Here is a 227,644-nt window from a genome sequence, read left to right as displayed (position 1 = left end):
GCCGCGGAAGGGTTCTGGCTGCTCGACGCGCCGGTGGACCGGCGGCGACTGCTGACCTCACGGCTCGTCTCGGCCCTGGTGATCGCCTTCATCGGCGGCGCCGCGGTCGGTGCGCTGGTCGCCGCGCTGACCGGTTCCGGGCTGCCGGCGGTGCTCGCCTGGGCCGCGGCGACCGGGGTCTCCGCGACCGCCGCGGTGACGTTCGCGGCAGCCGAGCAGGGCGTCGAACGACGGCTGCCGGTGCGACTGCTGGCCTACCTGTTCGCCTGGGTCGGCGTCGTCGCCCTGGGCGGCGTGATCGCGGTCGCCGCCAACTGGCTCTCGATCGACCTCGGCCCGGACCGCTCGACGGAGCTCGCCCTGGCGGTGCTGGCCGCCGGGCTGTTGATCTTCGTGATCAGCCTCGTCTTCGCGGTCGCCCGGCTGCGCCAGATCCGGCGGTCGCGGCTGACCAGCGGCGGGGCGCTGGCCGGCGGCATCTCCGGTGCGTTCTTCGCCCTCGACGTCGGCCTGGTCCGCGACATCGTGGTGGAGCAGCGCGCGGTCGAGATCGGCCATGTGAAACCGAAGCGGGGCAAGGGGATCGGGCTGCAGGCGCTGACCTGGCGGGAATGGCAGCGGCTCTGGCGGTTCCCGCAGCCGCTGCTCGTGGTGCTGGCGACGATCGCGATCCCGTACGCGGCGGACGCCCTGGGGCTGAGCCGGATCGCCCCGGTGATCGGCGCCCTCGCCCTGTTCGCGGCGCTGATCCCGCTGCTCGGCGGCCTGCGGGTGCTGACCCGGACCGGCGGGCTGGCTCGCTGTCTGCCGTACCCGACGAGCAAGATCAAACTCGCCACGATCGCGATCCCGGCCGGCGTCGCGCTGGTCTGGGTGCTGGCGATCACCGCCGCGTTCGTCGGCTTCGGCGAGGGTTCCGAGCAGCGGTCGATCTTCGACGCGTTCCTGATGGCGCTGGCGACCGGAGCGGCCGGCCTGCTCGGCGCGGTGCGCTGGACCCAGTCCAAGCCGGTCAACTTCGCAGCCCCGATGGTCGCCACCCAGGCCGGCGCGTTCCCGCCCGGGCTGACCACCAAGATCATCGCCGGCTTCGACATCTGCGTCCTGGTGACGTTCCCGATGCTGCTCGGCGGCTCACCGTTCTGGTCGATCGCGATCGCCGGCATCGTGGCCCTGTTCCTGTTGATCTCGGTGGATGCCGATCAGTTGCGGCAGCAACAGCAGGAGCAGCAGCGGATGCTGGACGAGCAGAAGAAGCGGCGGGAAGCGGCTGCGGCACAGCAGAAGCAGCGCAAGCGCTGAGCGACACGCCGGAACCGGTTCTTAGGCGGGCCGGGCGACGGGCGTGTCGTTGATCAACTCGGCCTAGGCTGCCGGGCGTGGAGTTCACCGAGGATGCCGTTTACCACTTCTCCGAGGACCCGACGATCACCCGGTTCGCGCCGCACGTCGCCAGGACCGCGCAGGTCAACGGCGCGTACGTCTGGGCCGTGACCGCGGACCGAGCGCACAACTACTGGTTCCCGCGGCAGTGCCCGCGGGCGATGGCCTGGGCGCGTCCGGACAGCGACCCCGACGACGTGGCCAAGATCATCGGGCCGGGCGGCGGGAGCCGGGTGCACGCGGTCGAGTTCGGCTGGCTGGAGTCGATCCGGACCGTCGAGCTGTACGTCTATCGCTTCGACCCCGCCGGCTTCCACCCGGTCGACGAGACCGACGAGCCGCCGGCCGTGGTGACCGAGTCCGAGGTCGTACCGCTCGGTCCGGCGGAGCCGGTGGGCGACCTGTTCGCGTTGCACGAGCGGGCCGGGATCCAGCTCCGGGTGCTGCCGCGGCTGCAGGACTTCTGGTCCGCGGTGATCACCAGCACGCTCGGCTTCAGTGGGATCCGGCTGCGCAACGCCAGGTCTTGAGCACACGGTCTTGAGGGAACACTGCGCTGATCTTGGTCTCGTTCGGCACCAATGCTTCCGATGGCCTGAAGACGCCGCTGCACATAATCAACACGGATGAATCGTTGGTTGGACTGAATTGTTCACGTCCGGCGGCTGGAGACCGGACATCGGGGAGGATCCAGTGATCATCGTTGTTGTCCCACTCTCTTCGCGGAGCCTGCCATGAGGCTCCCGTCGGACACCGTGGAGCCGGCTGAGCACCGGGTTCAGCTATGGTTCGGCCCGCACGTCCTCAGGACCTATCGAGCTGACCCGTCGGCCGCAGAGCAGTACGCCCAGGCGGTCGGGAGCCGCTTCCCGGGCGTGCGGGTGACCATTGACGATCAAGCCGGCCAGGGCCTGGCGCCGTTGCCGTGCGAGCAGCTCTGGATCCTCACGCCCTGAACCCACCGGCCGGCGTCGATAGAGTCTGGCCGTGACCGACGACGCCGAGCAGGACCCGGCCGACTGGCTGCGCCGCCAGCCGGGCCAGGTACGCGAGTGGATCCGCCAGAACAACGTGATCTACGGCGGCATGATCGCCGTCGCGTTGGTGCTGGTGCAGCCGTTCCTGACCGTCGCTCCGCTCGAGCCGTTGGAACTGGCCTGTGTGATCGCGTTCGCGTTCGCGATCCCGTTGCTGGCGGCGCTGGTCATGATCAACCAGCAGGAGACGTTCCGGGGCCGGCTGGCCAGCTCGAAGACGGTCAACGTGGCCCGAGCCCTGGCCATGCTCGCTTCCGGTACGGGCATCGTCACCGCGTTCTGGAACATGTCCTCGATCGCCGGCATCGTGGTGCTCGGCAGCATGGTGCTCGCCGTCGCGGTGCACTCGTCGGGCTACACCCGGCTGGAATGGCCGGTGCTGCGCCGATTCGGGCAACGCTCGGCGAAGCAGGCGGAAGCGGCCGAGTCGGCCGAGCAGCGCGAGCGGCCGTCGGCCGGTTGAGTTCAGCCGGCAGCGAACCATGGCGACCGCGCTTCTCGGGCCGGGTTAGTTTGGGCGCATGCGTGCCGACGAGATCGATCAGCCGAAGGCGAAGGACCCGTTGCTGCGGTCGCTGATCGGTGCCGCGCTGCGCCGGACCCGGCAGCGACAGGGCCGCACGCTGGCCGACGTGGCCGAGGCGGCCGGCGTCTCGGTGCCGTACCTCTCCGAGATCGAGCGCGGCCGCAAGGAGCCCTCGTCGGAGGTGCTCGGTGCGGTCTGCGACGCACTCCGGATCGAACTGGTGGACCTGGTCGCGATGGTGGGCCGGGAACTGGTCGAGCTGCGGACCTCGCGGGTGGTCGTCCCGATCGGCAGCCGGAAGCGGCGGGACCGCCGTCGGCTGCGTGAACTGCCGGCGACGGACGAGCGGCCGCTGGAGATCGCGCGACCGCTCGCCCCGCGCCAGTCCGGCCGCGGCGACATCACCTGCCTCGCCGCCTAGGCGTAGGCGGGCTCGAGCACCTTCCGGGTGGTCACCACCTGATCGGCGAGGCCGTACGCGACCGCCTCCTCGGCACCGAACACCCGGTCCCGGTCGCTGTCGATCCTGATCTTGTCCGCCGAGTGCCCGGTGTGCTCGGCCATCACCTCCTCGATCTCCTCGCGCAGCTTGGCCATCTCCTTGGCCTGCACGGCAAGGTCGGGCAGGGTCCCCCGGGCACCGCCGGACGGCTGTTGCAGCAGCACCTTGCTGTGCCGCAGCACGGCCCGCTTGCCGTGCGTCCCGGCCGTCAGCAGGACCGCGGCCGCGGCACCGGCCTGGCCCATGCAGAACGTGGCCACGTCGGACCGGACAAACTGCATGGTGTCGTAGATCGCCATCATCGCGGTGTACGAGCCGCCCGGTGAATTGATGTGCAGGTTGATGTCGAGGCCGGCGCTCTCGGAGTCCAGGTGCAGCAACTGCGCGATGATCACGTTCGCCACGCCGTCGTCGATCTCCGTGCCGAGGAAGATGATCCGCTCGTTGAGCAGCCGGGAGTAGATGTCGAACGCGCGCTCGCCGGTCGGCGTCCGCTCCACCACCGTGGGAATCGTGTATTGCCCCATGATCACAAACCGACCTTCCCGGCCGCCGCCGGCCGTACGTCCTCGACGCGGTGGATGATCTTGTCGATCATGCCGTACGCTAGCGCCTCCTCGGCGCTGAACCAGCGGTCCCGCTGGCTGTCCTCGATGATCTTGCTGACCGGTTGCCCGGTGTGCTCGGAGATCAACTGATTGACCACCTGCGAGGTCCGGTCCAGCTGCCGGGCGTAGATCTCGATGTCCGCTGCCGTACCGCCGAACCCGGCCGATCCCTGATGCATCAGGATCTGCGCGTGCGGCAGCGCGTACCGCTTCCCCTTGGTGCCGGTGCACAGCAGGATCTGCGCCATGCTGCCGGCCAGTCCCATCGCCAGCGTGCTGACGTCGTTCGGGATCATCTGGATCGTGTCGTACATTGCCAGGCCGGCGCTGACCGATCCACCCGGCGAGTTGATGTAGATGGTGATGTCGCGCCGCGGGTCCTGCGCCGACAGGAGCAGCAGCTGGGCACAGATCTGGTTCGCGATCGCGTCGTCGACCTCGACGCCGAGCACGATGATCCGCTGCTCCAGCAGCCGGGCGTTGAGATGGTCGCCGAACAGCTGCGGCCGTTCGGTCTGGGTTGCGGTCATGATCACTCCTGCTTCTCGTGGTGTGCTCAACCATGACCGACGCCAGGGCCTGGACCAAGATCGTTTAGCTGAGGGCAGAGCCCGGGTCGGGCTCCGCCTTCGCCGGGCCCTGGAGTCAGAGGTACGGGTCCGTGGGTGCCCGTGACGGGGTTTGGCGGACGCTCGTCGTGGGTAGAAGGCAGGTACTGGGCGTTTTGAGACAGGGGGATGGACCATGAGTATCGCTGGGAACCCACCGAACCGAGATGCCACGCCGGCCGGAGCCGGACCTGATCGGCCGGCCGGAGCCGGACCTGATCGGCCGGTCGGCGACGAGCCACGGCCCAGCCGGGCCATGGACGAGCCGACCGATGACGATCGCACCGGACCTCTCGCTGACCATGATCAGGACCAGGAGCATCCGATCGCACCCGAGGAGGCCGAGCGTTTCGATACCGACCGCCGCAGCGTGGTGGACCGGGAGAAGGAACGCTTCGGCGGAATGAAGTTCGGGTCGTGCTTCTTCGGCTGGCTCACCGCCACCGGCACCGTCGTGCTGCTCGCCTCACTGGTCAGTGCTGCCGGCACCGCCATCGGGCTGAGCCAGGGCGTCGACGCCACCAACGTCGCGCAGTACTCCGGCACCATCGGTCTGGTCGGCGGGATTGCCCTCCTGGTGGTGATCTTGATCGGCTACTACTGCGGCGGCTATGTCGCGGGCCGGATGGCGCGGTTCAACGGCATCACCCAGGGCGTCGGCGTCTGGCTCTGGGCGATCATCATGGCCGTCGCCGTGGCGCTCCTCGGCCTGGTCGCCGGCAACCAGTTCGACGTCCTGGCCCGGCTCGGCGGCTTCCCGCGACTGCCGATCAACGAAGGCACACTGACGACCGGCGGCGTCGTCGCCGCGGTCGCCGTTGTTCTGGTCAGCTTGCTCGGCGCCGTGCTCGGCGGACTGGCCGGCATGCGCTTCCACCGGCGGGTCGACAAGGCCGGTCTCGGTCAGTAGGTCCGCAGCACCCGCCGCCGCAGCCAGTCCGCGGTGGCGTCGGCGTACCAGCGCTGGTGCGCCCTCAGGTACGGCGAGTTGTCCACCTCCGGTCGGCTGCCGGCGATGGTGAAGTAGCCGAGCAGCATGGCGAGGAAGCCGTCGACCAGGGCATCATCGTCGATCGCGCCGGTCTCGGCCAGCAGCCGTTCGGCATTCAGGCCGTCGCCGTGCATGGAGATCGCCAGCGTGACGGTGTCGGTCCAGATCGGGCCGAGGACGGGGAAGTTCCAATCGCAGACGTTGACCCGGCCGTCGCTGCCGATGATCACGTTGTCGTCGCGCAGGTCGCAGTGCACCAGCGTGGTCCTCGGCAGCCGGGCCAGGAAGTCACGGGCCAGCTCGGCGCCAGGCTCGATGAGATCGGCCGGCAGCAGGTCCTGCTCGGCGATCATCGCCCAGTCGTCGGCATTCCGCGCGAACTCCACCTCCAGGCCGAGCCAGTCGGCTCCGGTCGGCGGCGGCGTCAGGGCCCGGCCGAGCTCGGTGGCGCACCGCAGTACGGCCGCCGCCTCGTCCTCTCGCCAGGGCCGTAGCGGCGGCCGGCCGTCGATGTCGACGAAGCCGGCGATCAGCCAGTCCTCGCCGTCGACCTGGAACCGGCGGTCGAAGATCACCGACGGTGCCGGGACAGCGGCCGGCAGCAGGCGCAGCTTGGCCACCTCGGCCTGGTAGGCCTCGATCATCCACGGGTACGCCGAGCCGGCCGCCTTCACGAACAACCGGCGGCCGTCGGCCAGCACCAACCGGGACGCGAAGCCCGGCGTGAAGCCGCTTCCCTGCGATCGTGCCTCGATCACGGTGCCGCCGGCGAGCGTCTCGATCTCGGCCCGGACCTGGCCGGGCAGGTCGGTCCAGACCGGGCGCAGGGCAGTCGCTCCGACGGGGATCGGGGTTGGTGGAACCATGCCGGTCAGTGTGCCCCGGCATCGGCGGTCGGGCGACCGAGTTTCGTGGAAACCGGAGGGCACCAGACGCGGCGGGGACTTCCGCGCTGTCCGAGTTCGGTCGTAGGCCGGTCGGACGGTGGGGGTACGGGGAGCGTGGGGGCGATGGCCAGGGCCATTCCGCATGTGCAACCGCTGTTGATCTTCATAGCCTCCCGGTCATGACTTCCTTCACCCCCGCCCGGGCCGGCGCCCTGCTCGCCGTGATCATGGTCGCCCTGGCCGGCGCCTCGTGCGCCGTCACCAAGGTCGGCGACGGTACGCCGGAGGTGGCGACCTATGAACTGACCGGCGACCGGATCGTGATCGACTCCGACTTCGGCGAGCTCGAGGTCGTCCCGGTGGCGCCCGCCGAAGGCCCGCAGCGCACCGTCACGGTGACCCGCTGGTTCGAGGCGGAGAAGACCGCCGGTACCGCTCGCGCCGACTGGTCCAAGATCGGCGACGACACGATCCAGCTCGGCGGCGTCTGCTCCGGCGTGGTGATCGAATGCCGGCTCCGGCACCGGGTCGAGGTGCCGTCGAACGTCCCGGTCAAGATCACCGCCGAGACCGGCAGCGTGGTCGCGAACGGCTTCACGGCGGCGCTCGACATCAAGGTGACCGACGGCAACCTCAACCTCGACCAGGTGTCCGGCCCGGTCGTGCTGGCCACCCGGGACGGCAGTCTGCGTGCCGAACGGCTCACCTCGGACCAGGTCACGGCGAAGGCCGACCACGGTTACGTGATCCTGGAGTTCGACGAGCCGCCCGCCACGATCGAGACCCGGACCACCGACGGCAACACGACGATCCGGGTGCCCGACTCCGGCTACAAGATCAAGACCGACCTGCGGGATGCCAGGTCCACCATCAAGATCGCCAAACGGGGTGATGCCGAGCGCAAGATCACCGCGGCCGTGTCCAACGGCCGGCTCCGCATCGAACCCCGGTAATCCACTCGCCGGCGGCGCCAGGGCGTGTCACCATCGAAGCCCGTCCCGAGGAGGAATGATCATGCACCAGCTGCCGTCGGCCTACCCGCGGCACCGGCATGCCTCCGAAGCCGCCTGCCGGATCGCCCAGAACGGCCTGAAGCTGCTGGTCCAGGTCGGATCCGGCGTCCACGGTACGTCGATCAGCGGACAGGACGACCGGGACGAGATGGGCTTCTGCATCGAGCCGCAGGAGTACGTGATCGGCCTGGCCCGGATCACCACGCCGGGCGGCGGCACGTGGCCGTTCGACCAGTTCGAGCGGCACACCGCCTGGGACCGTCCCGGCGGCCTGCGCAACCGGTCCGGCGCCGGTGATCTCGACGTGCTCGTCTACTCGCTACGCAAGTGGGCCCGACTCGCCGCCGACGGCAACCCGACCGTCCTGCTGCCGATCTTCGTACCCGAGAACGAGATCGTGGTCGGCTCGCCGATCGCCGAGGAGGTCCGGGCCAACGCGCACCGGTTCGCGCAGCTTGCGGTCGATCCGGCGATTCCTCGGCTACCTGGAGAGCCAGCTCGGCGCGATGAACGGCACCCGGTCCCGGCACACCAACCGACCCGAGTTGATCGCCGAGCACGGCTACGACACGAAGTTCGCCATGCACGCGGCCCGGCTCGGCGTGCAGGGCCTCGAGTTCGCCCGGACCGGCCGGATCACGCTGCCGATCCCGGAACCACACCGGACCCTGCTCCGGGCGATCCGCTCCGGCGACGTGCCGCTGGCCGAGACGCTGCGGGTGATCAACGAGCTGCGCGCGGATCTGATCACCGAACTCGACCATGATCGACTTCCCGACGAACCGGACCGAGCCTGGATCGACAGCTGGTTGATCGCGGCCTACCAGCAGGAGTGGCGGGATTGACAGGCGGGGGCGGTGCTGGTCACGCAAGGGAAATGATCACGGCTCCGGCCAGCAGGACCAGATAGCCGACGGCGGCGTACCGGATGATCATGAGTCGCCGCCTCGGCGGCCAGCCGGTGGAGCCGAGCAGCCAGGCGATCCCGGGGAGCACCAGAATCGCGTGCATCGAAACGGCGTGCAGCGGCTTGAGAAACCCCGCGGTCGCGTACGCCGCTGCCGGGTCGCCCGACCGGACCAGGGTGACACCGGTCGCGATCATGATCGCCCCGGTGCCGAACGCGACGAGCAGTGTGACGAAGCCGAACCGCAGGGCCAGGCGCAGTTCCGGCGCCAGCTCGGCCGTCCGTCGCAGGGCCGCGCCGGCCAGGATCAGTCCTACGACGATGATCACCAGCCCACCGCCGGCCAGCGTCATCGACACGGCCGTGTCGAACGGGGTCTCGAAGTTGACATGCGACGGCACGCCGCGGTGCGCCTGCAGTGTGATCAACGTGGTCTCGATCACGCAGACCACGGCGAAGATCGACAGCACGACGCCGCGCACGGCCGCCGACAACCGGAGGAACGAGCTCGCCCAGGCGACCGACGTCAGCGTCAGGCCGAAGGACAACCCGAAGTTCGCCGCCTTCCGCAGCGAGGTCGGTCCGTTCCAGCGGCCGCGCGGTGATCCAGATCCGCGGCACCGCGGCGAGGGTGGTGGCGACGAGCGTGTCCATGGGTCCTCCTTCGACACCCGCATCGTCACTCCGAGACAGGGCCCGGCGCGTCCGCCGGGGCGCGGCTCCGGGCTACGCAATCCTGCGTACGAGCCCACAACGCCGTCATCTTGGTCACACCCGGACGGTCAGCCGGGCCTGCCGCGGGTCCGGGCGTGGGGAGGTTCGCCGGCACTCGGCATACGCTGAGCGGTGTGGATGCTGTGCAGCGGCCGGCGCTCCGGGTCCGGACCCGAGAGGCCGCCGACCTCGGGGATCTTGCGGAACGGCTACCGCGGCGCGAGGGCGTCGCGTGGATCAGGGACGGCTCCGGCCTGATCGGCTGCGGCGAGGTGGCTCGCTACAAGGCGAGCTCGTTCGCCGACGCCGAGCGCTGGTGGGCCGACCTGGTCGAAGCCGCCGAGATCGAGTCCGACCTGGACGATCCGCCGTCCGGCTCCGGGCTGGTGGCGTTCGGCAGCTTCGTCTTCGACCCCGACAACACGGACTCGCAGTCGATCCTGATCGTCCCCGAGGTGGTGTACGGGCACCGCGGCGGCCGCAGCTGGATCACCGAGATCTCCGACCCGACCAAACAGGCCCTGACCCCGCCGCTGACCAGGTCGGCCCCGCCGGCCGCCGAGCCGGACTCGGCACCGGAGGCGCCGCGCACGGTCAGTTACGCCGACGGCGCGCTGAGCGGGCCGCAATGGGAGGGCGCCGTCGCCGAGGCGGTCCGCCGGATCAACGCGAACGGGCTGGACAAGGTGGTGCTGGCCCGCAACCTGCTGGCCGTGGCCGACCGCGATCTTGACCCGCGCTGGCTGGTCCGGCAACTGTCCGGGACCTACCGGCGCTGCTGGACCTACCTGGTGGACGGGCTGGTCGGCGCGACGCCGGAGATGCTGGTCCGTTCCGAGGCCGGCCTGGTCACCTCGCGGGTGCTGGCCGGGACGATCCGCCGGACCGGCCGCGACGATCATGATCTTGCGCTGGCCGCCGCGCTGTCCGGGTCCAGCAAGGACCTGGAGGAGCACGAGTACGCGGTCCGCTCGGTGGCCGCGGCCCTGGCGCCGTACTGCTCCGGGATGAACGTGCCCGACGCGCCGTACGTGCTGGAACTGCCCAACGTGCTGCACCTGGCCACCGACGTCACCGCCGCGCTCGACCCCGGCACCACGGCACTCGGCCTCGCCGCGGCCCTGCACCCGAGCGCCGCGGTCTGCGGCACCCCGACCGACCTGGCCCGGACCACGATCGCCGAGCTGGAGAAGATGGACCGCGGCCGCTACGCCGGGCCGGTCGGCTGGATCGACGCCCGCGGCGACGGCGAGTGGGGGATCGCGCTGCGCTGCGGGCAGATCGACGACACCGACCCGCGGCAGATCCGGCTCTACGCCGGCTGCGGCATCGTCGCCGGCTCCGATCCCGAGGCGGAACTGGCCGAGTCCAACGCCAAACTGGTGCCGATGCGGGACGCGCTCGCCGGTTGATGATCATGAGTGCCGTCGCGGTGGTGCTGGCCGGTGGCCTGTCGCGCCGGTACGGCAGCGACAAGCTGGCCGCCGAGGTCGACGGCCGACCGCTGCTGGAGTGGGCGATCGCCGGACTGCACACCGAGCGTGAAGTGATCATCGTCGGCCCGGTCCGGCCTGGCACTTCGACAAGCCCAGTGCGCATTCGGTTCGTCGCCGATGATCATCCGGACGGCGGCCCGGCGGCCGCGATGATCACCGGGCTCCGCGCGGCTCTGGACACGACGGCGGAGTTGATCTTGGTACTGCCCGGCGACGCGCCCGCCGCCGGTACGGCCGCGGAAGCCCTGGCGGCGGAACTGGTCAGACGCCCCGACGCGCCCGGCCTGCTCGCGGTCGACCGGTCCGGCCGGGAACAGCCGCTCCAACTCGCGTTGCGGCGCCCCGCCGCCGAGCACCTGGTCCGGGAGGCCGGGCCGGACGGTGCCGCCGGCCGGTCCGCCCGTCGCCTGGTCGCACCCCTCGACCTGCCCCGCCACGAGCTCGACCGGGCCGCGACCTGGGACATCGACACCGAACGCCAGCACCGCGCCTGGGCCCTGCGCGACGGCGCCGCGGTCCGGGCCGTGCGAGACCTGATCAAGGAGCGCGCACCCGCTGCCGTGATCTTGGTCGGCCCCGATCGTGATCAGGTGGACGCGCTGGCCGACGCCGTCGAACTGGCCGGTGACGAGCGGCCGACCGCGGACGCCGAGGAGGCCGAGGAAGCCGAGGGTCGCTTCACGCGGACGCTTCCCGTACCGCCGCCGCATCGCTCGGCCGCCCTCCACGTCGAGATCGGTCCCGGGCCCGTTCCGGACGACCTCGAGCTCATTTACGCAAGGTTCGGCATGCGTAAATGAAGCGGATCTTCCTTACAGGGTTGGGAATCCGGCGTGGCGGACACCAGGGTGGGTCAAGTGGCGGGCCAGAATCAGGAGTCGTAGACTGACGCCGAGCTAGTGATTGTTTTCACTAACTCAAGACCCCGAATGCCGTGGTGCCGGCGCGCGCCAGGTAACAAGACCAAGCAGGAGCGGAAATGGGTCCCACCCTGTCCGGCGTCGTGCTTGCGGCGCGCCCTGATCGCGCCGCGTGTCCGGCGCACGTTACGAGGAGGGCAGGTCAGTGGTGAGTCCGTACGTGGGCATCGTCATGATGCTGGCGATCGCCGCGGCGTTCGTCGGCCTGACGATCCTGACCACCATGATCGTCGGTCCCGGGCGGTACAACCGGGCCAAGTACGACTCGTACGAGTGCGGCATCGAGCCGACCCCGCAGCCGATCGGCGGCGGCCGGTTCCCCGTCAAGTACTACATCACCGCGATGCTGTTCATCGTCTTCGACATCGAGATCGTCTTCCTCTACCCGTGGGCGGTCTCGTTCGATCAGATGGGCACGTTCGCGCTGGTCGAGATGGTCCTGTTCATCGTGACCGTCTTCGTCGCGTACATCTACGTGCTCCGCCGTGGCGGATTGGAGTGGGACTGACATGGGCGTAGAAGAGAAGCTCCCTACCGGGGTGCTGCTGACCACCGTCGAGAACATCTTCGGCTACATGCGCAGCGCGTCGTTCTGGCCGGCCACCTTCGGCCTGGCCTGCTGCGCCATCGAGATGATGACGTACGGCGCGCCGCGGTACGACTCCGGCCGCTGGGGCCAGGAGGTCTTCCGGGCCTCGCCGCGGCAGGCCGACCTGATGATCGTCGCCGGCCGGGTGAGCCAGAAGATGGCCCCGGTGCTGCGGCAGATCTACGACCAGATGCACAACCCTAAGTGGGTGCTCGCGATGGGCGTCTGCGCCAGCACCGGCGGCATGTTCAACAACTACGCGATCGTCCAGGGCGTCGATCATGTGGTGCCGGTCGACATCTACCTGCCCGGCTGCCCGCCGCGGCCGGAGATGCTGATCGACGCGATGTTCAAGCTGCGCGACAAGGTCCGTGACCTGCCGGTCGGCCTGAACGCCGACGAGGCGGCCGAGCGGACCGAGCAGCGTGCCCTGATCGACGTCCCGACCCGCGAGCTGAAGGGTCTGCTGCGATGAGCGACAAGCCGCGCCGCGCCATGGGCGACGACGAGGGTACGGAGAGCCGGTCGGCCAAGGCCCAGCACACCGGCGGTACGGCGGCCCCGTCCACCGAGCCGGTGCCGGGCACCGATGCCGCCGATGATCAAGGTCAGGAGACCCGCGCCGAGGTGATCGGCGTGCGTCGCGGCATGTTCGGCGCCAGCGGTTCCCCGGACACCTCCGGCTACGGCGGCCTGATCAAGACCGTCGAGTTCCCGGCCGGGTCGCAGCCCCCGTACGGCGGCTGGTTCGACGAGGTGTACGACCGGATGACCGAGCTGCTGTCGGATCCGCGCGCGGCGATCCACCGGGTCGTCGTGCACCGCGGCGAGATCACGTTCTACATCGAGCGGGAGCACCTGACCGAACTGGTCGGGCATCTCCGCGACGACGCGCAGCTGCGGTTCGAGTTCTGCAGCAGCGTGTCCGGCGTGCACTACCCGGCCGACACCGGCCGCGAACTGCACGCGGTGCTGCACCTGCAGTCGATGACGCACAACCGTCGGATCCGGATCGAGGTCACCGCACCGGACGCCGACCCGCACGTTCCGTCGGTCACGCCGACCTATCCGACCGCGGACTGGCACGAGCGCGAGACGTACGACATGTTCGGGATCGTCTTCGACGGCCATCCGGCGCTGACCCGGATCCTGATGCCGGACGACTGGCCCGGCCACCCGCAACGCAAGGACTATCCGCTCGGCGGCATCGAGGTGGAATACAAGGGCGCCTCCATTCCGCCACCCGATCAGCGGAGGAGCTACAACTGATGTCCAGCACCACTACCGATCCCTACGGCGCCTTTGCTGACGACGACGCGGATCAGATCTACACCGTCACCGGTCAGGACTGGGACGCGGTCGTCGCCGACCAGGCCGAGCGCGGCGACGAGCGGATCGTCGTCAACATGGGCCCGCAGCACCCGTCCACCCACGGCGTGCTGCGGTTGATCTTGGAGATGGAGGGGGAGTCGGTCGTCGAGGCACGCACCGGCATCGGCTACCTGCATACCGGGATCGAGAAGAACATGGAGTTCCGCACCTGGACCCAGGGCGTGACCTTCTGCACCCGGATGGACTACCTGTCACCGCTGTCGCAGGAGATGTCCTACTGCCTCGGCGTGGAGCGGCTGCTCGACATCGAAGATCAGATTCCGGAGAAGGCCCAGGTCATCCGGGTGATGATGCTCGAGCTGAACCGGATCTCCTCGCACCTGGTCTGCATCGCGACCGGCGGCATGGAGATCGGCGCGCTGACCGTGATGACGATCGGCTTCCGCGAGCGGGAGAAGGTGCTCGACGCGTTCGAGTTGATCACCGGCTTGCGGATGAATCACGCCTACATCCGGCCCGGCGGCGTCGCGAACGATCTTCCCGACAACGGTCTTGATCATCTGCGCGACCTGGTCAAGTGGCTGAAGAAGCACCTGCCCGAGTACGCGGACTTCTGCAACGAGAACCCGATCTTCAAGGGCCGGCTCGGCGACGTCGGCTACCTGGATCTGGCCGGCTGCATGGCGCTGGGCATTTCCGGCCCGCCGCTGCGCGCCACCGGCTACGACTGGGACCTGCGCAAGAAGCAGCCGTACAGCGGTTACGAGACGTACGACTTCGAGGTGCCCACCTGGGACACCTGCGACTCCTACGGCCGATTCCGGATCCGGCTCGAGGAGATGTGGCAGAGCCTCAAGATCGTCGAGCAGTGCATCGACCGGCTGGACAAGATGCAGGGCGACCCGGTGATGGTGGCCGACAAGAAGATCGCCTGGCCGGCCCAGCTGGCCGTCGGCAGCGACGGGATGGGCAACTCCAACGAATACCTGAAGCACATCATGGGTGAGTCGATGGAGGCCCTGATCCACCACTTCAAGCTGGTCACCGAGGGCTTCCGGGTGCCGCCCGGCCAGGCCTACGTGCCGGTCGAGAGCCCGCGCGGCGAACTCGGCGCCCACGTCGTCTCCGACGGCGGCACCCGCCCGTTCCGGGCCCACTTCCGGGACCCGAGCTTCGTGAACCTGCAGGCGATGCCGGCGATGTGCGAGGGCGGCATGGTGTCCGACGTGATCGTCGCGGTGGCTTCCCTCGATCCAGTGATGGGCGGTGTTGATCGGTGAGCGGCGAGAACGGGCACCAGATGAAGACCCACTTCGACGAGCCGAGCCTCGACTACAGCGAGACCGGGACCGCGATCGGCGAGGAGACGATCAACGAGCTGCGCCAGATCGCGGCCCGCTACCCCCAGGCCAGGTCCGCGCTGCTGCCGATGCTGCACCTGGTGCAGTCGGTGGACGGCCGGGTCACGCCGGCCGGGATCGAGATCTGCGCCGACATTCTCGGCCTGACCCCGGCCGAGGTCTCCGGCGTCGCGACGTTCTACACGATGTACAAGCGGAAGCCGGTCGGCGAGTACCACGTCGGCGTCTGCACCACGGCGCTCTGCGCGATCATGGGCGGCGACGAGGTGCTGGCCCGGCTCCAAGATCATCTCGAGGTCGGCAACGACGAGACGACCGAGGACGGCAAGATCACGCTCGAGCACATCGAGTGCAACGCGGCCTGCGACTACGCGCCGGTGATGATGGTCAACTGGGAGTTCATGGACAACATGACCCCGGAGTCCGCCGTCGAGGTCGTGGACCGGCTCCGGGCCGGCGACGAGGTGCAGTCCACCCGCGGGGCGCGGCTGTGCAGCTGGAAGCAGGCCGAGCGGGTGCTCGCCGGCTTCCCGGACGGCCGGGCCGACGAGGGGCCGACCGCCGGACCGCAATCGCTGCTCGGCCTTGAACTGGCCCGCGCCAACGGCTGGAAGGCTCCGGATCCGGACAACCTGCCGCAGCCGGTGGAACAGAACGAGGAGGGGAAGGCCTGATGGCCGACACGCTGACGCCCGTCCTGACCGCCAACTGGGGCGATGACCGCGCCTGGAAGCTCAACAACTACGAGCAGGGCGGCGGTTACCAGGCGCTGCGCAAGGCGCTGCAGATGCAGCCCGACGACGTCGTGGCCGCGGTGAAGGACTCGGGTCTGCGTGGTCGCGGCGGCGCCGGCTTCCCGACCGGGATGAAGTGGAGCTTCATCCCCAAGGACAACCCGAACCCGACCTATCTGGTGGTCAACGCCGACGAGTCGGAACCGGGCACCTGCAAGGACATCCCGCTGATGATGGCCAGCCCGCACACGCTGGTCGAGGGCGTGATCATCTCCTCGTACGCGATCAAGGCCAAGTACGCGTTCATCTACGTCCGCGGCGAGGTGCTGCACGTGATCCGCCGGCTGCAGCAGGCCGTCCGCGAGGCGTACTCGGCGGGCTACATCGGCAAGCACGTTCTGGGTACGGACTTCGACCTCGAGGTGATCGTGCACGCGGGCGCGGGCGCGTACATCTGTGGCGAGGAGACCGCCCTGCTGGACTCGCTGGAGGGCCGCCGCGGCCAGCCTCGGCTGCGGCCGCCGTTCCCCGCCGTGGCCGGCCTGTACGCCAGCCCGACGGTGATCAACAACGCCGAGTCGATCGCGTCGGTGCCCGGCATCGTCGGCAACGGCGCGGACTGGTTCGCCGCGATGGGCACCGAGAAGTCCAAGGGGATGGGGATCTTCTCCCTGTCCGGCCACGTCGCCAACCCGGGCCAGTTCGAGGCGCCGCTCGGCATCACGCTGCGCAAGCTGATCGAGCTGGCCGGTGGGATGCGCGAGGGCCACACGCTGAAGTTCTGGACCCCGGGCGGGTCCTCGACGCCGCTGCTGACCGACGAGCATCTTGATCTTGTGCTGGACTTCGACTCGGTGGTCGCGGCCGGCTCGATGCTCGGCACCCGGGCGCTGCAGTGCTTCGACGACACCACCTCGGTGGTCCGGACGGTGCTGCGCTGGACCGAGTTCTACAAGCACGAGTCGTGCGGCAAGTGCACCCCGTGCCGGGAGGGCACCTGGTGGCTGGTGCAGATCCTCAAGCGGCTCGAGGAGGGCCGTGGCGAGGAGGGCGACATCGAGAAGCTGCTCGACCTGTGCGAGAACATCCTCGGCCGCTCGTTCTGCGCCCTCGGCGACGGCGCCACCTCGCCGATCTCCTCGGCGATCAAGTACTTCCGGGACGAGTTCGAGGCCGGCATGCACACGCCGGCCTGGGAACTCTTCCCGTACGAACGCAGCACGATCTTCGTCCGCAAGCCGGCTGAAGCAGGAGTAACTGGATGACGGTCACCGCCGATAAGAATGCCTCCGGGGACGTGGTCCCGAAGGAGGAGTTGATCACGCTCACCATCGACGACGTCGAGGTGTCGGTGCCCAAGGGCACCCTGGTGATCAGGGCCGCCGAGCTGATCGGCGTCGAGGTGCCGCGGTTCTGTGATCATCCGCTGCTCGACCCGGTCGGCGCCTGCCGGCAGTGCCTGGTGGACATTCCGGACGCCGGCAACGGCCGCGGGATGCCGAAGCCGCAGGCGTCCTGCACGCTCGAGGTGATGCCGGGCATGGTGGTCCGGACCCAGGTCACCTCGCCGGTCGCGGAGAAGGCGCAGCACGGGAACATGGAGTTCCTGCTGATCAACCACCCGCTGGACTGCCCGATCTGCGACAAGGGCGGTGAGTGCCCGCTGCAGAACCAGGCGATGAGCCACGGGTACGCGGAGTCCCGGTTCACCGACGTGAAGCGGACCTTCCCGAAGCCGATCAACATCTCGGCGCAGGTGCTGCTGGACCGCGAACGCTGTGTGCTCTGCGCCCGCTGCACCCGGTTCTCCGAGCAGATCGCCGGCGACCCGTTCATCGCGCTGATCGAGCGCGGTGCGCTGCAGCAGGTCGGCATCTACGAGAACGAGCCGTTCGAGTCGTACTTCTCCGGCAACACGATCCAGATCTGCCCGGTCGGCGCGCTGACCAGCGCCGCCTACCGGTTCCGGTCCCGGCCTTTTGATCTTGTCTCGACGCCGTCGGTGGCCGAGCACGACGCCTGCGGTTCGGCGATCCGCGTTGATCACCGGCGCGGCACCGTGATGCGCCGGATGGCCGGCAACGATCCGGAGGTCAACGAGGAGTGGATCACCGACAAGGACCGGTTCGCCTTCCGGTACGGCCGCGGTGACGATCGGCTGACGTACCCGTTGGTCCGGGACGGCGACGTGCTGCGGCCGGCTTCCTGGCCGGAGGCGCTGCAGGTGGCGGCGGACGGTCTGCGCAAGGCCGGCGACTCGGTCGGCGTGCTGACCGGCGGCCGTTTGACCGTGCAGGACGCGTACGGCTACTCGAAGTTCGCCCGGGCCGTCCTCGGCACCAACAACATCGACTTCCGGTCCCGCCCGCACACCGCCGAGGAGGCGGAGTTCCTGGCCCACAAGGTCGCCGGCTCGGCGGCCAAGCCGGGCGCGGCGCCGGTGACGTACGCCGACCTGGAGACGGCGTCGGGCGTGCTGCTGGTCTCGTTCGAGGCCGAGGAGGAGGCCGGCACGGTCTTCCTCCGGCTGCGCAAGGCGCACCGCAACCGCGGCCTGAAGTCGTGGACCCTGGCCCCGTACCTCAGCAACGGCGCCCGCAAGCACGGCGCGACCTTGATCAAGACCGTGCCCGGCGCCGAGGCGGCGACGCTGAACCGGCTGCCGGCCGGCGTCGAGCTGGACGCTGACTCGGTGATCTTGGTCGGGGAGCGCGCCGCGCTGTCCTCCGGCACGCTGACCGCCGTGCTCGAGCTGAGCCGGTCCACCGGTGCCCGGATCGCCTGGATCCCGCGCCGGGCCGGCGATCGCGGCGCCGTGGAGGCCGGCTGCCTGCCCAACCTGCTGCCGGGCGGACGCCCGGTCAGCGATGCCGCCGCGCGGGTCGACCTGGCCGGTGCCTGGGGCATCGACGAGGTGCCGGCGCTGGCCGGCCGGGACACCGACGAGATGCTGATGTCGGCGGCCGACTCGGAGCTGGGGGCGCTGGTCGTGGCCGGTGTCGACCCGGGCGACCTGCTCGACCCGCGGTCCGCGCTGGAGGGCCTGGAACAGGCCGGCTTCGTGGTCAGCATCGAGCAGCGGGCCTCGCTGGTGACCGAGCGCGCCGATGTCGTGCTCCCGGTCGCGCTGATCGAGGAGCGGGCCGGCAGCTTCCTGACCTGGGAGGGTCGGGAGCGGCCGTTCGGCGTGGTGATCAAGCGCGACAACACGATGACCGATCTGCGCGTGCTGGCCGCCCTGGCCGACTTGCTCGGCAAGGACCTCGGGGTCCGCAGCGCCGCCGAGGTCGACGCCGAACTGGCCGAACTCGGACCCTGGGACGGCCACGTGGCGGCAGCTCCGGCGATCGAACCGAGCCGGGCCAGCGTGCCCGGTACGACGACCGTCGTACTGGCCACCTGGCGGCTCGCGATCGACGCCAGCCGGGCGTGCGACAACGAGCCGGCTCTGCTGGCGACCGCCCGGAAGCCGGTGGCCCGGCTCAGCACGGCGACCGCCGAGGCGGCCGGGATCGCTGACCAGGTTCGGATCGAGACCGATCACGGCTCGCTGGAGCTGCCGGTCGAACTGGTCGGCGAGATGGCCGACGGCGTGGTCTGGGTGCCGACCCTGGCCCCGGGACTCGGCGTCGCCGAGCACTTGGCGGCGGCGGCCGGCGACGTGGTCCGGATTGCCCCGGTGGGGTCGGGTTCGACAGGATCTGATTCGGTTGGCTCGGCCGAGGCCGCAGCAGAAGCTGAGCAGGGAGTTTGATCATGACACCGCTCGATCTCACGATCTTCGGCACCGCCCCGTGGTGGGTGGTGCTGCTCAAGGCCGTCTTCGCGTTCGTGGTCCTGCTGGTGATGACGCTGTTCACGATCGTGTTCGAGCGCAAGGTCGTCGGCAGGATGCAGCACCGGCACGGCCCGACCATGAACGGCCCGTTCGGCAGCCTGCAGTCGCTCGCCGACGGCATGAAGCTGATGTTCAAGGAGGACCTGACGCCGAAGGCGGCGGACAAGCTGGTCTTCATGCTGGCGCCGTTCGTGATCGCCATCCCGGCGATCACCGCGTTCGCCGTGATCCCGATGGCCGGCCCGATCCAGGTGCCCGGCACCGACATCGTGACGCCGCTGCAGGTCGCCGATCTTCCGGTCTCGGTGCTGTTCATCGTCGCGGTCGCCGCGGTCGGGGTGTACGGCATCGTGCTGGCCGGCTGGTCCTCCGGCTCGACGTACCCGCTGCTCGGGGGCTTGAGGTCCAGCGCCCAGGTGATCAGCTACGAGGTCGCGATGGGCCTGGCCCTGGTCGCGGTCTTCCTGTACTCCGGCTCGATGTCCACCTCGGAGATCGTTGCGGCGCAGGCTATTCCGCGGACCGGCATCGTGCCGTTCCTCGGGATCGAGTTCCCGATGCCGACCTGGTACGCCGTGATCCTGTTGCCGTCCTTCGTGATCTACCTGGTCTCGATGGTCGGCGAGACCAACCGGGCGCCGTTCGACCTGCCCGAGGCCGAGGGCGAGCTGGTCGCCGGCTTCGCCACCGAGTACTCCTCGATGCGCTACGCCATGTTCTTCATGGCCGAGTACATGAACATGATCACGGTCTCGGCGCTGGCCGCCACGCTGTTCCTGGGCGGCTACCGGGCACCGCTCCCGTTCAACCTGATCGCCCCCGGCCCGGACGGGGTCGGCGCGCTGGACCAGGGCTGGTGGGGTCTGGTCTGGTTCCTGGTCAAGGTCGTGGCCTGCCTGTTCCTGTTCGTCTGGCTGCGCGGCACCCTGCCGCGGCTGCGCTACGACCAGTTCATGCACTTCGGCTGGAAGTTCCTGATCCCGATCTCGCTGGCCTGGATCGTCCTGGTCTCGGCCTTCCGGCTGGGCTACCGGGAGGGCTGGTTCTCACCGCAGCTGTTCTTCGGCCTGGCCGGCGCGATCGTGGTCGCGTTGATCGTGGTCATGATCATCGGGGATCGCCTCGACAAGGAGAAGGAAGCCGAGACCGAGCCGGCGGAGCCGTTCGACGCGTTCGCCGGCGGCTATCCGGTGCCGCCGATGGGCGACCAGCGGTTGCCCGAGCTGGCCGGCGTGATCATCCCCGACGACGACGATCATCAACCAAGACGGTCGGCCCCGACCGAGGAGAGGGTTGAGTCCTGATGGGTCTGCTGGATCCGATCGCGGGCTTCGGTGTGACGTTCCGGACGATGTTCCGGAAGACGTTCACCGAGGAGTACCCGCTGGCGCCGCGGATCACCGCGCCGCGCTTTCACGGCCGGCATCAGCTGAACCGCTGGCCGGACGGGCTGGAGAAGTGCGTCGGCTGTGAGCTGTGCGCCTGGGCCTGCCCCGCCGACGCGATCTACGTCGAGGGTGCCGAGAACACCGAGGAGGAACGGTTCTCCCCGGGCGAACGGTACGGCCGCGTCTACCAGATCAACTACCTGCGCTGCATCCTGTGCGGACTCTGCATCGAGGCGTGCCCGACCCGGGCGCTGACCATGACCAACGAGTTCGAGCTGGCCGACGACAACCGCAAGGCCCTGATCTACGAGAAGCAGGATCTGCTGGCCCCGCTGCTGCCGGGCATGGAGCAGCCGCCGCACGAGCGCCGGCTAGGCGACGACGAGCAGGCGTACTTCCTCGGCCTGCCGGCCACCGGCAAGCCGGACGACCGCGCCGGTGACATCAGCGCCGCCAAGCCGAAGTTGATCAACCAGGGCATCCGCGGCTGGAAGCAGAAGAAGAAGGAAGCCAAGCAGGCCGAGCGCGAGGCCGAGCGGGAGGCGAATCGATGATCACCCTCGTTCCGATGGTCACGGGGCCCGAGGTGGCGTTCTGGCTGCTGGCGCCGATCATGGTGCTCGGCGCGCTGGGCCTGGTGCTGGCCAAGCGGCCGGTGCACTCGGCGCTCTGCCTGGCCGTGGTGATGATCTCGCTGGCGATCCAGTACGCGGCGCTGGAGGCCCCGTTCCTGTTCGCGGTGCAGATCATCGTCTACACCGGCGCCATCCTGATGCTGTTCCTCTTCGTGCTGATGCTGGTCGGCGTCGACGCCGCGGACTCGCTGGTCGAGACGATCAAGGGCCAGCGGGTGCTGGCCGGGATCGCCGGCCTCGGCTTCGCGATCCTGCTGATCGCCGCGATCGGCAACGCGATCGTCGGCACCCCGATGGGCCTGGAGCAGGCCAACACGACCCACGGCGGCAACGCCCAGGGCCTGGCCGCGCTGATCTTCAACGACTACGTGTTCGCCTTCGAGGCGACCGCCGCGTTGTTGATCACCGCCGCGGTCGGCGCGATGGTGCTGGCGCACCGGGAGCGGCTGAAGGAGAAGAAGACGCAGCGCGACCTGGCCGGCGAGCGGATGCGCAAGTACGCCGAGACCGGCGAGCATCCCGGCCCGCTGCCGACCCCGGGCGTCTTCGCCCGGCACAACGCGGTCCACGTGCCGGCCCTGCTGCCGGACGGCTCCGTCGCGGAGAAGTCGGTGTCGGAGACCCTCAAGTCCCGCGGTACGGTGCTCGACGCGCGCGACCTGACCCGGCCGATCGAGGAATCGCTGAAGCAGGTCGCGGGCGACAAGGCGGACATCTACAAGCCGCCGCTCAGCCCGGCCACAACGCTCCCTGAGCTTGTCGAAGGGCAGGCCAGGGATGGCGCTTCGACAGGCTCAGCGACCGACGAGGAAGAGGAGGGGAAGTAAATGGACCCGAACCTCTACATCATCCTGTCGGCGCTGCTGTTCACGATCGGTGCGGTCGGCTTCATGGTGCGGCGGAACGCGATCGTGGCGTTCATGTGCGTCGAGTTGATGTTGAACGCGACGAACCTGGCGCTGGTCGCGTTCTCCCGCCAGCATGGGGCGCTGGACGGCCAGATCGCCGCGTTCTTCGTGATGGTCGTCGCCGCCGCCGAAGTGGTGGTCGGCCTGGCGATCATCGTCACGATCTTCCGGACCCGACGCTCGGCCTCGGTCGACGACGCGAACCTGCTCAAGTTCTAGAAACGGTAGGGACATGATCCTCCTCGAAGTGCCAACGCCGGTTCCGGCCGAAGGTGTCTTCGGCCTTGCCTGGCTGCTGATCGCTGTGCCGCTGGTGAGCGCCGCGATCCTGCTGCTGGTCGGCCGGCTCGGCGACGCCTGGGGCCATTTCCTCGGGACGTTGGCGCCGATCTTCTCCTTCGCCCTCGGCCTGATGCTGTTCGTCCAGCTGCTCGGCCGGGAGGACGCGGAGCGGTCGGTCGGCCTGCACCTGTGGGACTGGATCCCGACCGGCTCCTGGAACATCGGCGTCGGCCTGCAGATCGATCAGCTGTCGATCCTGTTCACGCTATTGATCACCGGCGTGGGCAGCCTGATCCACATCTACTCGATCGGCTACATGGCGCACGACGAGCGCCGGCGTCGCTTCTTCGCGTTCCTCAACCTGTTCGTCGCGGCGATGCTGCTGCTGGTGCTCGCCGACAACTACCTGGTGCTGTTCGTCGGCTGGGAGGGTGTGGGACTCGCCTCGTACCTGCTGATCGGGTTCTGGCAGCACAAGTCGAGCGCGGCGGTCGCGGCCAAGAAGGCCTTCGTGGTCAACCGGGTCGGCGACCTCGGCATGGCGATCGCGATCATGCTGATGCTGTTCACGTTCGGCTCCTCGGCGTTCGTCGACGTCAACGCCGGCGCCGCGTCGCTGACCCCCTGGATCGCGACGGCGCTCGGCTGCCTGCTGCTGCTCGGCGCCTGCGGCAAGTCGGCCCAGGTGCCGCTGCAGTCCTGGTTGCTGGACGCGATGGAGGGCCCGACGCCCGTGTCGGCGCTGATCCACGCCGCGACCATGGTCACCGCCGGCGTCTACCTGGTGGTCCGGTCGCACGCGATCTTCGCCCAGTCGGAGGCGGCCAGCACGGCCGTGGTGATCGTCGGTACGGTCACGCTGCTGGCCGGGGCCTGGATCGGTTGCGCCAAGGACGACATCAAGAAGGCGCTGGCCGGCTCGACCATGTCGCAGATCGGCTACATGATGCTGGCCGCCGGCATCGGCCCGGCCGGCTACGCGTTCGCGATCTTCCACCTGATCACGCACGGCTTCTTCAAGGCCAACATGTTCCTCGGCGCAGGCTCCGTGATGCACGGGATGAACGACGACGTGAACATGCGCAACTACGGAGCGATCGGCCGGGCGATGCCGATCACCTTCGTCACGTTCGCCGCCGGCTACCTGGCGATCATCGGCTTCCCGTTCCTGTCCGGGTTCTACTCCAAGGACCACATCATCGAGGCCGCGTTCGCGCAGAACCAGATCATCGGCGTGCTGGCCATGGTGGGCGCCGGCGTGACGGCCTTCTACATGACCCGGCTGATGCTGATGACGTTCCTGGGCAAGAAGCGCTGGGAGAAGGGCGTACACCCGCACGAGTCGCCGCTGGTGATGACGATCCCGTTGATCATCCTCGGTCTCGGCTCGGTCGTCGGCGGTCTGGCCCTGAACAACTGGATCAACGGCTGGCTCGACCCGGCGGTGGGCGTCTCGCACGGTGATCACCACCCGAGCCTGCTGCACTTCACGCCGGTCGGTCTGATCACGCTCGCCGTGGTGGCGATCGGCGTGGTGATCGCGTTCCTGCTGTTCGGCCCGCGCAAGGACATCCCGAAGGTCGCGCCGGTCTCCCGGTCACCGTTCACGCTGGCGGCCCGGAACGATCTCTACGGCGACGCCTTCAACGAGGCGGTGTTCATGCGGCCCGGCCAGAAGCTCACCGACGGCGTCGCCGCCACCGACCGGGGCGGGGTCGACGGCGTGGTGCACGGGGTGGCCGGGATGATCGGCGGCTTCGGCTCCCGGCTCCGGCTGGCGCAGAACGGTTTCGTCCGGACCTACGCGTTGACCATGACCGCCGGCGCGGCCGTGGTCGGGCTGGTCCTCGTGCTCGGTCGGCTGGGCTGAGAGAGGCATAGATGATGTTTCCCTTCCTGACCACGCTCGCGGTGCTGCCGCTGATCGGCGCCGTCGCGCTGATCTTCGTCAAGGGCACCGCGGCCAAGCAGGTCGCGCTCGCGGTCTCCGTACTGACGCTGATCGTCGGCATCGTCGTCGCGACCCGGTTCAACCCGGCCGGCGGCATGCAGTTCGTCGAGCAGGTGCCGTGGATCGAGGCCCTCGGCGTGCACTACGCGCTCGGCCTGGACGGCATCGGGCTGACCCTGGTGATCTTGGTCGCGGTCGTCACCCCGGTCGTGATCCTGGCCGCCTGGAACGACGCCGATCCCATCCCGGGCGCGGAAGCCGCGCTGCAGCCGAAGTACGACGCCCGGGTGTTCTTCGCCCTGGTGCTCGTCGTCGAGGGCGTCTCGCTGCTGCTGTTCACGGCGACCGACGTGTTCCTCTTCTACATCTTCTTCGAGATCATCCTGATCCCGATGTACTTCCTGATCGGCGGCTTCGGCGGCGCCAAGCGAGCCCAGGCGGCCACGAAGTTCCTGATCTACGGTCTGCTCGGCGGTTTCGTCATGCTGGCCGCGGTGATCGGGCTCTGGGTGATCTCCGCGCAGAACGGCGCGCCGAGTTACCTGCTGTCCGACCTGCGCGACCTGCCGATCGACGAGAACACGGCGCGGCTGCTGTTCTGCGGCTTCATGTTCGCGTTCGCGATCAAGGCGCCGATGGTCCCGTTCCACACCTGGCTGCCGGACGCGGCCGAGGAGTCGACGCCCGGCGGCGCCACCATGATGGTCGGCGTGATGGACAAGCTGGGCACGTTCGGCATGATCAGGTTCTGCCTGGAGCTGTTCCCCGGCGCGAGCCAGTGGGCCACACCGGTGATCCTGGTGCTGGCGGTGGTCTCGATCGTCTACGGCGCGATCATGGCCGTCGCCTCGAAGAACCTGATGCGGTTCATCTCGTACACCTCGATCAGCCACTTCGGTTTCATCGTGCTCGGCATCTTCGCCTTCACCACCCAGAGCATGGTGGGCGCGACGCTGTACATGCTGAACCACGGCCTGAGCACGGCGATGCTGTTCCTGGTCGCCGGGTATCTGATCAAGCGCCGCGGCTCCGCGTTGATCGCCGACTTCGGTGGGGTGCAGAAGGTGGCGCCGGTGATGGGCGGACTGTTCCTGTTCGGGGCCCTGGCCACCGTGTCACTGCCCGGCCTGTCCAGCTTCGTGTCCGAGTTCATGGTGCTGGCCGGCACGTTCGGGCGGCACCCGGTGTTCGCGATCATCGCGACCAGTGGCATCGTGCTGGCCGCGGTCTACATGCTGCTCACGTACCAGCGGACGATGACCGGCCCGATCTCCGACGAGGTCTCCGCGACGATGTCCGACATCAGGATCCGGGAGCGGCTCGCCCTCGCCCCGGTGGTGCTGTTGATCTTGGCGATCGGGTTCTTCCCGAAGCCGCTGCTGGACGCCATCGAACCGGCCGTGGCGGCCACCATGAGCCAGGCCGAGATGACTGATCCGCAACCGATGATCAGCGCGGAGGGAGAACGGTGATGATCTTGCAGATCGATCCGCCGGTGATCAACTACGGGCTGATCATGCCCCTGCTGCTGATCTTCGTCGGCGGCTGTGTCGGTGTGCTGGTCGAGGCCGTGGTGCCGAGGGCGTACCGGCTGTCGGCGCAGTTGATCGTCAGCTTCGCCATGATCGCCGCCGCGCTGTTCATGACGCTGCGCAACGTCGGCGTGATCGGTGCCGGCATCACGGCCGGCACCTCGGTCGTCGTCGACGGCCCGGTCTACTTCATCTGGGCGCTGCTGTTGATCTTCGGCGCGGTCTCGTTCCTCACCTTCGCCGAGCGCAAGATCGAGAACGGCGCCAGCGTGTTCGCCGCCCAGGCCGCGACGGTGCCCGGCACCGTGGCCGAGCGGGAGGCGATCGAGGCCAAGGTGGAGCACACCGAGGTCTTCCCGCTGGCCCTGTTCGCGCTGACCGGCATGATGCTGTTCCCGGCGTCGAACGACCTGATCACCATGTTCATCGCGCTGGAGATCCTGTCGCTGCCGCTCTACCTGCTCTGCGGCCTGGCCCGCCGTCGCCGGCTGCTCAGCCAGGAGGCGGCGCTGAAGTACTTCCTCCTCGGCGCACTGTCCTCGGCGTTCTTCATCTACGGCGTCGCCCTGCTGTACGGCTACGCGGGCTCGTTCGAGCTGGCCGCGATCGACGCTGCGCTGCGGTCCAGCCAGCAGGGCCCGGGGCTGCTGCTGGCCGGGATGGGGCTGCTCGGCGTCGGCCTGCTGTTCAAGTTCGGCGCGGTGCCGTTCCACTCCTGGACCCCCGACGTGTACGCCGGCGCGCCGACCCCGATCACCGGGTTCATGGCCGTCTGCACCAAGATCGCCGCGATCGGCGCGCTGCTCCGGGTGTTCTACGTCGCGCTCGGCGCGGACCGCTGGGACTGGCAGCCGCTGATGACCGTGATCGCGGTCGCCACGATGGCCGTCGGTGCGGTCCTCGCGATCGTGCAGACCGACATCAAGCGGATGCTGGCGTACTCCTCGATCGCCCACGCGGGCTTCCTGATGACCGCGTTCGTCGGCGCCTTCCAGGGCACCACCGGCGCCGGCGGCGGGCTGACCAGCGTCTCGTCGATCATGTTCTACCTGGTGGCCTACGGCGCGGCGACGATCGGTGCGTTCGCCGTCGTCACGATGGTCCGCAACGCGGGCGGCGAGTCCACCGGGCTGGCCAGCTGGGCCGGCCTCGGCAAGCGGTCCCCGCTGACCGCGATCGTGTTCTCGATCTTCCTGCTCAGCTTCGCCGGGATCCCGTTGACCGGTGGCTTCATCGGCAAGTGGACGGTGTTCGCGGCGGCCTGGTCCGGCGGTGCGCACTGGCTGGTCGTGGCGGCCGTCGTGCTCAGCGTGATCGCCGCGTTCTTCTACGTCCGGGTGATCGTGCTGATGTTCTTCGCCGAGCCGGGCGAGGGCGCGCCGACCGTGATCCGGCCGGGCTGGACGACACTGGTCGCGGTCGGCATCGGTGTGGTCGCTACTGTGGCTCTGGGAATCTTCCCCGGACCGGTTCTGGACATCGCCCAGACCACCGGTGAGTTCCTGCGCTACTCGGGATAACGCGCACCCCTGATCCAGGAGGAGGACCGTGACTGCAGAGCCGAGCGCCGACGGCACGGTCGACTTCGATGCCGCGGTCGAGGAGCGGCTGACCGAGATCGAGGCGTCGCTGCTGCGCGCCGCCGAGGCGGACACCGCCCTGGTCACCGAGGCCGCGCAGCACGTGATCGCGGCCGGCGGCAAGCGGTTCCGGCCGCTGCTCGTCGTACTGGCATCGTCGTTCGGACCGCGGCACGATCCGGAGGCCGTGGTCAAGGCGGCCAGCGTGGTCGAGCTGACCCACGTCGCGAGCCTCTACCACGACGACGTCATGGACGAGGCCGTGCTGCGGCGTGGGTCGCCGAGCGCCAACGACCGGTGGGGCAACACGGTCGCGATCCTGGTCGGCGACTACCTCTTCGCCCGCGCTTCGGACCTGGTGGCCGAGCTCGGCCCCGAATACGTCAGCCTGCAGGCCCGGACCTTCGCCCGGCTGGTCCAGGGCCAGATCGCCGAGACGGTCGGCCCGTCGGACGGCGACGATCCGCTGCAGCACTACCTCGACGTGCTGGCCGGCAAGACCGGCGCCCTGATCGCCACCTCCGCCCTGTTCGGCGCGATGGTCGCCGACGCCGACCCGGACGTCCAGCAGCGGCTGGCCCGGTTCGGCGAGGAGATCGGCCTCGTCTTCCAGCTCAGCGACGACATCATCGACATCACCAGCGACGACACCGGCAAGACCCCCGGCACCGACCTGCGCGAGGGCATCCCGACCCTGCCCACCCTGCTCCTGCGCGGGTACGACGCCCCGGGCGACCGTGACCTTCGCCGCCGCCTGGACGGCGACCTGCACGACGACGCCGCCCTGGCCGAGGTCCTGGCCGAACTGCGATCCCACCCGGTGATCGACGAGGCCCGAGCCCAGGTCGGCAAGCGAGCCGAAGCCGCCCGAGCCCTCCTCGACCCCCTCCCCACCGGCCCCGCCAAGGAAGCCCTCGTCGAACTCTGCGACACCGTCGTCACCCGCACCGCCTGACCCCCGCCCGTCGAGCCGGCCGCGCCGCGTGTCCCCGACCAGCGCCAACCCCTCTATCGCCTGATCCCCCGTCGCATCGACCCAGCCTCGCGCCAGTCCCGTTTCGCCTGACTCCCTGTCCCGTCGATCCGACCTTGCGCCATCGGCCTGTCGCGCCTGCGGATCGAGTGGCGAGAAATCGACGCGGTTCGGCGGAATGGAGGTCGATTTCTCGCCACTCGAATGGCCGGGGCGCGGTTCGGGGCCCGAGGCGTTCCCGCGGGAACGTCTTGGCGCGTCAACGTCGCCGCCGACCGTCGGCCGTGCCGCCTGACCCCTCTCGTGTCGAGCTGACCTTGCGCCAGCCCTGTATCGCCTGAGTCCCCGTCGCGTCGCGCTGCCTCGCGCCGGTCCTGTATCGCTTGACCCTCGTCCGGTCGAGCCGGCCTCGCGCCGGGGCCGGTATCGCCTGACTTCCCGTCCCGGTCGAGCCAGCCTCGCGCCAGCGCCACCTTTCCCTGGTGCCCCGCGGAGTCGCCGCGAGGACTCCATGCCCGTCTCGACCCGCGCTGCGCTCATCGACTTGTCGTGCCTGCGGATCGAGTGGCGAGAAATCGACGCGGTTCGGCGTGATCGGGGTCGTTTGCTCACCACTCGAAGGTTCGACGCTCGAAGAGTGCCTGCCATTCGCGGGTGAAGTCCGGCTCGGGGCCCTGGTAGCCGCGCTCAGCGAGTCTCGCGTGGACGGTGGCGGCGATCTCTCGCGGGTGCGCCATCCGCCCGTTCGTCACGCGAATGACGGCGTAGCCGGCAGCCGCCGCTGCCTCGTGCCGAGCGATGTCGCGGCTCCACTGCAGCGGGTCGGTGCGATGGTGATCACCGTCGTACTCGACGACGACCCGGTAGTCGTCCAGCACCAGGTCGAAGTGTCCGATCGGTGCATCCCGGGTTCCGATCATCGGGTTGCATCGGGGCTCAGGTAATCCGGCCAGGACCATCAGCAGCCGGAGCGTGGACTCCCTCGGCGAGTCCACGCCGGACCTCGTCAGCCGCGCCGCTCGGCGGGCCAACAGGCAGCCGCGGCCGCTCCAGGCGTCGGCTCCGGCGACGAGCTCTGATTGACTCACTCGGCCCAGCCTGATCAGCCGGTCCGCTGCCGCCACCGACTGGACGAGATCCAGCTCCGCGTTGGCGGCGAGCCAGGCGGGCGCAGGCCGGGCCAGTCGCCGGTGCGACTCGGGCAGCCGACGTACGCGGGCCAGTCGGATGCCCTCCCGGACGGTCCTGCCGCCCGTGCCGGTGGCGGCTCGAATGGGCATGGGCGAGCCGATCTCCACCCCATGCATCCAGAGCGCGGTGACGCCCGTGATCACTGCGTCCTTCGGCAGCGCCAGGAGCGCGGCCGCCGCTCGTTCGGTCAGGGTCGCCGCCTCCGGCCCGGAAAGGTAGACGCCGTGAGACAGGCGGCGGAACCGCGGCGCGCGGAACTGTCGGACCGTGAGTCCGTACCTCCGCGCGCATTGCACGGTCAGCAGCCTGGGCAACTCCATCCGCCTACCCTGACCCACCCCTCCGACAGTTCGTCGGGGATTCGCTGCCCTCGAGTGGTGACCTCTCGACGTCGACCGGACGTCGACCGGACCGATCCGCGTCGTCAACTCGGCACTCGCTTCGTCATCCGTTCGGGGCGGAGGACGGGTTCGCGGGTGCGGGCGAGGCGTTCGATGAGGCCGGCGGATTCGGCCGGGCCGTCATGGCGGGCCAGGTCGGCCTGGATCCGCTGCGCGCCGATCCGGAACGCGGGCTCACCGAGCAGGCGGCGGACCGCTTCGCGAAGTTGATCTTCGCTCGGCGTGGCGGTGCGCAGGTTGAGCCCGGCGCCGCACCAGGCGACCCGGGCGGCCACCTCCGGCTTGTCCTCGCTGGTCCCGGCCACAGCGAGCGGTACGCCGTGGGCGAGCGCGGCCTGGACTCCGCCGTAGCCGCCGTTGGTGATCATGGCCGCGGCGTACGGGAGCACTTCGTCGTACGGCACGTAGGGCACCACCCGGGCGTTGGCCGGTACGTCCAGGTCGCCGAGCCCGCCGGGCGCGACGGCCACCACGAACACCTGCTCGTCGGCCAGCGCCCGCAGAGTGGGCAGTACCAACTCGTCGGAACGATCGGCGACCGTGCCCTGGGTGACCAGCAGCAGTGGCCGTCCGTCCGCCACCGCCCGCCAGTCCGTCGGCTGCGCGGATCGGCGGCCGGCCGAGAACAGCATGCCGACATGGTGCACGTGCGCCGGCAGATCGCTGCGCGGATAGTCCAGCGTGGCGGTGCCGGCCTGCAGCAACAGCTGCGTGGACAGGTTGGCGGTGAAGAAGCCGTCCCGCGTCGGAGGCAGCCCGAGACTGCCGCGAACCCGGTTGTGGTGGCGGTCTACCTCGCGCATCATCGCTCGCTGGGCGAGCAGGATGCCCGCGGCGCGGAGCCGGTCCAGCGGACCGCGGAGCGGCGGCAGTCCCGGGCCGAACGGCGGCAGCTCCCGGCTGGGCAGCACCAGCGGCGTGATGCCGACGGTGGCCCAGGGCAGCCCGGTCCGCTGATGGAACGCGGCGGCGCCGACGAAGCCGAGATCGGCGACCAGGGCGTGGGCGTCGAAGCCGGCGGCGACCCGTTCCAGGTCGGCGGCCTGGAGCGGGATCTCGTCGATGAAGACGTGCTTGAGGTCGTACGTCAGCCGGGCCAGCCCCGACAGTCGGTCGCGTTCCGGGAACCGGGCAAGCAGGCCGGCCTCGCCCGGATCATGGGCCGCGTCCAGGGGCGCGAACGAGGCGCCGGTGGACTCGACGGTCCGCCGGAACCGTCGCCCGGTCAGCCAGGTGACCCGGTGGCCGCGGCCGGTCAGCTCGGTCGCGATCGGGAGCAGTGGGTGAACATGGCCCTCCACGGGCACGCTGGCAAAGAGGATCCGGTACGGGCCGGGGGTGAGGTCGGACATGGGGGTTCTCCCTTGTTCGGTGGGGTTTTCGTACGATCAGGAGGGCCGGCGGCGGAGCAGCGCGACGGCGCAGCCGGCGAACCCGAGGGCCTGCAGCACGGCGCCGATCACCTGCGGCACCTCGTTGCCGAAGAAGATCAGGCCGATGATGTGCAGCGGCGGCCAGGCCAGGATGCCCAGCGCGGCCCAGACCGGGACCGCACGGCTGGCCAGCAGCCCACTGGCCAGCACGGCGGTGCCGCCGAGGTTGCCGACGACGAAGATCAGGAAGACCCAGCCGGTCTCGGCCTGCCCGGCGTCGATCACTGCCGCGTAGTCGGCCGGATGATCACCGCGCTCGGCCATGGCGAGGGTGACGAAGCCGCCGCTGAGCACGGAGAGGTAGCAGACGTACCCGGCGATCATCAGCGCGCCGCCGGCGAAGACCAGCCAGCTGTTCCGGGCCGCGCGGAGCAGCCCGAGCACGGCCGGTACGAGCAGCAGGCAGCCGATCATGCCGGCCACGGATCCGAGCCGCACCAGCCCGGGTTGCGCCGCGTAGAGGCTCAGCGCCGCGGCACCGTTCTCGTCACTGCCGCCGCCCCGGATGGCCAGCAGGTAGCAGGTGTTCGTGATCACGAAACCCCACGGCGCCAGCAGCATCGCCACCGAGCACGCGACCCGGCGGGTCGCGGTCGTTCGGCCGTTGTCGATCTTGGAACCGTCCGCGGCGGCCCGCTGCACGGTGGCGGTCACCGGGCACCTGCCAGGGCCGGTCGGCGCAGTCCGGCCAGGACCAGCGCTGAGCCGACGACGGTCAGCGTGATCATCGCGCCGGCGAGGATCATCGGCAGTGGCGGAATGTCGGGGAACAGGAAGGCCGGGACCGCGGTGAGGGCCGACACGACCCGGGTGACCACTACCCCGATCGCGGCGGCCCGGCTGCCGCGCCAGGCGAAGATGATCAAGACGATGCTGATCACTCCGAGCGCGCAGCCGATCAGCGCGATCTCCAGCGGCGGCGTCTCGCCGTCGGTGAGCAGCGGGCCGGCCAGGTCGACGGCCGACAGTACGGCCAGCAGGATCAGTCCGATCCGGAAGGCGAGCGACATGATGGAACTCCTCGGTGTCTCGCCGGAGCCGTGGCGCTCCGGTCGAGAACCAGCCTGCGGAGTGCAGATTCCCGGCCGCCCCGGATCGACGGTGAGCGTGGCCGGGAGCTGACCTGGCCGGGCCGGGAAGATTTCCCGGGACACCGGGAGTGCCGGCAGCGCACACTGTTGCCATGGCGACGCCGGACCTGACCGCGGACGAGGTCGTCCGCCGTCCGCCGCCGGCGCGGTTCGCCGCCCTGGCGCTGGGCCTGCTGGCCGGGCTGCTGGTGATCATCGCCGTCGCCTGCTGCGTCCGGCTCGGCTGGTCGATCGCTGACGCACTGGACGCCTTCGTCCTCACCAACGCCGTGATGGGGCTCGGGTTCGCCGGCTGCGGTGCGGTCCTGGCCTGGCACCGGACCGCCAACCCGATCGGCTGGCTGTTCGTCGCCGGTGGGCTGCTGCAGACCCTGTCCGCCGCGCTGGCCCCGGCCGCCGCGGTGGCCGCCGTGACCGGCGCGCCGGTGGAGCTGCAGCGCTTGATGATCACCGGGTTCGGCTACAGCTGGACCTGGGCCATCGGACTGTGCATCCCGGTGGCGTTGTTGATCTTCCCGGACGGTCGTCCGCTGAGCTCGCGCTGGCGCTGGGTGATCATCGGCGTCGTGATCACGGCGCCCCTGTTCGCGGTGGAACTCGGCGCCGACCCGACGCCGAGCCAGAACGGGCTGGTCGGCTACCTGACGTTGCCGGCCCATGCCGAGTTGGGTCCGCTCTGGTTGATCACCGAGGTGCGCACTCTGATCGCGTACCTGCTCGGACTGGTGTCCCTGATGCTGCGGTTCCGGCGCGGCACCGAGGTCGCCCGCCGGCAGCTGCTCTGGCTGTTGCTCGCGGTGATCATCGTCGTCGGTGCCCTGCTGCCGTGGAGCTTCGTCGCCGGCACGCCGATCTTCGTCCTGTTCAGCATTCCGCTGATCCCGATCGCGGTGACCGTCGCCGTCGTCCGCCATCAGCTGCTGGACATCCGGCTCGTGGTGTCCCGGGTGCTGGCCTGGGCGCTGCTGTCGCTGGCCGTCGTGGTGGCGTACACGGGATTGGTGTTCCTGCTGGACCGGGTGATCTCCGAGCAGCTCGGCCGCTCCGCCGTTGCGACCGTCCTGCTCGTGCTGGCGGCCGCGCCCGTCCTGCATCGGCTGCAGCGGCTGGTCGATCGGGTGATGTACGGAGATCGCGCCGACCCCGCCCGGGTCTGGTCCCGCTTCGGCGCCCAGCTGGCGACCGATCGGGCCGGGCTGTCCGGGATCGCGGAGTCGATCGGGCGAGCCTTGCGGCTGCCGTACCTCGCCCTCGAGCAGGACGACACCACGCTCGCCGGCTTCGGTCCCGCACCGGACCGGCCGGTGCACCTGCCGTTGATCTACGACGGCGCCCAGGTCGGCCGGCTGGCGATCGGCCTGCGTCCCGGCGAACGCCGGCTGGCCGACGCGGACCGGCGGGTGCTCGACCTGCTCGCCGCGCCGCTGGCCGTCGCGGTGCACGCCACCGTGGTCTCGGCGGAACTGCAGGCGTCGCGGGAACGGCTGGTCGAGGCGCGGGAGGAGGAGCGTCGCCGGCTGCGCCGCGAGCTGCACGACGGGCTCGGACCGTCGCTGACCGGGATCGCCTTCACCGCCGACGCCGCCGCGAACCAGGCTGCCGGCCGGCCCGAGCTCACCGGCCAGACCGAGCTCACCGGGCTGCTGGATGCCCTGCGCCGCGACGCCCGAGTCGCGCTGGCCGACGTCCGCCGGGTCGTCGACGACCTGCGCCCGCCGGCGCTGGACGAACTCGGGCTGACCGGAGCCATCCGGCAGCGGGCCGAGCAATTGGGCCGCCGGGCCGACGGGGATCCGATCCGGGTCACGCTGGACCTGCCCGATCGACTGCCGCCGCTGCCGGCGGCGGTCGAGGTGGCCGCGTACCGGATCGTGACCGAGGCCCTCACCAACGCGGTCCGCCACTCGTGCGCCGACCACGTCCTGGTCCGGTTGGGCTGTACGGGTCGGCGGCTGGAGGTCTCGGTTGCCGACGACGGAACCTCGGGTGCACCCTGGCAGTCGGGAGTGGGGTTGCAGGCCATGAAGGAGCGCGCGGCCGAAGTGGGTGGTGGCTACGTCGCGGGACCCTCGTCGTCCGGCGGCCGGGTCGATGCCTGGTTGCCGTTGGGAACGTGAGGACGCCATGACAGAACGGGATACGCCGATTCGGGTCGTGCTCGCCGATGATCATCCGGTGGTCCGGGCCGGGTTGTCCGCGCTGCTCGGCTCGATGCCCGACATCGAGGTGGTCGGCGTCGCCGCCGACGGCCGTGCCGCGATCAAGGAGGTCGTCCTGCACCGGCCCGACGTCGCGATGCTCGACCTCGGGATGCCGGAACTGGACGGGTTCGCGGCGACCCGGGAGATCGTCCGGGCGCTGCCCGGCGTGGCGGTGTTGATCTTGACGATGTTCGACGACGACGACTCCGTGTTCGCGGCGATGCGGGCGGGCGCCAGCGGGTACGTGGTCAAGGGCGCCGAGCAGGACGAGCTCGCCCGCGCCATCCGGGCCGTCGCCGCCGGCGAGGCGATCTTCTCGCCCGGCGTCGCGCAGCGGGTGCTGAAGTTCCTCACCGCGCCGCCGGCGCCGGCCGACCCGTTCCCGGAACTGACCCCGCGGGAACGCGAGATCCTCGGCCTGCTCGCCGCTGCGCAGCCGAACGCCGCGATCGCCCGCCGCCTCGGCCTGTCCCCGAAGACCGTCGCCAACCACCTGTCCTCGATCTTCGCGAAGCTCCAGGTGGCCGACCGCGCCACCGCGATCCTCCGCGCCCGCGAAGCCGGCCTCTAGCAGCTCTGCCGACCGGTGACTCGGTGGACCGGCCGCCCGGTAGGGTCGCCAACGCGTCCCCGGGGGTCGACGCACGACCGACATCGAGCCGGGAGAACCGAATGAATGCAGCCGATGCGGGAGCGGCACCGAGACCTCGACGGACGGCGCTGGACCTGCTGATGAATCCCCGGTACGGGGTGCACCGGTTCATCGCGCTTTGCCTTGCGGTCGCCCTGATCGCCGGCACCGTCTGGATCGTCATCGTGGCCCGCCAGGCCGCGCTCGAGGGACTCCCCGGCGTGGCTCGGGTCGACAGCACCGCGCACGAGATCGAACTCGGCTCGGAGGCCACCGCGGAGCAGGCGCTGGAGGTGCTCCACGTGGCCCGGGATCGCGACGAGGGTTGGACGCTGGTGCTGGGGTCCGCGCGGCTGGCCAGCCGTACCAGCGTTGGTGATCAGGCGACCGACGACACTGCCGCGGTGAACCTGCTGCGCCGGCTGGGTGTGGTGCGACTGACCGCGCCGGCGACGATCGTCGTCGACCCGTACGGCTCGTCGGCGGAGATCATCCTCGACTCCTCGGCCCGCCCGGTCCCGTTCGCCGCGGGCCTGATCCGCGAGCTCTCCGCCGGCCGGCCCCTGGGCGCCGACCGGGTGATCATCTCCGGCGGCGCGACGAACACGACCGTGACCCTGCAGCGCGCCGCCTTCACCCGGTCGCCCGAGATCGCCGACGTCCTGACGTCGCTGGAACGCGTAAGCCCGATCCGCCGGCTGGTGCTCGGCGACCTCGTCCAGGTCCAGCTGTCCGCCGACGGTCCCTCGGACGCCACCCGAACCTGCGCCCTGGCCCGGGAACGCCTCGGCGAGCGGAAGAACCACGAACTGACCGTTCGCTACTACGACGCGGGCGACGGCAGAGACGAGAACGACGCCGTAACCCGCCCCTGCTGACCCGCCGCAGCCCCTGGATAGCGCGGGTTTGTCGACAACCCGACGCCGTACGCGCCCCATGACGTGGGTTTGTCGACAACCGCACGACCCCGACCGCTGTCCACAGGCGGAACGGGGCGCTTGGAGTTGTCCACAGAATGCTTGGCGCGGGTAGCGAGGCGGCGGAAATGGGGTGATCGTGCAGGAGTGGAACTGCCCAGATTGCTGACCGTACGGAGTGCGAAACGGCATGGATTGACCGAGCGCCAACTTTCCGGCCCTCGGTTTCGTCGACTGCTCCGCGGGGTCTACCTGAACTCGCCCGACGAACCGACCTTGACCGAGCAGGCGGCCGCCGCTCTCCTGGTCATGCCCGCGGACGCGGTGATCATCGGCGTCACCGCGCTCTGGCTGCACGGTGTCGAGGTTGGCTCGGCGCAGCCGGTGCGGGTGGCAACGGCGACCACCAGCCACACGACGCACGCGGGGATCCGGCTCTCCCGGCTTGGCCGACTGCCGGCGGCCCGGCGCAGGCTTGCCGTGCCGACCGACGCCTGGCTGGCCGCCTGCGCCGAACTTGACCTGGTCGAAACGACGATGGCAGCCGACTGGCTGATCCGGCTCGGCTCGGTGACCGCTGACGCGTTACGCAGCGCCGCCGCCGGTGCGACGGGACCGGGCGGGCGGATCGCCCGGCGCGCGGCAGCGCTGGCGCGAAGCGGCGCCGAATCGCCGCAGGAAACGCGGCTCCGGCTTCTCCTGGTGCTCGCGGGATTGCCCGAACCGACCTGCAATCCCATGATCGGCACGGGCACAGCACCGATCGGAAGGTTCGATCTGGCGCTGGAGGAGTTCATGACGCTCATCGAGTACGACGGGGATCACCACCGGACCGACCCGATCCAGTGGAGCCGTGACATCGCCCGGCAGGAGGCCGCGGTCCGGGCGGGATACTCCGTCATCCGGGTCACCCATGGCCGGATGCAGCAGCCCCGCGAGATTGCTGCGACTGTCGCCGACCAGCTCCGGACCCGCGGATACCGTGGCCGCCCGCCGTCCTTCAACCGAACCTGGCGGAAGCTCTTCGAGCCTGGCTGACGTCACCCGGAAAGGAGTGCGGTTGTCGACATTCCTACGCAGAATCCGCCCAGGCGTGTGGGATTGTCGACATTCCCACGTGCCGTCGAGGCGGGCTCACGGCGTGGCGCCCCTGGGTTCAGCCGAGGTGGGCGTGCAGGAAGTCGCGGTCGGGCTGGGACCAGGCGGACAGGACGTCGTCGGCTCGGGCGGCGAGGGCGACGGCCGCGGGCTCCGGGCTGGCGGCGAGGCGGGAGCGGAGGTCCGGGAGCCCCGCGAGTTGGCCGGCGATCCAGGCCAGCTCGTCGGGGCCGATCGAGCCTTCCCTCAACCGGTGGTGCAGCATCCGCGGGTCGGCGGCCGGGCCGGCGCTGAAGTACGACTTCGAGCGGAAATACAGCCGGTGCAGGGTGAGCAGGTCGTCGACGTCGCTCGGTCTGGCGGCCGGCCCGAGCAGGCCGGGACCCAGGCCCGCGATGAACTCGTCCAGCGCCAGGTCGGGATCGGCGAGGAAGGCCCGGACCGCGTGCCGGTTCACGGCCACCAGTGGATCGTCGTACGGGTTGTCATGCCGGGACAGGTGTTCGAAGCCGAACGGGCGCAGCGGCCGGCCGATCAGGTGCGGCTCGCGCATGTCGGCCTGCGGCGGGCGGTAGGTGAAGAACTCGAACGGCGGGAAGTAGCACGAGATGCCCTGCGCGCTGACCAGCCGGCAGGATCCTCGGACCCGCTCCGGATCGCCGACCATGATCGAATAGTCGGCGTAGTAGCTGTAGCTCGCTCGGTCGATCAGGCCGGGCTCGAGGTCGGCGCTGTGGGAGGTGAAGACCAGCTGCCAGCGCGGATCGTACGGGTGTGCCTGGCCGCGGTCGGACCGGAAGTAGTGCGGGTAGATGATCAACTCGCCGTCCGGATGATCACTCCAGTAGTCCTCGGAGAGTTCCTTGATCAGGTCGTACTCGAGGCTGAAGTAGTCGCCGGAGCCGCTGCCCAGCTTGAGATCCGACGATTCGATGAGGATGCCGTCCGCCTGCGGATAGAAGTCCCGGTAGAGCTCGCGTACGTAGTCCAGCACCAGCCGCCGGGACTCCGCCAGGGCCGGATTGAGCGCGTACCCCCAGCAGTGGATGCCCTGCGATTCCAGGTAGTTGCCGTCCGCGCCGATCGCCCGCAGCCGCGGCTGCTCCAGCGGGAACTGGTTGATCCCGTCGTAGTCGTAGGGGACGAAGCCGAGCAGGGTCTTGATCCCGAGCGTGTGCCCGTAGTCGATCAGGTCGCCGAGGAAGTCCTGCTCGATGTTGCGGTGCTCCCGGTTGTACTGCCAGGTGATCGGGAACCGGCGGGACCGGAACCCGCCGCCGGTCCAGAGCACGATCCGGGTCGCGCCATCGGCGGCGTAGCTGCGATAGATCGACTGCCAGGCGTCCAGTCCGAGGGTCGGCATCCGGCCGAAGGTCAGGTAGTACGCGAGATCGGTCATGGCCACCTCCGAAGCGTCACGCTAGCGAGCCGCAACCGGGAGCCGACCGCACGCCCACAACTCCCGTTAGACCAGTCGAGCATCGAGTTGCCGGAAATACCTAGCACGGCTGCGAATCCGATCTCGAGAGGGGCGGTGCGTGGTCTACCGCCAATGGCCGCGGTGTCTGGACGCGGGTCGGTCGGCGGAGGACCGTCGGATTGTCCCGTGTTGGAGGTGGATCATGATCAACGACGAAATCGGCCGCCGCAGGTTGCTGCAACTCGGCGGCCTGGCCCTCGGCTCCGCGGCGATCTCCGGCTGTGGTGCCCCGGCCGGGGATCCCGGCGGGCCGATCGCCTTCCAGGGTTGGGATTACGAGCCGCAGGCGGTGGAGGACAACCTGGCCCGGTTCAAGGAGCAGTCGGGGATCGAGGTCGCCTTCACCTCGATCACCGGATCGCAGTACGTGCAGAAGACGGTGGCCGAGTTCACCGCCGGTTCGGAGCCGGACGCGCTCTACGTCTACGACGACTCGATGGCCGGCTGGGCCGACGCCGGTTACCTGCAGCCGATCGACGGGCTGCCCGGAGTGGACGAGGTGTACCAGGCGATCTTCCCCGGCAACGCCGACGCGATGACCCATGACGGCAAGCGCTACTGCCTGCCGTACTACACCGACTGTTCGGCGCTGCTGTACAACGCCGACCTGCTCGACAAGGCCGGTCTGCCCGGCCCGCCGAAGACCCTGGAGGAGCTGACCGACCAGGCGATCACGCTCCGCGAGCGCGGCATCCTCAAGTATTCGATCGGCTTCGCCGCCCAGCTGAGCGATTCCTACTGGGGTTGGTTCTGGGCGCTGTTGTACGGCAGCGGCGGCACCATGTTCGATGATCAACTCCAGCCGATCATGGACAGCACGGACCCGGTGCCGAAGGAGTTGCTGAGCTGGCTGGACGACGCGGTCCGGGTCTCCAAGATCATTGATCCGGCGTCGGTGCAGATGGGGCCGACGCCGGTGGACGAGGCGCTGTCCTCCGGCCAGTACGCCTTCACCTTCGCCTCGCGCTACGGCGCCCGTGCCTACAACGACCCCAAGAAGTCCAAGATCGCCGGCAAGATGAAGATGGCGTTGATCCCGGGACTCGGCGGGCCGGGGCAGGGCAGTGTACTGACCACCAGGATGTACGGCCTCAGCGCGAACACCGAACGCCGCGACGACGCGATCAAGCTGCTCACCTACCTCGGCGGCTTCGACGGCGACGGGAAGCCGTACACGGCGAAGTTCTGGTTCCTCAACTACGGACTCGGCTTCGCGTTCGAGGAGCTGGCCAAGGATCCGGAGGTGATCGCGGAGCTCAAGCGGTGGGGCGATCCGGACGTCTACGCCCAGTTGTCCGCGACCGCGAAGTCTCGGTCGGTCGTCGTCAAGCCCTGGTACTCGGAGTTCGAAACCGAACTGCAGAAGGGTATCCAGCGGATCCTCACGGCGCAGGACGACCCGGGATCGGTGGTCGCTGCGCTCGCCACGTCGGCCCGCGACCTGGAGAAGAAGTACGCGTGACCGCTCCCACGACCCAACGCGATCAGACCCGGCGCGAGGTCGCCCCGCCCGGGCGCGCCATCGACGACCAACCCCGCGCCGGGCTCAGCGAGACCGCCCGGGCCTGGCTGCTGAACGCCCCTGCGCTGGCCGTGATCGCGCTGATCATCGGGTTCCCGATCGGCTACTCGTTCTGGCTCAGCCTGCAACGGAACAACCTCAAGCAGCCGGCCAAGCGCGGCTTCATCGGCGCGGACAACTACCTGTCGTTGATCACCGACCAGACCTTCCTCAACTCGCTCGGCATCACCTCGCTGTTCACGGTCGTCGTCGTGGTGATCACGACCGTGCTCTCGCTGATCCTGGCCCTGGTGCTCAACGAGACGTTCCTCGGCCGCGGCGTGCTGCGCAGCCTGATCCTGTTGCCGTGGGCCATTCCGGGCGTGGTCGGCGGCCTGATGTGGCGGTGGATCTTCGACGCGAAGGTCGGCGCGCTGAACGGCCTGCTGGTCGGGCTCGGCGTGATCGACGAGTACCAGCCGTTCCTGGCCACGTCGACCTCGGCGTTCCTGGTCATCGTGGCCGCCGAGGTGTGGGGGATGCTGCCGTTCGCGTCGATGATCCTGCTGGCCGGGCTGACGGCGATCCCCTCCGAGATGTACGACGCCGCCCGGGTGGACCGGGCCGGCGCCTTGCAGCGGTTCTGGCAGGTCACCCTGCCCTGGCTGCTGCATCCGCTGCTGATGGTGTTGATCTTGCAGACGATGGGCGTGTTCCGGGCCTTCGACATCGTCTACCTGCTCACCGGCGGCGGCCCGGGCGAGTCGACGAACGTGATCTCGCTGCAGGCGATCCGCACCTCGCTGTCGTACACGGACGTCGGGCTCGGCAGCGCCTACGCGTACGTGATCATGGGCATCACCTTGATCATCTCGATCGCCTACGTGATCGCCCTGCACAAGCGCGGGAGCTTCGAGGTATGACCGAACTCGCCGAACCGCCGGTGCCGCTGCGCTACCGGATCCCCTGGCGGAAGATCGTCGTCTACCTGCTGGCGATCATGTTCGCGATCTTCTTCGTGGCCCCGTTCTACTGGATCGTGGCGACCAGTTTCATGCACGAGGCGGACGCGGTGTCGGTGCCGCCGCAGTGGATCCCGCTGCGGCCCACGCTGGACAACTACCTGCGCTTCCTGAACCCGGACCAGGCGGAGTTCGCGTCCCGGGCCGCGCAGAACCTGCCGCGGGCGATGGCGAACAGTGCGATCGTGGCCACCCTGACCGCCCTCTGCAATCTGCTGCTGGGGGTGCTCGCCGCGTATACCTTCGCCCGGATCCCGTTCCGCGGCAGCCGGGCGCTGCTGATGGTCTACCTGGCCACCCGGATGGTGCCGGGCGTGACGATCATTGTTCCGTTCTATCTGCTGATGCGGGCCTTGCAGTTGCTCGACACCTACCAGGCGTTGATCTTGTCCTACACGACGTTCGCGCTGCCGTTCACGATCTGGATCCTCAAGGACTACTTCCGCACCATCCCGCGCGAGCTGGAGGACGCGGCCCGGGTCGACCGGTGCACCTGGCCCCAGATGATGCGTACGATCTTCCTGCCGATCGCCGCGCCGGGGCTGGTCACGGTGACGATCTTCTCGTTCCTGTCGGCCTGGAACGAGTTCATGTTCGCGCTGTTCCTCACCAGCACGATCGAGACCCAGACGATGCCGATCGTGGTCGCCAACTTCGCCACCGACATCAACGTCCAACACACGGTGATGGCGGCCGCCGGCGTGCTCGCCGTGATCCCGCCGCTGGTGATCGTCATGGTGTTCCAGCGCCTCATCGTCCGCGGGCTGGCCGCGGGCTCGGTCAAGGGATAGGGAGATCATCGAGATGGCTGAGGTCAGGCTTGATCAGCTACGCAAGGAGTTCGCCGGCAACGTCGCCGTCGAGGACCTGAACCTGATCATCGAGGACCGCGAGTTCCTCACCCTGGTCGGCCCGTCCGGCTGCGGCAAGACGACGACGCTGCGGATGGTCTGCGGGCTGGAGAAGTCCACGTCGGGCAGCATCCGGTTCGACGACGTACCGGTCGGGCACCTGCCGGCGAACCGTCGCGACGTGGCGATGGTGTTCCAGAGCTACGCCCTCTATCCGCACAAGACGGTCGCGCAGAACCTCGGCTTCGCGCTGAAGATGATGCGGGTGCCGAAGCCGGAGATCAGCCGCCGGGTGGCCGAGGTGGCCGAGTCGCTCGGCATCGCGAACCTGTTGGAACGGCGGCCGAAACAGCTGTCCGGCGGGCAGCGGCAGCGGGTCGCGCTGGGCCGGGCGATCATCCGTGACGCCGGTGCGTACCTGCTCGACGAGCCGCTGTCGAACCTCGATGCGCAGTTGCGGTCCGGGATGCGGGCCGAGCTGAAGCGGCTGCACGCCGACCTCCGCCGGACCTTCATCTACGTCACCCATGATCAGGTCGAGGCGATGACGATGTCGGACCGGATCGCCGTGATGAAGGACGGGGTGCTGCAGCAGTGCGCGTCGCCGACCGAGGTCTACGAGCGGCCGGCCACCATGTTCGTCGCCGCCTTCATGGGCTCGCCCGCGATGAACTTCCTCACCGGCGAGCTCCGCTCGGTCGGCGGCGAACGCCGCTTCATGAACGCCGCCGTCGACCGTCCCGCGCCGGTCGGCAGCGCCGATCCGGCCGGTCGCGAGGTCGTCCTCGGTGTCCGCCCGGAACACGTCCGGGTCTCCGACGTACCGACCGGCACCTCGGTCCCGGCCCGCCTGTTCGTCGCCGAGCCGTTGGGTTCCGAGGTCCTGCTCACCCTCGAACTGGGCGGCGAGTTGATCAAGGCCAAGGTGCCGGCGCCGTTCGACGCGAAGCCCGACACCCCGCTCCACCTGACCCTCGCCGCCGACCGCCTGCACCTCTTCGACCCCGCCGCCGACGGCCGCTCCCTCGCCGTTCCCTGAGCCTGTCGAACGGGCCGATGGGCGCGCGTAGCATCGACGCATGGCGACGCGGCCGGGTGCGCGGCGGCCGGGCGTGATCATCGCGTTGGCGGCCGGAGTCGCGGCCTGTGCCCTGACCGCGGCGATCGCGAACTTCGGTCTGCCGGGACTGCTGCCGCCCGGGTGCGTGTCGATCAGTATTTCCGTTGAAGCGGGTTCGGTCGGGGAACCCACGCCCGAGGCCGCGCTCGACCGCTGGCTCGACACCGGCGCATCGCCGCGGGTCCCGCGCCAAGGCTGGTCGAGGACCATGGAGAACGGCCTGCTCTACCTGGTCAACGGTCCGCACCGGGTCGAGATCCTCGACCTCAGCACCGGCGGCGGGTCCGGGTGGACGGTCACTGCCGCGAATTGTTCCGGGAAGTGACAAGGGCGCCTACGATCCAAGTATGGCGATGCGGGCCGATTCGCGGCGTCCGGGCGTGATCATCACGTCCGGGGTTGCCGCGTGGGCGTTGCTCGGCTCGATTGCGGCGTGCGGTGTTCCTCCGGAGGGGCTCCCGCCGGGATGCGCAGGGATCGCGATCGACCTGGCGGCGGGCGCGGTGGGCGAGCCGACTCCCGAGGCCGCGCTGGAAGTCTGGCTCGAGACAGGTGCGTCGCCGCTCGCTCCGCGTACCGGCTGGACGACGCGCCGGGAGAACGGCCTGCTCTACAAGATCAACGGCCCGCATCGGGTCGAGATCTCCGACCTCAGTCGCGGCGGCGGGTCGGGCTGGCTCGTCACCGGCTCGAACTGCGCCGCCTAGCCCTCGTCCCCGCGGATGAACTCCTCGACAAGATCACGGGCGGTGGAGTCGTCGTACTGCGTCGGCGGGGTCTTCATGAAGTACGCGCTCGCGCTGTCGATCGGGCCGCCGAGACCGCGGTCCTTCGCGATCTTGCAGGCCCGGATGGCGTCGATGACGATGCCGGCGGAGTTGGGGGAGTCCCAGACCTCGAGCTTGTATTCGAGCTGGACCGGCACGTCGCCGAAGCCGCGGCCCTCCAGCCGGACCAGGGCGTGCTTGCGGTCGGCCAGGAACGGTACGTAGTCGCTGGGCCCGATGTGCACGTCGGCGTCGGCCATCTCGCGCGGGATCTGCGAGGTGACGGCGCGGGTCTTGCTGATCTTCTTCGAGTCGAGCCGGGACCGCTCCAGCATGTTCTGGAAGTCCATGTTGCCGCCGAAGTTCAGCTGGTACGTGTGATCAAGAGTGACGCCGCGATCTTCGAAGAGCTTGGCCAGCACCCGGTGCGTGATCGTCGCGCCGACCTGGCTCTTGATGTCGTCGCCGACGATCGGCACCCCGGCCTTGCGGAACCGTTCGGCCCACTCCGGATCGGACGCGATGAACACCGGCAGCGCGTTGACGAAGCCGACGCCGGCCTCGATCGCGCACCGGGCGTAGAACTTGTCGGCCTCGTCCGAGCCCACCGGCAGGTAGGAGACCAGGACGTCGGCCCGCGACTGCCGCAGGGCGGCCACCACGTCCACCTCCGCCGCGGACGACTCGGTGATCGTTTCGCGGTAGTAGTGACCGAGGCCGTCCAGCGTCGGCCCGCGCAGCACCTCGATCCCGGTCGGCGGCACGTCGCTGATCTTGATCGTGTTGTTCTGGCTGGCGTGGATCGCGTCGGCAAGATCAACTCCGACCTTCTTCGCATCTACGTCGAACGCGGCCACGAACTCCAGATCACCGATATGGTACGGACCGAACCGTACGTGCATCAGGCCCGGGATGGCCTTGCCCTCGGGGGCGTGCCGGTAGTAATGGACCCCTTGGACGAGCGAGGACGCACAGTTGCCGACACCGACGATGGCCACCCGAATCGCGTTTTTTCCTGGCGTTGTTGAAGGCACGACGGCAGGCTAATCCAGCAGATCCGGGCGGGATTGTCCGGTCATGGCGGAGCCGCCGGCCGGGGTCCGGACCACCGCAAGGACGGCTGAGGATTGTTACAAGTTGGTGGCGAGGATTTACGGGCGGCCCAAAATAGTTATTATGGTCCAACCAAAGCGGCGACGGCGCTGTGCCTCCGCCGCGAGTTCGGGGTAGGTAGAGAGGTGGAATCAATGGAGACGTCCGTGTCGCCGGGTGGCCTGGCGAAAGTACCGGCCAACCGACGCGACTTCCTGCGACTGTCCGGAGCGCTCGGCATCGCCGCGACGGGTACCTGGTCACTTACCGGGTGCAACATCTTCGGCAGCCAGCCACAACAGCAGGAGGGTGCCAAGACGCTGCGGATCGCCTACACCACTGTCGAGACCGTGGATCCGCAGGTGATCACGAACGGCATGTGGATCCTGACCCGCGGGATCCTCGAGGGTCTGGTCACCCAGACCGAGACCGGAGACTCGGTGAACCCCGCCACGGCGGAGTCCTGGGAGATCTCCGACGACAATCTGACCTACACGTTCAAGCTGCGTGAGAACGCCAAGTGGTCCAACGGCGACCCGGTCACCGCGCACGACTTCGAGGCCACCTACAAGCGGCTCTTCACGCCGTCCGGCGCCAGCGCCGGCGGCACCACGCTGGGTGCGAACTCGTACCAGGCCTCGACCGGGATCAAGGGCGCGGTCGAGTTCCTCTCCGGCGCGCTGACCGACTGGTCGCAGGTCGGCGTCAAGGCCACCGGGGACAAGGAACTGGTGATCACGCTCGCCAACCCAAACCCGGACCTGCTGCCCGCGCTGAGCCACCCGTCGCTGCTGCCGCTGCACATGAAGACGGTCGAGGAGAAGCCCGACGACTGGCAGAAGCCGCCGAACTTCATCACCAACGGCCCGTACGCGGTGACGAACTGGGTGATGAACTCGACCCTGGACCTGGTGCCCAACGAGAACTACTGGGACCGCGGCCAGGTGTTCTACGACAACATCCAGGTGCAGTTGATCGAGGCGACCGCGAGCGGCACCCAGACCGTTCCGTACGAGAACAACGAGACCGACATCGTCGGAATCCCGGACGTCGACGTGCAGCGGTTCCAGAAGGATCCGGAACTGTCGAAGCACCTCAAGGTCGTCGAGAACTACAGCGTCGCCTACCTGGCCAAGCTGCGCAGCGAAAACCCGGCCCTGGAGGACATCCGGGTCCGGCAGGCGCTGTCGATGGCGATGAGCCGGGACACCCTGGCCGGCGTCGTCACCGGAGCCAAGGCAGGCCAGACGCTGGTGCCGGGCCGGGTCAAGGGCTGGGACGACAGCTTCGCCCTCGGCGAGGACATCGAGCAGGCCAAGCGACTGCTGGCCGAAGCCGGCTACCCGGACGGCAAGGGCCTGCCGGAGATCCGGATCCTGGCCGGCGTGGACAGCCCGATCGTCGCCGCACTGGCCGACGTCTGGCAGAAGAACCTCGGCATCAAGGTCCGGCCCGACATCGTCGAGTCCGGCGTGTACGTCGAGCGTCGCTGGCAGGTGCAGAAGGGCGACTACATCGGCTTCTACTTCGGTACGTTCGCCGGCCTGCCCACCTGGCCGACCTACACCGGTTCGCTCTGGTCGCCGATCGACGTGCAGAAGTTCAGCCTGCCGTCGGCGTCCTGGGCCCAGTACCAGAAGATCGAGCAGGACAAGGAGCTCGATGCCGGCACCAAGAACAAGCAGCTCGCCGCGCTGCTGAAGGAGAAGAGCTCGCCGGGGTCGCGTGAGATGGCCGACCTGGTGGCGAAGGGCTACTCCGAGCCGGACGATGCCAAGCGGTTGGCGATCTTCAAGGAGGCGGCCGGCGTCCGGGAGCAGGAGTCGCTCTACATCCCGGTGCTCTGGCTCAGCGTCTACTTCGCGGTCCGCCCGACGATCGAGGGGATCGTCATGCGTGCCTACCCCGACTACTTCTACCTCAAGGGTCTGAAGCCGAAGGCATGACGGCGAGATGACCGTTCAGCTACGAGGAGGATAGGCGTGGGATTCGTTCGTTACCTGGCCAGCCGGGTGGCTCGGCTGGTGGTGTCCCTGATCGCGGTGTCGATCATCGCGTTCACGCTGCTGCAACTGGCACCCGGCAGTTTCGCCGACATCGCCCGGGTCAGCAGCGGCGCCACCAACATCGGCAGTGCCGGCACCGAGCAGATGGTGACCGAACTGGAGAACCGGTACGGCGAGGACAAGCCGGCCTGGCAGCAGTACCTGATCTTCATGAAGGGTGCGATCACCTGGGATTTCGGCCCGTCCTACAAGTACGCCGGCCAGGACGTGCAGGACATCATCGCCACGGCGTTCCCGGTCTCGGCGACGTTGGCGATCATCGCCGTGATCATCGCCCTGTTGATCTCGGTGCCGATCGGGGTGTTCGCCGCGCTGCGGAAGGACTCGATCGGTGATCACGGGACGATGTTCGTGGTCACGCTGGGGCACGCCCTGCCCAGCTATCTGACCGCGGCGTTCCTGATCTTGTTCTTCACCGCGACGCTGCACCTGCTGCCCTCCAGCGGCTGGGACGGTCCGGCGAACATGATCATGCCCGTACTGGCGCTGGCGTTGGGCCCGGTGGCCGTGCTGGCACGCTATGTGCGGTCCAGCATGCTCGAGACGCTCCGCGAGGAGTACGTCACCGCGGCGCTGGCCAAGGGCGGACCGTACAGCACGGTGGTGATCCGGCACGCACTGCGCAACTCGCTGATCCCGCTGGTCACCGTAGTCGGGCCGCTGCTGGCCGGGCTGATGACCGGGACCGTGTTCGTGGAGACGCTGTTCCGGATCCCGGGCCTCGGGCTCTACTTCACCCAGGCGGCAGCGAGCCGTGACATGCCGCTGCTGATGGGCACCACGTTGTTCTTCGCGTTGATCTTGATGGTGGTGAACCTGATCGTCGATCTGATCTATGGCGCACTGGATCCGCGGATCCGTGCCGAGGCCGGTGGACGCGGATTCTTGCGAGGGGGGAGGAAGCTGTGGCAACAGTCGAAAGTGCAGCCGACATCGGTCTGACGCCCGTCAGTGCAACCAGGGAGGTCGTGACCAAGAGTCCGCTCCGGCACGCCTGGGACCGGTTCCGCCGGAACAAGCTGGCGCTCGGCAGCCTGATCTTCTGTGGCCTGTTGATCATCGTCGCGCTGAGCGCGCCGCTGATCGCTCCCTTCCACTACACCGACACCGACTTCGACAACAAGCTGGTCGGTCCGGGCGTCGGGGGTCACCTGCTCGGCACCGACGCGCTGGGCCGCGACGTGTTCAGCCGGGTGCTCTACGGTCTCCGTACCGCCTTGTCGGTCGCCTTCGGGGCCGAGGTCACCGCACTGGTCCTGGCGTTGATCATCGGGCTGCTGGCCGGCTACGTCGGCGGTCGACTCGAGCAGGGCCTGATGGCCGGCACCGACGTGATGTACGCGTTCCCGAGCTACCTGTTCGCGGTGGTGTTGGTGACCGTGCTCGGCCGCAGCATCTTCGCGTTGATCTTGGCCATCGGCATCGCGTCCTGGGTCACCCAGGCCCGGCTGGTCCGCGCCCAGGTGCTCACGCTCAAGCAGCGGGAGTACGTCGAGGCGGCGCGGTCGATGGGCGCCTCCGGCTTCACCATCGCGGTCCGCTACATCCTGCCGAACGCGATCGGCCCGATCCTGGTCACCACCAGCTTCGGCATCCCGGCCGCGATCGGTGCCGAGGCCGGTCTCGCCCTGCTCGGGCTCGGCGTCGAACCGCCGACTCCGTCCTGGGGCGGCATGATCTCCGAGGGCGTCCGGTCGTTGCTCTCGGCACCGCACCTGCTGCTGTTCCCGGCGGCGTTGTTCGCCCTCACCCTGCTGGCCTTCACCTGGGTCGGCGACGGCCTCCGGGACGCCTTCGACGCGAGCGGAGACCAGCGATGAGCCTCTCTCAAGATCACTCGGCCCAAGATCATCTGCTCGAGGTCTCGGACCTGCGGACCGAGTTCCGCCGGTCCGACGGCGAGCGGCTGACCGTCGTCGACGGGATCAGCTTCACCGTCGAGCCGGGCAAGGCGCTCGCGATCGTCGGCGAGAGCGGCAGTGGCAAGAGCGTCACGGTGCGCAGCCTGCTCGGCCTGCTGCCGCGGACCGGCCGGGTGACCGGCGGCACCGCGCAGTTCCAGGGCAAGGACCTGCTCGCGCTCAAGCAGCGCGACCTGCGCAAGATCCGGGGTCGCGACATCGGCATGGTGTTCCAGAATGCCATGGAGGCGATGAACCCGACCCTCACGGTGGAGCGGCAACTGACCGAACACCTGCTCTGGCACGGGATCTGTGGCAAGGCCGACGCCCGGAAGCGGGCCGTCCAGGCGCTGGGCGACGTCGGCATCCCCGAGCCCGAGCGCCGGGTCCGGATGTATCCGTTCCAGATGTCGGGCGGCATGCGGCAGCGGGCGATGATCGCGATGGCGATGATCACCCGGCCGGCGTTGCTGATCGCCGACGAGCCGACCACCGCGGTGGACGTGACCATTCAGCGCCAGCTGCTCGACCTGCTGGCCGGGCTGAAGGACCAGGGCACCGGCGTCATCATGATCACCCACGATCTCGGGGTGGCGCGGTACTTCTGTGACGACGTGATGGTGATGTACGCCGGGCGGGTGATGGAACGGGCTTCGACGCTGGACCTGCTGGATCGGCCGCGGCATCCGTACTCCATCGGGCTGTTGGGCTCCAGCATCGAGGTCGGCGGGCGTGACCTACCGCTGATCCCGATCCCGGGCAGCCCGCCCGACCTGGCCCGGCGGCCGAAGGGCTGCCCGTTCAATCCGCGGTGCACCCAGGCCGAGCAGCCGCGGTGCTCCGAGGAGCAGGAGTTGATCAAGGTCGAGTCCGGGTCGGCCGGATCGGTTGATCATGGCGCGGCGTGTTGGAAGGCGGCGGCACTTGTCTGAGTCAGCGAAGCAGGGCGAGGTGCTGGTCCGGGCCGAGTCCGTCAGCAAGCTCTTCTCCAGCCGGGCCGGTGAGACCCTCGCGGTCGATGACGTCTCGCTGGACGTACGCCGCGGCGAGACGGTCGGCATCGTGGGCGAGAGCGGCAGCGGCAAGTCCACCCTGGCCCGGTTGATCATGGGTCTGCAGCCGGTCACGTCCGGCCGGATCCTGTTCGAGGGGCAGGAACTGTCCGCCATGACCGGGAAGGCGCAGCACGCGCTCCGGGGCAAGATGCAGATGGTCTTCCAGAATCCGTACGGGTCGCTGCTGCCGCACTACACCGCGGTCGGCAACGTCGCGGAGCCGCTCCGGCTGCACAACCGGGGCACCCGCGAGTCCCGCCGGGCCAAGGCCCTCGAACTGCTCGAGCTCGTCGGGGTCAACCCGCGCTTCGCCGACCTGTCGCCGCGCCAGTTCTCCGGCGGCCAGCAGCAGCGGATCGCGATCGCGCGAGCCCTGGCCCTGGAACCGGACCTGCTGGTCTGCGACGAGCCGACCTCCTCGCTGGACGTCTCGATCCAGGCCCAGATCCTCGCCCTCCTCGAAGAGCTGCGCGGTTCCCTCGGCCTGTCCTGCGTGTTCATCTCGCACAACCTGGCCGTCGTCGAGCGACTGGCCGACCGGGTCGCCGTGATGCGTACCGGGAAGATCGTCGAGGCAGCTCCCACCGAGCAGCTCTTCGCCGACCCCCAGGACGAATACACGAAGACCCTCCTAGCCGCCGTCCTCCCCGTCCGAGCCTGACCCCCACCAAAGCTCGCCGACCGGTCACCAAAGCAGCGGTTTTGGCGGCGTGTCGTTGCGTAAGTGACTGGTCGGTCGGGGAGTGGGGTAGTGGGGTCGCGCGAGCCGGACGTCGGGGCGGGCATCGACACGCAGCGGCAGGTGCCAAGTCGGTCGGTGTCCGCGGCGCACGATTGCTTGCGGCCGGCGGGATAGCCGAGCCGAGAAGCTGGACGGCGGCGTCAGTTCGGCGTCGGCTAGTGTCGTGCGTCCCTAGTTCCTTGACAGGTGGCGGCGTCCAGGTGCGTGCATCGCCAGGCCGACGAGGAAGACATATCGGGTCATATATCGACTGAGGAGAACGCCGCGAGGTGCGTGCCTGGGCGTCGCCGACTGTTAAGGAACTAGGGACGCGCGACACTAGTTCCTCGACGCTCCAGCGATGCGACCCACGGATCGGTGCTGCGAACGCGCAGCCGGATCCGGTGCAGGACGCGGGAGCCGTGCACGTCCGAGCCGTCGTTGTGGGGCGATCATCGAACTGGAGCGGATCGCGCCGGGGGTCGCCTGCGGGGCGCGATCGGCGGCAGCACCTGCGGTATCGGGGGGACGTCGTCGGTGACCGGCACGCTGAAGGAGCTCGGCTCCGGCGGCCGGCTGCCGCTCGTCGACAGCCGCCACGGCCTCCGGTCCGACCGGGCTCATCACCAGCAACAACTGGCCGCGGACCAGGCCAGCCAAGCTGGTCGTCGCCGAAGGGGAGACCGGACACGCTGCTCCGGTGGCCACCATGATGATCACCGCATCGGCTCCGGCCGCGACCTCGACGGCGGTCCCTGGATCGACGGGCCATCAGCGTGCGAGCGAACACGATCCCGCCGCACCATCCGCGCACGGCGTGGCTCGGCGGCGCCGTGGTCCTGGGGCGATGGCGCGCGTCCAGGGTCGTGGGTCGCTCGGCGGCGCGCCCATGGTGCTGGGTCGGCGGTACGCCCACGATCCTGGACTGGCTGCATGCCCTCGGTTCTTGGGCCGGCGGCACGCCTACGGTCCCGGGGTGCGGCGCGCCCGCGGTCGGGTCGGTGGCGTGCGCTCGGTTCTGGGTCCGGTGTCGCGCTTCCTCCCGTACCGGCCGGTCACTTCCGCAGCGACACGCCGTCAAAACCGCTGCTTTGCTGACTGGTCGGCGGGAGTTTGGGTGATGGCGTAGCGGAAGTGGTTGGTGAGGTGATAGTCCTCGCCCGATCGGAACGGGGCGGCGGCTCGGAGGACGACGGGGGTGAGTTCGTCCTGCTGCTCCGGCGGGTGGCCGAGCAGGGTGCCTCGGAGCAGGTCCTGTTCGGAGACCTGCCAGGCGAGGGCTACCAGGCCGCCGTCGATCGGGGCCAGTCCCGCCCGGTCGAACAGCGACTCGAGGCCGCCGGGCTCTCGGAGCGGGCCGCCGGGCAGGATCTCGGCGTCGGTGGCGTCGGCGATCGCCTGCTCGATCCGGAACAGGTCGTTCCGGGCGTCTTCGGCCCAGTTGGCGATCGCGACGTGCCCGCCCGGCCGGGTCGCCCGGAGCAGTCCCGTCAGGCCCGCCTCAGGGTCGGCTGCGAACTGCAGGGCGTTCACGGCCGTCACGACGTCGAAGGTGCCGACCGGGAAACCAAGATCATCGAAGGTTCCGACCCGGAGGTCGGCGCCGGGCAGGCGCTCCCGGGCGAGTTCGATCATGCCCGCCGCGGGATCGACGCCGGCCACGTCGGCGCCGAGCCCGGCGAGGTGGCCGAGCCACTCGCCGGAGCCGCAGCCGACGTCCAGGACGCTGGTGCCGGCGCCGATACCGGCGGCCCGGATGATCTTGGTCCAGACCGGCCCCGGATGATCACCCACAACCGCGACCAGTCCCGGGCCATCCCGGACCAGCCTGCCGCATCGGCCCCGTCCACCGGTCACCAGATGCTGACGCGCTTGGCCGGGTCGAGGTAGAGGGCGTCGGTCGGCTGCAGGTCGAAGGCCTCGTAGAAGGCGTCGACGTTGCGGACGATCTGGTTGCAGCGGAACTCGTTCGGGGCGTGCGGGTCGACCGCGAGCCGCTGCAGCACCGTCTCGGTGCGGGCCTTGGACTGCCAGATCGCGCCCCAGTTGAGGAACAGCCGCTGCACCGGGGTGTAGCCGTCGATCGGCTCCGGCTCGACGTCCTGGCTGGCCAGCTGGAACGCCTTGAGGGCGATCGACAGCCCGCCGAGATCGCCGATGTTCTCGCCGATCGTCAGCGAGCCGTTGACCTTGTGGCCCGGCGTCTGGGCCGGCTCCAGTGCGTCGTACTGCTCGATCAAGGCGGCCGTACGCTGCTCGAAGGCGGCCCGGTCGTCCTCGGTCCACCAGTTCCGCAGCGCACCGTCACCGTCGCAGGTGGAACCTTGATCATCGAAGCCGTGCCCGATCTCGTGGCCGATCACCGCGCCGATGCCGCCGTAGTTGACGGCGTCGTCGGCGTGCTCGTTGAAGAACGGCGGCTGCAGGATCGCGGCCGGGAAGACGATCTCGTTGCGCAGCGGGTGATAGTAGGCGTTCACCGTCTGCGGGGTCATGATCCATTCCTCGCGGTCGACCGGCTGGCCGACCTTGGCGAGGTTGCGGGTGATCTCGAAGTCGACCGCGCGGGAGACGTTGCCGATCAGGTCGTCCCGGCGGATCTCCAGCGACGAGTAGTCGCGCCACTTCGACGGGAAGCCGATGTGCGGCCGGAACTTGGCCAGCTTGTCCAGCGCTTCCTTCTTGGTGTCCTCGGTCATCCAGTCCAGGTCGGTGATCGACTGCCGGTACGCCTCGATCAGGTGCCCGACCAGCCGGTCCATCCGCTCCTTCGCGGTCGGCGAGAAGTGCCGCTCCACGTAGATCTGGCCGACCGCCTCACCGAGTGAGCCCTCGACCAGTTCGACGCCGCGCTTCCACCGCTCCTTGAGCTTCGGCGTGCCGGACAGAACCGTTCCGTAGAAGGAGAACCGCTCGTCGACGAACGCGCTGGAGAGGTACGGCGACAGGGAGGAGATGATCTTCCACCGGGCCCAGGCCCGCCAGGAGTCGAGGCGGTTGCGGGTGATCAGCGCGCCGATCTCGGAGAAGAACGACGGCTGCATGACGACCAGCTCGGCCATCGTCTCGGCGTCAATGCCGAGGCCGGCCGCGTACTCGGGCCAGTTCAGCGCCTCGTACGTCTGCTCGAAGTCCTCCAACGTCATCAGGTTGTACATCAGCCGCAGGTCCCGGGTCTTCACCTTGTCCCAGTGTGCGGCCGCGATCTCGGTCTCCAGATCGAGCACCCGCTTGGCCTGGGTCGCCGGGTAGTCCACCTCGGCGAGCGCGAACGTCGCGGCGATGTGAGCCTGGTACTTGGTCCGGATCTCGGCATGATCATCGAGCCGGTAGTACTCCTCGTCCGGCAGCCCGAGGCCGGACTGGCCGACGAAGATCACGGACCGCTGCGGGTCGCCCGGGTCGGATTCGACGTCGATCCCGACCAGGCCGCTGATCCCGCGCCGGTAGAAGCTGCCGATCAGGCGCACCAGTTCGGCCGTGGTGTCGGTCTGGTCGACCTCGGCGAGCAGCCCGGCGAGCGGGGTCGCGCCGGCCGCCTCCACCGCATCGGCGTCCATGAAGCTCGCGTACAGGTCCGCGATCTTGGCCTCGTTGCTGCCCGGTTCACCCTCGGTCAGCCCCGTGATGATGTCGCGTACGGCAGCCTCGGCGGCATCGCGCAGCGCGATGAAGGAACCGGCCATCGGCTTGTCGTCGGCGATCTCCGTCTCGGCGATCCAGCGGCCGTTGACGTGGCGGAACAGGTCGTCGGCGATGCGTACGTCGTGATCGAAGGTGGCGAAGTCGATCGCGGGCACGGGTACGGTGTCGGTCACCCATGCATGTTATGCCAGAGCAACCACGCCGGTACGGGTGATCAGTAGTTGCGGGTCCAGGTGATCGGGTACGGCTCCTTGGACAGGTCGGCCGTGACGATGTAGGCCCGCAGTTCGTCGGACCAGCTGTCGTTGTTGAAGGTCGTCGACTGGCCCTTGTAGGTGCCGGTGCCGGCGAACTTCAGGCGCAGCTTCAGGTCGACGTTGGCCACCGTCGGCTTGGTGGAGTCCAAGGTCGGCTCGAAGTTCTTGAACGTGTCCTCCAACAGGGTCCACTTGATCGAACTCGGCGCGATCTTCTGATCGGAGTTCGGAGTGATCAGGTTGGGGCAGTTCTTCGGCGCCAGTTCTTTCCTGGCCAGGCATGCCTTGAGCGACTTCTGGGTGGCCGCGAGCAGCGCCTTCTTGCCGCCCGAGGTCAGGGTGGGCGTGAGGGTGGGCACCTCGACGTCGTCGGTCAGTTCGGTGACCGTGAACTCGTTCTCGTCGCCGTAGTCGATCGCCTTCAGCCCCGTCGCGACCTCGTACGATCCCGGCAGCAGCTGCACGCTGTCCGCCTCGACCTCGACGCCGTTGATCACCAGCGGCAGCCCGTCGACCAATACCGAGCTCAGGTCGAGCTCGGCATAGCCGCGGACCAGCTTCCAGTCCTCGCCCTGCTTGGTCACGCCGAAGGTCAGGTTCACCGATTCCTGCCCGATCATGAAGCTGGCGTCGACGCTGGCCGACCCGCTCGGGTTGTCCGGGATCTCGGCAACGGTGATGCCGGTCAGCGGCGCCCGGCTGTTGGAGTCCTGCAGGACGGCGTCGGTGATCAAGGCGGTGTCGGCCGGAACGTCGGCGCTGAAGGCGATCGCTTCGGTCGCCTTGCCCGCGGCCACTGCCTCGAGGTACCCCTTCACCGTGCTGCTCGGAGTCTTCGCCGGCGGGGTCGGATCGGTGCCGGCCCCCGCCTGGGTGGACCGGAACAACACCACGCCGCCGACGACGCCGAGCACGATCAGGGCGAGCACGCAGACGCCGACGATCAGCAGCATCCGGGTGTTGTTGTTCTTCTTCGGTGGCTGCTGGTGAGGCCCGCCGTACGGACCCTGCGGCGGGCCGCCCGGCCCGGCCAGATACCCCGGCGTCCCGGGGCTGCCGGCGGTCGCGCCCGGCGACTGCTGATAGCCGCCCGGCCCCGGAAGGTACTGCGTGTTGGCCGTCTGCGGGCTGCTCCCGGACGGATCGCCATAGCCGGGCTGGCCTTGCGGCGGCTGCTGGCCGTAGCCCGGTTGTTGGCCGTAGCCGGGCTGTTGGCCGTAGCCCGGCTGGCCCTGCGGCGGCTGCTGGCCGTACCCCGGTTGCTGGCCGTAGCCGGGCTGTTGGCCGTAGCCCGGCTGGCCCTGCGGCGGCTGCTGGCCGTACCCCGGCTGTTGGCCGTAGCCCGGCTGGCCGCCCTGTCCCTGCCCGAACCCGTCTGCCCCCTGGCCTTGACCGGAACCGCCCTGGGGATTACCCCCGTACGGCCCGGGCTGGCCACCAGGCGGGTACTGACCACTCATGCTGGACTCCGTCACATCGTCAGGCGCTGTGTGCGCCGCTCGGGCACCAACCTTACCGAGCGATGTGCCCAACTCGACGGGCCCGTTGGGACGCTCCGCAGGTCAGGTGGTCCGCTCCCAGGCCAGCTTCATCGGCTCCTTGGTGAGGTCGGCCGTGATGTAGAAATAGCGCCACTGATTCGACCAGGAATTGTTGTTGAACGTTGTCGCCCGGCCGTTGTAGGTACCGCGGGCGGAGAACAGGAACTTGAGCCCGAGCTTGCCCTTGGCCAGGTAGCTCCCGTTGCCGCTGTCGACCAGTCCGCCCTTGAAGGTGTCCCAGGTGTTGGCGTGCGACGACCACCGCACCGAGTCCGGTTCGATGGACTGGCCGGCTCCAGTGGTGACGAAGTTCGGGCAGCCGCTCGGAGCCACCTCGCGCTTGGCCAGGCAGTTCTTCAACTCCGCCTTGGCCGCCGAGATGAACGTCTTGGTTCCCGCCTCGGTCAGGGTCGCCGCCGTCGTCGGCATCGAGGGCTGGTCGGTGGCGCTCTTGACCAGGAACTCGTCCTCGCCGTAGCCGATCGCCTTCAGGCCGGTCGTCAGCTTGTACGAACCCGGGAGCAGGATCACGCTGTCGCCGGCGGTCTTCACGCCGTTGATCAACATCGGCAGGTTGTCCAGCTTCACCTTGGACAGACTGACCGTCGCGTACGGATTCGTGAGCTTCCAGTCGTCGCCGATCTTGGTCAGCGGGAACTGCTGGGTGACCGTCTCCTCGCCGAGCTTGTAGGTGGCGTCGACCGTGGTCGTGTCGCCCGACGGCGGGGTCTTCCCGACCGGGACCGAGATCGCGGTCAGCGGCGCCCGGGACGCCGACTCCTTCAGCACCGCGTCGGTGATCAGGCTCTTGTCGCCCGGCGGATTCGCGCCGTGGCCGATCGCCGCCTCGGCGTTGCCGGCCGCGACCGCCTCGAGGAACCCGCGGACGGCCGCCGGAGGCTTGGCCGCCGCCGCTTCCTGGGCGTTGCGATACAGAACCACGCCGCCCACCACGCCGCCGATGATCAAGGCCAGCACGACCGCGCCGACGATGATCAAAAGCTTGGTGTTGCGCTTGCGCGGCGGCGGTGGCTGGGTCCCGTACGGCTGCTGCATTCCGTACGGCTGTTGGGTCCCATAGGGCTGCTGGGTGCCGTACCCGCCGAACTGACCGGGGGATCCTGGACTTCCCGCCGTCGCGCCGGGCGACTGCTGGTAGCCGCCCTGATATCCCGGCTGCTGCCCGCCGTAACCGGGCTGCTGGCCGTACCCCGGCTGCTGCTGCCCATGGCCCGGCTGCGGCTGGCCATACCCGGGCTGTTGCTGGCCGTAGCCGGGTTGCTGCTGGCCATAGCCGGGCTGTTGGCCGTAGCCGGGCTGCTGCTGCCCAGGCTGTTGTTGGCCGTAGCCGGGCGGCGGTCCGCCCTGGCCCGGCTGCTGGCCGTAGGGAGGCTGGCTGGCGCTGCCGGGCGAGGATCCGTAACCGCCGGCATCCGGACCGCCGCCGGACCCGTCCTGGGGATGGTTTCCGTAGGGGCCCGGCTGGCCCCCAGGCGGATACTGACCACTCATCTCTGGACACTCCGTTGGTTTCGGGTCTCCCCTGCAGCGACCCACTGGGGCCAACCTTACCGACGGGGCGTGGCACCCCCGGTCGTCGGCCGGGCGGCCAGCAGGTCGCGGCGCCGTCGGCGAGCCCGGAGTAATCCGTACGTAGTGAGCAGCATCAGGGCCAGCCAGACCAGCCCGAACCCGATCCACCGGCCGACCGACATCAGTTCCCCGAAGTACGTCACGCCGAGTAGGAACTGCAGGGTCGGAGCGAGATACTGCAGCAGGCCGAGCGTGCTCAGCGGGACCCGGGTCGCCGCGGCCGCGAACAGCAGCAGCGGCAGGGCGGTGATCGGGCCACTGGCCACCAGCAGCAGCGTGTGACCCCAGCCGAGGTGGCCGAATGTGAGCCCGCCGGTGACCTGGAGGAAGATCAGATAGCCGAGGGCGATCGGCACCAGGTAGGCCGACTCGATGGTCAACGTCTCCACCGCGCCGGCGTTGATCTTCTTCTTCAGCAGGCCGTACACGGCGAAGCTGACTGCGAGCACCAGCGCCACCCAGGGCGGCCGGCCGTAGTCGAAGCCGAGCACGATCACCGCGACCGCGGCGAGCCCGACGCAGACCCACTGGATCGGGGCCAGCCGTTCGGACAGCAGCACCACGCCGAACAAGATCGACAGGATCGGGTTGATGTAGTAGCCGAGCGCGGTCTCCACCACGTGGCCGTGCGTCGCCGCCCAGATGAACACGCCCCAGTTGACCGAGATCACCGCCGCCGCGGCGGCCAGCAGGAGCAGCTTACGGCCGTCCAGCATCGGGCGCAGGCTGCCCCGCGGGACCATGATCAACCACAGCAGGACCGAGACCAGGAACGACCAGAACACCCGGTGCGCCAGCAGTTCTAGCGACCCGGCCCGGCCGACCAGCGGCCAGAACGCGGGGAACAGGCCCCAGAGCCCGTACGCACCGAGGCCGTAGAACGTGCCCCGGCGGAGCCGGGAGTCCCGGCTCTCCTCCGTGATCAACGGGTACGGATCCCGCTGATCACTCCACGGTCCAGGTGTCGCCGCCGGCGATCATGGCCTGCAGGTCCTCCTCGGACCCGCCCCGTTCGGCGGCCAGGTTCACCTGCTCGCGGCTCAGGTCGTCGTAGGCCGGGGCGTCGACGGCGCGGAAGATCCCGATCGGGGCCCGGTGCAGCACGCCGGAGTCGGTCAGCCGGGACAGTCCGAAGGCGTACGTGGCGTCGGCCCGGTGTTGATCATGGACGACGATCTTGTCCAGCCCGACCTCGGCGACCTCCGCCACCGCGAACTCACCGGTCGTCGGGTCGCGGACCACGCCGAGGTGGTCGTCGGTGCCGAAGACGATCGGCTCGCCGTGCCGCAGCGGGATGATCGCGTCGGCCGAGGCCTCCCGGCCGTTCAGCTCGTCGAACGCGCCGTCGTTGAAGATCGGGCAGTTCTGGTAGATCTCCACCAGCGACGTGCCGCGGTGGGCGGCCGCCGCCTTGAGCACGCCGGTCAGGTGCTTGCGGTCGGAGTCGATCGTCCGGGCCACGAACGTTGCCTCGGCGCCGAGCGCCAGCGACACCGGGTTGAACGGGTTGTCCAGCGATCCCATCGGGGTCGACTTGGTGATCTTGCCGATCTCGGAGGTGGGCGAGTACTGGCCCTTGGTCAGCCCGTAGATCCGGTTGTTGAACAGCAGGATGGTCAGGTTGACGTTGCGGCGCAGCGCGTGGATCAGGTGGTTGCCGCCGATCGACAGCGCGTCGCCGTCACCGGTGATCACGAACACGGCCAGGTCGGGCCGCGAAGTCGCGACCCCGGTCGCGATGGCCGGGGCCCGGCCGTGGATCGAGTGCATGCCGTAGCTGTCCACGTAGTACGGGAAGCGCGACGAGCAGCCGATGCCGGAGATGATCACCGTGTTCTCCTTGGCGATCCCGAGCTCCGGCATGAAGCCCTGGAACGCCGCCAGCACGGCGTAGTCGCCGCAGCCGGGACACCAGCGCACCTCCTGATCGGAAGTGAAGTCCTTGCGTTTCAGCGGTTCCAGCGAGAGCGGGACGCCGACCAGGCCCGGATACTCGGGCTTGGGGGTCGCCTGCGGCGACCGGGACCCGTTCGCGAGCGCGGTGCTGTGTTCATTCCTCATGCGCTCGCTCCTTCCAGCTTGTCGATTTCCTGTTCAAGATCAACGGCGAGCTCGCCGAGCGAGATCGGCAGCCCGCGGACCCGGGAGTAGGACTGCACGTCGACCAGAAACTTCGCCCGCAGCAGCAGGGCCAGCTGGCCGAGGTTCATCTCCGGGACGATCACCTTGTCGTAGGACTTCAGGATCTCGCCCAGGTTCGCCGGGAACGGGTTGAGGTGGCGCAGATGGGTGTACGCGATCTTGCGGCCGGTCTTGCGGACCCGGCGCACCGCGGCCACGATCGGCCCGTACGTCGAGCCCCAGCCCAAGATCAACACCCGGGCTCCCTGGGAGCCATCGGACTCGTCGACGACCAGGTCTGGGATGTCCTGGACGATGCCGTCGATCTTCGCCTGCCGGGTCCGTACCATCTCGTCGTGGTTGGCCGGGTCGTACGACACCGCCCCTGTCTCCTTGGCCTTCTCGATGCCGCCGATCCGGTGCTGCAGGCCGGCGGTGCCCGGGATCGCCCAGGGCCGGGCCAGCGTCTCCGGATCCCGACGGTACGGGTAGAAGACCTCGGCACCCTCCTTGTCGGTGCCGTTCTTGGCCGTCGCGAAGCCCGGCTCGATCGGCGGGATCGAGGCAAGATCAGGAACGGGCCACGGCTCGGCGCCGTTGGCGATGTAGCCGTCCGAGAGCAAGATCACCGGGGTCCGGTACTTGATCGCGATCCGAGTCGCCTCGATCGCGGTGTCGAAGCAGTCCATCGGCGACTGGGCGGCGAGCACCGGAACCGGCGCCTCGCCGTTGCGGCCGAACATCACCTGCAACAGGTCGGCCTGCTCGGTCTTGGTCGGCATGCCGGTGCTCGGGCCGGCCCGCTGGATGTCGCAGACGACCAGCGGCAGCTCGGTCATCACGGCGAGGCCGATCGCCTCCATCTTCAGCGCGATGCCCGGCCCGGAACTGGTGGTCACGCCGAGCTGACCGGCGAAGCTGGCGCCGAGCGCCGCACCGACGCCGGCGATCTCGTCCTCGGCCTGGAACGTCGTGACACCGAACCGCTTGTGCTTGGACAGTTCGTGCAGCACGTCCGAGGCGGGAGTGATCGGGTAGGCACCGAGGAACAGCGGCAGGCCGCTCTTCTTGGACGCGGCGATCAGCCCGTACGCCAGCGCCACGTTGCCCGAGATCTGCCGGTACCGGCCGGCCGGCATCGGAGCCGGCTCGACCTGGTACGTGTCGGCGAAGACCTCGGTGGTCTCGCCGAACGCGTACCCGGTCTTGAAGGCGGTGATGTTGGCGTCCCGGATGTCCGGCTTGGACGCGAACTTCTCGGTGAGGAACTTGATCGTGCCCTCGGTCGGCCGGTGGTAGAGCCAGGACAGCAGGCCGAGCGCGAACATGTTCTTCGCCCGCGACGCATCCTTGCGACTCAGCCCGAACTCCTTGACCGCCTCGACGGCTAGCTGGGTCAGATCCAGCGCGTGCAGCTGGTAACCCTCCAGGCTGCCGTCCTCGAGCGGGTTCGTGGCATAGCCGACCCGGGCCAGGTTGCGTTTCGTGAAGTCCGCGGTGTCGGCGATGATCAGCCCGCCGCGCGGCAGATCACCGATGTTCGCCTTCAGCGCCGCCGGATTCATCACGACCAACACGTCCGGACGGTCGCCCGGCGTCATGATGTCGTAGTTCGCGAAGTGCAACTGGAAGCTGGAGACGCCCGGCAGGGTTCCGGCTGGCGCGCGGATCTCGGCCGGGAAGTTCGGCAGCGTCGAGATGTCGTTGCCGAACACGGCTGCGTCGGCGGTGAACCGGTCGCCGGTCAGTTGCATGCCGTCGCCGGAGTCGCCGGCGAAGCGAATCACCACTCGGTCGAGGGTGTGGACGGTTGTCACCCGGGATGCCTTCTTCCTTAGGCGTGTCTCGTACCTTCGGCCGGTGTCCGGGGAATCCTGGACGCGATCGGCCGCGGTCGCAGTCACCCATCATAAGGCGACCCTCAATTGGTCGGATCGCGATCCACTGAATGGACGTACATCTCGGGCCGCCGAGCGGTGCGGGGTCCCGATCCGTGACCGGATTCACACGCCGACCGCGGCGTTATGGGCTTCGCACCCAGCGGTCACTCGGCCCCGGCGATCGGGTAGCCGGCGTCGCGCAGCGCCTCGAAGGCACGCAGCCGGTTCAGCGGTGTCCGGAAGTCGGCGACGACCTCCTTCCGTTCCAGGTCGAGTTCGTCGTGGTAGCGCTGCACCGCGGCGGCGCGGCTGAGGTTCTCCTCGTCGACGGCCCGTCGCATGACGGCTTGTGCCTCGGCGATGGTCCGGGTCTTCAACTGGCGCAAACGGCGGAGCGACTCGGCGGTGTAGCGCACCGTGCCGTCGGCCTGGGCGACCAGGTTGACCGGAATCATGCCGCGCCGGTACGTGGAGGCCTGCAGCTCCCAGAACCAGTGCCGGCGACCGGAGGATCCGCATCGGATCCGCCTCCGTCGTGGAGGCGGCAAGCGTCTCGCGTTGACCGGCGTCAAGCGCCTCGATCGCCACCGTCAACTCGTCCGAGCCGGCGAGCCTGCGCCAGAGTGCCAGGGTGGTCTCGCGGGCGGCGATCGGTACGACTGGAGCCAGTTCCTCGGGCCCGACGAAGGAGTCAATTTCGGACTGGTCGACCTCATCGATGCCGTAGAGCACATCGGCGACCTGCGCGCGCTCCTCCGGCGTGAGGGCCATGGCGGCCCGAATCACCTCGGCTGCGGTCATGGGCCGAATTTCTACTCGCGAGAACGCCGAGGCTCCGAGCGCAAAGGTTCCGCCTAACGGTGGGCGTCCGGGCGGCGAAGGCGGCCGGTTCCGCCCTGCTGCCAGGGCAGCGGCCCGGACTCGGGGCGGTAGTTCACACCGAGGGCGTCCAATCGCTCGAGGTGTCCGGCCAGCCGCTCGGAGAACTCCGCCCAGGATCGTTCCTCGGGGTCGGACCAGGCGACCTCGGCGTGGGCGCAGGCGCGCGGGTAGAGCATGTATTCGACGCGCTGCAGCGTCGGCATGTATTCGGTCCAGACCTGGCACTGGGTGCCGAGAATTCGATCATGGAGCTCGGCCGGGATGCCGTCGGTCGGCTCGAGGCTGTGCACGCGCTCGGTGGTGACCAGGCCGCCGATGGCGTACTGCTCGGTCTCGGCGTCGCTCGGGTAGTAGTCGAAGTACGTGTGCGAGGTCGGGGCCATGATCACCTGGCCACCGCCGCGGGCCGCGGTCACGCCGTAGCTCGCGTCCCGCCAGGCCATCGTGACGGCGCCGTCGAGCAGGCCCTCGTCGTTGATCTCGTCCCAGCCGACCAACTGCCGGCCGCGCTCGGCGAGCCAGTCGCGGAGCTGTTCGGTGAACCAGCGCTGCAGGTGCTCGGCGCTCGGCAGTCCTCTGTCTGAAGCCAGCTTCTCCGCGGCCGGGTTGCCGATCCACTCCGTCCGCGGGCACTCGTCGCCGCCGACGTGGACATACCGGCTGTGGAAGATCTCCAGCAACTCGGTGTAGAGATCGAAGACGACCGACATCGCGTCGTCGGTCATGTTGAGCACCTCGGGAAACACGCCGAACGTGGTCGCGGCCTGATAGCCGGTCTCCGGATGGTTGCCCAGCTCCGGGTACGCGGCCAGCAGGGCCAGGACGTGCCCGGGGAACTCGATCTCGGGCACGATCGTGATCCCGCGCTGCTCGGCGTACCGGACCAGGCTGCGCAGTTGATCTTGGGTGTAGTAGCCGCCGTGCGGCGTTCCGTCGCCCTGGTCGTCGAGATGCCGCCGGGTCTCGGTGCGCCAGCTGGCGAGCTCCTGCAGCTTCGGATACTTCTTCGACTCGAAGCGCCAGCCCTGGTCCTCGGTCAGGTGCAGGTGGAAGGTGTTGTACTTGTGCAGCGCGAGCAGGTCGACGAACCGGAACAGGTCGGGCAGCGGCCGGAAGTGCCGCCCGACGTCGAGCATCACACCGCGCCAGCCGAACCGCGGCCGGTCCTCGATCGTCACGCAGTCGATCACCAACTCCGGCTCGCTCGGCGCCGGCCGAAGAACCGATGCCGGCAGCAGTTGCCGCAAGGTCTGGATCGCCCAGTTCACCGCGCGGTCGTCCGCGGCGCTGATCGTGATCTTGTCCTCCCGCACCTCCAGCCGGTACGACTCCGGCGGCAGCTCGGCCTCGACGATGGCCAGCTTCCCGTCGTCGGCCGGCAGCAGGTCGAACCCGGTGCCCGGACCGAGCAGCCGGCGCGCGATCGCGGCCCAGGCCGGCGGCGCGGCGATCCGCAGGTCTTGATCAAGAACGAAGGTGCCGGGTTCGGTGCTGACCGACGTCGGGCGGGGTAGCAGGTTCACCGGCCCAGCGTACGACTCAGGAAGCGGCGTGGGTGGCGAGGTAGGCCTCGCGCTCGGCATCGCTGAGCAGGATGCAGAACTCGTTGCCCTCCGGATCGGCCAGCACCATCCAGCCGCTGCCGTCCGGCCGGCGCAGGTCGGCCACCTCGGTGGCCCCCAGGGCGAGCACCCGTTCGATCTCCTCGGCCTGCGTGCGGTCGATCGGACGAAGATCGAAATGGATTCGGTTCTTCACCGATTTCGCCTCCGGCACCTCGATGAACAGCACCTGCACCGACCGGTCGGCCGACATGATCAGACACTCGTCGTGATCGGGCGCGTTCGGGTCGTCCGGGTCCTCGGTGAAGCCGAGCACGTCGGCCCACCAGACCGACTGCGCGTAGGCGTCCCGAGCATCGATGGAGGTGTGCGAGATGCGGCTGGTCATGGGCCGGAGTCTGGCATATCCGTCGACCCGGAGAACGGCGAAGGGCGCACCCGTGACCGGGTGCGCCCTTCGCTCTCCGTGATCTTGGTCAGCCGTTGTCCGAGCGGAACTCGTCGGCCTTGTCCTGGACCGCGTCGGCAGCGTCACCGACGCCGTCGGCAGCATTGTGAGCCGCGTCGTCGACGGCATTCGCCGCTTCCTGCACGGCCGGCGAATCGGCTGCGTCGGCCACGCCCTGCACGCCCTCGCCGACCGAATCGGCCGCCGACTCCGCGCCGTCGCCGACCTTGTCGGCCGGAGCGTCGTCACCGTCGAAGCGGTCCTTCACGTCGTCGACCAGATCCTCGGCCTTGTCCTTGGCGGCTTCGAAGCCCTCCTGGACCTTCTCGCCAAGCTCGCTGGCCTTTTCCTTCAGTTCGTCGAACAAACCCATGGTCATCCTCCTTCTCGTGTCCCGCGTCGCACGGTCAGCCTCAACCGAAAAGTACCGCAAATCGGTCCGGCGCGTCAGACCTTCCGACGCCGGGCCCAGCAGCGCCGTCGTTGATCATGGCCGGGGACAAGATCAACTGGATTCGCGGACAACCAGCCGGTACGAGACCCGGCGGCGCGCCTTCGGGCCGGAGCGGGGGATCTCGCCGGCCGCCATGCCGAGCGCGAGGCCGACCGCGGCCGCGGCGACGCCCTGGACGTCGAGGGCGAGCGTGGTCAGTTCCGGCGAGAGGTAGGTGCCGAGGCCGAGCCCGTCGAAGCCGGCCACCTTGATCTGACCGGGCACGTCGATCCCGGCCCGGCGCAGCGTCTTCAGGGTGCCGCAGGCGGCGATGTCGTTGAAGGCCATGATCGCGTCGGCCTCCGGATGATCTTGGAGGATCTCGGCGCAGCCGGCGGCTCCGGCGGCCATCGAGTTGTCGATCACCTGGGTGACCGGCGGGTCGAACCCGTGCTCGCGCATCAGGTCGACGAAACACTGGCCGCGCCCGGACAGCGACCCCGGTGGGGAGATGTCGAGCAGCACCGGGTGCCGGACGCCGCGGTCGAGCAGATGATCGACGAGCTCCGCCATCGCCGGGGCGAAGTCCAACTCGACGCCGCCGACCGTGCTTCCCGGCGGGCTGTCGAACTGGATGCAGGGCAGGTCACCGAGTTGATCAAGGCCATCGGAGTCGTTCAGGTAGCCGAGCACGGCGTCGACCTGGCCGGCGACCTCGAGCAACAGTGTGCGCCGGTCGGTGGCGTGGACCTTCTCGGCCACGATCACGTTCCAGCTCTGCTTGGCGGCCTCGCCGATCACCGCCGACGCCAGCTCCGGGTAGTACGGGTTGGTCAGGTCGTCGACCACCAGCCCGAGCGTGCGCGGCTCCGGCTTCACCAGTCCGCGGCCGAAGCGGGACGGGCGATAGCGGAGCCGCTTGGCCGCCGCCAGCACCCGTGCCTTGGTCGCCGGGTTGATCCCGGGCATCTCGTTCATGGCCCGGGTCACGGTCTGCCGGGACACGCCGGCGGCCGTGGCGACGTCGTTGATCGTCGCCCGCGGCGCCGGCGCCGTCCGCGTCGTCGCTGATCGTCGGGCTTTCATAGACAGAATCTAACGACTGGCCGGTCGTCCGCGCACCGGTTCAGTCGGTCGCGAGATCGAGGTAGGCGACCTGCTCCGGGGTCAGCTGGACCTTCAGTGCGTCGACGGAAGACCGGGTCTCGGCGATCGACCGCGGGCCGAACAGCGGGAAGGTCGGGAACGGCTGGTGCAGCACGAACGCCAGCGCGATCGCGGTCGCCGCCACCCCGAACTCGGCGCCGATCTTCTCCGCCCGGCGCAGCCGTTCGAAGTTCTCGTCGCTGTAGTAGCAGCGCACCAGTTCGGCGTCGGACCGGTCGTCCGGCCGGGCCCGCCCGGTGAAGAAGCCGCGCGCCTGCGATGACCAGGGGAACAGCGGGATCTGCCGCTCGGTCAGCCAGCGCTTCGACTCCGGGTCGGTGGCGTGCCGACAACCCTTCCACGGCACGTCGTAGGCCTCGGCCAGTCCGAAGTGGTTGCTCAGCACCTCGAAGCCCTGCTTGCCGGCCTGGCGGGCGTACGCGTTCGCCTCGTCGATCCGTTCCGGACTCCAGTTGGATCCGCCGAACACCTTGATCCGGCCGGCCTTGACGTGCTCGTCCAGCACGTCGACGAACTCGCCGACTCCGATGTCCTCATTGTCCCGGTGCATCAGGTAGAGGTCGGTGTAGTCGGTGCCCTGGCGCTCCAGTGACTCGAGCAGTTGCCGGGTGATCGACTCCGGGTCGCAGTGCGGGGTGTGCGCGCCCTTGGTGATCACCACGACGTCCTCGCGGATGCCGCGGTTGCGGATCCACTGGCCGAGCAGCTTCTCGTGGTTGCCGCCGCCGTAGATGTAGGCGGTGTCGAACGCGTTGCCGCCGAGCTCGTAGAAGTTGTCGAACAGTGCGGACGCGTGGGACAGGTTCGGTTGGTTGTCGCAGCCCATCACCAGCCGGGAGATTCGCTTGCCGATGCCGGCAATCTCGCCGTACCGCATGGTGCTGTCATCGACACGCAGCGGTAGCCCGGACACGGTCGGGATGTTCGCGTCGTCGGCCTCGAACGGGTAGCGCAGGCCGATCGCCTGCCGCCAGGCGTCCAGCGCCTTCGCGTTGCCGAGCGTGTCGGCCAGGCTCATCTCGGCGGTCTCGCCGCTGCCGACCGCCGCGGCCAGGCCGTCCGCCTCGAGGGCGTACGGCTTGGCCTCGAAGATCAACTCCTGCGGCTCCTGGCCGGCCACGGTGATCGTGATCTTGGGCTGCTCGGACAGCGTCCACGGATCGGTGATCGTGATCATGCCCTTGGAGCCGTACACGGTGACCGAGGACTCGCTGACCCGGACGCCGGTCCGGGCCGACGCGGTGACGCCGCCGGGGAAGGTCAGCTGGGCGACGCTCCAGACGTCGACGCCGAGATCGAGGGTGCCCTTCGCGGTCAGCGTGTCCGGGTCCAGGAACGGCTGGCCGGCCGCGGCCCCGGCGATGGCCCGGGCGTAGGAGACCGGGTAGCCGCCGACGTCGAGGATGCCGCCGCCGGCGAGATTCGGGTCGAACAGCCGACCCTCGGACCGGCCGGTGGCGAAGGAGAACGCGGCGTCGATGTGGACCAGCTCGCCGATGGTGCCGTCGCCGACCAGCTCCAGCACCTTCCTGGTCTGCGGGTGGAAGCGATACATGTACGCCTCGACCAGCACCCGGTCGGCGGTCCGGGCCGCGTCCACCATGGCCATCGCCTGGCCGTGATTCGGAGCGATCGGCTTCTCGCAGAGCACGTGCTTGCCGGCCCGCAGGGCGGCGATGGTGAGCTCGGCATGGCTGGTGTGCACGGTGGCGACGTAGACGGCGTCGACCTCGGGATTGTTCAGCACCGAGGCGTAGTCGCCCGACTCGCCGGCGCCGAACTCCTCGGCGAAGGTACGGGCCCGCTCGGGATCCGAGCTGCCGACGGCGACCAGCGTGCCGTACTGGCTGGAGGGAAGTTGAGTGGCGAACCGGCGGGCGATGTTTCCGGGTCCGAGGACGGCCCAGCGGATGGGATTGACCATGGGTGTGCGGCTCCGAACAGTGAGGTCTGGATGGTCACCAAGAGGCCGTGAACGTTCACAGCATCTTCACGCTAACTCGCCGCAGCGGGTCCGGTCAATGGTGAAGTCTGCCACGTTGAAAGCGGCGCTGAGCCTTGACAGGGGTGGCGTCCAGGACGCACGATCGTGATCGTTCACGATCATGTTCTGGCGTGCCCGGAATTGCTCTCAACGGTGAGGAGTGTGGCAAATGACTCGATGGTCCCGCCGAGGAATTCTCGGGCTGGGTGGCGCGGCGCTCGCGGCGGGGATGTTACCCGGTTGCGGCGGCCAGACCTCGATCTCCGCGGACCCCCGCGAACTCGTGCTGTGGTACTGGAATCGCTCGGTCAGCCCGACGCTCCTGGAGCAGGCGGCGCAGCAGATCCCGGGCACCGACAAACGACTGCGCGCCGACACGATCGGCGGCACGTTCGACTCGAAGCTGCGCACGAGCCTGGCCGGCGGCAGCTACATTCCCGACGTCTCGGGGATCAACTCCAACTGCTCGCTGTACTTCCTGGCCGAGGACAAGTTCCTGGACCTGAGGGACTACGGCGCCGGTGAGGTCGAGGGCGACTACTACCCATGGAAGTGGAAGCTCGGCACGACCCCGACCGGCCGGTTCTGCTTCTGGCCGATGGACACCGGACCAACCGGGTTCTACTACCGCACCGACCTGTTCCAGGAGGCGAACCTGCCCACCGAGCCGGCGGACGTGTCCGCCCAGATCGGGACCTGGGAAGCGTGGATCGAGCTCGGTGAGAAGCTCCGGACGAATTCCGACCGGGCGATCATCAACGCCGGCCGGATGGTCTACAGCCAGTACATCAACGCCAGCGCCGAGCGCTATTTCGATGAGCAGAACCGGCCGCTGTACAGCCGGGAGGGCAGTGCGGTCAGGGCAGCCTGGGACACGGCAGTACGAGCGATCCAAGCCGGCATCACGGCCAGACAGGTGTCCAACAGCAGCGGTGGCCAGAACGCTGCCTGGGTGAGCGGAAAGACCGCGGGCCACATCGAGGCCGTCTGGTGGGGTGAGATCCTCAAGGACACCGCTCCGGATACGGCGGGAAACTGGCGGATCGCCAGCCAGCCGGTCAAGGCCGGGAACAGTGGCGGGTCGTTCTTGGCCGTGCCGGCCACCTGCAAGGATCCCGAGGCCGCCGTTGCGTTCATTCGCTGGCTGACCACACCGGAGAACCAGGCGGCGACCTTCAACGAGATCCAGCTGTTCCCGTCGACACCGGCCTCCTTCGCGTCGGGTTCGATGCGCGACGAGTCGGGATTCTTCGGGGATCAGGATGCGCTCGACTTCTTCGCCGAGGCGGCGGCGGACGTCCCCACGACGTTCGTCAGCACGTACGAGGCGCAGGTCGGGGCCTTTGCCAAGGAGATCGACAACGTGGAGACCGCCGGCAAGGATCCCGAGCGAGCCTGGGACGACGCGGTGTCGTTGACCGACGGCATCCTGGCCAAGCGGGGGGTGCTGTGATGACGACGACAACCGAGGCCGTACCCACGCGTGCTGCGGCTGCCGAACCCAAGCGGGCCGGCCGAAAATCGCTCAAGCGATTCCTGCCGCAGTACCTGGCGATCGCGCCGTTCTACATCCTGTTCTTGATCTTCGGCCTCTTCCCGATCGCCTTCTCGATCTACCTGTCCTTCACCGACTGGGACGGGATGGGCGACATGACGTTTGTCGGCTTCGCCCAGTATCAATACCTGCTGAGCGACACCCGGTTCTGGAACGCGGTGGGGAACACCTTCATCATCTGGTTCCTGTCGACAATACCGATGCTGTTCCTGGCTCTGGTGATCGCGTTCCTGTTGCACTCCAACATCAGGTTCAAGGGGTTCTACCGGGTCGCCTACTTCATCCCGAACGTGACCTCCATGGTGGCCATGGCGATCGTCTTCGGATCGGTGTTCTCCGACTCGTTCGGGCTGGTCAACTCGGCTCTGACGGCACTGAACCTTTCGGAGGTCCAGTGGCTGTCGTCGGATTGGGGAATCAAGATCACGATCGCGGTGATGGTGATCTGGCGGTTCACCGGCTACAACGCGATCATCTATCTGGCCGGGCTGCAGGCGATCCCGACCGAGCTCTACGACGCCGCGAAGGTGGACGGAGCGCCGACCTGGCGGATCTTCACCTCGATCACTGTGCCGATGTTGCGGCCGGTGATCTTGTTCACGGTGATCACCTCAACGGTCGGCGGGCTGAGCCTGTTCACCGAGCCGCAGGTGTTGCTGGGTAACGACGGCGGGCCGAACGAAGCCGGCATGACCATCGTGCTGTATCAGTACAACCAGGCGTTCACGCAGTTCGACTTCGGATACGGGTCGGCGATCGCCTGGGCACTGTTCATCATCGCGGCGGTGTTCGCGATCATCAACTGGCGGCTGGTCCGGGAGCGAGACTCGATGAAGATCAAGCCCGGTCCGGGCGGGGAGGCGGCGAAATGACCACACTGTTGGACAAGCCGGTCACCGATCCGGAGCAGGGCCGGCGAGACCGCAATTCCGCCCGTAGAAGTCTGGTCGGCCGGATCGTCACGCACCTCTGCATCATCATCGGCGTGGTGCTGTCGCTCTATCCGTTCTACTGGCTGGTGGTGATGTCGACCAACACCACCGCCGAGATCTTCGACTACCCGCCGAAGCTCACGTTCGGCCCGCATCTGATCGAGAACGTGACGGCGGTGGTGGAGAACATCGACCTGATCGGTGCGCTGATCAATACCCTCTTCGTGTCGCTGGCCTGCGCTGTGCTGGTGATGTTCTTCGACTCGCTGGCCGCGTTCGCCTTCGCCAAATACAACTTCCCGGCCAAGAACGTCCTGTTCGTGATCTTGATCGCGACGTTCCTGGTGCCGGGCAGCCTGTCCCTGGTGCCGAGCTTCGTCCTGATGTCGGAGATCGGCTGGGTCGGCCGGTTCGAGGCCTTGATCATCCCCGGCGCCGCGAACGCGTTCGGCATCTTCCTGCTGCGCCAGTTCGCGGCCGGATCGATTCCGGACGAACTCGTGGAGTCGGCGCGGATCGACGGAGCCGGCTTCTGGCGGACGTACTTCTATGTCGGGATTCCGATGCTGCGCAGCGGCCTGGCCTTCCTCGGCATCTTCACCTTCATCGGCGCCTGGAACGACTACGTCTGGCCGTTGATCGTGCTGGTGAATCCGCAACAGCAGACCCTGCAGACCGCGCTGCAGACACTGAACTCGATCTACATCACCGACTACAGCATGGTGATGGCGGGCGCCTTGATCAGCGTCGTCCCGTTGATCGGGATCTTCATCATCGGTTCCCGCCACTTCATCGCCAACATCGCCGCCGGCGCCCTGAAGGGCTGACCCCGAGTCCCCATCCCCAAAAAGATCCGCCGACCGGTCACAAAAGCAGCTGTGACGCCTGTCCTGAGCTTGTCGAAGGGACGGTGTGTCGCTGCACTTGTGACCGGTCGGCGCAATCTTGGGATGGCTGAGGGTCAGCCGGCCAGGGACTCCGCGGCCGGCAGCTCGATGCCCCGGCGGCGAGACAGTTAGTAGGTACGGCGACGGGGGTCGGCGACCAGGCGCAGGTCGCGCTTGATCACCTGGTTCGCGCCCCAGCAGTGGTAGGCACCCGGGTCGCCGGTGATCGGCTGGAGCGGTGAACCGAGCAGCCGGAACGGATACTCGTCCGCGGCGCCGTCGTCGCCGGCGGTGGCACAGAAGAAGATCACCCGCGCGTCCCGGTCGAAGCCGTGGCCGGCCCGGAACTCCTCGTCGTCGGCATCGCCGGTGATCTTCGCATCGGCGACGGCCCGCCACTCGTCGAGCGGCCGGGACACCTCGACGGCGACGAACGTCCGCTGTCCCGGCGCCAGCACGGTTGCGTCGGTCTCGGTCGTCCCGGCGGGTACGGTCCGGCGGCGCAGGATCACGGTCGCGGTGCCGTCGTTGATCACCGAGAAACCGACCGCAACGTGCAGCGGTTTGTCGTCGGTCCGCGGGAATCGGACGGGCAGGTCGAGGTCGTTGACCACACGCATCTCGTCGTGCGGCACGATCGTGATCGTCGGCGCCTGAGCGTCGATGCGGGTCTTGATCGCCTCCGCCACAAGATTTCGGCTTGTGGCCTGTTCGGTCCGGGCCAGGTTCAGCGCTTCGCCGGCCTTCGCGGCGGCGCTCTCGGCGATCTTGGTGCTGCGTCGGATTTCGTACGCGAGCCAGGCAACGATGCCCGTCGCGATCAGTGCTGCCACCAGGGTCAGCCAGTCAGCAATAGTCGACACCCGTGGGAGGGTACCGGCAGCGGACCTCGGCCGGGAGGCGGCAAGGGGAAGATCTCGCCGCGACTACGAGGTCGGATCTTCCCCAATCCCGGCGGCGGTGGCCGCGGCCCGGAGCACCTCTTCGAGCATGGCGGGGGTGAGCTTGCCGGTGAACGTGTTCTGCTGCGACACGTGGTAGCAGCCGAAGACGGCCAGCGAGGCACCGCCGTCCCGGGCGGCCAGGTCGATCCGGACGCCGTGCCCGAACCGCGGCCGGGGCGTCGGCACCAGCCAGGCGGCCTGGTGCAGCACCGGCAGCAGCGCCTGCCAGCCGAACGCGCCGAGCACCAGCACGGCCCGGACGGTCGGCCGGAGCAGGTCGAGCTCGCGGACCAGCCAGGGCCGGCAGTTGTCCCGTTCGGCCGGGGTCGGCTTGTTGGCCGGCGGCGCGCAGTGCACCGGCGCCGTGATCCGGGTGCCGTACAGGGTCAGTCCGTCGTCGGCGTGGACTGCCGTTGGTTGCGACGCGAGCCCGACCGCGTGCATCGCCGCATACAGCACGTCACCGGAACGATCACCGGTGAACATCCGGCCGGTCCGGTTCGCTCCGTGCGCGGCCGGCGCCAGGCCGACGATGAGCAGGGATGCGTCCGCCGGCCCGAACCCGGGCACCGCGCGGCCCCAGTAGGTCTGGTCCCGGAACGCAGCCCTCTTCTCCCGCGCCACCTGCTCGCGCCATGCGACCAGCCGTGGGCAGCGCCGGCAGTCGGCGATCTCGCGATCAAGGACAGCCAGAGTCGGCGGGGCGGAGTCGGCCATCTGTTACGGCTTCCACACACGGAGTTCGCAATGCCTGGCCGCATGGATGAAATCCCGGTCGGTGGTGAGCAGCGTCAAATCGTGTCGAATGCACAGGTACGCGATCACGGCGTCGACCGTTCCGAGTTGGGCGCCGGACCGCCGGCACAGATTGCGCAGATCGGCCGCCAGTATGTGGTCGTCGCGGTCCGGCTGAATCACCGGCATGGATGCAAATCGTTCCAGAATGTCGGCGCGAGATCGGGGCCGCACGACACCCTGCAGGAGCTCCTGAAGGATCAGACCTGTCGTGACGATCAGGTCTGGTCCGGCCAAGGTACGGACCAGGTGGTCAACCTCCGGACCGAGCTCCGGCGGATCCCTTCGCAGGGCGAGCGACCACACGCTGGTGTCGACCAGCAGGGTCATCAGCGCGAGCGCTCGGACTTGTAGTCGAAGGATTCATCCCAATCGACGGCGCCCACCAGATCCAGAATGCGCCGTTGCTCCCGTCTCGCGATGAACTCCTCGAGGGCCAGCGTTACGGCCGCCTTCTTCGTGGATTCTCCGCTCACCCGCAGCGCTCGATCGAGCAGCTCCGGGTCGATCGCAAGATTCGTCGCCATCGTGTGCACCTCCCTACACAAGAGTCTACACATGGGATGGTCGTAGTCACTGTGAGCGGGATCCCGAGGTCGTCGTCGAGCGGGTCGGTGATCAGGTCCGGACGTTGATCGTCTGGCGTGCCGGCGTCACCGGTAGTTCGTGAACTGGATCGCGAAATCCAGGTCCTTCTCCTTGAGCAGCCGCTGCACTTCCTGCAGGTCGTCCCGCTTCTTGCCGCTGACCCGCAGCTCGTCGCCCTGGATCTGTGCCTTGATGCCCTTCGGGCCCTCGTCGCGGATGATCTTGGAGACCTTCTTGGCGTTCTCCTGGCTGATCCCCTCGGTGATCGTCGCGCTGATCTTGTAGAGCTTCCCGGAGGACCGCGGCTCGTCGGCGTCCAGCGCTTTCAGGCTGACGCCGCGCCGGACCAGCTTCGACTGGAACACGTCGAGGACGGCCTTGACGCGTTCCTCGGAGACGGCCTCCATCTCGATCACCTCACCGGACCATTCGATCTTGGCGTCGGTGTTCTTGAAGTCGAACCGCTGCCGGATCTCCTTCGCCGCCTGGTTCAGGGCGTTGTCGACCTCCTGCCGGTCGACCTTGCTGACGATGTCGAACGAGCTGTCCGCGGCCATGGCGTACCTCCAACGATCGGGTCCTTGCGGGACCTGAGCTTAGTACTGGTGCCGCTACGGGATGATGACCTCGATCGTCGAGCCGTGCGGCAGGTCGGCGCGCCGGACCGCCAACCCACCCGTCCGGTACGGATTCGTCAGCCGAGCCGCCGGCAGCGGGGCGCCGTCGAGGCGCACCTCGACCGGTCCGTAGCCGACCTTGTCGACCCGGTAGACCACAGTCAGCCGATGATCATCGGCCAGCCGCAGGGTGGTGGTCAGCCCGTCCAACTCGACCGGCAGCACGGGATCGATCTCCACCGTGTCGGCCCGGCGACGCAGTCCGAGCAGGGCTTCGCGGACCAGCCGGACGAAGATCCCGGCCCCGCTGGAGTACGTACGCCAGCCGCCCTCCACCTCGATCCGTCCGGCCATCACGTCGGCGTACCGGTCGGCGAACTCGACCCGGTCGGCGACGACGGCGTCCGAACTGGACGCATAGGTGTTGGCCTGCCGGGGCCGGGCGTTCGGGATCCACTCGGTGGGTGCGATGTTGATCACCTGCTGCAGCGCGGCCCAGACGGCGTCCGGGTCGCCCCAGCGGGCCATCGCCTCGGCGTACCGCAGATGAGCGTGGGTGTACATGATCCCGATCTCGCGGCCGACGAAGGTGGCCGTCTCGGCACGCTGGAAGTGGGTCATGATCCCGCCGGCGTAGCGGACCGGAGCGTCGAACAGCCGGGCACCGTCCGGAGCCAGCAGTCGGTCCTTGATCAACTGGACGTGGTGGGCGGCCTGCGCCGGGTCCAGCAGGTCGTCGATCAGGGCATGGATGATCGGCAGCAGGCTGTACGTCAGCCCGGACTCGGTGTCGTTCGGGTGGACCAGCACCTGGGTCCGCCTGGCGTTCCCGAACCGGGCATAGCCGGTCAGCGTCTCGTCGATGATCAACTCGCGCCGGAACGCCTCCGCGATCCTCTCGGCCTGGCGCTGGAGGTCCGCCGCCTGGTCGGTCCGCCCGGCCGCGGTCAGCCCGTTAACCAGGGTGTGCAGGGTCTGGTGATGCAGTGTGACGGTCCAGGAACTGACCAGTTCGTCGGCCATCGCCGGATCGGCCGGCTGCAGCGAGTCGTTCCAGTCACCGTGCCCGTACGCGGTGAACACGGTGCCGGGCAGGACCCGGTCACCCGCGGTCGCCAGGGCGATCAACGCATGGTCCAGCACGGTCGCCGGTTGTTGATCATCGAACCAGGCCACCTCGGTGTCCAGCAGTGAGGCGTCGCCGGTGGTCTCCAGGTAGCGGCCCAGCGCCAGCACCGGCCAGAAGATCACGTCGCCGTGCGGCGGCGAGTGCCGGAAGTCGCGGTCCTCGTCGTAGAAGCCGAACGCCTGCGGCCAGTCGCCGTCCCGGTTCTGGGCGCCCATCAGCATGATCAACAGCTGCCGCAGCTCGGCGTCGGCACCGAGCGCCAGCAGCAGTTCGGCCGGACCCTGCGTGACATCGCGGGTGCCCCAGGCGCCGCCGGTGGACTGTTCCAGCCCGCGCGGCGACAGGTAGTGCACCAGCGCGTCCTTGATCATCCAGGGCAGGGCGTGGTCCAGCCGCTCGACCCCGGCCGCTCCGTTGCCGCTGATCGCGGTGCGTGCAGCGAGCTCGCTCCAGAACGATGTCGTGTCCTGCGCTTGTCGAAGGACCGGGCCCGAGGTCGCTTGCCCTTCGACAGGCTCAGGCGGCGATGTGGTCAGGGAGGCGGTGATCGACAGCGACCAACGGCCGACCGGACCGGTGATCATGGTGAGATGCTGGTCGCCGCGGGACCGGCCGTCCTCGTGCAGCGCGCGGTCGTCGGTGAGCTCGGCGTCGGCGAGCGTGTCGCCGAGGGTCACGGTGAAGCCGCCGTCCGGGTAGCGGTCGGCCAGCGCGCTGCCGGCCGGTGGGCGGATCGTGATCACGGTTCCGTCGCGGTCGATCGTCGCCTGAGTCCCGGTGCGGCCGTCGTCGCCGTCGGTGGCCAACCGTCCGGTGATCAGGAAGCGGCGGGCCGGGCCGATCAGCTCCGCCGCGAGCGTCACGGTGTGATCATCGGCGAGTGCCACCGTGGTCAGCGTCAGCGTCGTTTCGCCGTCGTCGCCGGGGAGCAGGTACGTCCAGCGACACCGGTCCGGGCTCAAGTCGTACGCCGACGGCAGGCCGAGCAGCCGCCAGGCACCGTCCAACTCGACGAACACCCGCAGCCCATGATCACGAAGCTGGCCGAGGTAGCCGCGGGTGGTGGTCAGCAGCCGATTGCTGCTGGCGTGGGCCTGGGTGAGGTACGACAGCGGGGAGCCGTTCATCCAGGTCGTGACGGTCAGCCCGGCCGGATCCGGCAGCAGCCGGTCGCCGGTCCGCAGCAGTTGGCCGTGCGGCCGGAGCACGGCGCGCTCCTTGGCGGCCAGCACGACGTGTTGCTGCGGTCCGGCGAAGAACGACAACGTCCGGGCTTGATCATCCTGCTCGACCAGGCTCAGAGTGTCGCCGTAGCGCTCGGTGATCTCCGTTTCGCTCAGGTCTCGAACCACGGCAGGCCGGACCGGGGCGAACAGCGTCGAGGCCGCCGTGGTCGCCCGCCAGGCGATCGTGTCCTGAGCCTGTCGAAGGGCCGGAGTGGCCACGCCGGCGACCTCTCGGACGGCGCGGTCGACGGTCGCCAGATCGGATGCGGAGGACGCGTCGGGATGATCATCACGGAAGGCTCCGATGAAGGCCACCGTGTGGTCGGCTCCGGGGTCCAGAGTCCGAGGTTCGGCGCCCAGCACGGCCAGGGCATGTTCGTGCTGCAGCCGGGCGCTGGGCAGTTCCCGACGCTCCAGGCCGCGCACCCGCCCGTCGATCCGGCCCTCGAGCCCGTACAGCTGAAGGGCATCGGTGGCATAGCCGGTGGCGCGGCCGGTGCAGGCGAGGATCAGCCACGGGATCCGGCCGCCGCGCGGCTGATTCTGTCGCACGGCCAACGTCCAGCCGTGTTCGGGATGGTGCAGCGGCTGCAGATCAACGTACTGGCTGACATAGAGCTCGGAAGCCCGGACCTCGCCGTGGCTCGCCATTCCGACGTCGTGGGCCATGATCACGTCGGCGGTGATCGCCTCGGCCGACGGGTTGGTCAGCTCGACCGTCCAGACCCAGGCCGGCCGGTCGGGAGCCAGCCGGAACGACACCCGGTAGTCCAGTCCGCCACCGGTTCCGGTGATGATCATGGAACGGCTGCCGCGACGGACGGTCGCGCCGGTTCCCGGCCCGAGCAACGGGTACGGGACGGCCCGGTCGCCGGTGTGGATCCGCAGCCAGAGGTTCAGCTGGCCGGGCTCGACCTCGCTCGCCGGGTAGAGGTTCAGCCGGAGATCGCCCGCACTGAGCCAGCCCAGGCCGCCGTGCCCGTACACCTCCGCCGTGAGTCCGCCTCCGGCATCGAGCACTGACCGGCTAGCTTCCGAGTGAGGCACTGACGTCCTTCCGATGCGAAGGCTGCGGGATCGCGTCCAGCAGCTTCCTGGTGTAGGGATCCTTCGGGTTGTTGATCACGTCCGCGGCCGGACCGGACTCGACCAGCCTGCCCTCGTTGAGCACCAGCGCATGATCGGACAGCATCTTCGCGCTGAGCAGATCGTGGGTGATGTAGAGGATGCCGACGCCGTGCGTGTCGACCAGGCTGTTCAGCAGTTCGAGGATCTCGGCCCGGATCGACACATCGAGGCTGGCGATCGGCTCGTCGGCGATCAGGAGCTTCGGGTTCGACGCCAGGGCCCTCGCGATCACCACCCGCTGCCGTTGGCCGCCGGACAGCTCGAACGGGAACCGGCCGAGGTAGCGCTCCGGCGGCGTCAGACCCACGGCCTGCAACAGTTCCAGGGCACGTTCGGTGACCGCGGCGCCGCGCAGCCGGGTCCGGTCCGCGCCGCCGAAGTTCCGGATCGGCCGGGTCAGGTAGTAGCCGACGGTCCGCGCCGGGTTCAGCGCCGCGTACGGGTCCTGGAACACGTACTGCACCGCCCGCCGGAACTCGCGCATCCCGGCGCCGCGCAACCGGGCGACCTCGGTGACCTCGTGCTCACCGTGGAACCGGACACTGCCGCCGCTCGGCTTCTCGATGCCGGTGATCAACTTCGCCAGCGTGCTCTTGCCGCTGCCGCTCTGGCCGACCAGGGCCGTCACCTCGCCGGCGGCCAGGCTGAACGACACGTCGTCGACCGCGATCACCGGCGTGGACCGGAGACCCTGCCGTCGACTGTACTGACGCCGCACGCCGATGACCTCGATGATCGTCTTCCGCTGCTCCGCGGGCGGCGGGTCGTGCTGGGTCTCGTTGAACGTCTCCAGATAGGAGCCGAGCAGCTCCTGCGCGTACGGATGCTTCGGCCCGGCCAGCAGCTCCACCGTGGTCGCCGTCTCGACGATCTTGCCGTCGTACATGATCATGATCCGGTCCGACGTTTCCAGGACGGTGCCCAGGTCGTGCGAGACGAAGAGCACCGCGAAGCCCTGCTGGCGTTGCAGATCACGGATGTTGTCCAGGATCCGCCGCTGCACCAGCACGTCGAGCCCGGTGGTCGGCTCGTCCAGCAGCACCAGCCGCGGCTCCAGGGCCAGCGCCAGCGCCAGGTTGACCCGCTGCCGCATGCCGCCGGACAGCTCGTGCGGGTAGGCGTCGAGGAACCGCGGGTCGATCTGCACCATCTCCAGCAGCTCGACCGACCGGTTCCTGATCTTGGCCTGCGGCCAGTCGGTATGAGCGCGCATCACGTCGGTGAAGATCGTCTGGATCCGGACCACCGGATTGAGCGAATTCATGCTGCTCTGGAACACGGTCGACAGGTCCCGCCAGCGCACCTCGCGCAGACCCTCCGGGGTGAGCTCGGTGAGATCCTTGCCGTCGAACCGGATCGCGCCGCCGGTCACGTGCGCGGGTGGCTTCAGCAGCTGCAGTACGGCGGTGCCGAGCGTGGTCTTGCCGGAACCGGACTCGCCGATCAGCCCGACGAACTCGCCGTCCGCCAGGGTGAACGAGACGTCGTCCACCGCGGTCAGCGGTGGATGCAGCCTGGGCCGGTATTCGACGGTGAGGCCCTGCACCTCGAGCAACGCTGGCATGTCAGTTCTCCCTCAGGTGCGGGTTGCTGATCAGGTCGACGCCGAAGTTGACGAACGTCAGCGCGGTGATCAACACGGCGAGTGCGAGGCCCGGCACGACGAGCCAGATCCAGAAGCCCTGGACCAGGGCGCCGGCCTGCTGGGCGAACGCGAGCATCTGTCCCCAGCTGACGGTCTGCGGATCGCCGAAGCCGAGGAAGCTCAGCCCGGCCTCGGCAGCGATCGCGCCGGTGGCCGCGCCGATGAAGCCGGAGACGATCAAGGACGTCATGTTGGGCATGATCTCCCGGAACACGATCGGCCAGGTGCCCTCGCCGGAGAACTTGGCGGCGGTGACGAACTCGCGGCTGCGCAGCGTGATGATCTGGGCGCGCTTGGCTCGGGCGGCACCGGCCCAGCTGGTCACGCCGATGACGAACACCATCAGCCCCAGGCCGCGGGACTCGCTGTAGGCGACGATCACCATCATCAACGGCAGGATCGGCACCACCAGCGCCAGGTTGGTGACGAAGGAGAGCGCATGATCAACCACCGTGCCTTCGGTGTAGCCGGAGATCAGTCCGATCACGACCGCGAGCACCGTGGCGAAGCCGCCGCCGAGCAGACCGACCAGCAACGACAACCTGGCGCCGTACAGAAACTGGGCCAAGATGTCGTAGCCCTGCGAGGTGGTGCCCATCGGATGCTCGAGACTCGGCTGCAGCAGCTGCTCGAACGAGCCGTCCTGCGGGTCGTACGGCGACAGCAGGGGAGCGGCGATCGCCATGATCACGAACAGGCCGAGCAAGATCAATCCGACTCGGGCCTTGCCGCTGCTCCAGATGATCTGAAACCAGTTCGGCGGCTTGGCGAGCCGGGCTTCCTTGATGGCCGTAGCGGTCTCGGCCTCGGTCATGATGCCCTCCTGGCCCGTGGATCGAGCACGCCGTACAGCAGATCGGCGATCAGATTGGCCAGCAGTACGGCCAAGATCATCAACAGCAGCGCGCCCTGCATCAGCGGGTAGTCCCGGTTGTTGGCCGCATCGGCCAGCAGCCGCCCCATGCCGGGAAAGTCGTAGATGGCTTCGATCATGACCGTTCCGCCGATCAGCGCGCCGAGGGACAGGGCGAAGCTGGTCACGCTCGGCAGGAGTGCGTTCCGCGCGCCGTACCCGAGAGCGATCCGGCGTTCGGGCAGTCCGGCGGCCTGGGCGAGCCGGATGTAGTCCTCGCCCAGTGTCTGCACCATGGTGTTGCGCATCCCGAGGATGAACCCGATCGGCGCGGTGACCATCAGCGACAGCGCCGGCAGGAAGGAGTGCGCGATCACGTCGGCGATGAACAGCCCGTTCCAGCCCGGTTCGGTGTAGCTGCCCCAGCCGCCCTGGGTCGGGAACCAACCGAGCTGGAAGCCGAGCAGGCTCAAGATCAACAAACCGATCCAGAAGCCGGGCAGGTTGCCGATGAAGGTCGAACCGAGCGACACGATGGAGTCGAAGGCCCCGTCGCGCCGCCAGGCCGCAAACGCCCCCAGCAGAACGCCGATCACGAAGGCCAGGATCTGGGTGACCCCGACCAGACCGATGGTCCAAGGCAGTGCCTCGCCGATCACCTGCATCACCGGGAAGGGGTAGTAGATGAAGGAGATTCCGAAGTCGCCCCGGGCTAGCTGGCCGAAGTAGGCCAGGTATTGCTCCCAGAGGCTGGTGTTGGGGATGCCGAGCATGACCCGGACCGCCTCGACCTGGGCCGGATCAAGATCTTGACCTTGGGTCGTTTGCAGCTTCCGTACCATCTGCTCGGCCGGGTCGCCGGGTTGCAGCCGTGGGATGAAGAAGTTCAGCGTGATCGCCGCCCACACGGTGAGCAGGAAGTAGCCGATCTTGGCCAGGTAGTACTTCATGGCGGTGCCCGATCACTGCTTCGGTCGCAGCCTGTGCACGACCATGATCATGGCCGTCGGGTACGGATTCTCCGCCGACGGCCAGCCGACCGCCTTGTCCAACCGGTAGTCGATCCGACCCGGAGCGTAGTTCAGCGCAAGGTAGGGGAATTCGGTCATGTAGATGTCGATGATCTTCTCCACCCCGGCCTTCAGGACGACCGGATCGGTGGTCTGATCGAGATCCCTCAGCAGCTGATCGATCTCGGGATTGCGGTAGCGGGCCTGGTTCGGCGTGTTCTCCTTGCCGTCGGCGATCTGTTTGGAGTCCAATCGAGATCCAAGATCACGATTGCGCTGGCAGCCGCCGTGGACGTACTCGAGGATGAAGTCGAAGTCGCCGGTCTTCTTCATCGAGTCGACGGCGGGCGGGTCGGTGGCGACCATCTTGATGTCGATGCCGAGCGCCTTCCAGTTGCGGACCACGGTGTCGACCAGGGCGATGTAGTCGATCCAGCCGGCCTGCACGCTGAACACGAAGGACATCGGCTTGCCGTCCTTGCCCAGCCGCTTCCCGTCCGGACCGAGCCGGTAGCCGGCCTGGTCCAGCAGCTGCTTCGCCTTCTCCGGGTCGTACGGGATCTTGCCGCCGTCGGCCGCGTACTTCGCCGGCAGGTCGGCGGCCTGCATCGGCAGCTTCAGCATGGTCTGGCTCGCCGGTTCCATCACGCCGTAGGTCGCCTTCTGGGTGGCCTCCTCCTTGTTGGTGCCGTACGCCAGCGCCTCACGGAACTTCGGATCGCCGGTCACATCGCGGTCACCATTCGGGACCACAACGGTGGTGCCGTCCGGGGCGTAGTAATAGTCGACGACACCGTCCAGTTTGACCGACTTCTCCGGATTCGGGATGTCGCCCTGGTAGACATCAAGGCTGCCGTCGCGCAGCTTCAACGCCGCCGTATTCGTGTCATCGAACTTGCCCTCCAACCGGAGTTTTTCGATCTTGATCTGGTCGGCACCCCAGTAGCTCGGGTTGCGATCCAGGACCAATCGCCGGCCGTTGAAGCTGCCCACCTTGAACGGACCGGTGCCGACCGGATCCTTGTCGACGTACTTCGTGAGGTCACCGACCTCGCCGTAGATGTGCTTGGGCACCATGTACATCCGCTCACCGAGAATCGTGTCGATCTTGAGCGGCGCCGGCCCGGCGAAGGTGACCGTGACCTTGTTGCCGTCGGCCGTGACACCGGTGGCCGGTGCGCCCTGGATGTCCTTCCAGAGGCCGGCCGTGTCTGTGGCGGGATACTTCTTGCGGGCCTCGAGGTTCCAGACCACATCGTCGGCGGTGAACGGGGTTCCGTCGCTCCACTTGACGCCCTCACGAAGCGTGATCACCAGGGTCTTCGGGTCGGTCCACTCATACCCCGTGGCCAGCAGCGGCTCGGCCTCGCAGGTGAAGGTGTTCCGGATCATCAGCGTCTGGAAGATGTGGTCGGTTGCCATGTTGGTCGGCGCCAGCGGGTTGTAATTCGCCAGCGACTCGGACGTGATGGCGCCCGGGATGTCGAGCGGCAGGATGAGCTCGGAGATCATCTTCTCCTCTCCACCCGGGCTGGCGCCGCCGGGAGCGGGTTGTTCACGCCCGATGTTGGCGCACCCGGTCATGACCAGGGCAAGGGCGGTGATGGCTCCAGCGACGGTGCGGGACAGTTTCATGATCGTTCCCCTTCAGTTCTGACGCTACGGCGCGTCGGATGCCAGGAAGTTCTGCGGCGGGCAACCACAGGAGGCGCGGATGATCAACTCGGTGGGCAGCTGGTGCGGTTCGCCGACCGGTGCGCCGGCCAGCCGGTCCCGCAGCACCTCCGCGGCGCGGGCCCCCATCTCGCGAACCGGCTGCCGGACCGTGGTCAGCCCCGGCTCTACGTACCGGGCGGTGGGCACGTCGTCCCAGCCGACCACGGCCAGCTCGTCCGGGATGCCGATGCCGCGGAGCCGGAGCCCGTACATGATCGACAACGCGAGTTCGTCGTTGGCGCAGACGAGGGCGTCCACGCCTGCGCGGCGACGATAGATCTTGTCCACCATGGCGAGGCCGATCGCCTCGTTGGCGCCGTGGGTCAGCAGCGGTGCCTTGGGCCGGAGACCGGCCTCGGCATGCGCGGCCTGGAAGCCGGCGAACCTGGCCCGGACGTCCGCCGCGCCGTCCGGCTCGCCGACGAACAACAGGTTGCGGCGACCATGATCGACAAGCAGGTGCCGGGTCAGTTCGGTCGCGCGGGTGGTGTTCTCACTGTGCACCAGATCCGAACCGGGCAAGGGATCCATGCCGACCAACACGGTCGGCATGGCATTGATGATCTTGGCCTGGGTCGCCTCGTCCGCGGCGCTCGGCGCGATCATGACCCCGTCCACCCGGCCGCGCAGATTGGTCAGCATGGCGGTGACGTCCAGGTCCGGCGTCGAGGTGACCACGATGACGCTCTCGTCGGCGGTCGAGGCGACGGCCTCGAAGCCCATCAGGAGCTCGGAGTAGTACGGGCCCGTGGTGTCACTCATCAGCACCGCATAGGCCCGGTGTCGCTTGCTGGCCAGGCTGCGGGCCGAGTTCTGCGGCGCGTAGTCCAGCTCGGAGGCGGCCGCCAGCACCTTGTCCCGGGTCTTCGCGGAGGCGGTGTCGACGCCGCGGAGGACCCGCGACACGGTGGCGATCGACACTCCGGCCCGCTGCGCGACGGAGTAGATCGTCGCCGCTTCCGGCCCGCGCTCGGCCATGTCGATCCACCTCCGCGTTGAGACTGTAAGCGCTTACAGTACAGGAGGGGATGCGGGGTTGTGAAGGTCCCGTCGACGTGAACGCACCCTGAGCCCGTCGAAGGGCCGAGCCAAGCGGACCCTTCGACAGGCTCAGGGGAACTACTGCTGGGTGATCAGGAGATTGGCTTGCCGTCCTCGATGTCGGCGACCCCGCCGCGACCGGCTTCGACGGAAAGGCTTACCCTGGTGGAGATCGGGGCGCCCTCGGTGGTCACGTGCGGCACCACACGGTAGTCGACGGTCAGGGCGTCCCGGCGAACCCGTACCCGCTGATAACCGCGCTGCACGTTGCCGAACTTCACGTGCGGGTTCTCGGCCATCCAGATCCGGGCCCGGTTGTCCAGGTCGGTGCCGTTGCCGCCCGAGCTGATCGACGTGCCGAGGAACTCGGTGCCGACGGTGTAGGAGCTCTGGTCACGGAAGTCGAGCTTGAGGTTCGCGGCGGCGCTGCGGTGGGCGTCGCCGGTGATCACGACGAAGTTCTTCACGCCACGGTCGGCGATCCGCTCGTAGAGCCGCTGCCGGGCACCGGCGTAACCCATCCAGTTGTCGGTGCTGTACGAGACGCCCTCGCCCGTGGTGCCGTCGGCGTCGAAGGTGACCGACTGGTTCCCGATGATCTTCCAGGTGGCCCGCGTCTTCGACAGCGCGCCGATCAGCCAGTCCTCCTGGCGGTCGCCGAGAATCGTCCGGGTCGGATCCCAGCGTGCCGGGCAGTCACCCGGGCACGGCTCCACCTGGTCGGCCCGATATTGCCGGGTGTCGATCAGGTCGAAGTCGATCAAGGTCCCGTACGGGAGCCGCCGGTACAGCTGCATGTCCGGGCCCTTCGGCATCGAACTGCGCCGGAACGGCAGGTGCTCCCAATAGGCCTGGTAGGCGGCGGCGCGCCGGGCCAGGAACACGGCCGGGTCCTGATCCGGCTCGGTGTCGATCTGGCTGATCGCGCCGGCGTAGTTGTTCTCGACCTCATGATCATCCGGTACGGCGACCCACGGCGCGCTGGCATGCGCGGCCTGCAGGTACGGATCGGTCTTGTACTGCGCGTGCCGTACCCGATAGTCGGCGAGGCTGAAGATCTCCGCAGCCGGCAGGTGCGAGCGACCGGGCAGCTGGGACGCCCCGACGCCCTCGTAGATGTAGTCGCCGAGATGCGCCACAAGATCAAGTTGCTCGGCCGCGAGGTGCTCGTAGGCGTTGAAGTAGCCGGCCGGAAGGTTCTGGCAGGAGACGAACGCGAACGTCATCTCCTTGTTCTGATGCCCCGGCGCCGGCGCCGTCTTGGTGCGGCCGATCATGCTCACGTACCGCTCGGCTCGGAAGCGGTACCAGTATTCGCTGCTCGGCCGGAGGCCGCGGAGCTCGACGTGGACACTGTGCGCGCGCTCGGGCTTGGCATCGATCCGGCCGCGCTGCGCGATCCGGCGGAAGCCCGGATCCAGCGCGACCTCCCACTCGACCTCGACCGGCCGCGACGGCATGCCGCCCAGCCCATCCAGGGCGGTCGGCTGGATGGCGAGCCGGGTCCACAGGACGACGCCGTCCGCTGCCGGCTCGCCCGACGCGACACCGAGCGTGAAGGGGTCTGCTTGCAGCGGCTTCGCGGCCGCGGTGCTGGTCCAGGCAACACTCGAGGCGGCCACGACGGTGACACCGCCGAGGCCGAGCAGCCCGCGCCGGCTGAGCCGGGACGCGGTGGGGTTGGGCTGCGGATGGGTGGGCAGGGGAGAGTTGAGTTCGGTGGCTGACACGGTCACTCCTGCGGGTGCGGCGGTGCTGGCACTCGCCAGTACGTCAGCCGTGTGTGAGGTCCACGTGACGCGAGCCCGAAGTCGGGCAGTCCTATGGGCAACCGGATGCGGCAGACTGCCGTACCACCGGGGCCCGGGCGACACTGCGGTTGCGCCCGGGTGACGCGCGGACAACCGCTTTGGGAGTCAGGGGGATCTGTTGCTATTGTTCTCACCGCTGACCTGGTCAGCACGGCAGGTTGCCCGAGTGGCCAAAGGGAGCGGACTGTAAATCCGTCGGCTTCGCCTACGTTGGTTCGAATCCAACACCTGCCACACCCGTAGAAACGGCCTCTTACTAGGACTCGCGCCTGGTGGGAGGCCGTTCGCGTTCGGTCACGTCGACCGGTTGTCAGTGGTGCTTGCGAGGGTTGCCTGCATGAAGGAGATTCTGTGGTCAGCGCTGCGAGGGAACCGTGAGGCGTTCCTGTGGAAGCTGGAGGGCCTGGGCGAGTACGACCTGCGCAGACCGATGACGCGGACCGGCACGAACCTGCTCGGGGTGGTGAAGCACGTCGCGGCCGAGGAGTACGGGTACCTCGGGGAGACCTTCGGGCGTCCGGCTCCGGAGCGGCTGGCTTGCTTCGAGGATGGAACGGTCTGGGAAGGCGGCGACATGTGGGCGACGCCGGAGGAGAGCGCCGAATACATCAAGGGGTTCTATCGACGTGCCTCGGCCCACGCGGACGAGACGATCCGGACGCTCGATCTGGACTCCGTGGGATCGGTTCCGTGGTGGGACGAGGATCGTCGGAAGACAACGCTCGGCGCGATCATGGCCATGATGATCAACGAGACCTCACGCCATCTCGGCCAGGTCGACATCGTGCGAGAAATGATCGACGGCACCGCCGGAGGCCAGCGAAACGCCACCGGACTGCCCGACGCAGCTGACTGGGATTGGGAAGCCTGGGTAGCCCGATTGGAGTCCGCCGCCCGCGCGGCCGCCGAACGTTGAGTCGCTAGTCCTTGGGCGTCGCGGGAGGAAGCGTCGAAGTTCCACGTCCGCGATCCTCCTCGAAGATAATTCGTTGGACGCAAGGGGTTCGCGCTGATGAGGTTGGGGCGTGCCGAAGGTTGTGTTGATCACCGGGATACAGGCCGCGGGAAAATCCACGATCGCTCCGCTGCTCGCCAGCCGTCTCGGGCCGCGGGCGGTGACGGTTGACGGCGATGTCTTCTACCGCGGGGTGGTCGCCGGTCGGGTCGGAATGACGCCGACGCCCGAGCCGGAGGCGTTGCGTCAGCTTCGGCTGCGGTACCAGGCGACCGTGCTCGTGGGCCGGCACTACGTTGATGCCGACTTCGACTTCGTCTGCTCCGACATCATCCTGGGTCCCGACGTCGTCACGTGGATGGACTCGTTCTCGACCTGCGGGGTTGATCGGCACCTGATCGTGCTGGTCCCCTCGGTCGACTCGATCGTCGAGCGCGAGCTGCTCCGTGGTGGAGCGAACTCCTATCGGGATTGGCAGCAGGACGGCATGACCCTCGCTGATGCCGTCGCCTCGCTTCAGGAGGGTCTGGCAGACACCCCGCGTCGCGGGTTGTGGCTGGACACCACCGGCCAGTCGCCGGAAGAGTCGGTCGAGCACATCCTCGCGGACCGGCTCCGTTCCTCGCGCTGGTGAGCCTTCCGGAGACCTGATGGCCGAGTTGAGTGGTGAGTTTCCGCCGGTCAGTCGCGGCGAAAATCCACAGCGGTCGTGCCGTGAGGTCGCCCGGATGCCGAATCCGCACCACGCTCTGGACACGGCGGAAATCCACTCAAGACCTCATGGAGGGCTCACCGTGGTGACTGCTGATCTGGAACTCGCGCTGCGGCGGTTCGACCTCGGTGATCCGATCGAGTCGCCGGTTGCGGTGGCCGAGGCCTGGTCGAACGAGGTGTATCGGGTGAGGACCCGTCGGGGCGCCTTTGCGGTGAAGTTGTTTCCGCCGAACCTGTCGTCGTCGCGCCTGCAGGTGCTGCTCCGGGCGATCTTCTTCGAGCAATGGGTCCTCGCGGATGGGATCGCGGCGCCGGTACCCGTCCTGACCCGCGACGGGGAGGTCCTCGCCGAGCTTCCGGTGCGCGCCGGCGTCCGTATGGCGCGGTGTCATGAGTGGGTGTTCGGGACGCCCGCTTCACAGGTCGTGGGAACCGACGGCATCGCCGCTTCGGCCGGGCAGGTGTTGGGTCGACTCCATGCGCTGCAGGTTCCGGGCGGCGATACGTCGCAACTTCAGGGGCCCGACCAAGATCGCTGGGCGCGGGCCGTCGCGGCGAGCCGGGCAGCCGGGCAGCCTTGGGTGGACGAGTTGGTCGCGATCACTCCGCTCGTTCGACGGCTGGCCGATCAGATTGATGATCTTCGACGGCAGCGCCGGCCGATGCAGCTCAGTCATCGCGACTTCGATCCCAAGAACGCGGTCCTGGACGCCGACGGACGGTTGATCATCACCGACTGGGACTTCGCCGGCCCGGTCGTGGCGGGCGTCGAGCTGGTCACGGCGGCCGCGTCCTTCACTCGGACGGAGCAGCAACTCCGGGAGTTCGCGGCGGCCTACCGCGGTGCCGGGGCACCGCCGAACCGGCCGACGAGTCGGCTCTCAGCATCGAAATGGCCGAGCTCGACTGGATCCTGCGCAACATCGAGGCCGTTGTCGACAACGGGCTCGGGCCGGAATCGGAGCGGTACCGGACGGCCGAGGAGTTGATCACTTCGTTCGCCGACGACCTCACTGATCTTGTGACGTGGTCCGGTCGGCTTCGGATCATTCTTGATCAACTCGGGCGAGCCGGGACCGGAGACGCCTAGGATCCTTGCCATGGGAGCGGGGGAGGCAGCCAGGATTGTCGCGGAGATGGATCGTGCGGATCGTTTTCCGGCCAGCCTCACCGAGATTGACCCCGAAGCACGGTTGCTCGAGGCCGTTCGGCTCGCCCGCGACTACTGGAAGCTCACCGAACCCTATGGTCACGCGTTGCAGGCGGCCTGCCGCTCAGCCGAACCGGCGACGTTGGATCCCTGGATCGCCGGACTCCAGCTCCTCGTGCTGGCCGGAAAGGATCATGAGAATCACGGGACCGCGCCGCGAACCATGCGGAACATTCCGGGGCTCGCTTCGATCATGACGGCAGCTTTGGCTTGCACGGCCGACGGCAGGTGGGCGATCTTGAAAGCCCTGGTGGTTGATCCGACCGTCGAAGCCAGATATCACCACGAGCCTTGCTCCTTGATCGAAGCGACGGATCCGTACGCACCCTTCATGGACAACGACTGGATCGCGCAGGTCCTGGCTCGGTCGACGCTGGCCGGGGAGGGCGCCGAGGATGCGCTGGAGTACTTCCGGACTCCGGGACGCAGATATCGGGAGCCGGGTTCGGAGTGGCTGCACACCGTGCTGCGACCCACGTTCCAAGATCAGCTTCCGGACGACGACCTGTACTCGACCGAATTCTCACGTGCCGAAGCCATGCTCGGTGCGCTGTCCGCGGACCTTGCTTCGAGCCGGACCGTCGTTCCCGGCCGGCGGCTGCGAGGGATGATGCCGCCGCGCTGGATCGGCCGGGCGCTCGACCGGAACGCCGCTCCGGGCTCGGGTCCGGTCGCGTCATGGCAGGAGGACCTTCGGTCGCAGGGCTCGTCTTGGGCTCCCCTCCGGGTGGGTCTCTTCGGAGGCGAGAAGGCGAGAGTGGAGACCGCCCTGGATTCCTACGGCCGCTTCTTCCAGGGCCTCGCCCGGTTTCGGCGAGGACCATCGGGCGCCCTCCGGAAGTCGTGAACCGGAATCCCTTTCGGCTCAACGGTTGAAGGCGGGCAACCGGTCCAGGAGGCGGAAGATCACGGCGAGCACTCCGGCGGCCACCAAGATCACGACGATGTTGCGGAACGCGGTCGGAAAGCCCAGGGCGGCGACGTTCAGGAACGGGTACGGATACCAGTTCGTGATCGCCCCGTGGATCAAGGTGTACGCGATCCAGGCGACCGGCCAGACGAAGGCGCCGGCGACCGTGCCCCAGGTGATCCGGGGCCGCGGTCCGGCGACGATCCAGCAGGCCAGGAACAGCCAGGGGCTGAGGTAGTGCAACAAGAAGGTTGCGACGAAGGCGGTCCCCTCGAGGTGGACCAGCGGCGCCAGGATCGTGGCGTACACGATCCCGGTCGTGACGATCCCGAGCAGCGAGTCCAGCCGGACGATCCGCCAGATCGTGCCGTCCCGGGCCGGCCGCAGGGCCAGCAGGATGGCGGCGACGAGTACGACGATGTTGCTCTGGATCGTGAAGTAGCTGAAGAACCGCAGCAGCCTGACCCCGAGCGGGATCGTCCCGCTGTCCGCACCGGAGTTCACATCGCTGCCGCCGGCGAACAGAAGGCCGAGCTGGATCACCAGCCCCGCCCCCGCCACGGCCGCTGCGAGCCCATGGCCCCAGCGGGCCACGACGCGTTGATCGCCGACGGTGTCGACGGATGCCGAGATCATGGAGTCATCATGGCGGAGACGGCGTGCCGGACAGGGTGCGACACATCAGCAGGCACAGGCATCGGTAGCGATAAGTCGTCCCGTCGGGTGCTTCCTGGTCCCACTCCGAGACCTCGGTGCCGAACTCCCGGTAGCCGAGGCGCCGATACAACCGGATCGCGTCGGTGTTGGTCTCCTCGACCCCGAGCGTGACCCGGTCGCAACCATGATCACGAATCACCTGCTCGGCCCGGCGGAGGAGCGCGGTCCCGATGCCTTGATCACGGAACTCTTCGACGACGTCGAACTGGAGCACGGTGCCGGCGCCGGGCTGCTCGTCGTACCGAATGCCGATCTTGCCGACGACCCGGCCCGTCGGCAGTACGGCGGCGAGGTAGCCGCCCGAATTCTCCAGCCCATCGATGAGGTGCCGGCGCTGCAGGTCCGTACGGGCCCACCCGTCGACGTCGTCGCGGCGGAACGCTCTGATCTCGAGACCCTCGATGCTCGACATGATCAAGGACTCTGCCAGGGCGAGCGCCGCGACACCATCGAGTTTCAGCGTCTGCGGGTGAAGGTCAGATGGGTGACCCGGCTGGGGGTGGAGACGGCTTCGATGTCGTACTTCTCCTCAAGCGCCTCCAGCCCGTCCCACAGCCGGACGCCGCGGCCGAGCAACAGCGGCACCTGGACGACGTGCAGATGATCAACGAGATCGGCGTTGACGAAGTCCCGGACGACCGTGGGGCCGCCGCCGAGCCGTACGTCCTGGCCGGCGGCCGCCTCCCGCGCCCGATCGAGCGCCTCCGCGGGCGACGCGTCGAGGAAGTGGAACGTGGTGCCGCCCTCCATCTCGATCGAGGGCCGCGGCCGATGCGTGAGGACGAAGACCGGCGCATGGAACGGCGGGTTCGGACCCCAGGCGCCCCGATAGTCGGGATCGTCCTGCCAGTTCGGCGGGCCGAACTTGCCGGCGCCCATGATCTCGGCGCCGATGCCGGGACCGTGCCGTTCCGCGAACGCGTTGTCGGCACCGATGCTGCCGCCCTCGCCCTGCCAGGACCGGGTCGCGAACATCCACTCGTGAAGCCGCTCGCCGGCGTGGCCGAACGGAGCATCGGCAGCCTGCCCCTCGCCGGTGGCGAAGCCGTCGATCGAGATCGAGAAGTTGTGCACGCGCACTGCGGACATGAGAGTGGTCCTTTCGGAGGAACTGTCTTCTGATCACGATCCTGAGGGCCGGAGGGCATGACGTCCAATGCCAATATCGCGAGGCACGCATCAGGAATCTTGATCAATACGGATCGTCCTGTCGGTGCGGTACGACAGCATGGCGGGATGACGGAAGAACTGAGCGTGCTGTGGGACCGCGAGGCGCCGAGGTTCGACGATGCGGCTGATCATGGACTGCGCGACCCCGAGGTCCGTGCGGCCTGGCGCGAACTGCTGGTGCCGCTGGTCGGATCGGAGCCGCAGAATGTCGCCGACCTCGGTTGCGGTACGGGCAGCCTGGCGGTCCTGCTGGCCGAGGCGGGACACCGGGTCACCGGGATCGACCTCGCGCCGGAGATGATCAAGCGGGCCCGGGCCAAGGCCGGGTCGATGACGCCGACGCCCGAGTTCCTGGTCGCGGACGCTTCCGTGCCGCCGCTGCCTGCCGGAACCTTCGACGTGGTGCTCGCCAGACATGTGCTGTGGGCGATGCCCAACCCGCCGACGGCGTTGGCGAACTGGATTCGGCTGCTCACTCCGGCGGGCCGGTTGATCTTGATCGAGGGCTGCTGGTCCACCGGTGCCGGGCTGGCGGCCGACGCCTGCGCCCAGTTGGTACGGGAGCAGGGCCGAAACCTGGAGTTACGCAGACTGGACGACCCGGCCTACTGGGGTGGACCGATCACCGACGAGCGCTACCTGGTGCACAGCCCCGGGTAAAAACCCGTGGCGCGTCCGGTCGCCCGCGCCTACGGTGTCGATCATGATCGACCAGGTCCGGATCCGGCCGGAGCGCGCCGCCGACGTCGAGCGGATCGACGCGCTGACCCGGCTGGCGTTCGACGGGCGCGAAGTCGAGGTCGACATGATCACCAGGATCCGTGCCTCGGCCGACTTCATCCCCGAACTGTCCCTGGTCGCCGAGGCCGGTGATCAGCTCGTCGGACACTGTCTGCTGGCCCGGAAAACCCTGCGGGGCAAGGTGATGCCGCCGGTCCTGCAACTCGGACCACTCGGCGTCCACCCGGCCTGGCAGCGGCAGGGGATCGGCGGCCGGCTGGTGGTCGAGGCGCAGCGGCTGGCCCGGCTACGGGGCGCCGAGCCGCTGATCGTCCTGGTCGGCATTCCTGCGTACTATCCGCGGTTCGGCTTCACCGGCGCGATGACGTTCGGCGTCGGGCCGGACATGCCGGCGGCGATGGCGTACCCCTTGGTGGACGAGGTGCCCGACTATCGCGGCACCAGCATTCCGCTCGGCTGATCGAGGTCAGAAGCCGGACAGCGGGATCGGTGTCGCGGGCGGGCCGGTCCTGGTCAGCTCCTTGATCAACTCGGGCAGCGCCCGCGGCGAGAACGTCGCCTCGGCTGCGGCGAGTTCGTCCGGCGTCCACCACCGGATCTCGTGGACGCCCTCGGCGGCGAGTTGTTCGACGGACATGCCGGGGGCCGGCCGGAACGGTGCGGTCCTGATCAAGTGGAAGTGATCAACCTGGCCGTCCCACCGGCTCATCGGGAAGATCGCCGTCTTGGTCCAGATCTCCGGCCCGAGTGCCTCCAGGACCAGGCCGGTCTCCTCGAGCAGTTCGCGCTGCAACGCGGCCAGCCTGGTCTCGTCACCCTCGATGCCGCCGCCCGGACTGGCCCAGAAGCCGCCCGGAGGATCGACGCCCTCCCACCAGAACCGGACCAGCAGCACCCGGCCGGCCGGATCGACGATCAGACCTCGTACGGCTTCGCGCAGTCTCATCCGCTGATCAGCTCCCTTGTCGGTGGCAGGGAATAGCCTGCCTCAGGTGGGGAGCGTGAGGGACGACGGCCACCGGCGGCTCGAGGTCGACGGCGCCGCGGTGGCGTACCGCTCGGCCGGAGCCGGGCCGGCCATCGTCATGATCAAGAACAACCGCCGTCCGCTCGACTTCGGCCCGGTCGAACTGCTCACCGACCGGTTCCGGGTGCTGCAGATCCAGCCGGTCGGGTTCGGGGCGAGCGATCGGCCGGAGGAGTATGCGTTCGGCTCGATCGACCGGCAGGTGCTCGCCGTCCTCGATCACGAAGGAGTGGCGGAGTTCGTCGCGTGGGGTTTCTCGCAGATGGCGTTCATGGCGGCGATGGCGACCCGGGGCAACGAACGGGCTCGGGGGCTGATCCTGGGCGGCACCTCACTGATCGGTCACCCGAACGACGCGACGATGCGCCGACTGGAGCGGGAGCCGCGGCTGCCCAAGGCGTCGCTGGAGTTCTGGCGAGCCAGTCGCCGGTTCGACTGACACGTCGAGTTGCGTGACCTGGGCAGACCGGTGTTGATCTACGTGGGCACCGAGGATCCGGCCTGGCCGATGTTCCGCAGGCTGAAGCCCGTGCTGCGCGGCTGCGGTTGCGACTGCCTGGACGTACCCGACCTTGATCATCGGACATCGGGGCCAGGCGACACGGGGGCGGGCCGAGCCGCGACCGTGTCGGCCGTGACGGCGTGGATCGATGATCAGTTTCCGGCCGGCTGGTAGGCAGGCACCGCGGCGAACCGGTCGGACCAGTTCCGGAGTACGGCGAGCAGTTCGGTGGAGTCACAGCTCAGGATCTCCGCCCCGGCCAGGCCCAGGGCACAGGCGGCCCATTCGAGCGAGTCGGCGCTGAGCTCGACCCGGCAGCGATGATCATCGACGGGCGTCGCGTCGGCCCATTCGCCGATGATCTTGCGGACCGAGTCGGCGTCGGCGGCGAGCTCGGCGGTGATCTTGTGCTGGCCGGCGCGGCGCCGGCCGGCCTCGACGAAGGCGGCCGCGTCGCCACCCGGCACCTGCCGGGGCGCGAACCGCTTCCCGGTTCGCTCGGGGTGCTGCAATCGGTCCAGCCGGAAGCTGCGCCAGGCGCCGCGATCGAGGTCGTACCCGACGACGTACCAGCTGCGGCCGATCTGGACGAGCTGGGCCGGATCGACCCGGCGGGTGCCGGCCCGGCCGTCGGCCGTGCGGTAGGCGAAGCTGACCCGCTCGCCGTCGCGGCAGGCCTGGGCGAGCACGACCAGCGTCTCCGGATCGGTGCTGGCCGGCGCGCCCCAGGTCGGTGCGACCGTCGCCGACCGGACCGCCTCGACCCGGTGCCGCAGCCGTCCCGGCATCACCTGGATCACCTTGGCCAGCACGCGTACCGACGCCTCGGCGATTCCGGTCAGCGAGCCGTGGGCGGCGGCGTGCAGCCCGACCGCGATCGCCACCGCCTCCTCGTCGTCCAGGACCAGCGGCGGCAGCGACGCTCCGGGGGCGAGCTGATAGCCGCCGCCGACGCCGCGATCGGCCTGGACCGGATAGCCGAGGTCGCGCAGCCGGTCCACGTCGCGCCGCAGCGTCCGTACCGAAACCTCGAGCCGGTCCGCCAGCTCCTCGCCGGACCAGTAACGGTGCGTCTGCAGCAGCGACAGCAGCCGGAGGGTCCGTGAACTCGTGTTGGCCATCTCCCCAGGATTCTCGCAATTGAGGACAGGAAGTGGCAACTATCGTTCGTAATGTCGTTGGTGAGCCCGGAGGGAACGGCCCGAGGGAAGTTCGGAAGGAAACACCATGACCGCCACCACCATCGCCACCGCCACCGAGACCCTGTCCGGCGAGCGGCGTGACCTCCTCGACGCCCTGGCCAAGGCCCGGTTCTTCCTGCGCTTCACCGCGCGGGAGCTGACCGACGACCAGGCCCGGACCCGGAGCACCGCCAGCGAACTGACCATCGGCGGACTGATCAAGCACGTCCTGCACGTCGAGCGGAACTGGGCGACGTTCATCGTCGAGGGACCGGCCTCGATGCAGTCGAACGACAAGGACTGGGCGGACTGGACCGAGGAGGACTACGCGGAGTTCGCCGACAGCTTCCGGCTGACCGAGTCCGAGACGCTGGCCGGCGTGCTGGCCGAGTACGAGGAGGTCGCAGCCCGGACCGACGCCCTGCTGCGGGAACTGCCCTCGCTGGACGCGATCCAGCCGCTGCCGAAGGCGCCCTGGTTCAGCGACAGCGAGTGGTCGGCCCGGCGGGTGTTCGTCCACATCGTCGCGGAGACGACCCAGCACTCCGGCCACGCCGACATCATCCGGGAGTCCATCGACGGCCAGAAGTCGATGGGCTGATGATCACCGGGCCGCGCGGGCCGGTAGGTCCCATGATCGAAACAGTCCGATCGTGACCCGATCGGCCCGAGCCGTCCGGACGAGGGGGACCTGATGAAGCTGGGCTTCGTCGATCATCATCTGGCCAACTACCACGCCGACGTGTTCCTGAAGCTGCTGCGTTCGACGTACGCCGATCGCGGCGTCGACCTGATCGCGTACGAGTCGGACCCGGCGCCCGGTGACGACTGGTGCGACCGCAACCAGGTGCCGCGGGCGGACTCGATCGGTGAGGTCGTCGACCGGGCCGACGCGCTCTTGATCTTGGCGCCGGACAACCTCGACGCCCATGCCGGGTTCGCGGAGCAGACGCTGCCGGCGGGCAAGCCGGTGGTGTTCGACAAGGTGCTGGCGGACCGGGTCGAGGACGCGCGGATGATCTTCGAGCAGGCTGCCGAGCACGGGACGCCGATCTTCAGCAGTTCGGCGCTGCGGTACGCGGCCGAGCTCGCCGACGCGCCGTCGGGCGGCCCGATCGAGTCCGGATTCGCGCGCGGCTACGGTGCCTGGGCCGGGTACGGGATCCACACGCTGGCCGTGGCCACCCGGATCGGCGGGTTCGGCGTGCGCCGGGTGATCGACACCGGCACCGCCGAGGACCGCAACCTCACCCTGGACTACGGGAGCCACCGGATCTCGGTCGACTGCCACGGCGGCGCGAACGCGGGCGACGTGCTGGGCTGGACGGCCGGATATCGGGTCGGCGGCGAGTGGCGGACCGCGACCGTCGCCGATTACCCGGGCTTCTATCGCCGGACCTTCGGCGTCTACCTCGACTTCTGCGCCGGGGTGACCCCCGATCAGACGCCGCAGCAGGCCGTGGAACTGGTCGCGGTGCATGCCGCCGCGGACAGCTCGCTGGCCGCCGGCGGCAGCTGGATCGACCTCACCTAGACCTCCCGTCCGGCCTTGAACAACTCGGCCATGATCATGCCGAGTTGTTCGGTCAGGGCCTCCTCGAAGTCGAGCGTGCCGTCGGTGTAGCCGCTGGAGGCATGGGTCAGTTCGTGCAGCAGGTCGCCGCAGTAGTCGGCCGGTGTGGCGAGCCGGTCGCGACGGATCACGATCCGCCGCTCGACCGGGTCGTAGAGGCCGTAGATCGTCCGGCCGCTCTCGGACAACCGCATCGTCTCCGAGATCAAGATCTCGTCCACCCCGATCCGGGCCGGCTCGGCTCCGGCGGCGTCGATGATCAATTCCGTGAGCCCGTACACCTTGGATTCGGCGGGCGTCAGGTCCGCGGGATCGACGAACTGGAAGGAGAAGCTGTCGTTCCAGACCTCGCGATAGGCGTCCAGGTCGAGCATCGGCCGCCCCTCGAGATCCTGCAGCTTGCTGATCTTGCTGGCCAGATCGTCCGGCACCAGCACCAGCCGGTAGCCCTCTTCCTGGGCGTACTCGACCTGCGGGCCGCCGAAGGCGAGTTGGCCGGCGGTGACGAAGACGACCTGCTCGTGGCTCGCCAGCACCCGGCAGGCGTGCAGTTTGATCTCGGTCCAGGCCAACTCGTCGTGCATGCCGCCGGTGCGGTAGTTCTCCAGGTCTGCGGCGAGCGGCCGGGCGACATCGGCCGAGCCGCACTGCTTGAGGATCGCCTGGACCCGGTCCGTGTAGGCACCCCGGCCGACGTTGCTACGCTCCCGGTTCAGGGCCTGGCGCAGGTTCTGGGTCAGGCTCGTGATGTTGTACGAGAACAGGAAGTTCTCCTCCTGCGCGACCAGGAGTCCCTTGACGTAGATGTTCGCGGGCTGCCCGTCCGGCCGGGCCAGCACCTGACCGTAGCGGGTCTGCTCCAGCAGGCGATCGCCGCTGTAGCGCAGGAAGTAGCGCTGGGCCGCCGCGACCTCGTCGTCGGTCACGCCGCGCAACCTGATCATGGTCCCCGGCTCGTCGGGCCGGGTCGGCGGCGCCACGCCGGCGTGCAGCGTCCGGATGTCCGGGAAGCCTTCCTTGGCTCGGAGCGACGTGCTGAGATCGCCGTACGGTGAGCTGATCATGACCTCGACACCGCGTCGGTGGAAGACCGCGAGCGCGTCCTTGAGGCCCATCCCGAACTGGCCGATCACGTCGTCGTGGCGCCGCTTCTCGGGGTTCTCGTTCTGGGTCAGGTGCTGATAACGGACACCGCGGCCGAAGTCACGGATCACCCAGGCGTCGCCGTCCTTGCTGATCACCGGCGCGGCCGTGCCGGTGATCGCCTGCTCATCGAGGGCGTTCGCGATCAGTTCCCGGACGGCGAACGACGTCGGCCAGTGCTCCAGGACCTCCTCGATGTTGAGGTCGAAGTAGCCGACCGGCTCGTCCATGATCTCCCTCCCTCCGGCGTTCGGATCCTCGTCCATGGTGCCTGATCGACGTTCGGTGCCTCCAGAATCGTCTGCGCGTACGGGCGGGGAGCATCGGCTGCACGCCGGCGGTCGGCCGTGGCGGACGTACCGGTGTCGACCGAGCGGGGCGTGCCGCCCGGGACCCGGTTTGGTGCTGGTGACGGTCAAGTCCGTCGCGACCCGCGACGTGGCCGCGGAACTGGCCCGGCCTCTGGCACCGGACGCGGTGGTGATCAGCTTCCAGAACGGGCTGGGCAACGTCGACCTGCTCCGGGCTGCCCTGCCGGGCCGCACCGTGCTGGCCGGGATGGTGCCGTTCAACGTCGTGCACCGGGGCCGACGGGCGGTTCCACATCGCCACCTCCGGCGGGCGTGGGCATGCCGGCCGATCCGGCTCTCGGCCCTTACCGGGAAGGGGTCCGGCGGGCCGCGCTGCAGGTGCGCGAGCATCCGGATCTGAGGCCGGTCCAGTGGGCCAAGCTGCTGCTCAACCCCAACAACGCGATCAACGCGCCCTGTCCGGGCTGCCGCTGCGCACCGAGCTGTCCGACCGACGGTACCGGCGCTGCCTGGCTCTGGCGATGGACGAGGCGATTCGGATCAGCCGCGACCGTTCGACGGTTCCGCGACTGTTACAGCGGTCGCGGATGCGACGACGAGTCGCGCATCTGGGTGGGCTCGCGCGGGGTTCCGGAGGGTCGACGAGCCGCGATCGTTCGATGCGTCCGCGATTGCTGCAGTGGTCGCTGACGTGAGAAGGCGGCGCGGATCTGGCGGGGCGTCGCATGGGCCTGGTGGCCCGGATCGGTTCCGGGCTTGTGCGCGACGCGTCTTCTGATCCTCAGACTCAGCCGCGACCGTTCCTCGCATCTGCGATTCTTGGAACGGTCGCGGATGCGAGGACGGGTCGCGGATTCGGGGGAGCGGCCCGGGATTGCGACCATGCAGGGGGAGGAGGCCGGGATGAGGGAGTGTCCGATCTGCCGGAAGCACCGAGGCGAAGGCGACCTGGTCGGGCCGGTGATCTTCGCGGACGAGGTGATCCACGTCGCGCATCGCGCCTCCGGCTCCTTGGGGTACGTCTTCATCGAGCCGCGTCGCCACGTCGCCGGACCCGCCGACCTGACCGACGCGGAGGCGGCTGCGATCGGCGTGGTCCGGAGCCGGTTGGCGCGGGCGCTGCGGGCCGAGCTCGAGGTTCTCGCGGTGCACTCGTTCGTGGCCGGGCTGGCGGTGCCGCATCTCCACGAGCACGTCTTCGCCCGGCATCGCGGCACGCCGGACGACGCACCGTGGTGGCCACCGTGGCCCGGCGCGCCGCAGGGCGATGTCGATGATCTTGTCGAACGGCTGCGCCGGCACCTCCGCTGAGGTGCCGGCGCTCCGGTGCTTGATCAGGCCGCCTTCTTCGGCGTGAGCAGGAGGAAGGCCCCGGCGGCGACCACGGCCACGACGGCTCCGGTCAGGAAGCCGCGGCCGAAGCCGTCCACGGAGGTGCCGGCGATGCTGACCGCCGCCATGCTGGACACGACCGCCGCGCCGAGCGACGCCCCGAACTCGTGGAACGTGCTGACGATGCCGGAGGCGAGGCCGGCCTGCTCCGGCTCGACCTGGCCGAGTGCGGTCGCCGAGGCGACCACGAACAGCGTTCCGGTGCCGGCCGCCGCGACCGCGACCCCGATCACCAGCGCCACCGTCCCGGGGACGAACGCCGGCAGGGCCATGCCGGCGGCCGCGACCAGCAGGCCGGTCAGGCCGAGGGCCCGGGGCCCGGCCCGCCCGAGCAGCCGGCCGGCGAGCTGGGCGCCGGCCATGGTGGCCAGGGCGACCGGCAGGAAGAGCAGGCCGGTGATCAGCGGGTTGAAGCCCCGGTAGTCCTGCAGGTAGAAGGTGCCCAGGAAGAAGACCATGATCATCAGCGCGGTGGCGACCATGATCAGCAGAGTGCCCGTCGCCACCGGCCGGCGGGTCAGCAGCCGGATGTCCATCAGCGGGCTCGGGGTGCGCAGCTGCCGTACCGTGAAGATCACGTAGAGCACGGCCGACGCGCCGATCAGGCCGATGGTGGTCGGCGTCAGCCAGCCGTGATCACCGGCCCGGATCAGCGCGAAGATCAGCGCGCCGGTCGCGGCCGTGACGAGGGCGGCACCGATCACGTCGAGTTTGCCCCGGGTCGCCGGCCGCGGCTGGGCCGGAAGCTGCTGACGCAGCAGGACGAGCAGGATCACGCCCACCGGCACGTTGATGAAGAAGACCCAGGGCCAGCCGGGTCCGGCGGTGAGCAGGCCACCGAGCAGGACGCCGAGGGCGGCACCAGTGCCGCCCAGGGCGGACCAGATCCCGAGTGCCTTGTTGCGTTCCTCGCCGTCGAAGATCGTCACCACCAGGGACAGTGCGGCGGGCGACAGGATCGCCGCGGCGACGCCCTGGCCGATCCGGCCGGCGAGCAGCATCGGTCCGGAGACCGCGAGGCCTGCGGTCAGCGACGCCGCCGCGAACAGGCCGAGCCCGATCAGGACGAGCCGCCTGGCGCCGAACAGGTCGGCCGCCCGGCCGCCGAGCAGCAGCAGCCCGCCGAACGCGAGGGTGTAACCGCTGACCACCCAGGTCAGGGTCTCCCGGGCGAGCCCGAGGTCGGTGCCCACGTGCGGCAGCGCGATCGCGACCACGGTCACGTCGAGGATCAGCATCAGCTGAGCGATGCCGACCATCCACAGGATCCGCCAGCGATGCGGAAGCGCCCCGGTTCCGGCCGGGGCGGAGGCCAGGTGAGTCATCGGAACTCCTTAAGTCGTACATCGATGTTCAGGTTATGTACGATAGCATAACCCGAACAACAGTGTTCAAGTTAGCGAGCGAGGAATCTGTATGGCGGGCACTCAGGAACAGCGGACCAGGGCGCTCCGGGCTGACGCCCAGCAGAACGTCGAGCGGATCCTGGAGGCCGCGATCTCCTGTCTGGGAACGAATCCGGAGGCGAGCATGGCCGAGATCGCCAAGGCGGCGGGCGTCGGCCGGGTCACCCTGTATGGGCACTTCCCGTCCCGCGAGGTGCTGGTCGAGGCGGCGCTGACCCGGCTGCTCGAACGGGGTGAGGAGGCCCTCCGGGGGATCGACCTGACCGGCGACCCGCGGGACGTGCTCGCGGCACTGATCGAGTCCAGCTGGCTGCTCACCGCGCAGGCCGGCTCAGTGCTGGTAGCGGCCCAGGCACTGCTGCCGCCCGGTCGGGTGCACGAGATGCACGCCGAGCCCGAGCGGCGCCTGATCGACCTGATCCGGCGCGGTCAGTCCGAGGGCGTGTTCCGGAAGGACCTTTCGGCGGCCTGGTTGGCCAACGTCGTGCACTACCTGATGAAGGGCGCCGCCGCCGACGTCTCGGCCGGCCGGCTGGACCGGTCCGAGGTGCCGAACCTGATCGCGGCAACCATGGACGGTGTCGTGCAGCCGCGGTTCACCTGACCGCCGCTACCTGAACCGCCACTATCTGAGCGGTACGTCGAACCAGCCACCGATGTCGATCCGGCCGGCGGCGAGCGCACCCCGCCGGGAGCCGACGTTGTCGGCGTGGATCGTGCCGATCAGGACCAGGTCGTCGCCGGGCAGCGCGCGGGCGAGCAGGGTGCTGAGCGAGCGGCCGCGACCCCGGCCGCGGCCGGCCTCGGTGAGCACGAGTTCCGAGACGGTGTAGCCCGGCAAACCGAGCAGTCCATTGGCCTTGACGGCGGCGTAGCCGATCCAGGCGTCGTCCGCGATCACGTCGAACAACAGACCGGCCTCGAGCAACTCCTGCAGCTGCTCCCGGCCGGCGATCGCCGCTTGGCGGGGATGGCACGGGAAACGTGCATCGACCGCGGCGTAGGCCGCCTCGGCCTCGGCATAGTGCTCCAGCGAGGTCGTCGGCTCCAGCCGCAATCCCTCCGCTACCTCAGCGTCGCGGAGCCGGTCCAGCGGCGCAGCGAGGAACCGCTTGTCACCGTCGGCACCCGGGAAATGATCATGAGGCTCGGCACTCCAGATCCTGAGGTAGAGCGGCCTCAGGTCGCCGAAGGTCCGCCGCGCGGCCTCGGTCAGCGGTTCGAGATCATCGATCGTGACGGCTCGGCTGAGCACCGAGGCATCGACGAACGGGAGGCTCGGATCGCCACCCTCGTAACGCATGCTCAGCATCACCATCAGGTCGGGCGTTGCCGGCAGCCACCGGTTCAGCATCACCTCGATCGGGCGGTCCGGCGCGAACCGGTCCCGGCGGATCGTCGCCACTTCCAGATCGGTGGCGAGCATGAGGTCGTCCTCGTGCTCGGCGGCCAGGCCGGCGAGGCGTACCTGATCATCGGCCCAGCCGGCCGTGACCGGATGCTGCTGCGCCAGGCTGAACCTGGCCAGCGTCAGCGCGTCGGGGAGTGGCTCCACGCGGTCAGGGTAGCCCGCGCGGATGATCATGGCGAAAACCTTTGGCGGAAAGGGTTCGGCCGGAGTTACGCTCGTCGGGACAGACCTGCCCCGGGTAGCGCCGCAGTCTTGGACGCACCCGGAGCCAGGAGCCCCGGACGGGTTTCAGCACGCCCGTCCGGCGGCCCAGGCTCCGGGTGCGTTCGTGTTTCCGGGCAGGCGCGACCGCGTACAGGAGGCATCGAATGATCACCGACGATCAACGCGACGAGTTCCGGCGGACCGGCCTGCTCCGGCTGCCCGGCGCAATCGACCGTTCGGCGACGGTCCCGATGGTGAACCGGATCTGGGATCACCTCGGCCGAGCCCACGGCCTGACCCGGGACCGGCCGGAGACCTGGACCATCGACCGCCCGACCGGGCTGCGGGCGATCACCGGACGTCCCGAGTTCCGCGCCCTGGGCAGCCCGGCGATCAAGTCCGCGCTGGACGGCCTGCTCGGCGCCGGGCGATGGACGCCACCACGGCGCTGGGGCCGGTTGCTGATCACGTTCCCAGGGACCGCGGACCATCCGTGGACGGTGCCGAAGGGCGTGTGGCACAACGATTTCACGCCGCTCACCGGTACGCCCGATCCGCGTGCCGTCCAGTTGTTCATGATCCTCGACGACCTGGCACCGGGCGGCGGCGGCACGCTGGTGCTGACCGGGTCGCATCGCTTGGTCGGCCCGTTGATCAGGGACACCGAGGACGGCCCGCACCCGCGCCGGCTGCGGGAGCGGCTCGGCCGGGACCGCTGGCTGCGCGAGCTGTGGCGGCCGGAGCTCGACGAGTCGGCTCCGGAGCGGATCAGGCGGTTCATGATCGACGGCGGCAGCATCGGCGGCGTGCGGCTCCGGGTCGCCGAAGTGACCGGTGCGGCCGGCGACGCGTACCTGATGCACTGCGACACCTTCCACTGCATCGCACCGAACCGCGGCGCCGTGCCGCGGTTCATGGCCACCACCATGATCGGTCACGATCGTGATCAGGAACCGGCGAGCCGGCCGCGGACCGAGTAGAGCGCCGGCAGGCCGGCCGTTCCCGGCGCCTGATCATGCGCCGGGTGCTCGTGCAGGAAGTCGATCATGATCCCGGCCTCGATCAGCGCGCTCACCACCGCGCCCACCGGATGGACCCACTCGTGGGTCTCCCGGTGGGTCAGCCCGACATCGCGCACCGCGTACGACGCGTCGGCCTCGACCACATTCGGCTCGCCGCCGAAGTAGCTCCCGGTCAGCCGGAACCCGGGATCCCGTTCCTCCAGCACCATGGCCAGCGGGTGCACGTCGAGCAGGTAGAAGACGCCGCCCGGCCGGAGCAGCCGGGCACAGGTCCGGGCCCAGGCCGTGAGATCGCTGACCCACATGAGCACCCCGCGCGTGGTGAACACGATGTCGTAGCGGGTGGCGAGGGTGTCCGCGGCGGTGAGCACGTCGGACTGGACGAAGGTGGCCGGAATCCCTGTCCTGGCGGCGAGTTCCCGGCCGATCTTGAGCGACTCGGCCGACAGGTCGACCCCGGTCACCTCTGCGCCCCGGTACGCCAGCGCCAGCGAATCCAGTCCGATGTGGCACTGCAGGTGGCAGATCGAGCGCCCCGCGACCTCACCCAGTTCGCCGCGTTCCGGTTCGGCCAGCCGGTCCGGGTCCGCCACGAAGCGTTCCACCGCGTAGAACTCGGACCTGGCGTGGTGTGGGGCGACCTCGTCCCAGAACGCCTGGTTGATCTTGGTGTGCTCGTTCATGCCGCCATGCTGTCACGGCCGGCTCAGCCGGTCGGACGCCCGGGCAGCAGCCGGGTCGCGACGAGCGCGATCAGCTGGGAGGCGGCCAGCAGGGCGAAGATCAGGGAGTAGCCGATCGGGCCGAGCCCGGTGATCACGCCGACCACCGTGACGCCGGTCGAGGCGGCCAGTTGCACCACGATGAACAGGGACGCGGTCGCCTGGGCGGTGGATTCGGCCGGCACCACCCGGTACACGCTGGCGAATGACGGCGCCGCGACGAGGCCGAACGACAGTCCGATGACGATCATGAGACCGAGCAGCACCGGCACCGGGGCGAAGGAGTTGATCACCGCGAACGCGGTCAGCCCGACCGCGGTCACCGCGGCTCCGGCTCGGGCCAGGACTCGCGGTCCGGTCCGGTCGCTGATCCGGCCACCGTTGGACATCGAGACGATCAGCCCGACCCCGAGCGCGCAGACGAAGAGTCCGCGGGCGATGCCGTGCAGACCGTGCAGTTGCTCGGCGTACAAGGGAAGTCCGATCACCAGCGAGAACATGGTGAACCCGACCATGGCCATCACGATCAGGCTGCCGACGAAGCCGCGGTGCCGGAGCAGTCGCAGGTCGAGCACCGGGGTGCGGGTCGTGGTCCGGGCGTGCCGCACATAACCGGCCAGGAGCAGCACACCGACCACCGCGAGCAAGATCGAAATCCAGGCCGGCGTGCCTGCGCTGGCCCGGTTCAGCGCAAACAACAGGGCGACGAAACCGACCGGGAGCAGGATCAGCCCGACCAGGTCGATCGGCCCGCGCGAACTCTCGGCCGGACGATCACGGGGCAGCAGCCGCACTGTGGCGAGGAACACGATCAGGCCGAGCGGCACGTTGATCAGGAAGATCAGCCGCCACCACGGGTCGGCGTCCAGGGCGGAGCCGAACAGCGGCCCGAGGATCGGCGCCACGTTGATGATCATGGACAGGGTGCCCATCACGCGGCCGACCAGCGGGGCCGGCGCGTTCCGGGCGGTGAGCGCCAGCGCGGACGGCTCCAGCAGGCCGCCACCGAATCCCTGCAGTACCCGAAACGCGATCAGGGCGCCGATCGACCAGGCGAACCCGGCCAGGATCGACCCGGCCACGAACCCGGCCAGCCCGATCAGGAACACGGTGCGACCGCCGTACCGGTCCGCCGCCCAGCCGGCCAGCGGCTGCGCCAGCCCGGCGCTGATCAGGTACCCGACGGTGACCCAGACGACGGTGTCCACATTCGCGTCGAACGTCGTGCCGAGGGTGGTGAGTGAGGCGGCGACGGCGGTGCCGTCCAGCACGGCCATCAGGGCGGCGGCCGCGAGGGCGACCACGATCAGCGTCGTCGTGCGGTCGAGGCGGGTCGCCGGCGCTTCCCGTACCGAATCTACTGTCATGGCAAGGAAACTAAACTAAACCGAGTAGTAAAGTCAATCGTGCGATGCGGTACAGTGGGTTCATGGCAACGGCTGCTCCGACACCGACGACGCGCGGCCTGGGCAAGCGCCAGGCGATCCTCGACGCTGCCGCCGAACTGTTCGCGGACGAGGGCTACGCGCGGGCCAGCATCGACGCGATCGCGGCCCGGGCCGGAGTCTCCAAGCCGACCGTCTACAGCCATTTCGGCAACAAGGAGCAGCTGTTCCGGGAGTCGCTGGCGGAGAGCGCGCGGCAGATCAACGAGCAGTCCTACGCCGCGGCGATCGCGCTCGACGTCGGTCCGGGCTGGGAGGAGAGCCTGCACGAGGTCGCGGTGGAGTTGGTCGAGTGCCAGCGCAGCAGCTGCGCCAGCTCGCTGCAGCGCCAGTTGTATGCCGAGATCAACCGGGACCCCGAGGTGTTCACGATCGTCCGGTCCCGGGGTGCGCAGCCGATGATCGAGGCGCTGGCCGGCCGGCTGGCCATGCTGGCCAACGCCGGCTATCTCGAGATCGACGACCCGCAGCTCGCGGCGAAACAGTTCTTCGCCCTGATCGGAGCCGAGATGCCGGAGCTCACCCGGCTCGGCACGGACCGCGGCGAAGATCGGGTCGTCCGGGCGTCCGTGCAGGCCGGAGTGCACGCGTTTCTGCGTGCGTACCGGGCCTAGGAGGTGGTGTCAGCGGTGGTCGCCGCGAGCGACGCCCAGGCACGCACTGGACGGCGCTCGCCACGACCATCGCTCGACACCACCCTCCTCGTTCCGCGACCTTCGGAACGGATTCGCGCTGAACGCCGGTGGGTGTGTATCTTTGTGCGTCGGCGCCGGGTGATCGGTGCCGTGGTAGGACTCGCCCCTATAGCTCAGTAGGCAGAGCGTCTCCATGGTAAGGAGAAGGTCTGCGGTTCGATTCCGCATGGGGGCTCGGGAGTCATGTCGCCGCCGTACGGTGGAGATGTGAGACCGTGGCGGGGTAGCTCAGTTGGTGAGAGCGCACGACTCATAATCGTGAGGTCGCGGGTTCGAATCCCGCCCCCGCTACCCGTTGATCCAAGGTAAGTCAGCAAGCGCCTGCACCAGGCGAAAGTGAGGAAGTCATGGCCAAGAGCTCCGACGTGCGGCCGAAGATCACGCTCGCCTGCACCGAGTGCAAGGAACGCAACTACCTGACCAAGAAGAACAAGCGGAACGATCCGGACCGGCTCGAGCTGAAGAAGTTCTGCCCGCGCTGCCGGAAGCATCAGGCGCACCGCGAGACCCGCTGAGCTCGCCCATTCCGTCGGTCCCGCTGGTTCTGGTTGCCCACGGCAGCCGGCATCCCGGCGTGTCCGCGGCCCTGGACCAGTTGGCGGCCGCGGTCGCCGCTGAGTCCGGTCCCGAGCGGATCGACATCAGCACTGCTTTCCTCGATCTGACCGAGCCCGATCTGGGCACGGTCGCCGCCGCCCTCGCCGCTGCCGGCCACCGGCGCGCGATCGTCCTGCCGCTGTTGTTCACCCAGGCCTTCCATGCCCGGGTCGACCTGCCCGAGACCGTACGCAAGGCTGCGCAGGACACCGGTCTCGACCTCGTCACCGCCGAGATCCTCGGCACCGGCGGCGACATCGAAGCCATCCTGGTCGACGCCCTGACCGAGGCCGACGTCGAGGAAGAGTCGGTCGTGCTGCTCTATGCCGTCGGCTCGTCGGACCCCGACGCCAACGCCGCCGTGATGGCCCTCGCCTCCCGGCTCGGCAGCCACCGCGGCAGCTGGGACTTCGCCGCCTTCGCCACCTGTGACCCGCGCGCCGACGAGCAGCTGGGCCGGGTCGAGCGGCTCACCGTGCTGCCGCTGTTCGTGTCGCCCGGCCTGTTGCTGAACCAGCTCGAGACAGCCGCCGCCGATCACGACGTCCGGATCCTGCCGCCGCTCGGCAACCGGCTGGCGCCGGTGATCTACGCCCGCTACCGGGCCGCCCTCGCCGCGTCCTAGGCCCGGCGGGACAGCCGGCCGGTGACCGGATTGCGGGCGGTGACGCAGTAGCGCCGGCCGGCCGGGTCGGCCAGCGTGATCCAGTGCGGGCCGTCGGCCAACCGCTCCGCGCCGAGTTCCTGATGCCGGGCCGCCTCCGCCTCGCGATCGGCGCAGGCCAGGTCCAGATGGGCCCGGACCGGGCTGTCGGCCGGGTCGCCGGTGCGTTGCAGCAGGATCCGCAGCGGCAGCTCGTCGGGCCGGGCCAGGTAGCCGAACTCCGGCCGGGATCCCGGCCGGTGCGGCCAGCCGGTCAGCTCGGACCAGAACACGGCCTCGCTGTCGTACCGCTCGGTCGGGATGTCGAGGCAGAGCTGATCGACCAGCGACCCCGGCCGCCCGTACGGCAGCGACCGGAACCGCTCGCCGTGATGGGTGACCAGGCAGAACGGAAACCCGCCCGGCGAGGCCGCGACGATCAGCCCCGGCTCCCGGAAGCCGATCGTCGCCCCCAGCTCCACCGCCCGGTCACCGGCCCGGCCGATGTCGGCCACGTGCAGATCGAGATGGTTGCCCGGCTCGCCCGCCTCGGTCAGCTGGACCCGCAGATAGGAGTCGCCGTCCGGTGGCAGCAGGGTGGCGAACTGCCCGCGATCGCCGCGGTACGCCGACAGCCCGGACCCGGTGACCCGCTGCCAGAACCGGACGACCGCGCCGAACGTCTCGGCCGGGCCGTCGAGAAAGGCGGTCAGCCAGGCGATCATGGCACGGGCCTAGTCGACGGGCGCGGTCGGATGGCTGTGGACGAAGTCCTCGACGGTGAGCAGGTGGTAGCCCATCTGCAGCCGGGCCCGGTCCGGGTCGTGGTGCTCGAGCGCCTGCCAGATCGCGCGGTGTTCCCGGTGCGCCCGGCTGATCTGCCCCTCGCTGTGCAGGCCCATCCAGACCCGGGCCCGCGCGGTCCGGCTGGCCAGCGCCTCGATCAGCGCGGCAAGGGTCGAGTTGCCCGAGCTGCGCGCGATCACGCCGTGGAACCGGATGTCGGCCTCGACGAACGCCTCGTGGTGATCGCCGGACCCGCCGACGACCAGCGGCTCGACCGCGTCCAGGATCGATTTGGCCTCGGCCAGCGCGGCCTCGTCGATCCGGATCGCCGCCCGGCCGGCCGACTCGGTCTCCAGGATCCGCCGTACCGCATGCGCATCGGCGCGGTGCTCCGGCGTCTGCAGGTCGACCATGAAGCTCATCGGCGCCAGCAGCAGCGAGGAGTCGAGCGAGGTCACGTAGGTGCCGTCGCCCTGCCGGGTCTCCAGCACGCCCATGATGCAGAGCGCGCGGACGCCCTCGCGCAGCGAGCCGCGGGAGACGCCGAGGTGAGCGGCGAGATCCTTCTCCACCGGCAGCCGGGAACCGGCCGTCAGCTCGCCGGTCGTGATCATCTGCTTGATGCCGTTGAGGACGACGTCCGTCTGCGACGCCCGGGGTGGCTCCGTTGCCGTACCGCCCGCCGCCGCACTGCCCGGGCCCGCCGCCGACTCGATGCTCATCTGACACATTATGGTCGATTCACCAGTGGCGACGTTGAGGCGCTGGTCGCCGTGGCTGCCGCCGGCCGGGATCGGTTAGCGTGTGGCGCGTGCCCATCTCCAGCGAACATGCCGGGCGGACCTACCCGCCGACTGCGCCGTACGAGGTGTCCGCGGCCAAGATCGGCGAGTTCGCCCAGGCCCTCGGCGATGCGAATCCGGCCTATGCCGGACCGGATCTGGTCGCCCCGCCGACCTTCGTCACGGTCGTCGTCCAGCCCGCCTGGCAGCTGATGTTCGACGACCCGGATCTCGGGATCGCGCTGCACCGGATCGTGCACGCCGAGCAGCGGTTCAGCTATCAGCGGCCGCTCCGGCCCGGTGATCGGGTGACGGTCGCGCTGACCCTCGATCAGGTACGGAATCGGGACACGGCCGACTTCATCACGGCCTCGGCCCGGGTCGAGACCGTCGAGGGCGAGCACCTCTGCACCGGCACCGCGGTGTTCGTCCACACCAAGGTGGCGGCATGATCACGCCGGTCGAGGTCGGCACCGAGCTGGAGCCGCTGACCGTGCGGTTCACTCGGGAGACTCTGGTCCGCTACGCGGGCGCCTCCACGGATTTCAACCCGATCCACTACTCGGAACGGTCCGCGACGGCGATCGGGCTGCCGGGGGTGGTGGCGCACGGCCTGCTCACGATGGGGTCGGCGCTGCGGCTGGTCACCGACTGGGTCGGCGATCCGGCCAAGATCGACAACTACCGGGTACGGTTCACGAACCCGATCGTGGTCCCCGACGATGCGGACGGCGCGACCATGATCGTGACCGGCCGGGTGACCGGTGTCGACGGCGACAAGGTGACCATCCAGCTGGACGCGGTCTGCGACGGCGTCAAGGTGCTCGGAGCCGCGAAGGTGGATGTTGATCTTGGGCGTTGACGCGACGACCGCCGACGCGGTGAGCACCCGGTTGGCCGATCACACGACGTTCCGGGTCGGCGGCCGGGCCCGGGACCTGATCGTCGCCACCAGCGAGGCCGAACTGGTCGAGGCCGTCACCCGGCTGGACCGGGACCGCGCCGACGTCCTGGTGCTCGGCGGCGGTTCCAACGTGCTGATCGGCGACGACGACTTCGACGGCTCGGTGATCAAGATCGCCACCCGCGGTGTCGAGGTGGACGACGGCGGTTGCGGCGGCGCCGTGGTCCGGGTCGCCGCCGGCGAGAACTGGGACGCCTTCGTGGCCACCGCGGTCGAGCGGGAGTGGTCCGGGATCGAAGCCCTGGCAGGGATTCCTGGCCTGGTCGGCGCGACCCCGATCCAGAACGTCGGCGCCTACGGGGCCGAGGTGAGCCAGGTGATCGCCAGCGTCGAGACGATCGACCGGAGCACCGGACAACGCGCGCGGTTCGCGGCCGCCGACTGCGGCTTCGGCTACCGGCACTCCCGGTTCAAGGCCGAGCCCGGGCGCTACCTGGTGCTGGCCGTGACCTTCCAGCTGCCGCAGGGCTCCCTGTCGGCCCCGATCCGCTACGCCGAGCTGGCCCGCGCCCTGGACGTGGCGCCGGGGGACCGGGTGCCCGCCGCGACGGTGCGCGAGGCCGTTCTGGGCCTCCGGGCCGGCAAGGGGATGGTGCTGGACGCTGATGATCATGACACTTGGAGTGCCGGGTCCTTCTTCACCAACCCGGTGCTGACCGCCGAGCAGGCCGACCGGCTGCCGGCCGACGCACCCCGGTTCCCGGCACCGGACGACAAGATCAAGACCAGCGCCGCCTGGCTGATCGATCATGCCGGCTTCGGCAAGGGGTACGGCACGCCGCCGGCGACGCTGTCCACCAAGCACGTGCTGGCGCTGACCAACCGCGGCGGGGCGCGGGCGGCCGACCTGATCGAGCTGGCCCGGGAAGTGCGGGCCGGCGTCCGCGCGACGTACGGGATCGAACTGGTGCCCGAGCCGGTGCTGGTCGGGTGCACCCTGTGAGTCCCGCAGCCACCTCGGGAGTGGTCCCGGCCCCGGTGACGCCGGCCTCGGCGACCCCGCCGACCGGGGCCGTCTGGGCGCCGCTTCCGAAACGGGTCCGCCTGGTGCTCAACGGGACCGAGCACCCGATGGAACCCGGCCCGGGCGGCTGGTGGCTGCCGACGGCCGGGATCACGGTCGGCCACGACGACGAGTACGGTTACCGGCTGGACGACGACACGGTGTCCGACGGGGATGGGGTGCTGCCCGACCCGCGGTCGCGGCGGCAGCCGAACGGCGTGCACCAGGCGTCCCGGGGCTACGACCCGAGCCGCTACGCCTGGAACGACCAGGACTGGACCGGCCGGCAGCTGGCCGGCGGCATCGTCTACGAACTGCACGTCGGCACCTTCACGCCGGACGGCACGCTGGACTCGGCGATCGAGCGGCTCGATCACCTGGTCGAGCTCGGCGTCGACCTGGTCGAACTGATGCCGGTGAACGGCTTCAACGGCACCCACAACTGGGGCTACGACGGCGTCGCCTGGTTCACCGTGCAGGAGGACTACGGCGGCCCGGAGGCGTACCAGCGGTTCGTCGACGCCTGCCACCGGCGTGGTCTCGGCGTGGTCCAGGACGTCGTCTACAACCATCTCGGCCCGAGCGGGAACTACCTGCCGCGATTCGGCCCGTACCTCGATCAGGGCCGCGCCAACAGCTGGGGCGAGTCGGTCAACCTGGACGGACCGGCTTCGGACGAGGTACGCCGCTACATCATCGACAACGCCCTGATGTGGCTCCGCGACTACCACGTGGACGGGCTGCGGCTGGATGCCGTCCACGCACTCCGGGACACCCGGGCGACCCATCTGCTGCAGGAGCTGGCGATCGAGGTGGATGCCCTGAGCGCGTACCTCGGCCGGCCGCTCAGCCTGATCGCCGAGTCCGACCTCAACGACCCGCGGCTGATCACGGCGCGCGAGGCCGGCGGCTTCGGCCTGGACGGCCAGTGGAGCGACGACTTCCACCACGCCCTGTACGTGAACCTGACCGGGGACACCTCCGGCTACTACGCCGACTTCGGGTCGCCGAGCTCGCTGGCCAAGGTGTTCACCGCCGGCTTCTTCCACGACGGGACGCCGTCGTCGTTCCGCGGCCGCGCGCACGGCCGGCCGTTCGACGTGCACCGGACTCCGGCCTGGCGGCTGGTGGTCTGCTCGGACAACCATGATCAGATCGGCAACCGGGCCGACGGCGCCCGGCTGTCCGGCCGGCTTGATCAACGGCAACTCGAGCTGATGGCGTTGATCACGCTGCTCGGCCCGTTCACGCCGATGATCTTCATGGGCGAGGAGTGGGGGGCCCGGACCCCCTGGCAGTACTTCACCAGCCATCCCGAGCCGGAACTCGCCGAGGCGGTCGCGAAGGGCCGGATGGCCGAGTTCGCCGCGATGGCTTGGGACGTTGCCCTGGTCCCCGATCCGCAGGACCCCGAGACCTTCCGGAGATCCAAGCTCGACTGGTCGGAGCGGAATCAGCCCGAGCAGGCCGCGCTGCTCCGCCGCTACCGGGAGTTGATCATGCTCCGGCGGAGTCGGCCCGAGTTCACTGATCCGCGGCTGGACCGGGTGCTGGCCGAGGCCGACGACGAGCAGGGCACGCTGCTGATCCGGCGGGACCGGCTGCTGATCGTGATCAACTTCTCCGCCGGCGAGGCGGCGGTGACGACCGGGCCGATCGGCGAACCGCTGATCACGGTCGGCGACGTCGCGGTCGCGGGGGAGACCCTGCGGCTCGGACGGCACAGCGCGACCGTCGTCGAGCAGCCGAGGGCCTGACCGGGCCGGGCCGTGGCGCGCTATCAGGTCCCGGACCCGCTGCGGGGGCTCGCCGCGTTGGCGATCTTCGTCGGCTTCTTCCTGTTCCTGTTCGGCACCCCGATCCTGTTCAGCCCGCATGAGGTCGACTGCGACGGACAGGCGATGCGGCCCGGCCAGGTCTGCGGCCCCAACGCCCTCACCGGCGGTGGAGGCGACCCGTACGAGGTGATCGTGCAGGAGAACGCGATCCGGCGCTGGATCGGCTATTCCGGAGTGGTCCTGGTCGGCTGGGGTGCGTTGACCTTGATCATCGCGGCCGTGCTCGCCCGCCGGCCATGATCCGCAGTCCGGGATCGGCGACAAGCCGAGTTCAGAGCGCATAGTCCTCCCGGTTCGGACGAAGGCTGCCGAGCAGGTCCCAGGCCAGGCGGCCGTGCCCGGGCTGGGTCCCGTTCAGGTCGGTGAAGCCGTAGGCCCCGGCCAGGTCCTCGGTCTTCACCGCCCGGCCGTTCCACCGGGACGGGTCCGGGTCGGCGGCCAGGGCGACGACGCCACGGCCGGTGTAGCGCGGGGTCTGCGAGGCGAGCCAGCGGGCCGGGCGATGATCTTGATCGTCCCAGTACCAGTCCTGCCAGTTGTCCTCGGTGACCCCGTGGCGCTCCAGCATCGCCTCCGACCGCAGCCAGCCCGGTGAGATCGCGACCCCGGTGATGCCGTGCGGCCCGAGCTCCGCCGCGTACGCCAAGGCGAGCCGCATCGCCGTCTTCTTCGGCAGGTCGTAGAAGAGATGATCATGGTAGTTCTCGGGTTGGCCGTCGGTGATCTCGACCATCAGTCCGCGGCCTCGGGCGACCATCCGTGGCGCCGCGTGCCAGCTGGCGATGATGTGGGTGTCCACCGCGTTGTGCAGGATCTCCAGCCCGGTCGGCAGGTCCTGCTCCCAGAAGGGGCTGCCGAACGGCCCGAGCAACGGGTCGCCGCCCCAGATGTCGTTGACCAGCACGTCCAGTCGGCCGTCCTGCTCCTGATCGATCCGGTCGAACAGGTCCGCGACCTCCTCGAGCCGGGTGTGGTCGACCCGGACCGCGATGCCGGTGCCACCGGCCGCGGTAACCAGGTCCGCAGTCTCCTCGATCGTCTCCGGCCGGCCCATCGGCGACGGCGTGCCCCGGCTCGACCTGCCGGTGCAGTAGACGGTGGCGCCCGCTGCGCCCAGTTCGACGGCGATGCCGCGACCGGCACCGCGGGTGGCGCCGGTGACCAGCGCGACTTGTCCACTCAGCCTTGAGTCCATCGCCCCACCGTACGAAGGGGCACTGACAGTGGTCCGGGCTTGACGGTGAACACGGACGAGGTTAGCCTTCCCTTACTCGCTGTAGAGAGCGGGTGCCGGCCGAGTGATGAGTACGACTCGGTGTTTCGGTGGCACATCCTCCCTCGGGAGGAGCGCGTCGGTCGGTCGGCGCGGCCTGGTGCGGGGGGTCGCGCCGGGCCGCGCCAGGGCCGCGCCAAGCTTGCAGGGATCGGCGGTGGTGGCGAGCCGATAGAATCGCGCACGCATCTACTCCCCCTGACGAGACATGAGATGGAACCGCGGCCATGACCCTTACCGAGCTCGATCACGACGCCATCACCCGGCTGCACACGGAACAGCAGACGGCCTATGCGGACCTGAAGGCGCGCGGGCTCAAGCTCGATCTCACCCGCGGTAAGCCGTCGGCCGAGCAGCTCGATCTGTCCAACGCGCTGCTGACGCTGCCCGGCACGGACTACAAGGACGCCGCGGGTGTTGACTGCCGCAACTACGGCGGGATCGAGGGCGTCACGGAGCTGCGGGCGATCTTCGCCGAACTGCTCGGTGTGCCGGTCGAGCAACTGATCGCCGGCGACAACGCGAGCCTGGCGATCATGCACGACACGATCGCCTTCGCGCTGCTCAAGGGCTTCCCGGAATCGGCCGGTCCGTGGGCCGCCGAGAAGATCAAGTTCATCTGCCCGGTGCCCGGCTACGACCGGCACTTCTCGATCTGCGAGCAGTACGGCATCGAGATGATCAACGTCGACCTCGGCGAGCACGGTCCCGACCTTGATCAAGTACGCGAACTGGCCAAGGATCCTTCCGTACGGGGGATCTGGGCGGTTCCGACCTACGCCAACCCGAGCGGCTCGATCTACACCGAGGAGGTCACCCGCGCGCTGGTCTCGCTGGAGGCGGCCGCCCCGGATTTCCGGATCTTCTGGGACAACGCGTACGCCTTCCACCACCTGACCGAGACCGACGCGCCGGTGCTCGACGTGCTCGGCCTGGCCGCCGAAGCCGGCCACCCGGATCGGGTGTTGATCTTCGCCTCGACGTCCAAGATCACCTTCGCTGGCGCCGGGGTCTCGTTCTTCGCGTCCTCCCCGGTCAACATCGCCTGGTACCTCGGCCTGCTCGGCAAGCGCACCATCGGCCCGAACAAGATCAACCAGTTGGCCCACGCGCGCTACCTCGGCAGCGCCGACGGCGTCCGCGAGTTGATGGCGAAGCACCGAGCGATCATCGCGCCGAAGTTCGAGCGGGCCGAGCAGATCCTGCACGACCGGCTGGACGGGCACGGGGTGGCCGCCTGGACCGAGCCGCAGGGCGGCTACTTCATCAGCCTGGACGTGGTCGACGGCACTGCGACCCGGGTGGTGCAGCTGGCGAAGGAGGCCGGCATCGTGATGACCGGGGCCGGCTCCGCGTTCCCGTACGGGAAGGATCCGCGGGACCGCAACATCCGGATCGCGCCGACGTTCCCGACCCTGGGCGACGTCGAGCAGGCGATCGACGGTCTGGCGACCTGCGTCCTGCTGGCCGCCGCTGAGCAGCGGTTGGCCGGCTAGCCGGGAGGGTGGCCGCCGGTTCGACTCCGGTCGCATCGCGCGGCTATACTCCTGCACTTGGTGGCACTCGCCATTGTTTCGGCACGCCCGTCACGTCAGACGGACACCGCCGGGGCAGGGGAGAGGTCCCCGAAGGGCAATAGCTCAATTGGCAGAGCATCGGTCTCCAAAACCGAAGGTTGTGGGTTCGAGTCCCTCTTGCCCTGCGGAACGATCAGTAGCTGACGGAGGAAAGCGTGGCGGACGACAAGGACAAGGGCCCGGCGGACGAGCCGGACCTTTCCGCCGGCGACCCCGAACGTCAGTCGGAGGAAGAGAAGCAGGAGGGCCCCGAGTCCGAACGGACCGAGGAGCCCACCAACGAGGACCTGAAGGCGGCCGCCGAGAAGTCGGCGGACGAGTCCGATCCGGAAACCGGTGACGACGACTCCGACGACGCCGCCGATCAGGAGAAGGAACTGGTCTCGGTCGGCGCCGCCAGCAAGACGCAGAGCGAGGGCGGCCGGTCCGAGAGCGCGGCGTCCGGCGAGTCCAAGGGCCGACAGAAGAAGACCGAGGCGACGCCGAAGCAGCACAAGGGCGACAACCGTCCGCGGCGCACCGGTCCGATCACCCTGATCAAGGAATCGATCGCCGAGCTGCGGAAGGTGGTCTACCCCACCGGGCCGCAGTTGCTCACCTACTTCGTCGTCGTGTTGGTGTTCGTCTTGTTCATCATCGCCGTTGTGAGCCTGCTCGACCTCGGCTTCGGTTGGGTGATCTTCCAGATCTTCGGCAACTGACCGGCCTACGACGAACAGAAACCCAACGGATAGACGGAGAAACGACGTGTCAGAGAACTTTTCAGCGCCGCGTTCCGCCGAGGACGACGAGCCGACCGGCTCGCTGCCCGGCGCGGAGCCGCTGGAGAGCGACGCGTCCGACGATGCGGCGCAGTCCGGCAACCACAACGGCGAGGGGTACAACCTCTCGCTGGAGACTGACCAGCCGCCGAGCAACGACGAGATCGCCATCGACCTCGGCGGCGAGAGCTTCGGCCGCGAGCAGGAGGACGAGGTCGGGATCAACCTCGACTTCGGCGGTGAGGACAGCGCTCCGGCCGAGGACGAGGCCGATCTGAACCTGGACTTCGGCGAGGCCGAGGACGAGGAAGCCGACGAAGAGGAAGACGAGGACGACGAGAGCGGCCCGGACGCCGAGTCCGTCGCGCTGGAGTCCTTCCGCTCCGAACTGCGGTCCAAGATCGGCGACTGGTACGTGGTGCACACCTACTCCGGCATGGAGAACCGGGTGCTGCAGAACCTCGAGAACCGGGTGTCCTCGCTCAACATGGAGGACTACATCTTCGAGGTGGTCGTACCCACCGAGGAGGTCACCGAGATCCGCAACGGCCAACGCAAGCAGGTCAAGCGGACCGTTCTCCCCGGCTACGTCCTGGTCCGGATGGACCTGACCGACGAGTCCTGGTCGACGGTACGGCACACGCCGTCGGTGACCGGCTTCGTCGGGCACTCCAACCAGCCGGTGCCGCTCAGCCTGGACGAGGTGGAGAAGATGCTCGCCCCGTCCGTGGTGGCTGCGGCCACGGCGACCAAGGAAGGGCCGGCCCGCAAGAAGAAGAAGGTCGAGGTGGCCGATTTCGAGGTCGGCGACTCGGTCATGGTGGTCGACGGCCCGTTCGCCGGGGTGCACGCGACGATCACCGAGATCAACGCCAACAGCCAGCGGCTGAAGGCCCTGGTCGAGATCCTCGGCCGGGAGACGCCGGTCGACCTGACCTTCGCCCAGATCCAGAAGGTCTGAGCGACCAACAGCCCCGGGCAAGCCCGCCCGGTCACGCAAGCAAGCACAACGAAGGACCCGAGAAGTCATGCCTCCTAAGAAGAAAGTCGCGGCGCTGGTCAAGGTCGCGCTGCAGGCCGGTTCGGCCACCCCGGCCCCGCCGGTCGGTACCGCGCTCGGCCCCCACGGCATCAACATCATGGAGTTCTGCAAGGCGTACAACGCCGCGACGGAGTCCATGCGTGGCAACGTGATCCCGGCCGAGATCACCATCTACGAAGACCGCACCTTCAGCTTCATCACGAAGACCCCGCCGGCGGCGGAGTTGATCAAGAAGGCTGCGGGCGTGCAGAAGGGATCCGGCGTCCCGCACAAGGAGAAGGTCGGCAAGATCACGGCCGCTCAGGTGCGCGAGATCGCCACCACCAAGCTGCCCGACCTGAACGCCAACGACGTCGAGGCTGCGGCCAAGATCGTCGAGGGCACCGCCCGTTCGATGGGCGTCACGGTCGAGGGCTGAACCTCACTCAGAGATTGCCTGGGAGGGCCTGCGCGGTCCGTACCAGAACTGGTCGATCACTCATGATCACGAATCGAAGGAAACCAGCAGAATGAAGCGCAGCAAGGCCTACGCCGGCGCGGTGAAGGCCATCGACAAGGACAAGCTCTACGGTCCGGACGACGCGATCAAGCTCGCCAAGGCGACCACCACGGTCAAGTTCGACGAGACCGTCGACGTCGCGATGCGGCTCGGCGTCGATCCTCGCAAGGCGGATCAGATGGTCCGCGGCACGGTCAACCTCCCCAACGGTACGGGCAAGACGGCACGGGTCCTCGTCTTCGCCACCGGGGACAAGGCCGAGGCGGCTCTGGCCGCCGGTGCCGACGAGGTCGGCTCGGACGACCTGGTGGAGAAGGTGCAGGGTGGCTACCTGGACTTCGACGCCGTCGTTGCGACGCCGGACATGATGGGCAAGATCGGCCGGCTCGGCCGGGTGCTCGGCCCGCGCGGCCTGATGCCGAACCCGAAGACCGGCACGGTCACCGTCGACGTGGCCAAGGCGGTCACCGACATCAAGGGCGGCAAGATCGAGTTCCGGGTCGACCGGCACTCCAACCTCCACTTCATCATCGGCAAGGCGTCCTTCTCGCCGGAGCAGCTGAGCCAGAACTACTTCGCCGCTCTGGAGGAGGTGCTGCGGCTCAAGCCGAGCAGCGCCAAGGGCCGCTACATCCGCAAGATCACGCTGTCCACCACGATGGGTCCCGGCATCGGCATCGATCCGAACCGGATCAAGCCGGACGCCGACTGACCCTCCGGCAGCCTCAGCAGTCGACGCCGCCCGGCGGACCGAGCCTCGTGCCCGGCCGCCGGGCGTTGTCGTTTCCCGGGCGGCGTGAACGGAATGTCCGCGGTTTGTGCCAGGGTTGACCCGTGCCCACTCGCCAGCGCGCTGCGCGCCCCGCCGACATGCCCGTACCGACCGATGCCCGCGAGGTCTTCACCGACGGCGCGTGCTCCGGGAATCCGGGTCCGGGCGGCTGGGCGTGGGCGGTGGACGAGACGCTCTTCGCGTCCGGCGCGGAGCCGGTGACGACCAACCAGCGGATGGAGATCCGAGCCGCGCTCGAGGCGGTGACCGCGCTCGACGGTCCCCTGGTCGTGGTCAGCGACTCGACGTACGTCGTGAACTGCTTCCGGGACCGCTGGTGGGCCGGCTGGCTCGCCCGCGGCTGGGTCAACTCGGCCAAGAAGCCGGTAGCCAACCGCGATCTCTGGGAACCCCTGATCGATGCGGTACGAACTCGCGGCGACATCGCCTTCCGCTGGGTCAAGGGCCACTCCGGCGATCGCCTGAACGACTATGTCGACCAACTCGCCGTAGCCGCTACCCGCAGCCTCCAGCTCGGCTAACCAGCCGGCGCCGGGTCGCTCGGTCGTGGGTGCCGGGTCGCTCGTGGTGGGTGCGGTGGTCGTGCGCCGAGCCGCTCCGCGCGGTGGGTCCTGGTCTTGGTGTCGCGGGTTGCTCGGTGCTGTGGGTTCTGGTCTTGTTGCTGCGGGTTGCTCGGTGCTGTGGGTTCTGGTCTTGTTGCTGCGGGTTGCTCGGTGCTGTGGGTCTCGGTCTTGTTGCCGCGAGTCACTTGGCGCCGCCAGCCCCGAACTTCTTGCCGGGAGCCCTTGAGACTTGAGTCGCTCGCGTCTTGAGCCGATCCTCGGCAGCTGGATCGGTCGCGGCCGGAAAGGGCGGCGACTACTGGGCAGGCGGTGCGCGAGGCCGAACCGCGTCGCGGAAGCGAGGCGCGGCGGCGAGTGGAACCAGCGGTCCCCGGGCCGGCGCGCGGGGGACGGACCGCCTGCCGGACCGCCACGCGGCCCTTGAGACTTGAGTCGCTCGGATCCTCGACGGCTGTATCGGTCGCGGACGCGAAGAACGGTCGCGGCCGGAAAGGGCCGGCTACTACTGGGGCAGGCGGCGCGCGAGCCGAACCGCGTTGCGGAAGCGATGCGCTGCCGCAAGTGGAACCAGCGGCCCCTGGGCCGGCGCGCGCGGGGACGGACCCGCCACGGCCTTTCGCCCCCGGAATCGCAGCCGGCCGGCTGCTCGCAGCCGCGACCGTCCAGGGCCTGGAGTGGAATGGTGCGTGAGTTGCGGCTCCAGGATCATGACCCGGACCGGGCGACGCCCGAGGTTGGCAGGGGCGGAATCCCGTGAGCTGGAAGGGCGTGGACTGGAACGAGGTTCGAGTCTTCGGCGGCTATCACCGGGTGATCAACTGTGCCGGCCTGCAGTCGACCGGCGGGCGACGACCCGGCAGGTCGGACCGCAAGATCTGTCGCGTTCCGTGATCCGGCCGCACCGAGCGGACGAAAAGGGCAGCGAATCTGGACCGGATCGCGGTCAGATCGTCCGTTCGATGTCGGCAGGGGTTGGGACTGCCGGCTCGGACCGCAAGATCTTCGGTATGGCAGCGACGCCCGATGCTCGGGACTCGGCCGGGCGTCTCCACACACACGGATTCGAGTTCTCGAGCCGGTGACGATCGACGCCCGATAACCCGGTGCCGGACTCGCGATCGCCGCGGCCCGGCGCGTCCTGCTTTCGTGCGTACCGCAGGACTCGCCACCCGAAGCTGCACCGGCTCTGAGCCGGTCGCGGCTCTGCCGTACGACCTCGAAGCTCGCATCTTCCGCGAGGGCCGCGACGCTGAAGGGCAGCGAGACGGACGGCGATGGTGCCCGGGCGCACCGGGCGCACCGGGCGAGGCCGCTGGTCGGGTTTGCTGGCGGCGGTTGGGTCAGCCGATCGAGAAGGTTCGGGGCGCGGCGGCGTCGTCCAGGCGGGTCACCTCGACCTGGCGGACTCGGCCGGGTGCTCCCGGGCCGCGGAGCCAGTCGAGCAAGCGCTGGACTGCGGGCTCGTCGCCGTACGCTTCCACGTCCACGCTGCCGTCGGGCCGGTTCACCGCGGAGCCGGTCAGCCCGAGAGCTCGGGCCCGGTCGGCGGTCCCGTACCGGAAGCCGACGCCCTGCACCCGTCCGGTGACCCGAACCCGGATCGCTGCCATGGCTCCAGTCTCGCCCAGCCGTGAGGCGGCTGGGCACCGGAACCGGAACGTTCCCCGGACCCGCGTGGCCACTGCTGGCCCGGCCCGCATGGCCGTCGCAGAGGGTGACGGCACGGCGCGGTCGGCACAGGGTCGGGAACTGCGCTGAGCGAGGGACGCGTTGCCCGGCGCGTCGGGCCGGAACAGGGTCAAGACGTCCGATCGGCGCACGGGTGCGAGCCGGCCTTAGCGCGGGTCGCGTCGGAGCGCGTCAGAGACCGAGTCGCTGCGAACCGGAGACAGTTCCGGGCGAGCCCGGCCCCGGCGATCTCGCGGTACGGACCGCCCAGCCTGGGCACGGACGAATGCAGCATGCCGAACGGTCCGCGGGCCGTAGCGGTTTCAGTCAGGACTGCCGCACCTGCAACGGTCGGAGCGCCCGGTCGTGCCCAGCACTCCGTGCCCCCCAAATCTCCGCATCGACCAGTCACTACTGCAGCGACACGCCGGCAAAACGCCTGCTTTTGTGACCGGTCGGCGGGTTGGGGGTTAGACGTGGGCGTTGCGTTTGGCTTGGGACTTGTGCTTGGCGGGGCCGCACCAGCGGGCGAGGGCGGCTCGGACCTCGCCGGCGTCAGGCCGGTCGCCGGCCCAGGCGATGTAGCCGTCCGGGCGGATCAGCCTGGCCGTCATCCCTCGTTCGGTCCCGGTGCCGAGGGTGACCCGGTCCCGCCAGGCCTCCATCGGGGCGTGGCTGGACTCGGGCGGCAGGATCAGCAGGAAGCGGCCGTTGCGGAGGGCGGCGTAGACCCGGGTCGGGGCGCCGCCGACGGTCAGCGAGTCGTCGGGGGAGCGGGTGCCGGTCAGGCGGTGGGCGCCGAAGGACCGTTGGTAGTGCAGCCCGATGCCGGAGATCTGCTGGACGACGCGGTCCGGCACGCGGGCCACCCGGCTTGCCGTCTCGATGACCCAGTTGGCCCGCTGCCAGAACGGCGTCTCGGCGATCGCGAGGCGGAGCAGGGCGCCGCTCGCCCGCAGCGCCGCGCGCCCCACCGGATGCCGCTCGGCGTGGTAGCCGTCCAGCTGCCGAGGCGGAGCATGGCCCTTGATGGCCGCGGCCAGCCGCCAGCCGAGGTTGGCGGCGTCCTGCAGGCCGACGTTCATGCCGAGACCACCGGCCGGGGAATGTACGTGGGCGGCGTCGCCGGCGAGAAAGACGCGGCCGACCCGATAGCGCGGCACCTGCCGCTCGTCGCTGTGGAAGCGGGACAGCCAACGCGCCTCGGTGAGCCCGAAGTCGGTGCCGCCGACCCGGATCAGGACGTCGTGCAGTTCCTCCAGGTCGACCGGCGCGTCCTCGGGCAGCTGGCGGTCCCGGCTCCAGGCGATGACCCGGTACCAGCCGTCGCCGAACGGCACCGCGAAGAAGAAGCCGGCGGAGCCGCGGTCGAAGGTGAGCTCCTCCTCGGGCGGGTCGGACAGCCAGACGTCGGCCAGTACAACCGACGACACGACCGTCTTGCCCGGGAAGGGCAGCCGCAGGGCGCCGCGCACCGTGCTGTGGACGCCGTCGGTGCCGATCAGCCACCTGGCCCGATGGTTGGTGGTGACGCCGTTGCGGTCCAGCAGGTCCACCTCGACGCTGTTGGCGTCCTGGTGCAGGCCGGTCATCCGCAACCCGCGCCGGATCGTGGCGCCGAGCCGGACCGCCCGCCTGGTCAGCAGCCGTTCGGTCTCGTACTGCGGGGTGACGAGGAGGAACGGGAAGCGACTCGGCAGGGTCGACAGATCGACCACGAGCGACTCGAACAGGACCGACAGCTGGTCCACCTCGACCCCGGTCGCGACGAGCTGATCGGCGATCTCCCGGGCATCCAGCAGCTCGAGGGTCCGCGCGTGGACGGCGAAGGCGCGGGTGAGATTCGATTCCTCGTGACGCTGCTCGATGACCGTGCAATCGATGCCGTGACTGGCGAGATCTCCGGCCAGCAACAGTCCGGTGGGTCCAGCTCCGACGACGAGCACCTCAGTCTGGGCCATCATCGATCCCTTCCTCGCAGTTTGTTCGACATTACCTGGGATCGATCGGCAGAGATAGCAGACCGGCCCGGGAAATGGAGTCCCCGGGCCGGTCGTTTGTTCGCTGGAACAGTTCGCTCAGTAGCGGCGAGCGCCCTGGTACGGCATGTAGCTCATCTTGATGTAGCCGACCGGCTTGCCCGGCCGGGAGGCGTGCAGGACCTTGCCGTTGCCGGCGTAGATGCCGACGTGGCTGATGCCGGAGTAGAAGAAGACGAGGTCGCCCTTCTTCAGGTCCGACTTCTTGATCTTCTTGCCCTTGCGGAACTGGCCGCCGGCCGAGTGCGGCAGCTTGATGCCGGCCTTGCGCCAGGCGGCCTGGGTCAGCCCGGAGCAGTCCCAGCTGCTGGGGCCGTCGCCACCGTAGGAGTAGCGGTCACCGATCTGCTTCTTGGCGAACGCGAGCGCGATCTCGCCCTTGGAGCCCTTGCTGGACGAGCTGGACTTCTTCTTTTTCTTCTTGGGCTTGCTGGTCTTGACCTTCACCTCGGCACCGGCCTGGAGCGCCCGCCAGACGCCGGCGGTCGCCTTGCCGGAAGCCTTCCAGCCCTGCGAACGCTGCAGCGACTTCACGGCGTCCCGGGTGATCGGGCCGAAGTAGCCGGTCGCCGGCACCTTGCGCCCGGAGGCGGTCAGCGCGGACTGCAGCCGCTTCACGGACTTGCTCTTGTCGCCGTACCGCAGCGTCGGCTTGGAGCCGCGCGACAGCAGGGCGACCCAGGTGCGCCGGTTCATGGTCCCGGTCTTGGACAGCTTGACCTTGCCCTGGAACTTCTTCAGTGCCTTGACCTCGGCGGCGGAGAACTTGCCGTTGGTCTTGATCCCCTTGTAGCCGGCCGACTTCAGCAGGCACTCGGCGGCCTTGGCGCTCTTGCTCTTGGTGCCCTTCTTGACGTGCCCGTACGACTTCAGGGCCGTGGTGCATTTGGCGGCGGCATCGGCCGTCGCGGCTGATCCGATTCCGATGGTCAGGGCGAGCGCAACGCTCGCGACCCCCGAAACCAGAATCTTGGCGATTCTTCGCATTCCTTGGCTCCCCTTAACGCCTCGGAATCGAGCGTTCGGGGAACAGCCCTGCCCCCTGACAATTGGGCACAGCATCGCCCCCGAGCGATCGATTCGCCGGCCTCCCCAGCCGACTTCGGTGACGTTATCAAGTCGAGATAAAAGAAATCAATCCGTGATCTGCACCGGGAACCGAACCGCTGGAGTGCTAGTCCAGAGTTGAGTAACCTTTAAAACCATCTAGTACGGTTACGTAAGGAGCCGAACCGGAAAAGGAGGCGGCACGATGCGTTTCACCAAGACCAGACATCTCGACCGCGAATTCGACGGCCTTCGATTGCACTATCGCGAGGCAGGCGTGCCGACTTCGACGGCCGTACTGCTGCTGCACGGATCGCCGAGTTCCTCGTATTCGTTCCGTGAGGTGCTGCCCGCCTTGGCCGAGCACGCGTACGTGATCGCGCCCGATCTGCCCGGCTTCGGGTTCTCGGACCCGCCGCCGCTGGCGGACTACACCTTCGACCGGCTGGCCTCGATGATCGATGTCCTGCTGCAGGACCTCGGCGTCGAGCGGTACGTCCTCTATCTGACCGACTTCAGCACTCCCGTCGGCTACGTCCTGGCCCTCCGGCACCCGGAGCGCGTGCTCGGCCTGGTGGTGCAGAACGGCAACGCCCACGAGGCCGGGCTCGGGGCGGCCTGGGATCCGGTCCGCCGGTTCTGGGTCGACCCCAGCGAGGAGAACCGGGCGGCCATGGGTGATTGGCTGAACTTCGAGGGCACCCGGGACACCTATCTCAGCGGCCTGCGGCCGGAACTGCGGGAACTCCACCCGGCCGAGTCGTGGCACCTGGACTGGGAGCGGCTGTCCCGGCCCGGCTTCGTCGACCTGCACTTCCGGCTGTTCTGCGACTACCGGCAGCACGTCGCCCGGTTCGCCGAGATCGCGGACTTCCACGCGACCCGCCGGCCGCCCGCGCTGCTGCTCTGGGGCCGGCACGACCCGTACTTCGACATCGCCGAGGTGCTGGCGTACCACCGTGCTCTGCCCGAGCTGGACGCGCACCTGTTCGACGCCGGGCACTTCCTGCTGGAGACGCACGCCGCCGAGGTCGCGCCGCTGCTCACCGGCTTCGTCGACGACGTCCTCGGCCGTCACCCGGAACAGTTGCTCGCCCTCCGATGAAGACGGTCACCCGGTGGACCGATGATCATTTCATCGCCGGCGACCTCGCCCTGGACTTCGCCAACACGGTCTATCGGCGGCTGCCCGAGGTCGGGGCCGACCTGCTCGACAGCGGCGCCGCCCTGATCGGCTGGTACGTCCACGCCGGGCTGCTCCGGCCGGCCGAGGGCGACGCCCGGCGCGTCACCGCGGGTCAGCTGGCGGCCGCGCGCCTGCTGCGGGCTCGGCTCTGGGCCGTGCTGGAGGCCCAGCGGGTCGGGAACGAGCTGCCGTCCGGGGCCCTGGCCGGGCTGCTGGCGTCGGCCCAGGCGGGCCTGGAGCGCGACCTGGTGGTGGCCGCGGACGGGGCGGTGACGCCGCGCACCGCGGCCGGGGCCGGTGCGGCGGTCGCCCTGCGGGCCGTCCGGCTGGTGCTGAACCCGCCGGCGCGCCCGGTCCGCAGCTGTGACCGCTGCGGCTGGTACTTCCTGGACACCTCGCGCGGACGGCGGCGGCGCTGGTGCAGCATGAAGACCTGCGGCAACCAGGCCAAGGCCGCTCGGTTCCGGGAGACGCACGCCTGACCTGGGCCGACGCGCTGCCCGCCGATTTGGTACGGCCCGCGAGGCTCGCGTACTCTGAACGCTGCCGAAGACCGCTGGTTGATCCTTGGATCGCTAACGAGCCCGTACCTACGGGTGGCCCGCGCAGGTGAAACGAGAAGCTTGTTCCCGATCTTGGATCGTGGCCGAAGCCCCGTGTCGCCGAGCGCGCCGGGGTTCTTTCATGTCCGGGACCTGCCGGTCGTCTTCGGAAGCGCCACAGCGCGTGGCGTGAACGACGAAGTGGAGGAGACGATGGCGAGGCCGGACAAGGCAGCCGCGGTCGCGGAGTTGAAGGACAAGTTCACCAACTCCGCCGGCGCCGTGCTGACCGAGTACCGCGGGCTCACCGTGGCGCAGCTCAAGGAGTTGCGTCGCAACCTGGGTGAGGACGCGACCTACGCCGTGTCGAAGAACACGCTGACCAAGATCGCGGCCCGGGAAGCCGGCGTCGAGGGCGTCGAGGAACACCTCGTCGGCCCGACCGCGATCGCCTTCGTCGACGGTGACCCGGTCACCGTCGCCAAGGGTCTGCGTGACTTCGCCAAGGCGAACCCGCTTCTGGTGATCAAGGGTGGCGTGCTCGAGGGCAAGTTCCTCAGCGTTGACGAGGTCAAGAAGCTTGCTGACCTCGAGTCTCGCGAGGTCCTGCTCGCGAAGCTCGCCGGCGCCATGCAGGGAACCCTGCAGAACGCCGTGTCCCTCTTCGCCGCACCGCTCTCGCAGGCGGCGCGCGCCGTCGCCGCGCTGGAGAAGGCGGCGACCGAGGACCCGTCCCTCATCGGTGGAGCCGGCACGCCGGCCGCCGCCGAGGGCAACCAGGAGCCCAGCAACGAAGAACTGGCGGCAGCGCCCGCTGCAACTGAATCCGATGACGCAGCGACCGCTGCCGAAGACAAGTAAGGAAGGACCGCCACCATGGCGAAGCTCAGCACCGAAGAGCTCCTGGACGCGTTCAAGGAGCTGACCCTGATCGAGCTCAGCGATTTCGTGAAGCAGTTCGAGGAGACGTTCAACGTGACCGCCGCCGCTCCGGTGGCCGTCGCCGCCGCTGCCCCGGCCTCCACCGGTGGTGGCGACGCCGCCGCCGAGGATGCCGCTAGCGACGAGGTCGACGTGATCCTCGAGTCCGCCGGCGACAAGAAGATCCAGGTCATCAAGGAGGTGCGGACCCTCACCAGCCTCGGCCTGAAGGAGGCCAAGGATCTGGTCGAGGCCGCGCCGAAGGCGGTCCTGGAGAAGGTCAACAAGGAGACCGCGGACAAGGCGAAGGAGGCCCTCGAGGCCGCCGGCGCCACCGTCTCCTACAAGTGAGTTTGATCTTCGGCTGAATCGCGGACAGCGGGCGGCGGACCTCCGGGTCCACCGCCCGCTTTTCGTTGTCCGGAAGGTTATTCCAGGCCCATGCCGCGCCGGCCGACCTGGTTGAGATCGGCCCGGGTGAACCGACCGGACCAGTCCACTTCGTAGTGCTCCGCCGGGAAGTCGCTCGGGCTGGAACCGGTGTCGAACGCGGCCAGCACCTCCGCCGCGTACTGCTCGTTGCGCGGGCACCACGGCGCGGCCGGGATGTACATGACGTTGCCCCAGCCTTGTTGATCTTCGACCGGTGCGACGCTGTGGATCATGTCGCAGTGCCACCACACCGAGTCGCCGGCCCGGACGTCGGGGATGCCGCTGACCGCGCGCAGCAGCAGGGCATGCCAGCGTTCCAGGGCCGGGAAGACCTGACCGGTGGTGACGCCGCACAGGTCGTCGTCCGGAACGTCGGACAGCAGCGGCCGCAACATCAGGTACGCCATCGCCTCGGGGATCGGCACCGTGTGCAGGACGCCTTGATCATGGTCCATGTCGGAGAGCGCGGTCCAGCCCTGGAAGGTACGAAACGCCGAGCACATGGTGCTGCCCGGGTATTGCGGGCCGGACGTCCGGTGGGCGGCGTCCCACGGGTCGTACTCCTCGACGGTGCCGTCGAAGAGGTGGTGGAACGCACGCTGGTTGCCCTCGGTCATCCAGAGGTCGAGCGTGCCGGGATCGAGGTGGCTGCCGAGCCCGCCGGAGTTCGTGCCCGGCGGCCGGCGCCGGATCCGGTCCGGATACAGCGAGTCGCGATCGGGATCGAACCACCGCACGCCGTCGGACTCGCTGCGCCACTGGGCGTTGAGGAAGGACTGGACGGTCGCCATCCGGTCGCTCTGCCGGGCCTGCATCTGGGCGGGTGACCAGTAGATCGGGTAGATCTCGGGCTTGGAGTCGACGCTGCCGAAGAAGTCGTCGCCGGGCCCGCGGTAGTTCTCGAAGAACCGGTTCGTCTCGACGTACTCGACGATCGCGGCGTCCCAGGCCAGGGCCTGCTCGCGCGGGAAATGGCCGCGGACCACGAGACAGCCGCGGCGGCGCAGCTGCGCCAAGGCGTCGGCGGAGACCGTGCCGCTCTCGATCTCGGCGTAGTCGATCACCGGCCAGATCGCCTCGCCGCGCGCGGCGGTCGCCTCGATCTCCTCGACCTGCTCCGCGATGCGGCGCTCGACCACGGCGAACACCTCCTCGACGGTGCGGCCGGAGGCCTCGATCCGGGCTCGCAGGGCCGGCTTGAGTTCGGTGATCGCGGCCTTCAGGTCGGTCGGGGGTGACTCCCAGTGCGGCAGCCGGGGCAGGGTGTCGGGCGCTTCGTTGCGGGTGGGGGCTGACATGACACACTCCTCGATTTAGGAAGGACTCCTTATTTAAATCAAGGTACGACAGCGTCGGCGGTTTGGGCAAGAGTCCTTCCCAAAGTAGGACCCGGCCTTCTAGGCTCGGCCCGTGACCCTGGCCAAACCGTCGCTGGGCCTGCTCCGGTCGCTGACCGACGAGCACGTCCTGAACGAGTTGGTCGCGGCCGGCCGGCTGACCCGGGCCGAGCTGTCCGCCCGGACCGGCATCTCCAAGCCGACGATCGCCGAGAGCGTGCGGCGGCTGACCGACGAGGGCCTGCTGCGGGACACCGGCGAACGGTCCACCGGGCGCGGCCGGTCCGGGTCCTATTTCGCGCTCGCCGACGGACTCGGCGCGGCGCTCGCCGTCGAGGTCACCGCGGCCGCGATCGTGGCGGAACGGCTCGAGCTGTCCGGTGCGACCCTGGCCCGGGCCGTCGAGGAGGTTCCGGCCGATCCGGAGCCGGACGGCGTCGCCGCCGCCCTGGCTCGCGCCGCGGAACGAGCGATCGGGGACACCGGGCCGGCCCGGCTCGCGGTCGTCAGCGCGGCCGATCCGGTCGATCGCGCCACCGGGCGGCTGGTCGAACTGCCCGACTCGCCCTTCCTGGTCGGCGAGCTCGATCCGCCGGCCGTGCTCGCCCCGTACGTTTCCGGTCCGGTCACCGTGGACAACGACGTGCACTGGGCGGCCCGGGCCGAGCTCGAGGACGGCGGCCCGGCCGACTTCGTCTATCTCTATCTCGGTGCCGGGCTCGGCGCGGCGATCGTCAGCGACGGCGCCGTCCGGCGGGGCGCCGGTGGCATCGCGGGCGAGGTGTCGCACGTGGTCACCATCGGACCGGACGGCCGGGCTCTGCCCTTCACCGCGGTGTTCGAACGGCTCGGGCTGCACCGGCCCGGCTCGTCCGCGATCGACGTACCCCTGCTGCTGCGGCGGTTGGCCGGCACCGGACCGGAGCCGACGGCGACGGCCGACGCGGTGGTGGCGGCGGTCTGCGGGGTCCTGGTCACGATCATCTCGCTGACCGATCCGGAGTTGATCATCGTCGGCGGGTCCTGGGGCACCGACGAACGGCTGATCACGGCCGTGCTCGAGCGGCTGCGCGACCAGCCCCGGCGGACCGCGGTCCGGTCCGCGACGGCCGCCGCCGATGCTCCGTTGACCGCGGTCCGCGAGTTCGCCCTGACGGCGCTCCGCCGGGAGGTGCTGGCCAGACCTTGATCAGTGCCAGTTGCTGATCTTGACGTCGTTCGGTGCCGGCTCGCCGGTGCCGGTCTCCGCCAGCTGCTTGAGGCTGAGCAGGAACGTCGCCCACTTGGTGCTGCAGTGGTGCATGAACGGTCCTGCCTCGCGCCAATCGGTGTGGCTGAACAGGACGATGGTGAAACCGTCCTCCTCGGAGAGCTCGAAGTTGATCTTCGTGTCGATCCACTCGTCGGGGCCGGCGACGACCTGCCAGCCGACCCGGCGGCCCGGTGCGGTGTCCAGGACCCGGATGTCGAACCCGGCGGGCGGCGGTGCGCCCTCGAAGCGGAACTCGATCACGCCGCCGGGGTTGGGGTCTCCTTTGGTGTCCACGGTCCACCAGCCGGCCAGGCCGTCGATGGTGGTCAGGGCGTCGAAGACCTGATCGGGGGTGGCGAGGATGCCGACCCGGTGCAGGATGTCGACCATGATGATCACTCTTTCTGTGGGGTGAGTGCCCGGTTTCGGGCGTGGTGGTCCGCACCGCGGCGGCTGCCGCGGTGTCGTGTGTGTGTGGGTGGTTCGGGTTCAGTGGTTGGTGCGCTCGATCGCCTCGGCGATCCGCTTGATCCGCTGCAGCCGGGCGTCCCAGGCGTCGCCGACGCTGGCGAGCTGGGCGACGGCGCGGGCGAGGCGGGCCTCGTCGACGACGTAGCGGCGTTCCCGTCCGGCCGCGGTCGCGTGGACGAGGCCGACCCGGTCCAGCACGGCGAGGTGTTTGGCGACCGCCTGCCGGGTCACCGGAAGTTGATCACTCAGCGAGGTGGCGGTGCCGCCGCCGTCGGCCAGCAGCAAATCCAGCATGCGCCGCCGGGTCGGGTCGCCGACGGCGGACCAGAGCTCGTCATCGATGGTCGTGCTCACGGCCGGGAGACCAGCCGGGGCGCGTAGGCAGCGAGCCGGGGCAGGAAGTGGTCCCAGCCGTTGCTGTGGTCGCGGTGGGTCGCCTCGACCAGGTCCGGTTTCCAGCCCTGGTCCTGGAAGCCGGTCTCGGAGAACCGCAGCAGGGTGCCCCCGTCGGCGGGGATCAGGTCGAAGGTGACCAGGAACGAGTTGTCCGCTGCCGCGGGTACGCCGTCGTCGTGCACCCAGCGGAACGCGAACCGGCGCGGCGGGTCCGCCTCGATCACCGTGAGCGGCACGACATGGGCCGCAGGGTCGGCCGGGTCGCCGAACGTGACCGAGCCGACGGCGCCGGGCGTCGGGGCGAGGTCGGCCTCGTCCGGCCACCACTCCCGCAGGTGTTCGGGCGTGCTGATCACCTGGTACACGACCTCGGGGCTCGCCTCGATCCGGATCTCCCGCTCGATGCTCTCGTACGGCATGGGACGCTCCTCTGCTTTCGCAACCTTTGGTTGCAGATGAAGGTACGCCAGGATCGGTGGATGTGCAACTAGTGGTTGCGAATCGAGTGATCATTGACGGGGCGTGCGGTCCGGCCTTCAATGGTCCGCGACCCGTACCAATGCGCTTTATCACTCCGGGGTGGTGATCCGGCTGACGACGAACCGGCCGAACCTTGTGCTCCTGATGGTCGACCAGTGGCGCGGGGACTCGCTCGGCGTGGCCGGTCACCCGGTCGTCCGGACCCCGTACCTGGACGCGCTCGCCGCCTCCGGGTCCCGCTTCACCAGGGCCTACTCGGCCGCGCCGACCTGCACGCCGGCCCGGGCGTCGCTGCTGACCGGGCAGCGGCCGGCGACGCACGGCCGGGTCGGTTACCAGGATCATGTTCCGTGGACCTACCCGGTGACGCTCGCCTCTGAACTGACCCGGCACGGTTATCAAACCCAGGCGGTCGGCAAGATGCACTTCTTCCCGGAGCGCTCGCAACTCGGCTTCCAGAACGTGATCCTGCACAGCCCGCTCGGCATCATCCGGTCGGCCCGGCGGCGCGGGATCGATCCCGACCTGGTCGACGACTACCTGCCCTGGCTGCGACAACGTCTCGGCCGGGACGCCACGTTCCATGATCACGGACTGGACAGCAACTCCTGGGTGGCCCGGCCGTGGGACAAGCCGGAGTCGGTCCATCCGACCAACTTCGTCGCCGAGCAGGCGATCGACTTCCTGCGCCGGCGCGACCCGACCAAGCCGTTCTTCCTGTTCGCCTCGTTCAACGCGCCGCATCCGCCGTACGACCCGCCGGCCTGGGCCTTCGATCAGTACCGCGATGCCGCGGCACCGAAGCCGCCGGTCGGTGACTGGGCCGACGCGTTCGCCTCCGTGGCGGCACCGCACGACTCGCGGTCGTTCCACGGCCGGATCGCGCCGGACGACCTGCGCCGGGCTCGGGCGGGCTACTGGGGCCACATGTCCCATGTCGATCAGCAACTGAACCGGCTGCTCGAGGAGGTGGTGCATTATGGCGTCCGCGACGACACGTACGTCTGCTTCGTGTCCGACCACGGCGAGATGCTCGGTGATCATCTGCTGTTCCGGAAGGGCTTCCCGTACGAGGGCTCGGCGCGGATCCCGATGCTGCTCAGCGGTCCGGGTGTTCCGGCCGGCGGCGTTCATGATCACCTGGTCGAGCTGCGCGACGTGATGCCGACCCTGCTCGACTGCGCCGGCCTGCCGATCCCGGACCGGGTGGAGGGGCGTTCCTTCCTGCCCCTTGCGCGGGGCGAGAAGATCACCTGGCGGCCCCGGCTGCACGGTGAGCATGCGATGCTCGGCCAGTCCTTCCAGTGGTTCACCGACGGCCGCGAGAAGTACGTCTGGCTCAGCGGGGACGGCCGCGAGCAGCTGTTCGACCTGGTCGCCGATCCCGAGGAACGCTGCGATCTCGCCGGCCGCGCCGACCGGGCCGACCGGCTCGCGTACTGGCGGGCGCAGTTGATCACCGAACTCGCCGGGCGCGAGGAGGGCTTCACCGACGGGCACCGGCTGATCCCCGGCCGCCCGGTCCGGGCCACGCTGAGTTCACCGGCGGCGCCGTCGGACCGCCCATAAGCCGATATCGGGAAAGTTCCCGGAGGCTGTCGATCGGAGTGTGGTCGGGTCGTCATCTTGGTGTAGGCAACTGAACCGAGGAGGAAACCGAACATGAACGCATCGTCAAAGGCCCGGCTGGAGAGCGTACGGACCGTGGGCATCCCGGTCACCGACCAGGACCGAGCGCTGGAGTTCTACACCGAGGTGCTCGGCTTCGAGAAACTGCTCGACACGCCGCTGCCACAACTCGGCGGCCGCTGGATCGAGGTCGGGCTGCCGCGCTCGGCGACGACGGTCGCGCTGGTCCCGGCGGGCGACGGTCATCCCGCCGGAGTGGACACCGGGATCCGGTTCACCACCGAGGACGCGACCGCGCTGCACACCGATCTCGCCGGTCAGGACGTCGCGGTCGACGAACTGCTGGCCTGGCCCGGCGTGCCGCCGATGTTCGACTTCCGCGATCCCGACGGCAACACGCTGTACGTCAGCGAGGTCCGCTCCGCGCAAGCATGATCACCCGCTGATGATCACTCGACGACCAACTGGGCCGAGGCGTGGCTGCGGATGTAATCCCAGTCGTAGCTCACGCCGAGCCCCGGCCCGGTCGGGACCGGGAAGGTGCCGTCCGGAGCGACGTCGTCCAGATGATCGGAATACCCGCAGGTGTAGACCGGGGCACTGAAGTGTGCGCCGGACGGGCCGACCATGGACAGCTCGTAGTAGTTCGTGTTGCGGATGGCTGCCATGCAGTGCCGCTGCGCCGGGCCAGGGGCGTGCAATTCGACGTCGAGGCCGAGCGCCTCGGCGAAGTGCGCGATCTTCATCGTGCCGGTGATCCCGATGTCGAAGTCCGGATCGGCGCGGACGAAGTCGGTGCCGTCGGCCAGCACGAGATTGGCCAGCGACTCCAGGCCGCGGACGTGCTCGCCGAGCAGCAGCGGGGTCTTGATCAACTCCCGAAGCCGGCGGTGTGAGTGCGCGGCCAGCCCGCCGTCGCTGTACGGATCCTCGTACCAGAAGAAGCCGGCCGCGTCGCAGGCCCGGCCCACCGCCAGGGCATCGGCGAACGTCCGGAAGCTGCAGCCGGAGTCGTGCATCAGCGCCATCCGGCCGCCGACCCGGCGGCCCAGCTCGAGCACGGCGGCGATGTCCCGCTCGATGCCGCCGTCCTGCCAGCCGTGGATCTTGAACGCCCGGTAACCCTTGTCGTAGCAGGCTTCCGCGAAGTCGGCGTACGCCTCGGGGCTGGCCAGACCGCCGGTGTCACCGCCGAACCAAGTGCTGGCGTAGGCCTTCAACCGGTCCCGGCCTCCGCCGAGCAGCGCGGAGACGGACGCACCCAGCCGTCGGCCGGCCAGGTCCCACAGGGCGATGTCGATCACGCCGGCGCCCATCCGGTCCTCCTTGCGGAGCTGCCGCCGGATCCGCTCGTACGCGAGCTCGCGGGCGAAGCAGTCCAGCCCGATCACCGCCCGGGCACAGGCCGCGGCCTGGGCCATCGAGTTGCCCTGGCCGCCGACGTAGCTGCCGACGGCTCCGTCGGCGGTCTCGATCGTCACGGCCATCCGGCTGCGGTGGGTGGTCACTCCGGGCTGGTCGACGCCGCCGGCGACGCCGACCATCGGGTAGCTGAACATGATCAACTCGACCCTGGTGATCTTGGTCGCCGCCGAGGCCGTCGTGTCGCGGGCCGTGGTCTGCTCTGACTGCGCCATCGGATGCCTCCGGGTCTCGGATCTCCGCAGCATCGTAGGCAGGTCGCGCCGGCCGTGACCGGTCTCGTCCTTCCTGCCGGGACATGGTGGTGATCATCATCGGTCACGTACCTTGTCCTGGACGCCCACGACGAGGAGGACGCGACGATGCTCAAGCCCCGGGACACCGCGACCCGCGAGACGATCAAGCTGGACGGCCTGTGGCGGTTCGCCGTCGACCCGGCCGACGGGTCGGAGCCCTGGCGCGGAGCGTTGGCCGGCGATCTCGAGGCGGCGGTGCCGGCCAGCTACAACGACCTGTTCGTCGACCCGGCGATCCGTGATCATGTGGGCTGGGTCTGGTACCAGCGGACCGTGCGGGTGCCGCGGGGCTGGACCGGCGAACGCGTGCTGGTCCGGGTCGACGCCGCCACCCACGCCGGCCGGGTCTACGTCGACGACGCCCTGGTCGCGGAACACTCCGGCGGCTACACGCCGTTCCAGGCCGACGTCACCGAACTGGTCCGGCCGGGCGAAGAGTTCCGGCTCAGCATCGCGGTCAGCGGCGAACTGACCAACACGACGATCCCGCCCGGCCGGGTCGAGACGACCGCGGCCGGCCGGCGCCGGCAGACCTACCTGCACGACTTCTACAACTACGCCGGGCTGCCCCGCTCGGTCTGGCTGCTCAGCGTGCCGCCGGTCCATGTCGAGGATGTCACCGTCACGACGGCGATCGAGGGCACGACCGGCGTGGTCGGCTTCGCGGTCGAGACCGACGGCCCGGCCGAGGTCCGGGTCCGGCTGCTCGACGCGGACGGTGATCAGGTCGCCGAGGCGGCCGGCCCGAGCGGGGAACTGCGGGTGCCGGAGGCGGTCCTCTGGCGGCCCGGCGCCGGCTATCTGTACACGCTGCTGGTCGAGCTCGTCGACGACGCGGTGATCGACAGCTATCCGGTGCCGGTCGGCATCCGTACCGTCGAGGTGCGTGGCACCGAGTTCTTGATCAACGGGGATCCGTTCTATTTCACGGGATTCGGCAAGCACGAGGACTCCGCCGTGCGCGGCAAGGGCCACGACGACGCCTACCTGGTGCACGACTTCCAGCTGCTCGACTGGATCGGCGCGAACTCGTTCCGCACCTCGCACTACCCGTACGCGGAGGAGGTGCTCGACTTCGCCGATCGGCACGGGATCGTGGTGATCGACGAGACGGCCGCGGTCGGCCTGAACCTGGCCATGGGCGGCGGACTGACCGGGCGGCCGCCGCTGCCGACGTTCTCGCCGGAGACGATCAACGACGAGACCCGGGCCGCGCATGCACAGGCGATCCGGGAGTTGATCAACCGGGACAAGAACCACCCGAGCGTCGTGATGTGGTGCCTGACCAACGAGCCGGCCTCCCAGGAGGACGGCGCCCGGGCCTACTTCGAGCCGCTGGCCACCCTGGCCCGCGAGCTCGACCCGACCCGGCCGATCACGTACGCGAACGTGATGTTCGCCGGGCCGGACCAAGATCAGATCGCCGACCTGTTCGACGTGATCTGCCTGAATCGCTACCACGGTTGGTATGTGGCCAACGGCGACCTGGCCTCGGCGGAGGTCAAGCTGGAAGCTGATCTTCGCCGTTGGGTGGAGCGGCACGGCAAGCCGATCATGATGACCGAGTACGGTGCGGACGCGATGCCCGGGCTGCACTCCGTCTGGGACGTGCCGTGGACCGAGGAGTATCAGGCCGACCTGCTCCGGATGTACCACCGGGTCTTCGACAGGATCGACGGCTTCGTCGGCGAACAGGTCTGGAACTTCGCCGACTTCCGGACCGCGCCGGGCATCCACCGGGTGGACGGCAACAAGAAGGGCGTCTTCACCCGCTCCCGCGACCCCAAGGCAGCCGCCCACCTGCTCCGCGAGCGCTGGACCGCGCCGGGCGGCCGCGGCGCACCCCGATGATCACCTGATCGGGCAGCCGTAACGGTTCGGGCGAACGGGCCACGGAGATGTCATGGTCGTGCGAGCCGGCCAGGCCGGACCGGGATCCGGGTCGAGTGCTGGGCATCGTCGGCCTTGTGCTCGCGTTCCTCGTCTCGCTGATCGGGCTGGCGTGCTGCCATGATCGCCGATTGCCTGGTGCCCGGTTCCGGGGTCTACATGGCCGGTGCCCCCCAACGGTCACCTGTCCGGTGCGGTCACGACGATCAGGTCAGGGGGAGGGTGTCCCGCACCTTCCATTCGTACATGCCGTTGTCGCGGTGCTGCTCCAGCAACGTCACCGTGTCGATGATCACCTCGGCCGGTTCGGGTTGGATGCTCTCGACGGCGGCCACCACCTCGGCAGCTGGCTGGTCGGTGTTGACGTAGGCGAAGCTGACGTGCGGCGAGAAGTCGTCGCGCCCCGGCGTCGCTCCGGTGACCGCTCCGGTCAGTTCTCGCAGTTCGGCCCGCAGAACCTCGATCGGCTCGGCCGGAGTCGGAGCCAGCACCACTGCCTCGCCCCAGACCAGGACGCGGTCGAATCGCACTCGGATCGGGCCGAGCCCGGCGATGGCGGACCGGGCGCGGTCGGTCAGCTCCTCGAGTTGATCATCGGAGACCTCGTCGGTGAAGCCGATTCCCTGCAGCGTCAGGTGCAGCCAGGGCCGGGGGATCGGGTCCAGGCCGGCGAACGGGGCCAGCACCGCCTGGTACTCGTCAACCAGGCGGTGCAGTTCGGAATGCCCGTCCCAGGTGAGATGCCAGTAGTAGCCGCGGGTGCCGACCCGCCAGCCCGGCCGCCAGTACCAGTGATTCCGGAGTTGCTCGGCGTGGGTCACCCGGTCAAACTATCCGACCTGCGGGAAATGATCATCGGGAAGGCGCTGGCCCACCGTGAGGTTCAACGGATCGGTGCATACGTGTGGCTTGCCGTCATAGGTCAGTTCACGATCGGCGTAGATGTTGACGTGCGCGTACCGGAACTCATCGGTGTCGTTGGAGTTCGCGGTGTGCGGGGTGTAGCCGTTGTGGAACGTGACATCGCCGGCCTGCAGCGGGAGGGTGACCCGCCGGTGCCAGGTCAGGTCCGGCGCGGCCTCGAACAGGTCGTGCGCGTCGCTCAGGTCGATCGGCCGGATGTCGCGCCGCTCGTGCTGCCCCGGGATGAACGTCATGCAACCCCGCTCGACCGGTACGTCGACCAGGGCGACCCAGGCCGAGAGGCTGTGCCGGCAGTTCGCGTGCGGCCAGTAGGGCGCGTCCTGGTGGAACTCCGTCGGCGCCTGGTTGTGCGGCTTCTTGATCAACAAGTGGTCGTGCCAGATCCGTACCGGCAGGCCGGCCAGTTCGGTCGCCAGCCGGGCCAGCTTCGGGTGCAGGGTGAGATCGCGCAGGGTCTCGTCGGTGGTCCAGACATTGACCACCTGCTTGAAGATCTGGTCGTCCCGGTTCAGGGCGGTGCCGGTCTCGTACTGCTGCTTGGCCGCGTCCCGGAAACGTTCGACCTCCGCCGGGTTGAGCACTCCGGTGATCCGGACGAAACCGTCACGGCGATAGTCGGCGACGGTCTCGGGGTCCAGCAGGTTGGTGTCCGGCGCAGTCGTGGTCATCGCGCGCAGCTCCTTTGCATGCAGGAAGTCGGTGGATCTCCATCCTGGCCTTGTCAGCCCGGCCGAGAACAGGACAGACTCGGCTCGTCCTAGCACGATCCTGCTTCCAGCGGAGGGAACGGGCGCCATGACGCTGCTCCGGCGGGAACCGAACGTGTTCACCGAGGCCGACTATCCGATCCTGGCCGACCGGGTCGCGATCCCCTGTGCCGTCGGCCCGCACATCCACGACTTCATCGAGCTCGCCCTGGTCGTCGCCGGGCGCGCCGTGCACCGGACCGCGGACGGGGACCGGATGATCATTCCCGGTCAGGTCGTCGCGGTCCGGCCGGGCAGCTGGCATGCGTACCTGCGGCCGGAGCGGTGCACCGTGATCAACGTCTACGTCGGGCCGCGGCTGCTGCTGACCGATCTGGCCTGGTGCCTCGCCCATCCCTCGCTGGTACGGCTGCTGCTGCACGGCGGGGCCTCGACGGACGCGCTGGCGCCGGACCGGCTGGCCGAGGTGACCGGCTGGCTTGATCAACTGGCCCGGCCGCGGCGGGACCGCCCGGAACCCGGTCCGGAGGAGGCGATCGTGCGGCGCAGCCTGCTCGGCTGCGCCCTCGGCCGACTGGCGGGCCTGACCATCGCCTCGGCCGGCACGTCCATGATCACCCAGCCGGTCCAGCTCGCCCTGACCGCGATGACCGGCGACCTGGCCCGGCCGTGGACCGTCGCGGAGCTGGCCCGGGCCGCCGCCGTCTCGCCGTCGAGGTTGCACCGCTTGTTCCGGACCGAGGTCGGCAGCACGCCGCTCGGCTGGCTCACCCGGAGCCGGGCCGAACGCTTCGCCGTCCTGCTGCTCGGCAGCGACGACCCGATCGCCGCGATCGGCCGCGCCGTCGGCTGGCCCGACCCGAACTACGCCAGCCGCAGATTCCGCCAGGTCTACGGGATCTCGCCCTCGGACTACCGGCACCGCCTCGCCTTCGACCGGATCGGCTCGTAGCGCCGCGAAGGGCGCCACTACAGTGATCAGCTGTGATGCCGTCGGACCAGGTGCGCCAGTTCTTCGCCGATCGGATGTACGGCGACCCGCCGGCGAATGCGGCCGAGATCACGCCGGCCTGGCGGCTGCTCGAGGAAGGTCCGAGTCCCGATGGCGGCCTCCGGCGCCAGGTCCGCCTCGACCTGACGGCGCCGAAAGGGCCGCCGACACGGATCACCCTGCTGATCCACCTGCCCGACGATGCCTCCGCCGAACGGCCGGCACCGTGCTTCCTCGGGATGAACTTCACCGGCAACCACGCCTGCACGCCCGACCCGGCGGTCCTCGACCTCACCGATCCCGCCGGCGATGCGACCGCGGGCGACCGGATCGGCCCGTCGCTCGCCCGCGACCGTCCCGCCGAGCGGACCGAGCGCGGCGAACAGGCCCACCGGTTCGACTTCGCGGCGATCACCGGTCGCGGGTACGCGTCGGTGACCTGGTGCTACCGGCAACTCGGACCGGACACCCCCGAGGTGTTCGCCACCGGCCCGCACCGGACGCTCGGCGGCTCCCCGTACCAGGAACGCCGCCCGACCGAGTGGGGTGCGATCGGGATCTGGGCCTGGACCATGTCGCGGGTCCTGGACGCCCTCGAGGCTGGGATGGTGCCCGAGATCGACCCGGCCCGGGTGATCGCCCACGGCCACTCCAGGCTCGGCAAGACGGCGCTGTTCTCCGGCGCCTGCGAACCTCGCTGGGCCGCGGTGATCAGCAACGACTCGGGTTGTACGGGAGCGGCTTCGTCGCGTGCCGTGGGCGAGACGCCGCAGCTGCTGGCCGACGTTCGCCCGTACTGGTACACCCCTCGGTTCCAGCAGACCGCCGCGGAGTGGCAGCAGATCCACAACGGCGCACCGCGTGAGATCCCCGACCAGGCCGACCTGCTGGCCCTCGTCGCGCCACGGCCGTTGTACGTGGCCAGTGCGAGCGACGATCCCGGCGCCGACCCGGAAGGGGAGTTCCTTTCCTGGCAAGAGGCCTCGGCCTCCTGGCCGGGTGGCGCCGAGGCGACGGCGGGCGAGTTTCCGTTGCCTGGAACGATTCTGCAGCCCGACGACGTGCCGCTCGGGTATCACCTGCGCGACGGCGGGCACGACGTGATGCCGTTCGACTGGGCTGCGTGGCTCGACTTCGCCGACCGCTGGGTGCGCTGACCCGGCATCGGCCGGGCGACGTGCTCCGCTGCTCAGGGCGCCAGGCCTGGCTGCGCTTCGGCAGGATCCGCGAGCTTGGCCTCGATGCCGCGGTAATGATCATGGATCGCGACCCGAGCCCGATCCGGATCGCCGCTCAGGACGGTCTCGAGGATGGCGGCGTGGCTGCGGTAGGCGGCCAGCGGGGTACGGCCGCGCAGGGGCGGGCTGGCCGCGTGGAAGGCGAGCCAGAACTGGTCGAACAGTCGGAGCAGCATGCTGTTGCCCAGGTCGCGGAAAAGCAACTGGTGGAACCGGCGGTCCTGCTCGGCGAAGCCGGCGCCCCGCTCGGCCAGGTTACGCATCTCGTCCAGGTTCTCCCGGAGCTCGGCGACGGTGCCGGGTGACATGACCCGCATCGCCTCCGCGATCAGGTCGGCCTCCAGGGCCTTGCGCAGGGCGACCAGTTCGCGCAGGGCCCGGTGCTCCTGCAGCAGGCCGTAGTGCAAGTGATCGAACAGCGGCGCGAACGAGAAGCCGCCGACGTAGACGCCGCTGCCGCGCCGGGTCTCCAGGACCCCGATCGACTCCAGCGCCTTGACCGCCTCGCGGACCGAGCTGCGGCTGACCCCGAACAGCCGGGCCAGCTCGGCCTCGGGCTTGAGCGGGTCGCCGGGCCGCAGGCCCTGGTCGAGGATGTAGGCCCGGATCTCCTGCTGTACGACCAGGTGCAGCGGGCGGGCCTGATCCAGTCGCCGGAACGCCGGCCGCGCGTCCTCCTGCTCGACCACGTCCGCGCCACCTCCGGTACCAGAATTTGTAGGATATCTATCAGAATCTTGACGTCCGGGACACCGTAGCCTACGGTCGAAAGCTGTAGGACATCTTGCAGAAACGTGGAGGCCGAAGGAGGCCATCGGTGTCAGGTGGAGCCCTCGGTAGCGCCGTCCGGGACGGGATCGCCGACCGTCGCGCCGGCGCGGCCGCACCCGACCGGGGCCGGCCGGTGCTCGCAGTGCGGGACCTGGTGGTCGAGTTCGCGACGCCGGCGGGCGCGCTGCGCGCGGTCGACGAGATGACCTACGAGGTGTACGGCGGCGAGACGCTCGGAGTGGTCGGGGAGAGCGGCTCGGGCAAGAGCGTCACGGTGCTCGCCGCGCTCGGCCTGCTGCCCCGCTCCACCCTGGACCGGGTCTCTGGCGAGGTGATGCTCGGCGGGATCGACCTGCTCGGGCTGCCGGAGGTCGAGGTGCGGCGCCGGCTCGGGCGGGACGTCGCGATGATCTTCCAGGACGCGATCTCCGCCCTGAACCCGGTCCAGCGGGTCGGTGATCAGATCGCCGAGGCGCTCCGGGTGCACGACCGGGCCCTGACCGCCGGCGCCGCCCGGGACCGGGTCGTTCAGTTGCTTGAACTGGTCGGTGTGCCTCATCCGCAGGCCCGGTACGACCAGTATCCGCACCAGTTCTCCGGCGGCATGTGCCAGCGGGTCATGATCGCGATGGCGATCGCCAACCGGCCCAAGGTGTTGATCGCGGACGAGCCGACGACGGCGCTGGATGTGAGCGTTCAGGCGCAGATCCTCGATGTGCTGCGGTTGGCCCGGGAGGAGACCGGGGCCGGGGTCGTGCTGATCACGCACGACCTGGGCGTCGTCGCCGAGACCGCCGACCGGGTCGCCGTCACCTACGCCGGCCGGATCGTCGAGACCGGCGATGTCACGTCGATCTTCACCCGGCCGCAGCATCCGTACACGGCGGCGTTGCTGCGGGCGCTGCCCCGGCTCAACGGATCCGGGGAGCGGCTGCTGCCGATCCCCGGCCAGCCGCCGGACCTCACCGAACTCCCGCCCGGCTGCGCCTTCGCACCGCGCTGCCCGGTCGCGCGCGGGCGTGATCTCTGCCTGACGACCCGGCCGGAGCTGCGGGCCGACGAAGCCGGCGCAGGCGCGAGCGCCTGTCACTTCCCAGAAGAGGTCGCGGGGCTTCGACAGGCTCAGCCCGCCTCGGAGGGTGAAGGGCTTCGACAGGCTCAGCCCGCGGTGAGCCGTGCGCAGCCCACCTTGGAGGTACGGGAGGCGGTGGCCCGGTTCCCGGTCCGGACCGGGGTGCTGACCCGGGCCGCGTCCTGGGTGCACGCGGTGGACGGGGTCTCGCTGCGGATCCCGGCCGGCGGCACGCTCGGCCTGGTCGGCGAGTCCGGCTGCGGCAAGACGACGCTGGCCCGGCTGGTGCTGCGGCTGGTGGAGCCGACCGGTGGCGTGGTCCTGGTCGAGGGGGAGGACGTCGCCGCGGCGGGCCGGGCGGGGCTGCGGCGGATCCGGCGGCGGGCCCAGCTGGTCTTCCAGGATCCGTACGCCTCGCTGAACCCGCGACTTTCCGTCGGCGACAACGTGGCTGAACCGCTCCGTTTACAAAGCTTGCCCCAGGCGCAAAGGCGGGCCCAGGTCCGCGAACTGTTCGACCGGGTCGGGCTGCGACCCGAGTATGTCGACCGGTTCCCGGCGGAGTTCTCCGGCGGCCAGCGGCAGCGGGTCGCGATCGCCCGGGCGCTGGCCTCGAAGCCGCAGTTGTTGATCTTGGACGAGCCGGTGTCCGCGCTCGACGTGTCGGTCCAGGCCCAGGTGCTGAACCTGCTGGCCGACCTGCAGCGGGAGTCCGGGATGGCCTACCTGTTCGTCAGCCACGACCTGTCGGTGGTCCGCCAGGTCGCCGACGAGGTCGCGGTGATGTACCTCGGCAAGATCGTCGAGTCCGGCCCCGCGGCCCGGGTGTATGACGATCCGCGGCATCCGTACACCCGCTCGCTGCTGGCCTCGGTGCCGGTCCCGGACCCGGTCGGCCGGGAGGACCGGCGCCGGGTGCCGTTGGGCGGCGACGTGCCGAGCCCGGTGAACCCGCCGTCCGGCTGCCGGTTCCGGACCCGGTGCCCGCTCGCCGCGCCCCGCTGCGTCGAGGAGGAGCCCGAACTGCGACCGATCTCCGGCGGGTTCACGGCCTGCCACTTCGCCGAGGAGGTCGCTTCATGATCACCACCACCAACCTTCCGGTCGTCCAGCGACGACGATTCGGTGCGGTGCGCCGGTTCGCGGCGTCCCGCTCCGCGGTCGTCGGCGCGACCGGGCTGACCACGATCGCGCTGCTGGCCCTGCTGGCGCCGGTCGTGGCTCCGTACGACCCGGCCGCCCAGGACGGCACGCCGTTGCTCGGCCCGTCCGGCGCGCACCTGCTCGGCACCGACCAACTCGGCCGGGACATCGCGTCCCGGATGATCCACGGGGCGCGGGCGTCCTTGATCGTCGCGGCCGGTGCCGCCGCGGTCGGGGCCGGGATCGGCGTCCCGCTCGGGCTGGTGGCCGGCTACCTGGGCCGGTGGGCCGACGGCGTCGCGATGCGGGTGGTCGACCTGCTGCTCGCGGTACCCGGGATCCTGCTCGCGTTGGTGATCATCGCGGTGCTCGGTCCGGGCCGGCTGAACCTGATCTTGGCGATCGGCATCGGCGCGATCCCGGAGTTCGCCCGGCTGACCCGGGTGGCGACCCTCGAGCTACGGGAGCGCGACTTCGTCCTGGCGGCCAAGGGGATGGGCGCCAGCACGCCGGACACGATGATCCGCACCGTGCTGCCGAACGTGATCGGCCCGATCCTGGTCCAGTTCGTGATCACCGCGTCGACGGCGGTGGTGGTCGAGGCCGGGCTGAGCTTCCTCGGCCTGGGCACCCCGCCGCCGGCGCCGTCCTGGGGCGGCATGCTGCAGGACGCGCGGTCGTACCTCTATCAGAGCCCGACGTACGGACTGTTCCCCGGCCTCTGTCTGGCCGCGACGGTGTTCTTCCTGGACCGGATCGGACGAGGTCTGCAGCTCGTGGTCGGCGGCGGCCGCCGCGGCACGACCGGCGGCCTGGGCGGGGGTGCGGTGTGACCAGCTACCTGATCCGGCGGCTGCTGCAGTTCGCGGTGGTGCTGGTGCTCGGCTCGATCGCCGTCTGGGCGTTCGTGCTGCTGCTGCCCGGCGATCCGGCCACGGTGCTACTCGGCCCGGACGCCTCCGAGGCGGAGCTGGCCGCGACCCGGGCCCGGATGGGCCTGGACCAGCCCTTCCTGGCGCAGTACGGGGTCTGGCTGAGCCATGCGCTGAGCGGCGATCTCGGGGTCTCCTACTACTCGGGCGAGCCCGTGCTCACCGGACTGCTGGAGCGGATCCCGGCCACCGTGCAGCTGGCCGGTTGCACCCTGGTGCTGACCTTGATCATCGCGGTGCCGGTCGGCATCGTGGTGGCGCTGCGGCCCCGGTCGCTCGCCGGCCGGCTGCTGCAGGGCTATCTCACGGCAGGTTTGGCCGTCCCGGCGTTCTGGCTCGGCCTGTTGTTGATCATCGTGCTCGCGGTCCAGCTGCGCTGGCTGCCCGCCTCCAGCGACTTCGTCCCGATCTGGCAGAACCCGGTCGCCGCCCTGCGCAGCACGATCCTGCCGGCGGCGGCGATCGCGGTCCACACGTCGAGCGTCACCGCCCGGTTCCTGGCCACCTCGCTCGGCGAGGTGATGGGCCAGGACTACATCCGGACCGCCCGGGCCAAGGGTGTGCCGGAGCGGGACGTGATCCGGCGGCACGCCCTGCGCAACGCGGCGCTGCCGACGGTCACCGTGGTCGGGCTGCAGCTCGGCGCCTTCCTCGGCGGCACCGTCGTCATCGAGGCCGTCTTCAACTATCCCGGCCTCGGCCGGCTGCTCTACACCGCGATCGGGGAACGCGACTACGCCCTGGTCCAGGGCGGCGTGCTGTTCGTCGTCGCCACCTTCCTGTTGCTCAACCTGCTGGTCGACGTGATCTACGGCCTGCTCGACCCGCGCATCCGACTCACCTGACTTCTCCTTCACCGCAACTTCACCGCAGAGGGCCCATCATGATCAACTCACCACGAGAGTCCCGTCTCGTCTCCCGCCGCGCCCTGCTCGGCCTCGGTCTGGCGGCCGGCGGCGGGCTCGCGGCCGCACCGCTGCTGGGTGCCTGCGCGCCGGCCACCGAGGGCAGCCCGCCGGGTGCCGCGGGCGGCGGCAAGCTCACCCTCGGGACGACCAAGATCATGCAGTTCGACCCGTACCTCACCAACACCGACATCCACATCCACGCCTTCTACACCTACCTGGTGGACTATCCGACCGACGGCGGCTACGAGGCGATCCCGGCCGGGGCGGAGCAGTGGGAGTTCGCCGATGATCATGGTTCGGTCGCCGTCACGCTGCGGGAGGCGACGTTCCACTCGGGCGCGCCGGTCACGGCCTCCGACGTCGTCGCCGGTGTGCAGCGGGCGCTGGACCCGGACGCCGCGTTCACCCTGGCCCAGCCGTCGGCGTTCATCAAGGCAGCGCAGGCGGTGGACGAACGGACGGTCAAGATCGACTTCTTGGCACCGACCCCGGAGTCGCTGGTGATCGACTGGATGTTCGCCTTCCCGCTGATCCCGGCGGACCGGAACACGGCGGCCCAGTTGGAGCACGAGCCGGCCGGGTCGGGCGCGTTCAAGCTCGGCGAGTTCAAGCGCAACCAGAGCCTGACCTTGATCAAGAACCCGGACTTCTACGACGCCGGCAAGCCGTACCTGGACCAGGTCGACTACCGGTTCTTCACCGACGAGGACGCCCTGGTCGCGGCGCTGGAGTCCGGGTCCGTCGACGGTGCCGCCTACATCGGGTTCCGCCACTCGGCCCGGCTGAAGGACCGGTTCACCCTGGTCGAGGGGAGCGGCCGGATGGTGCTGTTCTTCATGAACGCGACGATGCCGCCGTTCGACAACAAGGTGCTCCGGCAGGCGCTGGCCCGGGCGATCGACCGGGACCGGATCCTGCAGCAGATCAACTTCGGCGTCGGCTCGCCCGTCTACACGGCGTTCATGCCGACGTCGCCCGCGTTCGACGCGGCCTATCTCGACTCGCACGGATTCGATCTTGATGCCGCCGCGAAGCTGCTGGAGCAGTCCGGTGGCGAACGCAAGGCGGTCGCCGGGGTGACCTCCGGCTCGCCGTCGGTGGAGGTGCTGCAGATCATCCAGGCCGACCTGAAGAAGATCGGCTTCGAGCTGGAGATCGCGCCGCAGGAGGAGGCCGCCTACCTGGAGGCGCTGTTCGCCAGCAAGCTGCAGTGCACGGTGGCCAACCAGCCGAACAACCTGCAGAGCCCGTCGCTGATCGCCCGCGGTCGGCAGATGCTGCCCGGCAAGGCGAACGTGATGTTCCGGGACCAGGTGCCGCCCCGGTACGTCAAGGCCGTCGCCGCGGCCGGCTCGGCGGTGACGCCCGATGATCAGCGAGCGGCGTACGCGGAGCTGAACGAGGTGCTGATCGACGAGTCCTGGGCGGTCGGGATCTCGACCCAGCCGTCCCTGTTCGCGCTGCACCAGCGGGTCACTGGCCTGGCCACCGACCCGCGCGACTTCGTCACCCTGATCGAGACCAAGGCCTGAAGGGAATCTCCATGATCGATCTCCGCTATCCCACCGCCGGCGCCGGCATGGCCTTGCTGACGGCCGTCTTCACGCCGTTCGACGCCGACGGCGGGCTGGACCTCGACCCGGTCGCGAAGCAGGCCGATGCGCTGCAGGCGTGGGGCTCGCCCGCTGCCTACATCGGCGGTACGGCCGGCGAGGGTGCCGCGCTGACGACGGACGAGCGGATGGCGCTGGCCGAACGGTGGCTCGAGGTCGCCGACGGCCGCCTCGACGTGATCGTCCACGTCGGGCACGCCAGTCTCGGCGAGTCCCGCCGGCTGGCCGGTCATGCCGAGCGGATCGGGGCCAGGGCGATCTCCGCGGTCGCCCCGTACTTCCACCGGCCGGGCTCGATCGGCGCCCTGGTGGACGCCTGCGCAGCCATCGCCGACGCAGCACCGACGCTGCCGTTCACGTACTACCACATCCCGTCGGTGACCGGCGTGAACCTCAAGGCCAGCGAGGTCCTGATCGCTGCCAGGGAACGGATTCCGACCTTCGCCGGGGTGAAGTTCGCCGACAACGACATGGTGGACCTGCAGCGCTGCCTGCAGCTGGCCGGCGACAGCGGTTCCGAAGTGTTCGTCGGGGTGGCGAAGTTGATCTTGGCCGCCTGGCAGTGGGGTGCCCGGGTGGCGATCGGCTCGGTCTACAACTTCGCCGGCCCGCTGTTCGGCCGGTTGATCGATCACGCCGTCCGCGGTGATCTTGACGAGGCGCGGCGGCTGCAGGTGCTGGCTCAGCAGGTGATCGACACGGCCGCGGCTCCGGCCGGTGAACTGGCCGGCTTCAAGGCCCTCGGCTCGGTGTACGGGGTCGACTGCGGGCCGGTCCGGGCGCCGCTGAGCTCGGTCGATCCGGAGCAGCTGGCCGCGCTGCGGGCCGAGGTGACCCGGCTCGGTTTCGGAGCCGGCTGATGCCACCGAACGTGCTGATCATCCAGGCCGACCAGTTCCGGGCGGACTGTCTCGGCGCGGCCGGCCATCCGGACGTCCGCACGCCGGCGCTGGACCGGCTGGCCGCGGACGGCGTCCGCTTTCGCAACGCCTACAGCACGTTCCCGGTCTGCACGCCGTCGCGCTATTCGCTGCTGTCCGGACTGCAGGTACGCCAGCACGGCGGCTGGACCAACCGGTGCACCCTCGCGCCGGGGATCGACACCTTTCCGCGGGCGCTGCGCCGGGCCGGCTACCGGACGGCCGCGGTCGGCAAGATGCACTTCACACCGACCTATCTCGACGTCGGGTACGACAAGCTGGAGTTGGCCGAGCAGGACGGCCCGGGCCGCTACGACGACGACTATCACCGGGAGTTGGCGGCGGCCGGGCTGGCGCCGGTGACCGATCTGGTCGACCAAGAATGGGAGTTCCGGGACCAGGCGCCCGGCTCGTACTGGGAGACGTACGGCAGCGGGACGTCCGACCTGCCCGAGGCGTGGCACTCGACCACCTGGATCGGCGAGCGGGCCCGGCGGGCCGTGGCCGGCTGGTCCGCCAAAACCGGCGAACTGCTGCACGTGTCGTTCGTGAAGCCGCACCACCCGTTCGACCCGCCGGCAGGCTGGGCCGAGGCCTACGACCCGGACGCCCTGACCCTGCTGCCCGGCTGGACCGCCGGGATCCCGGCGGCCGACGAACGCTACCGGCAGCGCTACTTCGACTACGGCCCACTGACCGAGCCGATCCTGCGCCGGGTGATGGCGCATTACTACGCCACGATCACCCAGCTCGATCACCAGGTCGGGCTGCTGCTGGACGAGCTGCGCCGGCGCGGGCGCTACGACGACACCTTGATCATCTTCACCGCAGATCACGGCGAGTATCTGGGCTTCCACCACCTGCTGCTCAAGGACGGGCCGATGTACGACCCGGTGATCAAGGTGCCACTGGTGATCAAGTTCCCCGGCTCCCGGCGGTCCGGCGAGGTCAATGATCGGCTGGTGTCCATGATCGACGTCGCGCCGACCGTCCTGACGGCCTGCCGGGCCGAGCCGGAGAATCCCTGGCCGGGAAGGGATCTGGCGGATCCGGCCGCCGGTCATCGGTACGTGTTCGCGGAGGATCGCCGACAGGAGCGGGCGATCATGATCAGGTCCGAGCGGTACAAGCTGCTCTGGTCCGACGCCGCCGGCAAGTCGCTGTTCGATCTGGTCGCCGACCCGTACGAGTTCACCGATCTGGCCGCCGACCCGGCCCACGCCGAAGCCCTGGCCGAGCTGCGGGAGGCCCGAGCACGGTGGGCGCTGCACGAGGCGACGCCGCCGACCTACCTGGACCCCGCCGCCCCGGTCCGGGCCGAACTCACCGACGGCCGGGCGGAACGCCGAGACCTGTTCGCCACCGCGGTCGCCCGAGCGCTGGCCCCCGACCCCGCTTGACCCGAATCGATTCGAGGAGAGCCAATGAAGCTGACCAACCGGAGTGGGATGCTCCGCCGGACCGGCCGGCTGGCGGCGGTGCTCGTCGCCGCACTCGCCGCCGTCGCGGTGTTCATCCCGACCCAGTCCCCATCCGCCGATGCGGCACCGACGACGGCCGACCCGTTCCGGGCGACGACGACGATCGTGTTCGACGACCCGAACGTGCCGACCGGCTGTCACCGGATCCCCGCCATCGTGCGGGCCGCGGACGGGTCGCTGCTGGCCTTCGCCGAGCACCGGCTGGACAGCTGCCAGGACAAGTCCGACATCGCGACGGTGGTCCGGCGGCTGCCGGCCGGCGCCACCGAGTGGCTGCCGGAGAAGACCGTGGTCCGCGGCGAGGACGACGACCCGCAGGCCGCGGCGACCCGGGGCAACGCGGCGCCGGTGGTGTACCGCAAGCTGCCCGGTGCACCGCAGACCGACGTCCCGGACGGCCGGGTGGTGCTGCTGGGCACCCACAACCCGCTGGACCAGGCCACGGCACCGCGGACCCCGTATCTGGTCTACAGCGATGACCACGGCGAGACCTGGAGCCGGCCCCGGTTCCTGCCCGAACTGGACGATCCGTCCTGGGGGCACTACGCGACCGGGCCGGTGCACGCCATCCAGCTGACCCGCGGCGAGCACGCCGGGCGGCTGGTGGTCGGCGTCAACTACGTGCCCGCCGGCGTCCGCGGCGCGATGATCGTCTACAGCGACGACGGCGGCGTGACCTGGCACCGCGGGGCCCGGGCCGAGTATCCGCTGGCGGACCAGTTGATCCCCCAGGAGATGAGCCTGGTCGAGAAGGCCAACGGCGACCTCTACGTGTGGGCCCGGCAGAACTGGACCGGCGGCACCGACGAGGAGGAGGCCGACCCGAACCTCCGGCCGCACCGGGCGTTCGCGATCAGCAAGGACGCCGGCGAGAGCTACGCCGGTGACTTCACGCTGCTCCGCGGCTTCGAGGCGCCGCCGGTCCAGTCGGCGGTGCTGCGGCTGCGGGCCACCGACGAGGGCGACGCGTACAACCGGATCGTGACCTCCGCCGCCTCGGTCAACACCAACCCACGGAGCCGGATGACCCTCCGCTCGTCGTTCGACGAGGGCCTCAGCTGGCAGACCGTGGACACCCCGGCCCGCTCGACCGACGAGGGCGTCCAGGTCTGGGGCACCAACGACCGCAGCGTCTCCGTCGAGGACTGCCACTGCTTCGGCGGCTACTCCGATCTGGTCGAGCTCGCCGACGGCCGGATCGGGCTGCTCTACGAACGCACCAGGTCCGGCTGCTGGTCCATCCGGACCTGCGCCGGGACCACCGACCACCACGCCCAGATCGCGTTCGTCGTGCTCGACGACCGGGACCTGCACACGCCGTCGACCACCGCGGATCTGGCCGGCCGCCGCGCCCTCGTCTTCGACGGCGTCAGTACGACCGGCGGCGTGACCGGCCGGGCGCTGGCCTTCGACGGGCAGCAGGGGCGGGTCCAGCTGCCGTACCGGAACACTCCGGTGCTGAGCACCGGTGACTTCACCGTCTCGACCTGGATCCGGTACGGCGACGGCACCCGGAACCAGACGATCGTCTGGGCGTACGGGACCGACGGCAAGCCCCAGGTGTCGCTGACCGCCGAACCGGGCAGCGACCGGCTGGTCGGCACCGCGGCCACCGCGTCCGGCACGACCACGGTCACCTCCGCCGGCGCGTATGCCGACGACCGCTGGCACCACGTCGCGCTCCGCCGGCACGGTGGCACGGTCGAGTTGTACGTGGACGGCGCCCGGGTCGGCGCGGCCGACGGCGAGGCGGGCGCGACCAGTGGCGACGACCCGACCCCGATCTACCTCGGCCAGCGGCTGGACGGCGGCGTCCGGTACCACGGCAGCCTGGACGAGTTCCGGATCTACGACCGGGCCCTGAGCCCCGCCGAGCTGGCCCGGTTGCGGAACGGCCAGGGCCACGGCCTCCGGGGGCTCACCGCCCACCTGGCCCTGGACGCGATCATTCCGCCGCGGCCATGATCACGAACCGAGCGAAGAAGTCAGGAGCATCGACCGTGCCGCATCCCCGAAGGCCCCACTTCCGGGTGGCTCTGCTCGCCCTCGTCGGCGCCGCCGCCCTGCTGCCGCTGCCGGGCCCGACCGCGCAGGCGGCCGGGCCGGTCGACCCGTACGCCGACCGGACCACTGTGCTGTTCGGCACCTCGCACGTGCCGTCCGGCTGCTACCGGATCCCGGCGATCATCCGCGGCGCGGACGGTTCGCTGCTGGCGTTCGCCGAGCACCGGTTCCACACCTGCGCCGACAAGTCCAACATCGAGACCGTGGTCCGGCGGTTGCCGCCGGGAGCGACGGAATGGGGGCCGATCGAGACCGTGGTCCGCGGCGAGCCGGGCGATCCGACGGCTCCGGCGACCCGAGGCAACCCGGGCCCTGTCGTGTACCGCAAGCTGCCCGGTGCTCTCCGGGTCGATGCCCCGGACGGCCGGATTGTCATGCTCGGCATGCACAATCCGGTCGACCCGGCCAACCCCGGCGGCAACCAGCGGACCGCGCCGCGGACCCCGTACGTGCTGCACAGCGACGACCACGGGGCGACCTGGACGCCGCCGCGGCTGCAGCCCCAGCTCGACGATCCGTCCTGGGGCCACTACGCGACCGGGCCGGTGCACGCGATCCAGCTCACCCGCGGTGATCATCGGGGCCGGCTGATCGCGGGCATCAACTACAACGACGACACCGGTTCCGGCGCGATGTTGATCTTCAGCGATGACGCCGGGATCACCTGGCAGCGCGGCGCGCACGCGCACTACACCAAGGCCCAGCAGCTGATTCCGCAGGAACTCAGTCTGGTCGAGCTGGTCAACGGCGACGTGATGGTGTGGGCCCGGCAGGAGTGGCACGGCGGCATCCCCGAGGAGGAGGCCGACCCGAACGTCCGGCCGCACCGGGCGATCGCGCTCAGCAAGGACGGCGGCGCGACCTATCACCGGGACTACCGACTGGTGCGCGGCTACGAGGCGCCGTGGATCCAGTCGTCGTCGCTGCGGTTCGGCGCCACCGACACCGGCGGAGCGTTCAACCGGATTCTCACCATGGCGCCGTCGGTGAACACCGAGCCGCGGATCCGGCCGACGATCCGGGCGACGTTCGACGAGGGGCTGAGCTGGCAGGGCGTGGACACCCCGAGCGACTCGACCGACGAAGGCCTCCAGGTGTACGGCAGCAATGACCGCAGCCTGTCCGTCGAGGAATGCGCCTGCTACGGCGGTTACTCGGACATGGTCGAGCTGGCCGACGGTGGCCTGGGCCTGCTCTACGAGCGCGGCCCGACCGATTACCGGTCCGAGATCGCCTTCGTCCGGCTCGACGCACGGGACCTGCCGACGCCGGCGTCGACGCCTGACCTGCCGGGCCGCTCGGCGCTGGTCTTCGACGGGGTCGGCGCCACCAAGGGCCGGTTCGGGCGGGCGTTCGCCTTCGACGGCGAGCGCGGCCGGGTGCAGTTGCCGTACCGGACGATGCCGGTGCTCGGCCCGGGCGACTTCACCGTCTCGACCTGGATCCGGTATGACGACGCGAGCCGGAACCAGGCCCTCTTCTGGGCGTACGGCATCAACGGCGCCCCGGAGGTCTGGCTGCGCGCCGAACCCGGCGCGAATCGGCTCCGCGGCACCGTGACCACGCCGTCCGGCTCGGCCACGGTCACCTCGACGGGTGCGTACGCGGACGGCCGGTGGCACCACGTCGCGCTGCAGCGGCTGGGCGGCACGGTCACCCTGCACGTCGACGGGGACCGGGTCGCGGAGGCGGCCGGCGCCGCGGGTCCGGTCAGCGGCGACGACCCGACCCCGATCTACCTCGGCCAGCGGCTCGACGGGGCGGACCGGTTCCACGGATCCCTGGACGAGTTCCGGATCTATGACCGGGCGCTGAGCGAGGTCGAGCTGAGTGCCCTCCGCACCGGCGACGCAGACCGGCTCCGCGGCCTTACCGCGCGGCTGGCGATGGACGCGATCGTCCCGGCCGCCCGTCGGCCCGGGTGAGTCAGTCGCGGAGGCGGTCCTCGATGCCGGTGTAGTGCTGCTGGACCGCCTGCTGCGCCTGCCGGAGATCGCCCGCGACGACGGCGTCCAGGATCGCGACGTGGTTCTGGCAGACCTCGGCCGGTTCGCGGCCCGGCATCGCCGGTGCGGCCCGGTTGTACGCCATCCAGAACAGGTCGAACAGCTGCAGCAGCATCGCGTTGCCGAGGTCGCGGAACAGCAACCGGTGGAACTCCCGGTCCTGGTCGGCGAACGACTGGCCGGCCTCGGCGAGCCGGCTCATCTCGGCCAGCACCTCCCGCATCGCCTGCTCGGTCTCGGGTTTCATCGCCGCCATCGCGTCGCCGATCATGGCCGATTCGAGCGCCTTCCGCAGCGCCACCAGCTCCCGCAGCGCCCGGCCGCCGTGCATCAGTCCGTACGGAAGATGATCAAGGAGCGGTGCGAACGAGAAGTCCCGGACGTAGACCCCGCTGCCGCGCCGCGTCTCCAGGACGCCGGTGGACTCCAGTGCCTTCACGGCCTCCCGGACCGAGTTCCGGCTCACCCCGAACTCCCGGGCCAGCTCCGCCTCGGGCTTGATCGGGTCACCCGGCCCGAGCCGGTTGGCGACGATGAAGTTCCGGATCTCCTCCTGCACGGTCTGGTGCAGCGGCGCCGCCGTTCCCAGTCGGCGAAACGTCGCGCCCCTGGCCTCCCGGTCAGCCATCCCCACCTCCGGTCGTCCCCGATGTCAATGAGCCTGCAGCGTAACGCTCCGATCCCGCCTTTCGACTCCGATCAGATCTGTAGGATATCTTGCAGTCCCGGCGTCGGCCGTTCCGGGACCGGTTTGATCATGAAGACTGCACCAGCGATGTGCCCGGGCGGCGTGGTGGTCGACTGAAGGTCGTATCCGGCCCGCCGATAGAAGCGAATGTTGCGCTCGCTCCTACCACCGGTGAAGAGGATGTATTGGCGGGCACTCTCGGGAGCAGCCTGCACCCAGCAGCAGCGCTGGAGCCCTGAGGCCTGGAATTCGACCACCAGTCGGATCAAAGCTTTCGACACGCCGCGGGAACCGGAGGCGAGCGGCGACTTGGGGTCGAGTTCCAGGGCCTTAGGATCGTGACCATGATCATCGACGCTCACCAGCACATCTGGGACCTGGACCGCGTCCAGTACGACTGGCTGGGGCCGGCGGCGGGCCCGATCTTCCGGACGTTCACCCAGGACGACGCGAACGCCGAGCTCAAGGAAGCGGGCGTCGACGGGTCGGTGCTGGTGCAGGCGGCGGACAACGCCGAGGACACCGACTACATGCTGGCGGCGGCTCATGATCATCGCGAGGTGGTCGCGGTGGTCGGGTACCTGCCGCTGGAACATCCGGACCGGGTCGCGGCTGGCATCGAACGGCTGGCCGGTGATCCGTTGGTCGTCGGGATCCGCAACCTCATCCATGATCGCGAGGACCCGGACTTCCTGATCTTGCCCGAGGTGATCGAGAGCCTCGGCCTGCTGGCCCGGGCCGGGTTGGCGTACGACGTCGTCGCGGTGCTGCCGCGGCACCTGGAGCACGTGTCCACCCTGGCCGAACGGCACCCCGACCTGCGGTTGATCATCGACCATCTGGCCAAGCCGCCGATCGATGATCATGGTCCGTTCGGCGCCGCCGCGGACGGCCGCTGGACGGAGTTGATCACCCGCGCCGCCGAGTATCCCAACGTCTTCGCCAAGCTCTCCGGCCTCTATCCGGTACGGGATCCGCAGGACTGGACCACCGCCGCGCTCCGCCCGTTCGTCGACCAGGCGCTCGCCGCCTTCGGCCCGGCCCGGCTGATGTACGGCGGCGACTGGCCGGTCTCGATCACCGCCGGCGGCTACCAGCGCACCTGGCAGGGCCTCCGGCCCCTGATCGACGCCCTGCCCCCGGCCGACCGAGCTCGCGTCCTCGCCGGCACCGCGATCGAGGTCTACCGGATCGACTCCGACCGCCTCGACGCTCTCACCTAGGACCGGTGTCGTCAGAACTCCTCAACTCGAGTGCTGGAGCGTCATACGGCCTCCAGCGTTCGAGTTGAGGAGTTTCGCGACAGCTTGCCACTAGTTCCGGCAGCGTTCGTAGACTGATTGCCCGCCGAAGTCGAGGCGCAACGGCAGGGTCAGCACGGCGCGGCAGGTCTCGGCGGTCGCGGTCCGGACCGTCCGCCCGTCGTCGAACCCGCCGGTCACCACCGGCCCGATGTTTTCGCAGCTGCCCAGCCGCATGATCAGTTCGCGTGGCCCGGCGGCGGAGTGCACGGTGAGCAGGACGGTGACGTCCGGACCGTCCCGTTCCTCGCCGGCCGGACAGGACGGACCGTCCCAGACCGGAGCAGCGGCGATCCCTGCGATCAGCTTCGTGGCGTCGGCGCCGGTGAGCGCTCCGGCCGCCCGGACCCCGCCCCAGCCGCTGCCGCCGTCGGGCTCGTACTGACAGAGGGTGATCCGGTCTGCCGTCTCGAGGTCGGCGGCCGGCTTCGGCCGATACCCCGGGTCGGCGACCACCGGGTGGTCGGGGTCGCAGGGAGCGGTGTCGTCGGCCCGGACTGCGGAATCGACGATTCGCTGCGCCAGTCGGACGTCCCGGCTGACCGCGCGCAGCCGCAGGGACTCGACGGTCCGGATCGCCTCCCAGAACCCGGCCTGGATTCGGTACAGCCCGTCCGGCCGAGGATCGGGTTCTGGCCACGATCGCGGATCCGCGGAATCCACGGCGACGTGGTCCGTGATCAAGGAGTCGGGGATCGGGCGACAGCCGATCGAGAGCCGGACGACCGGACCGCCGAGCATCACGTAAGGCTGCCGTTGCTGACCGGGCTGCTGACCCCTATGACCGCACCAGTCCGGGCCGGGTTCATAGCCATAGCCCCAATCGGCCGGCACCCGAAAGGTGACCTCGCGGTACTGCTCGATCCGCCAGTCGTCCGGCCATGCCGTGGCGGGACGCCCGGCACCGAGTGCCACGGCCACCACGGCCAGGATCACCAACAGCCCGGTGACCAGGGCCAACCGGTCACGGCGCCACCATGAGCCGTTCATGACCGAAGCCTGCCACGGCGATCAGCGCCGCGGGACGCAACGCTCGAAGACGGAACTGCCGCCGCTGTCGATGCGCAGCGGCGCCACGAACACCGCTCGGCAGGTCGCCTTCGTCGCGGCTCGGACCGTTCGGCCGTCGTCGAAGCCGCCGAGCACCGGTCCGGCACCGTTGGAGCAGGTGCCCTGGCGCAGAATCAGTTCCCGGAGTCCGGCGGCATCGTGGACCCGAAGGACGACCGTGAGGTCCGGCCAGTGTTCCTCGGCGGCCGGACAGCCTGCCCCGTTCCAGGCAGGTGCCGCGGCGACGGTCTTGATCAACTTCTGCGCGGCGGTTCCGGTCAGCACCCCGGCGGCCCGCACTCCGCCCGCTTCCTGTGTCCGTCCGAGTTCGTACTGACACAGGGTGATCCGGTCGACCACTCCGAGATCGCCGGCCAGCTGCGGGCGGTATCCGTGGTCGGTGATCACCGGATGGTCGGGCCGGCAGGGCGCGGTGTCGCCGGCCGGTGCCGCGGAGTCGATGATCTGCTGGGCCAGCCCGGCGTCTCGGCTGATCACCCGCAACCGTACGGATTCGACGGTACGGATCACCTCCCAGAACCCGTTGCCGATCTTGGTCCGCCCGTCCGGGCGATCGTAGGGCGGTGTGGTCGGCCAGCTCGTGACAGTGGAGAGCACCGCGACGTGCTCGGTGATCAAGTCGTCCGGAAGGGCCGGGCAGGCGAGCTCGAGCCGCGCCCTCGGCTCGCCGAGCGAGACGTATGGCCGGCTGCGCCCGGCATCCGGGAGGCCACCACGGCACCAGTCCGGCCCGGGCTCGTACGCGTAGCCCCACTCGGCGGGCACCCGGAAGGTGACGTCGCGGTACTGCTCGGTCCGCCAGTCGTCCGGCGGCGCGGCAGTCCGCTGACCGGGTCCGGTGCAGCCGGCCAGCACGCCGACCATGATCAAGATCGACACCAGGCGGCCGACCATGATCAGCCGGTCACGGCACCTCGGCGAGCCGTTCATGATCGAAGCCTGCCACGACGTTCAGCGCCCGGGGACGCAACGCTCGAAAACGGAGCCGCTGGCGGCCTGGATCGACACCGGCGGTACGAAGACGGCCGAGCAGGTCGCCTTCGTCGCGGCGTGCACGGTGGTCCCGTCGTCGAAGCCGCCGAGCACCGTATCGCCGCCGTTCGGGCAGCCCTGCTGGCGCAGCACGATCTCGTGCAGGCCGGTCGAGCTCTGCACCCGGAGTACGGCAGCCACGTCCAGCCCGCCCTCGGGATAGGGCGGCGGGTCGCAGCGCGCGTCGTCGTTGGCGGGCGCCTTGGCGATCCCGTCGATCAGCTGCTGCGCCTTCTCCCCGGTCAGTTCGGCCGTGGCGCGCAGCCCGGACCGACCCTCGCCGGTGTCGTACTGGCAGACCGCGATCCGGTCCACCGCGCCATACGTGCGGACGTCGGAGGCCAGCTGCGGCCGCGCTTCCAGATTCTTGGTGATCGGATGATCCGGCCGGCAGAGATCGCCGTCGCCGGCCTCCCGCGCGGTACCGGCGATCTGTTCGGCCAGGTCGGCGTCCTGGCTGACCACGCGCAACTTGACGGCGCCGACCGTCTTCAGCACCTCCCAGAAACCGTTGGCAAGCTCGAACCGCCCGTCGGCCCGCTTGTCGGCCGGCTGGATCGCCGCCACGTGTTGGGTGATCAGCGCATCCGGCATCCTCGGGCACGCGATCGCCGGGATGGCGTCCGGCTCGCCGAGAGAGACGTACGGCTTGCGGTGCTCGGGCCGCGGCGTCTTGCCGTCCGAACCCGCGCACCAGGCGGACCCGGGCTCATAGGCATAGCCCCAGTCGGCCGGCACCTGGAACACCAGCTCCCGGTACTGCTCGGTCCGCCAGCCGCTCGGCGCCGGGTCGCGCGGCAGCTTCTCCGGGACCTTCGCGATGGTGGGCTGCCCGGCTGGCTCGATCCCGGGACCGGCCCCGAACAGATTCGGCAGTACGACAGCGCCGGCGGCCACGATCAGGGCCAGCACCAGGCCGCCGAGCGCGAGCCGGACGTTGCGGCGGGCCCCGGCCCGGCGCCGGGCCGCGTCGGGATCGAGGTCGCCGGGCGTCCGCAGGTCCGACATCGCGGCGCGGAAGGCCGCGGCAGCGCGCGTGTCGTCGGGGGAGTTCGGGTCGTGCTGGGCGGAGTCGTTCATCGGGTCACCTCGTCCGAGGGGGATACGGGATGCGGCGGTTCGGGCAGCTCACCGAGGCGGCCGCGCAGGGCGGCCAGCGCGCGGTGCACGTACGACCTCGCGGTGCTCTCGGTGCAGTGCAGGATCTCGGCGATCTCGGCGAACGGCAGGTCGTCGTAGAACCGGAGCACCACCGCGGCCCGCTGCTTGGTCGGCAGCGTGCCGAGCAGTTGCCGGGCCACCACCGCGTCGCTGACCGGTCCGGACGGGTCGCCCTCGGCCCGGTCGGGCCGATCGGCCGGCGGCAGTTCGACGGCGTCGACGAGATACTCCCGGCGGGTGAACTTGCGCCACCAGGACACCGTCCGGTTGACGATGACCCGCCGCGCGTACGCGTCCGCGCCGATCGTCCGGCCCCCCGGCGTCGGCTCCCGGAGCCGGTGCCAGCGCGGGCAGACCGCGACCAGCGCGTCCTGCACCGCGTCCGCCGCGTCGTGTCCGCTGCCGGTCACCATGTGGGCGAAGCCGAGCAGCGACGGACCGCTGGCCGCCACCCACTCGGAGAAGTCCGGCGTCGGGTCGGCTTCCGCGGGTCGCGGCCGTCGATCCACCGTCGGCACCTCCGTCCTGGTCCCGTCGCCGAATGCCTGCGTGCCGATTGGCTGCATGGCGTATCCACGCGACAGCCTGTCAGTTCGTTGCACCCGATTCCGGATCCGCGCCGGGCGCCCGGTCTTGATCGGATGATTTCTGTTACCGGCGGCGGTTCTGCCGCTGCGAGCACGGAACCGAGGTATGCTTGGCGGACGCGCTCGATTTGACAGCGCTACTCAGTGCTGCCCGCAGGTGTTTACAAACCGCGGTTGAGTGGTTATGCTGGTTCCTTGCCCTCCGCATACTCGACGACCCGTTGAATTTGACACGGGCCGTTCGGCGTGCGCGGAGACCTGACCTGGAACCTGTACGACCTCAACTGAATAGCACCTCGACTCACTCAGCACCGCACCCGCGAGTCTTTCGGAAGGACCCATCTCTTGGCCGCCTCGCGCACTGCCCAGAAGAACCACGTTGTCTCTAACACCGGTCGCATTTCCTTCGCCAAGATCGCCGAGCCCATGGAGGTCCCCGATCTGCTTGACGTGCAGATCGAGTCCTTCGACTGGCTGATCGGCAACGACGCCTGGCAGTCGCGCGTCGCGGAAGCGCTGGACGAGGGACGCACCGACGTCAACACCAAATCGGGGCTGGAGGAGATCTTCGAGGAGATCTCCCCGATCGAGGACTTCTCCCAGACGATGTCGCTGTCGTTCCGGGACCACCGCTTCGAACCGCCGAAGAACACGGTGGACGAGTGCAAGGACCGCGACGTGACGTACGCGGCGCCGCTGTTCGTGACTGCGGAGTTCATGAACAACGAGACCGGCGAGATCAAGAGCCAGACGGTCTTCATCGGTGACTTCCCGCTGATGACCGACAAGGGCACCTTCATCATCAACGGCACCGAGCGCGTCGTGGTGTCGCAGCTGGTCCGGTCCCCGGGCGTCTACTTCGAGACGACCGCCGACAAGACGTCGGACAAGGACATCTACACCTGCAAGATCATTCCGTCCCGCGGCGCCTGGCTCGAGTTCGAGATCGACAAGCGCGACATGGTCGGCGTCCGGCTGGACCGCAAGCGCAAGCAGAACGTCACGGTGCTGCTCAAGGCGCTGGGCTGGACCGACGCCCAGATCCTCGAGGAGTTCGGCGAGTACGAGTCGATGCGGCTCACCCTGGAGAAGGACCACACCTCCACCCAGGACGAGGCCCTGCTCGACATCTACCGCAAGCTCCGCCCGGGCGAACCGCCGACCCGCGAGGCCGCGCAGGCCCTGCTGGAGAACTACTACTTCAACCCGAAGCGGTACGACCTGGCCAAGGTCGGTCGTTACAAGATCAACAAGAAGCTGGGCCTGGAGCAGCCGTTCGACGCCCAGGTGCTGTCGATCGACGACATCGTCGCCGCCATCCGCTTCGTCGTCGCGCTGCACGAGGGCAAGGAGACCCTGGACAGCCCGCGCGGTGAGCTGGTGGTCGAGTCCGACGACATCGATCACTTCGGCAACCGGCGGCTGCGGACCGTGGGTGAACTGATCCAGAACCAGCTGCGCACCGGCCTGGGCCGGATGGAGCGCGTGGTCCGGGACCGGATGACGACCCAGGACGTCGAGGCGATCACGCCGCAGACCTTGATCAACATCCGGCCGGTGACGGCGGCGCTGAAGGAGTTCTTCGGCACCTCGCAGCTGTCCCAGTTCATGGACCAGATCAACCCGATCGCGGGGCTGACCCACAAGCGGCGGCTGAACGCGCTCGGCCCGGGCGGTATCTCCCGGGACCGCGCCCAGATGGACGTCCGCGACGTGCACACCTCGCACTACGGCCGGATGTGTCCGATCGAGACGCCGGAAGGCCCGAACATCGGCCTGATCGGCTCCCTGGCGAGCTTCGCCCGGGTCAACTCGTTCGGCTTCGTCGAGACCCCGTACCGCAAGATCGTCGGCGGCAAGGTGACCGACCAGATCGACTACCTGACCGCGGACGAGGAGGACCGGTACGTCGTCGCGCAGGCCAACGCCAAGCTGACCGAGGACGGCAAGTTCGCCGAGCAGCGGGTGCTGGTCCGCAAGCGGCACGGCGAGACCGACGAGGTCAACGCCGACGAGGTGGACTACATGGACGTCTCGCCGCGCCAGATGGTGTCGGTGGCGACCGCGCTGATCCCGTTCCTCGAGCACGACGACGCGTCCCGCGCGCTGATGGGCTCCAACATGCAGCGGCAGGCGGTTCCGTTGGTCCGTACCGAGGCGCCGCTGGTCGGCACCGGCATGGAGTACCGGGCCGCGGTCGACGCCGGTGACGTGACCGTCGCCGCGCAGGCCGGCGCCGTCACCTCGGTGACCGCCGACCTGATCGACATCGCGCACGACGACGGCACGTACAAGACGTACCGGCTGTCCAAGTTCCGTCGCTCCAACCAGGGCAGCAGCGTCAACCAGCGCCCGCTGGTGAAGGCCGGCGACCGGGTCGAGAAGGGCACCCCGCTGGCCGACGGCCCGTGCACCGACGCCGGCGAGATGGCGCTCGGCAAGAACCTGCTGGTCGCGTTCATGCCGTGGGAGGGCCACAACTACGAGGACGCGATCATCCTCAGCCAGCGGCTGGTCCAGGACGACGTCCTCACCTCGATCCACATCGAGGAGCACGAGGTCGACGCCCGGGACACCAAGCTCGGCGCCGAGGAGATCACCCGCGACATCCCGAACGTCAGCGAGGATCAGCTGGCCGACCTGGACGAGCGCGGCATCATCCGGATCGGTGCCGAGGTCGGCGCCGGCGACGTGCTGGTCGGCAAGGTCACCCCGAAGGGCGAGACCGAACTGACCCCGGAGGAGCGGCTGCTCCGCGCGATCTTCGGCGAGAAGGCGCGCGAGGTCCGCGACACCTCGATGCGGGTCCCGCACGGCGAGTCCGGCACCGTGATCGGCGTCCGGGTCTTCGACCGGGACAACGACGACGAGCTGTCGCCGGGCGTGAACCAGCTGGTCCGGGTGTACGTGGCGCAGAAGCGGAAGATCTCCGACGGCGACAAGCTCTGTGGCCGGCACGGCAACAAGGGCGTCATCTCCAAGATCCTCCCGGTCGAGGACATGCCGTTCATGGAGGACGGCACCCCCGTCGATATCGTGCTCAACCCGCTCGGCGTGCCGAGCCGGATGAACATCGGCCAGGTGCTGGAGACCCATCTCGGCTGGATCGGCAAGAGCGGCTGGGACATCTCCGAGGCCAAGGGCGAATGGGCCGACCGGCTGCGCGAGGTCGGGCTGGAGCGGGTCGAGCCGAACTCGCGGCTGGCGACGCCGGTCTTCGACGGCGCCACCGAGGAGGAGATCACCGGCCTGCTCAACCACACCCTGCCCAACCGGGACGGCGTCCGCGTCGTGAACGGCGACGGCAAGGCGAAGCTGTTCGACGGCCGGACCGGTGAGCCGTACCCGGCGCCGGTGGGTGTCGGCTACATGTACATCCTGAAGCTGACCCACATGGTCGACGACAAGCTGCACGCCCGGTCCACGGGTCCGTACTCGATGATCACCCAGCAGCCGCTCGGCGGTAAGGCGCAGTTCGGTGGCCAGCGGTTCGGCGAGATGGAGGTCTGGGCGCTCGAGGCGTACGGCGCCGCGTGGGCCCTGCAGGAGCTGCTGACGATCAAGTCCGACGACGTGCCGGGCCGGGTCAAGGTGTACGAGGCGATCGTCAAGGGCGAGAACATCCCCGAGCCGGGCATCCCGGAGTCCTTCAAGGTTCTGGTGAAGGAGATGAAGTCGCTCTGCCTGAACGTCGAGGTGCTGTCCAGCGACGGCAGCACGGTCGAGTTGCGGGATTCGGAAGAGGACAACTACCGGGCCAGCGACGAGTTCGGCATCGACCTCTCGCGTCGGCCGGGCGAATCCCTCAGTGGAGTCGAAGAGGTCTGATCCCTGTCCGACCCGTACCGGCATCAGGTCGGTGCGGGTCGGCACCAACGACGAAGTAAACGAGCTACCGAAGAGAAGAGATAAACAACGTGCTCGACGTGAACTTCTTTGATGAGATCCGGATCGGCCTGGCGACCGCTGACGACATTCGCACCTGGTCGCACGGCGAGGTCAAGAAGCCGGAGACCATCAACTACCGCACGCTCAAGCCGGAGCGTGACGGGCTGTTCTGCGAGAAGATCTTCGGTCCCACCCGGGACTGGGAGTGCTACTGCGGAAAGTACAAGCGAGTTCGGTTCAAGGGCATCATCTGTGAGCGCTGCGGCGTCGAGGTGACCCGGTCCAACGTCCGGCGGGACCGGATGGGCCACATCGAACTGGCCGCTCCGGTCACCCACATCTGGTACTTCAAGGGTGTCCCGTCCCGGCTGGGCTACCTGCTCGACATCGCGCCGAAGGACCTGGAGAAGGTCATCTACTTCGCGGCGTACATGATCACCGAGGTCGACGTCGACGGCCGGCACCGCGATCTGTCCTCGCTCGAGGCCAAGATCGACGTCGAGCGCAAGCAGCTCGAGGGCCGCCGCGACTCCGACATCGAGAACCGGATGCGCAAGCTCGAAGAGGACATGGCCGCCCTGGAGGCCGAGGGCGCCAAGGCCGACGCGAAGCGCAAGGTCCGCGAGGGCGCCGAGCGCGAGGTCAAGCAGCTGCGCGACCGCGCCCAGCGCGAGCTGGACCGGCTGGACGCGGTCTGGGACCGGTTCAAGAACCTCAAGGTCCAGGACCTCGAGGGCGACGAGGTGCTCTACCGGGAGATGAAGACCCGGTTCGGCAAGTACTTCTCGGGCTCGATGGGCGCCCAGGCGATCAAGAAGCGGCTGGAGACCTTCGATCTGCAGGCCGAGGCGCTCAACCTGAAGGACACGATCCAGAACGGCCGCGGGCAGCGCAAGACCCGGGCCCTGAAGCGGCTCAAGGTCGTCTCGGCGTTCCTCACCACGAAGAACAGCCCGGCCGGCATGGTGCTCGACTGCGTCCCGGTGATCCCGCCGGAGCTGCGGCCGATGGTCCAGCTGGACGGTGGCCGGTTCGCCACCTCCGACCTGAACGACCTGTACCGCCGGGTGATCAACCGGAACAACCGACTGAAGCGCCTGCTTGATCTTGGTGCGCCGGAGATCATCGTCAACAACGAGAAGCGGATGCTGCAGGAGGCCGTCGACTCGCTGTTCGACAACGGCCGCCGCGGCCGGCCGGTGACCGGCCCGGGCAACCGCCCGCTGAAGTCGATCTCCGACATGCTCAAGGGCAAGCAGGGCCGGTTCCGGCAGAACCTGCTCGGTAAGCGCGTCGACTACTCCGGCCGTTCCGTGATCGTCGTCGGCCCGCAGCTGAAGCTGCACCAGTGCGGTCTGCCGAAGGCGATGGCGCTGGAGCTGTTCAAGCCGTTCGTGATGAAGCGGCTGGACGACCTGAACCACGCCCAGAACATCAAGTCCGCGAAGCGGATGGTGGAGCGGCAGCGGCCGGTCGTCTGGGACGTCCTGGAAGAGGTCATCGCCGAGCACCCGGTGCTGCTGAACCGCGCACCGACCCTGCACCGGCTGGGCATCCAGGCGTTCGAGCCGCAGCTGATCGAGGGCAAGGCGATCCAGATCCACCCGTTGGTCTGTACGGCCTTCAACGCCGACTTCGACGGTGACCAGATGGCGGTGCACCTGCCGCTGGGCGCCGAGGCGCAGGCCGAGGCCCGGATCTTGATGCTGTCGACGAACAACATCCTGAAGCCGGCCGACGGCCGGCCGGTGACCATGCCGACCCAGGACATGATCATCGGGATGTACTTCCTGACCATTCAGGCCGAGGATGCGGTGGGTGCCGGCCGGGTGATCTCCTCGGTCGCCGAGGGCCTGATGGCCTCCGACCGCGGCGAGCTGAGTGTTCAGGCGCCGATCCGGATCCGGCTGACCGGGATCACCCCGCCGGAGGGTCACGAGCTGCGTGCCGACGGTACGATCCTGCTCGAGACCACGCTCGGCCGGGCCCTGTTCAACGAGGCGCTGCCGGCGGACTACCCGTACGTCAACTACGAGGTGGGCAAGAAGCAGCTGGGCCAGATCATCAACGATCTCGCCGAGCGGTACCCGAACGTCGAGGTGGCCGGCTGCCTGGACGCGCTGAAGGATCTCGGCTTCCACTGGGCCACCCGGTCCGGGGTCACCGTGTCCATCGGCGACGTCGAGACCCCGCCGGACAAGCCGGAGATCATCGCCGCGTACGAGGAGCGGGCCGCCAAGATCGACAAGCAGTACGATCGCGGCCTGATCACCGAGGACGAGCGGCGCCAGGAACTGATCGAGATCTGGACCGACGCGCTGAGCCGGGTCGGGATGGCGATGGAGAAGAACTTCACCAAGACCAACCCGATCTTCATGATGGTCGACTCGGGTGCCCGCGGAAACATGGTGCAGATGCGCCAGATCGCGGCCATGCGAGGCCTGGTGGTGAACCCGAAGGGCGAGATCATCCCGCGGCCGATCAAGGCGAACTTCCGCGAGGGTCTGTCCGTGCTGGAGTACTTCATCTCCACCCACGGTGGTCGTAAGGGCCAGGCCGACACCGCGCTGCGGACCGCCGACTCGGGTTACCTGACCCGGCGTCTGGTGGACGTCAGCCAGGACGTGATCATCCGCGAGGAGGATTGCGGCACCGAGCGCGGCCTGAACAAGATCATCGCCGAGGAGGTCGACGGCAAGCTGGTCGTCGACGAGCACGCCGAGACCGCCGTCTACGCCCGGACGCTGGCGACCGACGTCACCGGCCCGGACGGCGACGTGTTGCTCGCTGCCGGCACCGACCTGGGTGATGTGAACATCGCCAAGCTGGTCGAGGCCGGGATCAGCACGGTCAAGGTGCGCAGCGTCCTCACCTGTGAGGCGATCACCGGCACCTGTGCCATGTGCTACGGCCGCTCGCTGGCCGCCGGCAAGCTGGTCGACGTCGGCGAGGCCGTGGGCATCGTCGCGGCGCAGTCCATCGGCGAGCCCGGCACCCAGCTGACGATGCGTACCTTCCACACCGGTGGTGTGGCCGGTGACGACATCACGCAGGGTCTGCCGCGGGTCCAGGAGCTCTTCGAGGCCCGGGTCCCGAAGGGCAAGGCGCCGATCGCCGAGGCCGCCGGCCGCGTCGAGATCGTCGACGGGGACCGGTCCAAGAAGATCGTCGTCACGCCGGACGACGGCTCGGAGCCGACCGAGTACACGGTCACCCGCCGGGCCCGGTTGCTGGTCGAGGACGGGGAGCGGGTCACGGTCGGGCAGCAGCTCACCGCCGGCACCGCCGACCCGCAGGACGTGCTTCGGATCCTCGGTGTCCGCAAGGTGCAGGAGCACCTGGTGGACGAGGTCCAGTCGGTCTACCGGACCCAGGGCGCGCCGATCCACGACAAGCACATCGAGGTCATCATCCGGCAGATGCTGCGCCGGGTGACGGTGATCGAGTCGGGCGACTCCAACCTGCTCGCCGGTGACCTGGTCGACCGCCTGATGTACGAGGCGGAGAACCGCAAGGTCGTCGCCGAGGGTGGCACCCCGGCCTCCGGCCGTCCGGTCCTGATGGGCATCACCAAGGCGTCGCTGGCCACCGATTCGTGGCTGTCGGCGGCGTCCTTCCAGGAGACCACCAAGGTCCTCACCGATGCGGCGATCCACGGCAAGTCGGACTCGTTGGTCGGCCTGAAGGAGAACGTGATCCTGGGCAAGCTGATCCCGGCCGGCACCGGCCTGGACCGGTACCGCAACATCCGGGTCGAGCCGACCGAGGAGGCGAAGGCGCAGGCGTACTCGATGGTCGGGTACGACCCCTTCGACTACGACTTCGGCTCCGGTTCCGGTGCCGCGGTCCCGCTCGAGGACTACGACCTGGGCAGCGACTACCGCTGACCCACCGACACGAAGAGCGCCCCTCCCGGATTCCGGGAGGGGCGCTCTCCCATTCCGCCGACCGGTCACAAAAGCAGGCGTTCTGGCGGCGTGTCGCTGCACTTGTGACTGGTCGATCGCCGTGGCGGGAGACCGCGGACGCCATCGGCCCGGCGTCCAGGATGTCGCGGAGCAGCACGGGGCCGCGACCGCCGCTCAGCCGAACAGGGCGTCGGCGAGGTCGTCCAGGGTGGCGATCCGGGGCAGCTCGACCAGTTCCGTGATCGCGGTGATCGCGTTGAACTGGAACTCCAGCACGCCCTGCAGGGCGCGGCGCGGGAAGTCCGGGCCGCGGGTCCAGCCGGCCGCGTCGAGCATGATCGAGAACGGCCGGGGATCGCCGGCGAAGGCGTCGAAACGGGTCGCGACGAGTTCGTACCAGGGGTCGGCCGGGATCGCGTCGGCCCAGTCGATGATGCCGGCCAGACCATGATCATCGACGAAGACGTGGTCGGCGGTCAGGTCGGCGTGCACCAGCACCCGCTCCGCCGAGGCGTCGGCCAGGAACTCCGGCACCTGCTCGACCAGGTGGTCCGGCAGTCCGAAGCCGCGCAGCCGCTCCGGGGCCGCGGCGCGCAAACCCGGCAGTGGATCGCGGGCGGCGATCAGGGCAGGGATCGGGAGCCGGTGCAGCCGGGTGATCACGGCGCCCAGCTCGGCCGCCGCCGCCGGCACCGACGGCGCGGACCGGGCGTCCCGGATCGGGACCGAGTGCAGTCGTTCCATGATCAGGTACGGCCAGCTCCAGTGATCATCGTCGTCGAAGAGGCGGCCGGAGGCGACCAGGCCGGGCGCCGGGATGCCCGGCTCGCCGGTCAGCAGCTCGGCCATCGCCAGCTCGGTGGCGAAGCAGGCCGCGCCGTCGAACGTCTCGCCGAACAGCTTCACCACCACGTCGCCGGCCAGGAAGGTCGGGAACGTCCCGACGAACGGCGCCTCGACCTCGGTCGCCGACAGATCGGACCGGTCGAGCGCCGTACGGACATAGGCGCCCCAGTAACCGACATCACCGAGGTGCTGCCCGTAGTGCGGCTGGTCGGTCGTCGGCCGGGGGAGAGTCACGGTCCGACTATCGCGGTGCGGTGCTGCGGCGTCCACTGAGTTTGTGCCATGATGTGAGTGAACCTTCATTCGCATCATCAGGGAGATCGATGGCGCCGCAACCCGGCAAGGACAGCCCGGCGGTCCAGGCACGCCGCCGGCGCCAGCAGGACCGGATCGTGCGCGCGGCGGCGACCCTGTTCGCCCGGCAGGGGATCCACCGCACCTCGATGCAACAGATCGCGGCCGAGGCCGGGATGAGCGTCGGCTCGCTGTACCAGTACCTGCCGAACAAGGAGGCGATCATCGCCGAGGCGACGCTGGCCAACGACCGCGCCACGGCCCAGGTGCTCGGCGAGCATCCCGACTTCCAGCAGCTGCGGGACCTGCTCGGCGAGACGCTGCGGCGGACCGCGGCGGCGGCGGTGGAGCACGTTGTCCTGAGCGTCGAGATCTCCGCCGAGGCCTCCCGCAACCCCGCCGTCGCCGAACGGCTGGCGGAGCAGTTCGAGACGGCCTGCGGCCTGCTCGGGGACGCGTTCCGGCGGCTCGACCCGGAACTCGGCGAGCCGGAGGCCAGGACCCGGGCCGAGCTGTACATCGTCGCCCAGGCCGGCTTCAGCACCCTGCGCGCCAGCCGGGTCCGGGCGACCGGCCTGGCCGAGGCGGGGGATCGGATCCTCGACCTGGTCCTCCCGCCGACGCATACCGAGGAGAAGCCGTGATCATCGCCCCGCCCCGACGATCCCGTTCCATGATCACGGCGGTCCCGGTCCTGCTCGCGCTGCTGGCGCTCACCCTGGCCGGCTGTGCCGCGCCGGCGACCGGCCCGGTGATCACGCCGCCGACCGCGCCACGGGTGTCCGCGGAACTGACCAAGGCCGACGTCGATGACTGGCTGGACGGGATGCTGCCGACCGCGCTGGAGCGGGAGGGCCTGGCCGGAGCGACCGTCTCGGTGGTGGCCGACGGGCGGATCCTGACCGAGCGCGGCTACGGTGCCGCCGACCTCGGCGAGGCCGAGCGGCCGCCGGTCCCGGTGGACCCGGCGCGCACGCTGTTCCGGATCGGGTCGGTCTCCAAGCTGGTCACCGCGGTCGCCGTGATGCAGCAGGTCGAGGCCGGCAAGGTGGACCTGGACGCCGACGTGCAGACGTACCTCGACTTCGACCTGGAGCGGGCTTTCGACGAGCCGGTGACGTTGCGGCACCTGCTCAGTCACACCGCCGGGTACGAGGATCGCGGCCGCGGCGTGCTGCTCGCGCCCGGCACGCCCGAGCCGGACCTGCGGACCGAGGTCGCGGTCGACCAGCCCGAACAGCTGTACCGGCCGGGCACCGTGCCGGCGTACTCGAACTGGTCCAACGCGCTGGCCGCCTATGTCGTCCAGCGGGTCACCGGCACGCCCTACCGGGACTATGCCCGGGACCGGGTGCTGGACCGGCTCGGGATGTCCGGCTCGAGCTTCGATCAGCCGCTGCCGGAGGGTCTGGCCGGCCGGATGTCGCAGGGGTATCCCGCCGTGGGCGCATCCGCGGCCGGCTTCGAGACGATCGGGCCCGCGCCGGCCGGGGCGATGTCGGCCACCGCGCACGATCTTGGTCTCTTCATGCTGGCCCTGCTCGGCACCCCGGCCGGGAACTCGCCGCCACTGCTCCGGCCGGAGAGCCTGGCCGCCATGGGCCGGCCCGCTGTCGCCGAGTCGCTCGGTGGCCTCGGGCTGGCCGACCAGATGGGCCTCGGCTTCTTCCTGTACGAACTGCAGGGCCACCGGGTCCTCGCCCACGGCGGCGACACCGCGATGTTCCACAGTCAGCTCGCCGTACTGCCCGAGCTGGGCACCGGCATCTTCGTCTCGATCAACAGCACCGGCCGGGCCGGGGACTCGGCCGCCACCCTGCGGACCGCGCTGCTGACCGGCTTCGTCGAGCGCTACCACCCGGGCCCGGCGGCCGCCGCGCCCGCGGCGACCGCCACCTCGGCCGAGCACGCCGCCCGGGCCGCCGGCTCGTACCAGTTTTCGCGACGGGGCGAGAGCACGTTCTTCCGGGCCGCCTCGGTGATCTCCGCGATAACGGTGACCGACAACGGGGACGGGACGATCAGCCTGCCGATCGTGGCCACCTCCGGCGGACACCCATTGCGGCTCCGGGAGGTCAGCGTCACCGAGGACGGCTGGGTGTGGCAGGAGGTCGGCGGGGAGCTCCGGCTGGCCATGGACGTGGCGGACGGGCGGGTGACGGCGATCGGGTACGACCCCGCGCACGTGTTGTTGCCGATGCCGCCGGACCGGCAGGCCGTCCTCCCGGTCGCGATCGGCGCGATCGGCTGGGCACTGCTGGTGCTGCTGGCCTGGCCGATCGGCGCGATCGTCCGCCGGCGGCACGGCGTCAGCCTGGCGGAGTGGTCGGTCGCCCGGCGCCGGCTCCGGACGCTCACCCACCTCGGCCTGCTCGCCGTACCGCTCGCAACGCTGGGCTGGGTCGCCGTGATCTCGTTGATCGGGTCCTTCGTGCCCGCCCCGGAACCGGTGCTGCGGGCACTGCAGGTGCTGACGCTCGTCCCGGTGCTGGCCGTGGTCCCGGCGTTGCTGCAGCTGATCGGGACGCTCCGCAACCGGGGCGGAGTGTGGAGCGCGATCGGCAACTTGTTGATCATGGTGGCCCTGCTGGCGTTCGGCTGGGCCGCTTGGACCGCCGGGCTGCTCTCGCCCGATCTGACCTACTAACCTTCCGGAGCATGACCACGGACACCGCCCGTCCGAACCTCCTGTTGATCACGACCGACCAGCAGCACTACGAGTGCCTCGGTGTCCGTACGCCGGCGCTGTCGACGCCGAACCTCGACCGGCTGGCGGCCGACGGGGCGCTGTTCGACCGGGCCTACTGCCCGAACCCGCTCTGCTCGCCGTCCCGGTCCTCGATCATCACCGGGCAGTATCCGTCCAGTCACGGCTGCTGGACCATCGGCACCAAGCTGGACGAGGAGCGGCCGACCGTGTCGGGGCTGCTGAGCAACGCCGGCTACGCGACCTCGTTGATCGGCAAGGCGCACTTCCAGCCGCTCGCCTCGACGCCCGAGCAGACGTCGCTGGAGGCGCCGCCGCGGTTTCGTGATCTTGACTTCTGGCGCGGCTACCACGGCCCGCACTACGGCTTCGAGCACGTCGAACTGGCCCGCAACCACGCCGACGAGGCCTGGGCCGGGCAGCACTACGCGCTCTGGATGGAGGAGCAGGGGCTGCCGAACTGGCGGGAGTATTTCCGATCCGAGCAGCAGGAGCCGGGCCGACGCCACCGCTGGGACCTGCCGGAGGAGTTCCACTACACGACGTTCGTCGCGGAGCGTTCGGTCGCCGCGATCGAGCGCGCGACGGCGGAGGACCGGCCCTTCTTCACCTGGGCCAGCTTCCAGGACCCGCACCCGCCTTATCTGGTGCCGGAGCCCTGGGCGTCGCTGCACGACCCGGCCGACGTGACGGTCGGCCGCCTGGAACCCGGCGAGCTCGAGGCGATGCCGCCCTGTTCGGCCTGACCCAGCAACCCTCTCCCGACTTCTCGGCCTGGCGGGAGACTCGGTACGCGAACCACGGATTCCGGTCACACCTGATCACCGAGGCGGAGCTGCGCCGCAACGTCGCGATCTACTACGGGATGATCAGCTTCGTCGACGCCGGGATCGGCCGGATCCTCGCCGCGCTGGACCGGCTCGGGATCGCCGACGACACGATCGTCGTGTTCACCACTGATCATGGACACTTCCTCGGGCAGCACGGGCTGATCGCCAAGGGCGCCTTCCACTACGAGGATCTGATCCGGATCCCGATGATCGTCCGCGCGGCCGGCGTCCCGGCCGGGCTGCGGGTGGCCGGGCTGCAGAGCCTGGTGGACCTGGCGCCGACGTTCCTGTCCGCGGCCGGGCTCGACGTACCGCTGTGGATGCAGGGAGTTGATCAACGGCCGGTCTGGACCGGCGCCACCGAATCGGTTCGTGATCATGTCTTCGTGGAGAACCGGCACCAGCCGACCCGGGTGCACCTGCGCACCTACGTCGAGGAGCGTTACAAGATCACGATCCACCGTGATCAGCCGTACGGCGAGCTGTTCGATCTTGCCGACGATCCGGGCGAGCACCGCAACCGGTTCGACGACCCGGCCTACGCCTCGGTCCGGGCCGGCCTGATGGAGCGCCTGGTCAACGCCGAGGTGGCTCGCGAGCGAAGCCCGTACCCGCGGATCGCCGACGCCTGAGGCACGGCCCGGGTCAGCCGAGCAGGCCGCGGCGGCGGGCCAGGGCGGCGGCCTCGGTCCGGGTGCCGGCGCCGAGCTTGGTCAGGATGTTCGACACGTGCACGCTCGCCGTCTTCGTACTGATCGTGAGCCGGAGCCCGACCTCGCGGTTGCTCAGGCCCTCGGCGACCAGCGCGAGCACCTCCTGCTCACGCGGGGTCAGGACACCCGGCCCGCCGGACCGGTCGGGCGGGGCGAGCGCGGACAGTTCGGCGAGCATCGGGCGGGCGTCGAGCTGCTCGGCGACGGCCCGGGCCGCGGCGGCCAGCTGCCCCGCCTCCTCGACGGCACCGGCCAGCCGCAGCGCGGCCGCCAGCCGGATCCGGCTCCGGGCCAACTCCGGAACGCTCGGGAAGTCCTCGAACCCGGCCACGGCGGCCCGCCAGGCCTGGACCAGCGCGGCCGAATCGACGGGCAGGCCGAGCCGCTGGTCCAGCCGAAGCCGTTCGGCGCGGAACCGCTGCACCCAGGCCCGGCTCTCCACGCCGAGCGGCCGGCGCGCCTCGGCGTCGAGGACGATCGTCTCGACCTGGCCCAGCAGCCAGTCCGCGCGGTCGGTCCACCGCTGCCGTTCGGCCGGCGTCGTGCCGACGTGGTCCGCGGCGATGCCCAGGATCAGCGCGCTCAACCTGATCTTGGCCTGGACGTCGGTCCAGGCGGCGTCGATCTCGTCGGTCAGCGTGCGGTACTGGTGCCAGGCCCGGTCCAGATCGCCGGTCTGCCCGTACAGCTCCATCGCGGCGCCGCCGGCGTGCAGCGACACCACGGCGTCGGTGCCGGTGGCCCGCCCGGCCCGGCCGAGCAGCGCCAACCCCGCCTGCTCGCCCCGGCCGGCGGCCACGTACATCTCGATCGCGGCCAGCGCGGCGTCGGCGACCATCGGCGGCCGTTCGCCGGTCGTGTCGACGATCTCCAGCACCTGGTCCCAGCGGCCGAGCGTGTACGCGGCGACGCCGGCGATGATCCGGGCGTCGATCCCGTACGGCGCGTACCGGCGGCCGGTCTCGGCGGCCCGCTCGGCACCGGCCAGGTAGAGCTCGAGCGCCTCGGCCACCTCGCCCAGCTCGTAATGGATGCCGGCCAGGTGATAGAGCGCCCGCAGCTCGGTCGCGTCGCCGCGGGCCCGGGCGTCGGCGACGATCGTGCGCAGCGCGGCCCGGGACGCCTCGGTGTTGCCGAGCCGGTCCTGCAGCTTGGCCAGCAGCGCGGACACGTCGGTGGCGATCTCCGGCAGACCCAGCCGCTCCGCCATCGCCAGCGACTCCTCGGCCCAACGGGTCGATTCGTCGTGCCGATACCGGTCCGCGAGGACCTGCGCGTGCGACCGCAGCACCCGGCAGCGCAACTCGCTGTCCGGCTCGGCCGGCACCAGCGTCATCGCCTCGGTGGTGAGGGCGAGGACGTTGATGTTGAGGTCGGTCAGCATGGCCGCCGTGGCGAGCGACTGCAGCAGCCGGGCCCGGATCAGGGGATCGGCGTCCGGGGGCAGCTGGGACAGCTGGTCCTGGGCCAGTGCGACCCCCCGCTCCGGCATCCCGGCCGAGACCGCGGCGGTCGCCGCGCGGACCGTGATGTCGACCGGATCGGCGATCGCCGGTTCCACCTGCGGATCGGCGAGCAGCTCGAGCACGACGAGATAGTGGTGAACCGCCTCGTCCGGGCCGCCCATCGTCTGCGACTCCTCGGCCGCCCGCAGGCCGGCCGTGATCGCGGTCGCGTGGTCGTGCGCGGCCCGGGCGTGCCGGGCCAGGTCGGCCGCGGTCGCCCGCGGGTGGTCGCGCAGCGCGGCGACGTAGCGGGCGTGCAGCCGGACCCGTTCGCCCGGCAGCAGGTCCTGGTAGACGGCCTCGGCGAGCAGGGCGTGGCGGAACGCGTACGTATCCGAGCGGTCGCTGACCAGCACGAACCGTTCCACCGCGTTGCGCAGGGCCAGATCGAGCTCGGCCGGGTCGAGCTCGGTGACCGCCTGCAACACCTCGTGACTGACCCGCCGGCCCGCCACCGCGGCCGAGCGGACCACCTGCCGGGCCGCCGGCTCCAGCTGATCGAGGCGCAGGATCAACAGGTCCGCCAGATCGTCCGGGACCCCTCCGGGCACCGTGCCGGCCGCCACCAGCTCCTCGGTGAAGAACGCGTTGCCCTCGGCCCGGTCGATCACCCGGGCCAGTTCGACGTCGGACATCCCGGAGCGCAGGTTGGTCGCGAGCGTTCGTACCGCATCGTCGGGGAGCGGGCCGAGCTCGAGCCGCTCCACCGTGTGCAACTGGATCCAGCCCGTCGCGACCGGGCGCAGCGGATGCCGGCGATGCAGATCGTCCGAGCGGTAAGTGACGATCATCGACACCGGGGCCGGGAACGGCCGGGTCAGCAGGAAGCTGATCAACTCGAGGCTGGACCAGTCGGCCCAGTGCACGTCCTCGATCACCAGCAGCAGCGGCCGCGCGCCGGCCAGGTCGGTCAGGATCGCGTGCACCGACTCGAACAACACCCCGCGGTCCGGTTCGGGCGCCGTGCCGTCCACCGAACGGGCGATCAGCGGCCGCACGCCGGGGTGCCGTTCCAGGAGCTGCCGGCCCTCCTCGGTCCCGGTCAGCCGGCCGAACAGCTCGACGAACGGAAGGTACGGCAGCGGGCTGCGGCCGAGATCCATGCACTGGCCGAGCGCGACCCGCCAGCCGCGCTCGCCGGCCGCCCCGATCGCCGCCGCCACGATCCGCGACTTGCCGATGCCCGCGTCTCCGGACAGCACGACCAGCCCGCCGGGTCGGCCGGTGGACAGACCGAGCAGCTCGAGCAGCCGGGCCAGCTCCCGCTCCCGGCCGACGAGTGGGCGCGCGTCCGGACGCCCGCGCTCCGAGAACGAGGGGGACGCCGGCGAAGTCACGGTCACGGCCCCATCATGTCCCAGACCACCGACAATCACGCCCCGATTTACTCTGCCGACCGGGCACAAAAGCAGGCGTTCTGGCGGCGTGTCGCTGCGGTTGTGCCCGGTCGGCGGGACCTGGGTCGTGGCGCAGCGTTGGGTTGCGGACCGGTGGCGTTCCCGGCGCTGAAGGGGAGCCTGCTCAGATCGGACGCAACTGGCGCTCATCAGGCAGAGAACGGTCTCCCGCGACGGCAGTTGCGGCGGATTCGACCTGCTCCGCGACGGCGACACCGACCAGCTCGGCGCGCTGTTCCCGGCCGGCGACCCGGAGCGGCTGGCGGAGCAGGGTCCGGGCCGGGACTGATGCGGCGCGGGCGGCGTTGCGGCCCGGCTTGGCGCCCACGAGCGATGGGGTGCGGTGCGCGTGCCGGCGGATCGATTCGGCGGGGCGGTGGAGATGCCGGCGGAACGGACGGACGAGCGGTGAGTGCCGTGGGGTGCGCGGGCGACGGCTGTTCGGGGCGAGCCGGACTGAACCGGCGCCGAGCGCCGCGGCCGACGCGACCGCTCTGGCCGGCCAGGTGCTCAACGCGCGGGACCCGTTCGGCCCGATGATGTGGTCGCCGATCGCCAACAACATCATCTCGATCGGCGTCCTCGCGGTCTTGGACAACGGCTCCGGCGTCGGCGACGGGGCGGCGCGACCGGTACGGAGGAGGTGCCGGGCTCCGGGGCGGCCGGGTGATCGACGACGAGGCGGCCGCCGAGGAGCACCGCGGCTGAACCCGTCTCGCCGTGGAGGTGCCGGCGGCTCGATACGGCGGGGGGAGACGACGGCGCGGTGCGGTACGGACGGGAGACGGGTGCGGGCCGAGGTGTCGTGCCGCTACACCGAAGATCTTGCGGTCCGCGCCCTGCCGGTCCACGCTGAGCGGACGCCTTGACCGCATCGCCATCCAGTTGGGTGGCCCATATCGTCCACTCGGTGAAGGACGTACCGCTGGCGACCGGAGAATTTGCGGTTTGCACCGATTCCGCGGGCTTCGTGCGATGCCGTTCGGTGCCCGGTCTCGCTCACGTTCGGGGGATGATCTTGCTGCTTCGGCGCTGACCCCGGATTGCGGCCGCCGGGCGCGCGCAGGGCGGCTCCGGGTGAGCGTGAAGATCGGTCCCCTGTGCCGGCCCCCGGCTCCCGGCAGGTCCCCGGCCCGAATCCGTACCAGGAAGGAAGGAAGAAGTTTGCCGACCGGGCACAAGTGCAGCGACACGCCGCCAGAACGGCTGCTTTGGTGACCGGTCGGCGGTTGGTCAGACGGCGGCTTGGTCGAGGTTGGTGAGGATGTCGTCGACGGTCTCGTCGGGCGTCTGCGCGCTGGAGTCCAGCCAGTAGCCGATCCGGGCGGTCTCCCGGCGCAGCAGCTCGTCCAGCTGATTCGGCGAGAAGCTGCCGTAGCCTTCCTTGGCCCGCTGCGCCTCCCGGATCTCCAGCGCGGAGACGGTCGGCGACAGCACCACCAGGTAGCGCTGCTTGGTCTGGATCTGGTCGATGAAGCCGGCCAGGTCGGGACCGATGATGACGTCCTGCACGATCGCGTCGAAGCCCTGGTCGGCGAAGCGGTCGGCGGTGTGCGCGGCGAGCTCGTACCGGAGCTGAAGCTGGTCCAGCGCGGCCTGCGTCGGCTGCGGCGTCATGTCGGCCCGGCCGTTGACCATCATCTTGCGGAACACGTCGCCCCTGATGTGGACGGAGCAGGGTAACCGGCCGGCCAACAGCTCTGCGACCGTCGATTTCCCCGCGGCCATCGCTCCGGTGATGACGATCACCCGGCCGCCCGTTCCGCCCTGATCTGGCTCCCCCACGGGCGTTATTCTTCACCACCGCTCTCCGCAACTGAACCGGGTCTCCGCAGAACCGGAACGGCCGCTCCGTTGGCGAGCGAAGCTTCGGAACCGAGCTCGGCTCAAAGTTCCGCAGGTACGGAGATTATGCTCGATCTATGCCGAAGTATCGGATTTCTCAGGCAGCGACTCTGCTCGGTGTCAGCGATGACACGGTCCGCCGCTGGATCGACACCGGCCGCCTCGGCGCCCTGAACGGGGACGGCCCGACCATGATCGACGGAGCGGACCTGGCCGCGTTGACCCAGCAACTGGCGACCGCTCCGGCGCTCGGGGCGTCGGTCGCCGAGAGCGCCCGGAACCGCTTCACCGGGCTGGTCACGAAGGTGGTCAAGGACGGGGTGATGGCCCAGGTCGACCTGCAGTGCGGGCCGTTCCGGGTGGTGTCGCTGATGTCGGCCGAGGCGGCCAGCGAGCTCGGGCTGGAGCCGGGCGTCCTGGCCACCGCGTCGATCAAGGCGACCAATGTCGTGGTCGAGGTGCCCGACGCATGATCAGAAGATCGGGTACGGCGCTCGCGGTGCTGATGATCATGGCCCTGGCGGCGTGTGCCGCGCCGGCCGGATCCCGGGCCGGCGCCCCGACCGCGCCGGGCGCCCCGACCGCGCCGGGTGGGGCGCCGACGGGCGAGCTCACGGTGCTGGCGGCGGCGTCCCTGACCGAGCCGTTCACCACGATCGGGGCGGACTTCGAGGCGGCCAATCCGGGGACCAAGATCACGTTCAGCTTCGGGTCCAGCGCGACCCTGGCGACCCAGATCAGAGCCGGGGCGCCGGCCGACGTGTTCGCGGCGGCCAATGAGTCGACGATGCAGACCGTGGCCGACGCGAACCTGGCCGCCGACCCGCAGCCGTTCGTCACCAACACGTTGCAGATCGCGGTGCCGCCGGGCAACCCGGCCAAGATCACCGGGCTGGCCGACTTCGCCGACCCGGCCCGGCGGATCGCCCTCTGCGCCGTCTGGGTGCCGTGCGGTTCGGCGGCGCAGCAGGTGTTCCGGGCGGCCGGTATCGAGCCGAGGCCGGACACGCTGGAGGAGGACGTCAAAGCGGCCCTGCAGAAGGTGCGGCTCGGTGAGGTGGACGCCGCGCTGGTCTACCGCACCGACGTGATCGCGGCCGGCGCAGACGTCGAGGGGATCGACGTCGACGAGGCGGCATCGGCCGTGAACACGTACCCGATCAGTGTCCTCGCCGAGTCTCGCACCCCGGCGCTGGCGGCGGCCTTCGTGGCCTACGTCCGCGGGCCGGCGGGGCAGGCCGTCCTGAGCAGGGCGGGCTTTGCCTCGCCATCCTGATCGGGCCGCGCCGTCCCGGATCCCGATGCTGCTCGCGGTGCCGGCCGCGTTGGCCCTGCTGATGTTGATCTTGCCGCTGCTCGGCCTGCTGATCAGGGCGCCGTGGGGCCGGTTGCCCGAGTTGATCACCGGCCCGGATGCCCTTGCTGCGTTGAGGTTGTCCATGATCACGGCGACCGCCGCGACCGTGATCGCGGTGCTGCTCGGGGTGCCGGCAGCCTGGCTGCTGGCTCGGCCGGGACTGCCCGGGGCCGGCGTGATCAGGGCGTTGATCACGGTGCCGCTGGTGCTGCCGCCGGTGGTCGGCGGGGTCGCCCTGTTCACGGTGCTGGGCCGGTCCGGGCTGCTCGGCCGGCCGCTCTACGAGGCGACCGGGTTCGCCTTCCCGTTCACCCCGTACGCGGTCGTCCTGGCCCAGGTCTTCGTCGCGCTGCCGTACCTGATCTTGTCGGTGGAGGGCTCGCTGCGAGCCGCCGATCGCCGCTACGAGGAGGCCGCCGCGACCCTCGGCGCGACCCCGCTGACCGTGTTCCGCCGCGTCACCCTGCCGCTGATCGGGCCCGGTGTCGCGGCCGGCGCGGTGCTGGCCTGGGCCCGCGCCCTGGGCGAGTTCGGCGCCACGATCACGTTCGCGGGCAACCTGCCCGGCAGCACCCAGACACTGCCGATCGCGGTCTACCTGGCGCTGAACACCGACCCGGACGCGGCGCTGCTGCTGTCGGTACTGCTGCTCGCCGTGTCGATCGCCGTGCTGGTGCTGCTCCGGGGACGCTGGGTGGCGCGGTGGTGATCAACGGACTCAACGCCGAGCTGAGGGTGTCCCGCGGCACGTTCCGGCTCGACCTGCCGCTGCGGGCCGAGCCGGGCGAGGTGGTCGCCCTGCTCGGCCCGAACGGGGCCGGCAAGTCGACCGCGCTGCGTGCCCTCGCCGGATTGTTGATCATGGACGGCGGCCGGATCGACCTGGCCGGGCAGCGGCTCGCCGACCCGTCCCGCCAGTGGCCGGCGCACCGGCGCCCGATCGGCGTCGTGTTCCAGGACTATCTGCTGTTCCCGCACCTGTCAGCGCTGGACAACGTGGCGTTCGGGCCGCGCTGCCGGGGCCGCTCGAAGGCCGAGGCGCGGGCGTTGGCGGCGAAGTTGCTCGCGTCGGTGGGGCTGGCGGACCTCGGCGCCGTCCGGCCGCGGCAGCTCTCCGGCGGTCAGGCGCAGCGGGTCGCGCTGGCCCGGGCCCTGGCCGGTGATCCCGAGCTGCTGCTGCTCGACGAGCCGCTGGCCGCGCTGGACGCCCGGACCCGGCTGGAGGTCCGCGGCCTACTCCGGCGCCGGTTGGCCGCCTTCGGCGGCGTCACCGTCCTGGTCACCCATGATCCGGTCGACGCGGCCGTCCTGGCCGATCGGGTCGTGGTGATCGAGGCGGGCGCGCCGGTGCAGTCCGGCACCCCGGCCGAGATCGCCCGGCACCCGGCCACCGACTACGTGGCCCGGCTGGTCGGGCTCAACCTGCTCTCCGGTACGGCAGCCGGCACGACCGTCCGGATCGAGCCGGCCGGCACCGTACACCTGGCCCACCCGGCGGCCGGGCCCGTGCAGCTGGCCTTCCCGCCGAATGCGGTCGCCCTGTTCACCGAACGCCCGATCGGCACCCCGCGCAATCTCTGGCACGCCCGGGTCGCCGGCCTGGAACCGTACGGGGACGAGGTGCGGGTCGAGGTCGCCGACGTGCCCGGCCCGGGCAGCGCCGTGCTCGCCGAAGTCACCCCCGAAGCCGTGGCCGAACTCGGCCTGGAGCCGGGATCCCGGGTCTGGGCCAGCGTGAAGGCGTCGGCGATCACCAGCTATCCGCGCTGACCGGGCCCGTGCGACCCGCCGAAGCACCTTCTTCACCATGTTTCTTCACGCAATACCAGAGAAGCTTCTGTGGTATTGCGCCAGTTTTTCACGGGACGTGAAAAACTGCGGGGGCCATGCTGGAGGGAGGCGTACGTGACCGGGGAGGCGGAACAGCGGCCGCGGTTCGGGGAGCTTCGGCCGGTGCCGCCGCCGGAGACGCTGGCCCGGCTGACCGGGGCGGCGGACGGCACGACCTGGACGGCCGAGCGGCTGGGCGGTGACCTCGGTTACCCGAACGGCGGGATGTGGCGGGTCACGGCCGACCAGCGCCGCGGCGACGGGCCGGCGTCGGTGATCGTCAAGCGGACCGGACCGATGCACCTCGGCACGTTCCCGGCCTGGCGACTCCGGGCCGACCCGGCGGATCCGCAGTGGTGGGGGAAGGAGGCCGCGTTCTACGCGTCCGACCTGGCCCGGACCGGGTGGATCGAGGACGTCCGTACCCCGCGGGCGGAGATCGATGATCATGACGGCCGCCGTGATCTCTGGCTGGAGGAACTGTCCGGCATCCCGGGCTCGCTGGAAGCCTGCCGGCAGGCGGTCGCCGGGCTCGCCCGCTGGCAGGTCGCGAACGCCGACCATGATCAGCCGTGGCTGACCGGTGACTGGATCGCCCGCCACGTCGAGCGGCAGCAGCTCGACAACGCCCGCACCCTGGCCCATCCGGCCTGGCCGTCGGCGCTGGAGCGCGGGCTCGCCCCGGAACTGCGCATGGTGGTCGCAGCCCGGGTCACCGAACCGGCCGAGATCGCCCGCCGGCTGGCCGAATTCCCTGCCCTGCTGGCGAATCACGACTTCCACAACGGCAACATCGGCCGGGCCGGCGACGGTGCGGTGGTGGTGATCGACTGGGCCTACGTCGGCCCGGGCCCGGTCGGGCACGACGCCGGCCACCTCGCGCTCACCCTGGAACCGCAGGGTGCAGTCGATCCCGCGGACGCCTGGCGGACCCTCACGAGTGCGTACCTGGAGGCCTTGATCGACTCCGGTTGGACCGGCGACCCGGACCAGGTGCGGCGCTCCATGATCATCTCCAACCAGCTCCGGCTCGGCTGGTGGATCGACGCCCTGCTGGCGGCCGCCGACCAGCTCAGCGATCAGGGCCTGGCCGCCAGGTCACGCTTGTTGATCTTCCTCGCCGGTCTCCTAATCTCGGAGGCGTGACTGATCCGGACAGAGTGACGGCGTTGGCGGCGTGCTGGGAGCGTTGGGCGGAGCTCGGCGCGGCGCTCACCGAGGCGGACTGGAGGCGGCCGACCCGGTGCGACGGCTGGGACATCGAAGCCCTGTTCGCCCACCACGCCGGCTATCCGATCGCGTTGCGGACCCGGCCGGCTGAGGCGCCCGGTGGGGCGGTGGTGACCGCGGTCGACGTGCTCCGCGGCTACAACGTGCCGGGCTCGCCGGAGGTGGAGCAGGTCGCCGCCGCGGTCGCCGACGGGGCCCGCCGGCAGGTGACCGCCCTCGGGCAGGAGCGGCTGCTGGCGGCCTTCGCCGAGGACGCCCGCGCGGCCACCGGCTGGCTCGCCGAGACGCCCGGCGCCACGATCTTTCCGTGGCAGGGCGGGCCGGCGTCGATCATGCTCGCCGAGGCGCTGCGGATCGCGCTGATGGAGGCGACGGTGCACCTGTACGACCTGCAGCACGCCCTCGGGCTGCCGCCGGACGCGCCGGCCTCGGCCGCGGCGGAGACGGCCCGGCTGCTGGCGGAGGTGCCCGATTCGGCGGCGTTCATCGAGGCGGCCAGCGGCCGGTCCGAGGATCCTGTGCTCCCGGTGATCCGGTAGTCAGCCCAGCGCGCGGAGCAGGTCGGCGGTGGCCCGGTCGGCCGGGAAGAACGTCTCGATCGCGATCTCGTCCAGCGTCACGTCGCGCGGCGAGCCGAAGACCGTGGTGGCATAGAGCAGCGCCAGCTCGCCGTGGTCGGTGATCATCCGCAACGGCAGCACAAGATCGACTTCCGGTGCCGGAACGGCCGGCTCCGGTTCCTCCGGGACCGGATAGCCGGCCAGTTCCTGATACAGCTCGGCCAGGCCCGGATCGGCGGTGCGCTCCATCTGCCGCCGGACCCGGCGCAGGACCTGGCCGTGCCACTGGGTCAGGTTGAGGATCTGAGGCGCCAGGCCGTCCGGGTGCAGGGTGGCCCGGAGCACGTTCAGCGGCGGCCCGGCCAGGTGATCCGGGAGGTCACCGAGGAACGTGTGCATGGCCCGGTTCGCGTCCAGCAGTTCCCAGCGGACGTTGACCGCCAACGCCGGATTGGGCTCGTGGCCGGCAAGGACCGCCCGGACCGCATCCCGGGCCTGACCAAGATCATCGAACGGCCGCTCGGCGTGCGGTGGCGCGAAGCCGGCCGCCAGATGCAGCGTGTTCCGCTCCCGCAGCGGCACCTCCAGCTCCTCGCAGAGCCGTTCGATCATGGTCCGGCTCGGCCGGGACCGCCCGGTCTCGATGTAGCTCAGGTGCCGGGTGGACAGCTCGGCCGCGATCGCGACGTCCAGCTGGGACCGGCGGCGCCGCTCCCGCCAGCGCCGGACCAGGGTGCCGACCGGTTCCGTGGTGACCATCATGGCGCCAGCGTGCCCGGATCCTGAGTCCGTACGCAATGACCTCGGAGGTTATCGACCAGCCGCCACCGGCGACGCAGGATCGACGTCATGATCACCAACGAAGCAGTACGAGAAGCCGTCGACACCTACCTCGCCTTCCTGAACGCCGCCGCACCGGCGGAACAGGCCCTCACCGACGATGTCGAGTACGCCGCCCCGGTCGGCGTGCTCACCGGCCCGGCCGCCTTGATCGACTTCCGGGACCAGTTCCGTGACCACTTCGACGCGGTCGCCGTCCGTGCGACCGAGGAACCGGAGACCCACCACGACCGGGCCCGGCTGCGCTGGGAGATCACCGTCGGCGGCAGCAGGTTCGCCGCCGGCTCCGACGTGATCACCGTCGCCGCGGACGGCCGGGTCGCCGCGGTGACCACCTTCCTGGACCAGGCGCCCGAGGGCTTCGACCCCGACGCCCACCACTGAGCCGGAGAAGTTGATCATGAACCTGATCGAGATCATCGGTCCGCGCGGTGGGCTCACCGAGGTCGACCGGACTGAACTGGCCGAGACGATCGTGGCGGGGCTGCTGACGACCGGCGACGAGGACGTACCGGAGGGGACGATGCGCCGGGCCCGGGCGATGACCCACCTCGGCTTCCGCGAACTGGACGACTGGACCACCTCACCGAGGAGTTCCTGGCCAATCTCGATCATGGTCGCGCGATCCCGGCGGGCCGGGTCGTCGACCCGGTCTGCGGCATGCTGGTCCGGCTCGGCCCGCGGGCGATCACGCTTGATCATGACGGAGTGACGTACGGCTTCTGCGCCGAGAACTGCCGGGACGCCTACGCCCGCCGGAACTCGCTGGCCTCCTAGGCTGTCGGCATGATCGAGGAACGGGCCGAGCCGCCGACCGACCTGACCGACGCCGGTGAGCTGGTGCGGCAGTATCTCGACTACTACCGCGACATCGTCTGGGCCAAGGTCGACGGGCTGTCCGAGCAGGATCTGCGCCGGGCCGTGCTGCCGTCCGGCTGGTCCCTGCTGGAGCTGCTGCACCATCTCCTCTTCGTGGAGCGGCGCTGGCTCCAGTGGGGCTTCCTCGGCCTCGGCGACGAGCTGCCGCGCGGCGACTGGGATCTCGACGCGGGCCGCTGGGCGGTTCCGGCCGGGACCAGTGCCGAGGACGTCCGGGCGGCGTTCTGGCAGGAGGTGGAACGGAGCCGGCGGCTGGTCGCCGAGCACGAGCTGTCGGAGCAGTCGGCCCGGTCCCGGACCGAGGGGAGCGAACCGCCGACGCTGGCCTGGGTGCTGTTCCACCTGCTCCAGGAGTACGCCCGCCATGCCGGCCACGTCGACGTCGTCCGCGAGCTGATCGACGACCGCACCGGCGAGTAGCGATCAGCGGCGCAGGACGCGCGAGGCGAGCACGATGCCGGCGCAGAACACCGGCAGCACGCCGAGGGCCAGCGGCAACGAGGTGACGTGGGCCAGGCCGCCGATCAGGGTCGGGCCGAGCAGGAACCCGGTCCGGCCGGTGCCGTCGGCCAGGGCCAGCGCGGGCCCGGCCGGAGAACCGGTCCGGCCGGCCTCGACGGCGGCGGCGCTGAGGCAGACCGGCACGATGCAGGCGATCCCGAGCCCGTACAGGGCAAGGCCGGCCAGCACCACGGCCGTGTGGCCGGACAACAGTCCGACGGTGAGCCCGACGGCCCCGACCGCCGCCAGCACGGCGACCACCCGGGCCCCGCCGAACCGCGCCACCCAGCGGTCCCCGAAGGCTCGGCCGACGAACATCGCCAACGCGAACGCGGTGTAGGCCAGTCCGGCCAGTTCTTCCGGCGCATGGACATGATCACGCAGATAGAGCGGGGCCCAGTCGGCGGCCGCACCCTCGCAGAGCAGGGCCGCGAACATGATCGCGGCGATCATGATCAGCCGCGGGCTGAGCCAGCTCAGCCGCCGTCCGGTGTCGGTCCGGCCCGGCTCCGCCTCGGGTACGTGATCGTCGGCGTACAGCCAGCGACCCAGCACGATCATGCCGGCCACCATGATCACGCCGAGCGCGGCCTGCTGCAGCGCCAGTGGTGCGTCGATCGCGAGCGCCAGCGAGCCGAGCCCCGCCCCGACGGCGGCCCCGATCGCCCAGATGGCATGGAAACTGGACATGATCGGCCGGCCGTACCGATGCTCGACGGTCACCGCCTGGGTGTTCATCGAGACGTCCATCGAACCCTGGAAGGCGCCGAAGATCACCAAGGCGCCGAACAAGGCGGGCAACGAGTCGGCCAGCCCGACCAACGGCGCGGAGGCGGCGAAGCCGATCATGGTGATCCGGAGGATCTTGACGCTGCCCCAGCGAGAAAGTGCGGGGCCGGTGACGATCACCGCGATCAGCGCACCGACCGGCGCACCGAGCAGGGCCAGCCCGAGCGTCCCCTCATGCAGCCCGAGCCGGTCCTTGATCGCCGGGATGTGCGGCGTCCAGGCCGCGTAGAGCAGCGCGTTCAGGGCGAAGATCATCGAGTCGGCCCGGCGGGCCTTCTTCGCGATCAACGGAGCGACCGCAGCGACCGCGCTAGACACGCTGCACCTCGATCCCGCGCTCGGCGAGGCGGGCGGTCTGGTCGGTCGGTGCCGCGTCGTCGGTGATCACGGTGGTGACCTTGGACAGGTCGTGGAACCGGACGAACGCGCCGGCGCCCCACTTGGTCGCGTCGGCGACGACGACGGTCCGCCGGGCGGCGGCGATCGCGGCCGCCTTCACGGCGGACTCGTCCAGGTCGTGCCCGGTCAGGCCGTCCTCGGCGTCGATGCCGCAGCAGCCGATCACGGCCGTGTCGAACCGCAACGTGTCCAGCGCGTGCACGGTCAGCGGGCCGACGAAGGACTGCTCGACCGGCCGGACGTCGCCGCCCGGCATGATCAACCGGATCCCACCGGCCCGGCCCAGTTCGGCCGCGACCTGCAGGCTCAGCGGGGTCACGGTCAGCCGATGATCATGAAGCAGCCGGGCCACCTCGAGCGCGGTCGTCCCGCCGTCGACGAGTACGGTCTCGCCGTCGCTGATCATGGCCGCGGCAGCCGCGGCGATCCGCCGCTTGGCGTCGACGGCGGTGGCCGACCGGACCGGGTAGGGCGTCTCGTCGGCCGTCGAGCCCGTGACGGCCCCGCCGTGCACCCGCCGGAGCAGGCCCATCCCGGCCAGCCGGTCCAGGTCACGCCGGACGGTCATGGTCGAGCAGTCCAGTTCCTGCGCCAGGTCGTCCACCGAGACCCGCCCCCGGTCCCGCAGGCCGCGCAGGATCACCTCCTGCCGATTCGCACTCTCCACGTGTTCATTCAAACATTGGCGGTGTGCGATTGTCCACGACGGGTTGGACTGACCGAAATCCCGCGCACTCGCGTGGAATCCGGCCGAATCGGCGTCGTTCCGGCCGAAGTGCGCTTGATTTCGGACGATGAAGGGTCGGGCTACCCTGACGGCGTGCACCAGTTGTCCCGGCAGGACGCGCGCCGGATCGCGGTCCGGGCCCAGCTGCTGGATGCGGCGCCGGCGGACGAAACCAGGCCGGCTGACCTGCTCGGGACCGTACGCCACCTGACCCTGCTCCAGGACGACCCGACCAAGGCGGTCGCGCCGAACCCCGGGCTGGTGGTGTGGAGCCGGCTCGGTTCCGGCTGCCCGCGCGACGCCGTACCGAATGCGGTCGACGAACTCGCACTGATCGATCTCCGCGGGATGCTCAGGCCGCCCGAGGACATCGCGCTCTACCGCGCCGAGCTGAACGCCTGGCCCGGCGCCGAGCCGTGGCAGCGCCCGGTCGAATGGCTGGCGGCCAACGACGGCTTCCGGCGCGACGTGCTCGCCGAGTTGCGCCGGGACGGGCCGCTGACCCGGCACGAACTGCCGGACACCTGCATCGTCGGTTGGCAGTCCTCCGGCTGGAACAACAATCGCAACCTGGCGATGATGCTCGAGTTGCTGGTGCTGCGCGGCGAGGTCGCCGCCGCGGGCCGGCGCGGCCGGGACCGGCTCTGGGATCTCGCCGAACGCGTCTATCCCGACGAGCCGCCGGTCCCGAGCGACCAGGCCCGCCGGATCCGCAACGAGCGCCGGCTGCGCGCACTGGGCATCGCGCGGGCCAGTGCTCCCGAGTGCATGGTCGAACCGGACGACGTCGGCGAGGCCGGGGAGCCGGCCCTGATCGACGGCGTGCGCGGGGAGTGGCGGGTCGACCCGGCCTATCTCGGCGGCGAGTTCCGCGGCCGGGTCGCGATCCTGTCCCCGCTGGACCGGCTGATCTTCGACCGGAAGCGGATGGCCGACCTGTTCGAGTTCGACTACCAGCTGGAGATGTACAAGCCGGCGGCGAAGCGGCGCTGGGGCTACTGGGCGATGCCGATCCTGTACGGCGACCGGCTGATCGGCAAGGTCGACGCGACCACGGACCGGAAGCTCGGCGTGCTCCGGGTCGACGCGATCCACCAGGACGTACGGTTCGGCCGGCTGATGACCGCCAACGTGTACCGCGAGCTCGGCGACCTCGCGGACTGGCTCGGGGTCGACCTGGCCCTGCCCGACTAGCCGAGCGCGTCCCGCAGCCGGGCCAGGTCGCGCTGCTCGGCGGCGTAGTCGCGGGGCCACGGCTGGTCGGGATTGGTGTCCAGGACCACCTCGGCGGCGCCGAGGTCGACCAAGGCTCGGACATCGGCGACGACCTGGTCCAGCGTGCCCACGCCGAGCGGGCGACCGGCCGGTGCCGGGTCGGGTTGCAGCCTGGCCTTGATCCGTACCGTGAGCGACGGCATCTCGCGCCGGGTCGCGGTGGCCTCGGCGACCAGCGCGGGCAGGCCGGTGTCGCGTAGCCAGCCGAGTTCCGGGTTGATCGGGTGCCAGGCGCTGCCGTACCGGGCGGCGCGCCGGATCGCCGCCCGCGACTGCCCGCCGACCCACAGCGGCAGCGCTCCGCCGGGCGGATTCGGCCCCGTCGCGACGTCGGTGAAGCTCAGCCCGGCCGCGTCCGCGCTGACCAGCGGCTCGGCCCAGGCCCTGGTGATCACGTCGAGATAGGCGTCCGTGGTGCGTCCCCGTACCGCCGAATCGAGCCCGAGCGCCGCGAACTCGGTCCGGGCCCAGCCGGTGCCGACGCCGAGCACGAACCGGCCGCCGCTGTAGTCGTGCACCATCGCACTCATCCGGGCCGTGTGCAACGGATGCCGGTACGGCAGCACGACGACCGACGTGCCGAGCCGGACGGTCGACGTCTGCCCGGCGAGCCAGGCCAGCAGCACGAACGGGTCGTGGAACGGCATCGGATAGGTCGCCGCCACCTCGGGCGTCGGCGCGACGTGATCGGACACGACGACCAGGTCGAAGCCCGCCTCCTCCGCGAACCGGGCCCAGCCGAGCATCGCCGCCGGTTCGGCCTCCGGCCCGAAGTTCGGCAGGTTGAGGCCGAGCCTGACCCCGGTCATCCGAGCGTCCGGAGGTAGACCGCGAACGGCGTCGCCAGCTCCTCCGCCGAGAGCCCGGACTCGCCGGCCCGCGCGATCCCCGGCACCAGTTCGGCGACGGCATCCATCAGCGCGCCGGTGCGTTCCGGGTTCGAGTCGATCTCGGCCGGCACCAGCTCCCGGCCGGCCGCGTACACGATCTCGGTCACGCCCGCGGCCGCGGCGACGGTCCGGCAGATCGCGCACGGCTCGCAGCTGGAGAGCACCACGGACCCGGTCAGCGATTCCAGCCCGGCGCGCCGCCCGGCGTCCCGGATCGCCTCCACTTCTCCGTGCGCGGCCGGATCGGAGTCGATCAGGATCCGGTTGGCTCCGACACCGATCACCCGCCCGTCCCGGACCACGACGGCGGTGAACGGCGGGTGGCCGGCAGCGGCGTGCTCCTCCGCGAGCCGTACGGTGCGCGCCAGCAGTTCGGTCTCGGGCAAGGTCGAGTCGAGCAGTTCGGTCAAGCCGCTGGGGATCAGATCCTGGGTCATGCCGGGACGATAGAGCCTGACGTCGATGTCAGGGTCAAGGGAGGATGATGCCATGCGGATCGGGGAATTGGCGACGCGTACGGGGGCCAGCGTGCGGTCGATCCGCTACTACGAGAGCCAGGGCCTGCTCGAGGCGAATCGGACCAGCAGCGGGCAGCGGGTGTTCGACGCCCGGGCCGTGGAGCGGGTCGCGCTGATCCGCCGGCTGCTCGACGCCGGCCTCGGCAGCCGCGCCATCCTGGACGTGCTGCCGTGCCTCACCGACCCGACGTTGCGGACGCCCTATCTGGCCCGGCGGCTCGGTGAGGAACGGGCCCGGATCCTCGCCGAGGCCGATCAGCTGACCCGGACGGCCGCCGCGCTGGAGCGGGTGATCGTCGACCTGGCTGCCGTACCCGAGAAAATTCCGTCGGACCGGCAGGGCATTGAACCGTAGGCTCGGCCGGGTGGGATATCTAGCGTCGATCAACGTCGGGCGGGCGGCGCCGAATCCGTACAAGGCCGAAGTGTCGACCGGGATCGACAAGCGGCCGGTGGACGGACCGGTCCAGGTCCGGCCGCCCGGGCCGAAGCACGGCGGGCTCGGCAGCGGCCTGGTCGGCGACTTCATCGGTGACCGGAAGAATCACGGCGGCGACGATCAGGCTCTCTACGTGTTCCAGCGGGAGGACCTGGCCGCCTGGTCGGAACGGCTGGGCCGGGAACTGGCCCACGGCTACTTCGGCGAGAACCTGACCACTGGCGGGATCGACGTGAACGAGGCCCGGATCGGGGAGCGCTGGCGGATCGGCGCCCAGGTGGTGGTCCAGGTGACGTCGCCGCGGATCCCGTGTGCGACGTTCCGCGGCTGGACCGGCGAACGCGGCTGGCTGAAGCACTTCGTCCGGGACCGGCGGCCGGGAACGTACCTGAGGATCATCGAGGCGGGCGAGCTGAGCGCCGGCGACCCGATCGAGGTGATCCACCGGCCGGACCACGACGTGACGATCGCGTACGCCTTCGCGGCGCTGATCGACGCGCCCGAACTGCTGCCCGGCATGCTCGCTGCGGGGCGCGAAGACCTGGGCGACGAGCTGCACGGGATGGCGTCCCGCGGCGAGACGTTCTCCCTCGGATGACGGCCGGACGGGGTTGCTCCGCGCGCCTAAGCTGGATCTCGGAAAGCCCCTGGTCACGGCGCCACATCGCGCGCTTTGACCGGCGAGGACTGACCGGATAACCTTGTCCACTGTGTTCGGGCTTGCCCGAATCTTGGTGCGTGCCCGGCTTTGATCCCCGTGATCCTGCGTGTTCGCACAGCTGTCCGGCCGGGTCTCCCTGGCAGGGCGCACCCCCAGATCCGGTGACAGAAAGAGATATTCAGCGGTGCCCACAATTCAGCAGTTGGTCCGGAAGGGCCGCGCAGACAAGGTGAGCAAGTCGAAGACGCCTGCGCTCAAGGGTTCGCCTCAGCGGCGGGGCGTGTGCACGCGCGTCTACACCACCACACCGAAGAAGCCGAACTCGGCTCTGCGCAAGGTCGCCCGGGTCAAGCTGTCCTCGGGGGTCGAGGTCACCGCCTACATCCCCGGCGTCGGCCACAACCTGCAGGAGCACTCGATGGTGCTCGTTCGCGGCGGCCGGGTGCGCGACCTTCCGGGTGTCCGCTACAAGGTCATCCGCGGCTCGCTCGACGCGCAGGGTGTCAAGAACCGCAAGCAGGCTCGCAGCCGGTACGGCGCGAAGAAGGAGAAGTAATGCCCCGCAATGGCCCCGCCCCGCGGCGCCCGGTGATGGTCGATCCCGTGTACGGCTCGCCGCTGGTCAGTCAGCTGGTCAGCAAGGTGCTCGTCGACGGCAAGAAGACCATCGCGCAGAACATCGTGTACTCGGCCCTGGAGGGCACCCGGGCCAAGACCGGTGTCGATCCGGTGCAGACGCTCAAGCGGGCGCTGGACAACGTGCGCCCCGCCCTCGAGGTGAAGAGCCGCCGGGTTGGTGGCGCCACCTACCAGGTGCCGGTCGACGTGAAGCCGGGCCGGTCGACGACCCTGGCGCTGCGCTGGCTGATCTCCTTCTCCCGGCAGCGCCGCGAGAAGACCATGTCCGAGCGGCTGATGAACGAGCTGCTGGACGCCTCGAACGGGCTTGGCGCTGCGGTCAAGCGTCGCGAGGACACGCACAAGATGGCCGAGGCCAACCGCGCCTTCGCCCACTACCGCTGGTAACAGCGGCACCCCCACCGCCCCGGTGCCGGATCCGTTCCGGCATCTGGGGCACCGCAATTTTCGTACAAAGAAGAGGTTGAACGCGTCCCCATGGCCGTCGAGATCAAGACTGACCTGGGCAAGGTCCGCAACATCGGGATCATGGCCCATATCGATGCGGGCAAGACCACGACCACCGAGCGGATCTTGTTCTACACCGGGATCAACTACAAGATCGGTGAGGTCCACGACGGCGCGGCCACGATGGACTGGATGGAGCAGGAACAGGAGCGCGGCATCACGATCACGTCCGCCGCGACGACCTGTCACTGGAAAGACCACCAGATCAACATCATCGACACGCCCGGGCACGTGGACTTCACCATCGAGGTGGAGCGCAACCTGCGCGTGCTCGACGGTGCGGTCGCCGTGTTCGACGGTGTCGCCGGTGTCGAGCCGCAGAGCCAGACGGTGTGGCGCCAGGCCGACCGGTACGGCGTGCCCCGGATCTGCTTCATCAACAAGCTGGACCGGACCGGCGCCAGCTTCGACTTCTGCGTGAAGACGATCAAGGAGCGGCTGAACGCGGTTCCGGCCGTCATGCAGCTGCCGATCGGGGCCGAGTCCGACTTCATCGGCGTCGTGGACCTGGTCCAGATGCGGGCCCTGACCTGGCGCGGCGAGACCGCGATCGGTGAGGACTACGAGATCGAGGACATCCCGGCCGACATGAAGGAGCAGGCCGAGCAGGCGCACGCCGAGCTGATCGAGCTGGTCGCCGAGCACGACGACGAGCTGATGGAGCTGTACCTGGAGGGCGACGAGCCCACCGCGGAGCAGCTGCAGCACGCCGTCCGCCGCGCGGTGCTGTCCAGCGCGATCACGGCCGTCTTCTGCGGCTCCGCGTTCAAGAACAAGGGTGTGCAGCCGTTGCTGGACGCGGTCATCGCGTACCTGCCGGCGCCGCTGGACATCCCGGCGATCATCGGCTTCAAGCCGGGCGACGAGACGGTGGAGATCGAGCGTCACCCGAGCGACACCGACCCGTTCGCCGCGCTGGCGTTCAAGATCGCGGCCGACCCGCACCTGGGCAAGCTGACCTACGTCCGGGTCTACTCCGGGCGGCTCGAGGCCGGTACGCAGGTGACGAACAGCACCAAGCAGCGCAAGGAACGGATCGGCAAGATCTACCAGATGCACGCCAACAAGCGTGAGGAGATCGCGTCGGTCGGTGCCGGGCAGATCGTCGCCGTGATGGGTCTGAAGGACACCACCACCGGCGAGACGCTGTGCGACCCGAACAACCTCGTGGTGCTGGAGTCGATGGACTTCCCGGCGCCGGTGATCGAGCAGGCGATCGAGCCGAAGACCAAGTCGGACCAGGAGAAGCTGGGCGTCGCGATCCAGCGGCTGGCCGAGGAGGACCCGACCTTCCGCGTCCACACGGACGAGGAGACCGGCCAGACGATCATCGCCGGCATGGGCGAGCTTCACCTCGAGGTGATGATCGACCGGATGAAGCGTGAGTTCAAGGTCGAGGCCAACATCGGCAAGCCGCAGGTGGCCTACCGGGAGACGCTGCGCCGCAAGGTGGAGAAGGTCGAGTACCTGCACAAGAAGCAGTCCGGTGGTTCGGGTCAGTACGCCAAGGTGCTGATCGACCTCGAACCTCAGGAGGCCGGCTCGGGCTACGAGTTCGTCAACGGGATCACCGGTGGCCGGATCCCGCGGGAATACATCCCGTCGGTGGATCAGGGCATCCAGGAGGCCATGCAGTTCGGCGTCCTGGCCGGTTATCCGGTGGAGGACATCAAGGTCACGCTGACCGACGGTGCGTACCACGACGTCGACTCCTCCGAGCTCGCGTTCAAGATCGCCGGCTCGATGGTCTTCAAGGAGGCCGCGCGCCGGGCCGACCCGGCGCTGCTGGAGCCGATGATGGCGGTCGAGGTGACGACGCCGGAGGACTACCTCGGTACGGTGATCGGCGACCTGAACGCCCGTCGCGGCCAGGTGCAGCAGATGGAGGAGCGGCACGGGAACAAGGTCGTCGACGCGCTTGTTCCGCTCTCGGAGATGTTCGGCTACGTCGGCGATCTCCGGTCCAAGACCTCCGGTCAGGCGAGCTACACGATGGAGTTCCACTCCTACGCCGAGGTGCCGAAGAACATCTCCGACGAGATCGTTCAGAAGTCCCGCGGCGAGTGAATTCCTGACGGTTTGACCTGAAAGCGCACAACCACAACACTTAGGCCGGGCTGTGTCCGATCAAGCTGTGTCCGATCAAGCAGTGTCCGACCTAGCAGAACCGATAGAAATATGCGCCCCGCTACCGCGTGGCGACAAACCCAGAAGGAGCCCAAGTGGCAAAGGCCAAGTTCGAGCGGACTAAGCCGCACGTCAACATCGGCACCATCGGGCATATCGACCACGGCAAGACCACGTTGACCGCGGCGATCTCGAAGGTGCTCCACGACCACGATCCCGTCGGCAACCCGAACACCGAAGCTTTCGAGAACATCGACAAGGCGCCGGAAGAGCGGCAGCGGGGCATCACCATCTCGATTACCCACATCGAGTACCAGACCGAGGCGCGGCACTACGCTCACGTCGACTGCCCGGGTCACGCCGACTACATCAAGAACATGATCACCGGCGCGGCTCAGATGGACGGCGCGATCCTCGTGGTCGCGGCGACCGACGGCCCGATGCCGCAGACCCGTGAGCACGTGCTGCTCGCGCGTCAGGTCGGCGTTCCGGCGATCGTCGTCGCGCTGAACAAGTGCGACATGGTCGACGACGAGGAGATCCTGGAGCTCGTCGAGCTCGAGGTCCGGGAGCTGCTCGAGAGCCAGGAATTCGACGGCGACAACGCGCCGATCGTCAAGGTCGCGGCCTTCCCGGCGCTGAACGGCGACGAGAAGTGGGCGGGGTCGATCCTCGAGCTGATGAAGGCCGTGGACGACTACATCCCGCAGCCGGAGCGTGACGTCGACAAGCCGTTCCTGATGCCGGTCGAGGATGTCTTCACGATCACCGGCCGTGGCACCGTGGTGACCGGCCGGATCGAGCGCGGCGTCGTCAAGGTCAACGAGACCGTCGACATCATCGGCATCCGCGAGACCAAGCAGACCACCACGGTCACTGGTGTCGAGATGTTCCGCAAGCTGCTTGACGAGGGCCAGGCCGGCGAGAACGTCGGTCTGCTGCTCCGCGGCACCAAGCGCGAGGACGTCGAGCGCGGCATGGTGATCATCAAGCCGGGCACCACGACTCCGCACACGGAGTTCGAGGCGCGCGTCTACATCCTGAGCAAGGAGGAGGGCGGCCGTCACACGCCGTTCTTCAACAACTACCGCCCGCAGTTCTACTTCCGGACGACCGACGTCACCGGCGTCGTTCAGCTGCCGGAGGGCACCGACATGGTGATGCCGGGCGACAACACCGACATGACGGTTCAGCTGATCCAGCCGATCGCCATGGAGGAAGAGCTCAAGTTCGCGATCCGCGAGGGTGGCCGCACCGTCGGCGCCGGCCGGGTCACGAAGATCATCAAGTGATCAACTGATCATCCGGCAAGGCCCCGGTCCGCAGCAGCGGACCGGGGCCTTGTCTTTCCCGCAAGGTGTTCAGGGAAGCCGGAACCACATCGGGATCAGGGTCGGGCCGCCCTCGGGCAGGGTGTGCGGACGACTGTCGCGGCGGAACCCGTGCCGACTGTAGAGCCGGGCCGACCGTTCGGTGCTGGCCTCGAGGAACGCCGGCGAGCCCTCGGCCTCCAGCAGGGCCAGCCGGGTGTCCAGCAGCGCACCGCCCGCGCCGTGGCCGCGGCGCTCGGGCACGGTGACCATGACCTGCAGGTAGAGGTGCGGAAAGTGCTGCGGGTGTGCCTCGGCGAGGTAGGCGGTCACGGCGGCGAGCCGGCGGAACGGGGCGAAGTCGGGATTCTGCCGGTGGAGCTCCCGGGCCTGGTCGGCGTCGGCCCGGAACCGGTCCAGCGAGTCGACCCGCTGCCAGATCGCGACGGCCCAGATGTCGGGGCCGGCGCCGGCGATCCAGACCTCGTCCTGCTTCAGTGCCGAGTCGATGATCAGCGGGACCTGGGAGTCCCGGAACGAGGCGTCGGACTCGCCGGCCATCACCCAGGACGTCACCTCCTCGTCGGTGCAACGGCCGAACGCGTTGATCACGGGGTCGCGGTCGGCATCCGTCGCGCGCCGTACGGTGAGCGGAGCTGGCATCTGATTCCCTCCTGGTGATCACTGTCAGTCCGGCCAGATTAGGCTTGCTTCGAAGGAACTCCCGCCGTTTCGTCACACCGACTAGTGTGACGAAATGACGTACGAGTCGGCGCCGTCCCGCTGCCTCGGGTGCGGCCGCGGCATCGTCCAGCCGGAGCGGGGCCGGCGCCGCCGCTACTGCTCCCGGTCCTGCCAGGCCCGCTCCTACCGGTCCCGCCGGGATGCCGTGCGCACCGCGCCCCCTGCGCCGGCCCCTGCGCCGCGCCGGCGCCGCCGGCCGCTGACCGCGGTCTCCATCGCGCGCGCCGCAGTCGGGCTGGCCGACCGGCTGGGTCTGGACGCGGTGTCGACCCGGCGGCTGGCCACCGAGCTCGGCGTAGCGACCGCCGCGCTCTACCGCTACTACCCCGACCGCGACGCGCTGCTGGCCGCGATGGCCGAGCTCGTCCTGGCTGACGTACCGGCACCGCCCGAGTCGTCCGACTGGCGGGCCCGGCTCCGCCACGAGGCCCGGCAGGAGTGGGAGCTCTACCGGAGCCATCCCTGGCTGCTCACCGTGCTGGCGCGGATCCGGCCGCCCGTCGGGCCGGCGCTGTTCGAGATCCTGGAGCGCTACCTGACCGCGCTGGACCGGCCCGGCCTGCCACCGCGCGACCTGCTGGCCGGCTACCTGGCCGTCTCCGGCCTGGTCCAGGGCCTCGCCCTGCTCTGGAGCGCCGAGGCCGTACCTCGCCGCAGCGCCGAAGGCCGCACCGGGTCGGCGCACGCCGACCTGGCCGAGTTGCTCGGGCCCGGCTCGTCGCCCCTGATGTACCGGCTGTTCGGCGGCCCGGACCCGCCCGAACTCGACCTGGACGAGGTCCTCGACGCCGGCCTCGACCTCCTCCTCGACGGCCTGTCCTCGGCGCGCCCCGAGACCTGATGGAAATGATCATGCTCTCGCTGTCCGGAGGATCGCCTGCGGGTATCGTCGTGTCGTGGTGATGGGCGAGGGTCTTTTCGGGGTGGCGCCGGACGACTTCGACGTCATGTTCGAGCACCTCCACGGATGACACCCACCGACATGGACGATGTCCGGGAACTCCCGCAGGCAGCGCCGCCATCACCACTGCGCCGCTGGACGATCAGGATGATCATCGTCGTGGTGGCGTCGGCGCTCGTCATGATCATTCCGGGCCCGATCTTCCGGGCCGTCCATTCCAGCGCTGCGCGGAAGCTCGTCGACGAGGTAGCCACCGGTCGCCCGGAACTGCTCGCCAAGCAGGACGAGTTCCGTTCCCCGTTGGCGGACTTGGGTGTCCCGGCTCGTACGTGGACCCAGGTCTCCTGCTGGCTCTCCCCTCGCTACAGCGATGGTGACGGCGAGCAGGATGTGGTGATGTTCTACCGGCAGCAGTGCTCGCTCGTGGCGTACGAGATCTACCCGTCGCCGGGTGCCGGTGGCGCGGAGGTCGTCGCCGCTCAACTGGGCGGGAACACCGCGGGCACCCCCACGTGCTCGGAGATCCTCTTCGACGTGCTGATGCCCGACTACGGTGCCAGCCGACCCAGCGAGTATGCGGCGGCGCTGTGGTGGGTGGATCCGGGCGGTGAACCGCCGGTCGATCAACCGGATCGGTGCGCGGTTCCCACGCCCGACGATCCCGGTGCCGCGCGGGTGACCCCGGGCGTCGACAGACCGGTGACAGCGGAGACTTTCGTGGTCTACCAGGTCCGTTCGCCGGTGAACTCCGTCGATGTGGGCTGCGAACGCCGGCTGCCCTGGATCTTCGCCTGTGCGGCGGAGCCGCCGGGTTTCCCGGTGCTCTGAGCGAGTAGGGGTGGAAGCGTCCATGAGTCTTGAAAAGGCACGTCCCGGCGATCTCTGGTGATGCCGGGAAGTTGGCGTGTGTTCCCCGAACACCGTGAAGCGCTACGCCGGCGGCGAGTTTGGACCAGGCGGCGCGGCGGCCGATGTTGATCAACGATTTGCCTGGCGCTGGGTCATACCGGGCCGGGGCGCACGGCCCGTCGGGCCGACGCAGTCGCCAGGCAGGCAGACCGGGTGTGGGCGAGGGGATCAGCGGCGGGCTTCCGCGAGGAGCGGGTGGCGCGGGCGGGGTCGACTCGGACGCGGGACGTCCCGGTCGACCTGACGCCGAGTGTGACGGTTCCTACCGCTGAAATCGATTTCGGGTGGTCGTAACGTCACACTCGATGATTGGGTCCGCGATTCCCCGGTGAGGGTCGATGGGGAACCGGAGCTGCGGCTTCGACGGCTGGCGCGGTGGGCGACGGAATGGGACCAGGGCTGCGGTGGCGGGTGTGGGTCCGACGGGTGAGCGGTGGAGTTGGCGGCGCGAGGCCGCGGGAGTCGTGGTCAGAGCGAGGTCGACCAGGCTGACCGTGGTGACGAGGCCGGAGACGTCCGAAGCTCGCGTCCGTCGGGATGGAGCGGTGAGCACGTTCGGAACGCTGCCTGCGGAAGGTCCGCACGGGGCCGAAGTCGGCGCGGGGCAAGAGTCGGGGCGGGCCGGGAGTCCGCGGGGGCGGCGGGACCCCGCGCGAGTCGGGACTTCGCGCGAGGCAGGAGTAGGCCGGGGGTGTGGAGGTCGGCACGGGCCGAAGCCGGCGCAGTGCGGGTAGCCGGGACGGGCAGAGCGGAGGTCGGGGGCGAAGGTCCGCTGGGCCAAGGTCGCGCGGGGTCGAAGTTCGCGCGAGGTGGGAGCGGCGCCGGGATGGGAGTGGTGGCCGGAACGGGCAGGGCGGAGGTCGGCGGGCGAAGGTCCGCTGGGCCAAGGTCGCGCGGGGCTGAAGTCGGCGCGGGGTGGGAGCGGGCGCGGGGTTGGGAGTGGTGGCCGGGACGGGCGGTGCGAAGGTCAGCTGGGCCAAGGTCCCGTTGGGCCGAAGTCGGCGCGGGGGGCGGGACTCCGCGCGGACAAGGCGTCGGCGCGCGGAGCGGGAGTCCCGCGGGGGACTCTGTGCGAGGCGGGACTCCGCGCGGGGCGGGAGTCCGCGCGGGGCGGGCGTCCGCGCGGGCGGGAGTCGGCAACGGGTAGGTGGAGGTCGAAGGGGCCGATGTTGGCGCGTGGTGGGAGTGGCGCGGGAATCGGCCACGGGGTGGGTGGTCCCGGCAGAGCGGCCAGCCGAGCCGCACTCTCCGAGGTGCGCCGTGCCCGGGTCCCGACCTGACGCCGACTGTGACGTTTCGTACCCGAAAAATCGATTTCACACGTTCGCAACCTCACACTCGACGATCGGGCCGCGCATCCCGGGGTGGTGTGCAGGGCCGGTGGCGGGAGGGGTAGCCTGAGGTGAGAAAGCGATTTCTCAGTCCGAGGGGGAACCGGTGGACGGCATGGATCGGCAGGCGGTGGTGCGGCGACACGAGGTGGTGTTGCGGGAGGCGGATCCGCGGTCGCCGCTGACGGTGGGCAACGGGGAGTTCTGCTTCACGGCCGATCTGACCGGGTTGCAGACGTTTCCGGAGCACTATCCGGTCGGTCCGCGGGATCCGGGGGCGAGGGACGCGACGCTGCTCGGGACGATGAGCCAGTGGGGCTGGCACAGTGTTCCGCCCGCGGAGCCGTACGCGATCGCCGATTCCATGATCACGTACGAGAGCCCGCGCGGCCCGGTCCGCTACGTCGACCAGACCGGCGCGGTCAAGGGCGGCACCGAGCACGGGACCAACAATCGGGATCTCTGGCTACGGGCCAATCCGCACCGGCTGCACCTCGGCCGGATCGGGTTCGCCCGGACCGACCGCGGCCCGGCCGGCGAGGCGATCGGGCCGGCGGACCTGGTGGCGGCGGAGCAGCGGCTGGACGCCTGGACCGGTGCGCTGCACAGCACGTTCCGGCTGGCGGGTCACGAGGTCCGGGTGATCACCGTGGTCGATCCGGACCGGGATCTGGTCGCGGTCCGGGTCGCGTCGCCGGCGCTGGCGGCCGGGCTGCTGGCGATCCGGCTCGACTTCCCGTACGGCAGCGAGGACTGGCACAGCGCGGCCGACTGGTCCACGCCCGAGCGGCACCGCACGGAGAGCGAGCCCGCCCGGGACGGGTGGACGATCCGGCGGGAGCTGGACGACACCCGCTACGAGGTACGGCTGGCCACCAGCCCCGGGTCGAGCCTGCGCCGGGTCGGCCCGCACACGCTCCGGCTGGATCCGGGCCGGGCGGGGGAGTTCGAGCTTCGGGCGTGGTTCGGTCCCGGCCCTACCTCCCAAGATCAGGTTCCGGAGTTCGCGGACGTCCAACGGCGGGCGGCCGGCTGGTGGTCCGGCTACTGGTCGAGCGGCGGCGTGGTGGACCTGTCCGGCACCGACGATCCGCGGGCGGCCGAACTGGAGCGGCGCACGGTGTTGTCGCAGTACCTGACCGCGCTCAGCGCGGGTTCGACGCCGCCGGCCGAGACCGGCCTGATCTGCAACTCCTGGCGCGGCAAGTTCCATCTGGAGATGCACTGGTGGCACAGCGCCCACTTCGCGCTGTGGGGTCGCCCCGACCTGCTGCTGCGGAGCCTTCGCTGGTATCACGACGCCTTGCCGGTGGCCCGCGGGATCGCTTCCGAACAGGGCTACCGGGGTGCCCGCTGGCCCAAGCAGATCGGTCCGGACGTCCGAGAGGCTCCCAGTTCGATCGGACCGTTCCTGGTCTGGCAGCAGCCGCATCCGATCTTCCTCGCCGAGCTGGCCTACCGGGCCGTCGCCGATCAAGACCCGGGGGCGGACCGCGCGGTGCTGGAGGAGTTCGCCGACGTCGTCTTCGCCAGCGCCGACTTCATGGCCGACCTGGCGGTGCCCACCGACCGCGGGTACGAACTCGGCCCGCCGCTGATCCCGGCCCAGGAGAGCTACGGCGGGATGCGGGCCAGGTTGTGGAACCCGACGTACGAACTCGTCTACTGGCACTGGGCGCTCGACCTCGCCTGCCGCTGGCGGGAGCGGCTCGGTCGGCCCGCCGACCCGGCCTGGCGGGAGGTCTCGGACAAGATCATCGCGCCGGTCCCGCGGGCCGGGCGCTATCCGGCGATCGGCGTCGACCCGTACACGATCCGGACCGATCACCCGTCGATGCTGTGCGCGCTCGGCGTACTGCCGCAGACGACCAAGATCAACTCCGAGGTGATGGCGGCGACCCTCGACGACGTCCTCGGCGACTGGGACTGGTCCAGCACCTGGGGCTGGGACTATCCGGTGATCGCGATGTGCGCGGCCCGGCTCGGCCGGCCCGAGACCGCGGTCGACGCCCTGCTGGCCGACCGGCACAAGAACGAGGTGCTGCCCAACGGGCACAACCGGCAGACCAGCTCGCTGCCGCTCTATCTGCCGGGCAACGGCGGCCTGCTCGCGGCGGTCGCACTGATGGCGGCCGGCTGGACCGGCGGCCCCGAGCGTTCCGCGCCGGGCTTCCCGGCGGACTGGACGGTGCGTTCGGAGGGGCTGATTCCTCCGCCCTGACGGGCCGGGCTGGAAGACCGTGGCCGGTGGCCGCACGCCCGTGGGTGCGGGAGCGTTGGCTTCCCGGCCACGGTCGGACCCCGGACACTACCGGCGCGGCAGTCCGGCCGAAGGCGCGATCAACGTGACTCCCGTCGCACCGCGCGTACTATAACCACTCCGAATGAAGTACTATGCTTGAAGTACTTCAAGGAGAGGATCACAGGATGCGAAAGCTCGTCTACTACGTCGGGGTCTCGCTCGACGGCTACATCGCCGGCCCAGGTCAGGAGATCGACTTCTTTCCGGTGCCTCAGCGGATGTTGGACTGGATCCAAGAGTGCTACCCGGAGACGCTGCCGACTCATGGGCGCCAGGCGCTCGGCTTCGACGATGCCGAGAACAAGGCGTTCGACACGCTGGTGATGGGGCGCGGCACGTTCGAGCCGGCCCTGGCGATCCCGTCGACGCACCCGTACGCCCATCTTCGGGAGTACGTCGTCTCCAGCACGCTGCAGGTCGACGACCCGAGTGTCGAGGTGGTCGACGACCCGATGCCGCTGATCCGCCGGCTGAAGGCGGAGGACTCCCCGCTGGACATCTGGCTCGGCGGTGGCGGGAAGCTCGCCGCCTCGGTGCTGCCGGAGATTGACGAGTTGATCATCAAGAGCTATCCGGTCGTCGCCGGTGCCGGGGTTCCGATGCTCGCCGGGCGGTTCGATCCGACCCTGTTCCGGCCGACTCGGCGCGAGGAGGTCGAGGGCTCGGCGCAGGTCACCTGGTACACGAGGGTGTGAATCTCGGACCAATTCACGATCTTCACAAGCATGTGAAATGCGTGTAATCTGGAGATCGTGACTCAAACCATCGAGATCGCCGGCCTGCGCAAGGCGTACGGCGCGAACGTGGCCCTCGACGGACTCGACCTCGGCGTCGGGTCCGGCGAGGTGCACGGCTTCCTCGGCCCGAATGGTGCGGGGAAGTCCACCACCATCCGGATCCTGCTCGGCCTGATCCGGGCCGACGGGGGAACGGTACGGCTCTTCGGCGGTGACCCCTGGCAGGAAGCCACGGACCTGCACCGCCGGCTGGCCTACGTGCCGGGCGACGTCGCGCTCTGGCCGAATCTCACCGGCGGCGAGGTGATCGACCTGCTCGGCCGGCTGCGCGGCGGGCTCGACCAGGCCCGGCGCACCGAACTGATCGAGCGGTACGACCTCGACCCGCGCAAGCGGTGCCGCACCTACTCCAAGGGCAACCGGCAGAAGGTCGCGCTGATCGCGGCCCTGGCGGCGCGGGTGGACCTGCTCATCCTCGACGAGCCGACCTCCGGGCTCGACCCGCTGATGGAAGCGATCTTCACCGACTGCATCCGGGAGGAACGGGCAGCGGGCCGGACCGTGCTGTTGTCCTCGCACATCCTGTCCGAGGTCGAGGCGCTGTGCGACCGGGTGACGATCATCAGGTCCGGCCGCACGGTGGAGTCCGGCACCCTGGCCGACCTGCGCCACCTGACCCGGACCTCGGTCTCCGCCGAGCTCATCGGACCGGTGCCCGAGCTGGCCGGGCTGGCCGGCGTACACGATGTCCGGCGGTCCGGTTCCATGATCAACTGCCAGGTCGACGCCAGCGCACTGAGCGAACTGCTCGGCGTGCTGGCCCGGGCCGGCGTCGGCAGCCTGGTCAGCCGACCGCCCAGCCTGGAGGATCTGTTCCTGCGGCACTACCAGGCCGAGGAACCGGTCGGAGCGGTCCGATGAACGGCGGGAAACCCTTCCAGGGAACGGGATTCTCGGTCCGCCTCGGTCTGCGCCGGAGCCGGGTGCTGCTGTTCGGCGCCGCCGCGTTCCTGGTCCTGCTGGGGATCGGTACGGCGCTGCAGTATGCCCGGACGTTCCCCACCGTCGCCGATCGGCAGGCCTTCGCCGCCGAGGTCGGCGGCAACACCGCGCTCACCGCCTTCACCGGTCAGTTGGGCGGCGACACGCTCGGCGCGCTGGTGGTGTGGAAGATCGGCGACATCCTGTACGTCCTGCTGGCCCTGGTCGCGATCATGATCGTGATCCGGCAGACCCGGGCCGAGGAGGAGTCCGGCCGACTCGAGCTGGTCCGGGCCGGCACGATCGGCCGGCATGCGTCCTGGCTGTCTGCGTTGATCATCGCGCTGGGCGTCGTGATCATCACTGCCGGCCTGATCGGGGTCGGCCTGATCATGCTCGGCACCGGCGTTGCCGGGAGCCTCGCGTTCGCCGCGGCCTTGGCGTCGGCCGGTGCGGTGGCCGCGGTGATCGGCGTGCTTGCGGCCCAGCTGACCGAACGGGCCCGCGGTGCCACCGTGCTGGCCGCGGTGGCGCTCGGGCTGGCGTACCTGATCCGGTTCGTCGCCGACGGCAGCGGGCTGCTCGGTCTGCGCTGGCTGTCCTTCACCGGCTGGAGCCACCTGGTCGCCCCGTACGGCGGCGAGCACTGGGCGGTCCTGCTGGTGCCGGCCGCGGTCGTCCTGGCGGGGATCGTGATCACGGCGCGGCTGGCCGACCGCCGCGACCTCGGTGCCGGCGTGATCGCTCCCCGGCCGGGCCCCGCAGCGGCCGCCCCGAACCTGTCCGGCGCGCTCGGTTTGGCCTGGCGACTGCAGCGAGGCTTCCTGCTCGGCTGGCTCGCCGCCTGTGCCGGGATCTCGCTGGCCACGGCCGGAGTCGCGGCCGGAATGCCGGAGATCGCCGACCGCGGCGGGCCCCAGATCCGGGAATTCCTGGGGCGCTACGCGGCCCGCCCGGATGCGTCGATCGCGGACACGTTCATCTGGATGATCTTGGTCTCGATCGCCGGTACGGTCGCGCTCTACCCGGTGCTGGTGCTGGCGCGGCTGCGCGCCGACGAGGCCGCCGGGCTGGCCGAGGTCACCCTGTCGACCACGATCAGCCGCCGCGCCTGGGCGGGTGCGCAGCTGCTGATCGCGCTGGCCGGCAGCCTGGCGATCATGGTCGCCAGCGGTCTCGCCGCCGGCCTGAGCTACGGCGTCACCTCCGGCACCGGGCCGGTGCAGGTCGGTCGGGTGCTCGCGGCCGCAGTCGTCCAGGTGCCGGCGATCTGGGTGCTGGCCGGAGTGATCATGGCGTTGATCGGTCTGGCGCCGCGGGTCGCGGTGATCGGCGGCTGGCTCGCCTGGATCTTCGTCAACGTGTTCGGCGAGAGCCTCGGCCCGATCCTCGGCCTGCAGTACGCCGCGGCGAATCTGGTCATCCCGTTCGCGTACGTGAGCAAGATCATCACCGGCGCCGCCCTGCAGGTGGTGCCGCTGCTCGTGCTGATCGCGATCACCGCGTTGCTGGCCGTGGTCGGCCTGCAGGCCCTGCGCCGCCGGGATCTCCGGACCGGGTGAGCCCGCCCCGGTAGGGTGCCAACCAACGGCGTGAGGGGAGGGGCGGTGCGCGACGCACGAGCCGAGTTCATCGAGGGGCTGGCCCTGGTGCTGGCCGGGTCCGGGCTGCAGCGGATGGCGGCCCGGGTGCTCGGCGCCGTGCTCTCGTCGGAGACCGGCAGCCTGACCGTGCCGGAACTGACCGAGACGTTGTCCGTCAGCCCGGCCGCGATCAGCGGCGCCGGACGGTCCTTGATCGAAGCCGGGTTCTTGATCAAGTCCCGCAATCCGGGTGACCGGCTGGACTCGTACTCGCTGGGCAGCGATCACTGGTATGAGGCGGTGATCTCCCGGAACCCGGTCTATCCGCGGCTGGCCGCCGAGTTCGACCGCGGCGTCGGCGCTGTCGGAGCGGACACCGCGGCGGGCCGGCGGCTGGCCGAGACCCGGGACTTCTTCAGTTTCGTGGCCGAGCGGACGCCTGCGCTGGTTGCGGAGTGGCAGGCGCAGCGTGCAGCGCGCGACGAACGATCATGATCAGCCAGATCATGCAGAACGGGATGATGGTCACGTTCTTGATCGCCAGCAACGCCGTCCAGAACGCGTCCTGAGCCGAAGTCGGGACGAGCAGCGGGCCGACTCCCTTGAGCAGGTTGTTGAAGATCGGGGCCAGCACGAGCAGGTAGCCGGCGGACCACAGCTGGACCCGCCAGGTGGCGGCAATCCCGCGCCCGGCCCGCCGAAAGGCCTCGGTGAACGAGGTCCAGCCGGGCTCTCGGGCCAGCAGTCGCCGGCAGAGCCAGACGACGAACGCGGCCCGGACCGCGAGGGTGAACAGTTCGCCGGCCTGGACCGGGCCGGGCTGGTCCGGCGGGACCGGGATCCCGCGGATCGGCGACGGCTGGTGATCATCGCGGTGCCGCGGGCGAACCCGCGCGCGGCGGCCGCCTTCCGGTCACTGAGCCGGTCGATGGCCAAGCTCGCCGAGCGCTATCCGCCCGATCAGCAGGCCGCGATCGCCGACTGGATCAGCCGGACGACGGTCGTCCTGCGCCAGGAGACCCGGGCCCTCACCGGAGATGACGACGAGCCCTGAGGGCTTTACCGGGCTGGGGCCAGCAGTGCGACCGGATAGTCGGCCAGCAGGGCGGCCAGCTCGGTGCGCCCGCCGGGGACCTCGCGGCCGCTGAGCCGGTCGTGGAGCCCGTCGGGCAGGTCGACAGTGGTGCCGGCCCAGCCGGTCCGGGCCAGCCCCACCGGCAGCCGGGTGGCCAGCGTGATCGCTCCGCCGCGGTCGTAGCCGATCAGGTGCCGGGTCGCCGGTCCGGTCGCCGACAGCGGCCGGTAATCGGTGAACAGTTCCGGTGCCTCGCGGCGCAACCTGAGCGCGTTCCGGGTCACCCAGAGCTTCGCCGCGCCGCTGTCGTCGATCGGCGGAGCATGATCAAGTCCGGCCAGTAAGGAGGCGCGGCGGCCGAAGTCGACCGGGCGCCGGTTGTCCGGGTCGACCAGCGAGTCGGTCCACAGTTCCGTTCCCTGATAGACATCCGGGACGCCGGGAGCGGTCAGCTGGAGCAGCTTCGCGGCCAGCGCGTTGGACCGGCCCGGTCCGGTGATCATGGCGTCCAGCAGGTCCCAGGCCGCGCGCACCTCGGGATCGTCGTAGGCCAGGTCGATCGCCGACCGCAGCGCGCTCTCGTACGCGGCGTCGACCCGGGTCCAGCCGGTCTCCTCCGCCGCCTCCCGGGCCGCCTTCTCCGCGTACGCCTGCAACCGGTCCCGGTCGATCGGACCGGTGCCGGCCAGCGTCTGCGCCAGCAGGTAGCCGAAGCGGCGGTTGGGCAGCCCGGTCCGGTCCAGGAAGGCCGCCGCGAAGCCGGCCCAGTGATCATGTAGCTCCGGCAGTACGGCGAGCCGGGCCCGGACGTCCTCGCCGCGCTTGGTGTCGTGCGTGGACAGCGCGGTCATCGCGTCCGGGCTCCCGTCCAACCGCCGCCGTTGCGCGGCATGGAACTCCTCGACGGTGCCGCCGACCTGCGCCGGATCGCCGCCCACCTCGTTGCCGCCGACGAACCTGCTGTAGCGGTAGTACGCGGTGTCCTCGACGCCCTTGGCCATCACGGCCCCGGCCAACTGCTGCACCCGTACCGCCAACTCGTCGGCCGGATCGCGCAGCCGGGATCCCAACGTGGACAGGGTTTCCGCCAGTTCCGGGCGGCGCCGGGCGGCCTCGGCGAGGGCCCAGTCCAGCCGGTCCGCACCGATCGGCAGGTAGGAGCGGTAGACCTCGTACGCGATCGCGATCTCGGCCAGCGCCTCGCCGGCCCGCTCGACGTCCGGGGCGAGCCGGGCCAGCCTCCGTCGCTCGGCCTGGAACAGCGTCTCGGCGACCATCCGCTTGCCCCGCTCGACGTACTCCTCGAAGCCGGTGCCGTCGCCGGTCAGCTCGCGATACAGCTCGGTCAGCGGCGCGTCGTGATCTTGGTCGCGGAGCACCCGGTCCACCTCGGCCAGCGCGTCGTACCCGGTGCTGCCGGCGATCGGCCACTCGGCCGGCAACTCCTCGCCGGGCTCCAGGATCTTCTCGGCGACGATCCAGGCGTCCGGGGCCAGTCGGCGCAGCCGCTCCAGGTAGCCGGTCGGGTCGGCGAGGCCGTCCGGATGATCGATCCGCAGCCCGGCCACGCCGTCGGCGACGAGGTCGGTGATCTTGGCGTGGGTGGCGGCGAAGACCTGTTCGTCCTCGACCCGTACGCCGGCCAGGGTGGTGATCGAGAAGAACCGCCGGTAGGTCAGTTCATGATCACCACGGGACCAGTGCGCCAGCCGGTAGTGCTGACGATCATGAACGGTGGCGGCGTCGTCGCCGTCGGCCCAGCTGCCCGGAGCCAACGGGAACCGATGCTCGAAATAGCGCAGTTCGCCGTCGACGAGCTCCGGCCCGCCCTCGTCGCCGAGCACCGGCAGGATGATCGGCCCGGCCGACCAGTCCACGTCGAACCAGTCCGCGTAGCGGGACTCCCGCCCATGGGTCAGCACATCCCACCAGGCCGGATTCTCGTGCGGCACGGCGATCCCGAGGTGGTTCGGCACGATGTCGACCACCACCCCGAGCTCGTGCTCGCGGGCCGCGTCGAGCAGCGCCCGCCAGCCCTCCTCGCCGCCCCGATCCGGGTCGATCACCGTCGGGTCCGTGGTGTCGTACCCGTGGTCGGAACCGCTGGTCGCCCGCAGCAGCGGCGACAGGTAGACCGCGCCGACGCCGAGCTCGGCCAGATAGCCAGCCAGCGCGGCGGCGTCGTGCAAGGTGAAGCCGGGTCGGATCTGCAGCCGGTACGTCGAGCTCGGAGTCACTCCGCGAGCCTAGAAGGTCGTGCCGGCGCGGCGCAGGCGGTCGGCCGTAGGCCACACTGACGCCCATGGCCCCTGCCGTGCTGATGCACCAGGTGCCGTACTACGCGCAGTACGAGTCCGCCGAACTGGTGCCCGGACTGATCGCAGGCACCATCACGCCGGCCGACGATCCGCGGTGGTCCCGGTCTGGTGCGACGAACCGTGAGGAGTACGCGTTCTGGGCGTCGAGAACGTGCGGTGTCGCCTGTCTCCGGATGGCCTTGGGCCACTGGGGCTACGCCGTCCCACGGTCGGTGCCGCTGGCCCGGGACCTGTTCGTGGCGGGTGCCTACGTCCGCGACGGGAACTCCGTGAGGGGCCTGATCTACCGGCCGTTCGCCGATCACGTCCAGGCACGATGGGGCCTTCGCGCCCACGTCGAACCCACCTTGACCGCGGGTATGGTTCGCCGGCACCTGGCCGACGGCGGTCTCGCTCTGATCTCGGTGCACAAGGCGATCCGCGACCCGGGGACCACCCAGCCGCCTTCGCGGGGTGGTCACCTGGTCCTCGCCGTCGGCGCCACCGAGGATGCGCTGCTGATCCACAATCCGTCCGGGCTGCCGGGGACCTCTCAGCAGTACGCTCCCGTGTCCTGGGGCCGGCTTGCCGCGTTCTCGGCAGGTCGCGGCGTCCTGCTCGGTGATCGGTGGGACCGGTCGCCGACGGGAATACGCGCCACCGGCGCCCGGTTGTCGTAATGCGTGACTGATACCACTGCGCGCGATCGCGCCGACTTCTGGTTCGACCCGCTCTGCCCGTTCTGCTGGATCACGTCCCGCTGGATCCTCGAGGTGGAGAAGGCCCGCGACATCGAGACCAAGTTCCATGTGATGAGCCTCGCCGTCCTGAACGAGAATCAGGACATCCCCGAGGAGTACCGCACCGGCGTGGCCCGCGGCTGGGCGTTGCAGCGGGTCGCCATCGCGGCCACCCGGCTGAAGGGTGAGGAGATCCTCAGCCCGCTCTACACCGCCTACGGCACCCGGATCCACAACCAGGGCAACAAGGACTTCGCCGTGGTGATCAAGGAGTCGCTGGACGAGCTCGGGCTGCCCGCCGAGCTGGCCGAGGCCGCCGAGTCGACCGAGTACGACGAGGAGATCCGGGCCAGCCACCACGAGGGGATGGACAAGGTCGGCAAGGACGTCGGCACGCCGACCATCCACGTCAACGGTGTCGCGTTCTTCGGCCCGGTGATCACCCGGATCCCGCGCGGCGAGGACGCCGGCAGGCTGTGGGACGCCACGGTCACGCTGGCCTCGTTCCCGTACTTCTTCGAGATCAAGCGCGAGCGGACCGACTCCCTGCACTTCGACTGATCCATCACGCTCCCTGAGCCCGGATCCACCAACCCCGTTCGTGAGATGTCGCGATTTCTCTTGGCATCGCCCGCAACTGCTCGGTGCAACGTTGAACTCTCTGATGCGAAGAGAAATCGCGACACCCCGGCGCGGCCCGCCCGTGCGCGCACCACTTCCGTTCACCGCGCCCGTTGCGTCACGCTCGGAGCCCTGCATCACCGAGCGGACTGCTTGACCGGGAAACCTCGCCGGATTCGAGGTCACATCGTCCGCTCGGCGAGCTGCGCGCTCGCACCTTGCCGCGGCAGCCGCGACTTCGGCCAAGCCGCTTCGGTTGGCGTTCGGTGGATTCGGGCTGAGCTCGTCGAAGCAGGGCACGTTACGGCGCGCTGGTGGCAAGCCCGACCAGCGCGTCGTAGACGGCCTCGAACTCCTGGTTCGGCGTGGCCAGCGACGGGTCGGCGTCATAGGCGGCGACGATCCGTCGAGCTCCCTCCGCGTACGGCACGGTGCAGACGTACGACGGCACCACGGACTTGATCTTGGTGTTGTCGAAGACGACCGAGTGCGCCTTGTCGCCGAGCAGGCCCGGGCCGAGACTCGGCGCGTAGCGGGCGATGGTCTCCGACGAGACGTGCACCAGGTCCGGTTCGGCGCCGGCGGCGGCACCGATCGCGCGGTAGACCTGGTCCCAGGTGAGGGCCTCGTCGGAGGTGATCGTGAAGGCGTCCCCGACGGTGCGCCGGTCGCCGAGCAGCCCGGTGAACGCGACGGCGAAGTCGGAGCTGTGGGTCAGCGTCCACAGCGAGGTGCCGTCGCCGTGCACCAGGACCGGCCGGCCGGCCCGCATCCGGTCGATGTCGGCATGGCCGCCGAGCAGTGGCGTGCGCAGGTCGTCGTAGGTGTGCGAGGGGCGGACAATGATGGCCGGGAACCCCTCGCTCCGGTACGCGTTGATCAAGAGCTCCTCGCAGGCGATCTTGTCCCGGGAGTACTTCCAGAACGGGTTGTGCAGCGGCGTCGACTCGGTGATCGGCAACCGGCCGACCGGCTTCTGGTACGCCGACGCCGAGCTGATGAAGATGAACTGGCCGGTCCGTCCGCGGAACACCTCGATGTCGGCGGCGACGTGCTCGGGCAGGAACGCGACGAAGTCGACCACGACGTCGAAGCGGCGGTCGCCGATCGCGGCTCGGACCGAGTCCGGGTCGCGGGCGTTGCCGCGCAGTTCCTCGACCCTCTCGGGCAGTGGCCGCCGGGTCGTGGTGCCGCGGTTGAGCACGGTGAGCGTGATCCCGGCGTCGACCGCGCGCCGGGCGCACCAGCTGCTGATCGTGCCGGTGCCGCCGAGGAAGAGTACGGAGAGCGTCATGCCGGCCATTCTTCGCGAGGATCCGCCGGACGAGCCCTGACGGTAACCGGATTCCGAAACGTGGCGCAACGATTGCGAAAATCGGGAATCCGGGCGGATACTACGACCTGGCCCTGAGTACTCGACACGCCGGTGTTCGACCCACCCAGGCTCTTCATCTCGGGCGGAGGAACGGACATGTTGCGTCCCGCTGATCAGTCCGGCGACCCGTCGGCGCAGTCGTCGCTGTTGCGCGGCCTGGCGCTGCTCGACCTGTTCTCCGAACACGACGCAGAGCTGAGCATCAGTGAGATGGCCCGGCGCTCCGGCGTCCCGAAGTCGACCACCCACCGGCTGGTCGGCGACCTGGAACGCTGGGGCGCCCTGGAACGCGGGCCGCGCGGCATGCGGCTCGGTGTTCGGCTGTTCGAGCTCGGCCACCTGGTGCCGGACCATGCCAGGCTGCGCGAGCTGACCATTCCGTACGCGCACACGCTGAACGAGATCACCCGGCTCACCTGCAACGTCGCCGTGCCGAAGGGCTCGGAGATCATCTACATCGAGAAGATCTCGCCGCCGGCGCACCGGGTGAACCACTACCGGCCGGGCGGCCGGGCGCCGATGCACGCGACCGGACTGGGCAAGGCGATCCTGGCGTTCAGCTCGCCGGCCCTGGTGGAGGCGGTGCTGGCCGGCCCGCTGGAGGCCCGGACCGGGAAGACGATCACCCGGCCGGACCAGCTGCGCCGCGAACTGGCCCGGATCCGGGAGTCCCGGATCGCCTACGACGTCGAGGAATCCCGGCCCGGGCTGTTCTGCGTCGCGGCGCCGGTCTTCCACCGCCGCCGGACGGTGGTCGGCGCGATCTCGGTCACCGGCGCGACCGAGCTGGCCCAGGCACGGCAGTTCGCGCCGGTCGTCCGGTCTACCGCCATGGCGATCTCCCGGGCTCTGGACGCGGGTGGTGGCCGGCACCGGGCGGCTAGCTGATCACCGGCCCGAACGTCCGGGTCTCCGGATCGAACCGCGCGGCCGGGGTCTCGAACACGCCGGCGATCGCGCCGGACGTGATCAACTCCTCAGGCGTGCCGGAGCGGACCGTGCCGTCGTCGATCAACCACGCCGCATCGGCGGTCCGCAAGGCCAGCTCGACCTCGTGCGTCGACACGACGACGATCAGGCCCTGCTCGGCTGCCAGCTCCCGGAGCAAGATCATCAACTCGACCCGGGCGCCGACGTCGAGGAACGAGGTCGGCTCGTCCAAGATCAACAACTCCGGCTCGGTGATCAACGCCCGGGCCAGCAGCACCCGCTGCCGCTGCCCGTCGGACAGCTCGGCGAATCGGCGGTCGGCCCAGGGATGCGCGTGCAGCCGGTGCAGCACGCCGTCGACCAGGTCGCGTTCCCGGGCGCTCAGCCGGCCGGTCAGCCGCGCGTACGGATGGCGTCCCAACTGGGCCACCTCGCGGGCGGTGAGCAGGCCGGCGTCGACCCGGTCGGTCAGTACCACGGCCAGCCTTCGAGCCCGTACCGGAGCGGGGAGGTGGTCGATCGCCTGCCCGTTCAGGGTCGCACGGCCGGCCAGCAGCGGCTGCAGCCCCACGATCGAGCGGAGCAGGGTGGACTTGCCGGCGCCGTTCGGCCCGAGCAGCGCGGTCACTGTGCCGGCCCTGGCGTCGACGCCGATCCCGTCGGCGATGATCGCGGGGCCGGTCCGCAGCCGGTGCTGCCGGTAGCCGACCGCGACGCCGGACAGGCTGAGCAGGCGGTCCATCAGACCGCTCCGGCCGCGAGCCGGCGGGACCGGACCAGGACCACCAGCACCACCGGCACGCCGACCAGCGCCGACACGACATTCACCGGCAGCACCAGGTCGCCGGGCGGCAGCTGGGTGATCATGGAACACCCGACCGCGATGACCACACCGAGCAGCAGCGTCGCCGGCAGCAGGATCCGGTGGTCCGAGGTCCCGATCAGCAGCCGGGCCAGGTGCGGTACGGCGATGCCGAGGAAGGCGATCGGGCCGCAGTAGGCGGTCACCGCCCCGGCGATGATCGCGGTCGCCGTGATCGCGGTGTAACGGATCAGCCGGACCCGGACCCCCATCGTCACGGCGTACCGCTCACCGAGCAACATCGCGTTCAGGCTCTGGCTCAGGCCGAACAGGATGACCGCGGCGACGCCGACGATGATCATCAGCAGCACCAGGTCGCCGCGCGGCACCCCGCTGAACGACCCGAGGCCCCAGGAGATGAACTGCTGCAGCCGGGCCGGCTCGGCGAACGCCAGCAACAGGGACGTGATCGCGCCGACCGCCGACGACACCATCACGCCGATGATCAACAGCGTGATCACCGACGAGATCCAGCGGCCGAACAACAAGATCACCAGCAGCACGGCGAGCGCGCCGGCCGCGGCCGCGACCACCACGCCGGCCCGGCCGGCGCCGGTGATCGCCACGAAGCCGGCACCGACCGAGCCGCCGCCGAGGGTGACCAGGGCGACGCCGAGGCTGGCCCCGGACGAGATGCCGAGCACGTACGGATCGGCGAGCGGATTCGCGAACAGCGTCTGCATGACCAGCCCGGCCACCGCCAGCCCGGCGCCCGCCGTCGCTGCCGTACCGACGCGGGGCAGCCGGACCCGGTCCAGCAGCGTGGTCCAGACCGGATCGCCGGCGTCACCCGTGAACAGGAACCGGAGCACCGCCGGCACCGGAATGTTCACCGTGCCGACCGCCGCCGCGATCGCAACCACCGCGAGCGTGCCGACCGCCAGCCCGACCAGCACCAGCCCGAGCCGCACCGGCCGCCCCCCGGCCCGTGCCCCGACTCCGGAATCCCGCACCCCCCAGTTCCGCGCCCCCGAATTCCGCGTCCCCCAACTCCGCCGACCGGGCACAACAGCAGCGACACGCCGCAAAAACGGCTGCTTTGGTGACTGGTCGGCGGATGGGGTGGGGGTCACGAGAGGGGTTGGTAGAAGGTGAAGGCGTGGTCGGGCAGCAGGTCCGGGTTGGTGATCGCGACCAGGTCGGCCAGCGTGAGGTCGGGGCGCAGCACGCCGAGCTCGAAGTAGTTGTTGCCGCCGGCGTCGTTGAGCTGCTTGCTCGGCGCCCAGAGCTTGCCCGACTTGTACGCGGTGAACTCGGCCAGCCGCGGCTCCTCGGCGGTGGCCTCCTTCTTGGTCCGCCAGTTGGCCGTGGTGATCCACGTCTTGGCCTGCCCCGACTTGCCGAGCACGGCCTCCAGATCGGTGTTGATCGACCCGGTCGACGGGTCGTCCTGCCAGGGCCAGCTGCCGCCCGCGTCCTTGATCAGCTTCCCGGCGAAGCTGCCGCCGGCCGGGACCGACCAGACACCCTGGTAGGGCTGGCTGAGCACCAGGTCGACCGGTTCGGCGTCGGCCACCAGCTCCTTGGTCTTGGTGTAGTCGTCGCGGATCTTGTCGAAGATCGGGCCGGCCTCGGCCTCGGTGCCGGTCAGCGCCGCGAACAGCTTGAGCCACTCGGCCCGGCCCAGCGGGTCGGTCTCCAGGAACTCGCCGCCGCCGAGCACCCCGATCCCGGCGTCCCGGACCGTCGCGTAGGCGGGCGAGTCGGTGCCGTCGGTGATCAACACGTCCGGCTTCGCCGCCACGATCGCTTCCGCGTCCGGGGTCCCGGCGGCCGCGTACTCGGTCACTTCGGCGCCGGCCACGCGCTTCTTGGCCACCTCCGAGGAGATGTACGCCTTCGCGGCGACCCCGGTCACCGTGTCGAGCTTGCCGAGCACCTCGAGGGCGGGCAGGTGCGTGGTGGACCCCGAGAACAGGCTCTTCACCGGCGTCGTGATCACCTGCGCGCCGGCCAGCTCACCGGTCAGCTCGGGCTTCGGCGCTCCGCAGCGGAGCAGGACGTAGCTCTCCGGCTTGCCCCCGACGACCGGCTGCTTCACCGTCACGACCTGGTACGACCCGTGGTAACTGATCGTGAAATTGTCGGCGAACTCGAGCTGCTGCTTCTCGGGGAAATAGTCGGCACCGGGATCGAAGCCCTGAACGCAGCCGGCGCTGTCGACGCCGGCCGGTGCCGAGGACGAGGTCTGGGCCGGCGGCGCTGTCGTACCGCAGCCGGCCAGCGCGATCGTCGTCGCCGTGACCAACAACGCGAGCAGCCGCCCGCGGATGCCATGAGTTCTCAACTGTGCAAGGCCTTCCGGACCTCGGCCGCGGTACGGCCGGACGTGGATCCGGCGGACCGTCCCTCGCGGCGCCGGACGCCCGAGTCGGCGACCCGGGCACCAGCGGCAGGTTTTCGGACTCGTGGTTCCCGGTCGGGTACGACCTGCCGGCGGCCGCCGCTTCCCAGGCCCGCCTCACGGCTTCGCCCAGTGCGTTCGGCGCGGTCGCCGTCGCCACTCACCGCTGCGGGGCAGTTCCGGGTTCGCACCGGATTCCCTCCCCGCTGGCGGCGGTAAGTCTAACCGCGATTCCCGAGCAGCGAGCCGGCGCGGCGTCGGCGTCAGAGGTTCAGGGCGTCGCCCAGCGGCACGTTCGACCGGCGGACGATCCAGAGCCCGAGCAGCCCGACGAGGGCCGCGACGGCGATCAAGATCAGGAGCGCCGGCCAGGCCACGGGCGAGCCCTGCACGGTGAGCACGACGGCGACGACCGCCAACAGCGCGCTCACCCCGAAGCCGCCCCAGACGAGGATGCTGCCGACGATCGCGAGCACCGCCCGTTCGCGCTTCCCACCTTGTGCCATGGCCTCGACGCTAGCCCGGCCGACCTGGCCGGGCGCGGCCAGGGTGCGCCCGGCGGCGTTGGGTGCCCGCTGATCGACCGGACCGGGGCCTGACGTCGGTGTGGTCGTCGGTGGAAGCAGCGGCGCGGCTCGACGCCGCTGTCAGGGGGACGACCGGAGCCGCGGGCTGCACGGAGACGTTCCCGCGGGAACGTCGCGGTCGGTGCAACCACGGGAGCCGGTGCTGGGCGCGAGCCCCGGATGCCAGGTCCCGACCTTGTCCGCCGGTGGTCTGGGGAATCGCCTGGCACCGGCCGGAGGCGTTCCCGCGGGAACGCGAACTGGGTTGGGGTTCCTGGCTGGATCGCCGCGGCGTGCGGGGTGGCGCCGGCGTTCCCGCGGGAACGCCGCTGCCGGGTACGGCCCGGTCAGCCGGGTGCCTGCAGCCGAGCCGGTGATGCGGATCCTGATCTGGTCGGCGGGCCGGCTGCGGGGTGGCCGGGTCGGGGGTTCGTCCACAGCCAGATGGTCGAGCGGTCAGGCTCTGAGCGGGGCGCGGGGCGCGGGGCGCGGGGCGCAGGGCGCGGGGGCGCAGGGCGGTAGGGCGCGGGGGCAGGGCGGTAGGGCGCGGGCGCGGGGGCGCAGGGCGGCAGGTCGCGGCGGTCGCTCGGCGCGCCGAGGCGTCGCCCGTGCCGGTCGGGCGGGGCGTTCCCGCGGCAGCCTCCCGGCCCGGCGGCCTCAGCCACGCCGCCGAGCCGGGTCCGCGTTCGGCCGTCGGTCGGGGGATGGGGAGTCGGTAGGCCTGGTCCGGAGCTGTTTGGTCGAGACGGTCTGGTCCGCGACGGGAATGTGGGGCAGGTCGCGGCGCCCGCTCGGCGTTCCGAGGCTGTTCCCGCGCCCCGGGCGAGGTGATCGGCGTCGATTCGCGTGTCCTGGCCGCGCCGGTCCTCCCCACCGCCGGAGTTGCCCGCTACCGAAGATCTTGCGGTACGCCGGCGAGAGCGCGGATCGGGCTCAAACCGAGCGGACTCCTTGACCGCCCGGCAGCCGCCCCGCGGGCGGCCATTCCGTCCGCTCGGTGAGTCAGGGTTTCGCGCCGACGGGAGATCTTGCGGTCGAGCCATGGCCGGGCGTTAGGAGGGTGGGTTCGGCGCGGGTCGTACCCCCAGGGATCAGTCGGCCCAGGGGCCGTAGCCGCCGATCCGGTCCACGGCATAGCGGACCACGTAGCCACGCGTCCGCGGCTCCGGGAACTCGAGGTTCGGGTCGACGTACACCTTGGTCCACCGGTTCAGCAGGTCCCAGGCGTCGTCGGTCTCGACGACGGTTCCGCGAGCCCGCAAGGTCACGTACGGCCTCGCCAGCTCACCGGGCGTGCCCGGCGCGAGGAACGACAGCACCGCGCGCGGATCGCGTTCGAGGTTGCGCAGCTTGCGGATCCGGCCGAGGTGGGCCGTCACCAGGTCGTCCCCGTCCAGGCCGGTCCAGACGACGGACACCTGGGGACTGCCGTCCGGGTTGATCGTGGTCAGGTGGACCAGCGGGCCGGAGTCGATCAGGTCGCGGAGGTCATCGGGCAGCGTCAGGGTGCTCACGAAGTCGGCAACCGCGACGGGTGGGACGGTTATTCCACACCGCCCCGACGCTCCGGCATGATGTGGCGATGCCCAACGGAAAGCCCGGTGATCATCCCCTGACCGACATCCTGGTGCACGGGTTCACGGTCTTCGGCTCAGAACTGGACGGCCTGATCCGCGAGATCGACGACCTGGGCGGCACCGAGGAGCTGGCCCGCGAGGTGAACCTGATGGACTTCGATCCGCGGTTCGGCGCCGATGTGGCCGACCGCGCCGAGCTTCGGGATCGGTTGATCACCCTGCGCAATCGACTCCGCGCCGGCTGAGCCGGGACTCACCAGCCACCGCCACCGCCGCCACCGACCCCGCCGCCTACGCTGCCGCCGCCACCGAAGCCGCTGCCGCCGCCGGAACCGGAGGACGCGGCCGTCATGGCGGCGCTGCTGGCGCTGGAGAAGGCGTCCAGGCTGCTGCTGAAGCCGCCCGAGCCGTAGAACGCCGCGGCCCCCAGGTACGGGCCGACGTACCAGTCCGGCTGCGGCACGTCGTGACCCCGAGCGGCCAGGTCGGCGAAGATCTTGGCCCAGCGGTCCGCGACCCCGAAGACGATCGCGTACGGGAGGTAGCGGGAGAACAGGTCCTCGCCCTCCTCGAACTTCAGCTGGTCCGCCTCGGCGGTCTCCAGGTAGAGCCGGAAGCCCTTGGCCTGGTCCAGCATCGCGGTGCCGGTGGCGGTCCGGGCCGGCATCCGGCCGGCGAAGACGAAGGTCATCACGCCGAGCAGGACGATGCCGAGGCCGACGATGCCCCAGCCGATCGTCGCGGCCAGGACGGCGGTCACGATCCCGCCGAGCACGACGATGCCGCAGCCGGCCAGGATCCAGAGACCGCGGACGGTGCCGGGATTGGCCTTGAACCAGCCTCGCTCGGTGACGTCGGCGAGCAGCTTGGCCGGCACGGCGGCCTTGGTCAGCCCGGCCATCGCCTCCGTCATCCGGATCGGGCTGCCCTTGTCGAACAGGCCGTTCAGCGCCGCGGACTCGTACCCGCGGAGTTGGTCGGAGCCGCCCAGCCGGGTCAGTTCCCAGTCCTTGCCGCCGGGCAGCTTGGAGCCGGGCTCGGGTTCCACCTCGGCGATCCGCAGGTGCCCGCGGACCGCGAGGTCGATCACGGTCGCGGTGACGTCGCGCTGCTGCGCCTTCTCGTCGATCAGGGCGCCGACCTCGCCCGGCCGGGCGTCGTCCGGCGGCGTGAACCGAACCGCGACCGGACCGCTGCTGCCACCGACCGTGGTCGCGGCGCCCTCCGTGCCGGCTGCCGGAATCAGGCCCGGGGTCAGGCCGGCGAACCGTTCGTCCCGGCCACGCCGGCGCGCCAATGCGGCCAAGCCGCCGGTGCCGAGGGCCGCGATCAGGGCGCCGCCGCCGACGGTGATCGGGTTGGCGGTGAACGTGTTGCCGAGATGGTGCCGCTTGGTCAGGATCGGCTCGGCGCCGACGAAGGTGCCGCCCGGCCAGCCGGCGACGATGGTCATGCCCTGGCCTTCCGGCACCTCGGGCGCCGAGAACTGCGAGCCGTTGCCGGATCTGGACGCGCCGCACTGCTGCTGGCTGCCGGCCTCGCCCGCGAAGCATTCGACGGCGGAAAGCCCGGCCGGACCGTTCACGGTGATCGACACGTTCTGCAGTGGCACCTTCCAGCCGCTGATGACATTCCAGTTCAGCTCGTCCAGGCCGGAGCCGGCAGCTCGGGGATTCACCAGGCCCCGGATCGAGTACTCGACGTGGTACGACTGCAGACCGGAGACTTCTTTGTTGTCGTCGCCGATCCTGACCGCGAGCAGACCGTCACTGGTCTCGGTGTCGGTATCAGTCGGTGCGCCGGTGCTGCTGGTGACGACGCCGAGCTCGATCGGGAAGCTGCGCCAGTGTTCGGAATCGCCGGGTATCTCCTGCCGCGAAGGCAACAGCAGGTACGGGCCGTGACCCTCCTCGTTGCCGAAGTCGAAATCGAAGTCGAGGCTGATCTTGGCGGTGCCGTCCTCGGCCACCTGAACCGCCATCGCATACTTGGTGACCGCCCAGTCCTCCCCCTCGGCGGCGGCCGCCGGTGCCAGCGCGAGCAGGCCTGCGATGGCCAGGCCGAAGGCTGCGATCAGGCGGACGAGGCTGGCGCCGGGAGACCGTTTCACCTCCCCCACGATAGGACACCGCGTGTCGCCGAACGGGGATGACAGATGTCATGGGTAACCGCTGACATTGCGGCCGGGCCCTTCAGTACGTACGGCAGCACACTGAACCTCGTGAATGCCTCCGAACCCGCCCTGGCACTGACCGGCGTCCGCAAGTCCTACGGCCCGGTGACCGCGGTCCGCGGCGTCGACCTGCGGATCGAGCCGGGCGAGATCGTCGCCCTGCTGGGGCCGAACGGGGCCGGCAAGTCGACCCTGAACGAGATGATCTTGGGCCTGATCCGGCCGGACGCCGGCCGGGTCCGGGTCTTTGGCAGCGACCCGCTGACCGCGGTCCGGGACGGTCGGGTCGGCGCCATGCTCCAGGCGGGCGCGTTGCTTTCCGACTGCACAGTCCGCGAGCTGCTGGGCCTGATGCACGGCCTCTACGCGCACCCGCTGCCGCTGGACGAGGTGATCGAACGGGCCGAGCTGGCCGGCTTCCTGAAGACTCGGACCGAGCGGCTGTCCGGCGGCCAGGCGCAACGGGTCCGGTACGCGCTCGCGCTGCTGCCCGATCCCGAGTTGATGATCTTGGACGAGCCGACGGTGGCGATGGACGTCGAGCTGCGGCGGCGGTTCTGGACCTCGATGCGCGACGTCACCGCGGGCGACCGGACCGTGCTGTTCGCGACGCACTACCTGGAGGAGGCCGACCAGGCCGCCGACCGGATCGTCGTCCTGGCAGCCGGTTCGGTAGTCGCCGACGGCTCCGGCGACATGATCAAGTCGCGGGTCAGTGGCAAGATCATCGGGCTCGCCGCCGACCCCGCGCTCGATCTGGAGTTGATCAGCGCCCTGCCCGGCGTGGTCCGGGTGGCCCGGGTCGGTGCCCGGCTGGAACTGACCTGTGACGACTCCGATCGCGCCCTCCGCGCGCTGCTGGAGCGTCAGCCTGCGGCCCGCGAGATCGAGGTCACCGCGGCCAGCCTCGAGGACGCGTTCCTCGCCCTGACCACCGAGGAGCGCGTCGCATGACCACCACGACGTCGACTGTGACCACGCCTCGCTCCCGTACCGCGGTGCGCGGGCCGGGCCTCCGCCCGGTGCTCCACTACACGTGGCACAGCACGTACCTGACTGCGAAGAACGTCGGGTACGTGATCTTCACCTTCACCCTGCCGCTGGTGATGTACGTCCTCTTCTCGCAGCTGTTCGGCTCGGCGCCGTCGGAAGCCGGCGTCGACTACTCGGCGCTGATCATGGTGTCGATGGGCAGCTACGGCGCGCTCGGCGCGGCGATGAGCGGCGGCGCCTACCTGGCTGTGGAACGGAAGTCGGGCTGGTTCCGGCAGCTCGGCCTGACCGCGTTGCCGCCGCAGTCGTTCCTCTGGGCCCGCGCCGCGGTGACGATGATCTTGGTCCTGCCGTCGGTGCTGGTGGTCGATCTGGCCGGCTTCCTGATCGGCGGCGTCCGGGCCCCGCTCGGGGTCTGGCTGGCCTCGATCGGCCTGGTCTGGATCGCCCTGATCCCGATGATCGTGCTCGGACTGGTGATCGGTCTCTGGGTGAAGACCGAAGCCGTCGGCGGGCTGACCACACTGCTGCTGATGGCACTCGCCCTGCTCGGCGGGCTGTGGCTGCCGCTGGAGCTGATGCCTTCGACGCTGCAGCTGATCGGGCGTGCCCTGCCGTCGTACTGGATCGGGGAACTGGGCCGATTCCCGTTCCTGCCCGCCGGCACCGCGTTTCCCTGGGTCGGGATCGCCGTGCTCGCCGGCTGGGCCGGGTTGCTGACCCTCCTGGGCGCGCTGGGCTATCGTCGAGCCATCGCCAGCAGCAGACGGTGATTTCGACCCGTTGCTGTGCAGGACCTCGCGGGGAGGCCGGGCGAGTAGTTGGAGGAGTTCGGTGGCGAAGGTGCGGAAGCGGGCGCGGCCGTTCGGGATCGGCGAGGATCCCCGGGCCGCTCCCGGGGCACGAACCGACTGCGAGCCGGCGCGGCCGCTGACCCTGCGCCGAGCCTGGCAGAACGGGCTCTGGATGTACCTGCTGGGGCTGGTCTTCCTGGCCCTGCCGCTGTCCAGCCAGGTGCAGCAGGGTGGACCGGAACTGTTCTGGATGAGCCTGTTGATCAGTGCGGTCGCGGTGCTCTACCTGGTCGCGCCATGGGTCTGCGACGCCCCGATCTGGGGCCGGGTGATCTACCTCGTCGTGTTCACCATCGTGCTGTTGTCCATGATCCCGTTCATCGAGTACCAACTCGTCTACTTCGGCGTCTATCTGGCGATCCTGCTGGCCACCCAGCTGCCGTGGCGGATCTCCCGGGTCGCGATCCCGATGCTGGTCCTGCTGATCCTCGGCACCGGGGCACTGTTCCGGGACTGGGTGTCGGTGATCATCGCGGCGATGTCGCTGGTGGTCGGCTTGTCGATCGCGATGGGGATCGAGAACTCGCGGATCGACCGCCGGCTGCGGGTCGCCGAGAAGCGAGTCGCCGGGCTCGCCGTGGTCGCTGAGCGGGAACGGATCAGCCGCGACCTGCACGACATCCTCGGCCACTCGCTGACCGCGATCTCGATCAAGGCCGGACTGGCCCGGCGGCTGCTGACCGCCGACCCGGCCGCCGCCGGACCGCAGATCGCCGAGGTGGAGCAGCTGGCCCGGCAGGTGCTGTCCGACCTGCGCAGCACCGTGTCCGGCATCCGTGAGGTGCGGCTGGCCACCGAGCTGGCCAGTTCCCGGTCCGTGCTCAGCGCCGCCGGGATCCGGCCCGAGCTGCCGATCGCCGTACCGCTGCTGCCGGACCCGATCAGTGAACTCTTCGGGTACGTGGTCCGCGAGGCCGTCACCAACGTGGTCCGGCACAGCGAGGCCACCCGGTGCACCATCGTGCTGCAATCGGACCGGGTGCAGGTGATCGACGACGGCATCGGCCATCCAGGAGGGAAGTACGGCTCCGGGCTGACCGGCCTGGCCGAGCGACTCAAGGAATCCGGCGGGACGCTGGAACTGCTGCCCGCACCCGGCGGCGGCACGATGCTGGTGGCCGATCTGCGCTCGCCCGAGTTCCGCGAGTTCGAACGGAACCGGCTGAAGGTCGGTTCATGATCACGGTGCTGGTGGCCGACGACCAGGCGCTGATCCGGCAGGCCTTCACCGCCCTGCTCGGCCTGGAAGCCGACCTCGAGGTGATCGGCCAGGCGGCCGACAGTGACGAGGTGCTGCGGGCCGTGCAGCGGCAGCCGCCGGACGTGATCTTGATGGACGTGCAGATGCCCGGTCCGGACGGCCGAGGCGAGGACGGCATCGCCGCGACGGCCAAGATCACCGCCTCGTTCCCGAAGACGAAGGTGATCATCCTGACCACCTTCGGGCGGCCCGGCTACCTGCGCCGGGCGATGGAGGCGGGCGCGGTCGGCTTCATGATCAAGGACGCGCCCGCCGAGCAGCTGGTGGACGGGATCCGCCGGGTGATGCGGGGCCTGCGGGTGGTCGATCCGACGCTCGCCGTGGACAGCCTGCGGCTCGGGGCGTCGCCGTTGACCGAGCGGGAGGCCGAGGTCCTGGCGGCCGCGGCGGAGGGCGGCTCGACGACCGCGATCGCGAGATCCGTACACCTGTCCGAGGGGACCGTCCGCAACCATCTGTCCGCGGCGATGGGCAAACTCGGCGCCGGGAACCGGGCGGAGGCGGTCCGGATCGCCACCGAGTCCGGCTGGCTCGACTGACCGGGTGGCTGGACCGCAGGGCGCCCGCTAAGGTACCTCGGGGCGAGCGATGGGCGCGCTCTCGTTTCTCGGTTATCGCTTCATCCTCGAAGCAGGGGGTTTGACGTGTTCAATCGCAGGCGGGTCGCGACGAAAACTGCCGTCCTCGCAGTGTCTGCCCTGATGCTCTCGGCCCTGGCGGCCTGCGGCACCACCGTTCGGGTGAACGGTGCCGAGGTGGACAGCAAGGTGCCGTTCCTGACCATGATCGAGACGGCCTGGCGGGACGGCTCGGCGACCGACCAGTACTCCCAGCAGGCCGCGGAGACGCACTGCTGGCTGCTCCGCGAGCCGGACTCCGGGACCCTTCAGCCCCGGGCGCTGTGCGGCCCGATCCGGCACCTGCGGGACCAGGGCAAGCCGGGCGTCTTCGACGAGGTCACCTTCCAGCCGCAGGCGGTCGGCAACAAGGAGGTGACCGTCGATCCCGACTCGATCGAGATGGCCGCGACCGGGGTCGAGGTGCCGGAGGGCGTGGAGCTCTACCGCCCCGACGGGAAGAAGCCGGCCGCGGCCGATCAGGTGCCGGAACCGCAGGCGCCCAAGGCGGAGCCGGGCATCGTCGCGCTGGGCGACCCCGGTCAGATCGCGAACGCGGGTTCGCCCAAGGCCGGCGTGATCATCGCGCCGTCGGACCAGGTCGAGGTGACCCGCTTCGGCGCGGTGGACCGGCTGGTCGCCGAGGGCGAGGTCCCATTCTACGTGCCGGCCGACGGCGAAGAGTTCCTGGCGCTGACCGTCACCATCGGGCCGCGGGCGGACGTCAACCGGGGCAAGAGCACCGAGGCGGCCTACTCGATCCGGGCGGAGGGCAAGACCACCGACCTGAAGGACTTCTTCGAGCTCGACGGCGGCTACGGCACCCCGAAGTCGGACACCAAGACGATCATCGTCTCGGTGCCGAAGGGCAAGGACGCCGAGCTCGTCGTCGGCGTCTCCGGGGTGGACCAGACCATCTCGGTCCGGACCGGCGAGCGAACCTCCAAGACGGCGTCGGCCTACTACCTGGCCAAGTCCGAGTTCGGGGTGAACAAGCAGTTCGCCACCCAGAAGGCCGCCAACGGGACCTTCGAGTACCAGCACGGCGTGACGTTCACCAAGGCGGTGTTGAGTTCGTTCGACGCGGACAAGGGCTGGGCGCCGGAGGGCCAGCTGTGGCTCGAACTGCACTGGGACAACGCGACCTCGCAGAAGTCCGGTAAGGATCCGTACGCCTTCGAGGACCCGACGTTCGACGCGGACAAGTCGATGCAGGTCGCGGCGGACGGCAAGCCGGGCAAGATCATCGAGGGCCTGCCGGTCTACTCCAACTACTCCAACGACCCGTACGTGCTGGTCCAGATTCCCGAGGGGACCAAGGCGATCAAGGTGACCTACGCGCCGCAGGGCACGTTCGCCACCGACTCGTACGGGGCGCAGGCCGAGTCCGTCCAGCCGAAGAGCGGCTCGTTCGCGTTCAAGACGCCGTTGGTCTTCGACGTCAACTTCTCCTAAGGTTCGCTGAATGGGGCGGGTGATCGTTTTCGGTTCGTTGAGCCAGGATCTGCACCTGGCGATGGAACGACACCCCGGGCCGGGGGAGACCGTGATGTCGGGCGACATCGAGTACCGGTTCGGCGGCAAGGGTGCGAACCAGGCCGTCGCCGCTGCTCGGGCCGGCGCGCCGTCGCTGTTCATCGGCCGGGTCGGCGACGATCCGCACGGCCGGGAGTACGTGGAGCGGCTGGGCCGGTACGGCGTCGACACCAGCCGGCTCGCGATCGACTCGACCGCACCAACCGGGACCGCGATCATCTACCTCAACCGGGACGGCGAGAACATGATCGTCGTCGCCCCCGGCGCCAACGCCCGGGTCAGCCGCGATGATCTTGCCCTGCTGGACGACTGCGGACCCGGCGACGTCTTGATCGTGCAGCTCGAACTCGATCTCGAGGTGGTCGCCGCCGCGGTCCGCAAGGCCGCCGGGCAGGGCGCCCGGGTGATCATCAACACCGCGCCCTACGCGGCGTTGCCGGCCGACGTGCTGGACCTGGCCGACCCGGTGATCGCCAACGAGCACGAGGCCAAGCTGCTGGCCGACGCCGGGGCCCGGCCGCGTTCGCTGTTGATCACGCTGGGCACCGACGGGTCTCGCTGGGGCGAGCTCACGGCGCCGGCCGACCGGGTCGAGGTGGTCGACACGACCGGCGCGGGAGACGCGTACTGCGGCACGCTGGCCGCCCGGCTCTGCCTCGGCGACGATCCGGCGGCGGCGATGCGGGCGGCGAGTGCCGCGGCCAGTCGGAATGTGACCCATCCAGGTGCCCAGCCGCCGCTGCCGGAGGCCTGAGGAAAGCGTTGATCAACTCCGGTTGCGGGTGATCAACTCCTCGCCGATCGTGACCAGCTCGCGGCGGACCGGTTCCGGCCCGAGCACGTCGACCGCGGCGCCGAATCCGGCCAGTTGTTCGGCGACGGACCGTACCGTGTGGGCGGCCACCACCAGCCGAGCCCGGCCGGCCGGCACCTCGGTCTCGCCGTCGGGGTGGCAGTGCTGGCCGAAGATCCGCTGCAGGACGGGCACCAGGCGCTGATCGACCTCGATCGTGGCGGCGACCAGGGACCGGCGCCGCTCGAGCTCCGCCGACACCTCCTGCCAGGCCGTCGTGAGGTCGAAGTCGGCCGGCCGGTCGGCGGGCTCCTCGGTCAGCCGTACGTCGAGCATCCGGTCCACCCGATAGGTCCGCCGGCCGCGCTCGGTGCCGGCGATCAGGTACCAGAGATCACCCTTCGCGACCACGCCCCACGGGTCGACCACCCGTTCCCGGCCCTGGTAGTCGAAGGCGACCCTGCGGCGCCGGACCACCGCGCGCTGCAGCACCTCGACCGGCGCCGGCCGGTCCCGCCGGCGCTCGCCCCAGCCGGCCGGGTCGACCGTGACGGCCTCCGCCGCCTGCGCCGCCTCGGCCCGGAACGTCGCCGGCAGGGCCCGGGTCAGCTTGCGCAACGCGGTCCGGATCTCCGGCGTCAGCGACGCCGCCGGCCCGAGCAGCAGGAACAACGCCTGCGCCTCGGTCTCGGTCAGCCCACTGAGATCGGTCCGCGCCCCGCCGACCAGCGACCAACCGCCGCCCCGGCCCGGCTGCGGATAGACCGGCACCCCGGCCGTCGACAACGCCTCCAGGTCCCGCCGGGCCGTAGCCACCGAGACCTCGAGCTCCGTCGCCACCTCGGCCGCCGTCACCTTCCCGCGGGACTGCATCAGCAGCAGGGTCGCGACCAGCCGATCAGCACGCATACCCCCAGCATCTCGCACAAACTGCTCACCCCCTGACCCCTTTCCCCAAACCCGCCGACCGGGCACAAAAGCAGGCGTTTTGACGGCGTGTCGCTGCAGAAGTGACCGGTCGGTGGAGGGGAGAGGGTGGCAGGCAGAAACCGGCCGGGTCGCGGGTCAGCACACCGTCCCAGGTCCACCTGGGTCTGAACCACAACGCGCGCCGGACCCGACGGTCCTCGGACTCGCGTTATCAGCCGGCCACCGCGGAGCACGCCCGTACTGGTTCGCTGCCGCGGCGATGATCACCGCGATCGCCGTGCTGGCGACCGGTGGCGGGCGACCGGCCCTAGCGACCGGGCCGAACCGGAGGCCGCGATCGAGGGTGCCACGGTGCTCACCGCGGCCGACGCCTGACCGTGCGGGCCGGCGCCGGTCAGCCCGCTCGCCTCGGCGGCCCGGAGTCGAGACCGCCGACTCACCTCGCTGATTGGCACGACTTTGCACTTTGCTCGCATGGAGTACCGGTTTCTCGGCGTTCGAGCGCCGGCAAACAGCAATTCCGTGCCACTCGCCCATCGCGACGTACGCTCAGCGATCCGCGGTCGCCACGATCGGAAGCCTCGACCGCGCCGCGGGTCACCCCGGCGCGTTGAGGACTTCCGGTGGGCGGAGCGGTGAGGTGTGGCGCCTTGGCTCGAGTGGCCCAGCGGTCGGCGGAAGCGACGCTCGCGTGGGGACGGGTCGCGCGGAGTTCGGGTCGCTCACACCCGATGTATCCGGGCCGCGCGTATCCCGCGACGCGTAGCGCCCGCGCGTGTCCGCTCGCACTCGAGGAATCCTCGGTCCGAGCTTGGCGATCTACTGGTAGAGGACGCTGGCGATCTTGGGGTCGTCCAGGTTGGTCTTGTCGTACCAGTACGAGCCGGTGTCGATCACCTTCTCCGGCGTCTGACCCTCGATCGCCTTCACCGCGGACTCGACGGTGGACCGGCCGATCCCGATCGGGTCCTGGGTGATCGCGCCGGCCATCACACCGCTCTTGATCGCGTCGATCTGGGCCTTGCCGGAGTCGAAGCCGACGATGGTGAGCTTGCCCGGTTGCAGGTTGAGCTCGCCGACGGCGTTGACGATGCCGATGGCGGAGCCCTCGTTGGTGCCGTACAGACCCTTCAGGTCGGGATGGGCGGCGATCATGGACTTCGCGATGTCGGACGACTTCAGATGATCACCGTCGCCGTACTGGGTGTCGACGATCTCGATCTTGGGGTACTTCTCCTTCATCCGGTTGATGAAGCCGTCCCGTCGCTCGACGGCGGTCGAGTTGACCTGGCTGTGCGCGACGACGGCGATCTTGCCCGCCTCGCCGATCAGCCCGGCCATGTGGTCGGCGGCGAGCGCCCCGGCGGCCTCACTGTCGGTCTTGGAG

216 protein-coding genes, 4 tRNA genes, 2 pseudogenes and 1 riboswitch (2 of these 223 running past the window's edge) are annotated in these 227,644 nt (G+C 69.8%); of the genes and pseudogenes, 137 read left to right on the top strand and 85 right to left on the bottom strand.

All coding sequences use genetic code 11. The features are described from left to right. From BKA15_RS13515 to BKA15_RS13495, 5 genes are all read left to right on the top strand, one after another. Positions 1–1,302, top strand: partial view of a DUF6297 family protein gene (locus BKA15_RS13515; protein ID WP_179751530.1) — the 3' portion only. The gene continues 342 nt to the left of window position 1, outside the view; 1,302 of the gene's 1,644 nt are visible here — the last part of the coding sequence; its start codon lies off the left edge, out of view; it ends in the stop codon at positions 1,300–1,302. A gap of 77 nt (positions 1,303–1,379) precedes the next feature. Continuing rightward, positions 1,380–1,913 carry a DUF6886 family protein gene (locus BKA15_RS13510; protein ID WP_179751529.1) on the top strand — a complete coding sequence of 178 codons (534 nt, stop codon included), beginning with the start codon at positions 1,380–1,382 and terminating at the stop codon, positions 1,911–1,913. 204 nt (positions 1,914–2,117) lie between these two features. Beyond that, the gene (locus tag BKA15_RS13505) at positions 2,118–2,339 is read left to right on the top strand and encodes a hypothetical protein (RefSeq protein WP_179751527.1); all 222 of its coding nucleotides are present in this window, start codon (positions 2,118–2,120) and stop codon (positions 2,337–2,339) included. A 31-nt stretch (positions 2,340–2,370) separates the two neighbouring features. Further along, the gene (locus BKA15_RS13500; RefSeq protein WP_179751525.1) at positions 2,371–2,883 is read left to right on the top strand and encodes a hypothetical protein; all 513 of its coding nucleotides are present in this window, start codon (positions 2,371–2,373) and stop codon (positions 2,881–2,883) included. Between the two features lie 58 nt (positions 2,884–2,941). After that, positions 2,942–3,367 (top strand): helix-turn-helix domain-containing protein, encoded by a 426-nt coding sequence (locus tag BKA15_RS13495; RefSeq protein ID WP_179751523.1) that lies wholly within the window; start codon positions 2,942–2,944, stop codon positions 3,365–3,367. On the opposite strand, the gene BKA15_RS13490 is transcribed toward BKA15_RS13495, so the two are convergent. Together BKA15_RS13490 and BKA15_RS13485 are read right to left on the bottom strand one after the other, a co-directional pair. Then, positions 3,364–3,975, bottom strand: a complete 612-nt coding sequence (locus BKA15_RS13490) for a ClpP family protease (RefSeq protein WP_179758447.1) — start codon at positions 3,973–3,975, stop codon at positions 3,364–3,366. The two genes, BKA15_RS13495 and BKA15_RS13490, sit on opposite strands and share 4 nt — an antisense overlap. 2 nt (positions 3,976–3,977) lie before the next feature. After that, complete coding sequence (locus tag BKA15_RS13485; RefSeq protein WP_179751521.1) at positions 3,978–4,586, bottom strand: ClpP family protease; 609 nt, start codon at positions 4,584–4,586, stop codon at positions 3,978–3,980. 214 nt (positions 4,587–4,800) lie between these two features. On the opposite strand from BKA15_RS13485, the gene BKA15_RS13480 reads away from it, so the two are divergent. Further along, positions 4,801–5,574 carry a cell division FtsX domain-containing protein gene (locus BKA15_RS13480; protein WP_179751519.1) on the top strand — a complete coding sequence of 258 codons (774 nt, stop codon included), beginning with the start codon at positions 4,801–4,803 and terminating at the stop codon, positions 5,572–5,574. Here BKA15_RS13480 and BKA15_RS13475 read toward each other — a convergent pair. Continuing rightward, positions 5,568–6,521 (bottom strand): phosphotransferase family protein, encoded by a 954-nt coding sequence (locus tag BKA15_RS13475; RefSeq protein ID WP_179751517.1) that lies wholly within the window; start codon positions 6,519–6,521, stop codon positions 5,568–5,570. The genes BKA15_RS13480 and BKA15_RS13475 overlap by 7 nt on opposite strands. 200 nt (positions 6,522–6,721) lie before the next feature. Here BKA15_RS13475 and BKA15_RS13470 point away from each other — a divergent pair, with 200 nt between their 5' ends. The 3 genes and pseudogenes from BKA15_RS13470 to BKA15_RS36355 all read left to right on the top strand — a co-directional run bounded on the left by BKA15_RS13470 (position 6,722) and on the right by BKA15_RS36355 (position 8,400). Further along, positions 6,722–7,495 carry a DUF4097 family beta strand repeat-containing protein gene (locus BKA15_RS13470; RefSeq protein ID WP_179751515.1) on the top strand — a complete coding sequence of 258 codons (774 nt, stop codon included), beginning with the start codon at positions 6,722–6,724 and terminating at the stop codon, positions 7,493–7,495. Continuing rightward, a pseudogene (locus tag BKA15_RS37270) lies at positions 7,398–7,991 on the top strand (DNA polymerase beta superfamily protein); the annotation flags it as partial. The gene BKA15_RS13470 and the pseudogene BKA15_RS37270, both read left to right, overlap by 98 nt. 19 nt (positions 7,992–8,010) lie before the next feature. Then, complete coding sequence (locus BKA15_RS36355; protein ID WP_218871291.1) at positions 8,011–8,400, top strand: nucleotidyltransferase domain-containing protein; 390 nt, start codon at positions 8,011–8,013, stop codon at positions 8,398–8,400. A 19-nt stretch (positions 8,401–8,419) separates the two neighbouring features. Here the strand turns inward: BKA15_RS36355 and BKA15_RS13460 are convergent, their stop codons facing one another. Beyond that, the gene (locus BKA15_RS13460) at positions 8,420–9,010 is read right to left on the bottom strand and encodes a hypothetical protein (RefSeq protein WP_179751513.1); all 591 of its coding nucleotides are present in this window, start codon (positions 9,008–9,010) and stop codon (positions 8,420–8,422) included. A gap of 300 nt (positions 9,011–9,310) precedes the next feature. Between BKA15_RS13460 and BKA15_RS13455 the strand changes: the two genes are divergently transcribed. From BKA15_RS13455 to BKA15_RS13375, 17 genes are all read left to right on the top strand, one after another. Further along, complete coding sequence (locus BKA15_RS13455) at positions 9,311–10,588, top strand: isochorismate synthase (protein ID WP_312879008.1); 1,278 nt, start codon at positions 9,311–9,313, stop codon at positions 10,586–10,588. Beyond that, positions 10,588–11,472 carry a molybdenum cofactor guanylyltransferase gene (gene mobA / locus BKA15_RS13450; RefSeq protein ID WP_179751510.1) on the top strand — a complete coding sequence of 295 codons (885 nt, stop codon included), beginning with the start codon at positions 10,588–10,590 and terminating at the stop codon, positions 11,470–11,472. Before BKA15_RS13455 ends, mobA begins: the two co-directional genes overlap by 1 nt. 268 nt (positions 11,473–11,740) lie before the next feature. Next, positions 11,741–12,100 (top strand): NADH-quinone oxidoreductase subunit A, encoded by a 360-nt coding sequence (locus BKA15_RS13445; RefSeq protein WP_179751509.1) that lies wholly within the window; start codon positions 11,741–11,743, stop codon positions 12,098–12,100. Position 12,101: 1 nt separating this feature from the next. Beyond that, positions 12,102–12,656 (top strand): NuoB/complex I 20 kDa subunit family protein, encoded by a 555-nt coding sequence (locus BKA15_RS13440; RefSeq protein WP_179751507.1) that lies wholly within the window; start codon positions 12,102–12,104, stop codon positions 12,654–12,656. Continuing rightward, positions 12,653–13,450 carry an NADH-quinone oxidoreductase subunit C gene (locus BKA15_RS13435; RefSeq protein WP_246322338.1) on the top strand — a complete coding sequence of 266 codons (798 nt, stop codon included), beginning with the start codon at positions 12,653–12,655 and terminating at the stop codon, positions 13,448–13,450. The genes BKA15_RS13440 and BKA15_RS13435 overlap by 4 nt, the downstream gene beginning before the upstream one ends. Continuing rightward, the gene (locus BKA15_RS13430) at positions 13,450–14,793 is read left to right on the top strand and encodes an NADH-quinone oxidoreductase subunit D (protein WP_179751505.1); all 1,344 of its coding nucleotides are present in this window, start codon (positions 13,450–13,452) and stop codon (positions 14,791–14,793) included. Before BKA15_RS13435 ends, BKA15_RS13430 begins: the two co-directional genes overlap by 1 nt. A gap of 20 nt (positions 14,794–14,813) precedes the next feature. After that, the gene (gene nuoE / locus BKA15_RS13425) at positions 14,814–15,548 is read left to right on the top strand and encodes an NADH-quinone oxidoreductase subunit NuoE (protein WP_179758444.1); all 735 of its coding nucleotides are present in this window, start codon (positions 14,814–14,816) and stop codon (positions 15,546–15,548) included. Beyond that, positions 15,548–16,873, top strand: coding sequence for an NADH-quinone oxidoreductase subunit NuoF (nuoF, locus tag BKA15_RS13420; protein WP_179751503.1), 1,326 nt, complete (start codon positions 15,548–15,550; stop codon positions 16,871–16,873). Before nuoE ends, nuoF begins: the two co-directional genes overlap by 1 nt. Further along, on the top strand, positions 16,870–19,362 hold the full coding sequence (locus BKA15_RS13415; RefSeq protein ID WP_179751501.1) for an NADH-quinone oxidoreductase subunit G: 2,493 nt from the start codon (positions 16,870–16,872) through the stop codon (positions 19,360–19,362). Before nuoF ends, BKA15_RS13415 begins: the two co-directional genes overlap by 4 nt. Positions 19,363–19,364: 2 nt before the next feature. Then, entirely contained in the window at positions 19,365–20,750 is a 1,386-nt protein-coding gene (nuoH, locus tag BKA15_RS13410; protein WP_179751499.1) for an NADH-quinone oxidoreductase subunit NuoH, read from the top strand. After that, on the top strand, positions 20,750–21,388 hold the full coding sequence (nuoI, locus tag BKA15_RS13405) for an NADH-quinone oxidoreductase subunit NuoI (RefSeq protein ID WP_376766802.1): 639 nt from the start codon (positions 20,750–20,752) through the stop codon (positions 21,386–21,388). Before nuoH ends, nuoI begins: the two co-directional genes overlap by 1 nt. Then, positions 21,385–22,296 carry an NADH-quinone oxidoreductase subunit J gene (locus BKA15_RS13400; protein WP_179751497.1) on the top strand — a complete coding sequence of 304 codons (912 nt, stop codon included), beginning with the start codon at positions 21,385–21,387 and terminating at the stop codon, positions 22,294–22,296. The genes nuoI and BKA15_RS13400 overlap by 4 nt, the downstream gene beginning before the upstream one ends. Next, positions 22,297–22,596: an NADH-quinone oxidoreductase subunit NuoK gene (nuoK, locus tag BKA15_RS13395; protein WP_179751495.1), complete on the top strand. Its 300-nt coding sequence runs from the start codon at positions 22,297–22,299 to the stop codon at positions 22,594–22,596. Positions 22,597–22,609: 13 nt separating this feature from the next. Continuing rightward, complete coding sequence (gene nuoL / locus BKA15_RS13390) at positions 22,610–24,529, top strand: NADH-quinone oxidoreductase subunit L (RefSeq protein WP_179751493.1); 1,920 nt, start codon at positions 22,610–22,612, stop codon at positions 24,527–24,529. An 11-nt stretch (positions 24,530–24,540) separates the two neighbouring features. Beyond that, the gene (locus tag BKA15_RS13385) at positions 24,541–26,082 is read left to right on the top strand and encodes an NADH-quinone oxidoreductase subunit M (RefSeq protein WP_179751491.1); all 1,542 of its coding nucleotides are present in this window, start codon (positions 24,541–24,543) and stop codon (positions 26,080–26,082) included. Beyond that, positions 26,082–27,662 carry an NADH-quinone oxidoreductase subunit NuoN gene (gene nuoN / locus BKA15_RS13380; RefSeq protein WP_179751489.1) on the top strand — a complete coding sequence of 527 codons (1,581 nt, stop codon included), beginning with the start codon at positions 26,082–26,084 and terminating at the stop codon, positions 27,660–27,662. Before BKA15_RS13385 ends, nuoN begins: the two co-directional genes overlap by 1 nt. A 28-nt stretch (positions 27,663–27,690) precedes the next feature. Continuing rightward, positions 27,691–28,677 (top strand): polyprenyl synthetase family protein, encoded by a 987-nt coding sequence (locus BKA15_RS13375; RefSeq protein WP_179751487.1) that lies wholly within the window; start codon positions 27,691–27,693, stop codon positions 28,675–28,677. A 626-nt stretch (positions 28,678–29,303) separates the two neighbouring features. On the opposite strand, the gene BKA15_RS13370 is transcribed toward BKA15_RS13375, so the two are convergent. The 4 genes from BKA15_RS13370 to BKA15_RS13355 form a co-directional block, all read right to left on the bottom strand. Beyond that, a complete protein-coding gene (locus BKA15_RS13370; RefSeq protein ID WP_179751485.1) occupies positions 29,304–30,206 on the bottom strand; it encodes an endonuclease domain-containing protein in 903 nt (300 codons plus the stop codon). Positions 30,207–30,310: 104 nt separating this feature from the next. Continuing rightward, on the bottom strand, positions 30,311–31,639 hold the full coding sequence (locus BKA15_RS13365) for a glycosyltransferase (protein ID WP_179751483.1): 1,329 nt from the start codon (positions 31,637–31,639) through the stop codon (positions 30,311–30,313). Between the two features lie 36 nt (positions 31,640–31,675). Beyond that, positions 31,676–32,374 (bottom strand): hypothetical protein, encoded by a 699-nt coding sequence (locus BKA15_RS13360; protein ID WP_179751481.1) that lies wholly within the window; start codon positions 32,372–32,374, stop codon positions 31,676–31,678. Then, positions 32,371–32,730, bottom strand: coding sequence for a hypothetical protein (locus BKA15_RS13355; RefSeq protein ID WP_179751479.1), 360 nt, complete (start codon positions 32,728–32,730; stop codon positions 32,371–32,373). Before BKA15_RS13355 ends, BKA15_RS13360 begins: the two co-directional genes overlap by 4 nt. A gap of 173 nt (positions 32,731–32,903) precedes the next feature. Here BKA15_RS13355 and BKA15_RS13350 point away from each other — a divergent pair, with 173 nt between their 5' ends. The 4 genes from BKA15_RS13350 to BKA15_RS13335 all read left to right on the top strand — a co-directional run bounded on the left by BKA15_RS13350 (position 32,904) and on the right by BKA15_RS13335 (position 37,598). Then, entirely contained in the window at positions 32,904–34,928 is a 2,025-nt protein-coding gene (locus tag BKA15_RS13350; RefSeq protein ID WP_179751477.1) for a sensor histidine kinase, read from the top strand. Positions 34,929–34,935: 7 nt separating this feature from the next. Then, positions 34,936–35,583, top strand: coding sequence for a response regulator transcription factor (locus tag BKA15_RS13345; protein ID WP_179751475.1), 648 nt, complete (start codon positions 34,936–34,938; stop codon positions 35,581–35,583). A 101-nt stretch (positions 35,584–35,684) separates the two neighbouring features. Then, positions 35,685–36,521, top strand: a complete 837-nt coding sequence (locus BKA15_RS13340; protein WP_179751474.1) for a hypothetical protein — start codon at positions 35,685–35,687, stop codon at positions 36,519–36,521. A gap of 186 nt (positions 36,522–36,707) precedes the next feature. Next, entirely contained in the window at positions 36,708–37,598 is an 891-nt protein-coding gene (locus BKA15_RS13335) for a putative endonuclease domain-containing protein (protein WP_179751472.1), read from the top strand. A gap of 118 nt (positions 37,599–37,716) precedes the next feature. On the opposite strand, the gene BKA15_RS13330 is transcribed toward BKA15_RS13335, so the two are convergent. Next, the gene (locus BKA15_RS13330; protein WP_179751470.1) at positions 37,717–39,057 is read right to left on the bottom strand and encodes a hypothetical protein; all 1,341 of its coding nucleotides are present in this window, start codon (positions 39,055–39,057) and stop codon (positions 37,717–37,719) included. A gap of 223 nt (positions 39,058–39,280) precedes the next feature. Here BKA15_RS13330 and BKA15_RS13325 point away from each other — a divergent pair, with 223 nt between their 5' ends. From BKA15_RS13325 to BKA15_RS13300, 6 genes are read left to right on the top strand one after another with little or no spacing between them, the layout of a single operon-like run. Next, positions 39,281–40,600, top strand: a complete 1,320-nt coding sequence (locus BKA15_RS13325) for an ABC transporter substrate-binding protein (RefSeq protein WP_179751468.1) — start codon at positions 39,281–39,283, stop codon at positions 40,598–40,600. Further along, positions 40,597–41,562: a carbohydrate ABC transporter permease gene (locus BKA15_RS13320; RefSeq protein ID WP_179751467.1), complete on the top strand. Its 966-nt coding sequence runs from the start codon at positions 40,597–40,599 to the stop codon at positions 41,560–41,562. The genes BKA15_RS13325 and BKA15_RS13320 overlap by 4 nt, the downstream gene beginning before the upstream one ends. After that, positions 41,559–42,452, top strand: a complete 894-nt coding sequence (locus BKA15_RS13315) for a carbohydrate ABC transporter permease (RefSeq protein WP_179751465.1) — start codon at positions 41,559–41,561, stop codon at positions 42,450–42,452. Before BKA15_RS13320 ends, BKA15_RS13315 begins: the two co-directional genes overlap by 4 nt. Positions 42,453–42,465: 13 nt before the next feature. Next, entirely contained in the window at positions 42,466–43,551 is a 1,086-nt protein-coding gene (locus tag BKA15_RS13310) for an ABC transporter ATP-binding protein (RefSeq protein ID WP_179751463.1), read from the top strand. A 40-nt stretch (positions 43,552–43,591) separates the two neighbouring features. Beyond that, on the top strand, positions 43,592–43,957 hold the full coding sequence (locus BKA15_RS13305; protein ID WP_179751460.1) for a hypothetical protein: 366 nt from the start codon (positions 43,592–43,594) through the stop codon (positions 43,955–43,957). Positions 43,958–43,979: 22 nt separating this feature from the next. Beyond that, positions 43,980–44,339, top strand: a complete 360-nt coding sequence (locus tag BKA15_RS13300; protein ID WP_179751458.1) for a hypothetical protein — start codon at positions 43,980–43,982, stop codon at positions 44,337–44,339. Here the strand turns inward: BKA15_RS13300 and BKA15_RS13295 are convergent. Next, positions 44,336–45,433, bottom strand: a complete 1,098-nt coding sequence (locus BKA15_RS13295) for an inositol-3-phosphate synthase (protein ID WP_179751457.1) — start codon at positions 45,431–45,433, stop codon at positions 44,336–44,338. The two genes, BKA15_RS13300 and BKA15_RS13295, sit on opposite strands and share 4 nt — an antisense overlap. A 213-nt stretch (positions 45,434–45,646) precedes the next feature. Here BKA15_RS13295 and BKA15_RS13290 point away from each other — a divergent pair, with 213 nt between their 5' ends. From BKA15_RS13290 to BKA15_RS13270, 5 genes are read left to right on the top strand one after another with little or no spacing between them, the layout of a single operon-like run. Then, positions 45,647–47,437, top strand: coding sequence for a peptide ABC transporter substrate-binding protein (locus BKA15_RS13290; protein ID WP_179751455.1), 1,791 nt, complete (start codon positions 45,647–45,649; stop codon positions 47,435–47,437). A 36-nt stretch (positions 47,438–47,473) separates the two neighbouring features. Further along, positions 47,474–48,499, top strand: a complete 1,026-nt coding sequence (locus BKA15_RS13285; RefSeq protein WP_312879006.1) for an ABC transporter permease — start codon at positions 47,474–47,476, stop codon at positions 48,497–48,499. A gap of 26 nt (positions 48,500–48,525) precedes the next feature. Next, positions 48,526–49,377: an ABC transporter permease gene (locus tag BKA15_RS13280; protein ID WP_312879005.1), complete on the top strand. Its 852-nt coding sequence runs from the start codon at positions 48,526–48,528 to the stop codon at positions 49,375–49,377. Next, positions 49,374–50,390 (top strand): ABC transporter ATP-binding protein, encoded by a 1,017-nt coding sequence (locus BKA15_RS13275; RefSeq protein WP_179751451.1) that lies wholly within the window; start codon positions 49,374–49,376, stop codon positions 50,388–50,390. Before BKA15_RS13280 ends, BKA15_RS13275 begins: the two co-directional genes overlap by 4 nt. Then, positions 50,383–51,174: an ATP-binding cassette domain-containing protein gene (locus BKA15_RS13270; protein WP_246322337.1), complete on the top strand. Its 792-nt coding sequence runs from the start codon at positions 50,383–50,385 to the stop codon at positions 51,172–51,174. The genes BKA15_RS13275 and BKA15_RS13270 overlap by 8 nt, the downstream gene beginning before the upstream one ends. Positions 51,175–52,311: 1,137 nt before the next feature. Here BKA15_RS13270 and BKA15_RS13265 read toward each other — a convergent pair. From BKA15_RS13265 to BKA15_RS13230, 8 genes are all read right to left on the bottom strand, one after another. Continuing rightward, positions 52,312–53,091, bottom strand: a complete 780-nt coding sequence (locus tag BKA15_RS13265) for a class I SAM-dependent methyltransferase (RefSeq protein ID WP_179751447.1) — start codon at positions 53,089–53,091, stop codon at positions 52,312–52,314. Then, positions 53,088–55,052 (bottom strand): M13 family metallopeptidase, encoded by a 1,965-nt coding sequence (locus BKA15_RS13260; RefSeq protein WP_179751445.1) that lies wholly within the window; start codon positions 55,050–55,052, stop codon positions 53,088–53,090. Before BKA15_RS13260 ends, BKA15_RS13265 begins: the two co-directional genes overlap by 4 nt. A gap of 41 nt (positions 55,053–55,093) precedes the next feature. Further along, positions 55,094–56,596, bottom strand: coding sequence for a hypothetical protein (locus BKA15_RS34860; protein WP_218871289.1), 1,503 nt, complete (start codon positions 56,594–56,596; stop codon positions 55,094–55,096). A 102-nt stretch (positions 56,597–56,698) separates the two neighbouring features. Continuing rightward, positions 56,699–58,189, bottom strand: coding sequence for a hypothetical protein (locus BKA15_RS34855; RefSeq protein WP_218871287.1), 1,491 nt, complete (start codon positions 58,187–58,189; stop codon positions 56,699–56,701). 56 nt (positions 58,190–58,245) lie between these two features. After that, positions 58,246–59,196 (bottom strand): EamA family transporter RarD, encoded by a 951-nt coding sequence (gene rarD, locus BKA15_RS13245; RefSeq protein WP_218871286.1) that lies wholly within the window; start codon positions 59,194–59,196, stop codon positions 58,246–58,248. 19 nt (positions 59,197–59,215) lie between these two features. Then, positions 59,216–60,331, bottom strand: a complete 1,116-nt coding sequence (locus tag BKA15_RS13240) for a 2-oxoacid:ferredoxin oxidoreductase subunit beta (protein ID WP_179751443.1) — start codon at positions 60,329–60,331, stop codon at positions 59,216–59,218. Further along, positions 60,328–62,295 (bottom strand): 2-oxoacid:acceptor oxidoreductase subunit alpha, encoded by a 1,968-nt coding sequence (locus tag BKA15_RS13235; RefSeq protein WP_376766801.1) that lies wholly within the window; start codon positions 62,293–62,295, stop codon positions 60,328–60,330. Before BKA15_RS13235 ends, BKA15_RS13240 begins: the two co-directional genes overlap by 4 nt. 140 nt (positions 62,296–62,435) lie before the next feature. Then, positions 62,436–62,726 (bottom strand): hypothetical protein, encoded by a 291-nt coding sequence (locus BKA15_RS13230; RefSeq protein ID WP_179751439.1) that lies wholly within the window; start codon positions 62,724–62,726, stop codon positions 62,436–62,438. A 103-nt stretch (positions 62,727–62,829) separates the two neighbouring features. Between BKA15_RS13230 and BKA15_RS13225 the strand changes: the two genes are divergently transcribed. Beyond that, on the top strand, positions 62,830–63,129 hold the full coding sequence (locus tag BKA15_RS13225; protein ID WP_179751437.1) for a hypothetical protein: 300 nt from the start codon (positions 62,830–62,832) through the stop codon (positions 63,127–63,129). Here the strand turns inward: BKA15_RS13225 and BKA15_RS13220 are convergent. From BKA15_RS13220 to BKA15_RS13200, 5 genes are all read right to left on the bottom strand, one after another. Continuing rightward, positions 63,126–64,676 (bottom strand): beta-N-acetylhexosaminidase, encoded by a 1,551-nt coding sequence (locus BKA15_RS13220; RefSeq protein ID WP_179751435.1) that lies wholly within the window; start codon positions 64,674–64,676, stop codon positions 63,126–63,128. The two genes, BKA15_RS13225 and BKA15_RS13220, sit on opposite strands and share 4 nt — an antisense overlap. A 16-nt stretch (positions 64,677–64,692) precedes the next feature. Then, positions 64,693–65,103, bottom strand: a complete 411-nt coding sequence (locus BKA15_RS13215; RefSeq protein WP_179751434.1) for a VOC family protein — start codon at positions 65,101–65,103, stop codon at positions 64,693–64,695. Positions 65,104–65,191: 88 nt separating this feature from the next. Then, positions 65,192–65,536, bottom strand: a complete 345-nt coding sequence (locus tag BKA15_RS13210) for a death domain-containing protein (RefSeq protein WP_179751432.1) — start codon at positions 65,534–65,536, stop codon at positions 65,192–65,194. Between the two features lie 132 nt (positions 65,537–65,668). Further along, positions 65,669–66,682 (bottom strand): LacI family DNA-binding transcriptional regulator, encoded by a 1,014-nt coding sequence (locus BKA15_RS13205; protein ID WP_179751430.1) that lies wholly within the window; start codon positions 66,680–66,682, stop codon positions 65,669–65,671. 40 nt (positions 66,683–66,722) lie between these two features. Next, the gene (locus BKA15_RS13200) at positions 66,723–68,687 is read right to left on the bottom strand and encodes an aldo/keto reductase (protein WP_179751428.1); all 1,965 of its coding nucleotides are present in this window, start codon (positions 68,685–68,687) and stop codon (positions 66,723–66,725) included. 229 nt (positions 68,688–68,916) lie between these two features. On the opposite strand from BKA15_RS13200, the gene BKA15_RS13195 reads away from it, so the two are divergent. Genes BKA15_RS13195 through BKA15_RS13185 form a run of 3 tightly spaced genes read left to right on the top strand, consistent with a single transcriptional unit; the run spans position 68,917 to position 72,061 of the window. Next, the gene (locus BKA15_RS13195) at positions 68,917–70,200 is read left to right on the top strand and encodes an ABC transporter substrate-binding protein (protein ID WP_179751426.1); all 1,284 of its coding nucleotides are present in this window, start codon (positions 68,917–68,919) and stop codon (positions 70,198–70,200) included. Continuing rightward, positions 70,200–71,174, top strand: a complete 975-nt coding sequence (locus tag BKA15_RS13190) for a carbohydrate ABC transporter permease (protein WP_179751424.1) — start codon at positions 70,200–70,202, stop codon at positions 71,172–71,174. The genes BKA15_RS13195 and BKA15_RS13190 overlap by 1 nt, the downstream gene beginning before the upstream one ends. Beyond that, positions 71,171–72,061 (top strand): carbohydrate ABC transporter permease, encoded by an 891-nt coding sequence (locus BKA15_RS13185; RefSeq protein WP_179751422.1) that lies wholly within the window; start codon positions 71,171–71,173, stop codon positions 72,059–72,061. Before BKA15_RS13190 ends, BKA15_RS13185 begins: the two co-directional genes overlap by 4 nt. 188 nt (positions 72,062–72,249) lie before the next feature. On the opposite strand, the gene BKA15_RS13180 is transcribed toward BKA15_RS13185, so the two are convergent. From BKA15_RS13180 to BKA15_RS13125, 12 genes are all read right to left on the bottom strand, one after another. Next, positions 72,250–72,984 (bottom strand): hypothetical protein, encoded by a 735-nt coding sequence (locus tag BKA15_RS13180; RefSeq protein ID WP_179751420.1) that lies wholly within the window; start codon positions 72,982–72,984, stop codon positions 72,250–72,252. A 63-nt stretch (positions 72,985–73,047) separates the two neighbouring features. Continuing rightward, complete coding sequence (locus tag BKA15_RS13175; RefSeq protein WP_179751418.1) at positions 73,048–73,782, bottom strand: uracil-DNA glycosylase; 735 nt, start codon at positions 73,780–73,782, stop codon at positions 73,048–73,050. Between the two features lie 3 nt (positions 73,783–73,785). Continuing rightward, positions 73,786–74,190 carry a type II toxin-antitoxin system VapC family toxin gene (gene vapC, locus BKA15_RS13170; protein WP_179751416.1) on the bottom strand — a complete coding sequence of 135 codons (405 nt, stop codon included), beginning with the start codon at positions 74,188–74,190 and terminating at the stop codon, positions 73,786–73,788. After that, positions 74,190–74,387: a type II toxin-antitoxin system VapB family antitoxin gene (locus BKA15_RS13165; RefSeq protein ID WP_179751414.1), complete on the bottom strand. Its 198-nt coding sequence runs from the start codon at positions 74,385–74,387 to the stop codon at positions 74,190–74,192. Before BKA15_RS13165 ends, vapC begins: the two co-directional genes overlap by 1 nt. 126 nt (positions 74,388–74,513) lie before the next feature. Then, positions 74,514–75,005 (bottom strand): YajQ family cyclic di-GMP-binding protein, encoded by a 492-nt coding sequence (locus tag BKA15_RS13160; protein WP_179751412.1) that lies wholly within the window; start codon positions 75,003–75,005, stop codon positions 74,514–74,516. A 54-nt stretch (positions 75,006–75,059) separates the two neighbouring features. Then, on the bottom strand, positions 75,060–78,440 hold the full coding sequence (locus BKA15_RS36855; RefSeq protein ID WP_179751410.1) for a GH36-type glycosyl hydrolase domain-containing protein: 3,381 nt from the start codon (positions 78,438–78,440) through the stop codon (positions 75,060–75,062). A 7-nt stretch (positions 78,441–78,447) separates the two neighbouring features. Beyond that, positions 78,448–80,112, bottom strand: a complete 1,665-nt coding sequence (locus BKA15_RS35505) for an ABC transporter ATP-binding protein (RefSeq protein ID WP_179751408.1) — start codon at positions 80,110–80,112, stop codon at positions 78,448–78,450. A 1-nt stretch (position 80,113) separates the two neighbouring features. Further along, positions 80,114–81,007 carry an ABC transporter permease gene (locus BKA15_RS13145; RefSeq protein WP_179751406.1) on the bottom strand — a complete coding sequence of 298 codons (894 nt, stop codon included), beginning with the start codon at positions 81,005–81,007 and terminating at the stop codon, positions 80,114–80,116. Beyond that, the gene (locus BKA15_RS13140) at positions 81,004–81,996 is read right to left on the bottom strand and encodes an ABC transporter permease (RefSeq protein WP_179751404.1); all 993 of its coding nucleotides are present in this window, start codon (positions 81,994–81,996) and stop codon (positions 81,004–81,006) included. The genes BKA15_RS13145 and BKA15_RS13140 overlap by 4 nt, the downstream gene beginning before the upstream one ends. A 12-nt stretch (positions 81,997–82,008) precedes the next feature. Further along, positions 82,009–83,568 carry an ABC transporter substrate-binding protein gene (locus BKA15_RS13135; RefSeq protein ID WP_179751402.1) on the bottom strand — a complete coding sequence of 520 codons (1,560 nt, stop codon included), beginning with the start codon at positions 83,566–83,568 and terminating at the stop codon, positions 82,009–82,011. Positions 83,569–83,715: 147 nt separating this feature from the next. Further along, positions 83,716–84,750, bottom strand: a complete 1,035-nt coding sequence (locus BKA15_RS13130) for a LacI family DNA-binding transcriptional regulator (protein WP_179751400.1) — start codon at positions 84,748–84,750, stop codon at positions 83,716–83,718. Positions 84,751–84,905: 155 nt separating this feature from the next. Continuing rightward, positions 84,906–86,543, bottom strand: coding sequence for an alkaline phosphatase D family protein (locus BKA15_RS13125; protein ID WP_312879001.1), 1,638 nt, complete (start codon positions 86,541–86,543; stop codon positions 84,906–84,908). Positions 86,544–86,776: 233 nt separating this feature from the next. Between BKA15_RS13125 and BKA15_RS13120 the strand changes: the two genes are divergently transcribed. The 6 genes and pseudogenes from BKA15_RS13120 to BKA15_RS13095 all read left to right on the top strand — a co-directional run bounded on the left by BKA15_RS13120 (position 86,777) and on the right by BKA15_RS13095 (position 90,350). Next, positions 86,777–86,858: transfer RNA gene (locus tag BKA15_RS13120), tRNA-Tyr, on the top strand. A 103-nt stretch (positions 86,859–86,961) separates the two neighbouring features. Next, positions 86,962–87,540, top strand: a complete 579-nt coding sequence (locus BKA15_RS13115; RefSeq protein WP_179751398.1) for a DinB family protein — start codon at positions 86,962–86,964, stop codon at positions 87,538–87,540. 109 nt (positions 87,541–87,649) lie between these two features. Beyond that, positions 87,650–88,213, top strand: coding sequence for a nucleoside/nucleotide kinase family protein (locus BKA15_RS13110; RefSeq protein WP_179751396.1), 564 nt, complete (start codon positions 87,650–87,652; stop codon positions 88,211–88,213). Positions 88,214–88,229: 16 nt separating this feature from the next. After that, positions 88,230–89,081, top strand: a pseudogene (locus BKA15_RS37265) (phosphotransferase); the annotation flags it as partial. 104 nt (positions 89,082–89,185) lie between these two features. Further along, positions 89,186–89,383 (top strand): hypothetical protein, encoded by a 198-nt coding sequence (locus BKA15_RS13100; protein ID WP_179747560.1) that lies wholly within the window; start codon positions 89,186–89,188, stop codon positions 89,381–89,383. Positions 89,384–89,801: 418 nt separating this feature from the next. After that, positions 89,802–90,350 carry a hypothetical protein gene (locus BKA15_RS13095; protein WP_179751392.1) on the top strand — a complete coding sequence of 183 codons (549 nt, stop codon included), beginning with the start codon at positions 89,802–89,804 and terminating at the stop codon, positions 90,348–90,350. 18 nt (positions 90,351–90,368) lie between these two features. On the opposite strand, the gene BKA15_RS13090 is transcribed toward BKA15_RS13095, so the two are convergent. From BKA15_RS13090 to BKA15_RS13080, 3 genes are read right to left on the bottom strand one after another with little or no spacing between them, the layout of a single operon-like run. Beyond that, entirely contained in the window at positions 90,369–91,049 is a 681-nt protein-coding gene (locus tag BKA15_RS13090; protein ID WP_179751390.1) for a Pr6Pr family membrane protein, read from the bottom strand. A 7-nt stretch (positions 91,050–91,056) separates the two neighbouring features. Next, positions 91,057–91,542: a GNAT family N-acetyltransferase gene (locus BKA15_RS13085; RefSeq protein ID WP_179751389.1), complete on the bottom strand. Its 486-nt coding sequence runs from the start codon at positions 91,540–91,542 to the stop codon at positions 91,057–91,059. A 44-nt stretch (positions 91,543–91,586) separates the two neighbouring features. Further along, complete coding sequence (locus BKA15_RS13080; RefSeq protein ID WP_179751387.1) at positions 91,587–92,219, bottom strand: dihydrofolate reductase family protein; 633 nt, start codon at positions 92,217–92,219, stop codon at positions 91,587–91,589. Positions 92,220–92,366: 147 nt separating this feature from the next. Here BKA15_RS13080 and BKA15_RS13075 point away from each other — a divergent pair, with 147 nt between their 5' ends. Both BKA15_RS13075 and BKA15_RS13070 read left to right on the top strand, forming a co-directional pair. Then, positions 92,367–92,960: a class I SAM-dependent methyltransferase gene (locus tag BKA15_RS13075; RefSeq protein WP_179751385.1), complete on the top strand. Its 594-nt coding sequence runs from the start codon at positions 92,367–92,369 to the stop codon at positions 92,958–92,960. A 43-nt stretch (positions 92,961–93,003) separates the two neighbouring features. Further along, on the top strand, positions 93,004–93,501 hold the full coding sequence (locus BKA15_RS13070) for a GNAT family N-acetyltransferase (protein WP_179751384.1): 498 nt from the start codon (positions 93,004–93,006) through the stop codon (positions 93,499–93,501). A gap of 6 nt (positions 93,502–93,507) precedes the next feature. Here the strand turns inward: BKA15_RS13070 and BKA15_RS13065 are convergent, their stop codons facing one another. Continuing rightward, positions 93,508–93,987 carry an NUDIX hydrolase gene (locus tag BKA15_RS13065; protein ID WP_179751382.1) on the bottom strand — a complete coding sequence of 160 codons (480 nt, stop codon included), beginning with the start codon at positions 93,985–93,987 and terminating at the stop codon, positions 93,508–93,510. Between the two features lie 46 nt (positions 93,988–94,033). On the opposite strand from BKA15_RS13065, the gene BKA15_RS13060 reads away from it, so the two are divergent. After that, the gene (locus BKA15_RS13060) at positions 94,034–94,507 is read left to right on the top strand and encodes an alpha/beta fold hydrolase (protein WP_179751381.1); all 474 of its coding nucleotides are present in this window, start codon (positions 94,034–94,036) and stop codon (positions 94,505–94,507) included. Positions 94,508–94,537: 30 nt separating this feature from the next. Continuing rightward, on the top strand, positions 94,538–94,744 hold the full coding sequence (locus BKA15_RS13055) for a hypothetical protein (protein WP_179751379.1): 207 nt from the start codon (positions 94,538–94,540) through the stop codon (positions 94,742–94,744). Here BKA15_RS13055 and BKA15_RS13050 read toward each other — a convergent pair. Continuing rightward, positions 94,723–95,691, bottom strand: a complete 969-nt coding sequence (locus BKA15_RS13050; protein ID WP_179751377.1) for a helix-turn-helix transcriptional regulator — start codon at positions 95,689–95,691, stop codon at positions 94,723–94,725. The two genes, BKA15_RS13055 and BKA15_RS13050, sit on opposite strands and share 22 nt — an antisense overlap. 106 nt (positions 95,692–95,797) lie before the next feature. Between BKA15_RS13050 and BKA15_RS13045 the strand changes: the two genes are divergently transcribed. After that, positions 95,798–96,352, top strand: a complete 555-nt coding sequence (locus tag BKA15_RS13045; protein WP_179751375.1) for a DinB family protein — start codon at positions 95,798–95,800, stop codon at positions 96,350–96,352. 93 nt (positions 96,353–96,445) lie between these two features. Next, positions 96,446–97,285 carry a Gfo/Idh/MocA family oxidoreductase gene (locus BKA15_RS13040; RefSeq protein WP_179751373.1) on the top strand — a complete coding sequence of 280 codons (840 nt, stop codon included), beginning with the start codon at positions 96,446–96,448 and terminating at the stop codon, positions 97,283–97,285. On the opposite strand, the gene BKA15_RS13035 is transcribed toward BKA15_RS13040, so the two are convergent. Beyond that, a complete protein-coding gene (locus BKA15_RS13035) occupies positions 97,282–98,697 on the bottom strand; it encodes an ATP-binding protein (RefSeq protein ID WP_179751371.1) in 1,416 nt (471 codons plus the stop codon). The two genes, BKA15_RS13040 and BKA15_RS13035, sit on opposite strands and share 4 nt — an antisense overlap. Positions 98,698–98,875: 178 nt before the next feature. On the opposite strand from BKA15_RS13035, the gene BKA15_RS34845 reads away from it, so the two are divergent. Further along, positions 98,876–99,178: a 2-dehydropantoate 2-reductase N-terminal domain-containing protein gene (locus BKA15_RS34845; protein WP_218871284.1), complete on the top strand. Its 303-nt coding sequence runs from the start codon at positions 98,876–98,878 to the stop codon at positions 99,176–99,178. 503 nt (positions 99,179–99,681) lie between these two features. Continuing rightward, positions 99,682–100,089: an HIT family protein gene (locus BKA15_RS13025; protein WP_179751369.1), complete on the top strand. Its 408-nt coding sequence runs from the start codon at positions 99,682–99,684 to the stop codon at positions 100,087–100,089. A 23-nt stretch (positions 100,090–100,112) separates the two neighbouring features. Here BKA15_RS13025 and BKA15_RS13020 read toward each other — a convergent pair whose 3' ends face one another. After that, the gene (locus BKA15_RS13020) at positions 100,113–101,495 is read right to left on the bottom strand and encodes an MFS transporter (RefSeq protein WP_179751367.1); all 1,383 of its coding nucleotides are present in this window, start codon (positions 101,493–101,495) and stop codon (positions 100,113–100,115) included. A gap of 91 nt (positions 101,496–101,586) precedes the next feature. Between BKA15_RS13020 and BKA15_RS13015 the strand changes: the two genes are divergently transcribed. Continuing rightward, the gene (locus BKA15_RS13015; RefSeq protein ID WP_179751365.1) at positions 101,587–102,180 is read left to right on the top strand and encodes a TetR/AcrR family transcriptional regulator; all 594 of its coding nucleotides are present in this window, start codon (positions 101,587–101,589) and stop codon (positions 102,178–102,180) included. A 21-nt stretch (positions 102,181–102,201) separates the two neighbouring features. Here the strand turns inward: BKA15_RS13015 and BKA15_RS13010 are convergent, their stop codons facing one another. Continuing rightward, a complete protein-coding gene (locus tag BKA15_RS13010) occupies positions 102,202–103,131 on the bottom strand; it encodes a hypothetical protein (RefSeq protein ID WP_246322334.1) in 930 nt (309 codons plus the stop codon). Positions 103,132–103,355: 224 nt separating this feature from the next. Between BKA15_RS13010 and BKA15_RS13005 the strand changes: the two genes are divergently transcribed. Continuing rightward, complete coding sequence (locus tag BKA15_RS13005; RefSeq protein ID WP_179751363.1) at positions 103,356–104,171, top strand: phytanoyl-CoA dioxygenase family protein; 816 nt, start codon at positions 103,356–103,358, stop codon at positions 104,169–104,171. Here BKA15_RS13005 and BKA15_RS13000 read toward each other — a convergent pair. Both BKA15_RS13000 and BKA15_RS12995 read right to left on the bottom strand, forming a co-directional pair. Continuing rightward, on the bottom strand, positions 104,138–104,896 hold the full coding sequence (locus tag BKA15_RS13000; protein ID WP_179751361.1) for a class I SAM-dependent methyltransferase: 759 nt from the start codon (positions 104,894–104,896) through the stop codon (positions 104,138–104,140). The two genes, BKA15_RS13005 and BKA15_RS13000, sit on opposite strands and share 34 nt — an antisense overlap. Positions 104,897–104,919: 23 nt before the next feature. Continuing rightward, the gene (locus tag BKA15_RS12995; protein WP_179751359.1) at positions 104,920–106,302 is read right to left on the bottom strand and encodes a DHA2 family efflux MFS transporter permease subunit; all 1,383 of its coding nucleotides are present in this window, start codon (positions 106,300–106,302) and stop codon (positions 104,920–104,922) included. 62 nt (positions 106,303–106,364) lie between these two features. Here BKA15_RS12995 and BKA15_RS12990 point away from each other — a divergent pair, with 62 nt between their 5' ends. The 5 genes from BKA15_RS12990 to BKA15_RS12970 all read left to right on the top strand — a co-directional run bounded on the left by BKA15_RS12990 (position 106,365) and on the right by BKA15_RS12970 (position 108,297). After that, entirely contained in the window at positions 106,365–106,994 is a 630-nt protein-coding gene (locus tag BKA15_RS12990; protein WP_179751357.1) for a TetR/AcrR family transcriptional regulator, read from the top strand. A gap of 183 nt (positions 106,995–107,177) precedes the next feature. Then, a tRNA-Thr gene (locus BKA15_RS12985) sits at positions 107,178–107,250 on the top strand. A 42-nt stretch (positions 107,251–107,292) separates the two neighbouring features. After that, positions 107,293–107,366: transfer RNA gene (locus BKA15_RS12980), tRNA-Met, on the top strand. Positions 107,367–107,422: 56 nt separating this feature from the next. After that, the gene (rpmG, locus tag BKA15_RS12975; RefSeq protein ID WP_179751355.1) at positions 107,423–107,590 is read left to right on the top strand and encodes a 50S ribosomal protein L33; all 168 of its coding nucleotides are present in this window, start codon (positions 107,423–107,425) and stop codon (positions 107,588–107,590) included. After that, a complete protein-coding gene (locus BKA15_RS12970) occupies positions 107,545–108,297 on the top strand; it encodes a sirohydrochlorin chelatase (protein WP_312879686.1) in 753 nt (250 codons plus the stop codon). Before rpmG ends, BKA15_RS12970 begins: the two co-directional genes overlap by 46 nt. On the opposite strand, the gene BKA15_RS12965 is transcribed toward BKA15_RS12970, so the two are convergent. Both BKA15_RS12965 and BKA15_RS12960 read right to left on the bottom strand, forming a co-directional pair. Beyond that, a complete protein-coding gene (locus BKA15_RS12965) occupies positions 108,294–109,040 on the bottom strand; it encodes a VOC family protein (RefSeq protein ID WP_179751351.1) in 747 nt (248 codons plus the stop codon). The two genes, BKA15_RS12970 and BKA15_RS12965, sit on opposite strands and share 4 nt — an antisense overlap. Before the next feature lie 9 nt (positions 109,041–109,049). After that, a complete protein-coding gene (locus tag BKA15_RS12960) occupies positions 109,050–109,823 on the bottom strand; it encodes a FadR/GntR family transcriptional regulator (RefSeq protein WP_179751349.1) in 774 nt (257 codons plus the stop codon). An 89-nt stretch (positions 109,824–109,912) separates the two neighbouring features. On the opposite strand from BKA15_RS12960, the gene BKA15_RS12955 reads away from it, so the two are divergent. Genes BKA15_RS12955 through BKA15_RS12935 form a run of 5 tightly spaced genes read left to right on the top strand, consistent with a single transcriptional unit; the run spans position 109,913 to position 113,928 of the window. Continuing rightward, complete coding sequence (locus BKA15_RS12955) at positions 109,913–110,335, top strand: FAS1-like dehydratase domain-containing protein (protein WP_179751347.1); 423 nt, start codon at positions 109,913–109,915, stop codon at positions 110,333–110,335. Continuing rightward, entirely contained in the window at positions 110,332–110,745 is a 414-nt protein-coding gene (locus BKA15_RS12950; RefSeq protein WP_179751345.1) for a MaoC/PaaZ C-terminal domain-containing protein, read from the top strand. Before BKA15_RS12955 ends, BKA15_RS12950 begins: the two co-directional genes overlap by 4 nt. Then, positions 110,735–111,790 carry a UDP-N-acetylmuramate dehydrogenase gene (locus tag BKA15_RS12945; protein ID WP_246322333.1) on the top strand — a complete coding sequence of 352 codons (1,056 nt, stop codon included), beginning with the start codon at positions 110,735–110,737 and terminating at the stop codon, positions 111,788–111,790. Before BKA15_RS12950 ends, BKA15_RS12945 begins: the two co-directional genes overlap by 11 nt. Then, positions 111,787–113,607, top strand: coding sequence for a malto-oligosyltrehalose trehalohydrolase (gene treZ, locus BKA15_RS12940; protein ID WP_312878998.1), 1,821 nt, complete (start codon positions 111,787–111,789; stop codon positions 113,605–113,607). Before BKA15_RS12945 ends, treZ begins: the two co-directional genes overlap by 4 nt. 12 nt (positions 113,608–113,619) lie before the next feature. Then, positions 113,620–113,928, top strand: a complete 309-nt coding sequence (locus BKA15_RS12935) for a hypothetical protein (protein WP_179751341.1) — start codon at positions 113,620–113,622, stop codon at positions 113,926–113,928. 31 nt (positions 113,929–113,959) lie between these two features. Here the strand turns inward: BKA15_RS12935 and BKA15_RS12930 are convergent, their stop codons facing one another. After that, on the bottom strand, positions 113,960–114,883 hold the full coding sequence (locus tag BKA15_RS12930) for an SDR family oxidoreductase (protein WP_179751339.1): 924 nt from the start codon (positions 114,881–114,883) through the stop codon (positions 113,960–113,962). Between the two features lie 305 nt (positions 114,884–115,188). On the opposite strand from BKA15_RS12930, the gene BKA15_RS12925 reads away from it, so the two are divergent. The 7 genes from BKA15_RS12925 to BKA15_RS12895 all read left to right on the top strand — a co-directional run bounded on the left by BKA15_RS12925 (position 115,189) and on the right by BKA15_RS12895 (position 120,154). Continuing rightward, positions 115,189–116,457 carry an aspartate aminotransferase type Ic gene (locus BKA15_RS12925; protein WP_179751337.1) on the top strand — a complete coding sequence of 423 codons (1,269 nt, stop codon included), beginning with the start codon at positions 115,189–115,191 and terminating at the stop codon, positions 116,455–116,457. Between the two features lie 133 nt (positions 116,458–116,590). Then, positions 116,591–116,663: transfer RNA gene (locus BKA15_RS12920), tRNA-Trp, on the top strand. A gap of 30 nt (positions 116,664–116,693) precedes the next feature. Next, on the top strand, positions 116,694–117,239 hold the full coding sequence (secE, locus tag BKA15_RS36850) for a preprotein translocase subunit SecE (protein ID WP_312878996.1): 546 nt from the start codon (positions 116,694–116,696) through the stop codon (positions 117,237–117,239). Between the two features lie 190 nt (positions 117,240–117,429). Next, positions 117,430–118,260: a transcription termination/antitermination protein NusG gene (nusG, locus tag BKA15_RS12910; protein WP_179758436.1), complete on the top strand. Its 831-nt coding sequence runs from the start codon at positions 117,430–117,432 to the stop codon at positions 118,258–118,260. Between the two features lie 67 nt (positions 118,261–118,327). Next, on the top strand, positions 118,328–118,759 hold the full coding sequence (gene rplK / locus BKA15_RS12905) for a 50S ribosomal protein L11 (protein WP_179751335.1): 432 nt from the start codon (positions 118,328–118,330) through the stop codon (positions 118,757–118,759). Between the two features lie 91 nt (positions 118,760–118,850). Beyond that, on the top strand, positions 118,851–119,552 hold the full coding sequence (gene rplA / locus BKA15_RS12900) for a 50S ribosomal protein L1 (protein WP_179751334.1): 702 nt from the start codon (positions 118,851–118,853) through the stop codon (positions 119,550–119,552). Positions 119,553–119,674: 122 nt separating this feature from the next. Continuing rightward, positions 119,675–120,154 carry a ribonuclease H family protein gene (locus BKA15_RS12895; protein WP_312878995.1) on the top strand — a complete coding sequence of 160 codons (480 nt, stop codon included), beginning with the start codon at positions 119,675–119,677 and terminating at the stop codon, positions 120,152–120,154. A 1,382-nt stretch (positions 120,155–121,536) separates the two neighbouring features. Here BKA15_RS12895 and BKA15_RS12890 read toward each other — a convergent pair. The 3 genes from BKA15_RS12890 to BKA15_RS12880 all read right to left on the bottom strand — a co-directional run bounded on the left by BKA15_RS12890 (position 121,537) and on the right by BKA15_RS12880 (position 124,890). Then, the gene (locus BKA15_RS12890) at positions 121,537–121,806 is read right to left on the bottom strand and encodes an acylphosphatase (protein WP_179751332.1); all 270 of its coding nucleotides are present in this window, start codon (positions 121,804–121,806) and stop codon (positions 121,537–121,539) included. Between the two features lie 528 nt (positions 121,807–122,334). After that, positions 122,335–123,828 (bottom strand): FAD-dependent monooxygenase, encoded by a 1,494-nt coding sequence (locus tag BKA15_RS12885; RefSeq protein WP_218871282.1) that lies wholly within the window; start codon positions 123,826–123,828, stop codon positions 122,335–122,337. A 114-nt stretch (positions 123,829–123,942) separates the two neighbouring features. After that, positions 123,943–124,890: a C40 family peptidase gene (locus BKA15_RS12880; protein ID WP_179751330.1), complete on the bottom strand. Its 948-nt coding sequence runs from the start codon at positions 124,888–124,890 to the stop codon at positions 123,943–123,945. A gap of 265 nt (positions 124,891–125,155) precedes the next feature. Here BKA15_RS12880 and BKA15_RS12875 point away from each other — a divergent pair, with 265 nt between their 5' ends. The 4 genes from BKA15_RS12875 to rplL all read left to right on the top strand — a co-directional run bounded on the left by BKA15_RS12875 (position 125,156) and on the right by rplL (position 127,950). Beyond that, positions 125,156–126,055 (top strand): alpha/beta fold hydrolase, encoded by a 900-nt coding sequence (locus BKA15_RS12875; RefSeq protein ID WP_179751328.1) that lies wholly within the window; start codon positions 125,156–125,158, stop codon positions 126,053–126,055. Continuing rightward, positions 126,052–126,618 carry a CGNR zinc finger domain-containing protein gene (locus tag BKA15_RS12870; protein WP_179751326.1) on the top strand — a complete coding sequence of 189 codons (567 nt, stop codon included), beginning with the start codon at positions 126,052–126,054 and terminating at the stop codon, positions 126,616–126,618. The genes BKA15_RS12875 and BKA15_RS12870 overlap by 4 nt, the downstream gene beginning before the upstream one ends. 273 nt (positions 126,619–126,891) lie before the next feature. Continuing rightward, positions 126,892–127,539: a 50S ribosomal protein L10 gene (rplJ, locus tag BKA15_RS12865; protein ID WP_179758433.1), complete on the top strand. Its 648-nt coding sequence runs from the start codon at positions 126,892–126,894 to the stop codon at positions 127,537–127,539. Positions 127,540–127,554: 15 nt separating this feature from the next. Next, positions 127,555–127,950: a 50S ribosomal protein L7/L12 gene (gene rplL, locus BKA15_RS12860; RefSeq protein WP_179751324.1), complete on the top strand. Its 396-nt coding sequence runs from the start codon at positions 127,555–127,557 to the stop codon at positions 127,948–127,950. A 77-nt stretch (positions 127,951–128,027) separates the two neighbouring features. On the opposite strand, the gene BKA15_RS12855 is transcribed toward rplL, so the two are convergent. Next, the gene (locus tag BKA15_RS12855; RefSeq protein WP_179751322.1) at positions 128,028–129,329 is read right to left on the bottom strand and encodes a DUF1479 domain-containing protein; all 1,302 of its coding nucleotides are present in this window, start codon (positions 129,327–129,329) and stop codon (positions 128,028–128,030) included. A gap of 112 nt (positions 129,330–129,441) precedes the next feature. Between BKA15_RS12855 and BKA15_RS12850 the strand changes: the two genes are divergently transcribed. After that, positions 129,442–130,557, top strand: a complete 1,116-nt coding sequence (locus BKA15_RS12850) for an ROK family transcriptional regulator (protein ID WP_179751320.1) — start codon at positions 129,442–129,444, stop codon at positions 130,555–130,557. On the opposite strand, the gene BKA15_RS12845 is transcribed toward BKA15_RS12850, so the two are convergent. From BKA15_RS12845 to BKA15_RS12835, 3 genes are all read right to left on the bottom strand, one after another. Continuing rightward, positions 130,558–131,010: an SRPBCC family protein gene (locus BKA15_RS12845; protein ID WP_179751318.1), complete on the bottom strand. Its 453-nt coding sequence runs from the start codon at positions 131,008–131,010 to the stop codon at positions 130,558–130,560. Between the two features lie 99 nt (positions 131,011–131,109). After that, the gene (locus BKA15_RS12840; RefSeq protein ID WP_179751316.1) at positions 131,110–131,445 is read right to left on the bottom strand and encodes an ArsR/SmtB family transcription factor; all 336 of its coding nucleotides are present in this window, start codon (positions 131,443–131,445) and stop codon (positions 131,110–131,112) included. Beyond that, positions 131,442–131,906: an SRPBCC domain-containing protein gene (locus BKA15_RS12835; RefSeq protein WP_179751314.1), complete on the bottom strand. Its 465-nt coding sequence runs from the start codon at positions 131,904–131,906 to the stop codon at positions 131,442–131,444. The genes BKA15_RS12840 and BKA15_RS12835 overlap by 4 nt, the downstream gene beginning before the upstream one ends. Positions 131,907–132,066: 160 nt before the next feature. Between BKA15_RS12835 and BKA15_RS12830 the strand changes: the two genes are divergently transcribed. Together BKA15_RS12830 and BKA15_RS12825 are read left to right on the top strand one after the other, a co-directional pair. Beyond that, on the top strand, positions 132,067–133,536 hold the full coding sequence (locus BKA15_RS12830) for an arylsulfatase (RefSeq protein ID WP_312878993.1): 1,470 nt from the start codon (positions 132,067–132,069) through the stop codon (positions 133,534–133,536). Between the two features lie 93 nt (positions 133,537–133,629). Then, entirely contained in the window at positions 133,630–134,031 is a 402-nt protein-coding gene (locus tag BKA15_RS12825; protein ID WP_179751312.1) for a VOC family protein, read from the top strand. A 14-nt stretch (positions 134,032–134,045) separates the two neighbouring features. Here the strand turns inward: BKA15_RS12825 and BKA15_RS12820 are convergent, their stop codons facing one another. Then, positions 134,046–135,233 carry an enolase C-terminal domain-like protein gene (locus BKA15_RS12820; protein WP_179751310.1) on the bottom strand — a complete coding sequence of 396 codons (1,188 nt, stop codon included), beginning with the start codon at positions 135,231–135,233 and terminating at the stop codon, positions 134,046–134,048. A 147-nt stretch (positions 135,234–135,380) separates the two neighbouring features. Here BKA15_RS12820 and uidA point away from each other — a divergent pair, with 147 nt between their 5' ends. Beyond that, complete coding sequence (uidA, locus tag BKA15_RS12815) at positions 135,381–137,165, top strand: beta-glucuronidase (RefSeq protein WP_179751308.1); 1,785 nt, start codon at positions 135,381–135,383, stop codon at positions 137,163–137,165. Between the two features lie 245 nt (positions 137,166–137,410). Here uidA and BKA15_RS12810 read toward each other — a convergent pair whose 3' ends face one another. Both BKA15_RS12810 and BKA15_RS12805 read right to left on the bottom strand, forming a co-directional pair. Next, positions 137,411–138,025, bottom strand: coding sequence for a 2'-5' RNA ligase family protein (locus BKA15_RS12810; protein WP_179751306.1), 615 nt, complete (start codon positions 138,023–138,025; stop codon positions 137,411–137,413). A 9-nt stretch (positions 138,026–138,034) separates the two neighbouring features. Further along, positions 138,035–138,796, bottom strand: coding sequence for a phytanoyl-CoA dioxygenase family protein (locus BKA15_RS12805; protein WP_179751304.1), 762 nt, complete (start codon positions 138,794–138,796; stop codon positions 138,035–138,037). Positions 138,797–138,923: 127 nt separating this feature from the next. Here BKA15_RS12805 and BKA15_RS12800 point away from each other — a divergent pair, with 127 nt between their 5' ends. Together BKA15_RS12800 and BKA15_RS12795 are read left to right on the top strand one after the other, a co-directional pair. Further along, entirely contained in the window at positions 138,924–139,787 is an 864-nt protein-coding gene (locus BKA15_RS12800) for a helix-turn-helix transcriptional regulator (protein ID WP_179751302.1), read from the top strand. A gap of 35 nt (positions 139,788–139,822) precedes the next feature. Further along, a complete protein-coding gene (locus BKA15_RS12795; protein ID WP_376766829.1) occupies positions 139,823–140,983 on the top strand; it encodes a glucuronyl esterase domain-containing protein in 1,161 nt (386 codons plus the stop codon). A 32-nt stretch (positions 140,984–141,015) separates the two neighbouring features. Here the strand turns inward: BKA15_RS12795 and BKA15_RS12790 are convergent, their stop codons facing one another. Further along, the gene (locus BKA15_RS12790; RefSeq protein WP_218871280.1) at positions 141,016–141,753 is read right to left on the bottom strand and encodes a FadR/GntR family transcriptional regulator; all 738 of its coding nucleotides are present in this window, start codon (positions 141,751–141,753) and stop codon (positions 141,016–141,018) included. A gap of 128 nt (positions 141,754–141,881) precedes the next feature. On the opposite strand from BKA15_RS12790, the gene BKA15_RS12785 reads away from it, so the two are divergent. Genes BKA15_RS12785 through BKA15_RS12750 form a run of 8 tightly spaced genes read left to right on the top strand, consistent with a single transcriptional unit; the run spans position 141,882 to position 153,893 of the window. Beyond that, positions 141,882–143,990, top strand: coding sequence for a dipeptide ABC transporter ATP-binding protein (locus BKA15_RS12785; RefSeq protein ID WP_218871278.1), 2,109 nt, complete (start codon positions 141,882–141,884; stop codon positions 143,988–143,990). After that, entirely contained in the window at positions 143,987–144,883 is an 897-nt protein-coding gene (locus tag BKA15_RS12780) for an ABC transporter permease (RefSeq protein ID WP_179751296.1), read from the top strand. Before BKA15_RS12785 ends, BKA15_RS12780 begins: the two co-directional genes overlap by 4 nt. Continuing rightward, positions 144,880–145,827: an ABC transporter permease gene (locus tag BKA15_RS12775; protein WP_179751294.1), complete on the top strand. Its 948-nt coding sequence runs from the start codon at positions 144,880–144,882 to the stop codon at positions 145,825–145,827. The genes BKA15_RS12780 and BKA15_RS12775 overlap by 4 nt, the downstream gene beginning before the upstream one ends. Before the next feature lie 38 nt (positions 145,828–145,865). Then, complete coding sequence (locus BKA15_RS12770) at positions 145,866–147,422, top strand: ABC transporter substrate-binding protein (protein WP_179751292.1); 1,557 nt, start codon at positions 145,866–145,868, stop codon at positions 147,420–147,422. A gap of 11 nt (positions 147,423–147,433) precedes the next feature. Continuing rightward, positions 147,434–148,363, top strand: a complete 930-nt coding sequence (locus BKA15_RS12765; protein ID WP_179751290.1) for a dihydrodipicolinate synthase family protein — start codon at positions 147,434–147,436, stop codon at positions 148,361–148,363. Next, positions 148,363–149,823, top strand: coding sequence for a sulfatase-like hydrolase/transferase (locus tag BKA15_RS12760; RefSeq protein ID WP_179751288.1), 1,461 nt, complete (start codon positions 148,363–148,365; stop codon positions 149,821–149,823). The genes BKA15_RS12765 and BKA15_RS12760 overlap by 1 nt, the downstream gene beginning before the upstream one ends. 24 nt (positions 149,824–149,847) lie before the next feature. Next, entirely contained in the window at positions 149,848–151,869 is a 2,022-nt protein-coding gene (locus BKA15_RS12755; protein WP_179751286.1) for a sialidase family protein, read from the top strand. Positions 151,870–151,904: 35 nt separating this feature from the next. Beyond that, positions 151,905–153,893, top strand: a complete 1,989-nt coding sequence (locus BKA15_RS12750) for a LamG-like jellyroll fold domain-containing protein (protein ID WP_179751284.1) — start codon at positions 151,905–151,907, stop codon at positions 153,891–153,893. 1 nt (position 153,894) lies between these two features. On the opposite strand, the gene BKA15_RS12745 is transcribed toward BKA15_RS12750, so the two are convergent. Together BKA15_RS12745 and BKA15_RS12740 are read right to left on the bottom strand one after the other, a co-directional pair. Next, positions 153,895–154,602 (bottom strand): FadR/GntR family transcriptional regulator, encoded by a 708-nt coding sequence (locus BKA15_RS12745; RefSeq protein WP_218871277.1) that lies wholly within the window; start codon positions 154,600–154,602, stop codon positions 153,895–153,897. 71 nt (positions 154,603–154,673) lie between these two features. Beyond that, positions 154,674–155,024: a hypothetical protein gene (locus BKA15_RS12740; protein ID WP_179751282.1), complete on the bottom strand. Its 351-nt coding sequence runs from the start codon at positions 155,022–155,024 to the stop codon at positions 154,674–154,676. On the opposite strand from BKA15_RS12740, the gene BKA15_RS12735 reads away from it, so the two are divergent. After that, positions 155,007–155,885: an amidohydrolase family protein gene (locus tag BKA15_RS12735; protein ID WP_179751280.1), complete on the top strand. Its 879-nt coding sequence runs from the start codon at positions 155,007–155,009 to the stop codon at positions 155,883–155,885. The two genes, BKA15_RS12740 and BKA15_RS12735, sit on opposite strands and share 18 nt — an antisense overlap. Positions 155,886–155,975: 90 nt before the next feature. Here BKA15_RS12735 and BKA15_RS12730 read toward each other — a convergent pair whose 3' ends face one another. The 4 genes from BKA15_RS12730 to BKA15_RS12715 are packed head-to-tail and all read right to left on the bottom strand — an operon-like array spanning position 155,976 to position 159,736. Beyond that, a complete protein-coding gene (locus BKA15_RS12730) occupies positions 155,976–156,953 on the bottom strand; it encodes a hypothetical protein (RefSeq protein ID WP_179751278.1) in 978 nt (325 codons plus the stop codon). 21 nt (positions 156,954–156,974) lie between these two features. Continuing rightward, positions 156,975–157,964 carry a hypothetical protein gene (locus BKA15_RS12725; RefSeq protein ID WP_179751276.1) on the bottom strand — a complete coding sequence of 330 codons (990 nt, stop codon included), beginning with the start codon at positions 157,962–157,964 and terminating at the stop codon, positions 156,975–156,977. A 21-nt stretch (positions 157,965–157,985) separates the two neighbouring features. Then, positions 157,986–159,146, bottom strand: coding sequence for a hypothetical protein (locus tag BKA15_RS12720; protein ID WP_179751274.1), 1,161 nt, complete (start codon positions 159,144–159,146; stop codon positions 157,986–157,988). After that, positions 159,143–159,736: an RNA polymerase sigma factor gene (locus BKA15_RS12715; RefSeq protein ID WP_312878990.1), complete on the bottom strand. Its 594-nt coding sequence runs from the start codon at positions 159,734–159,736 to the stop codon at positions 159,143–159,145. The genes BKA15_RS12720 and BKA15_RS12715 overlap by 4 nt, the downstream gene beginning before the upstream one ends. 423 nt (positions 159,737–160,159) lie before the next feature. Between BKA15_RS12715 and rpoB the strand changes: the two genes are divergently transcribed. After that, entirely contained in the window at positions 160,160–163,642 is a 3,483-nt protein-coding gene (rpoB, locus tag BKA15_RS12710; protein ID WP_179751270.1) for a DNA-directed RNA polymerase subunit beta, read from the top strand. An 89-nt stretch (positions 163,643–163,731) separates the two neighbouring features. Next, positions 163,732–167,589 (top strand): DNA-directed RNA polymerase subunit beta', encoded by a 3,858-nt coding sequence (locus tag BKA15_RS12705; RefSeq protein ID WP_179751267.1) that lies wholly within the window; start codon positions 163,732–163,734, stop codon positions 167,587–167,589. A 195-nt stretch (positions 167,590–167,784) separates the two neighbouring features. On the opposite strand, the gene BKA15_RS12700 is transcribed toward BKA15_RS12705, so the two are convergent. Then, complete coding sequence (locus BKA15_RS12700; RefSeq protein ID WP_179751265.1) at positions 167,785–168,690, bottom strand: phosphotransferase family protein; 906 nt, start codon at positions 168,688–168,690, stop codon at positions 167,785–167,787. 89 nt (positions 168,691–168,779) lie between these two features. On the opposite strand from BKA15_RS12700, the gene BKA15_RS12695 reads away from it, so the two are divergent. From BKA15_RS12695 to BKA15_RS36350, 4 genes are read left to right on the top strand one after another with little or no spacing between them, the layout of a single operon-like run. Further along, positions 168,780–169,394, top strand: a complete 615-nt coding sequence (locus BKA15_RS12695; RefSeq protein WP_179751263.1) for a TetR/AcrR family transcriptional regulator — start codon at positions 168,780–168,782, stop codon at positions 169,392–169,394. Then, positions 169,391–171,397: a serine hydrolase domain-containing protein gene (locus BKA15_RS12690; protein ID WP_179751262.1), complete on the top strand. Its 2,007-nt coding sequence runs from the start codon at positions 169,391–169,393 to the stop codon at positions 171,395–171,397. Before BKA15_RS12695 ends, BKA15_RS12690 begins: the two co-directional genes overlap by 4 nt. Positions 171,398–171,408: 11 nt before the next feature. Further along, positions 171,409–172,203, top strand: coding sequence for a sulfatase-like hydrolase/transferase (locus BKA15_RS34840; RefSeq protein WP_218871275.1), 795 nt, complete (start codon positions 171,409–171,411; stop codon positions 172,201–172,203). Beyond that, positions 172,116–172,919 carry a sulfatase family protein gene (locus BKA15_RS36350; RefSeq protein WP_312879683.1) on the top strand — a complete coding sequence of 268 codons (804 nt, stop codon included), beginning with the start codon at positions 172,116–172,118 and terminating at the stop codon, positions 172,917–172,919. The genes BKA15_RS34840 and BKA15_RS36350 overlap by 88 nt, the downstream gene beginning before the upstream one ends. Positions 172,920–172,932: 13 nt before the next feature. Here BKA15_RS36350 and BKA15_RS12680 read toward each other — a convergent pair whose 3' ends face one another. The 3 genes from BKA15_RS12680 to BKA15_RS12670 all read right to left on the bottom strand — a co-directional run bounded on the left by BKA15_RS12680 (position 172,933) and on the right by BKA15_RS12670 (position 177,687). Beyond that, complete coding sequence (locus BKA15_RS12680; RefSeq protein WP_179751261.1) at positions 172,933–175,848, bottom strand: helix-turn-helix transcriptional regulator; 2,916 nt, start codon at positions 175,846–175,848, stop codon at positions 172,933–172,935. Positions 175,849–176,026: 178 nt separating this feature from the next. Next, positions 176,027–176,500 carry a hypothetical protein gene (locus BKA15_RS12675; protein WP_179751259.1) on the bottom strand — a complete coding sequence of 158 codons (474 nt, stop codon included), beginning with the start codon at positions 176,498–176,500 and terminating at the stop codon, positions 176,027–176,029. 635 nt (positions 176,501–177,135) lie between these two features. Continuing rightward, a complete protein-coding gene (locus tag BKA15_RS12670; RefSeq protein ID WP_179751257.1) occupies positions 177,136–177,687 on the bottom strand; it encodes an AAA family ATPase in 552 nt (183 codons plus the stop codon). Between the two features lie 137 nt (positions 177,688–177,824). Here BKA15_RS12670 and BKA15_RS12665 point away from each other — a divergent pair, with 137 nt between their 5' ends. The 6 genes from BKA15_RS12665 to BKA15_RS12640 all read left to right on the top strand — a co-directional run bounded on the left by BKA15_RS12665 (position 177,825) and on the right by BKA15_RS12640 (position 182,703). Beyond that, on the top strand, positions 177,825–178,220 hold the full coding sequence (locus tag BKA15_RS12665; protein WP_179751255.1) for a TOBE domain-containing protein: 396 nt from the start codon (positions 177,825–177,827) through the stop codon (positions 178,218–178,220). Beyond that, positions 178,217–179,023: a molybdate ABC transporter substrate-binding protein gene (gene modA / locus BKA15_RS12660; RefSeq protein ID WP_179751253.1), complete on the top strand. Its 807-nt coding sequence runs from the start codon at positions 178,217–178,219 to the stop codon at positions 179,021–179,023. Before BKA15_RS12665 ends, modA begins: the two co-directional genes overlap by 4 nt. Further along, positions 179,007–179,813 (top strand): ABC transporter permease, encoded by an 807-nt coding sequence (locus BKA15_RS12655; RefSeq protein WP_246322329.1) that lies wholly within the window; start codon positions 179,007–179,009, stop codon positions 179,811–179,813. The genes modA and BKA15_RS12655 overlap by 17 nt, the downstream gene beginning before the upstream one ends. After that, entirely contained in the window at positions 179,810–180,874 is a 1,065-nt protein-coding gene (locus BKA15_RS12650) for an ABC transporter ATP-binding protein (RefSeq protein WP_312878987.1), read from the top strand. The genes BKA15_RS12655 and BKA15_RS12650 overlap by 4 nt, the downstream gene beginning before the upstream one ends. 135 nt (positions 180,875–181,009) lie before the next feature. Beyond that, positions 181,010–182,080 (top strand): hypothetical protein, encoded by a 1,071-nt coding sequence (locus BKA15_RS12645; protein ID WP_179751251.1) that lies wholly within the window; start codon positions 181,010–181,012, stop codon positions 182,078–182,080. Further along, positions 182,077–182,703: a maleylpyruvate isomerase N-terminal domain-containing protein gene (locus BKA15_RS12640; RefSeq protein WP_179751249.1), complete on the top strand. Its 627-nt coding sequence runs from the start codon at positions 182,077–182,079 to the stop codon at positions 182,701–182,703. Before BKA15_RS12645 ends, BKA15_RS12640 begins: the two co-directional genes overlap by 4 nt. On the opposite strand, the gene BKA15_RS12635 is transcribed toward BKA15_RS12640, so the two are convergent. Continuing rightward, entirely contained in the window at positions 182,704–183,486 is a 783-nt protein-coding gene (locus BKA15_RS12635) for a helix-turn-helix domain-containing protein (protein WP_218871268.1), read from the bottom strand. It lies immediately after the preceding gene. An 87-nt stretch (positions 183,487–183,573) separates the two neighbouring features. On the opposite strand from BKA15_RS12635, the gene BKA15_RS12630 reads away from it, so the two are divergent. The 3 genes from BKA15_RS12630 (at position 183,574) to BKA15_RS12620 (ending at position 184,863) form a co-directional block, all read left to right on the top strand. After that, positions 183,574–183,948, top strand: coding sequence for a nuclear transport factor 2-like protein (locus tag BKA15_RS12630; RefSeq protein ID WP_218871266.1), 375 nt, complete (start codon positions 183,574–183,576; stop codon positions 183,946–183,948). 16 nt (positions 183,949–183,964) lie between these two features. Then, a complete protein-coding gene (locus tag BKA15_RS12625) occupies positions 183,965–184,276 on the top strand; it encodes a hypothetical protein (protein ID WP_218871265.1) in 312 nt (103 codons plus the stop codon). A gap of 74 nt (positions 184,277–184,350) precedes the next feature. Continuing rightward, positions 184,351–184,863, top strand: a complete 513-nt coding sequence (locus BKA15_RS12620; RefSeq protein ID WP_179751247.1) for a mycothiol transferase — start codon at positions 184,351–184,353, stop codon at positions 184,861–184,863. Positions 184,864–184,866: 3 nt separating this feature from the next. Here the strand turns inward: BKA15_RS12620 and BKA15_RS12615 are convergent, their stop codons facing one another. Both BKA15_RS12615 and BKA15_RS12610 read right to left on the bottom strand, forming a co-directional pair. Further along, positions 184,867–186,051, bottom strand: a complete 1,185-nt coding sequence (locus BKA15_RS12615; protein WP_179751245.1) for an MFS transporter — start codon at positions 186,049–186,051, stop codon at positions 184,867–184,869. After that, on the bottom strand, positions 186,044–186,799 hold the full coding sequence (locus tag BKA15_RS12610) for a DeoR/GlpR family DNA-binding transcription regulator (protein WP_218871263.1): 756 nt from the start codon (positions 186,797–186,799) through the stop codon (positions 186,044–186,046). The genes BKA15_RS12615 and BKA15_RS12610 overlap by 8 nt, the downstream gene beginning before the upstream one ends. 153 nt (positions 186,800–186,952) lie before the next feature. Between BKA15_RS12610 and BKA15_RS12605 the strand changes: the two genes are divergently transcribed. Further along, positions 186,953–188,053: a DNA glycosylase AlkZ-like family protein gene (locus tag BKA15_RS12605; protein WP_179751243.1), complete on the top strand. Its 1,101-nt coding sequence runs from the start codon at positions 186,953–186,955 to the stop codon at positions 188,051–188,053. Here the strand turns inward: BKA15_RS12605 and BKA15_RS12600 are convergent. Together BKA15_RS12600 and BKA15_RS12595 are read right to left on the bottom strand one after the other, a co-directional pair. Beyond that, on the bottom strand, positions 188,050–188,943 hold the full coding sequence (locus BKA15_RS12600) for a TIGR03619 family F420-dependent LLM class oxidoreductase (protein WP_179751241.1): 894 nt from the start codon (positions 188,941–188,943) through the stop codon (positions 188,050–188,052). The two genes, BKA15_RS12605 and BKA15_RS12600, sit on opposite strands and share 4 nt — an antisense overlap. Beyond that, positions 188,940–189,461 (bottom strand): nucleoside deaminase, encoded by a 522-nt coding sequence (locus tag BKA15_RS12595; RefSeq protein ID WP_179751239.1) that lies wholly within the window; start codon positions 189,459–189,461, stop codon positions 188,940–188,942. The genes BKA15_RS12600 and BKA15_RS12595 overlap by 4 nt, the downstream gene beginning before the upstream one ends. A 52-nt stretch (positions 189,462–189,513) precedes the next feature. Between BKA15_RS12595 and BKA15_RS12590 the strand changes: the two genes are divergently transcribed. The 6 genes from BKA15_RS12590 to tuf all read left to right on the top strand — a co-directional run bounded on the left by BKA15_RS12590 (position 189,514) and on the right by tuf (position 195,207). After that, positions 189,514–189,897: a MerR family transcriptional regulator gene (locus BKA15_RS12590; RefSeq protein WP_179751237.1), complete on the top strand. Its 384-nt coding sequence runs from the start codon at positions 189,514–189,516 to the stop codon at positions 189,895–189,897. Between the two features lie 10 nt (positions 189,898–189,907). After that, positions 189,908–190,579: an MOSC domain-containing protein gene (locus BKA15_RS12585; protein WP_179751235.1), complete on the top strand. Its 672-nt coding sequence runs from the start codon at positions 189,908–189,910 to the stop codon at positions 190,577–190,579. 247 nt (positions 190,580–190,826) lie between these two features. Continuing rightward, on the top strand, positions 190,827–191,198 hold the full coding sequence (rpsL, locus tag BKA15_RS12580) for a 30S ribosomal protein S12 (protein ID WP_152361955.1): 372 nt from the start codon (positions 190,827–190,829) through the stop codon (positions 191,196–191,198). Further along, entirely contained in the window at positions 191,198–191,668 is a 471-nt protein-coding gene (gene rpsG / locus BKA15_RS12575; RefSeq protein ID WP_179751233.1) for a 30S ribosomal protein S7, read from the top strand. The genes rpsL and rpsG overlap by 1 nt, the downstream gene beginning before the upstream one ends. Positions 191,669–191,758: 90 nt before the next feature. Beyond that, the gene (fusA, locus tag BKA15_RS12570; RefSeq protein ID WP_179751231.1) at positions 191,759–193,855 is read left to right on the top strand and encodes an elongation factor G; all 2,097 of its coding nucleotides are present in this window, start codon (positions 191,759–191,761) and stop codon (positions 193,853–193,855) included. 155 nt (positions 193,856–194,010) lie between these two features. After that, positions 194,011–195,207 carry an elongation factor Tu gene (gene tuf, locus BKA15_RS12565; RefSeq protein ID WP_179751229.1) on the top strand — a complete coding sequence of 399 codons (1,197 nt, stop codon included), beginning with the start codon at positions 194,011–194,013 and terminating at the stop codon, positions 195,205–195,207. Between the two features lie 69 nt (positions 195,208–195,276). On the opposite strand, the gene BKA15_RS12560 is transcribed toward tuf, so the two are convergent. Next, a complete protein-coding gene (locus BKA15_RS12560) occupies positions 195,277–195,888 on the bottom strand; it encodes a GNAT family N-acetyltransferase (protein ID WP_179751227.1) in 612 nt (203 codons plus the stop codon). A 94-nt stretch (positions 195,889–195,982) separates the two neighbouring features. On the opposite strand from BKA15_RS12560, the gene BKA15_RS12555 reads away from it, so the two are divergent. From BKA15_RS12555 to BKA15_RS12520, 8 genes are all read left to right on the top strand, one after another. Beyond that, positions 195,983–196,810: a TetR/AcrR family transcriptional regulator gene (locus BKA15_RS12555; protein WP_179751225.1), complete on the top strand. Its 828-nt coding sequence runs from the start codon at positions 195,983–195,985 to the stop codon at positions 196,808–196,810. Between the two features lie 126 nt (positions 196,811–196,936). Further along, positions 196,937–197,698: a hypothetical protein gene (locus tag BKA15_RS12550; protein WP_218871259.1), complete on the top strand. Its 762-nt coding sequence runs from the start codon at positions 196,937–196,939 to the stop codon at positions 197,696–197,698. A 1,527-nt stretch (positions 197,699–199,225) separates the two neighbouring features. Continuing rightward, positions 199,226–201,331, top strand: coding sequence for a hypothetical protein (locus BKA15_RS12545; protein ID WP_179758423.1), 2,106 nt, complete (start codon positions 199,226–199,228; stop codon positions 201,329–201,331). Positions 201,332–201,537: 206 nt separating this feature from the next. Then, complete coding sequence (locus BKA15_RS12540) at positions 201,538–202,107, top strand: dihydrofolate reductase family protein (protein ID WP_179751224.1); 570 nt, start codon at positions 201,538–201,540, stop codon at positions 202,105–202,107. Positions 202,108–202,164: 57 nt separating this feature from the next. After that, positions 202,165–203,070: an ABC transporter ATP-binding protein gene (locus BKA15_RS12535; protein ID WP_179751222.1), complete on the top strand. Its 906-nt coding sequence runs from the start codon at positions 202,165–202,167 to the stop codon at positions 203,068–203,070. Then, positions 203,067–204,692: an ABC transporter permease gene (locus tag BKA15_RS12530; RefSeq protein ID WP_179751220.1), complete on the top strand. Its 1,626-nt coding sequence runs from the start codon at positions 203,067–203,069 to the stop codon at positions 204,690–204,692. Before BKA15_RS12535 ends, BKA15_RS12530 begins: the two co-directional genes overlap by 4 nt. A gap of 45 nt (positions 204,693–204,737) precedes the next feature. Beyond that, complete coding sequence (locus BKA15_RS12525; protein ID WP_179751218.1) at positions 204,738–205,208, top strand: GbsR/MarR family transcriptional regulator; 471 nt, start codon at positions 204,738–204,740, stop codon at positions 205,206–205,208. Further along, positions 205,183–205,767, top strand: coding sequence for a hypothetical protein (locus BKA15_RS12520; RefSeq protein WP_179751216.1), 585 nt, complete (start codon positions 205,183–205,185; stop codon positions 205,765–205,767). The genes BKA15_RS12525 and BKA15_RS12520 overlap by 26 nt, the downstream gene beginning before the upstream one ends. A gap of 5 nt (positions 205,768–205,772) precedes the next feature. Here BKA15_RS12520 and treY read toward each other — a convergent pair whose 3' ends face one another. Further along, entirely contained in the window at positions 205,773–208,025 is a 2,253-nt protein-coding gene (gene treY, locus BKA15_RS12515) for a malto-oligosyltrehalose synthase (RefSeq protein WP_179751214.1), read from the bottom strand. A gap of 65 nt (positions 208,026–208,090) precedes the next feature. Here treY and BKA15_RS12510 point away from each other — a divergent pair, with 65 nt between their 5' ends. Together BKA15_RS12510 and BKA15_RS12505 are read left to right on the top strand one after the other, a co-directional pair. Next, on the top strand, positions 208,091–208,765 hold the full coding sequence (locus tag BKA15_RS12510) for a cysteine peptidase family C39 domain-containing protein (protein WP_179751212.1): 675 nt from the start codon (positions 208,091–208,093) through the stop codon (positions 208,763–208,765). A gap of 3 nt (positions 208,766–208,768) precedes the next feature. Further along, complete coding sequence (locus BKA15_RS12505) at positions 208,769–209,386, top strand: mycothiol-dependent nitroreductase Rv2466c family protein (protein ID WP_179751210.1); 618 nt, start codon at positions 208,769–208,771, stop codon at positions 209,384–209,386. A 361-nt stretch (positions 209,387–209,747) separates the two neighbouring features. Here BKA15_RS12505 and BKA15_RS12500 read toward each other — a convergent pair whose 3' ends face one another. Next, positions 209,748–210,740 carry an SDR family oxidoreductase gene (locus tag BKA15_RS12500; protein WP_179751208.1) on the bottom strand — a complete coding sequence of 331 codons (993 nt, stop codon included), beginning with the start codon at positions 210,738–210,740 and terminating at the stop codon, positions 209,748–209,750. 177 nt (positions 210,741–210,917) lie between these two features. Between BKA15_RS12500 and BKA15_RS12495 the strand changes: the two genes are divergently transcribed. After that, positions 210,918–211,709, top strand: coding sequence for an IclR family transcriptional regulator (locus BKA15_RS12495; protein ID WP_179751206.1), 792 nt, complete (start codon positions 210,918–210,920; stop codon positions 211,707–211,709). On the opposite strand, the gene BKA15_RS12490 is transcribed toward BKA15_RS12495, so the two are convergent. The 5 genes from BKA15_RS12490 to BKA15_RS12470 all read right to left on the bottom strand — a co-directional run bounded on the left by BKA15_RS12490 (position 211,702) and on the right by BKA15_RS12470 (position 217,037). Then, a complete protein-coding gene (locus tag BKA15_RS12490; RefSeq protein WP_179751204.1) occupies positions 211,702–212,493 on the bottom strand; it encodes an ABC transporter ATP-binding protein in 792 nt (263 codons plus the stop codon). The two genes, BKA15_RS12495 and BKA15_RS12490, sit on opposite strands and share 8 nt — an antisense overlap. Continuing rightward, positions 212,493–213,524 carry a FecCD family ABC transporter permease gene (locus BKA15_RS12485; protein ID WP_179751203.1) on the bottom strand — a complete coding sequence of 344 codons (1,032 nt, stop codon included), beginning with the start codon at positions 213,522–213,524 and terminating at the stop codon, positions 212,493–212,495. The genes BKA15_RS12490 and BKA15_RS12485 overlap by 1 nt, the downstream gene beginning before the upstream one ends. A 158-nt stretch (positions 213,525–213,682) precedes the next feature. Then, positions 213,683–214,900 (bottom strand): ABC transporter substrate-binding protein, encoded by a 1,218-nt coding sequence (locus BKA15_RS12480; protein ID WP_218871257.1) that lies wholly within the window; start codon positions 214,898–214,900, stop codon positions 213,683–213,685. Between the two features lie 86 nt (positions 214,901–214,986). Then, positions 214,987–215,202: riboswitch (cobalamin riboswitch) on the bottom strand. An 18-nt stretch (positions 215,203–215,220) separates the two neighbouring features. Continuing rightward, positions 215,221–215,463, bottom strand: a complete 243-nt coding sequence (locus tag BKA15_RS12475) for a hypothetical protein (protein WP_179751201.1) — start codon at positions 215,461–215,463, stop codon at positions 215,221–215,223. Between the two features lie 1,151 nt (positions 215,464–216,614). Beyond that, positions 216,615–217,037 carry a PPOX class F420-dependent oxidoreductase gene (locus tag BKA15_RS12470; protein WP_218871256.1) on the bottom strand — a complete coding sequence of 141 codons (423 nt, stop codon included), beginning with the start codon at positions 217,035–217,037 and terminating at the stop codon, positions 216,615–216,617. Positions 217,038–217,105: 68 nt separating this feature from the next. On the opposite strand from BKA15_RS12470, the gene BKA15_RS12465 reads away from it, so the two are divergent. Further along, positions 217,106–217,345, top strand: coding sequence for a hypothetical protein (locus tag BKA15_RS12465; RefSeq protein ID WP_179751199.1), 240 nt, complete (start codon positions 217,106–217,108; stop codon positions 217,343–217,345). A gap of 8 nt (positions 217,346–217,353) precedes the next feature. On the opposite strand, the gene BKA15_RS12460 is transcribed toward BKA15_RS12465, so the two are convergent. Continuing rightward, a complete protein-coding gene (locus BKA15_RS12460) occupies positions 217,354–219,210 on the bottom strand; it encodes a DUF2207 domain-containing protein (protein ID WP_179751197.1) in 1,857 nt (618 codons plus the stop codon). A 111-nt stretch (positions 219,211–219,321) separates the two neighbouring features. Here BKA15_RS12460 and BKA15_RS12455 point away from each other — a divergent pair, with 111 nt between their 5' ends. From BKA15_RS12455 to BKA15_RS12430, 6 genes are all read left to right on the top strand, one after another. Continuing rightward, positions 219,322–220,227, top strand: coding sequence for an ABC transporter ATP-binding protein (locus tag BKA15_RS12455; protein ID WP_312878982.1), 906 nt, complete (start codon positions 219,322–219,324; stop codon positions 220,225–220,227). Further along, positions 220,224–221,039: an ABC transporter permease gene (locus BKA15_RS12450; protein WP_179751193.1), complete on the top strand. Its 816-nt coding sequence runs from the start codon at positions 220,224–220,226 to the stop codon at positions 221,037–221,039. The genes BKA15_RS12455 and BKA15_RS12450 overlap by 4 nt, the downstream gene beginning before the upstream one ends. Positions 221,040–221,100: 61 nt before the next feature. Further along, positions 221,101–222,300 (top strand): sensor histidine kinase, encoded by a 1,200-nt coding sequence (locus tag BKA15_RS36845; protein WP_179751191.1) that lies wholly within the window; start codon positions 221,101–221,103, stop codon positions 222,298–222,300. Beyond that, on the top strand, positions 222,297–222,920 hold the full coding sequence (locus BKA15_RS12440; RefSeq protein ID WP_179751189.1) for a response regulator transcription factor: 624 nt from the start codon (positions 222,297–222,299) through the stop codon (positions 222,918–222,920). Before BKA15_RS36845 ends, BKA15_RS12440 begins: the two co-directional genes overlap by 4 nt. Before the next feature lie 162 nt (positions 222,921–223,082). Continuing rightward, complete coding sequence (locus BKA15_RS12435) at positions 223,083–224,453, top strand: hypothetical protein (protein WP_179751187.1); 1,371 nt, start codon at positions 223,083–223,085, stop codon at positions 224,451–224,453. Between the two features lie 10 nt (positions 224,454–224,463). After that, entirely contained in the window at positions 224,464–225,288 is an 825-nt protein-coding gene (locus BKA15_RS12430; RefSeq protein ID WP_179751185.1) for a PfkB family carbohydrate kinase, read from the top strand. Between the two features lie 12 nt (positions 225,289–225,300). On the opposite strand, the gene BKA15_RS12425 is transcribed toward BKA15_RS12430, so the two are convergent. Both BKA15_RS12425 and BKA15_RS12420 read right to left on the bottom strand, forming a co-directional pair. Then, the gene (locus BKA15_RS12425) at positions 225,301–226,236 is read right to left on the bottom strand and encodes a helix-turn-helix transcriptional regulator (RefSeq protein WP_179751183.1); all 936 of its coding nucleotides are present in this window, start codon (positions 226,234–226,236) and stop codon (positions 225,301–225,303) included. An 840-nt stretch (positions 226,237–227,076) separates the two neighbouring features. Continuing rightward, positions 227,077–227,644 carry the 3' portion of an ABC transporter substrate-binding protein gene (locus tag BKA15_RS12420; protein ID WP_179751181.1) on the bottom strand. It continues 422 nt past the right edge of the window, so only the last 568 of its 990 coding nucleotides appear in the window; its start codon lies off the right edge, out of view; it ends in the stop codon at positions 227,077–227,079.

Source organism: Microlunatus parietis (genome assembly GCF_013407955.1).
In the GTDB taxonomy this organism is placed as follows: domain Bacteria; phylum Actinomycetota; class Actinomycetes; order Propionibacteriales; family Propionibacteriaceae; genus Microlunatus; species Microlunatus parietis.
Note: the sequence above shows the minus strand (reverse complement) of the source record. Positions and strands in the feature narration are given on the sequence as shown.

Excerpts from the sequence above, each read along its gene's own strand:
- BKA15_RS12870 (WP_179751326.1), top strand. The coding sequence starts at position 126,052 with ATGAAGACGGTCACCCGGTGGACCGATGATCATTTCATCGCCGGCGAC.
- BKA15_RS12820 (WP_179751310.1), bottom strand. The coding sequence starts at position 135,233 with ATGGCGCAGTCAGAGCAGACCACGGCCCGCGACACGACGGCCTCGGCG.
- BKA15_RS12495 (WP_179751206.1), top strand. The coding sequence starts at position 210,918 with ATGTTGCGTCCCGCTGATCAGTCCGGCGACCCGTCGGCGCAGTCGTCG.
- BKA15_RS13070 (WP_179751384.1), top strand. The coding sequence starts at position 93,004 with ATGATCGACCAGGTCCGGATCCGGCCGGAGCGCGCCGCCGACGTCGAG.
- nuoH (WP_179751499.1), top strand. The coding sequence starts at position 19,365 with ATGACACCGCTCGATCTCACGATCTTCGGCACCGCCCCGTGGTGGGTG.
- BKA15_RS12995 (WP_179751359.1), bottom strand. The coding sequence starts at position 106,302 with ATGACAGTAGATTCGGTACGGGAAGCGCCGGCGACCCGCCTCGACCGC.
- BKA15_RS13495 (WP_179751523.1), top strand. The coding sequence starts at position 2,942 with ATGCGTGCCGACGAGATCGATCAGCCGAAGGCGAAGGACCCGTTGCTG.
- BKA15_RS13075 (WP_179751385.1), top strand. The coding sequence starts at position 92,367 with ATGACGGAAGAACTGAGCGTGCTGTGGGACCGCGAGGCGCCGAGGTTC.
- BKA15_RS13085 (WP_179751389.1), bottom strand. The coding sequence starts at position 91,542 with ATGTCGAGCATCGAGGGTCTCGAGATCAGAGCGTTCCGCCGCGACGAC.
- BKA15_RS12875 (WP_179751328.1), top strand. The coding sequence starts at position 125,156 with ATGCGTTTCACCAAGACCAGACATCTCGACCGCGAATTCGACGGCCTT.
- BKA15_RS13340 (WP_179751474.1), top strand. The coding sequence starts at position 35,685 with ATGAATGCAGCCGATGCGGGAGCGGCACCGAGACCTCGACGGACGGCG.
- BKA15_RS13230 (WP_179751439.1), bottom strand. The coding sequence starts at position 62,726 with ATGATTCCGGTCAACCTGGTCGCCCAGGCCGACGGCACGGTGCGCTAC.
- BKA15_RS13430 (WP_179751505.1), top strand. The coding sequence starts at position 13,450 with ATGTCCAGCACCACTACCGATCCCTACGGCGCCTTTGCTGACGACGAC.
- rplJ (WP_179758433.1), top strand. The coding sequence starts at position 126,892 with ATGGCGAGGCCGGACAAGGCAGCCGCGGTCGCGGAGTTGAAGGACAAG.
- BKA15_RS13435 (WP_246322338.1), top strand. The coding sequence starts at position 12,653 with ATGAGCGACAAGCCGCGCCGCGCCATGGGCGACGACGAGGGTACGGAG.
- BKA15_RS12745 (WP_218871277.1), bottom strand. The coding sequence starts at position 154,602 with ATGGCTGACCGGGAGGCCAGGGGCGCGACGTTTCGCCGACTGGGAACG.
- BKA15_RS12595 (WP_179751239.1), bottom strand. The coding sequence starts at position 189,461 with ATGACCCAGGATCTGATCCCCAGCGGCTTGACCGAACTGCTCGACTCG.
- BKA15_RS12600 (WP_179751241.1), bottom strand. The coding sequence starts at position 188,943 with ATGACCGGGGTCAGGCTCGGCCTCAACCTGCCGAACTTCGGGCCGGAG.
- BKA15_RS12425 (WP_179751183.1), bottom strand. The coding sequence starts at position 226,236 with ATGCGTGCTGATCGGCTGGTCGCGACCCTGCTGCTGATGCAGTCCCGC.
- BKA15_RS12465 (WP_179751199.1), top strand. The coding sequence starts at position 217,106 with ATGCCCAACGGAAAGCCCGGTGATCATCCCCTGACCGACATCCTGGTG.
- BKA15_RS13305 (WP_179751460.1), top strand. The coding sequence starts at position 43,592 with ATGGCGACGCGGCCGGGTGCGCGGCGGCCGGGCGTGATCATCGCGTTG.
- BKA15_RS13485 (WP_179751521.1), bottom strand. The coding sequence starts at position 4,586 with ATGACCGCAACCCAGACCGAACGGCCGCAGCTGTTCGGCGACCATCTC.
- BKA15_RS13355 (WP_179751479.1), bottom strand. The coding sequence starts at position 32,730 with ATGTCGCTCGCCTTCCGGATCGGACTGATCCTGCTGGCCGTACTGTCG.
- BKA15_RS13490 (WP_179758447.1), bottom strand. The coding sequence starts at position 3,975 with ATGGGGCAATACACGATTCCCACGGTGGTGGAGCGGACGCCGACCGGC.
- BKA15_RS12845 (WP_179751318.1), bottom strand. The coding sequence starts at position 131,010 with ATGGTCGACATCCTGCACCGGGTCGGCATCCTCGCCACCCCCGATCAG.
- BKA15_RS12450 (WP_179751193.1), top strand. The coding sequence starts at position 220,224 with ATGACCACCACGACGTCGACTGTGACCACGCCTCGCTCCCGTACCGCG.
- rpmG (WP_179751355.1), top strand. The coding sequence starts at position 107,423 with ATGGCCAAGAGCTCCGACGTGCGGCCGAAGATCACGCTCGCCTGCACC.
- BKA15_RS12550 (WP_218871259.1), top strand. The coding sequence starts at position 196,937 with ATGACACCCACCGACATGGACGATGTCCGGGAACTCCCGCAGGCAGCG.
- BKA15_RS13365 (WP_179751483.1), bottom strand. The coding sequence starts at position 31,639 with ATGTCCGACCTCACCCCCGGCCCGTACCGGATCCTCTTTGCCAGCGTG.
- mobA (WP_179751510.1), top strand. The coding sequence starts at position 10,588 with ATGATCATGAGTGCCGTCGCGGTGGTGCTGGCCGGTGGCCTGTCGCGC.
- BKA15_RS13040 (WP_179751373.1), top strand. The coding sequence starts at position 96,446 with ATGAAGCTGGGCTTCGTCGATCATCATCTGGCCAACTACCACGCCGAC.
- BKA15_RS13330 (WP_179751470.1), bottom strand. The coding sequence starts at position 39,057 with ATGACCGATCTCGCGTACTACCTGACCTTCGGCCGGATGCCGACCCTC.
- BKA15_RS13470 (WP_179751515.1), top strand. The coding sequence starts at position 6,722 with ATGACTTCCTTCACCCCCGCCCGGGCCGGCGCCCTGCTCGCCGTGATC.
- BKA15_RS34840 (WP_218871275.1), top strand. The coding sequence starts at position 171,409 with ATGACCACGGACACCGCCCGTCCGAACCTCCTGTTGATCACGACCGAC.
- uidA (WP_179751308.1), top strand. The coding sequence starts at position 135,381 with ATGCTCAAGCCCCGGGACACCGCGACCCGCGAGACGATCAAGCTGGAC.
- BKA15_RS12760 (WP_179751288.1), top strand. The coding sequence starts at position 148,363 with ATGCCACCGAACGTGCTGATCATCCAGGCCGACCAGTTCCGGGCGGAC.
- BKA15_RS13400 (WP_179751497.1), top strand. The coding sequence starts at position 21,385 with ATGATCACCCTCGTTCCGATGGTCACGGGGCCCGAGGTGGCGTTCTGG.
- BKA15_RS13240 (WP_179751443.1), bottom strand. The coding sequence starts at position 60,331 with ATGAGGAATGAACACAGCACCGCGCTCGCGAACGGGTCCCGGTCGCCG.
- BKA15_RS12795 (WP_376766829.1), top strand. The coding sequence starts at position 139,823 with ATGCCGTCGGACCAGGTGCGCCAGTTCTTCGCCGATCGGATGTACGGC.
- BKA15_RS13050 (WP_179751377.1), bottom strand. The coding sequence starts at position 95,691 with ATGGCCAACACGAGTTCACGGACCCTCCGGCTGCTGTCGCTGCTGCAG.
- BKA15_RS13015 (WP_179751365.1), top strand. The coding sequence starts at position 101,587 with ATGGCGGGCACTCAGGAACAGCGGACCAGGGCGCTCCGGGCTGACGCC.
- BKA15_RS12555 (WP_179751225.1), top strand. The coding sequence starts at position 195,983 with ATGACGTACGAGTCGGCGCCGTCCCGCTGCCTCGGGTGCGGCCGCGGC.
- BKA15_RS13020 (WP_179751367.1), bottom strand. The coding sequence starts at position 101,495 with ATGACTCACCTGGCCTCCGCCCCGGCCGGAACCGGGGCGCTTCCGCAT.
- BKA15_RS12530 (WP_179751220.1), top strand. The coding sequence starts at position 203,067 with ATGAACGGCGGGAAACCCTTCCAGGGAACGGGATTCTCGGTCCGCCTC.
- BKA15_RS12695 (WP_179751263.1), top strand. The coding sequence starts at position 168,780 with ATGGCGCCGCAACCCGGCAAGGACAGCCCGGCGGTCCAGGCACGCCGC.
- vapC (WP_179751416.1), bottom strand. The coding sequence starts at position 74,190 with ATGACCCTGCTGGTCGACACCAGCGTGTGGTCGCTCGCCCTGCGAAGG.
- BKA15_RS12825 (WP_179751312.1), top strand. The coding sequence starts at position 133,630 with ATGAACGCATCGTCAAAGGCCCGGCTGGAGAGCGTACGGACCGTGGGC.
- BKA15_RS13195 (WP_179751426.1), top strand. The coding sequence starts at position 68,917 with ATGACTCGATGGTCCCGCCGAGGAATTCTCGGGCTGGGTGGCGCGGCG.
- BKA15_RS13310 (WP_179751463.1), top strand. The coding sequence starts at position 42,466 with ATGGCTGAGGTCAGGCTTGATCAGCTACGCAAGGAGTTCGCCGGCAAC.
- BKA15_RS13190 (WP_179751424.1), top strand. The coding sequence starts at position 70,200 with ATGACGACGACAACCGAGGCCGTACCCACGCGTGCTGCGGCTGCCGAA.
- BKA15_RS12855 (WP_179751322.1), bottom strand. The coding sequence starts at position 129,329 with ATGTCAGCCCCCACCCGCAACGAAGCGCCCGACACCCTGCCCCGGCTG.
- BKA15_RS13165 (WP_179751414.1), bottom strand. The coding sequence starts at position 74,387 with ATGGCGACGAATCTTGCGATCGACCCGGAGCTGCTCGATCGAGCGCTG.
- BKA15_RS12890 (WP_179751332.1), bottom strand. The coding sequence starts at position 121,806 with ATGGCAGCGATCCGGGTTCGGGTCACCGGACGGGTGCAGGGCGTCGGC.
- BKA15_RS13215 (WP_179751434.1), bottom strand. The coding sequence starts at position 65,103 with ATGACCAGCCGCATCTCGCACACCTCCATCGATGCTCGGGACGCCTAC.
- BKA15_RS12765 (WP_179751290.1), top strand. The coding sequence starts at position 147,434 with ATGATCGATCTCCGCTATCCCACCGCCGGCGCCGGCATGGCCTTGCTG.
- BKA15_RS12780 (WP_179751296.1), top strand. The coding sequence starts at position 143,987 with ATGATCACCACCACCAACCTTCCGGTCGTCCAGCGACGACGATTCGGT.
- BKA15_RS13325 (WP_179751468.1), top strand. The coding sequence starts at position 39,281 with ATGATCAACGACGAAATCGGCCGCCGCAGGTTGCTGCAACTCGGCGGC.
- BKA15_RS13065 (WP_179751382.1), bottom strand. The coding sequence starts at position 93,987 with ATGAGACTGCGCGAAGCCGTACGAGGTCTGATCGTCGATCCGGCCGGC.
- BKA15_RS12805 (WP_179751304.1), bottom strand. The coding sequence starts at position 138,796 with ATGACCACGACTGCGCCGGACACCAACCTGCTGGACCCCGAGACCGTC.
- BKA15_RS13350 (WP_179751477.1), top strand. The coding sequence starts at position 32,904 with ATGGCGACGCCGGACCTGACCGCGGACGAGGTCGTCCGCCGTCCGCCG.
- BKA15_RS13385 (WP_179751491.1), top strand. The coding sequence starts at position 24,541 with ATGATGTTTCCCTTCCTGACCACGCTCGCGGTGCTGCCGCTGATCGGC.
- BKA15_RS13005 (WP_179751363.1), top strand. The coding sequence starts at position 103,356 with ATGATCACCGACGATCAACGCGACGAGTTCCGGCGGACCGGCCTGCTC.
- BKA15_RS13315 (WP_179751465.1), top strand. The coding sequence starts at position 41,559 with ATGACCGAACTCGCCGAACCGCCGGTGCCGCTGCGCTACCGGATCCCC.
- rplA (WP_179751334.1), top strand. The coding sequence starts at position 118,851 with ATGAAGCGCAGCAAGGCCTACGCCGGCGCGGTGAAGGCCATCGACAAG.
- BKA15_RS13505 (WP_179751527.1), top strand. The coding sequence starts at position 2,118 with ATGAGGCTCCCGTCGGACACCGTGGAGCCGGCTGAGCACCGGGTTCAG.
- BKA15_RS12925 (WP_179751337.1), top strand. The coding sequence starts at position 115,189 with ATGACCCTTACCGAGCTCGATCACGACGCCATCACCCGGCTGCACACG.
- BKA15_RS12965 (WP_179751351.1), bottom strand. The coding sequence starts at position 109,040 with ATGATCGCCTGGCTGACCGCCTTTCTCGACGGCCCGGCCGAGACGTTC.
- BKA15_RS13090 (WP_179751390.1), bottom strand. The coding sequence starts at position 91,049 with ATGATCTCGGCATCCGTCGACACCGTCGGCGATCAACGCGTCGTGGCC.
- BKA15_RS13100 (WP_179747560.1), top strand. The coding sequence starts at position 89,186 with ATGGCCGAGCTCGACTGGATCCTGCGCAACATCGAGGCCGTTGTCGAC.
- BKA15_RS13290 (WP_179751455.1), top strand. The coding sequence starts at position 45,647 with ATGGAGACGTCCGTGTCGCCGGGTGGCCTGGCGAAAGTACCGGCCAAC.
- BKA15_RS13370 (WP_179751485.1), bottom strand. The coding sequence starts at position 30,206 with ATGGAGTTGCCCAGGCTGCTGACCGTGCAATGCGCGCGGAGGTACGGA.
- BKA15_RS12730 (WP_179751278.1), bottom strand. The coding sequence starts at position 156,953 with ATGAACGGCTCATGGTGGCGCCGTGACCGGTTGGCCCTGGTCACCGGG.
- rplL (WP_179751324.1), top strand. The coding sequence starts at position 127,555 with ATGGCGAAGCTCAGCACCGAAGAGCTCCTGGACGCGTTCAAGGAGCTG.
- nuoL (WP_179751493.1), top strand. The coding sequence starts at position 22,610 with ATGATCCTCCTCGAAGTGCCAACGCCGGTTCCGGCCGAAGGTGTCTTC.
- BKA15_RS12800 (WP_179751302.1), top strand. The coding sequence starts at position 138,924 with ATGACGCTGCTCCGGCGGGAACCGAACGTGTTCACCGAGGCCGACTAT.
- fusA (WP_179751231.1), top strand. The coding sequence starts at position 191,759 with ATGGCCGTCGAGATCAAGACTGACCTGGGCAAGGTCCGCAACATCGGG.
- BKA15_RS12835 (WP_179751314.1), bottom strand. The coding sequence starts at position 131,906 with ATGCCGTACGAGAGCATCGAGCGGGAGATCCGGATCGAGGCGAGCCCC.
- nuoN (WP_179751489.1), top strand. The coding sequence starts at position 26,082 with ATGATCTTGCAGATCGATCCGCCGGTGATCAACTACGGGCTGATCATG.
- BKA15_RS34860 (WP_218871289.1), bottom strand. The coding sequence starts at position 56,596 with ATGAGTGGTCAGTACCCGCCTGGTGGCCAGCCCGGGCCGTACGGGGGT.
- BKA15_RS12500 (WP_179751208.1), bottom strand. The coding sequence starts at position 210,740 with ATGACGCTCTCCGTACTCTTCCTCGGCGGCACCGGCACGATCAGCAGC.
- BKA15_RS13185 (WP_179751422.1), top strand. The coding sequence starts at position 71,171 with ATGACCACACTGTTGGACAAGCCGGTCACCGATCCGGAGCAGGGCCGG.
- BKA15_RS12435 (WP_179751187.1), top strand. The coding sequence starts at position 223,083 with ATGCTCTCGGCCCTGGCGGCCTGCGGCACCACCGTTCGGGTGAACGGT.
- BKA15_RS13115 (WP_179751398.1), top strand. The coding sequence starts at position 86,962 with ATGAAGGAGATTCTGTGGTCAGCGCTGCGAGGGAACCGTGAGGCGTTC.
- rplK (WP_179751335.1), top strand. The coding sequence starts at position 118,328 with ATGCCTCCTAAGAAGAAAGTCGCGGCGCTGGTCAAGGTCGCGCTGCAG.
- BKA15_RS13160 (WP_179751412.1), bottom strand. The coding sequence starts at position 75,005 with ATGGCCGCGGACAGCTCGTTCGACATCGTCAGCAAGGTCGACCGGCAG.
- BKA15_RS12930 (WP_179751339.1), bottom strand. The coding sequence starts at position 114,883 with ATGGACTCAAGGCTGAGTGGACAAGTCGCGCTGGTCACCGGCGCCACC.
- BKA15_RS12885 (WP_218871282.1), bottom strand. The coding sequence starts at position 123,828 with ATGATGGCCCAGACTGAGGTGCTCGTCGTCGGAGCTGGACCCACCGGA.
- nuoI (WP_376766802.1), top strand. The coding sequence starts at position 20,750 with ATGGGTCTGCTGGATCCGATCGCGGGCTTCGGTGTGACGTTCCGGACG.
- BKA15_RS12990 (WP_179751357.1), top strand. The coding sequence starts at position 106,365 with ATGGCAACGGCTGCTCCGACACCGACGACGCGCGGCCTGGGCAAGCGC.
- BKA15_RS12630 (WP_218871266.1), top strand. The coding sequence starts at position 183,574 with ATGATCACCAACGAAGCAGTACGAGAAGCCGTCGACACCTACCTCGCC.
- BKA15_RS13415 (WP_179751501.1), top strand. The coding sequence starts at position 16,870 with ATGACGGTCACCGCCGATAAGAATGCCTCCGGGGACGTGGTCCCGAAG.
- BKA15_RS12475 (WP_179751201.1), bottom strand. The coding sequence starts at position 215,463 with ATGGCACAAGGTGGGAAGCGCGAACGGGCGGTGCTCGCGATCGTCGGC.
- BKA15_RS12440 (WP_179751189.1), top strand. The coding sequence starts at position 222,297 with ATGATCACGGTGCTGGTGGCCGACGACCAGGCGCTGATCCGGCAGGCC.
- BKA15_RS13205 (WP_179751430.1), bottom strand. The coding sequence starts at position 66,682 with ATGAAAGCCCGACGATCAGCGACGACGCGGACGGCGCCGGCGCCGCGG.
- BKA15_RS12770 (WP_179751292.1), top strand. The coding sequence starts at position 145,866 with ATGATCAACTCACCACGAGAGTCCCGTCTCGTCTCCCGCCGCGCCCTG.
- BKA15_RS13480 (WP_179751519.1), top strand. The coding sequence starts at position 4,801 with ATGAGTATCGCTGGGAACCCACCGAACCGAGATGCCACGCCGGCCGGA.
- BKA15_RS12635 (WP_218871268.1), bottom strand. The coding sequence starts at position 183,486 with ATGATGGTCACCACGGAACCGGTCGGCACCCTGGTCCGGCGCTGGCGG.
- modA (WP_179751253.1), top strand. The coding sequence starts at position 178,217 with ATGATCAGAAGATCGGGTACGGCGCTCGCGGTGCTGATGATCATGGCC.
- BKA15_RS13145 (WP_179751406.1), bottom strand. The coding sequence starts at position 81,007 with ATGACCGAGGCCGAGACCGCTACGGCCATCAAGGAAGCCCGGCTCGCC.
- BKA15_RS13200 (WP_179751428.1), bottom strand. The coding sequence starts at position 68,687 with ATGGTCAATCCCATCCGCTGGGCCGTCCTCGGACCCGGAAACATCGCC.
- nuoE (WP_179758444.1), top strand. The coding sequence starts at position 14,814 with ATGAAGACCCACTTCGACGAGCCGAGCCTCGACTACAGCGAGACCGGG.
- BKA15_RS13475 (WP_179751517.1), bottom strand. The coding sequence starts at position 6,521 with ATGGTTCCACCAACCCCGATCCCCGTCGGAGCGACTGCCCTGCGCCCG.
- BKA15_RS13210 (WP_179751432.1), bottom strand. The coding sequence starts at position 65,536 with ATGGGTTTGTTCGACGAACTGAAGGAAAAGGCCAGCGAGCTTGGCGAG.
- nuoF (WP_179751503.1), top strand. The coding sequence starts at position 15,548 with ATGGCCGACACGCTGACGCCCGTCCTGACCGCCAACTGGGGCGATGAC.
- BKA15_RS13045 (WP_179751375.1), top strand. The coding sequence starts at position 95,798 with ATGACCGCCACCACCATCGCCACCGCCACCGAGACCCTGTCCGGCGAG.
- rpsG (WP_179751233.1), top strand. The coding sequence starts at position 191,198 with ATGCCCCGCAATGGCCCCGCCCCGCGGCGCCCGGTGATGGTCGATCCC.
- BKA15_RS12545 (WP_179758423.1), top strand. The coding sequence starts at position 199,226 with ATGGATCGGCAGGCGGTGGTGCGGCGACACGAGGTGGTGTTGCGGGAG.
- BKA15_RS13175 (WP_179751418.1), bottom strand. The coding sequence starts at position 73,782 with ATGGCCGACTCCGCCCCGCCGACTCTGGCTGTCCTTGATCGCGAGATC.
- BKA15_RS12540 (WP_179751224.1), top strand. The coding sequence starts at position 201,538 with ATGCGAAAGCTCGTCTACTACGTCGGGGTCTCGCTCGACGGCTACATC.
- BKA15_RS12560 (WP_179751227.1), bottom strand. The coding sequence starts at position 195,888 with ATGCCAGCTCCGCTCACCGTACGGCGCGCGACGGATGCCGACCGCGAC.
- BKA15_RS34855 (WP_218871287.1), bottom strand. The coding sequence starts at position 58,189 with ATGAGTGGTCAGTATCCGCCTGGGGGCCAGCCGGGCCCCTACGGAAAC.
- BKA15_RS12625 (WP_218871265.1), top strand. The coding sequence starts at position 183,965 with ATGAACCTGATCGAGATCATCGGTCCGCGCGGTGGGCTCACCGAGGTC.
- BKA15_RS13080 (WP_179751387.1), bottom strand. The coding sequence starts at position 92,219 with ATGTCCGCAGTGCGCGTGCACAACTTCTCGATCTCGATCGACGGCTTC.
- BKA15_RS12590 (WP_179751237.1), top strand. The coding sequence starts at position 189,514 with ATGCGGATCGGGGAATTGGCGACGCGTACGGGGGCCAGCGTGCGGTCG.
- BKA15_RS13000 (WP_179751361.1), bottom strand. The coding sequence starts at position 104,896 with ATGAACGAGCACACCAAGATCAACCAGGCGTTCTGGGACGAGGTCGCC.
- BKA15_RS13300 (WP_179751458.1), top strand. The coding sequence starts at position 43,980 with ATGGCGATGCGGGCCGATTCGCGGCGTCCGGGCGTGATCATCACGTCC.
- BKA15_RS13275 (WP_179751451.1), top strand. The coding sequence starts at position 49,374 with ATGAGCCTCTCTCAAGATCACTCGGCCCAAGATCATCTGCTCGAGGTC.
- BKA15_RS13345 (WP_179751475.1), top strand. The coding sequence starts at position 34,936 with ATGACAGAACGGGATACGCCGATTCGGGTCGTGCTCGCCGATGATCAT.
- BKA15_RS13025 (WP_179751369.1), top strand. The coding sequence starts at position 99,682 with ATGAGGGAGTGTCCGATCTGCCGGAAGCACCGAGGCGAAGGCGACCTG.
- BKA15_RS12510 (WP_179751212.1), top strand. The coding sequence starts at position 208,091 with ATGGCCCCTGCCGTGCTGATGCACCAGGTGCCGTACTACGCGCAGTAC.
- nuoK (WP_179751495.1), top strand. The coding sequence starts at position 22,297 with ATGGACCCGAACCTCTACATCATCCTGTCGGCGCTGCTGTTCACGATC.
- BKA15_RS12720 (WP_179751274.1), bottom strand. The coding sequence starts at position 159,146 with ATGAACGACTCCGCCCAGCACGACCCGAACTCCCCCGACGACACGCGC.
- BKA15_RS12490 (WP_179751204.1), bottom strand. The coding sequence starts at position 212,493 with ATGGACCGCCTGCTCAGCCTGTCCGGCGTCGCGGTCGGCTACCGGCAG.
- BKA15_RS12735 (WP_179751280.1), top strand. The coding sequence starts at position 155,007 with ATGATCATCGACGCTCACCAGCACATCTGGGACCTGGACCGCGTCCAG.
- BKA15_RS12725 (WP_179751276.1), bottom strand. The coding sequence starts at position 157,964 with ATGAACGGCTCGCCGAGGTGCCGTGACCGGCTGATCATGGTCGGCCGC.
- BKA15_RS12950 (WP_179751345.1), top strand. The coding sequence starts at position 110,332 with ATGATCACGCCGGTCGAGGTCGGCACCGAGCTGGAGCCGCTGACCGTG.
- BKA15_RS12430 (WP_179751185.1), top strand. The coding sequence starts at position 224,464 with ATGGGGCGGGTGATCGTTTTCGGTTCGTTGAGCCAGGATCTGCACCTG.
- BKA15_RS12665 (WP_179751255.1), top strand. The coding sequence starts at position 177,825 with ATGCCGAAGTATCGGATTTCTCAGGCAGCGACTCTGCTCGGTGTCAGC.
- BKA15_RS13130 (WP_179751400.1), bottom strand. The coding sequence starts at position 84,750 with ATGGCCGAGCGCGGGCCGGAAGCGGCGACGATCTACTCCGTCGCGCAG.
- BKA15_RS12960 (WP_179751349.1), bottom strand. The coding sequence starts at position 109,823 with ATGAGCATCGAGTCGGCGGCGGGCCCGGGCAGTGCGGCGGCGGGCGGT.
- BKA15_RS13135 (WP_179751402.1), bottom strand. The coding sequence starts at position 83,568 with ATGATCTCCGAGCTCATCCTGCCGCTCGACATCCCGGGCGCCATCACG.
- BKA15_RS13140 (WP_179751404.1), bottom strand. The coding sequence starts at position 81,996 with ATGAAGTACTACCTGGCCAAGATCGGCTACTTCCTGCTCACCGTGTGG.
- BKA15_RS12620 (WP_179751247.1), top strand. The coding sequence starts at position 184,351 with ATGATCGAGGAACGGGCCGAGCCGCCGACCGACCTGACCGACGCCGGT.
- BKA15_RS13035 (WP_179751371.1), bottom strand. The coding sequence starts at position 98,697 with ATGGACGAGCCGGTCGGCTACTTCGACCTCAACATCGAGGAGGTCCTG.
- BKA15_RS12755 (WP_179751286.1), top strand. The coding sequence starts at position 149,848 with ATGAAGCTGACCAACCGGAGTGGGATGCTCCGCCGGACCGGCCGGCTG.
- BKA15_RS35505 (WP_179751408.1), bottom strand. The coding sequence starts at position 80,112 with ATGCCAGCGTTGCTCGAGGTGCAGGGCCTCACCGTCGAATACCGGCCC.
- BKA15_RS13440 (WP_179751507.1), top strand. The coding sequence starts at position 12,102 with ATGGGCGTAGAAGAGAAGCTCCCTACCGGGGTGCTGCTGACCACCGTC.
- BKA15_RS12880 (WP_179751330.1), bottom strand. The coding sequence starts at position 124,890 with ATGCGAAGAATCGCCAAGATTCTGGTTTCGGGGGTCGCGAGCGTTGCG.